The organism is Achromobacter sp. RT286_PF (genome assembly GCF_059760425.1).
Map to the genome: position 1 here is coordinate 56220 of NZ_JCBAMR010000001.1, position 226020 is coordinate 282239.

Genomic DNA, 226020 nt, shown 5'->3' on the forward strand with positions numbered 1-226020 from the left:
ACAGTTTCAACCGCCAGCGCGTAGTCCCGCGGCGCCAGCCGGGCAATCAGGTCCAGCCATTGCCGCAAGCCTTCCGATTCGATTTGATGGCGCAACGTACGGCGGCGAAAGCGGCGCATGCCGGCCAGCGAATACAGCATCAGGAAGCCGCCCAGCGTGCCGCTTTGCATCAGGCGGCCTTTGCCCAGGCGGCGTTCCACAAAGCCGCCGAAGGCCTTGGACCCTTCCAGCCAGCGGCCCATGCGCGTGGGCATCGTGCCGCAGATTTCTTCCAGGCGCGGGTGCATGTAGTCGGTCGTCATCACCAGTTGGTCCGGCCGTGCACCCACTTCGTTTCGCACCCGTTCAAAGCGGGTGCCGCGCGTTTTCAGGTCGGCCACGCGGATCACGTCGTCGTAGGCCATGGCCGTGGCCACGTAGCGCGCGGCGGCACAGGTCAGCGCCCAGCCTTGGGCGTCGCCGCCGTGTTGGGCGTCCAGGTCGCGCAGCGCTTTCATGTGGCGCAGGTAGTCGGCGGCGTAGGCGGCGTCCTGGAATTCCAGCTGGCGGCGCACGCCGGCCGTCAGCATGGGCTGCGCACAGGCGGGGAAGTCGCGCTTGATGGTGTCCAGCAGCGCTTGCGTCTTCGGGCTGGCGGCGCGTTCGGGCACGTCGGCCACCGGGCGCGTCAGGTCGATGGCGGCGGGTTGGGCGGGCGCGGCATGGGCGGCGTCAAAGCCCAGCGCAAAGGCGCGCAGGCTGGCGTCCACGCCCAGGCCCGCGCGGCGCACGGTGGCCTCGTAGTCGTCGCGCGTGAAGGGCAGGGCGCCGCTGCCGGCCACCGCGCCGAACAGGCTGGCGCTGATGACGCTGCCGGCGCGGTCGGCCAGGTCTTGCAGGTCGAAGCACAGGAAGCGCTTGGCGGCGGCGCGGCCGGCTTCCAGCACTTTGTTGGGGTCGGCAATGCCGTTGCCGGGCGCGGACTTTTCGCTGACGGCGTAGCTGCGGTGCGACGAGGACAGCAACACCGTGCGTTCCGGCGTGACCAGGCCACGCTGGATGGCGCGGCCGCCTTCCATCAGTTCGGCGGCAACGACCAGATCCACGTCGCCGGGGGTGGGCATCAAGGCCAACGCGGGCGGGCGTCCGGCGCGCGCCACGTCCGCTTCGGGCAGCAGTTCCAGGTAGTAGATGGTGGCGCCGGTGCGCTGCGCAACCCCGGGCACCGATGTGGTTTGCGCCCACCAGCCGGCGTGTTCGGCCATGTCGACGATCCAGTCGGCCAGGACGCCGCCGCCCTGGCCGCCCATGGCCAGGATGGCGATCTTGATGGGGTTGCCTTGCTGCATTGCCGGCGGGTTCATGAAGGGCTAGTCCTTACAGGGCGTATTGGGCCAGGCGCGCGGCGCGGCGGCGTTGCAGGAAACCGATCACGGCGCCGCGCATGCGTGCCAGGAAGCGGTCGGTGCCGGTGGGGTTGTGCACGATATCGGCGCGATAGAAAGACGGGCACAGCACGGCGGCATGGGCCACTTCGCCGCAGTTGCCGCAGCCCACGCAGCTGCTTTCCACGTGCGCTACCGGGTCTTCCTTCAAGGGGTCGCCGCTGTCCTTGATGGACAGCGATGGGCAGCCGGACAGCCGGATACAGGCGTGGTCGCCCGTGCACACGTCGGGGTCCACGCCAAAGCGTTCCTTGACCACGCGGCGGCCTTCCTTGACGGCCTTGTTGAATAGCGGCTTGATGCGGCGCTGCTTGTTCAGCATGCATTCGGACTGCGCGATGATGACCTTCGGACCCTTGATGTCGGTGGTCAGCGCTTCTTCAATCGTGGCGCGCACCTTGGCCACGTCGTAGGTGCGGTCCAGCGTGCGCACCCACTTCACGCCCACGCCGCGCACGGCGTGGTCGATGGGGTTGTTGGTGGAGCGGTCGGGGTTGTCGGCACGCGACGACAAAATGTCCTGCCCGCCGGTCGCCGACGCATAGAAGTTGTCGACGATGACGATGACGCCGTCGTACTTGTTGAATACCGCGTTGCCGATGCCGGACGACAAGCCGTTATGCCAGAAGCCGCCGTCGCCCATGATGGAAATGGGGCGCTTGGCGGCGGGCACATTGAACGCCGCCGCGCTGGAGGCGCCCAGGCCGTAGCCCATGGTGGTGGCGCCCAGGTTGAAGGGCGGCAGGATGGAGAAAAGGTGGCAGCCGATGTCGCACGAAATGTGATGCTGCCCCAGCTTTTCCTGGGCCAGCGTCAGCGCGGAAAAGATCGGGCGTTCGGGGCAGCCCGTACAGAAGCCGGCAGGGCGCGGTGGCACCACCGAGGCCAGCCCGTCCACCTGCTTGTGGAAGGTGATCGGTTGCTCGACGAGCTTTGCCGCAGGCTTCAGACGCGCGACTTCGGTGATTTCAAGTTGGCTGCTGGGGGCTTGGGCTTGGGCTTGGGCCTGGGCCACCGCATCCACCGCCACCGCCGCATGCGTCTGTAGCGATTCAGGACGATGGCGCTTCAAGAATTCGCGCAGGCCGTCGCGCATCACTTGCGTGGTGTATTCGCCCGCCATCGGCAACACGTCCTTGCCGGACAGGTGCGTGTCGATACCCGCCTTGCGCAGCACGGCGTGCAGGTTCTGTTCGATGTAATCCGGCTGGCCTTCTTCCAGCAGCAGCACTGCGCGCTTGCCCCGGCAGAATTCCGTGACCTCGTCTTCGATGACGGGGTAGGTCACGTTCATGACGTAAAGCGGAATGCGGCTGTTGCCGAAGTTATCGGCCAGGCCCAGCAGTTGCAGCGAGCGGATGACGCCGTTGTACAGGCCGCCTTGCAGGATCAGGCCGATGTCGTTCTGGTCGCCGTCAAAGTGCTCGTTCAGCTTGTGTTCTTTGATATAGCGGATGGCGGCGGGCCAGCGGTCCTTGATTTTTTCCTGCTCGTGCAGGAAGGACGCGGGCGGCAGCACGATGCGGCTGGTGTCGCGCGCCGGGCTTTCCAGCGCCTGCGCCAGCGAGAACGTGGGCCGCTTGTTTTCCTTGGCAATGAAGCGGCCATGCACGTGGCAGCCGCGAATTCGTAGTTGCAGCATGACCGGCGTCTTGCTGGCTTCCGACAATTCAAAGCCGTCATCCACGGCCTTGACCATGCTTTCCAGGTTGGGGCGCGGGTCCAGCAGCCAGATCTGCGACTTCATGGCGAACGCGTGCGAGCGTTCCTGCATGATGGATGAGCCTTCGCCGTAGTCTTCGCCCACGATGACCAGCGCGCCGCCCGTCACGCCGCCCGATGCCAGGTTGGCCAGCGCATCCGACGCCACGTTGGTGCCCACGGTGGACTTCCACGTGACCGCGCCGCGTATCGGGTACATGACGGACGCCGCCAGGGTCGCGGCGGCGGTGGCTTCCGAGGCGCTGGCCTCGAAATGCACGCCCAGTTCTTGCAGGATGTCGTTGGCGTCGGCCAGCACATCCATCAAATGCGAAATGGGCGAACCCTGATAGCCCGCCACATAGCCCACGCCCGATTGCAGCAAGGCTTTGGTGACGGCAAGAATGCCCTCGCCGCGAAACTCTTCGCCGGCGCCGATGCGCAACTGCTGGACTTCTTTCTTGAAAGACCTTTCAGCCATCTCGAACTCCTGGTGGGGCCGGATGACCGGTCCTCAAGCCTTGCTGCCGTGCAGCATCGTCGTGCCACGAAATTGTCGTCTGAAAAATACTTTAGGAGTCAACGTTTTAGCTGTCAACAAAAAAGATGAAATTTCATGGAAATCAAAAAATATCACGCTAAAACAAGGATGTATATACTGGTTGTTCTCTAGCTTCATGGCGGGTTTTCGGCCCCGCCATGGTGCAAAAACGGGTTGCGATTCGGGGTATACCCTGTGCTGCGCAACAGCATTGCCGTGCATCATGGCGCGCGTTTGCGCCGTCGTGGTGCAATGCGTTTTTTCGGCCGTCGGCCATTCATGAATTCCGGTGCGTGGGAGCAAAGCAACATGCGGTTGGACAAGCAGCGGGACACACAACTGACGGGGCGCGGCACTTCAGGGCCGCGTTTCGTTGACGGCTATCTGGCATACCTGCTGGCGCAGGCCAGCCAGCGCATCTCGGCCGAATTCCATATGCAGGTCAAGGCGGCCGGGCTATCGGTGACGGAATGGCGGGTGCTGGCCAGCCTGGAAGGCAGCCCCGGCGAAACCATCGGCACCCTGGCCGTGCTGGCCATCACCAAGCAACCCACGCTGAGCAAGGTGGTGCAGCGGATGGAGGCCGAGGGGTTGGTGGCGCGCACCGGCGTGCGGGCCGACCGCCGCCAGACGCGCGTGTGCATCACCACCAAGGGCACCCACCTGATCGCGGGCCTGTGCGAACAGGCGTTGCAACATCAAAAAGCCGTGCTGGCGCCGTTTGGTGAAGAAAAGGCGGCGCTGCTGATCGACATGCTGGAAGTGTTGATGACCGAGCACGTGCCGCTGGAACTGCCGATCGACGCCGAGGAATAAGTGCGCGGTGATTGGGGCGGTGATGGCGGACGTTGCATCCGCGCACTCGAACATTGTTCGACCCAACAATTTTGTTACATGCTTATACGTCCCTTAATAGATCCCCCTCAGTGAAAAGGGGCCACGGTACGCATAAACCCTGAATTGACTGGGGTCTTACGCGTAGGCACACTCGGCGCCGGTATTCAGACTAATGTCAGGAGTTAACCCCTATGCGCCGCACTTTGATTGCTATCGCGATCGCCGCCGCCGTGGCTGTGCCCTCGATCGGGCAGGCCAAGACTTTCCGTTGGGCCGCCCAAGGCGACATCCTTACGTTCGACCCGCACTCGCAAAACGAGGGCATGACGATCGCCGCCAACAGCTACATCTACGAGCCGCTGGTGGACTACGACAAGACGTTCAAGGTGGTGCCGCGCCTGGCCACGGAATGGGAACAGGTGTCGCCGACGCTGTATCGCTTCAAGCTGCGCCCCGGGGTGAAGTTCCATGACGGCGCGGCCTTCACCGCCGACGACGCGGTGTTCTCGATTCACCGCGCCATGGCCCCCACGTCGAACTACAAGGCCTACACGACCGGCATCAAGGAAGCGCGCAAGATCGACGACCTGACCATCGAGATCGAAACGTCGGCGCCCAACCCGGTGCTGCTGCGCCAGCTGACCAACGTGTTCATCATGAACAAGGCCTGGTCCGAAAAGAACAACATCGCCAAGCCGCAGGACTACGTCAACAAAGAAGAAACCTTTGGCGCGCGCAACACCAACGGCACCGGCCCCTACAAGCTGAAGACGCGCGAAGTGGACGTGCGCACCGTCTTTGAAGAAAACAAGGACTGGTGGAACAAGGCCGGCAAGGTCGGCAACGTGACCGAGGTGGTGTTTACGCCCATCAAGCAGAACGCCACGCGCACCGCCGCGTTGCTGTCCGGCGAAATCGACTTCGTGCTGGACCCCGCCGCGCAGGATCTGGAGCGCTTGCGCCAGGCGCAGAAGGTGGTCGAAGGCAACGAATACCGCACCATTTACCTGGGCCTGGACCAGAAGCGTCCGGAATTGCAGTACTCGAACATCAAGGGCAAGAACCCGTTCCAGGACATCCGCGTGCGCGAAGCGCTGTACCGCGCCATCGACGTGGACGCCATCAAGCGCGCCGTGATGCGCGGCCTGTCCGCGCCCACCGGCACGATGATCGCGCCGCAGGTGCATGGCTGGGCGGAATCGGTGCACAAGCGCGTGCCCTACGACCCCGAAAAGTCGCGCGCGTTGCTCAAGGAAGCCGGCTACGACGGCACCTTGAACTTCACGCTGGACTGCCCCAACAACCGCTACATCAACGACGAAGCCATCTGCCAGGCCGTGGTCGGTATGTGGGCCAAGGTGGGTGTGAAGGCCACGATGAACGCCATGCCGCGTTCCACGTACTTCCCCAAGGTGCAGTCGTTCGACACCAGCGCCTACCTGTTCGGCTGGGGCGTGCCCACGTTCGACGCCATGTACTCGTTGCAGAACCTGATCCGCACCAAGGGCGAGGGCGCGGACGGCATGTACAACCTGGGCGGCTACAGCAACAAGGAACTTGACGTCATCATCGACCGCATCAAGACCGAGACCGATCCCGCCAAGCGCGACGCCGACATCATCACCGTGCTGCAAGGGCACGCCAAGGACTTCGGCCACATCCCGCTGCATGACCAGGTCATCCCCTGGGCGATGCGCAAGAACGTCACGGTTATCCACCGTGCCGATAATCGCCTTGTTGCCGACTGGGTCAAGGTTGACTGATCCCGGCTAACCAGACGGCGCGGCGCCCACCCGGCGCGCGCCGTCTGTTTTTGGTTGTTCCCCTATGTTTGCTTTCATACTGCGCCGCCTGTTGCAGGCCGTAGCGGTGATGCTCACCGTCGCGCTACTGGCCTTTGTGCTTTTCCAATACGTCGGCGACCCTGTCACCATCATGCTGGGGCAGGACGCCACCGATGCCGAGCGCATCGAACTGCGTGAACGCCTGGGCCTGAACGAGCCCGCCATCGTTCAATTCGGCCATTTCGTGGCCAACGCCGCGCAGGGCAATTTCGGCATTTCGCTGCGCCAGAGCGAACCCGTTTCCACTTTGCTCAAGTCCCGCCTGCCGGCCACGCTGGAGCTGTCCATGGTGGCCGCCTTGCTGGCGCTGGTGGTGGGCGTGCCGCTGGGCGTGTACACCGCGCTCAAGCGCAACAGCCTGGTTTCGCAGCTGCTGCTGGCCGGTTCCTTGCTGGGCGTGTCGCTGCCCACCTTCCTGATCGGCATCCTGCTGATCCTGGTGTTCTCGGTGCAGCTGGGCTGGCTGCCCAGCTACGGGCGGGGCGATACCGTCGCCGTAGGCTGGTGGACGTCGGGGCTGTTCACCGCCACCGGCTGGAAGCACCTGATCCTGCCGTCCATCACCTTGTCGTTGTTCCAGATGACGTTGGTGCTGCGCCTGGTGCGTTCTGAAATGCTGGAAGTGCTGCGGTCGGACTACATCAAGTTCGCCCGCGCACGGGGGCTGAAGCGCCGCGCCATTCACTTTGGCCACGCGCTGAAGAACACGATGGTGCCCGTCATCACCATCACCGGCTTGCAACTGGGCGGCATCATCGCGTTTGCCATCGTCACGGAAACCGTATTCCAGTGGCCGGGCATGGGCCTGCTGTTCATCCAGGCGGTGCAATTTGCCGACGTGCCGGTCATGGCCGCGTACCTGTGCCTGATCGCGCTGGTGTTCGTGGTGATCAACCTGGTGGTCGATCTGCTTTATTTCGTCGTCGACCCGCGCTTGCGTTCCGGGATGACTCGCGCCGGGGGGGCTCACTGATGCGCGCCGCACTCAAACGCTGGTGGGACAGCGACATTGCCTGGGCCTGGCGCCGCGCGCCCGTGGCCATCATCGCGACCCTGTTGCTGGTGACGCTGCTGATCGGCTCGTTCGGCGCCGGCTGGGTCGCGCCGCACAACCCGTTCGATCTGACTACGGTAGAACTGCTGGACGCCTTGCTGCCGCCCGCCTGGGAAGCCAACGGCCAGGCCACCTACCTGCTGGGCACGGATAGCCAGGGCCGCGACCTGTATTCCGCCATCCTCTACGGCACGCGCGTGTCGCTGCTGATCGGGCTGGCGTCGGTGCTGCTGTCGATGTTGATCGGTATCGTGCTGGGGCTGATTTCTGGCTATGCGGGTGGGCGCATCGATGCGTTCATCATGCGGGTGGCCGACGTGCAGCTGTCGTTCCCGGCGATTCTGATCGCGCTGTTGATCGATGGCGTGGCGCGTGCCGCCGTGCCGCGCGAGATGCACGAGCTGATCGCGTTCCCCGTGCTGATCGGCGCCATCGCGCTGGCCGGCTGGCCGCAGTACGCACGCACGGTGCGCGGGTCCACGCTGGTGGAGAAAAACCGCGAATACGTGCAGGCGGCGCGCGTGATCGGCGTGGCCTCGCCCGTCATCATGTTCCGCCACGTGTTGCCCAATGTGCTGGGGCCGGTGCTGGTGCTGGCCACGGTGCACCTGGCCACCGCCATCATCACCGAGGCGACCTTGTCGTTCCTGGGGGTGGGCGTGCCGCCGACCGCGCCGTCGCTGGGCACGCTGATCCGCATCGGCAACGATTTCCTGTTTTCCGGCGAATGGTGGATCACCATTTTCCCGGGCGCGGCGCTGGTGCTGCTGGTGCTGTCGGTCAACCTGCTGGGTGACTGGCTGCGCGATGCGCTCAACCCGCGGCTGAATTGAGGTAACCATGAGCGCACTTCTGGAAGTCCGCAATCTGCGCGTGGAATTTCCCACGCGCCGCGGCACGCTACGCGCCCTGGACGACGTGTCCTTTTCCATCCAGGCCGGCGAAGTGCTGGGCGTGGTGGGCGAATCGGGAGCCGGCAAATCGCTGACCGGCGCCTCCATCATCGGCCTGCTGGAACCGCCGGGCCGTATCGCGGCGGGCGAAATCCTGCTGGCGGGCCGCCGCATCGACAACCTGCCCGACGAGCAGATGCGCCGCGTGCGCGGCCGCGAAATCGGCGCGGTGTTCCAGGACCCCTTGACGTCGCTGAACCCGCTGTACACGGTGGGCCGGCAGTTGGCCGAAACCATCGTCACGCATCTGGACATGACGTGGTCGCAGGCGCGCAACCGCGCGGTGGAATTGCTGGCGTCCACCGGCATCCCGGCCGCGCGCGAACGCATCGACCACTATCCGCATCAGTTCTCGGGCGGCATGCGGCAACGCGTGGTCATCGCGCTGGCGCTGGCGGCCGAGCCCAAGCTGGTGGTGGCCGATGAGCCCACCACGGCGCTGGATGTGTCCATCCAGGCGCAGATCATCGAACTGCTGAAACGCCTGTGCCGCGACCACGGCACGGCGGTCATGCTGATCACGCACGACATGGGCGTCATCGCCGAAACCGCCGACCGCGTGGCGGTGATGTACGCGGGCCGCGTGGCCGAGATCGGGCCGGTGGCCGACGTGATCCACAAGCCGCGCCATCCCTATACGGCGGGGTTGATGGGGTCCATCCCGTCAATGGACGGGCACACGGAACGGCTGGTGCAGATCGACGGCAGCATGCCGCGCCTGAACGCCATTCCGTCGGGCTGCGCGTTTAATCCGCGTTGCGGCCAGCGCCTGCCGCGCTGCGCGACCGAGCGCCCCGAATTACTGCCGGCGGGCACGTCCCGCGCGGCCTGTTGGTTGCATGACGACAAAGCGATGGTGGCCGCATGAACGCGCCCTTGGTGGAAGTAAAGGATGCCGCGCGCTGGTTCGACGTGTCGCCGCCGTGGCTGGAACGCAAGCTGGCGGGCAAGCCGCGTGTGATGCTGCGCGCCGTCGACGGTGTGTCGTTCGACATTGCGCGCGGTGAAACGCTGGCGCTGGTGGGCGAATCGGGCTGTGGAAAATCCACGGTCGCGCGCATGCTGGTGGGCTTGTACGGACTGACGCGTGGCGACATCCGTTTCGACGGCCAGCCGCTGTCACGCATGTCGGAGAAGGGCGGCCGCAATCTGCGCAAGCGCTTGCAGATGATTTTTCAGGACCCGTACGCCAGCCTGAACCCGCGTTGGCGCGTGGGCCGCATCATCGCCGAACCCATGCTGACGCACACCACCATGACGCCCGCCGAACGTGTGGCGCGCGTCAGTGAATTGCTGTTGCAGGTGGGGCTGGACCCGGCTGATCAGGGGCGTTATCCGCATCAGTTTTCGGGCGGGCAGCGTCAACGCATCTCGATTGCGCGGGCGCTGGCGGTGAACCCGGAATTCCTGGTGTGCGACGAACCGACATCGGCGCTTGACGTATCGGTGCAGGCGCAGGTGTTGAACCTGATGAAGGACCTGCAACGCAAGCTGGGGCTGACCTATCTGTTCATTTCGCACAACCTGGCGGTGGTGCACCATGTGGCCGACCGGGTGGGTGTGATGTACCTGGGCCGCATGGTGGAAGTGGCGCCACGCGATGAACTCTTTGCGCGGCCCAGGCATCCGTACACGCGGATGCTGCTTGAGGCGATTCCGGACATCAACGGGGCGGGCAAGCCGCGCACGGCGGTGGCCGGCGAGGTGCCCAATCCGCTGAACCCGCCATCAGGGTGCACGTTTCATCCGCGCTGCCCGCACGCCAATGACCGCTGCCGGGCCGAAGCGCCGGTTGCCATGTTGACTGGGGTTTCCGTGGTGGCCTGCCATGCGGTAGAGGAAGGGCGCGCCTGAGGAAGGATGCGCCCGAACGATAAGGGCGCGCTGCAATGGCGCCCAAGCCGTCACGGGCCGGACCCGACCCCGCCGGGTATCAGTGGCGGGGTTCGTGGACCGAGTCGTACGGCGTGTCGTCGTCCTCATCGTCCTCGTCCTCGTCTTCATCCTCTGCGTCGTCCGTGCTCGGGTCCGCTTGCGGTTCCTCGGTCAGCGCAAAGGGCAGGACGTCTTCCAGGTTGTCGGACCACGCGGATTCTTCGCCGTCGTGATCCAGCTTGATGAAGCGTTCGCCTTCGTTCAGCGAAATCTGCACGGCCCACAGGTACAGGCAGTCGTAGGTGTCGTCATCGGCATGCGGCAGGCCGCCGCGATTGCCCAGCAGGCGCGAGCCCGCGCCGCCCATCTGGACGTGAGTCTGCTCTTCGTCCGCTTCCGCGCCTTCGTCCATCGGCACGCCATAGGTGACCCACTCGGTGCCTTCGTCGCCCAGGATGACTTCGGCCAGCACCGGCTTGCCCAGATACGCGCTGAGGGCGTCGGCGGTCTTGGCCAGCATGTCCAGCTCGGACGTGCTGAAGTGGGTGACGGAGGCTGGGGGAGTGGCTGAGGCGGACATGAAGAGGGTTCCTGGGCGCGATGAAGCCGCGACGGCACGGCAAGATACGTAAAGTCAGGCGCTATTGTCGCGCGATCGGCGCTGCCTTGCATCAGGCGCTTGGATGACGCGGCGTTACAAGGCTGTCAGGCCCGCGCGGGCCGGCGGCTCAATGTCCTTGCCGGCGTCCTGCTTTCAGCCTTTGTTCCACCGGCAATGCCCGACCCGCGGCCGTATCCCGATGGCGTACCGCGGCAACGGCACACCGTCATTCGGACAGGCCCTACACTTGCGCCCTGTTCTTATATTCCTCTTTCGCATCACCCATCCATGTCGCGATCCGACCCTTCCGCCGTTCCCGCCCGCTACCTGCTGTTTCCGCTGTTGGCTGCCCTGATCTGGTCCGTCAACATGATCGTCACGAAGATGGCCGCCGGCGTGATTTCGCCCGCCGTCATCGGCTTTTACCGCTGGGCGCTGGCCGGCGCCGTGCTGACGCCGTTCGCATTGCGAGGCGTGTGGACGCAACGCCGCCTGATCCTGCCGTACCTGCCCAAGTTCGCGGTGCTGGGCGGTTTGGGCATGGCGCTGTACCAAGGCCTGGCCTATGTGGCCGCGTCCAGCACCACCGCCACCAATATGGGCATCATCACCGCCATGATCCCGCTCTTGACCATCGCGGTGGGTACGGTGGTGCTGCGCCAGCGGCCCACGCTGATGGCAATGCTGGGCGGCGTGGTGTCGCTGGCCGGCCTGGCCCTGCTGATCGGCGAAGGCGACCCCGCGCGGCTGCTGTCCGTGGGCGCCAACCCGGGTGACCTGCTGATGGGCATGGCCGCGCTGGCCTATGCGCTGTATGGCGTGCTGCTGCGTCGCTGGGGCTTGCCGGTGGGCCCGTGGGTGTCGCTGTACGTGCAGATTGGTTTTGGGGTGCTGTTCCAGTTGCCGGCATTCCTGATGGCCGCGCCGTCGCCGCTGAATGCCGACAACGTGCCCCTGGTGCTGTACGCCGCGATATTTCCGTCCCTGTTTGCGCCTTTCCTGTGGATGCAGGGGGTCAAGCACCTGGGCCCGAACCGGGCCAGCATTTTCCTGAACCTGATGCCGGTGGGCACGGTGGCCATCGCTTCGGTGTTCCTGGACGAAAAGCCGCATCTGTTCCATATCGTGGGCGGCGTGCTGGCGCTGGCCGGGGTCATGCTGGCGCAGATGCGTACCCCGCGCCTGGGGGCACGGCGAGGGTAGAGGGGCGACGAAGGGGCGACGAAGGGGCAGTGACCCGAGCAGCGACTTGGGCAGTGACAGGGACGGAGAGCCGGAGCGGAGAACGGGGGGTAACCCCGACGTTCCGCTCCTGACGCACGCCTGTCAGGGTTCCGGCCTACAATCGACGGTTCATCAGCTTTCTTTCCCTATACGAGCCCATGGCCCAATACGTCTACACCATGAACCGCGTCGGCAAGATCGTGCCGCCCAAGCGGCAGATCCTGCGTGACATCTCGCTTTCGTTTTTTCCTGGCGCCAAGATCGGCGTGCTGGGCCTGAACGGCTCGGGCAAGTCGACGCTGCTGAAGATCATGGCGGGCGTCGATAAAGAGATCGAAGGCGAAGCCATTCCCATGCCGGGCCTGAACATCGGCTATCTGCCGCAGGAACCGCAACTGAACCCCGAGCACACGGTGCGCCAATCGGTCGAAGAGGGCCTGGGCGCCGTCGTCACCGCCAAGAAGCGCCTGGACGAGGTCTACGCCGCCTACGCCGAGCCGGACGCCGACTTCGACGCGCTGGCCGCTGAACAAGCCGACCTCGAAGCCATCATCGCCGCCGCCGCCTCCAGCGGTTCGGACGACATCGAACACCAGATGGAAATCGCCGCCGACGCCTTGCGCCTGCCGCCCTGGGACGCCATCGTCGGCAACCTGTCCGGTGGTGAAAAGCGCCGCGTGGCCTTGTGCCGCCTGCTGCTGTCCAAGCCCGACATGCTGCTGCTGGACGAACCCACCAACCACTTGGACGCCGAAAGCGTGGAATGGCTGGAGCAATTCCTGCACAAGTTCCCCGGCACCGTCGTCGGCGTGACCCACGATCGCTACTTCCTGGACAACGCCGCCGAATGGATCCTGGAACTGGATCGCGGCTACGGCATCCCCTGGAAGGGCAACTACAGCTCGTGGCTTGAGCAAAAAGAAGACCGCCTGAAGCAGGAAGAGTCCTCGGAATCTGCCCGCCAGAAGACCATCAAGAAAGAACTGGAATGGGTGCGCCAGAACCCGAAGGGCCGTCAGGCCAAGGCCAAGGCTCGCCTGGCCCGCTTCGAAGAACTGTCGTCCTACGAATACCAGAAGCGCAACGAAACCCAGGAAATCTTCATTCCCGTGGGCGAGCGCCTGGGCAACGAGGTCATCGAATTCAACAACGTCAGCAAGGCGTATGGCGATCGCCTGTTGATCGATAACCTGAGCTTCAAGATCCCGCCCGGCGCCATCGTCGGCATCATCGGCGCCAACGGCGCGGGTAAGTCCACGCTGTTCCGCATGATCGCGGGCCGCGAGCAACCGGATTCGGGCGAAGTCACCATCGGCCAAACCGTCAAGCTGGCCTACGTGGACCAGTCGCGCGATGCGCTGGAAGACAAAAAGACGGTGTTCGATGCGGTGGCCGATGGCGCCGACATCCTGACCGTGGGCAAGTTCGAAATGTCGTCGCGCGCCTACCTGGGCCGCTTCAACTTCAAGGGCGGCGACCAGAACAAGGTCGTGGGCCAGCTGTCCGGCGGCGAACGCGGCCGCCTGCACATGGCCAAGACGCTGATCGCCGGCGGCAACGTGCTGCTGCTTGACGAACCGTCCAACGACCTTGACGTTGAAACGCTGCGCGCGCTGGAAGATGCCTTGCTGGAGTTCCCCGGCAGCGTCATGGTCATCAGCCACGATCGCTGGTTCCTGGACCGCATCGCCACGCACATCCTGGCCTTTGAAGGCGATTCGCAAGTAGTGTTCTTCGATGGCAACTACCAAGAGTACGAAGCCGACAAGAAGCGCCGCCTGGGCGAAGAAGGCGCCAAGCCCAAGCGCCTGCGCTACAAGGCATTGAAGTAAGCGCTGAAGTAAGTGCTGAAGTAAGTGCTGAATTAGCAATCAGCTTGTTCAGTCCAAGAATCCCGGCCCCCGCGCCGGGATTTTTTTCGCGGCGATGAACTCAAAATTGCGTCGTGCGTCCAGTGCCTTGCTGTGAACCGAAGACAAGCGGCGGCGCTCCGTCGCCAAGACGCTGAACCTGTCCGGTCGGGTCGCCGCTATATCATTAGGCAACCCGCGCGCGCTTCGGCTGCGCCGCGTTGCGGTTCCCCTCTATTCCGTTGCCGGCTTTCCGGAGATTCCCAATGCTGCTGCAAGCCTCCGATTCCACGTTCCTCATCGTCGACATGCAAGGCCGATTGATGCCCGTCATTCACGACAACGAGGCCGTGCTGCACACCACGCACAAGCTCGCACAGGCCGCGCGCTTGCTTGATGTGCCGGTCATCGCCACCGAGCATCACAGCAAGATGCTGGGCGTCACCGTGGACCCGTTGCGCGGCATCGTGCAGTCCACTTTTCAGAAGATGCACTTTTCTTCCACGCGTGAACCAGGCTTTGAAGCGTGGCTGCCGGCCGCGCGCAAGACCATTCTGGTGGCCGGTTGCGAGGCGCATATCTGCGTGCTGCAAACCGTGATCGGCCTGGCCGACATGGGCTATCACGCGGTGCTCGTGTCGGACGCGGCGGGCTCGCGCAAGCCGTCGGACCACCACGCCGCGCTGCGCCGCGCGCGGGCACATGGCGCGGATATCGTCACATCGGAAATGGCGATATTCGAATGGATGCAAACTTGCGAACATCCCCGTTTTCGCGAGGTGTTACGTCTCGTCAAATAGCCGACGCGCCCTGCAACATCGTCCCTGGGGCGCGCAATTATTCTCTCGCTGTTTGACACAATTCCTGGGCAAACCTAACACCGCTTGCGGGGATATTTTGAGATCCTGAAGTTTCTAAACCCATATGGGGATCGCGCGCTCGCGTCAGGTCCATGGTGCGGCCCCGGGGATAAGAATAGGAGCCTCATCATGAAAATCGCATCTCTTTCCAAAATCTGTGTCGCACTCGCAATGACCGCCGCCATGGCAGGCTGCTCGTCCTGGGATGGCATGAGCCATCGTCAAAAGAGCACGGTGGGCGGGGCCGCTTTGGGCGGCGTCGCAGGCGCCGTCATCACCAACGGCGGGGTCCTGGGTACGGTGGGTGGAGCGGCGATCGGCGGCGTGATCGGCGATCAGGTCGGCAAGCACTAAACGCTGCCCAGCAGCAAAAAGCCCGGCAATGCCGGGCTTTTTTTTGGCCGTGACCAAGATGCGATTCGCGCCGGCAAAGCGGCGCGACCGCCGCATCACGTTTCGTTCTGCGGCATCTCGATCTTCACTTCCAACACTTCCAGCGTGTCCTGGCGTTCCAGGTGCACCTTGATGTCTTCGGGGTTGATCTTCACGTACTTTGAAATCACGGCGATAAGTTCCTGCTGCAGCTGCGGCAGGTAGTCGGGCGAGTCGCCGCGGCCCCGCTCGTGGGCCAGGATGATCTGCAACCGTTCCTTGGCGACGGACGCGGAAGTTTTCTTTTGACCAAGCAGAAACGACAGGAAGGACATTGCTTACTTGCCTCCGAACAGGCGTTTCAGGAAACCGGGCTTTTCGTAATCGGTAAAGCGCAGGGCCTTGTCTTCGCCAAGGTAACGGGCCACGACGTCCTTGTACGCTTCGGAGACGTCGGTCTCTTTCAGGTGGATCGCCGGCAGGCCTTGGTTGGAGGCTTGCAGCACGGCTTCCGATTCGGGAATGACACCGATCAGCTTGATGCGCAGAATGTCTTCGATATCGCCCAGCGACAGCATCTCGCCGTCGACCACGCGCTTGGGGTTGTAGCGCGTGAGCAGCAGGAATTCCTTGACGGGTTCACCGCCGTCCACCGCGCGCTTGGACTTGGCCGCCAGGATGCCCAGGATGCGATCGGAATCGCGTACCGACGAGACTTCCGGGTTCGTCACGACCAATGCGTCGTCGGCGAAATAAGCGGCCATCAGCGCGCCCGTTTCAATACCGGCCGGCGAGTCGCAGACGATGTATTCGAAGCCCATTTCCTTCAGGTCGTTGATGACCTTTTCCACGCCTTCCTGCGTCAGCGCGTCTTTGTCGCGCGTTTGCGAGGCGGGCAGGATGAACAGGTTTTCAAGCTGCTTGTCCTTGATCAGCGCCTGGTTGAGGGTGGCTTCGCCCTGAATCACGTTGACGAAGTCGTACACCACGCGACGCTCGCAGCCCATGATGAGGTCGAGATTGCGCAGGCCGACATCGAAGTCGATGACAGCGGTCTTGTGGCCCCGCATCGCGAGGCCCGCGGAAAAACTGGCGCTCGTCGTGGTTTTACCCACGCCGCCTTTGCCGGAAGTCACCACAACAATGCGTGTCATGACGATCAAACCCTTATGTTCGAATAAATCGCGTTATCGTAAAGCAAAAAGCCCATGTAAGGCTTCTTACAGAATGTGTTGAGACCTGAGGTTCCGGACGATGTGCGTGGCGTGCGCGCACGCCGCCTTGCCATCGTCCGATCAGCTTTTCAGGGCCTCGATTCGCAGCGTGTCGCCATCCAGGCGAACCAGCGCCGGCTGGTTTTGCAACGTGCGGTCAAGCTTGTCTTCCACCACGCGGTACACGCCGGCCACAGCCAGCAGTTCCGCGTCCAGATGCGTCGTGAAAATGCGCGCCGAGGTATCGCCGCGCGCGCCCGCCATGGCCTTGCCGCGCAACGGGCCGTAGACGTGCACGTTGCCGTCGGCAATGACTTCGGCACCCTGGCTGACCATGCCGATCACGACCAGGTCCGTGTGGCGCGCGTACACGCGCTGGCCCGATCGCAGCGGCTTGGTGATGACCAGCGCCGATGCCGAATGCGGCGCGGCCTGCGTGGGGGTGGGGGCAGAAGTGGTGCTGCTGGCTTCGCGCGCGGGCATCGGCTCGGCGGACGTGGGCTTGACGGGCGTGTCAGCCGCAGCGCTATCCGTGGCTGCGTTATCCGTGGCTGCGCTGTCCGCCGCCGAGGTATCCGTGGGGACGGGCGCGGTTTCAACGGCCGCGGCCGGCACCGACGGCACGGGCGTCGACACATCATTGGGCGGCGCGGTGTCCACCACGGGGGCAGGGCGCGCGGGCGGGGTGGAAAGCTCAACCGGTGCCAGGCCGGCGTCGCGCGCGGCCTTCAGGTTGGCGCCTTCGGCCACCACGCCGATGGCGGGCAGGTTGTGCGCGCGCAGCGCGGCAACCAGCGCCGGCCAGTCGATGGCGTCTTCGACGCGGCTGGCGTCGATGACCACGGGTTCGTTTTCAAAAAAGCTGCCGGCATCCGCCATGCGCTTGGCCAGCGCGGCGGCGAGGCGTTCGGGGTCCGCGCTGTGCAGAACCACGCGAATGGCATAAAGGGTGGCGCTTTTGAAGTCCAGGGCTAGCGATTCAGTATTCATCTTGATTGTGGCTGGCGGTCCGGGCGCCAGAAAACGGCGCGCGTAACCGGCTGCGGGATGTCGGGCATGATAACCCGCGCCGGGGTGGGGTGCGCAGGGGGGAAGACGAAAGAAAAAGGCGCCCGAAGGCGCCTTTTTCCGTGTTACGCACGCGTGGCGGCGTGGCGCGGCGGCTTAGCCTTGCGCCCAGGAATCGCGCAGGGTCACGATGCGGTTGAGCACCGGCGCGTCAGGCGTGGATTCCTTCAGGTCGGCCGTGAAATAACCCAGGCGTTCGAACTGCCAGGTGGCGCCTGGCGTGGCGACGGTGCCGGGTTCCAGCCAGGCCGTGACGGTCTGTTTGGAGTTCGGGTTCAGGCAGGTCAGGAAGTCCTTGTCGCCACCGTCGGGACGCGCATCGGCGAACAGGCGGTCGTACAGGTGGATCTGGGCAGGCACCGCGTGGGCCGCGCTGACCCAGGTGATGTTGCCCTTGACCTTGACGCTGTCCGCGCCCGGCGTGCCGCTTTTGGTCTCGGGCAGGTATTCGGCCTGCACTTCGACGATTTCGCCGGCTTCGTTCTTGGTGAAGCCGGTGCAGCGCACGACGTAGCCGTACTTCAGGCGCACGGTGTTGCCCGGGAACAGGCGGAAGTACTTCTTGGGCGCTTCCTCGCGGAAGTCGTCGCGTTCAATCCACAGTTCGCGCGACAGCGGGAATTCGCGCACGCCGGCTTCCGGGTCGTGCGGGTTGCGCGGCGCGGTGCAGGGCTCGGACTGGCCTTCGGGGTAGTTCGTGATGACCAGCTTGATCGGGTCTAGCACGGCCACCGAGCGGGCCGCGATGGGGTCGAGGTCGTCGCGCACGGCTTGCTCAAGCAGGCTGTAGTCAATGCGCGAATCGGACTTGGACACGGCGGTGCGGTCGCAGAACAGGCGGATCGAGGCTGGCGTGTAGCCACGGCGGCGCAGGCCGAAGATGGTCGGCATGCGCGGGTCGTCCCAGCCGTCGACGTGGCCTTCGCGCACCAGTTGCAACAGCTTGCGCTTGCTGGTGACGACGTAGCTCAGGTTCAGGCGGGCGAATTCATATTGGTGCGGCAGCGGCTGGGCCAGCTTGCCCAGTTCGGCCAGGCGCGTCAGGATCCAGTCGTAGAACGGACGCTGATCTTCGAATTCCAGCGTGCAGACGCTGTGCGTGATGCCTTCCAGCGCGTCCTCCACCGGATGCGCCCAGCTGTACATGGGGTAGATGCACCACTGGTTGCCCGTGCGGTGGTGGGTGGCATGGCGCACGCGGTACATGACCGGATCGCGCAAATTGATGTTGGGCGAAGCCATGTTGATCTTGGCGCGCAGCACCAGGCTGCCGTCGGGATGCTTGCCGTCGCGCATCTCGCGCAGCAGGGCGATCGATTCAGCGGCGGGGCGGTTGCGCCACGGCGAATCGGTGCCCGGCTCGGTCAGCGTGCCACGGTTGGCGCGGATTTCCTCGGGGCTTTGCTCGTCGACATAGGCATGGCCGGCTTCGACCAGGGCTTCGGCGAATTCGTACATATAGCCGAAGTAGTCGCTGGCGAAGTACAGGTTTTCCTTGCCATCGGCGGCCTTCCAGTCAAAGCCCAGCCAGCGCACGGCTTCGATGATGGCGTCGACGTATTCCTGGTCTTCCTTTTCGGGGTTGGTGTCGTCAAAGCGCAGATGACAGACACCGCCGAAGTCGCGCGCCAAGCCGAAGTTCACGCAGATGCTCTTGGCGTGACCGATGTGCAGGTAGCCGTTGGGCTCCGGCGGAAAGCGCGTGCGGATGCGGGCCGGGTCCGGGTCGCCCTGTTCCTGCACGGCGGCCGGGCCAGGCTTGCCCGCCCAGCGTTTGCCCTGGAAGCGGTTGGCTTCGAGGTCGTCCTGGACGATGTTGAGCAGGAAATTGGATGCAGCAGGGGTCGGCGTCGTGGCGGAGGTCATTCTTGAAAGAATAGGAAAAAGCGGCGACAAAGCGTCAATTTTGCCACGTTCCGCAACAGGGGCCTTTTTGAACCCTCTGCAACCGGTTTCAAACTGTCCCCACAGCCTTGTAACTGGCTCTACACTACGGGCCATCATGGATATATCCACCCTTTCCCTGGCCCGTGCGCAGTTCGTGGCCAGCCTGAGCTTTCTGGCGCTTTTCCTGGCGGTTTCCCTGGCGCTTGCCTGGGTGCTTCTGTTTTTTAAAGTGCGCGCCCGCTGGTCCGGCCGCCCCGGCTGGACCGCCGCCTATCGGTTCTGGGTGCGCATTTTTGCGCTGGCTTTCGTCCTGACATTGGCGGCCAGCGTGCCCGTGCTGATCCAGATAGGCAGCCTGTGGGCGGGCCTGATGGACAAGATCGGCAACGTGGCCGGCCCGCTGCTGGGCTACGGCATCCTGTCGGTATTCATCCTGAAATCCTGCTTCCTGGGCGTCATGTTGTTCGGGCAGCGCCGGGTGTCCGACGGCGCCCATACCCTGGCCGTGCTGATGGTGGCCGTGGGCCAGTTGGTGGCGGTGTTCTGGGTGCTGGCCTTGCAGTCATGGATGCAGACACCCGACGGCGCGATCCTGGTTGATGGCCGCTACCAGGTCTACGACTGGGTGGCCGTGGTGCTGAACCCGTCGTTGGGCTGGCGCATGGCCGTGGTGGCGGTGGGCGCGGCGCTGGCTGCCTCGTTCCTGATGATGGGCGTGACGGCATTGCAGGCGCTGCGCCGTCCGCTGGGCGATGGCGAACGCAATGCCTTCAAGACCGCGCTGGTCATCGCCGTGCTGGCCGCGATCCTTCAAATTCCCGTGGCCACCGGCGCGGGCCAGATGGTGGCCAAGCTGCAACCGGCCAAGGCCGCCGCCGCCGCCGGCTTCTGGGAAAGCGGCGCCGAACCTCAGTTGGTGCTGTTTGGCTGGCCGGATGCGCGCGCCCACACCAACGTGTCCGACATCACCATTCACAATGCCGGTGGCCGCTGGCTGCATCGCAACGCCGACGGCACCTACCGGGGCCTGGACAAGTATTCCGGCATGTTGCCGCCGGTGGCCTTGACGTTCTGGTCGCTGCGGGTGGCGGTGGCGGCGGGGCTGTTGATGCTGGCCGTGGCGTGCGTGACGTTCCTGTGGACGTTCCGGCGCGGGCTGGACCCGTCGACGCTGCCCGTGTGGTGGCAGCGCGTGCTGTGCGGCATGATGTTTTCGGGCGGAATCGCCGTGGTGGCCACTTGGTGGGTGTCGATCATCGGCCTGCAACCTTTCGTGGTGAACGGCACCATCACGCAATCCGAAGTGCTGGGGCAGATGCCGTCCAGCACGGTGCTCTACGGGCTGATGGGCTATGGCCTGCTGTATGCCCTGCTGCTGGCCGCGTTCACGGGCATGCTGTTTCACGCCGCCCGCTATGGGGTGGTGCCGGTACGTAAATTGGGCGGAGGCTCGCCATGATCGCCATGCTGGCCGCATCGCAGGGGCTCAGCCCCGAAGACCCTTCTTTCTGGATGCCGTTGGCCTTCATGGGCCTGTTGTTCGTGGTGATTGCCGCGGGCATGGTCCTGGACGGCTTCGATCTGGGCGTGGGCATCCTGCTGCAACTGGCGCCCGAACACGAGCGCGGCCGCATGATGTCGCTGTTGAGCCCGTGGCGCGATGCCAACGAATTCTGGTTGCTGCTGGGCATGGGGCTGTTCGCCTCGGCATTCCCGTTTGCGTGGGGGGCGGTGCTGGGCAAGCTGTACGGGCCGTTGACGTTCATGGTGCTGGGCGTGGTGCTGCGCAGCGTGTCGTTTGAATTCCGCATCCGCGCGCGCAACGAAATGAAGCCGCGCTGGATCTTCGGCTTTTGGGCGGGCTCCCTCATCACGGCGTTCGGGCAGGGCATGCTGCTGGGGCGCATCGCCACGGGCTATCAGTCCGATGCGGGCTACGGCTGGTTCGCCATGTTCGTCGGCCTGTGCGCGGTAGCCGCCTATGTGCTGCTGGGTGCATCGTGGTTGGTCATGCGCGTGGACGGCGATTTGCAACGCCGCGCCGCCTATTGGGCGCGCCACGCCATCCGCTGGACGGCGGTGGGCATGGTGGCCATTGCCGTAACGCTGGGCCTGGCCAATGCCGGCATCTTCTACAAATGGAGCAACATCGCGCACCTGAGCCTGGCCGCCACGGTGTGGGTGCTGATGCTGGCAGGCTACGTGGCGGCCGAAATGCTGCTGACGCGCCTGCCCGGCCGCGCCGACCGCTTCAGCTGGTTGCCCTTCGTGCTGTGCGTGGCGCTGTTCCTGCTGATGTTGAGCGGCTTGGCCTACAGCCTGTTCCCGTACCTGATTCTGGACGACATGACGCTGTGGGATGGCGCGGGCGCGCTGGGGTCGATGCGCCTGGTCATGGCGGGCGCGGTCGTGGGCATTCCGGTGGTGTTGGTGTTCAACATCCTGGCGTACCGGTCGGTGTTCGGCAAAGAACGTCCGCCGGTGCCGCTGTTGCCGCCGCCGTCGTATTGAGGCTTGAGGCGCGGGGCGTGGGGCGGGGCGCCTGGAAAAGGAGCGCTCCCCCGGGGGGGGGCGGGCCCTTACAGCACTGGCTTGGCCACGCGTTGCAGGATTTCTTCGCCGTAGGCTTCCAGCTTGCGTGCGCCCACGCCGCTGATGTGGCTAAGGGCGTCCATGGACTCTGGCTGCGCCAGGGCAATTTCACGCAGCGTGGCGTCATGGAAAATGACATAGGCCGGCACGCCGTGGCTCTTGGCCACTTCGCCGCGCCAGGCGCGCAGCGCCTCGAACACGGGTTGCAGTTCGGCCGGCAGGTCGATAGCCGCTGCCTTGGGCCGCCCGCTGCTGGTCTTGCCCGACCGCGTTTTCTTTTCGGATTCGCGGCGCAGCATCAGCTGGCGTTCACCCTTGAGCACCGCGCGGCTGCCTTCGGTCAGGGCCAGGGTGCCGAAGCCTTCGTTGTCGACCGTCAACAAGCCTTGCGCCAGCAGCTGGCGCAACACGCCGCGCCACGCGGTATCGCTAAGGTCTTCGCCCACGCCGAACACGCTTAGCGTTTCATGGCCGTGCTGCTTGGTGCGGTCGGTGACCTTGCCACGCAGAATGTCGATGATGTGGCCCGCGCCATAGCGCTGGCCGCGTTCTTTCCACAAGCGGTAAACGGCGGACAGCACTTTCTGCGCGGCCACCGTGCCATCCCAGGCTTGCGGCGGTTCCAGGCAGACGTCGCAGTTGCCGCAGGCGGTAATGTGCTGGCCAAAGTACGCCAGCAGCCGCACGCGCCGGCATTCCACCGTTTCGCACAGGCCCAGCATCGCGTCCAGCTGTTGACCCAGCCGACGGCGATAGGATTCGTCGCCGGGGGATTCATCGATCATGCGGCGCTGTTGCACCACGTCTTGCAGGCCGTAAGCCAGCCACGCCGTGGCGGGCAGCCCATCACGGCCGGCCCGGCCGGTTTCCTGGTAGTAGCCTTCAACCGATTTGGGCAGGTCGATGTGCGCCACAAAACGCACGTCAGGCTTGTCGATGCCCATGCCGAAGGCAATGGTGGCCACCATGACCACGCCGTCTTCGCGCAGGAACCGGGACTGGTTGGCGGCGCGCACCTGCGGGCTGAGCCCCGCGTGATACGGCATGGCGTCAATGCCCTGGTTGCACAGGAATTCGGCGGTTTCCTCGACCCGCGCCCGCGACAGGCCGTACACCACGCCGGACTCGCCCTGGTGTTCCGTGCGGATCATCTCCAGCAGCTGCTTGCGCACTTCGTTCTTTTCAACGATGCGATAGCGGATGTTGGGGCGGTCGAAGCTGGACACGAAGTGCCGGGCGTCGTCCAGCGACAGGCGTTGGGCGATCTCGGTCCGGGTCTCGGCCGTGGCCGTGGCCGTCAGCGCGATGCGTGGCACATCGGGCCAGCGCTCGTGCAGCATGGACAGGCCCAGGTATTCTGGCCGGAAATCATGGCCCCACTGCGACACGCAATGCGCTTCGTCAATGGCGAACAGGGCGATGCGGCCGCGTTCCAGCAGTTGCAGGCAGCGGTCGGTCAGCAGCCGTTCGGGGGCGACGTAAAGCAGATCCAGCTCGCCGGCCAGAAACGCCTGTTCGACGTCGCGGGCCACGCGCCAGTCCTGCGTGGAGTTCAGGAACGCGGCGCGCACGCCCAATTCGGTCAGGGCGTCGACCTGGTCCTGCATTAGCGCAATCAGGGGCGACACGACAATGCCGGTGCCTTCACGCACCAGCGACGGAATCTGGTAACAGAGCGATTTCCCTCCGCCCGTGGGCATCAGGACCAGCGCGTCGCCGCCGTCGATCACTTGTTCGACAATGGCTTGCTGGTCGCCGCGGAAGGATTCGTAACCGAAAACGCGCTGTAGTACGCCCAGGGCGCGCGCGTCAGACATGGGGGTAGGCCGGAAGCATCATGGCAGGGATTTTAAGCCGCAATTTCCGGGCGCCTGTTTCAGGGGGATATTTCCGTCCGGCTTGCGGCCTGCTACCAGCTCAGCCACGTGCCGCGCATGAAGGTGTCCACCGGCATGCTCAGGTTGGCCCGCCATTCATAGTTGCCCGACACGATGTCGCGGTCGGCGCCCACGGCCAGCTTGACCTTGGGCGCGACGAACATGCTGTGGGTCAGCCCCACGCGCTGCTCGGCAAGCACCGAGCCTTCGTGCAGGCCCGAATAGGTGCCGCTGAAGGTGCCCCAGCCCTGGATCGGCACACCGGCCGACAGCGTGTTGCGCGATTGCGGGGCCGCGGCCACGCCGCCGGAGTAATTGGACAGGTCGCCAAAGCCCGCGCCGATCTGCTCGTTCGTGTAGCCCAGGTTGACGGCGTCCGCGACCTCGACGTTGTAGCCGAAGCGGTAGCGCCAGGCGTTGGACGCGTCGAACGAACTTTGCGTGGCGCCGGCCTGGAAGGTGCCGTATTCACCAGCGGCATAGGTGGTGCCCATGCCGCGCGTGGTCAGCGACGGGGCGCTTTGCATCTGGCCTTCGACGGTCAGCGCGGGCGTCAGGCCGTAGCGCACGCTGCCCATGCCGACCGACGCGCCATAGTCCACCGCGCCTGAACTGGCGGCGGGGTCCATGCGGTTGAGCTTGCCCACCGACGACGAATAGCCAAAGCTGCCCTCCGGCACGGTGGCGGCCGACCCGGCCCAATTGGCGATCTGCAAGCCGCCCACCGGGGCGGTGCTGCCCCACGCGGGGGCGTTGGCGTTGATGTTGCCCACCGTCAGCGACGGGCCGGCGGTGTTGCGGTAGACCCAATTGCGGTCGCCGCCGTAACGCAGGCCGTCCTGGCCGCTGACCGATGAAAACCACGGGCGAGTCGGGCGCGACACGCCCGAAATCACCACGACGGGGATGCGGGGTATGTCACTTTCTTCCAGCGCGAAGGAATAGTCCGGCACGCTGCTGTCCGACGTGCCGCTGTCGTCCGGCGCATTGCCGTCGGCCGCGCCCGCAACCTGATCGTCGCAAGCCAGCGCGCCGCCCTCCATGCCTTGCGACAAGCCCGTATTCAAACCGGGAATTGCTTCGTCGCCGCTGTCCTCGGTGCCTTGCACGCTGGTGTCCAAGGCCGGCTCGGCGGCCCGCAAGCCGCAGGGCGGCGGGCCCAGGGGCACGGCACGCGATTCGATCGACGGCGCCGGACGCACGGGGATCGGCTGTACCGGGGACAGTACGCCGATGCCGCGTGCCACAAGCACCGGCGCGCCCTGGGCGGGCATCGAATTGGGAAGGGGGGACGCAGCCAGCGTGTCGGCAAGCGCGGTAGCCAGCGGGCAGCACATTCCCGCCGTCAGCGCCGCATGCAACAGCCGTCTGCGCCAGTTTGCAGGGGCGACCATAAAAACAGTGTAGAAAGGGGACGCCGCGGTAGCTGTAAACGATTTTTAGTAAACCGGACCAGCGGCAAGGCAAGCAGGTATTTTACGGCCAGTGGGCCGGTGCGGAAAAGGGTCCGGAACGGGTTTTGCAGATGGCCAAGCACCTGCAAACCAGCCGCCGATCACGCGCCCACCGCCCGTGGTAGCTGCTGCCGGAGCGTTTCCAGACACCTGCCGTACATCATGCAACAGGTGTATTTCAGTTGATTTCCTGCCCCTTGCGGCTTGGCGCGCCGCGCCGCACTATGGCATCCATGGACAATCCTCATACCAAGCTGCTGGTCGTGGACGACGACCCGGCCCTAAGACAACTGCTGGCCGACTACCTGAATCGGCACGGCTACGACACCTTGCTGGCGCCGGACGCCACCGATCTGTCGTCGCGCATTACCCGCTACGCGCCCGACTTGCTCGTGCTTGACCGCATGCTGCCCGGCGGCGATGGCGCCGACGCCTGCCGCCGCCTGCGCGAGCAAGGCGAGGACATCCCCGTCATTCTGCTGACCGCGCGCGACGAGGCGGTGGACCGCATCATCGGGCTGGAAGCCGGGGCCGACGATTATGTCGGCAAGCCCTTCGACCCCCGCGAACTGCTGGCCCGCATTGAAGCCGTGCTGCGTCGCAAGCGCGGCCCGTCCGCGCTGACCAAAGACGCGCCGGTCACGTTCGGCCCGTTCCTTTTCGACCCGTCCACCCGCCAGTTGTCCCGTGACGGCACCGTCGTCAAGCTGACCGGCGGCGAAATCAACCTGCTGGAAGCGCTGGTGCGCAACGCGGGCAAGCCGCTGTCGCGCGAACGCCTGCTGGCGCTGGCGCGCGACGATGACGCGGGCGAACGCAACGACCGCGCCATCGACATCGCCATCCTGCGCCTGCGCCGCGTCATTGAAGACGACCCCAAGCAACCGCGCTGGATCCAGACCGTCTGGGGCATCGGCTACCGGTTTTCCCCCTGATGCGTTTTCCCGCCCGCTTTCTGGTGCCGCGCTCGTTGCGGGCGCGCCTGATCCTGCTGATCCTGGGCGCCGTGCTGTTGACGCAAGCGGCCACGCTGGTGACGGTGTCGTACTTCCGTCACAAGTTCATGGAAGACGTGGCCATCGGCTATATCGTCACCACGATCCGCACGCTGCGCGCGGCGCTGTCCGAGGTGCCCGCCGAGGACCGCGCCGATTTCGTGCGCACCGCGTCGCAGAACCAGTGGCGCCTGTGGTCGCGCGTGTTGCCGGCCGAAGCCAAGCTTCAGCGTTTCAACGGCCGCCGTCCGCCGCCGCCGCCACGTGCCGCGCCACGTCCGCCACCGCCTTCCGACGCCCGACCCGATTCCAGGTCCGACACCCGGTCCGACACCCGGCCCGATTCGCGACCCGACTCCCGGCCCGGCGAATCGCCGCCTCCGCCGCCGTCTGACGGGCGTGGCGTCGACCCCGGCGACTCGCGCAGCGCCCAGCAGCGCGAGGCCGACCACGCCGCCCATGAAGAGCGCATGAAGCGCTACCAGCCCGAACCCGACGACATCCGTCGCGACCTGCGCGTGCTGGTGCAGTTGCTGAACGAACGGCTCAATGACGGCACGCGCGTGGCGCTGTCGCGTGGCCCCACGCCCGAGATCTTCATTTCGCTGGCGCCCAATTCCGCCAGCGAAGACGTACCGCGCCTGCGCGAATGGCTGGTCATTCCGCTGGAACGGTTGGACCCGCCCGTTGCCACGCCGTTCATCGCGGCCTGGCTGGGCGGATTGGGCCTGTTGCTGCTGTTGGCCGTGGGCTTTTCGTGGCACATCACGCGCCCCATCACGCGCTTGGCCGATGCGGCCGACCAGCTTGCCGCCGGGCAGCCGCAGCGCGTGGAACCATCTGGCCCGCACGAGACCCGCGCGCTGGGCGAACGTTTCAACGCCATGCTGGACGCCCTGGCTGAGTCCGACTCCGTGCGCCGTACGCTGCTGTCCGGCCTGCCGCATGACCTGAAGGGGCCGTTGTCGCGCATGTGGCTGCGCATTGAAATGGCCGACGATTCCAAGCTGAAGGAGGGCTTGCGCACCGACCTGCAAGACATGCAGCACATGGTCGACCAGTTCATCGGTTTTGTGCGCGGCACGGACCCGGCCGCCTACCGCTATGCGCCCATCGTGCTGTCCGACTGGCTGGTCGAACGCGTGGGCGCGTGGCAGGGGGCGGGCACCGATATCCATCTGGCGTCCGTGGACGACGATGCGCCGCTGGTGGTGCAGGCCGACGCGGTGGCGCTGGGCCGCCTGTTGGATAACCTGATCGGCAATGCGCTTAATCATGGCGCGCCGCCGGTCAATGTCAGCCTGCGCCGCGAAGACCGCGAGGCCGTGCTGAACGTGTCGGACCATGGCCCCGGCATCGTGCCGGAACGCCGCCAGGAGGCGCTGCGCCCCTTCAGCCGCCTGGACGACGCGCGTACCCGCACGGGCAGCGTGGGCTTGGGGCTGGCGCTGGCCGAGGCGATTGCGCGCGCGCACGGCGGGTCCCTGGAACTGCGCCAAGCGGAATCCGGCGGGCTGTGCGTGCGGGTGAAGCTGCCGTTGTCGGAAAACGGCTGACGCGGGTGGGGGCCAGCTAGTCGCCCCCACCACGGCCCGCCCCCGCCGACTCGCCATACGGTACGATGCATCCTGCTTCGTCCCTTGTCGTTTTTCGCACCATGGCCATTCAGTCCGATTCCCTTTCCTCTCGTCCCGACGCCCCTCGTATCGTGGCGCCGCAGCCGGTGTCGCCCAACGAGGAATCGATCGAGCGCGCCTTGCGGCCCAAGGCCCTTCAGGAATACGTCGGCCAGCAGCGCGCCCGCGAACAGCTTGAAATCTTCATCGCGGCCGCGCGCAAGCGCGGCGAGGCGCTGGACCACGTGCTGCTGTTCGGCCCCCCCGGCCTGGGCAAGACCACGTTGGCCCACATCATTGCGCATGAAATGGGCGTGCAACTGCGCCAGACGTCGGGCCCTGTGCTGGAACGCCCCGGCGACCTGGCGGCATTGCTGACCAACCTGGAAAAGAACGATGTGCTGTTCATCGACGAGATCCACCGCCTGTCGCCCGTGGTCGAGGAAATTCTCTACCCGGCGCTGGAAGACTTCCAGATCGACATCCTGATCGGTGAAGGCCCGGCCGCGCGCAGCGTCAAGCTGGACCTGCAACCGTTCACGCTGGTGGGCGCCACCACGCGAGCCGGCATGTTGACCAACCCGCTGCGTGATCGTTTTGGCATCGTGTCGCGGCTTGAGTTCTACAACGCCACGGACCTGGGCCACATCGTGACCCGCAGCGCGGGTTTGCTGAACGCCGTCATCACACCGGACGGCGCGGCGGAAGTGGCACGCCGCGCGCGCGGCACGCCCCGCATCGCCAACCGCCTGCTGCGCCGCGTGCGCGACTACGCCGAGGTCAAGGCCAGCGGCACCATCGACGCCGACGTCGCGGGCCGCGCGCTGGCCATGCTGGAAGTGGACCCCCAAGGCCTGGACCTGATGGACCGCAAGCTGCTTGAAGCCATCATCCACAAGTTCGATGGCGGCCCGGTCGGCGTTGACAGCCTGGCCGCCGCGATCGGCGAAGAACGCGACACCATCGAAGACGTGATCGAGCCTTACCTGATCCAGCACGGCTACCTGCAACGCACGCCGCGCGGGCGCACCGCCACGCTGTCCACCTGGCGCCATCTGGGCCTGGCGCCCCCGGCGGGCGCCGCCACCGGCAGCGGCGACCTGTTCAACAAATAGGCTAGTCGCCTCGGCGGGCGGCGCAATCGGCGTGACGGGTTTATGATCCTGGGGTTTTTCGACATTCCCGCGATCAAAGGACCAGATTTCCATGCTGCCCGAACTGCCTACCTATGATGACGTCGTACGCGCCAGCGAGCGCCTGGCCGGCAACGCCCACCGCACGCCCGTCCTGACCTCGGCCACGGCCGACGCGATCAGCGGCGCGTCGATCTTCTTCAAGTGCGAGAATTTCCAGCGCATGGGCGCGTTCAAGTTTCGCGGCGGCTACAACGCCATCGCGCGCCTGACGCCGGAGCAGCGCGCGGCGGGCGTGGTGACGTTTTCGTCGGGCAATCACGCGCAGGCCATCGCGCTGGCTTCGAAGCTGCAAGGCGTGTCGGCCACGATCATCATGCCGCTGGACGCCCCTGCGGCCAAGCGCGCCGCTACCGAAGGCTACGGCGGCAAGATCGTCACCTACGATCGCTACACCGAAGACCGCGAGCAGATCGCGCTGCGCATCCAGGCCGAAACCGGGGCCACGCTGATCCCGCCTTACGACCACGAAGACGTGATCACGGGGCAGGGCACGGCGGCCAAGGAGTTGTTCGAGGAAGTGGGCGAACTGGACTATCTGTTCGTCTGCCTGGGCGGCGGCGGCTTGTTGTCGGGATCGGCCCTGTCGGCGTTTGCGCTAAGCCCGCGTTGCCTGGTGTACGGCGTTGAGCCGGAAGCGGGCAATGACGGCCAGCAGTCGCTGCGCAAGGGTGAAATCGTCCGGATTCCCGCGCCCAAGACGCTGGCTGACGGCGCCGCCACCACGCACCTTGGCAATCTGACGTTCCCGCTGATCCAGAAGTATGTGCGCGATATCGTCACGGTCACGGACGCGCAGTTGGTCACCACCATGAAGTTCTTTGCCGAACGCATGAAGATGGTGGTGGAACCCACGGGCTGCCTGGCCGCCGCGGCGGTCATGCAAAACGTGGTGCCGGTAAGCGGCGCGCGGGTCGGTGTCATCATCAGCGGTGGCAATGTCGACCTTCCGGTCTACTCCCGGCTACTGGCGTCCTGACGCGGAAGTGGCGGCCCGTCCCCGGGCCGTCGATGCGTGCTTGCGGTTGTTGCCCGTGCAGGGCAGAATCGGGTCTCGATCCTGACTCGAACAGGGGCTGCGGCATGCGTATCCTTGTCATCGGCGGCACCGGTTTCATCGGCCGTCACCTGATTGCCCGACTTTCCGCCGACCTGCACCAGATCATCGTGCCCACCCGCCTGTTGGCGCGCGGCAGCGAACTGCAAGTCCTTCCGACCACCACGCTGATCCAGACCGACATCCATGACGATGCCGTGCTGGACCGCCTGGTGCGGGGTTGCGACGCGGTGGTCAATCTTGTCGGCATCTTGCACGGCAACGTCGGCCGGCCTTATGGTTCGGCGTTCGCGCGGGCGCACGTGCATCTGCCGCAACGCATTGCGCGGGCGTGCCAACGTCACGGGGTTCGGCGCCTGCTGCACATGAGCGCGCTGGGGGCGGATTCCCAGGGCGACAGCATGTACCAGCGCTCCAAGGGCGACGGCGAGGCCGCCGTCAAAAGCGAATTCCCATCCGCCAACGATACGGGATGGACGATCTTCCGGCCCTCGGTCATCTTCGGCCCGGACGACAACTTCACGAATATGTTTGCGTCGCTGGCGCGCTGGCTGGCGGTCTTGCCGCTGGCGGGCGCCAACGCGCGCATGCAGCCGGTGTATGTGGGCGACGTGGTGGTGGCCATGGCGAACGCGCTGGGCGATTCCCAGACCTGTGGCAAGACCTATGAACTGGGCGGCCCGCAGGTTTATACGCTGGGTGAAATTGCGCGGCTGTGCGCGGCCTGGAGCGGCCATCCGCGCCCGGTGGTGCCGGTGCCGATGGGCGTGGGGCGCATCCAGGCGCGCCTGTTCGAGTGCATGCCCGGCGAACCCTTGATGTCGCGCGACAACCTGGATTCCCTGCGCCGCGATAACGTCTGCGTGGGTCCGATGGCGCCTGAATTGCGCGTGGTGCCGACCGGCCTGGAAGCCGTGGCGCCACGCTACCTACAGCGGGCGCCTTAGCGCGCCAACGCCTTCAATGCCTGCTTGATGCCGTCGGACACGCCCACGCCTTCGGGCAGGGTCTTGAGCGCCGACAGCGATTCCTTCTCTGAATAACCCAGCGCCAGCAGGGCGTTCAAAATGTCCGACTGGTTGTCCGGCGTGGCGTGCGACGACGCCCCGATATCCGCCCCCAGCTTGCCGCGCATTTCCAACAACAGGCGTTCCGCCGTTTTCTTGCCGATGCCGGGCACTCGCGTCAGGCGGCCCGATTCCTGCAAGGTAATGGCCTGCGCCAGGTCGGCCACCGACATCCCCGACAACACCGACAGCGCCGTGCGCGCACCAATGCCGCTGACCTTGATCAGCTGGCGAAACGCGCTGCGTTCGCCGGCGGTGCCGAAGCCATACAGGATGTGCGCGTCTTCACGCACGGTCAGGTGTGTATAAAGCGTGACGCGCGCGCCGGTCTCCGGCAGCGAATACAGCGTGCTCATGGACACGTCGATGTCATACCCCACGCCGCCCACGTCCACACAGATGGTGGGAGGCAGCTTTTCAATCAGGGTTCCGGTAATGCGTCCGATCATGGTGATGATGGCCTGGTAGCAATGGCGCGCGCGGAATGCGCGGCGAATGCGGGCATTCTATACGCCCGGGCAGGCGGTGCGCTGCGGCTCAGCCGATCAGGCGGCCATTGCGCAGGCGCGTCTTGCCGCCCATGCGCAGCGCCGTGCCCAATCGTTCCAGCTTGTCCTGCAAGGGGCCGACGTGGGCATGGCAGATGGCGCAGGCCAGCGCGTCGGCGGAGTCGGGCGCGGGCACGCCGTCCAGCGACAGCAGGTGCTGCACCATCATCTGCACCTGCTCCTTGGCGGCGCGGCCGGTGCCGACCACGGCTTTCTTGATCTGCAAGGCCGTGTATTCATGCACCGCCAGCGAACTGTCGGCCAGCGCGCACAACGCGGCGCCACGGGCCTGGCCCAGCAGCAGGGTAGACGCGGGGTTGGTGTTCAGGAAAACGATTTCAAGCGCCGCGACATCGGGTTGCGTGTCGCGCGCGACCTCGCGCAGATTGTCCAGGATGACTTTCAGGCGCTCGGCCAGCGTCAGCGCCGGCGGGACCACGATGGTCCCGCTGGCGACATAGCGCAGCCGCGAGCCCTCGGCATCGATCACACCGAAGCCGGTGCGGCGCAAGCCGGGATCGATGCCCAGGACGCGCATCAGTGGCGGAAGTGGCGGGTGCCGGTCAGCACCATGGCGATGCCGTGCTCGTCGGCCGCGGCGATGACTTCATCGTCACGCATGCTGCCGCCCGGCTGGATGACGCAGGTTGCGCCCGCCGCCACCACGACGTCCAGGCCGTCGCGGAACGGGAAGAACGCGTCCGACGCCACGGCCGAGCCTTGCAGCGTCAGGCCGGCGTTTTCCGCCTTGATCGACGCAATGCGGGCCGAGTCGATGCGGCTCATCTGGCCGGCGCCCACGCCCAGCGTCATGCCCCCGCCCACGAACACGATGGCGTTGGACTTGACGTACTTGGCGACCTTCCAGGCGAAAGCCAGGTCGTTCATTTCCTGTTCGGTGGGCTGGCGCTTGCTGACCACCTTGAGCGCATCGCGCGGCACGTTGTAGGCGTCCGGGGTCTGCACCAGCCAGCCGCCGCCCACGCGCTTGATGTCGAAGGCGTTCTGGCCCACGCCCATCGGCACTTCCAGCACGCGCACGTTCTTCTTGGCGGCCAGGATGGCCAGCGCGGCGCCGTCGTAGGCGGGTGCCAGCAGCACTTCCATGAACTGGCCGCTGACGGCTTCGGCCGTGGCCGCGTCCACCGGACGGTTAAAGGCGATGATGCCGCCGAAGGCCGACGTCGGGTCGGTCTTGAAGGCTTGCTGGTAGGCGCCCAGCGTGTCGGCCGCCACGGCCACGCCGCACGGGTTGGCGTGCTTGACGATGACGCAGGCGGGCACATCGAAGCTGCGCGCGCATTCCCATGCCGCGTCGGCATCGGCGATGTTGTTGTAGGACAGTTCCTTGCCCTGCAATTGGCGGTAGTTGCCCAGCAGCCCGGCCGGACGCTGCGCGTCGACGTAGAACGCGGCGGTTTGGTGGGGGTTTTCGCCGTAGCGCAGCGCCTGTTCCTGCTTGACCTGCAAGGTCAGCGTGCCGGGCCATTCGTTACGGGCGGGCACCGATTCCTGGGCCGGTTCGGCTTCGGTCAGGCTGGTCAGGTAGGCGGCGATGGCGCCGTCGTAGGCTGCCGTGTGGGCGTAGACCTTCGAGGCCAGCGCCAGGCGCAGGCCGTAGGACGTGCTGCCGCTCTTGTCCATTTCGGCCAGTACGCGGGAATAGTCGATCGGGTCGATCACGACCGTCACGCCGCCCGCTTCGGTGCCGTGGTTCTTGGCCGCCGCGCGCAGCATCGCCGGGCCGCCGATGTCGATGTTCTCGACGGCGTCCGCGAACGTGCAATCGGGCTTGGCCACGGTTTCACGGAACGGATACAGGTTCACCACCAGCATGTCGATGCGGTCGATGCCCGCCGCCTTGATGGTGTCCATGTGCTCGGCGCTGTCGCGACGGGCCAGCAGGCCGCCGTGAATCTTGGGGTGCAGCGTCTTGACGCGGCCATCCAGGATTTCCGGCGAACCCGTGTGGGCGGCCACTTCGGTGACGGTCAGGCCGGAGTCGGCCAGCAGCTTGGCGGTGCCGCCGGTCGACAGCAGGCGCACGCCACGCGCGGCCAGGGCGCGGGCAAATTCAACGATGCCGGTCTTGTCGGACACCGAAAGCAGGGCGGTTTCGATTTTCATGGTGGGGGACGGGAGTCGGGCGGTGGGCCTTTCTCGTTCAGGTCGGGATGGGAATCTGCGAAGGAAAGGACGGTGCCCGCCGGGGGCCGTCCTTCTTGAAAAAGCTATACCTGGATATTGTGCGCCAGCAACTTCTTGCGCAGGGTGTTGCGGGTGATGCCCAGCATTTCGGATGCGCGCGACTGGTTGCCGCCCGACCGCTCCAGCGCCACTTCAAGCACCGGGCGTTCCACGCAGCGCATCACCATGTCCCACATATCGTGGGGCTCGGATTCACCCAAGTCTTCGAAATAGCGCTCCAGGCTGGCGCGCACGCATTCTTCCAGGACATCTTTCTTGCTCATTTGAGTACAGATATTTTTATGTTGGTGTTGAGGCGGTTATGCCGCCAGCAGGGCTTCTGCGACCGGCGCCGGATGGGGCTCTCCGTCGCGCGAGAGGGTATCGAACCAATCCGACACCGCCCGCCACTGGTCGCGGGTATTGTCGATCAGGTTCATGTGGGCGCAGAACGAATCCGCCCCCGGCAGGCCGTCCAGATACCAGCCAATATGCTTGCGCGCCGTGCGTACGCCGGTGTGCTCGCCATAAAACCGGTAATGGTCGTCGAGATGTTCAAGCAACAGCTCGCGCATTTCCCCATAGGAGGGAGGGGCCAGTGACTCGCCCGTGCGCAAATAGTGATCGATTTCGCGGAAGATCCAGGGACGGCCTTGTGCCGCCCGGCCAATCATGACCGCGTCGGCGCCAGTGTAATCCAGGACGTGCTTGGCTTTTTCAGGCGAGTCGATATCCCCGTTTGCGATCACGGGGATGGTCAGCTCGGCCTTGACGGCGCGGATAGTGTCATATTCCGCCTCGCCCGTATAGAGGTCGGCGCGGGTGCGGCCGTGCAGCGTCAGCGCCGCGATGCCGGCATTTTCGGCCAGCTTGGCCACCCGCAGCGCGTTGCGGCTGTCGCGGTCCCAGCCGGTGCGGGTCTTCAGCGTGACCGGCACGCCCAGCGGCGCGCAGGCCGAGACCACGGCGTCCAGGATGCGGACGATCAGGTCTTCGTGGCGCAGCAGCGCGGACCCGGACGCCACGTTGCACACCTTCTTGACCGGGCAGCCCATGTTGATGTCGATGATGCGCGCGCCCTTGCCGGCGTTGAAGACGGCGGCCTCGGCCATCATGGCGGGGTCGGCGCCCGCGATCTGGACCGAAATAGGGGCGATCTCGCCATCATGATTCAGCCGCCGGGACGTCTTGACGCTATCCCATAGCTTGGGGTTGCTGGCGGCCATCTCGGACACGGCGTAGCCCGCCCCCAACTTCTTGCAAAGTTGTCGGAACGGACGGTCCGTCACGCCCGCCATGGGCGCGACAAGAACGTTGTTGGGAAGGGTCCATTGGCCTATGCGCATGGTCACATTTTAACCGGCTCGAATCGGACCCCTGTTTTCAGAGGCCGACAGCTTGGTAACAAGCGGCGCGGTTCAGGCGCGAAAGCCCTGCAACAGGTGCTGGGCCAGCGGGGCGCGCAGGGGCGAAGCCAGGTCCATGCCCAGCAAGGCCAGTCCACAGGCGTGCTCGACGGGCGCCAGCCCCGTGGCGAACACGCGCGGCATCAAATCGGTCAGGCCCGCGGTGATGAAACGGTCGACCTGCCGCGCCTGTGCGAATTCCGTCAGGCGCGCGGTGGGGCTGGATTCTGGCTGCGCCAGCCAGCCGGCCAGCGTCTGCGCCAGGCGGGCGGCGTCGCGCAGGCCCAGGTTCAGGCCCTGGCCGGCCACGGGGTGCAGCGTCTGCGCGGCGTTGCCGATGGCCACCACGCGCCCTTGCACCTGGGCGCGCCGGGCGGCCAGCGCCAGCGGGAAGACGTGGCGCGGGGACTGGCTCGACAGCCGGCCCAGGCGGTCGCCAAAGGCTTGCGTCAGCGCTGCCGAGAACGCGGCGTTGTCCATCGCGGCCAGTTCGTTGGCGCGTTCGGGGGCGCTGCACCAGACCACCGAGTACGCATCGGGCGTTTGCGGATGGGGCAACAGGGCCAGCGGCCCTTCAGCGGTAAAGCGTTCCCAGGCCCAACCCCGGCGCGGCAGCGTGGCGTGGGCCGTGGTCAGCACGGCATGCTGGCCGTAATCGCGGCGCAGGTCCGTGGCGCCGGCACCGTCGGACTGCACGGCCACCTGGCACAGCAGGGTGTTGTCGCCCTGCGCGATGCGCACGCCGTCGGCGTCCTGGCGTTCGACCTGCGCGGCGGGGCCGGACAGCACGGTGACGCCGCAGGCGGCCACGCGTTCGTCCAGCTTGGCGTGCAAGCCGGCATAGGCCACCACGCTGCCCAGCTGCGGCACGTTGAAATCGGTGTTCTGAATGACCGTGCGACCCAGCCGGCCGCGCTGCGACACATGGATGTTGCGTATGTCGGCCGAGCGATCCGGCCACGCCAGCAACGACTCCAGCAACACGCGGCTGCCGTGGTTCATGGCAAGCACGCGCGGATCGGCGGCGGGAATGGTGGCGGCGGGGCTGGTAGCGGCGGGAATGGTAGCGGCGGGCGATCCCGCGGCGGGCGATCCTGCGGCGGGCGACCCCGCGGCGGGCGGACCCGCAGTGCTCGGCGCGGCGGGGGCTGCTGCCGGAACGCTGCCCGCCAGCAGGGCGATGCGCGACGGGTCCGGCGCGACGCGCGCCAGCATCAGGGCCAGTACGCGGCCCACGGGGCCGGCACCAAGAATCGCGATATCGAAGGCGGATGCAGTCATGCCGGGATTTTAACCGTCCACTACAATCCGGCACAGCCAGCGCGGCGGGCCGCGCGTAACCCTTCCCGGTTGATCGACATGACGCAGGTTCAGGCTTCTTCTTCGGTGTCCGCTGCATCGGTTAGCGCCACTGCATCCGCCACCGCCCGCCGCCCGCGCGGCAAGGTCGCCGTGGGGCTGCTGGCCTGCCTGTTCGGCTCGTTTGGCGCGCATTGGTGGTACCTGGGCCGCCGCTACGCCTGGGCGGTAACGTTGCTGGCCGTCGTCAGCCTGTTCTGCGCGTTTCGCTTCTACCCCGTCTGGTACGACAACCCGGCCTTCTTCCTGTTGTTCATCCCGATGATCGACGGCTTCATTGAAAGCGCCGTGTTCTCGCTGATGTCCGACGAAAAATTCGACCGGCGCTACAACCCTGACCTGGGGCGGCCCACGTCCACGGGCTGGGGCCCGGTGCTGGTGGCGCTGCTGGCCTGCCTGGTGGGTTCGGTGGTGTCGATGTTCGCCATCGCGATGGTGGTGGTCTACGTCTGGGTCGCCATGGGCTGGCTGGACGGGCTGGTGCTGTAGCGCGGGATGCTGTCCGCCGCAGCGCTCATCGCTGCCCACGGCCTGCTGCGCTTTGCGCCCCCGCCCGGCGGCCCTATTCGCGCATCAACGCTTCGATTTCGGATGCCTGCACCGGCACCCCGCGCGTGATCAATTCGCAGCCTTCATCGGTAACCAGCGCATCGTCCTCGGTGCGGATGCCGATGTTCCAGTAGCTTTCCGGCACATCGTCCGAGGGGCGCACGTAGATGCCCGGTTCGATCGTCAGCATCATGCCCCGTTCCAGCGTGCGCCACGGCCGGTCGCCGGAGGGCTGGGCGGGGCCGGGTTGCCGATAGTCGCCCACGTCGTGCACGTCCAGCCCCAGCCAATGGCCGGTGCGGTGCATGTAAAAGCGGCTGTAGTCGCCCGATTCCAGCACGCCGTCCAGGGACCCCTTCAGCAGCTTCAAGTCGATCATGCCCTGTGCCAGCACGCGCAACGCGGCGTCGTGGCCGTCGTTGAAGGTGCGCCCGGGCGCGGTGGCCGCTGCCGCGGCTTCTTGCGCGGCCACGGTCAGGTCGTACAGCGCGCGCTGCGGGCCGCTGTAGCGCCCGTTGACGGGAAAGGTCCGAGTGATGTCGCTGGCGTAGCTGTCGACTTCGCAGCCCGCGTCGATCAGCACCAAGTCGCCGTCGCGCAGCACGGCTTCACCTGCCGGGTAATGCAGCACGCAGGCGTTGGCGCCCGCCGCGACGATGCTGTTGTAGGCCACGGCCTGGGCGCCGTGGCGGCGAAATTCATAGAGCAGTTCCGCTTCCAGTTCGTATTCGTGCATGCCGGGGCGGGCCACGCGCATGGCGCGGGCGTGCGCGCCGGCCGATATTTTGGCGGCGCGCCGCATGCTGGCGATTTCAGAGGCGTCCTTGATCAGCCGCATTTCCGCCAGCAACGGTCGAATGTCTTGTTGCCGACTGGGCGGCGCATGCCCGGCCCGCCCCGCATCACGCGCGGCGGACAGCCAGCGATGCAGGCGGCCGTCGCGATGCTTGTCGCCGGCCAGGGGCGCATACAGCGTGGGGTGGTCCAGCATCAGCTTTGGTATCAGTTCGTCCAGCGCATCGATCGGGTGCGCGTCGTCAAAGCCGAAGTAATCGGCGGCCGCTTCGGGGCCGAACCGCTTGCCTTCCCATATTTCATGTTCGACATGGCGCGGCCGGCAAAACAACAGCGCGCGATCCGTGGCGCCCGCGATCAGTACCAGCCAGGCTGCCGGCTCGGTGAAACCGGTCAGGTAGAAAAAGTCGCTGTCGTGGCGGTAAGGGAACTCGGCGTCGCGGTTGCGGATCGCCTCGGGGGCGGTCGGCAAGATGGCGATGCCGCCGCCGTCGGCGCGCATCCGTTCCATCAGGCGTTGGCGGCGGGCGGCAAAGGGAGCGATGTCGGCGGGAGGCAGGCTCATGGCGGGCAGGGGCGCGAGCCCCGCGAAAGGTGAGGGATGCGGCTTACTTTACCCCGCTATCGCGCGCGCACAACAGCAGAAAGCCAACCGGCGCGGTCCAGGCGAATTTGACTGGACGGCGCGATTTGCGCTGCTACAATCGCGGCTCTGTCATTGGGGAGTAGCCATCCTTTGTCCCCAAAGGAGTTAGCGTCAACAGACTTGGTGGTTCAGTGCCGCGTAGCGGTTGCTAGAACTCCATGGCGCTAACGGTTTCCATGCAAGCGGCCCGCCCGCCGCATGGATCAGCCAGGCGAGACCTTTGGCCGCGTAGCGTTCACCCTAGCCGGGCGAGCCGTTGCGTCGCGCCAATTGGTTTCTGCTCGTCCGGCTGCGTTCATATGTTGCTCACCCTGTTCCTGTTTTTCCTGTCCGCGGCAGTGATTTATTTCGCCTGCGAATTCTTCGTCAATGGCGTTGAATGGGTCGGACACCGCTTCCATCTGGGCGCTACCGCCACCGGCACCGTGCTGGCGGCCTTCGGCACGGCCTTGCCCGAAAGCGCGGTCACTTTCATGGCCGTCGTGTTCGGCGACACCCCTGAACAGAAAGACATCGGCGTCGGCGCAGCCATGGGCGGCCCGCTGGTGCTGGCGACCCTGGCATACGCCGTGGTGGGCATCGCGCTGTGGCGCGCCCGCCGTGGGGGGCAGCCGGAAAAAGCCAACTGTATCAACGCGGACCAGCGCCGGCTGGCCCGCGACCAGGCCTGGTTCATGGGCATTTTCATTTTCAAGGTGGGGCTGGGCCTGCTGGCCTTTGCCTGGAAGCCCTGGCTGGGCATTCTGTTCCTGGCCACTTACGGCATGTACGTCAAACGCGAACTTAGCCATGACGAAGAACGGGCCGATTCCGAAGACCTCGAACCGCTTAAGCTGCGGCCCCGCGACACCGACCCGTCGATGTTCTGGGCGGCGATGCAAACGGTGCTGGCGCTGGTGGTGATTGCCGGTGCATCGCACGTGTTCGTCAACCAGATCGAGCTGCTGGGCGTCGCCATGGGCGCGTCCCCGCACGTGGCCGCCTTGTTGCTGGCGCCCGTGGCCACTGAGCTGCCCGAAATCATGAATGCGCTGATCTGGGTCCGGCAGGGCAAGGAACGGTTGGCGCTGGCGAATATTTCGGGCGCCATGATGATCCAGGCCACCATACCCAGCGCGCTCGGTATTTTCATGACGCCGTGGCTGCTGGATGCGCCCTTGCTGGCGGCGGGCCTGTTCACGATGCTGTCGATCGGCCTGTTGTGGCTGCGCTTTCGCCGCTCGGTCATGAGTGTGCCCGCGTTGTCGGCGGTGGGCGGTTTTTATGCCCTGTTCGCGGCCTATCTGGGCTGGCATTTCTACGCCTGACAGCAACTGGCCTGAACGGAAAACACGGCGCACGGCCTGCCAGGCCCGCGCCGCTTTTCTTTTTTGCATCAGTTGCGTCGTTGCACCGCAAAAACCTTGTCCATCAGTGGAAACCCGCGTAAAATCCGTCCGTTATCCATCCCAGGAGCAGTCTTCGTGAATACCGATTCCGGCGAAAGTAGTCGATCTTGCATCGACATCGCTGTCTGACAGGAAACACGCAGAGCTCCATCTGCCGCATCCTGTCATACAGGTTGCGGCGTATCCCAAGCCCAGGGTTCCACCCCAGGCAATAGCGCAAGCCTTCGGCTTGCCGGGAAATTCCCCAACGTAAACCGCCAGAACCGCCGCTAGTCGCAGCGTCAGCGTTCGTGCACGTCTTTTGTGCGCGTTTGCCATGCGCTGCGTCCGGCTGCACGCGTACTCGCGATCACGCTCCCCATTTTCGCAATGGAGGTCGTTATGCGTTTCTTCGACTTGTTCCTACGCCGCGCCGGCGTAGACCGTGCCACCGCCCTGGGCCGCCGTCGCGGCACGTCGCGTTTGACGGTCATTTGCCCGCGCGACGAACTGGGCGCCTTGCGCAAACAGATCTGCCTGGACTTCAGCGCCGCCGGCCTGGATGTCTCGCAAGTGCAGGTCGACCAAGGCCGCGACCCCAACCTGGCATCGGCTTGCATCACCGTCAATTGCCCGCCCGAACTGCGTGCTGAATTGATGTCGCAAGCGCGCCGCCTCAGCGCCAACCCCGCCGTGCGCCACGTGCATTTCGGCGCGCAAGCCGCCGCAATGGCTGCGTAACGCCCACTTGTCCCAGGAGAGATCATGCCTAGTGCCTTAGACCCCGACCCTCGATTGCGCCAAGTGCATGGCGCCGGCATGCCTGTCTGACCTGTCTTCTCGCTTGCGAGCCGACCGGCCGGACAGACTTCCGGTTCCGACGGACTCCGCAGCATTGAATCCCCGGCCTTACCGCGTCCACTGACGAACGCGTCCACGGCGCCGGTTTCGATTCCCAGCTAGCTCCCTTTCCGTTTTTTGCACTCCGGCGCGATTCACCGCGATCCGGACACCGGCAACATTGCCCCGGTGCCTGCGCACGCCCGCATGGGCGGACCCACGGCTTTCCATCATGGCCGTGGCCCGTTCCTGCCCGCGTGGCCGGCGCCTGGGCGGCAAAGCCGTGTCTCCGACAAAAAATCCAAGAAAAACCGGAGCACTCCGATGTTTACCTTTCTGAAATCCTTCTTTTCGTCGGCTGCCGGCCGCCGCCGCGCAGGCCGTCACTTCCGTCGCACCCCCATTCTTGAACAGGGCGCTCAAACCGCCGTTGCGTCGACGCCGTCGGAGGCATCGCGGCGCGCCAACCGCCGCATGCTGGAGCAATCCCGCATGGGGCTGGACGCCTTGTTCGCGCAGTTGGCCAGTGGCCGTGGCGGCTTGACGCAGGCCCAGGCCGACGCTGCCCGGGAACGCCACGGCGCCAACGAAGTCGACCACGAAAAGCCGCTGTCCTGGTATTCCCACCTGTGGCTGTCGTACCGCAACCCGTTCAATCTGCTGCTGACGGCGCTGGCCGGCCTGTCCTGGCTGACCGACGTGCGGATGGCCGAGGCCGACGACAAGTCGTGGACAGCCGTGGCCATCATCGGCTCGATGGTGGTGATTTCCACTGTGCTGCGCTTTGCCCAGGAACTGCGCTCGAACCGCGCGGCCGAAGCGCTGAAAGCCATGGTGCAGAACACCGCTACCGTGCTGCGCGCGGACGTGTTGACGCCGGATGCCGCCAACGGCCGGCGCGTCTTCGGCGCCCCACTGCACGACTCGGGCTCGTACCAGCTGGAAGTGCCGCTGGCTGAACTGGTGCCCGGCGACGTGGTGCTGCTTTCGGCCGGCGACATGATCCCCGCCGACTGCCGCATCCTGAACGCCAAGGACCTGTTCATCGCCCAGGCCGCCTTGACAGGCGAATCCCTGCCCGTTGAAAAGCACGCCGTCCAGCGCGAGGAAACCGACAACTCGCTAGAGCTGGAAAACATGGCTTTCATGGGCACCAACGTGGTCAGCGGATCAGGCAGCGCGCTGGTCATCGCCACCGGCGCCAATACCTACTTTGGTCAGCTGGCCGGCCGGGTCACGCAGGAAAGCCGTGCCCCGACGCAGTTTCAGCAAGGCATCAACCGTGTCAGCTGGGTGTTGATCCGCTTCATGCTGGTCATGGCTCCCATCGTCTTCGTCATCAATGGCGTCACCAAGGGCGATTGGCTGGAAGCCTTGCTGTTCGCGCTGGCAATCGCCGTGGGCCTGACGCCGGAAATGCTGCCGATGATCGTTACCGCCACACTGGCCAAGGGCGCGTTGCGCATGTCGCGCCGCAAGGTCGTCGTCAAGCGCCTGGACGCGATCCAGAACCTGGGCGCGATGAACGTGCTGTGCACCGACAAGACGGGCACGCTGACACAAGACCGCATCGTGCTGGAACGCCACACCGACGTGTACGGATCCAGCAGCGACGATGTGTTGGCCTATGCCTACCTGAACAGCTACTACCAGACCGGCCTGAAGAACCTGCTGGATGTGGCGGTGTTGCAGCATGCCGAGGTCAAGCGCAGCCTGAACCTGGCCACCAAGTACCGCAAGGTCGATGAGATTCCTTTTGATTTCTCGCGGCGGCGGATGTCCGTTGTCGTCAACGAAACGGAAAACGGCCGTGACCATCACGAGCTGATCTGCAAAGGCGCGCTGGAAGAAATGCTGACGGCGTGCACGGGCTTGCGCGTGGGCGATTCGGTATTTCCGCTGACCGACGCGCGGCGCGCGGATATCCGGCGCGTCACGGCCGAGCTGAACCGCGACGGGCTGCGCGTAATCGCGGTGGGCGTCAAGGAAATGCCGCCCACGCAACTGGCCTATGGCGTGGCCGACGAGTCCGACCTGGTGCTGGTGGGGTACATCGCCTTCCTGGATCCTCCCAAGGAATCGACCGGCCCGGCGCTGGCCGCGCTGAAGGCGTCCGGCATCGAGGTCAAGGTGTTGACCGGAGACGTGGAACTGGTCACGCAGAAAGTCTGCCGCGAGGTCGATTTCGAGGTGCGCGGCGTGTATCTGGGCGCGCAGATCGAAGCCATGGACGATGCGGAACTGGCGGTGGCGGTGCGCCAGGCCAACGTGTTTGCCCGCCTGACGCCCGCGCACAAGGAACGCATCGTGCGCAGCCTGCGTGCACAAGGCGATACGGTGGGGTTCATGGGCGACGGCATCAACGACGCCCCGGCCCTGCGCGCGGCCGACGTCGGTATTTCCGTGGATTCCGCGGTGGATATCTCGAAGGAAGCCGCCGACATCATCTTGCTGGAAAAGAGCCTGATGGTGCTGGAGGACGGCGTGATCGAAGGCCGCAAGACCTTCTGCAACATGCTCAAGTACCTGAAGATGACGGCCAGCTCGAACTTCGGCAATGTGTTCTCGGTGCTGGTCGCGAGCGCCTTCCTGCCGTTCCTGCCGATGCTGCCCATTCACCTGCTGCTGCAGAATTTGATGTACGACGTATCGCAAACGGCAATTCCCTTCGACAATGTCGACGAAGAGCTGCTGAAGAAGCCGCAGCAATGGGATGCGGACGGCCTGGGCCGCTTCATGGTGTTCTTCGGCCCGATCAGCTCGCTGTTCGATATCGCGTTGTTCGGCATCATGTGGTTTGTGTTCCATGCCAATGCGCCCGAGCATCAGACGCTGTTCCAGTCCGGCTGGTTCGTCGAGGGCTTGCTGTCGCAGACGCTGATCGTGCATATGATCCGGACGCGCCGCATTCCTTTCCTGCAAAGCCGGGCGTCCTGGCCGTTGATGGCGATGACGGCAATGGTGGTGGTGCTGGGCCTGATGCTGCCGTTCTCGCCGCTGGCCGAGTACTTCCAGCTGCAAGCGTTGCCATGGGGCTATTTCCCCTGGCTGGTGGGGGTGTTGCTGAGCTACTGCGTGCTGACGCAGTTGCTCAAGGGCATTTGGGTACGTCGTTACGGCTGGCAATAAGGCCGCAATAAGGTCACATCTGGCGGGGCGGGCAATGGCGCTCGCCCTGATAGGAGAAAGCATGAAAAAGGCATTCTGCGCGGTCGTCATGGCCGTGGGGCTGACCGTGCCGCCCGTGCTGGCTACGGCCGCCGCCGTCGAGGACTTTGGCCTGCACCTGTACGGGGTCGTCGATGCCGGGGTAGCGGTGACCAGCGTGTCCGGCCAAGGCAGCCACGCCGGCGTGCTGAACGGCGGGCTGACGGATTCACTTTGGGGGTTGTCGGGCACCGACGATCTGGGCGGCGGCTGGCGCAGCCGCTTCGGCCTTGAAAGCGGCTTCGACCCGTCCAGCGGCCAGCTGGAAGACGAGGGCCGCCTGTTCAACTACGCGGCCTGGGTCGGCTTGGGCAACGATACCTATGGCGAGGTGCGCCTGGGGCGCCAGCGCACCATCGGCCAGACGTTCGGCAACGCGCTGGATATTGCGTCCTGGAAGGACATGGGCATGGGCGCCACGTTCAAGGCTTCGGACAACTTCCAGTTCAGCAATATGGTGAACGTGACGTCGGCGGACTGGAACGGCTTCCAGCTAGGCGCGGGCTACTCGTTCGATGCCGGCGACCAGAATCGGTTTCGGTCCAACCAGAACACCCGCGCGGTCAGCGCCGGGCTGAAGTACGAAAGCGGACCACTGCTGGCCGTGGCCACGGGGGATCAATTGCAGCTGGCCAGTTCCGATTCGGCAGCAGGGGCCAAGCGGCCCCGCGCCGTGCAATTGGGCGCGGCTTACGACTTTGAAGTGCTGAAACTGTCACTGGCGTGGTCGCGGCAACAAAACGGCTATGTCGGCCTGGACGGCGGCGACCCCGACAACCTGGGCCAGGGCCTGGGTCCGGCCCCGTTTGTCCAGGGCGGCACCATCAATGCCTGGCTGGTGGGCGCCAGCGTGCCGTTCGGCCCGGGCACCGTGCTGGTGCAGTGGTCCCTGGCGCGACCCGACTGGCAGTGGGACAACGGCATGACGGCGCGCAAGGCCCAGGTGGCGACCCTGGGTTATACCTATGCCTTGTCACCGCGCACGACGCTATACGGCTTTGCCGGGTACGCGTCCAACTACACGCTGGACGACCAGTTCGACCCCGCCCATTCCCACACCACGCGCGTCGGAGCGGGCGTTTCGCATCACTTCTGATCCTGCCGGCCCACCGGACCACGGGCCGGCGCGGTCTACTACAATCAGCCCACAGGCCGGCGCGCGCCGCCGGCCCCGTCTTTCCCGATGTCTTTCGGATGGCCCGCATGGATAGTCTTGAATGGCTCATACCCTGGGAGTTCTCTCCCACGTTGGTCGCCTCCTTCGTGGTGGCGATCGTGCTGTTCGTGCGCGGGCAACGCGTTCACCATGTGACCGGCGCGCGTCGCTTTTTCTTTTGGCTGGGGCTGGTGCTGCTGTATCTGTCGATGCATACGCGCGTCGACTACTACGCCGAACGGATGTTCTTCATCCACCGCATCCAGCATCTGGTGCTACACCATTTGGGTCCGCTGCTGGTGATGGCGGCATTTCCGGGCCAGGTCATGCGCGCCGGGCTGCCGATGTCCTGGCGCATCCGGCTGCGTGACTTTCTGCGCACGCGCAGCGGGCGGGTCACCGTTGCCGTACTGACCAACAAGATTTTCGTGCCGACGCTGTTCGTCTTCCTGGTGCTGGTCTGGCTGATTCCGTCCGTGCAGTTCTATTCCATGCTGGACTGGCGCCTGTATCGCCTGATGAACTGGTCCGTGGTGATCAGCGGCTTCATGTACTGGAACCTGATCCTGGACCGCCGCCCCGCGCCGCCCGCGGCCATGACGCCGGGCGGACGCGTGATTTCTCCGGTACTGACCATGCTGCCGCAGATGGTGGCGGGCGCCGTCATCGCCTTCACTGAAAGCGATATCTATCCGTTGTTTGAGCTCTGTGGCCGCGCCATCGCCATGTCGGCGCAAACAGACCAGACCATCGGCGGCCTCACGATGTGGATTCCGGCTGCCTTGGTCGAGGTGATCGGCTTGATGGTGGCCTTGGGCACCTTGATGCGCTTGTCCGCCAAGGGGCGGCTGCGCAAGGTGGACCGCGATGCGCGCGCCCGGGCCAAGGCCCGTGCGGCGCTATCCGCCTGAACGTGGTTCAGGCCGGCCGGGGCTTATTCCGGCACCAGTCCGTGATACTTCTTGCCCAACGCCACGGTGGCCTGGAACATCCCCGCCTTGTTGCCGCAGTCGTAGCGCACGCCGTCAAAGCGGTGCGCGAACACGGCGCGCTCGCGCATCAGCGAGGCAATGCCGTCCGTCAGCTGGATTTCGTTGCCCGCGCCCATCTTGGTTGAACGCAGGTGGTCGAAAATGGCGGCTTCCAGCACGTAGCGGCCCACGACGGCCAGCGTCGACGGGGCGGCATCGGGCTCGGGCTTTTCCACAATATGCGTGACGCGTTCCGTGCGCGGATCCAGATTCGCTTCGCCGGCGCGGGTGGCCACGATGCCGTACTTGCGGGTATCGGCGCGGGGCACATCCTGCACGCCCAACACGCTGGCGTTCTGGGCCACGGCCACATCCACCAATTGCTTCATGGCCGGCGTGTCGGCGTCGATCAGGTCATCGGCCAGCAATACGGCAAAGGGTTCGTCGCCCACGGCGGGGGCGGCCGACAGCACGGCGTGGCCCAGGCCCAGCGGCGCGGATTGGCGGATGTAGAGGCAATTGACATGCGCGGGTAGAATGCCCCGCACCATGGCAAGCAGCTCGTGCTTGGCTTTGCTTTCCAGGTCGGATTCAAGTTCCGGGGCCGAGTCGAAGTGGTCTTCGATGGCGCGCTTGTTGCGGCCCGTCACGAAGATCAGATCGGTGATGCCGGCGGCGACCGCTTCTTCAACGGCGTATTGAATCAATGGCTTATCGACCACGGGCAGCATTTCCTTGGGCATCGCCTTGGTGGCGGGCAGGAAGCGGGTGCCCATGCCGGCGACAGGGAAAACGGCTTTACGGACGGGACGCATTGAGACCTCGTTGGGAGTATCGATGAAACATTTTAAGCTCATCGCTATCATAGGCTTATGAACCGCAGGAACATGCCATCCATTTGCGCTATTGCGAAACGAAGCGCGATTCTCGCCCTGAGCGCCGCGTTGATCGCCCCCTCCCTTCCCGTTGCCGCCTGGGCGCAACCGGTGGGTCTGCCAACCATGGGGGCCGCATCCGCCGCCGAGCTCTCGCCCATGCTGGAACGCAGCCTGGGCGAGGCCATCATGTCGCAAGGCCGGCGTGACCCGACTTATGTCGACGATCCCGAACTCAGCCAATACCTGACCACCATGGGCCGCAAGCTGGCGGCCTTTGCGCCGGGGGCCGTGCCCGACGTCGAAATGTTTGGCGTGCGCGACCCCGAAATCAACGCTTTTGCGATGCCGGGCGGATTTATCGGCGTCAACACCGGCCTGATCGTGTCCTCGGGCAGCGAATCGGAACTGGCCGCCGTGCTGGCGCACGAAATCGGCCACGTCGTGCAGCGCCACATCGCGCGCGGCATGACGCAGCAGAACCAGAACGGCATGGTGATGCTGGCCAGCCTGGCCGGCGCGTTGCTGGCCGCGCTGGCGGGCGGGGGCGGCAACCTGGCGATGGGCGTGGCGGCATTTGGCCAGGCCGCCGCCATCAACCGCCAGCTGGGCTTTTCGCGCGATGCGGAACGCGAGGCCGACCGGGCCGGTTTCCAGATGCTGACCAAGGCGGGGTACGACGCCGAGGGCATGTCCCAGATGTTCTCGCGGCTGATGAATGCGTCGCGCCTGAACGAAGGGGCCGGGGGCGGCTCATGGGCCAGCACCCACCCTTTGTCCATCGAACGGATGTCCGATGTCCAGAACCGGGTGCGGTCATTGCCGGCCTCGCGCCATATCGACAGCGACGATTTTTGGTACGTGCGCGCCAAGATGCGCGTGGTGCAGGGGCGCGACGCCGTCAGCCTGCGCTCGGCCGGGCAGCAATTGCAGGACGAGGCGCAAGCGCTGTCAGGGGTGCGGCAGTCGGCCGCCTATTACGGGCTGGCCCTGCAAGCGTTCCAGCGCAACAACCTGGCTGAGGCCGACCGGTACTGGAACCTGGCCACCGCAAATGGGCGCAATTCCGCGCAATTGGCCAAGCTTAGCGTCGACATTGCGCTGGCGCGCAAGGACACCGCCCGCGCCGTGGAGTTGGCGCAGGCCGCCGCCAAGCGCTGGCCGGACCAGCGGGCGCTGGGTATCGCCTATGCGCAGGCGTTGCAAAGCAACGGCCGCCATGCCGAGGCGCAGGATTATCTGCGCGCCAAGATCAAGCAATGGGGCAGCGACGAACCGAGCCTGTATCAGATGCTGGCGCAAAGCGAAGAGCGCAACGGCAAGCCCGTGCAGGCGCGCCGAGACCTGGCGCGGTTTTATGTCATGACCGGAGCGTTCGCCGCCGCCGAGTCGCAGCTACAGCAGGCGCGCGGCCTGTCGACCGACTTCTACGAGCAATCGCAGATCGACGTGCAGATCAAGGAAGTCAAAGACAAGCTGGCCGAAGAACGACAGCTGCTGGAACGCTTCAAATCGGGCTGATGGCGGGCGGCATGGCCGTAATGGCCGGAGTCATCCGGCCGCCGCTTGTGCCAGCGGCCAACTACTGCCGCGCTTACCGCTACAGCTACAGGCCCGTTTCGAAGAAGCGGCCCAGCCGCTGGGGCAGCCAGTTCAGGTGTGCGGGAAACGCGCCCGTCGGAAAGCCGGCATGGCCGCCGTCGCTGGGCTGGTGCAGCAAGATGGTTGGCGAGCAGTCTTCCGGCTTGGGCAGCGATGCTGCCGGAATGAAGGGGTCGTTGCGGGCGTTGAGCACCAGCGTGGGCACCGAGATCTTGGGCAGCCACGGCTTGCTGGACGCGCGCGTCCAGTAGTCCAGCGCATTGCGAAACCCGTGCATCGGCGCGGTGTAGGTGTCGTCGAATTCGCGCAGGTCGTGCGCATGCGCGATACGCATCACGTCGATCGCGCCAGGAAAACGGTGCGCCTTTTCCAATACCTTGTGCTTGAGCGTCTTCAGGAAATGCGCGGTGTAAACGCGCCGGTTGAAGATACCGGTGGACAGGGTCTTGCCGCAGGCGACCAGGTCCAGCGGCACGGAAACGCCTGCCGCGGCGGTCAGCCAGGTGGTGTCTTCCTGGTGTTCACCCAGGTATTTCAATAGCGCATTGCCGCCCAGCGACACGCCCACCGCATGCCAGCGCGCGTGCGGAATGCGGTCGCGCACGGTCTTGAGCAGGAAGCCGACTTCAGCGGAATCACCCGAGTAATACGCGCGCGCCAAGCGGTTGGGCACGCCCGAACAACCCCGAAAATGCGCGATGACGACGATCCAGCCGCGCGCGCGGAAATAATGGGCAACGGACTGGGCGTAGCGGCTGTTGCTGCCGCCTTCCAGGCCATGGAACAGGATCAGGGCGGGGGTGTCGGGCGTTTGCGGCAGCGACTGCCAGTCGGGGGCCGTCATCCATCGCGCCGCGGCGGTCTTGCCATTGGCAACCGGGCCCTGTCCGCTGACAGGCGCACCGTCGGCAGCCTTGTGCGGAAACAGGCCGGGTCCGGTCCAGTCGAAGTCTACGAAATCGGTGTCGGGCGTGTCCACTCGGTCGCGCACGAAGGCGATCCGGTGGTATTGCGCGAACAAGGACGCGTAGACCGTCTGGCTGTCGCCTCCGGGTAACCAGGAGGGGACGGGGCATGGAGACGAGTCAAGACGAGCAGCGGCCAACTAAAAATCCACCCGATTCAATGCAGCATGTCGGGTACGTCGTGCAAGTCGAGCACCCCGGCTTCCGTGGGCGCCGACGACGAATGGTGCATGACCATGCGCCATCCGGTTGGACCCTTGTGGTAGATGTTCGTGGCGTAGCAGTTTGCAAACTGCGTGCCTTCGCGCGTGCGCACCGCCACCTGTTCAACCAGCACGTGCACCGCGCACATCATGCTGAGCATGACCAGCGGGCGCAGCGGACGGACATGCAGCGGCCCGTTGGACAGCACCTGCTGCCAGGAGTCGTGCACCGCCGAGTGGCCGACAATGCGCAGGCCCCCGGGGTGGATGCAGACGACTTCTTCGTCGTCGGCCCACACCTGCATCAGGCGGACGCAGTCCCCCTGTTCCAGGGCTTCGTAGAACGCGTGTTCGGCTTCTTCGGGGGTGGCAAACATAGGGCTGCGGTAACCGTGGCGTTGAGCGTCGAAGGCGGCTGGCTTAGTGGTGGCCGTGCAGCACCGTGCCGGCCTTCAGGCGATATTGCGCGCCGCAGTAGGCGCAGCTTGCAGAGCCGGTACGGGCCACGTCAAGGAAGACGCGCGGGTGCATGCTCCACAGCGGCGCCTTCGGGCCGGGACAGAAAACGGGCAGGTCTTCAGCGCCGACTTCAATGACTTCGTGAGCGTTCGGGACGGCGGCCGGGGCAGCGGTCATGGATCTTCCTGAATAAAAAAACCGATAAACGGCGGGTTGGGCAATGTGCGGCCGGTATTGAACCCACCGCGCGAATCACAACTGACTTAGCCAGTGATGGTACTTCGGGACGCGGCCATTCACCATGGCCGATTTTGCGCCGCGCCAGGCCCGACCAGCCAAGAATTTTCAGGCGCGTATTGTATCAAGCGACGAGGTTACAATACCGGCCTATTCGCGCACCGGCGTGGTGCCATTCGGCCCACGCAATCCGTAAGAGTTCCCATGTCGTCCTGTCCGAACCGCCAGGGGCCAGCCGTTGTCCTCTGAATCCGCGCTTTCTGAATCCGAAGATCCCGGCGCGGTGCGCCAGCAACGCCTGAACGCCTTTCGCGCCGGCGTGCACGCTATCGTGCCTGCGTTGATCGCCACGGCAACCTGGGGCTTGGTGACGGGTGTGGCGATGGTCAAGTCGGGGCTGACCGAATCCATGGCGTTGGCCATGACGCTCTTGCTGTACGCGGGCTCGGCTCAGTTGACGTCGTTGCCGCTGATCGCCACGGGCGCACCGCTGTGGCTGATCTTCGCCGCCGGCTTTGTCGTGAACCTGCGCTTTCTGATTTTCGGCGCGGCCTTGCAGCCGTATTTCCGGCATCTGTCCTGGCCCAAGCGTTTGGGGCTGGGCTACTTCACCACCGATATGGGCTTCGTGCTGTTCATGCCGCGCTACGGCGATTCGGCCGAACGCGGCACGCGCGATCAACTCTGGTTCTTCCTGGGCACCATCGTGCCGGGGTGGCTGGTGTGGCAATCGTCTTCCATCGTCGGCATTTACCTAGGCACCATGGTGCCCACCGGCTGGTCGCTGGATTTTGCGGCGGTGCTGGCCCTGTTGGCGATTACCGTGCCGCTGGCCAATTCCAAGCCGATGCTGGTGTCCATGCTGGCCGCCGGCGTGGTGGCCTGGACCGGGCAGGTCCTGCCATTGCGGTTGGGCTTGGCCGCGGCCGTCATCGCGGGCGTCGTGGCCGGCATGTGGGCCGAACGATTCTTCAAGGCGCGTCCATGACCCTCTGGCCCTCCGAGATCTACGTCTATTCGGCGATCCTGTTGCTGGCCCTGTGCAGCGTCCTGACGCGCGCCGGCTTCATGCTTTTCGGCGATTACATTCCTTTGCCCGATGGCGTGCGCCGCGCGTTGCGCTATGCGCCCGCCGCCGCGCTGACCGCCATCGTCGTGCCGGACCTCTTGCCTTGGAAGGCGGGCTTGGGGCCGGTGTTCGATTACAAGCTGGTGGCCGGTCTGGTCGCCATCCTGGTTTTTCTCCGCACCCGTAGCGCGGTGCTGGTGATCGTGGTCGGCATGCTGGTCTTGTGGGGGCTGCGCTGGCTGGCCGGCTGATGTTCGGCTTTCCATCATGATTAGTCCACCTGGTGGACAGTCTAAACCGGCTGGAAGCGGGCGTGCCCGTTGTCTGGCGGTGTTGCCGTACCCGTCTGAAACCACTCTTTGATGTTGTGGTAGGGCGCCTGCGCTAAAATCCACGTTATCCACAGCAATCCGGGCCTGGTACTGCCCTCATAAGTATCGAATCCCGAATGCGCCCGCTGGCCTGCAAGGCAGGGTGCCGATTGCCCGCGAAGCCGAATCCGCTTCGCGGCGATTTGCGTGCCGTCGCGATGCGACCACGCGTATTCAGATTGCCCCGATGCATATGTAGTGCAGTGCATGTAGCACTCTCGTTTTGTTCTTTTTCACTGGTCCCGGTATCTGCCAAACCCTGATGACTGAATCCACTCAATCCGTAGCACCCCCCGCCGACGCGCCCGCGCCGACGTTTGCCGATTTTGGACTGCACCCGCTGCTGCTCCAGTCCATCGCCGAAACCGGCTACACCATTCCGACGCCCATTCAGGCGCAAGCCATCCCCGTCGTGGTGGAAGGGCGCGACGTCATGGGCGCCGCCCAAACCGGCACCGGCAAGACGGCCGCGTTCACCGTGCCCATCCTGCACCGCCTGATGCCGCTGGCCAACACCAGCGCCTCGCCCGCGCGCCACCCGGTGCGCGCGCTGATCCTCACGCCCACGCGCGAGCTGGCCGACCAGGTGTTCGAAAGCGTCAAGCGCTACAGCAAGCAAACGCCCCTGCGTTCCGCCGTGGTGTTCGGTGGCGTGGATATCGGTCCGCAAAAAGAAGCGCTGCGTCGCGGCTGCGAAATCCTGGTGGCCACGCCCGGCCGCCTGCTGGACCACGTCGAACAAAAGAACGTGAACCTGAGCCAGGTCGGCATCCTGGTGCTGGACGAAGCGGACCGCATGCTGGACATGGGTTTTCTGCCCGACCTGGAACGCATCATCCGCCTGCTGCCCGCGCAGCGTCAGGGCCTGCTGTTTTCGGCCACGTTCAGCAACGAAATCCGCAAACTGGGCCGTTCGTACCTGAACCAGCCGGTCGAGATCGAAGTCGCGGCGCGCAATGCCACGGCCACCACCATCACGCAGATCGCCTACAAGATGTCCAGCGACGCCAAGCGCGCCGCCGTCGTGCATCTGGTGAAGTCGCGCGGCCTGAAGCAGGTGATCGTGTTTTCGAACACCAAGATCGGCACGGCCCGGCTTGCCCGCGAACTTGAACGCGATGGCGTCAAGGCTGAATCGATTCACGGCGACAAGACCCAGGCCGACCGCATGAAGGCGTTGGAAGCCTTCAAGGCCGGCGACCTGGAAGTGCTGGTGGCCACCGACGTGGCCGCGCGCGGCCTGGACGTGGCCGGCGTGCCTTGCGTCATCAACTATGACCTGCCGTACAACGCCGAAGACTACGTGCACCGCATTGGCCGGACCGGCCGCGCGGGCGCATCGGGCGAAGCCATTGCGCTGTTCACGCCGGATGAAGAACGTTTCCTGCTCGACATCGAAAAGCTGATCAAGCGCGAAGTGCCGCGCGGCACGCTGGACTTGCCGGCCGACGCCGTGGCGCGCAGCCATCGCCGCAGCGAAGACCGCCCGTCGTCCTCGTCCTCGTCCTCGCGCGAGGGGCGTGAATCAAGCCGTGAAGGAAGCCGTGGCGACCGCGGTGGCCGTTCATCCGATCGCCGCTCGGGCTACACGTCGGGCGGCTCGCGCCAACCGGTGGATGATTTCTTCCTGAAGCCCTACGAGCCCTCGGCGTCGTCTTCGTCCGAGCAAGAACCCGCGCCCAAGAACGACAGCGGTTCGTCGTCGCCCAAGCGCCAGGTGGCAGTGTTGCTGGGCGGCTCGCGCAAGAACTGATTGCCGCCCCGCGCCGCATAAAAAAAAACCCGCAACGCCGTTTGGCCTTGCGGGTTTTTTTCGGAGCCGGGGATCAGGCGGCTAGCAGTTTTGGCAGATCGGGTAGTTCGGAACTGACTGCCGGGCTGTTCGCGTCCACGCTTTCAATCAGGCGTTCCAGATGGCCGATGTGCGGCAACATGGGGCCATAGAACACCACGCGCGACCCGATTTGCACCAGCAGAGTCGGGAAGTTCTCGACATCGATATCGCCCAGCAGTTCGGCATGGTCTTCGATGTCTATCCAGGCGAACACGTGCTGCGGCAAGGCGTCTGCCAACGCTTCAAGCTTGGGCTTGTACTGTTCGCAGGTGTCGCACCAGGCCGCGCAGAAGCAGGCGATGAGCCAGGTGTCGGGGGTTGCGCTTAGCCGCGCGCGCAAGGCGGCCAAGTCAGAGCCGGGTACGAGTAGAGACATGTGAGCAGATCGGGGCGTGTTTGACTATCATACCCGGGATGTCCACCCCCTTTTTCAAGCTCTTATGACCGCTTTACGCACCGATACCGCCGCGCCCGGCAATGGCCGATTCTCTGGCGCCGGCACGGGCGCCGTCAGCGTTGGCCAGGCGTTCAAGCGCGCGCTGGTGTCGCAATGCCATCCCACGATGCTGTTCGCGGTGCTGTTGCCATTCCTGATTGCGCTGGTCGGCGCGTTCCTGTTGCTGTATCTGTTCTGGACGCCGTTGACCGACTGGCTGCGCGCCGAGGTGTCCCACTGGGACATGGTGAATCGCGCCGACGAATGGATGATCGCAATGGGCCTGTTTTCGCTCAAGATCTATCTCATCCCCGTCATTGCCGCCGCCATTTTGCTGCCCGTGTCCGGCATCCTGGGCCTGGCCATTGCCGCTGTTTTCGTGATGCCGCTTGTGCTGCGCCACGTGGGGCAGCGCGAATATGCCAGCGTGACGCCGCAGGGCAAGTTCTCGACGGCGGTCAGCGTGTGGAACGCCATCTGGGTATCGGCCGCCTTCGCCGCCGGCTGGGTGCTGACGCTGCCCTTGTGGCTGGTGCCGCCCATGGCGATCATCCTGTCGATCTTCTGGTGGGCCTTTGCTTTTTCGCGGATGATGCGCGTGGACGCCATCGTGGAACACGCCAGCCCCGAAGAACGCAAGCTGATCCTGGAACGCAACAACGGCGGCTTCTGGACCATCGGGCTTATTTGCTCACTGCTGAACTTGCTGCCGCCCGCCTGGATTATCCTGCCGGTGTTTTCGGCGCTGGTCTACGCGCACTACGGCCTGGAAGCGCTTCGGCGTTTGCGCCAGGATCGTGTCATCGAAGCCTGACCGGCATTTAACCCTTACCGTTTTGGAACTGGACATGGCCGCAGAATCCGCCGCCCGTCGCATCGGTCTTATCATCGTTGGCGACGAAATCCTCTCGGGCCGCCGTCAGGACAAGCATTTTTCAAAGGTCGTCGAGCTCCTCAGTGCTCGCGGCATGCAACTGGGTTGGGCCGAATTCCTGCCCGACGACCGCGACACACTGGTGGCGGCCTACAAGCGCAGCTTCGCCACGGGCGACGTCGTGTTCTCCTGCGGCGGCATCGGCGGCACGCCTGATGACCACACCCGCCAAGCCGCCGCTGCCGCGCTGGGCTTGCCATTGGCGCTGCACCCGGAGGCCGAGCAGGCGATTGCGCTGCGCACCGCCGAAATGGCGGCCAAGGGGCAGGGCACGGCCGACATGAGCGCGCCGGAAAACCAGCAGCGCCTGCAAATGGGCGTGTTTCCGCAAGGCTGCGAGATCGTTCCCAACCCGTACAACCGTATTCCGGGCTTCTTCATCCACGACCACACCTTCGTACCCGGCTTTCCCGTGATGGCCTGGCCGATGCTCGAATGGACCTTGGACACACGCTATCGTGCGCTGCAACATGTGCGCGCCCATGTCGAGCATTCTTTCCTGGTGTTCAGCATGCCCGAATCGCGCATTACGCCGGCCATGGTCAGCGTGGAAAGCCGCTGGCCCGACGTGCGCGCCTTCAGCCTGCCCAGCGTGGGCGAAGCGGGCGGAACGCCCCATATTGAGCTGGGCGTCAAAGGGGAACCGGCGGCCGCCGCCGAGGCGCTGGAGTTCCTGCGCGCCGAGGTGCTGCGCCTGGGCGGAAAGCTGGCGCCGCCCGCCGCGGCTTGATCTCGTCGCAAAAAAGCCATTGCAAAATGGCGTCTTAAATTTCACAATACGGGAAAGAACTGTTTGCTGCGTTGCCGCAAGGCCGGTCTTTTACGGCGTTGCGGCGCGAGCCTATCTCCCCCATGCCCCGTCTGACGACACCCCGCACTCCCCTGGACGCCGAGACCGAAGGCGCGTCCGGCCACCCCATCGCCATCCAGGTCATCGAGCGAGCCATGCGCCTGCTTGACGCCCTGGCCGCGCAGCAAGACCCGGTCACCCTCAAGGAATTGTCGGCCACCACCGGCCTGCATGCCTCGACCGCGCACCGCATCCTGAACGACCTGGTCGTCGGACGCTACGTTGAACGCGTGGACAACGGCCTGTATCAGCTGGGCATGCGCCTGCTGGAATTGGGGTCGCTGGTGAAAGGGCGGCTGAACGTTCGCGAAGCGGCCATTTCCGCCATGCGGTCCCTGCACAAGCTAACGGGGCAGACCATCAACCTGTCGGTCCAGCAGGGCGACGAAATCGTCTATATCGACCGCGCCTGGAGCGAGCGCTCGGGCATGCAGGTGGTGCGTGCCATTGGCGGCCGTGCCCCGCTGCACCTGACCTCGACCGGCAAGCTGTTCCTGTCCACCGGCGATGCGCGCCAAGTGCGCGCGTACGCGCTGCGCACCGGCCTGGCCGGCCATACGCGCAACAGCCTGACCGACCTGGATCGCCTGGAACGTGAACTGGCGCTGGTACGGCGCCATGGGTACGCCCGCGACAACGAAGAACTGGAGCTGGGCGTGCGTTGCATCGCCGCCGGCATTTTTGACGATACCGGCAAGCTGGTGGCGGGGCTGTCCATCTCGGCCCCGGCCGAACGCTTGCAGGACGACTGGATTCGCGCGCTGGTCGATACCGCCGCCAGCATTTCCGAGGCGCTCGGCTACGAACCCTCGGTGTCCACCGGGTTCAACGGCTTGGGCATGGCGGCGGAAGCCTTGCGGCCCTGAGCAGTCCGCGCCCGCGCCGGTCCGGACCATGAAAAAAGCCCCTTTCGGGGCTTTTTTGCCATTCGGCCAGGGTTGGCCGTCAGCGTCAGCTTATTGCTGCTCGACGCCTGCCTTCTTGAACAGCTCGGCCCATTGCGGAACCTGCTGCTTGACCTTGGCCTCAAGTGCCTGCGGGTTGGCTTCGGCCGTCAGCACCGTGGCACCAAGCTGCTTCATGCGTTCCTGGAACTTCGGGTCGGCCAGGCCGGCCTGCAGGCTCTTGATCAGCTTGTCCACCACCGGCTTGGGCGTGCCCTTGGGCACCCACATCCCGTGCCAGATGCCCACTTCGAAACCCTTGTAGCCGGATTCGTCCATGGTCGGCAGCTTGTCCAGCGTGGGCACGCGCTTCAGGCTGGTCACGGCATAGGCCTTGACCTTGCCGCTTTCGATCTGCTGCGTCGTGTTGGTGGTCTGGTCGCACAGCAGGTCGACCTGCTTGCCCAGCAGGTCGTTCATGGCGGGGGCGGTGCCCTTGTACGGAATCGTCAGCAGCTGGACGCCCAGCGCTTCCACCAGCATGGTGCCGCACAGGTGGCTGGCCGCGCCGATGCCGGCGTTGGCCAGCGAGACCTTGTCCTTGTTCTGTTTGACGTATTCGGCCAGTTCCTTGATGTTGTTCGGCGGGAAGTCCGAACGCGCGATGATGGTCATGGGCACGTCGACCACCAGGCCGATGGGCTCAAAGCTCTTGTACGGGTCGTAGCCGGGGTTCTTGTACAGGGACGGCGCCGTGGAGAAGCCGGCGTGCATCAGCAGAATGGAATAGCCATCGGGCTGGGCGCGCGCAACCTGCGTGGTGCCGATGGTGCCGCCGGCACCGCCCTTGTTCTCAACCACGACCGTCTGTCCCAGGCTCGGCCGCATGGCTTCGGCCAGCGATCGGGCGACGTTGTCGGTCGGGCCGCCTGCGGCGAACGGCACCACCATATTGATGGGGCGTTCCGGAAATTCCGCGTGGGCGGCGCCGGCCGCGAACATGGCGCTGGCCGCGAGCAGGGCCGTAAGCGTGCGGGGAATAAAGGTCATGAAGTCTCCAATTGCAGGGTTTTGCTTGCTGCGATTTAGTTTTTGGCCGCTGACTTATGGATTGTTTTTTCTGTCATCAGCGTGAAAGCAGTTTAGAAAAGAATTGATACGCCGTCATGTCGGGTTTTTCCCGAAGCAGAGCAAAACCTTGTTCTGGATCAATGGCGTGCACGCGCCTGCACCGTTAAAGTGCAAATACTTGTTGCGTTGCACAAAAACTGCTTGACAGCAATTTATGGCAGTCTAGAATGTGAATTGTGCAGTGCATCAAACGGGCCGGCGGTAGCTTGTAGTACCAGTTTCCGCGCACGTTCCTATTTCTCGTCGCAGACACCAATCCTTCTTGCCGGAAAGCTTCCGGCTACCCCTAAAGGAGCATTCTATGAGCGCAATTCCGCAGCAAGTCCTGGACCGCCAAAAGGCAAGCATCAACACTTTTGTGGCTGCCCAGTCCGCCGTTTTCGCCGGCTTTGAAAAGCTGGTTGAGCTGAACATGAAGGTTGTGCGCGCCACGCTGGACGAAGTCGCCCAGAAGTCGCAACAAGCCTCTGAAGTCAAGGATCCGCAGGAAGCCGCCGCGTTTGCGTCGGGCCTGCTGCAGCCGGGCGCTGAAAAGGCCATGGCTTACACCAAGCACGTGTACGACATCGTTGCCGGCGTGCAAGGCAGCCTGGTCAAGCTGACCGAAGAGCAAATCGCTGAAAGCCAGCAGCAACTGAGCGAAGCCGTCGACCAACTGTCGAAGAACGCTCCGGCTGGTTCGGAAAGCGCCGTTGCCCTGATCAAGTCCTCGCTGGCCACCGCGACCAGCGCCTACGACTCCGTGACCAAGGCTGCCAAGCAGGCCGCTGAAGTCGCCGAATCGAACCTGAATGCCGCCGCCAACGCGACCTTCAAGGCTGCGACGGATGCTGCCGACGCCGCCACCAAGGTTGCCAGCCGTAGCCGTCGCACCGCCTGAGTCCTGGCGCGCGATGCTGCGCAAATCGCAGTAATGTAGTACTGTTGAGTGACAGAGCAGAGCTGGAATTAGGGCCACCCACCGGGTGGCCCCTTTTTTTTGTCCCGCATCTTGCGCTGCGCGCCGCGTGCGTGGGGAGGCAGCGTTCAGCGCTTTGCCGTAGCCCGCACGCATTCGCCCACCAGGGCGGGGCCCCGGTAGATCAAGCCCGTATACAACTGCACGGCGTCCGCGCCGGCGTCCATCTTTTCGCGGGCCTGTGCGCCCGACAACACCCCGCCCACTCCGATAATCGCCAGGCTGTTGCCCAGCTGCGCCTTCAGGCGGCGAATCACTTTCAATGACAGCTCGTGCACCGGTGCGCCCGACAGGCCGCCGGCTTCTTCGGCATGCGCCTGGCCGGTGACCGCATCTCGCGACAGCGTGGTGTTGGTGGCGATGACGCCGTCAATGCCATGGCGGGGCAGCGTGTCGGCGATGGCGTCGATCTGTTCTTCGGTCAGGTCGGGGGCGATCTTTACCGCCATGGGCACGCGGCGCTGGTGCTGGTCTTCCAGCGCACGGCGCTTGTCGGCCAGTTGCGCCAACAAGGCAGAGAGCTCGTCCCCGCTTTGCAGCGCGCGCAAATTCTTGGTGTTGGGCGACGAAATATTCACCGTCACGTAATCGGCATGCTGGTACACGCCGTCCAGCCCGATCAGGTAGTCATCAGCGGCGCGCTCGATCGGCGTGTCCGCGTTCTTTCCAATATTCAGGCCCAGGATGCCGCCTTGCTTGCGCCACTGGCTGCGCTGCACGTTCGCCAGGAACGCGGGCAGGCCCTGGTTGTTGAAGCCCAGCCGGTTGATCAGCGCGTTGGCGCGCGGCAAGCGGAACATGCGCGGCTTGGGGTTGCCGGGTTGCGCGCGAGGCGTCACGGTGCCGACTTCAATGAAACCAAATCCCAGGTTACCCAGCGCGTCGATATAGGCGCCGTTCTTGTCCAGCCCCGCCGCCAGCCCGATGGGGTTGGCCAGCCGCATGCCCATCAGCGTGCTGGGCGCCGAGGGCTGCGCATGCATCAGCTTGCGCGTCGCGCCGCATTCATAGGCGCGTTGCAGGCCCGACAGCGTGACTTCGTGGGCGGTTTCCGCGTCCATGGCGAAAAGCGCCGGGCGGGCCAGGGGGTAGGCGTGGAAGAGGATAGACATGGGGCGGAATTGTAGAGCCAATTTCGCCGCGCTTGCCGCAATCGGGCCGCGCACCGTACGGCACGATCAAAGGGACAGGTAGTCCTGATTCCGCCATTCCCCGTCGACAAGAAACTGCGCGGGTTGGAAGCTGGACTTGTAAGACATCTTGCGGCTTTCGGCGATCCAGTAGCCCAGGTACAGCCACGGCAGGTTCAACGTGCGGCACTGCTCGATCTGCCACAGGATGCTGTAGGTGCCCAGGCTGCCCTCGATATCGGGGTCGTAAAAGGTATAGACCGACGACAGCCCGTCATCCAGCACGTCGATGATGGACACCATCATCAGCACGCCGTCCGCGTCGCGAAATTCAACCAACCGCGTGTTGACCCGGCTGGTCAGCAGAAACTGCGCATATTGCGTGCGGCTGTCCTCGTCCATGCCGCCGCCCGGATGCCGGCCTTGCTGGTAGCGCGTATACAGCCGGTAGTGCTCGGGCGACCACGCCAATTCAGCAACGAACGACTGCAACGATTGGTGATCGCGCCACGCCCGCCGCTGGCTGCGGTTGGGGGCAAAGCCCGACGTGTCGACACGCACCGGCACGCAGGCATGGCAGTTGTCGCAATGGGGACGGTACGTGAACAGACCGCTGCGGCGAAAGCCCTGTTCGACCAGTTGGGAATAGGTGCCCGCGTTGATCAGATGCCCGGGCGCGGCAACCTGCGACCGCGCCTGGCGGCCCGGCAGGTAGCTGCACGGGTAAGGCGCGGTTGCATAGAACTGCAGCGTGGAGAAGGGAAGTTCTTTGAGCTGGCTCATGGGGAAGTGCGCATCGCGCGGTACGTCCGCGACGCGATGGCTACATATTAACGCTTAAGTGGCGTTGCATCGGACGCTGAATCCCGCGTCGGTTCCGCTGCCTGGTGGGGTGTGGAACGGGTCGCGGGCAACAGGCGGCCCAGGCTGTCCAGCGTGCCCGGCGCCCAAGAAATCGGGGGCTGGGCGGCGGCCCGGCGTACATGTTGCAGGAACTGCGCGCGCGGTATCGGGCGTGCGCCCAGGCTGGCCAGATGCTGGGTCTGCTGCTGGCAATCGATGCGCTCGACGCCTTGCGAGGCCAGGTAGCGAACCAGGTACGCCAGCGCGATCTTCGACGCGTTAGGGGCGAGCGTAAACATGGATTCACCAAAGAACATGCGCCCCAGGCTGATGCCATACAGGCCACCGGCGAGCTCGCCGTCGATCCAGGTTTCGATGCTGTGCACGTAGCCCGCCCGATGCCATTCGGCATACGCCTGCTGCATGGCGGCGGTGATCCAGGTGCCCGGTTGCCCGTCACGCGGCGCGGCGCATTGCGCCATGACCCTCGAAAACACCGTGTCGACACGCACTTGCACGCGCGGCTGGGCGTCGATTTCCTGCGCTGCGATCTGCCGCAGTAGCTTACGCAGCGAATGGGACGGCGAAAAATCCTTGGTGGCCAGCACCATGCGCGGGTCGGGGCTCCACCACAGCACGGGCTCGCCTTCGGAATACCAGGGAAAGATGCCGTTCGAGTAAGCCTGGATCAGCCTGTCCATCGACAGGTCCGCGCCGGCCGCAAGCAGGCCGTCGGGTTCCGTCAGCGCATATTCCGCTGGCGGAAACGGGGTGTCGACGGCAAGCCAGGGCAGCTTCAACGGTGCGATTCTAGGGTGTAGTGATGGGGCACGAACGCGCCTTGGCGTCGGTCGTCGAAGTAGTGTTGCAAGGTCGTTACCACCGTGCGAAACGCCAGGTCGTCCCAGGGAATGTCGGCTTCGTCGTACCAGCGGGCTTCCAGGCTTTCGGGGCCGGGGTCCAGTTCGGGGCCCAGTGCCTGGGCCAGATAGAACACGTGCACCTGGTCGATCTGCGGCAGGTCGATCATGGTGTAGAGCTCGCCAAGCTGAATGCGCGCGCCGGACTCTTCCAGCGTTTCGCGGGCCGCGCCTTGTGCCGTGCTTTCGCCCAATTCCATGAAACCCGCCGGCAGCGTCCAGGTGTTGTAGCGCGGTTCGATCGCACGGCGGCAGAGCAGTACGCGGTTTTCCCACACGGGCACCGTGCCAACCACCAACCGCGGGTTCTGGTAGTGGATCGCGCCGCAGTGATCGCAGACGTCGCGCTCACGGTTGTCGCCTTCCGGCACCCGGCGGGTGATGGGCGTGGCGCACTGGCTGCAAAAAAGCGAACGGCGGGGGGCGGGGAAGTATTCGATGGACGGTTTCGCGGTCATGGGTAGGATTCTAACGGCTGCGGCGCGCCGTGGCGCGTCCCCCTGGGGCGGCCGGCGCACTGCCGCCAAACCGCTCTTCAAGATGCTCGACAAAAGAGCGGACCTTGGGCGACAGGAAGCGGCGATGCGGATAGATGGCGTACATGGAAATGGGCGTGTGCGCATAGTCGGCCAGCAAGGCCACCAGGCGCCCCGCGCGAATGTCGTCGCCCACCAGGAACTCGGGTTGCAGGATAACGCCGTGGCCCGCCAGGGCGGCCGTGCGCAGCACATCGCCGTTATTGGCGCGCAGCGCTGCGTTCACCCGAACCAGATGCGTCACGCCGTTCTTCTCGAAATGCCATTCATTGCCGGTGCTGGCGTACGAATAGTGCAGGCAGCGATGCTGCTTCAAGTCTTCCGGGGTGGTCGGCGTGCCGTGCTGCTTCAGGTAGGCCGGCGCCGCGCAGACCAGCAACTGCTGAGGCGCCAGCGGGCGCGCAACCAACGATGAATCCTGAAGCGGACCGATGCGCACCGCCACGTCGTAGCCGTCCTCGACCAGATCCACCACGCGGTCGTTCAGGTCCAGGTCGATGATGACGTCGGGATAACGTTGCAGGTATTCGGCAATGGCCGGCCCCAGGTGCAGGATGCCGAACGACACGGGCGCGCTGACGCGCAAACGGCCGCTGGGGCGCTGGCCTTCGGCCTGTAGCGACAGCTCCAGGTCGGCGACTTCCGCCAGGATCGGCCGGACGCGCTCGTAGAAGGCGCGCCCCGCGTCCGTCATGCTGAGTTTGCGGGTGGTGCGGTTCAACAGGCGCACGCCGTACTTCTGTTCCAGGTAGGCGATCTGCCGCGTCACGACCGAACGCGCCTGGCCCATCTTGTCGGCGGCTGCCGCGAACGAGCCAAGCTCGACGACCTTGGCGTAGGTCTGCATGGCGATGTGAGTGTCCAAGATTGTTTCCTATCGGGGAACAATAATTTGCAATTCTGCCTATTTATCTTTGTTTTTGGAATCGTAAGAATGGCGGCCTGATGCATCGTCCGGTCTTGGACGATCCGCGCTACCCAGAAGGATTTGCCATGATCGATACCCGTACCGCTCCCTATGCCGCGCTGTTGCTGCGCGTGGCGCTTGGCGTCATGTTCCTGGCCCACGGCCTGACCAAGCTGCTGGTCTTCACGCTGCCCGGCACCGCCCAGTTCTTCGCCAAGATCGGCTTTGCCGGCTGGCTGGCCTATCCGGTCACGTTCTTTGAAGTGGGCGCGGGCGTGCTGCTTATCCTGGGCATCGTGCCCCGCTGGGTGGCGGCCATTGCGGTGGTGCAGTTGTTCGTAGCGTCGACCGTGCACTTTGGCAACGGCTGGGGCTTTGGCAACGCGGGCGGCGGCTGGGAATATCCCATCTTCCTGACCGTGGCGGCCGCCGTGCTGATGCTGCTGGGCGATGGCAAATTTGCCCTGGTCAAAAGCGGCCGGGGCTGATTCCCGCAACGCCTTGTGTTGCCAGTAGGCGCCCCGTGTGCCCCGCCGCAGATCTGGCGCTACGCGGCCGGATTTGGCTCGAAGCCCAGGCGGCGCGCCACCTCCTGCCGCGTGATCGCGCGCAGCGGCGCGGGGGCGTAGACGCCCGGCCATGACACGGTGATCTCAGCGTCAGGCGCCAAGCTTGCCAGGGCGTTCAGGACCGGCGCGCCGTCTCCGGTCGACAGTTTTTCCAGCAAGGCGGGCAGATCACGGTCCAGAACCAGCCCGGCGCCCGCCGCCGTGGACGCATATAGCTGGCCGCCATCGTCCAGCCACCAGGCGCTGACGGCGTCGACCGCTGCATCCGTGTGCGTGCGCAACCCGTGATTGTCGTCGTTCAGGCGCAGCACGAAGGGCGCGCCATCCAGCCGCACGAACACGCGCTGCGGGCCGTTCTGGAAAAACCAGCGGCCCGCGTCATCGTGTTCATAATTCCGATTCATGAAATCCAGGATCTGGGCATTGGTGATGGATTCGCCGGGCCCGCCTTGCGCAGCCTGCCCCTGCGGATGCAGCCGCCAGCGCCCGCGCCCGTCCAGCGACAGCCAGCCATACACGGCCGGCACGTTGGGCCAGCGGGCAATGGCGTCCTTCACCGATTGATCCATGTTCAGGGCCGGATGATGATTGAAGGCGGGGTGATGACGATGGCAGGCGCGGGCATAGGCATTACGACCTGCGGCGCGGCGTAATAGCCTTCGCGATAGTCATCGCGGCACTTGCGCTTTTCCTGATATTCGCCGTTGCGCTTCCATTTGCGCTCGACCTTGCACGCGCCATCCCAGTACTTTTCTTTGTACTCACGCCCATGGCGATGATGATGGCGGTCGGAGTCGGCTTCGGCCGCTATCGGCGCCAACGTCAACATCGCGGCGGCGGACAGGGCAAGCACGGGGAAACGAGCGCGAAAATTCAGAATGCGGTGCATAGTGTCGACGTCAATGGAAAACGGCGTCACCTTAGCAATCATTCGATTGTCAGCGCGTAGGGATGCGTAACGAGATGCTGGGGGGAGGGGGGAAAGATGCTGGAGGCGCAAGCCGGAATCGAACCGACGTACACGGATTTGCAATCCGCTGCATAACCACTCTGCCATTGCGCCAGCACTTGCAAGAAAAAAGGAAGCGCGGTGTTGGCCGATGCTTCCTTCTTGTATTTGGAGCGGGAGACGAGTCTCGAACTCGCGACCTCAACCTTGGCAAGGTTGCGCTCTACCAACTGAGCTACTCCCGCGGGGTACTGCTTACAGCCATTGCTTTTGCTGTATTTCCTGCTTTGCCGAAGGAAATTCCTGCTGGAACCGCCACCGGTTTTGGTGAAGTTTGAGAAGCTTTTCTCAAAGGCCGTGTCCACCAAAGACAGCGATTATACACAGAATTTCAGGCTTGTGTAGCGGGGCGCGTGGGGCGAAGAAAAAAAGCGTCGGGCCCGGTTTCCGCGCCTATCGCCGAGGCAAAACCCGGCCCATGGGCGTCATGGTCGAACGTGCGGGGATTGCGGCGTTCCGAGCTGGGCGCCGCGCCATAGACCGCGCGGTAGGTCTTGCTGAAATGGCAAGGCGATTGAAATCCGCATGCGGTGGTGATGTGCGTGATCGACATCGGCGTCTGCCGCAGCAGTGCCCGCGCATGCCGCAGGCGCAGGCTCAGATAATGTTGCTTGGGCGTCGTACCCAGGTGCTCGCGGAACAGGCGTTGCAGTTGCCGCTGCGATGCGCCCGACAATTGCGCCAGTTCCTCCAGCGACAGCGGCTCTTTCAGATTGACCTCCATCAGCGCGATCACCTCTGCCAGCGCGGGATGCGAGGCGGGCATGCGGATCGACGTCGGCATGCGTTGCCTGTCCTTGTGGTCGCGCACATGCCCGATGGTGAATTGGTTAGCGATCAGCGCGACGATGGCCGGTCCCACGGATTCGCCCACCAGGTTAAGCATCATGTCCAGCGGCGCGGTGCCGCCTGTACAGGTAATACGGTCGCGATCGATAACGAACAGCTTGTGCGACAGCCTGCTATGCGGAAATTCGCTGCGCAGCGCGACCAGGTCTTCCCAGTGCATGGCGCAGGTATAGCCGTTGAGCAGACCGGCCTGCATCAGCGTGTGCGCGCCGGTGCACAGGCTGCCCAACGTTACGTCGCACGCCGCCAGGCGCCGCAGCCAGTCTCGCGTGGCCGGGTCGTTGTCCACGCGGTTGCGCTTGCCCCCGCAAACGAACACGGCGTCGGGCAAAGTGGCCTCGTCCAGCACGTCTGCGTGCACCTGCAAGCCATTGCTGGCCGTGATGGGTCCGCATGACGGCGCTACCACCGACCAACGGTAATACTGCCGGCCCAACAGGTGGTTGGCCATGCGCAGCACTTCAATCGCCGTCGAGAACGACAGCATCGTGAACTGCGGCAAGGGCAGGAAACCGAAGTGGCGCAGGTGCCGGCGATCACGGTTTGGCGAACGTGCAGTCATGGCTAGGCTCCTTGGTAGGAATACACGGACTGAATGCCGGTACTGACCTTCCGGCAGTTGACCGTTGCAATCGTAGGCCAGCCGGACGCGTCTGCCCTTAGGAACAATACGAAAATTGCAGAGGATTACGACATATGCCTTTGCGCGCTGTGCGACCCCCTGTCGTAATCGGACAAGATGTGGTCCGGTTCAGATAACAGTGCACATGACCTTTAAGAAAGAATGCTTCACAGGCCCCGCTTACGCCGGATTCTTGAACGTCATTGCTCCTTCAGGCAGGTCGACATGTTCCAGTCTTCATCCCCGTTCTTCTCCTCGCCGCTCGACAAGCGCGATCCCGTCGTGATGGCCATGCAGGACCGGGAACTGCGCCGCCAGCAAACCCAGATCGAGCTGATCGCGTCCGAAAACCTGGTGTCGCGCGCCGTGTTGCAAGCGCAGGGTTCGGTGCTGACCAACAAGTACGCCGAAGGCTACGTCGGCCGGCGCTATTACGGCGGCTGCGACCACGTGGACGAGGTCGAGTCGCTGGCGCTGCTGCGCGTACGCGAACTGTTTCACGCCGACTACGCCAACGTGCAACCGCATTCCGGCGCGCAGGCCAACGGCGCGGTGATGCTGGCGCTGCTGGAACCCGGCGACACCGTGCTGGGCATGTCGCTGGATGCCGGCGGGCACCTGACCCACGGCGCACGGCCGGCAATGTCGGGCAAGTGGTTCAACGCGGTGCAGTACGGCGTGCGCCGGGAAGACAGCCTGATCGATTACGACGAGGTCCGGCGACTGGCGCTGGAGCATCGGCCCAAGCTCATCATCGCGGGGTTTTCAGCCTATCCCAGGCAGCCGGACTTTGCCCGCTTTCGCCAGATCGCCGACGAGGCCGGCGCCATGCTGATGGTCGACATGGCGCATATCGCGGGCCTGGTGGCGGCGGGCAGGCACCCCAGCCCGGTGCCGCACGCACATGTCGTCACGTCCACCACGCACAAGACCCTGCGGGGTCCGCGCGGCGGCTTCATCCTGACCAATGATGGCGCCATCGCCAAGAAAATCAATTCCGCCGTGTTTCCCGGCTTGCAGGGCGGACCCCTGATGCACGTGGTGGCGGCCAAGGCGGTGGCCTTCGGCGAGGCGCTGCATACGGACTTCAAACGCTACATCGACCGCGTGCTGGCAAACGCCGACGTGCTGGGCGACGTGCTGCGTGAAGGCGGCATCGACCTGGTTTCCGGCGGCACCGACAACCACCTGCTGCTGCTCGACCTGCGTTCCAAGGGGCTGACCGGCGCGCATGTGGAGCGCACGCTGGAACGCGCCGGCATCACGTGCAACAAGAACGGCATTCCGTTCGATACGCAAAAGCCGTCGGTCACTTCCGGCATCCGGCTGGGCACGCCGGCCGCCACCTCGCGCGGGTTTGGCGAAGACGAGTTTCGCGCCGTGGGCGAAATGATCGTGCATGTCGTGGACATGCTGGCCACCAGCCCCGACGAACACGAAGCAACCGAACGACGCATTCGAGCTGAAGTCCACGCGCTGTGCCAGCGCCATCCCATCTACTAAGCGGCACAACATCGGGGGGGAAATCCCATGGTTACGCTGCATCAGAAAAGCATGGTTATCGACGGCCTGATCATCTCGAAATGGGATCGGTCCGTTTTTGAAGACATGAAGCAAGGCGGCCTGACCGCGGCCAACTGCACGGTGTCGGTGTGGGAAGGGTTCGAGCAAACGGTCTCGAACATTGCCGCCATGAAAGCCCTGATCCGCGCCAACGAGGATCTGGTCACGTTAGTGCGCACCACGGACGATATCCGCCGCGCCAAGCGCGACGGCAAGACGGGCATCATTCTTGGCTTTCAGAACGGCCAGGCGTTCGAAGACAATCTGGGCGCCATCGAAGCTTTTGCCGACATGGGCGTGCGCGTGGTCCAGCTTTGCTACAACACGCAGAACCTGATCGGCACCGGCTGCTATGAGCGCGACGGCGGCTTGTCCGGTTACGGCCGCGAAGTCATCGCCGAGATGAACCGCGTCGGCATCATGGTTGACCTGTCGCACGTGGGCGCCCAAACCTCGGAAGAGGCGATCCTGGCATCGACCCGGCCCGTTTGCTATTCGCACTGCCTGCCGGCGGGCCTGAAAGAACACCCGCGCAATAAAAGCGACGCGCAGCTGCGGTTTATCGCGGAACGCGGCGGCTTCATCGGCGTGACGATGTTCCCGCCGTTCCTCAAGCGCGGCGTGCAAGCCACGGTGGACGACTACGTCGAAGCCATCGGCTACGTCGTGAATCTGGTGGGCGAAGACGCGGTGGGCATCGGCACCGATTTCACCCAAGGCTACGGACAGCCGTTTTTTGATTGGCTGACGCATGACAAGGGCCGGTACCGCCGGCTGACGGACTTCGGTGCCATCCGCAACCCCGAAGGCATCCAGACGATAGGCCAATTTCCCAACCTGACCGATGCGATGCAGCGCGCGGGCTGGAGCGAAATCCACATCCGAAAAATACTCGGCGAAAACTGGCTGCGCGTATTTGGCGACGTCTGGCCTGCCGACGCGCCGGCGGCTTAAGGAGCAACCAACATGAATCCCCAGCTTCCGATCGACGTCAACGAACAGACGGGCGTGTGGAGCACGGACGGCATGCCGATGCTGTATGTGCCGCGCCATTTCTTCATCAACAACCACACGGCGGTGGAGGCGGCGTTGGGCCGGGAGGCCTACGCGCGCATTCTGTACGACGCCGGGCACCGCTCGGCCTACCACTGGTGCAATGAAGAGTCGCGCGAGCATCGCCTGAGCGGGCTGGCGGTTTATGAACACTACCTGATGCGGCTGTCGCAGCGCGGCTGGGGGCTGTTCCGGCTGACGGACGCGGACCCCACCGCGATGACGGCGCGCATCGTGCTGCGCCATTCCGCATTCGTGCTGGGCCAGCCCCAGGGCGAGGGCAAGCGCTGCCACATGTTTGCCGGATGGTTCGCGGGGGCGATGGACTGGGTGGCCGACCAGCACGGCGGCGCCACGCGCGCCCAGTGCGTGGAAAGCCAATGCGCCGCCGAAGGGCACGCGCACTGCGAGTTCACCGTTAGCCCCATCACCTGAGGCCGGCATGCGTTATCCCCACCTGTTTGCGCCACTGACGCTGAACCGCCTGGTGCTGCGCAATCGCATCGTCAGCACCGCGCACGCCGAAGTGCACGCGGACCCGGGCGGCTTGCCGGGCGACCGCTACATTGCCTACTACGAAGAAAAGGCCAAGGGCGGCCTTGGCCTGGCCATCTGCGGCGGCTCCAGCCCCGTGTCGCTGGATAGCCCGCAAGGGTGGTGGCGGTCGGTCAACCTGACCACCGACCGCGTCATCGAACCGTTGGCCAGACTTAGCGAAGCCATGCATCGCCACGGCGCCAAGGTGATGATCCAGGCAACGCACATGGGCCGGCGTTCGGCATGGCACGGGGAGCATTGGCCGCATTTGCTGTCGCCGTCCGGTGTGCGCGAGCCCGTGCATCGGGGCAACGCCAAGACGATTGAAGTCGAAGAGATCGGCCGCATCATCAGCGACTTTGCCGCCGCGGCAAAGCGGGTGCAGCAGGCCGGCATGGATGGCATCGAGATATCCGCCGCGCACCAGCATCTGATCGACCAGTTCTGGAGCCCGCGCACCAACTTTCGTACCGACGCCTATGGCGGCAGCCTGCGCAACCGTCTGCGCTTCGGGCTGGACGTGCTGCACGCCGTGCGCGAGGCGGTTGGCGCCGATTTCTGCGTGGGCCTGCGCATGTGCGGCGACGAATTCCACGACGATGGACTCGACCACGAGGCGCTGCGCGAAATTGCCCAGGCCATGGCGGACACCGGCCTGATCGATTACCTCGGCGTCATCGGCTCCGGCGCCGACACGCACAATTCCCTGGCCAACTGCATGCCGCCGATGGCGTTGCCGCCCGAACCCTTCGCCCACCTGGCGGCCGGCATCAAATCGGTGGTCCGGATACCGGTGATGCATGCACAAAGCATCCGCGACGCGGTGCAGGCCGAACGGCTGCTGGCAGCCGGCCATGCGGATCTGGTGGGCATGACGCGCGCGCATATCGCCGACCCGCATCTGGTCGTGAAGATCCGCGACGACCGCGAAGACGAGATCAAACAATGCGTGGGCGCCAACTACTGTATCGACAGGCAGTACGACGGGCTGGACGTGCTGTGCATCCAGAACGCGGCAACGGCTCGTGAAGAAACCATGCCGCACGTGATCGCGCGATCGCGCGGCGTGGAGCGAAAAGTGGTGGTGGTTGGCGCGGGGCCCGCAGGCATGGAAGCCGCGCGCGTGTGCGCCGAGCGCGGGCATGAAGTCGTGCTGTTTGAACGCGCCGCCGGCATTGGCGGCCAGATTCTGCTGGCGGCCAAGGCGCCGCAGCGCGAACAGATGGACGGCATCGTGCGGTGGTTCGCGCTGGAGCTCAAGCGCCTGGGTGTGGACTGCCGCCTGGGCGCGCTGGCAACCGAAGAAATGGTGTTGGCGCAGCGCCCGGATATTGTTGTGTTGGCCACCGGCGGACTCAGCCACGTTTACGAACACCAGGGCTGGGGCGTGGCGCGCGGTCTGGCCGTGAGCTCCTGGGACATACTTTCCGGCCAGGTCGAGCCCGCGAAAAACGTGTTGGTGTACGACGGGGTCAGCACCCACGCGGGGGCGGGGGTAGCCGACTTCCTGGCCAGCCGGGGTGCGCACGTCGAGATCGTTACGCCCGACACCAAGGTGGCCGAGGACGTGGGCGGCACCACGTTCCCGATCTTCTACCGCCGCCTGTATGCGCAGCAGGTCGTGCTGACGCCCAACCACTGGCTTGAACGCGTCAGTGCGGAAGGCGACAAGAAGGTGGCGCTGCTGCGCAACGAATATACCGAAGACCGCGAAGAGCGCGTGGTGGATCAGGTGGTCATTGAAAACGGCATCGTGCCCAATGACGCGCTGTACGGCATGCTCAAGCGCAAGTCCGTCAACATGGGCCAGACCGACCTGCACGCCTTGTACGCGGCCGACCCGCAGCCCGCGCTGGGCCAGCCTCTGGGCGACGGCCGTTTCCTGCTGTTTCGGGTGGGCGATTGCGTGTCGATGCACAACATCCACGCCGCCATCTATGACGCATTGCGGCTGTGCAAGGACTTTTGACCATGGAACAGTTTGCCGTCGTGGTTACCGCACTGTTCTGGGTGTCGCTGCTTGGGGTCTGCGTCGGCGGATGGCGGCGGGCTGCCTTGTGGCGCGTGGGCCGGGCCGCGCCGGTGCGCTGGCTGGATTTGTTGGCGGTGCCCAAGCGCTATTTTGTCGACCTGCATCGCGTGGTGGCGCGCGACCCGTACATCGCCCGGACTCATGTGGCGACGGCGGGCGGCGCGGTCGCGGCCATGGTGCTGGTGGCCATCAACTACGGCCTGGCGCTGTACTCGCCCGTGTTGGATATGGCCATTGCCGTGGCCGCCCTGGTGATGCTGGGCGGGCTGATATTCGTCTGGCACCGCCGTCGCAAACCGCCCAAGCGCCTGTCGCGCGGCCTGTGGGACCGCCTGCCGTGGATGCTGGGCGCATTGGCACTGGGCCTGTTGCTGCTGGGCGGCGTGTCCGCGCCCTGGCTGGCGGGCGCGGCCGGCCTGGGCACCGTGGCGCTGCTGACGCTGGGCGCCTGGGAGCTGACGGTCGGCATGGCGCGTGGCGGTCCCATGAAACATGCGCTGGCCGGCCTGCTGCACCTGGCTTTTCACCCCCGGCCAGAACGCTTCGGCCGCGCGTTGCCCGGCCAGAAAGCGGCCCTGCGCCCGCTGGCGCTGGGCGGCGACCCGACGGCCGAGCCCCTGGGCGTGGGCAAACCGGCCGCCTTCGCCTGGAACCAACTGCTAAGTTTCGATGCGTGCGTGCAGTGCGGCAAGTGTGAAGCCGCGTGTCCCGCCTTCGCCGCCGGGCAACCGCTGAACCCCAAGAAGTTGATACAGGACATGGTCGTCGGCATGGCGGGCGGGTCGGACGCCGCCTATACCGGCAGCCCGATGCCGGGTGTGCCCGTCGGCGCACGCGAAGGCGCGGCGGACAAACCGCTAGTGCCCGGCCTGGTGGCGGCCGAGACGCTGTGGGCCTGCACCACGTGCAGGGCCTGTGTACACGAATGCCCCATGCTGATCGAACACGTGGACGCCGTGATCGATATGCGTCGCCAGCAGACGTTGCAGCACGGCGCCGCGCCCGGGACGGCGCCCACCGTCCTGGCCAACCTGCGCGAGACCGGCACGGCAGGCGGCTATGACCTGGGCGCGCGCCACCACTGGGCGGTGGACCTTAACGTGCCGTGGATACAGCCGGACCAGGCCGTGGACGTGTTGCTGATCGTCGGCGAGGGCGCCTTCGGACTGCGATACCAACGCAGCCTGCGCGCGCTGGTCAAGGCGATGCACGCGGGCGGTGTGGATTTCGCGGTGCTGGGCGACCGCGAAACCGACACCGGCGACATTGCCCGTCGGCTGGGCGACGAAGCCACGTTCCAGGTGCTGGCCACGCGCCTGATCCAGACGCTGGCGGGCCTGAGCTTTACGCGCATCGTCACGGCCGACCCGCACATCCTGCACAGCCTGCGCAATGAATATCCCGCGCTGGGCGGCCTGTACCAGGTGCAGCATCACACCAGCCTGCTTGCCGAATTGGCGGACGCCGGGCGGCTGCGATTCAAGCCGGCTGACGACGCGCGCATCCTGACGTATCACGACCCCTGCTACCTGGGCCGCTACAACGGTGAAACCGAGGCGCCGCGCAAGTTGTTGCGCCGACTGGGCCTGCGTATCAACGAAATGGAACGCCATGGCTTGAACGCGCGCTGCTGCGGCGCGGGCGGGGGAGCGGCGTTGACGGATATTCCCGGCGAGCGCCGCATTCCCGACATCCGTATCCAGGACGCGCGCGATACCGGCGCGAGCCTGGTGGCGGTGGCCTGTCCCAATTGCACGGCCATGCTGGAGGGCGTGGTCGGCCCCCGCCCCGACGTGCGAGACATCGCCGAACTTGTCGCCGACGCCTTGGAGGCATGATGAACCCGATCCGCAGAATCGACCCGCGCAGGCAGTACACCGTGGCGCCTTCGGGTATTCGCCGCCTGGTGCTTGGCGCCGACCCCTCGGGCGATGCCATTGGCCGGCAAGCGCGCACCGTGCACAAGCCGGTACGCGCCACCGAAGCGTTGCGCTGCGTGCTGGCGGTGGCGCATAGTGATCGCGGGCAGCTGGACGCCCACGCTTGCCAAGCGGTGGCGGCCGCCGCACTGCTGGCCGCGCACGACACCTGGGTCCACCTGCTGGTGTTTGGAGAATTCCAGGGTGATGCCGCCGACTTGGGCGCGGACAGGCTGACCGTCATTGCCGCGCCGCCGGCCTATGCACCCGACGCCGAACTGGCCGTGGTGCTGGCGCTGATGGAGCGCGACCGCCCGCTGCACGTCTTCCTGCCCGACAACGGGCTGCCCGACGGCGACCTGGGCCGACGCCTGGCCGCCGCCACGCGCGACACGGTCGCCACGCACGTCGTGGAACTGAGCCGCGACGGAGTGGCCAGCCCGTATCGCCAGGTGGCCGTGGGACGTGGCGCCTTCGGCCGCGCGGCATCGACGCCGGTCGCGTCGGCTCACGTCGGCCTGTCGCGGTCGCCGAGCGTGCCGAACCCGCCGAACCTGCCCACCCCCCAACACACGGGTCCAAGACGCACGCGGCGCGCCTTGCCCCGCATCGTGTTGCTGGCCCCGGACGCCGTCGATGATCGCTTGCCCTTCGTGGGCCACGGAGAAGCCGCTCGCGTCATGCCGCTACCGATGACATCGGCCTACCGTGACCATGGCACGCGCACGCTGCCCGCCACGGAAGTGGACCTGGAAGAGGCCGACCTGATCGTGTCCGCCGGTAACGGCATGCGCGACCTGGAAGGCTTTCATGCGCTGGCCGATGAGCTTGGCGCGGCCATCGGCGCCAGCCGTGTGGCCGTGGATGACGGGCGATTCGCGCGGGGCCAGCAGATCGGCGCAACGGGAAAAACCGTCAGCGCCAGCGCCTACCTGGCGTTCGGCATATCGGGCGCGGTGCAGCATCTGCAAGGCATCAAAGACTGCCGCCATGTGATTGCGATCAACCTGGACGCCGCCGCGCCGCTGGTCCGGCGCGCCGACCTCAGCATCATCGACGATACCCAACGCGTGGCGCGGGCGCTGCTCGCCCGCGTCAAGCAGGCGCGAGGCGCGCATCGACATCGCGAGGCTCCCGATGGCTGACCTGCGCATTGCGGTACTGGTATCGGTTGGCGCGCACCCGGTCAGCGGGGCGGCCCGCTTCAGCCGCAATGACGCCTTGGCCCTGGCCTTGGCGCGGACGATGGCAAGCGGCGAGGCCAACGTTGACGTTGTCCACGCTGGCAACCCGGCCGATCCGGCGCTGCGCGACTACCTGGCGCTGGGCGCGCCGACGGTCCATGCCATCGACGTGCCGCCGGGGCGCGACGTTGCGGAGGCATTGGCCGAGCACGTGCGCGGGTACGACCTGGTGCTGTGCGGCACGCGCGCGGAAGGCGGCGACGGCAGCGGCCTGTTGCCCTATCTGGTAGCGCAGAAACGGCACCTGCCTTTGTTGCCCGCCGTACTGTCGGCCCGCATCGACGCGGGCAGCGTCGTCACGCAGCAATGCCTGCCCAAAGGGCGGCGGCGGGAAGTGGCCGCAACCCTGCCCGCGGTGGTGGCCGTGCATCCGCTGGCGGCGTTCGACGTGCGGCACGTCTATGCGCAAGAGCGCGCCGGGCAGGTGACGACGCACGTGCCCAAGGTTCCGGCCGCGGCGCTGGCCGCCACGCGCATCGAGGCCGCCACGGGCAGCCCGCGCAAGTTGGCGGCGCGTGAATCGCGGTCGGGGCGCGCGCGCCTGCTGGCGGCCATCACGATGGAAAGCCGTGGCGGCACAGTCATCACCGAAGGAACCCCCGACGAAAAGGCGCAGGCGGTCATCGACTACCTGCGCACCCACAGCCTGATCGACTACTGAGGTGGAACATGACCATCATCCAGCAGGTTTGCGCGGTGCGACCCCCTATCGATGCATCGCTACGCAAGCTGATCGCCGCGCGCCGGCCGGGCTATAGCCTGGACGCCGACTTCTATCTGAGTCCGGCCGTGTACGACATGGACATGGAAGCCATCTTCGGCCGGCACTGGCTGTTCGTGGCGGTTGAGCCCGACATCCCCGAGCCCGGCGATTACCTCACCGTCGACATCGGCCGGCAGTCCGTGGTGCTGGTGCGCGACGACGACGGGCAGGTGCGCGGCTATCACAACGTCTGCCGGCATCGCGGCGCGCGCCTGTGCGTGACGCCGCAGGGTTCGGTCGGCAATCTGGTCTGTTCCTACCACCAGTGGACCTACACCTTGAACGGCAAGCTGGCCTACGCGGAACACATGGGCGAAGACTTCGACAAAAGCCTCTACAGCCTGAAGCCTGTCCGCGTGGAAACCTTGAGCGGCCTGATCTTCGTCTGCCTGAGCCCGGACGCGCCCGACGACTTCGCGATGATGCGCGCGCAGGTGGAACCTTATCTGCGGCCCCATCAATTGCGCGAAACCAAGGTCGCCGCGCAGATCGATATCGTCGAAGACTGCAACTGGAAGCTCACGATGGAGAACAACCGCGAGTGCTACCACTGCGCCGTCAACCATCCCGAACTGACCGTCTCGCTGTTCGAGTTTGGCTACGGCTACCAGCCCTCGCTGTCCAACGCCGCGCAAATGGATCAGTTCGAGCAAATGTCGGCCGCGCGTTGCCGCGAATGGGAAGCCGCCGGCCTGCCCAGCGCCGAGCGCGAAGCGCTGGACAGCTGCGTGACGGGCTATCGGGTGCGGCGCCTGCCGCTGGATCTGGCCGGCGAGTCGCAGACGCTGGACGGCAACGCGGCCTCGAAGAAACTGTTGGGAACCCTGACGCGCCGCGACCTGGGCGGCTTGTCGCTGTGGACGCAGCCCAACGCGTGGTTCCACTTCATGAGCGACCACATCGTCGCGTTCTCGGCGCTGCCGCTGGGGCCGGAAAAGACCCTGGTGCGCACGCGCTGGCTGGTGCACAAGGACGCGGTGGAAAACGTGGATTACGACGTCCAGAACCTGACGGCCGTGTGGCGGGCCACCAATGCACAGGACCGTGCGCTGGTCGAGATCTCGCAGCAGGGTGTGCGCAGCCCCGCGTACCAGCCCGGGCCGTATTCGCCGTTTACCGAAAGCCTGGTCGACAAGTTCTGCAACTGGTATGTCGGCCGCCTGGCGGCCCATTATCTGGATTAGGAGACCGCCATGCCGCACGCGCTTTTACGTATTCATCAGCCCGAATTCTGGCAGCGGCTGCCTTCCCCGTGGGACTGCGACATCGAAGAAACCCTGCTGTGCTGCCAGGTGCGGCAAGAGACCGCCGACGTCAAGAGCTTCTATTTCCGCTCGCGCGCTGGCCATGCGTTCCAGTTTTCGCCGGGGCAGTTTTTGACGTTTGAGCTGGATATCGACGGCGAACGCCTGAACCGTTGCTACACGATATCGTCGCCGCCGACGCGGCCGCATACCCTGTCCATCACCGTCAAGCGCGTGCCGGGCGGAAAGGCGTCGAACTGGCTGCATGACTGCCTGGAGGTGGGCGACCCGTTGCGCGTGCTGGGTCCGGCGGGCGTGTTTTCGTCCGCCTTGCATCCGGCCGAGCGATATCTGTTCCTGTCGGCCGGGTCGGGCATTACACCGTTGATGTCCATGGCGCGCACCCATCGCGACCTTTGCGACGACCGCGACACGGTATTCGTGCATAGCGCCCGCACGCCCGACGACATCATCTTCGGCCGCGAGATTGCGCTGTTTGCCGCTAGCCAGCGCCACTTTCGCGCGCACTTCATCTGCGAAAGCCTGGGCGAGCACACCGGGTGGCACGGCTTGACCGGCCGCTTGAGCCTGCCCTTGCTGGAATTGATTGCGCCTGATTTCCGGCAGCGCGAGATCTTCGTCTGCGGCCCCGCGCCGTATATGCAGGCGGTAAGCCAGATGCTGCGCACGGTGGGTTTTGACATGGCGCGTCATCACGAAGAGAGCTTCTCGTTTGAAACGCTGTCTGATGCGGCGACGGCGCGCAACGACGCGTCGCCGCCGAACCCGCCCAGGGCCGCCGATGCCGCCACAGATACCGCCACAGATACCGCCACGGACACCACTACCTACAGCATCCGCTTCCAGCAAAGCGACCGCACCATTGCCTGCGCGGCCGACCAGCCGTTGCTGGAGGCCGCGCGCGCTGCGGGTTTGCGGATGGCGGCTTCCTGCACCCAGGGCTTGTGCGGCACGTGCAAGGTGCGGCTACTGGAAGGCAACGTCAACATGCAACACCAGGGCGGTATCCGACAACGCGAAATCGATCAGGGCATGGTGTTGCTATGCTGCAGCCGGCCGTTAAGCAATTTGCTCATCGACAAATGAAGAGGGGGCCAATATCCATGCCTATGCACGCAGCGTCCGCGCGCATTGCCGACCCGTCCTGGCCGGTGCTCGAGGCGCCCGCCGTCGAGCCCGGCCAGGTGCATTTCGGCTTTTTGCTGTTGCCCAATTTTTCGATGATCGCGTTTTCGGGCGCGGTGGAAGTCCTGCGCATGGCCAACTACGTCAGCCGCCGCGAACTCTACCGCTGGTCGGTCATGACGCTGGATGGCGCGGCGGTGCAAGCTAGCAACCGGCTGCCGATCCGGCCCTTGCCCTCAAGGGGGCTGGTGGACGACTGGGATGCGCTGATTGTCTGCGGCGGCCTCCAGGTGCAGGACCAGGTGACTGAACCCGTCATCAAAGTGCTTCACAGCGCCGCCCGCCAAGGCGTGGCGCTGGGCGGCATCTGCACCGGCAGCTACGCGCTGGTCAAGGCCGGCCTGATGACCGGGTATCGCTGCGCCATGCACTGGGAAAACCTGTATGCCGTGCGCGAAGAGTTTCCCGCTGTCGAGCTGACCGAAGAGCTCTTCGTCATCGACCGCGACCGCATGACCAGTTCCGGCGGCACCGCGCCGATCGATCTGATGCTGGGCATCACCGCCGAACGCTTCGGACCCGAGCTGGCGCAGGGCGTGTCCGAACAGTTCATGCTGGAACGGATCCGCCTGCCGTCGGAACGGCAGCACATTCCGATGGTGGCCCGCGTGGGATTCAACCGCCAGGAACTGCTGAACGTCGCGCAGCTGATGGAGGAGCATATCGAAGACCCGCTGTCGTTCAGGCAGATCGCCGTCCAGATCGGGCTGTCGCAACGCCAGCTGCAACGCATGTTCAAGTACTACCTGGGCATGTCGCCCATGCGCTATTACCTGTGGTTGCGCTTGCTGCGCGCGCGCGAACTGCTGCTTCAGACCCACATGACCATCATGGGCGTGACCGTGGCCTGCGGGTTTCAGTCGCCTTGCCATTTCAGCAAGGCGTACCGCGCCCGCTTCGGGCGTTCGCCCAGCAGCGAGCGCAGGCAGGCGCTGGATTAGCCCGGGCTCAGGCGGACAGCATCGCGTGCGGGTCGATCACGAATTTCTTCGGGGCGCCCGCGTCAAACGCCGCATAGCCGTCCGGCGCGGCGTCCAGCGTGATGACCTGCACGCCCACGACCTCCGCGATGTTGATGCGGTCCCACAAGATGGCCTGCATCAGCGCGCGGTTGTATTTCAGCACCGGCGTTTGGCCCGTGTGAAAGCTGTGCGCCTTGGCCCAGCCCAGGCCAAAGCGCACTGACAGACTGCCGCGGCGCGCGGCGGGATCGTTCGCGCCGGGATCGTCGGTAACGTAAAGCCCGGGAATGCCGATGCGACCCGCCACCCGGGTCACGTCCATCAGCGCGTTCAACACGGCGGCCGGCGCTTCCGCCTGCGACCCGGTCGAGCCATGCCCGCGCGCTTCAAAGCCGACGGCGTCGATGGCGCAGTCCACTTCCGGGGTGCCCAGCAGCGTGGCGATCTGCACGCCCAGCGGCGCGTCCAACGACAGGTCCGCCGTTTCGAAGCCGACCTTGCGCGCGTGTTGCAGCCGCTGGCGATTCATGTCGCCCACGATGACCACCGCCGCGCCCAATAGCCGCGCGGACGCGGCGGCGGCCATGCCGACCGGGCCGGCGCCGGCCACGTATACCGTGCTGCCCGGGCCTACGCCCGCGCTGACGGCACCGTGGAAACCGGTGGGCAGGATGTCCGACAGGCAGGTCAGGTCGCGGATCTTGGCCATGGCCTGATCGCGGTCCGGAAAGCGCAGCAGGTTGAAATCGGCATACGGCACCATGACGAACTCGGCCTGTCCGCCGATCCAGTCGCCCATGTCCACATACCCATAGGCGCCGCCCGCGCGCGCCGGGTTGACGGTCAGGCAAACGCCAGTGTCCTGTTCTTTGCACGTGCGGCAGCGTCCGCACGCCACGTTGAAGGGAACCGACACCAGGTCGCCCACCGCCAGCGTTTCCACGTCGCGGCCCACTTCAATGACTTCTCCGGTGATCTCGTGGCCCAGCACCAGGCCCGTTTGCGCGGTCGTGCGGCCGCGCACCATGTGCTGGTCCGAGCCGCAGATGTTCGTGGATACCACCTTCAGAATGACGCCATGTTCGATCTTGCGGCCGCGGGGGTCCTCTAGTTTGGGAAAGCTGATCGACTGCACTTGGACCCGCCCGTCGCCCACATACACCACGCCTCTGTTCGCTGCCATGACTGCGTCTCCCTGCCGGCCGGGCCGGATCAATGCGGGCCGGTGCCCGCCACCGCCAGATTTTGGCAAGACGCAATGCCGTCAACCTTGACGCGTGCGACATGAATCAGCCGGTATGCGCCAGCGGGCGCCTGGGAGGCGGGCTTGTCGGAATCAGGCAAGTTCATGGCCGACGCGGCACGTCATGGCCCGCGCCTTCAGAGAAGAATGGATCACCGTCTAGGAGCCACGATGAGCCGCTATTCCCTGTTCAGCCTGATCCGCAATGGCTTTTCAAACCACGAACGCTGGCCCCGCGCCTGGCGCAGCCCGGACCCCCGGCCCGCCTACGACATCGTGGTGGTCGGCGGCGGGGGCCATGGGCTGGCCACGGCGTACTACCTGGCCAAGGAGCACGGGCTAAAGAACATCGCCGTGCTTGAAAAGGGCTGGGTGGGCGGCGGCAATACCGCGCGCAACACCACGATCGTGCGATCCAACTACCTGTGGGATGAATCGTCCCAGCTGTATGAAAAATCGATGCAGCTGTGGGAAGGGCTGTCGCAGGAGCTCAACTACAACGTCATGTTCAGCCAGCGCGGCGTGATGAACCTGGCGCACACGCTGCAAGACGTGCGCGATACGCAGCGGCGCATCACTGCCAACCGCTACAACGGCATCGACGGCGAATGGCTGACCCCCGCGCAGGTCAAGGAAATCGTTCCCGCCATCAACCTGGACTGCCGCTACCCGGTGCTGGGCGCGTCGTTCCAGCGGCGCGGCGGCGTGGCGCGGCACGACGCGGTGGCGTGGGGGTACGCGCGCGCGGCGGACCGGCTGGGCGTGGACATCATTGAAAACTGCGCGGTCACGGGGATACGTCGCGAAGACGGGCAGGTGCGCGGCGTGGAAACGGCGCGCGGCTTCATCCAGGCTGGCAAGGTTGCCGTCGTGGCCGCTGGCCATTCCAGCGTGATCGCCGACATGGCGGGCCTGCGGCTGCCCTTGGAAAGCCATCCGCTGCAAGCGCTGGTGTCCGAGCCGCTCAAGCCCGTGCTGGACACCGTCGTGATGTCCAACGCGGTGCACGCGTATATCAGCCAGTCGGACAAGGGCGATCTCGTGATCGGCGCGGGCATCGACCAGTACGTGGGCTATGGGCAGCGCGGCAGCTTCCACCTGATCGAAAGCACCTTGCAGGCGATCGTCGAGATGTTCCCGGCATTCAGCCGCGTGCGCATGAACCGCCAGTGGGGCGGCATCGTGGACGTCTCGCCCGACGCCTGCCCCATCATTTCAACGACGCCCATCAAGGGGCTGTACTTCAACTGCGGCTGGGGCACGGGCGGCTTCAAGGCCACACCGGGGTCGGGATGGGTCTTTGCCTACACGGTGGCCAACAACGCGCCGCACCGGCTGAACGCCCCGTTTTCGCTGGACCGCTTCCATACCGGCCACTTGATCGACGAACACGGCGCGGCCGCCGTCGCGCACTGATTGCGGAGCTTACCCATGCTGATGCTGACTTGTCCCTACTGCGGCCCGCGCGCCGAGACGGAATTCACCTGCGGCGGCGAGGCCGACATCGTCCGGCCGCTGGATTGCGATGCCCTGACCGACGCGCAATGGGCCGACTACGCATTCATGCGGCGCAACGAACGCGGCCGTGCCCGCGAGCAATGGCAGCACGCCCACGGTTGCCGCCGCTGGTTCCTGGCGGAACGCGATACGGTCAGCCACGAATTTCATGGCTTCCACACTTTCGAGCACGCGGCCGGAGAACGCAAATGACGCAACCCCATCGGCTGGCGCACGGCGGACGCGTCGACACGGCGACGTCCATCGAATTCACCTTCAATGGCCGCACCCTTTACGGCTGCCAGGGCGATACGCTGGCGTCCGCGCTGCTGGCCAACGGCGAGCATTTCGTGGGGCGCAGCTTCAAATACCACCGCCCGCGCGGCGTCATGACGGCGGGCGTCGAAGAGCCCAACGCGCTGGTGCAACTGGAAGACGGCGGGCATACCGTGCCCAACCCGGCCGCCACGACGATTGAACTGTATGAAGGCCTGCGCGCCACCAGCGTCAACGCCGCGCCCGACCTGGAGCGCGACCGCATGGCCATCCTGCAACGGGTGGGGCGCTTTATTCCGGCGGGCTTCTACTACAAGACCTTCATGTGGCCCAGGCGCTGGTGGCCGCGCTACGAACGCCTTATCCGCCAGGCGGGGGGGCTGGGGCGTGCGCCGGCGCAGCCCGACCCGGACCACTACGACAAGCGCTACGCCCATTGCGATGTCCTGGTGGTGGGAGGCGGGCCTGCCGGCCTGGCCGCGGCAATGGCGGCGGGCATGGCGGGCGCGCGCGTGATCCTCGTCGACAACCAGTCCGAACTGGGCGGCGGCCTGCTGTCCAGTCCCGCGCTGATCAATGGCGCGGCCAACAACGACTGGGTCCGTCAGACGCATGCCGCGCTGCAAGGCATGAGCGATGTGCGCATCTTGTCGCGCAGCACGGCGTTCGGCTATCACGACCAGAACCTGGTGACGGTGTGCGAGCAGCTTAGCGACCATCTCCCCGTGACGGGGCGTCGCGGGGTGCGTCAACGGTTATGGAAGGTTCGCGCCAAGCAGGTCGTGCTGGCCACCGGTGCGCACGAACGGCCGCTGCTGTTCGGCAATAACGACTTGCCCGGCATCATGCTGGCATCGGCGGTGTCGACCTATGTGCGGCGCTACGCCGTGCTGCCCGGGCGGCGCGTGGTGCTCTACACCAACAACGACGGCGCGTATCGCACGGCGCTGGACTTGCGCGAGCAGGGCGCCAACGTGACCGTGGTGGACCCCCGGCCGCCAGGGCGAGGGGCCTTGCCCGACGCCGTGCGCAGCGCCGGCATCGAGGTGCGCAATGAATCAGTGGTGTTGCAGGCGCGCGGCGGGCGGCACGTGAAGGGCGTGGTCCTGGCCTCTTACGTGGGCGGGCAAGCCGGGCCGGCCACTGCCCGGCTGGCTTGCGATCTGGTCGCCGTGTCCGGCGGCTGGAACCCGGCGTTGCACCTGCATGCGCAGTCGGGCGGGCAGACGCGCTGGGACGATGCCCATGCCTGCTTTGTGCCGATGGGCTCGCAACAGGCGCAGGCCAGCGCCGGCGCGGCCAACGGAGAGTTCTCGCTGGCACTGGCGCTGGAAGGCGGGGCAAAGGCGGGCAGCCGGGCAGCGATGCTGGCGGGCCTGAACCCGGCGGGCGCGCTTGCCTGGCGCACCGCCGACATCGCGCAAGATCCGTTGATGCCGCTGTGGCAGGTGGCCGGTCGTGTGCGTCCCAGCCGGGGCGCCAAGCAATTCGTGGACTACCAGAATGATGTCACGGTGGCCGACATCCACCTGGCCGTGCGCGAAGGCTATCACTCGGTCGAGCACGTGAAGCGCTATACCGCCATGGGTTTTGGCACCGACCAGGGCAAGCTGGGCAACATCAACGGCGCGGCTGTCCTGGCCGACGCGCTGGGCAAGACCATTGCGCAAACGGGCACCACCACCTATCGGCCAAACTACACGCCCGTGGCGTTCGGCGCGCTGGCCGGGCGCGAGCTGGGCGATTTCTTCGACCCCATCCGCAAGACCAGCGTGCACGAATGGCACGTGTCGCGGGGAGCGGTTTTTGAAGACGTCGGCAACTGGAAGCGCCCCTGGTACTTTCCGTTGCCCGGCGAGAGCATGCAGGCCGCGGTTGCGCGCGAATGCCTGGCCGTGCGCAACGGCGTTGGCATGCTGGATGCGTCCACGCTGGGCAAGATCGACATCCAGGGTCCGGATGCGGCGACGTTGCTGAACTGGGTCTACACCAACCTGTGGAGCAAGCTTGAAGTGGGCAAGGGCCGTTATGGCCTGATGCTGGACGAGAACGGCATGGTGTTCGACGACGGTGTCACGATGCGCCTGGGCGAGCAGCACTATCTGATGAGCACCACCACCGGCGGCGCCGCCCGCGTGCTGGCATGGATGGAACGGTGGCTGCAAACCGAATGGCCGCATCTGGATGTGCACCTGACCACCGTCACGGACCATTTCGCCACCTTCGCCGTGGCGGGGCCGCTGGCGCGCAAGGTCTTGCAGAACGTCTGCCCCGACATCGACTTTTCAAACGCGGCATTCCCGTTCATGAGTTTTCGTGACGGCTCGGTTGCCGGTGCCGGTTGGTCCAGCCCCGCGCGCATCATGCGCATCAGCTTTTCGGGCGAACTGTCGTACGAAGTCAACGTGCCCGCAAACCTGGGGCAGCGCGTCTGGAATGCGTTGATGGAGGCCGGCCACGAGCACGGCATCACGCCCTACGGCACCGAAACCATGCACGTGTTGCGCGCCGAAAAGGGCTACATCATCGTGGGCCAGGACACGGACGGCTCCATGACGCCGCAGGACTTGGGCATGGGCGGCATGGTTGCCAAGTCTAAGGACTGCTTGGGCAAGCGTTCGCTGTCACGCGCCCACACGGCAGGCGCACAGCGCAAGCAATTCGTCGGCTTGCTGGCGAGCGATCCGGCGGTTGTGCTGCCCGAGGGCAGCCAGATCATGCACCGTGCAAGCCGTGCGCCCATCGCGCCCATGATCGGCCACGTCACGTCCAGCTACATGAGCCCCACGTTGAACCGGTCGATTGCGCTGGGGTGGGTGCAGGACGGGCAAGAACGAATGGGGCAGCTGGTGGAAGTGGCGCTGCCCACGGGCGGCTTCATGCCCGCCACCATACACAGCACGGTTTTCTACGATCCCGAAGGAGGGCGCCAGCATGTGGACTGAAACCTATCAGGAGTCGCCCTTGAAGGGCTTGAAGCCCGTGCAGGCACCCGCGCAAACGAGCGACACCCAGCGCTTGCGCATCGTCGAAAGACCATTTCTGGATCTGGCTGTGTTGCGGGGCAATGCACGGTCGCCCGGCTTTACCGACGCGATTGAAAGCGCCCTCGGAGCCGCGCCGCCGCTGGCGCCCAACACGGTCGTCCAAGGTCGCCTGCATCTGGTGGCCTGGATGGGGCCGGATGAATGGTGGGTGCAGTCGCTGGCGCCGGCGCGGCCGGCGCTAGATGGCGCGCTACGTCCGGCATTGGCCGGGCTATCGGCAACGGTGGTGGATGTCAGCAGCGGCTATACGGTGCTGCAATTGCTGGGCGACTCCGCGCGCGACGTGCTGGAAAAAGGTTGCCCGCTGGATTTGCATCCGCGCGTCTTCGGCCCGGGGCAATGCGCGCAAAGCCACTATTTCAAGGCGGGTGTGATGGTGCGCGCGCTGGAGGCGCGCGGCGTGGAAGTGGTAGTACGCCGCAGCTTCGCGGACTATGCCGGCCGCATGCTGCTGGACGCGGCGCGCGAATTCATGTCGCCCAACCAGCGTATCGAGCGCGCATGAAAAAAGGGCCCAGGGGGCCCTTTTTTTCAACTACCAGAGCCCGGGGGCTCTTTTTTGATTTGCAGCAGGCAAAAACCCAATGCTGCCAATCTGAATGTGGAGCGGGAGACGAGTCTCGAACTCGCGACCTCAACCTTGGCAAGGTTGCGCTCTACCAACTGAGCTACTCCCGCAATGTACTGCTACGGCTTTATCGCTACGGCTACCGCTTTACCGCTACCGCTTTATTTCTGCGCTTTATTTCTGCGCTTTATTTCTGCGTTTTACCGCTATCGCCATGCGTTGCCATCCGCGTCTTGATGTCGTTTTCTGGCAAGCGAGGCGGAAGTATACCTAATTTTTTGAAAAATGCACGCCGGCCGTGGATCGTGATGCCGCTGTGCGCACTTGCGCCGGTTTAAAGGACGCCGGCGCGGCCTGCTTGCGCGGCGCGCGGCGCCAGGCCATGCGCGACAAGGTGTCGTCGCGGGCGATGAAGTGGTGGGCAAGCGCTGCCACAATGTGCAGCCCCAGCAGGCCGTACAGCCCCCACGTCAGCATGTCGTGCATCCATACCGTGGTGACCACCAGCGCCGGATCGGCGGCGACCAAGCGCGGAAACTCCAGGTTGGTAAAGGGCACCGGTACGGCCAGGCCCTTGGCGTTGACCACGACCCAGCCCACCATGCACGACGCAAAAATGAACGCATAGATGAACAGGTGCACCGCGTGGGCGCAGGCATCCTGCATGCTGAAGTCAGCGCCGGCGGCGCGGCGGCGCGAGATACGCACGACCGTGCGCACCATCGTGACGGCAAGCAGCGCCATGCCGCAGCCGATGTGCACGATCATTACCGAGCGCATCGACACGCCCGTCTGCGCGGTCAGCACGTGGCGTAATTCGCCGGCAAGAATCAGGATGCCCATCAGGCTGACACTCAGCCAATGCAAGGCGATTTGCGAGGTGGAGTAGGCCTGTGTGGCCAGGGCGGCGGGGGGGGAATGCATGGTCTTCCTTCTAGCGGTGCCAGCCGGCTCCGCGTGCGGCGGGGCTTGGCCAAGAGGCGAGATTGAAGCGCCGCCACCCCCTGCCGCGCCATCTTCCTCAACACTTCCTGAAGGCCAAAAGCCCCTCCGCCCGGCCCCTTTAGGCTCTCTTTAGAAACGTTGTTGGCCCATCGTCCACATGGAAATATGCCGGCCTGCGTAGAGATTTTTCCGCCTTTGATGCGCCCGGCCACACCGGCGCTCGGATCGGCATCGTTGCTCACGATGCCCGCCTCTGCCCCCCCTCGCACTTCACTCCAGATTGCCGCCGCGCGGTAATCGCACATTCAGAAAAAGTGGACTCATGAAGACTCTTACCTTCCGACGCCGTCTTGGCCTGCAACAAGGTTTCACCTTGCTGGAATTGCTGGTCGTGCTGCTGATCATTGCGTTGCTGGCCGGATACGTCGGCCCCAAGTTGTTCTCCCAGGTCGACCGCGCCAAGGTGCGCGCCACCCAGGCGCAGATGAAGACGCTGGGCGATGCCTTGACCCAATACCGCCTGGACGTGGGCAGCTATCCCACCACCGAGCAAGGCCTGGAATCGCTGGTCAAGGCTCCGCAGGGCGCACCCAACTGGCACGGCCCGTACCTGGCCAAGGATGTGCCGGCCGATGCGTGGGGCCGCCCCTACGTGCTGAACGTGCCCGGGCGCAGCTCGGACGCAGAAGTGGTTTCTTTCGGCGAGGAAGGCCGGGCGGGAGGCAGCGGTGAACTGGTCTACGGCCTCTAAGTGGGTGGCGGCCGGGCTCGTCGGGATGACGTTCTCGGCGGCCGCCGCCGCCAGCTGCTGGCAGGAATCGGGCGACCGCCACGGCGTGGACCCCTTGCTGCTGTTTGCGATTGCGAAGGTGGAGTCGTCACTGAACCCTCGCGCCATCAACAACAACACCAACGGTACCCAGGACGTCGGCCTGATGCAGATCAACAGCATCCATCTGCCAGCCCTGGCCAAGCGGGGCATCACGCGCCAGCGTTTGCTGGACGAGCCCTGTCTGTCAATTGATGCCGGCGCCGAAATCCTGGCCGGCTTCATCAAGCGCTATGGCTACACCTGGCGCGCGGTCGGTGCCTACAACGCCGGCGGCGCCGCCAACCGCGAAGCGGCGCGCAAGCGCTACGTGAATCGCGTGTGGCAACACTATCTGCAACTGACCCAGGCGCGCGACGCCCGTTATCGCCAGTCCCAACACGCGGAGCGTTGATATGAATGAGTTCAGGATCCGCTTGCTCAAGCAGGGCACGTTGCGCGTGCACACCGTGCGCGCCTCCAGCGAAGGCGAGGCCCGCGCGCAGTTAAGCGATGCCGACGGCATGGTTCTGGACATTCAACGTTCGGCCGTGCGTCGCGGCATCAAGGCGCGCGGCAAGAAGACATTTTCGCTGGGCCTGTTGTTGCAAGAGCTGTCCACGTTGCTGGACGCCGGGCTGGCGTTGATCGAAGCGCTGGAGGCGTTAAGCGACAAGGCAGGCAAAGGCAACAAGGCGCTGCAATCGTCGCTGAGCCAGTTGTTGCGCTTGTTGTACCAGGGCCAGCCGCTATCGAAGGCGATGCAGGCGCAACCCCTGGTGTATCCGGCGCTGCTGGTGGCCACGGTGGCATCCGCCGAAGGCAGTGGCCAGTTGCCGGTGGTGCTGCGGCGCTACCAGTACTACGAAACGCGGATCGAGAACATTCGCAAGAAAGTGGTGGGCGCGCTGGTGTATCCGCTGGTCGTGATCGCAGTGGGCTTCGGCATCTTGCTGTTCATGCTGTTTTTCGTGGTGCCGCGCTTTGCCATCGTGTTTGAAAGCATGCGGACCTTGCCGGCAACGGCCGAGGCCATGTTGTGGTGGGCGCGCCTGGTCAAGTCCGACGGCCAATGGCTGGGCGCGGGCATAGGCGGCAGCCTGCTCTTTGCTGCCTTGGCGCTGCGCACGCAGCGGGTCAAGGCGGCGTTGATGAACCTGTTCTGGCGCCTGCCCAAGCTGCGCGATGTGGGCAACCTGTTCGTGCTGGCGCGCTTTTATCGCACCGTTGGCCTGTTGATCGAAGGCGGCACGCCCGCATTGCAGGCATTCGAGCTGGCTGAACGCATCCTGCCGCCCGCCTACGGCGAACGGCTGGACCTGGCGTTGCAGGAGCTGCGCGCCGGCCGCAGCGTGTCGGAAACGCTGGCGCGCCACGGCTTGACCACCGCAGTGGCCGAACGGCTGCTGCGCGTAGGCGAACAAAGCGGCGATCTGGGCGGCATGTGCGAACGCATCGCCCAATTTCATGACGGCACGCTGGACCACGCCATCGAAGTCTTTGGAAAGGTGTTCGAGCCGCTGCTGATGCTGGTGGTCGGAGGGCTGGTCGGCACCATCGTCATCTTGCTGTACATGCCCATCTTCGAGATGGCCGGGAGTTTGGGATGAACGCAATGAACCAAGTTGAAATCAGTCAGGAGAAGGTCGCAATGGAAACCAAACCCGTCGCCGACGAGGCATGGTGGTTGTGGCGCGAGCGCGCTGCGGAACTGAGCCTGTCCCTGGCCGATTACCTGGACGAGGAACTGGCGCGGCGCCCGCAGCTGCTGCCCGTGCTGGCGCAAGCGCTGGGCATGGAGCCGCTAAGCGCGCAGCAATGCCGCCAGGCCACTCCGCGCTTTGACGTGCTGCCGCTGGCCGACGCCATGGCCTGCCGCGTGGCGCCCTTGCAGGTTGATGGCGAATTGCTGCTGGCGATGGCCGCGCCTTTCTCTCGCGATGCGCGCCTGAAGTTGCAGGCGATGCTGTCCGGCCGCGCATTGCGCTTTGCCGTGTGCCCCACCGGCGCGGTGGACGCGTGGCTCAAGCAGGCCGAGGCAACGGAACGCGTGCTGGACGGCGTTGCCGTCGACATGGCGGACGACTCGTTGGCCAAGGCGGTCGAATCGATTTCGCTGGCCTCGCTGGCCAAGGACGAAAGCCCGGTAATCCGCCTGGTCAACATGACGCTGTATGACGGCTTGCAAAGCCGTGCCAGCGACATCCATCTGGAGTCGGACGAGGAGGGGCTGTTGATTCGCTATCGCATCGACGGCGTGATGCTGCGCATCCGTCAGGTGCCGGGGCAGGTGACCGCCAACCAGGTGATGTCGCGCCTGAAGGTGCTGTCCAGCCTGGACATCGCGGAAAAGCGCGTGCCGCAGGATGGCCGCTTCAAAGTGGTGCTGCAAGGGCGCGAGGTGGATTTCCGCGTGTCGATCATGCCGGGCAATCACGGCGAGAACGCCGTGCTGCGTCTGTTGGACCGATCGCAGCGGGGCGACAAGCTGAGCCTGGACACCTTGGGCTTTCCGGCCGAAACGGCCCGCCGCATTCGTGTGCTGGCGCAACTGCCCTATGGGCTGACGCTGATTACCGGCCCCACGGGTAGCGGCAAGTCCACCACCTTGTAGGGCGCACTGTCCGAGCTGAACAGCGGCGACGAAAAGCTGATCACCATCGAAGACCCGGTGGAATACGAAATGGCCGGAATCTTGCAGATTCCGGTGAACGAGAAAAAGGGCCTGACCTTCGCGCGCGGCCTGCGGTCCATCCTGCGCCACGATCCGGACACGATCCTGGTCGGTGAAATCCGCGACGCTGAGACCGCGGCCATCGCCGTGCAGTCCGCGCTGACCGGCCACCGCGTGTTGTCGTCCGTGCACGCCAACGACGCGTTCAGCGTGATTGACCGCTTTTTGTACATGGACGTCGAACCCGCCACGTTCCTCGAATCGCTGAACGGCGTGGTCTCGCAGCGTCTGGTGCGGCGCCTGTGTCCGCATTGCGCGCCTGCGGGCGAAGCACGCGCGGGCCCTGGCTGTGAGGCCTGCCGTCACACGGGCTTTCTGGGCCGCATCGCGTTGGCCGAAGTCCTGCGCCTGGATAGCCGCATGAAGACCGCGCTGCTGGACCGCTCGCCCGAGCGCCGCCAGGAAGCCCTGGCGCAATGCCCCGACTATCAATCGATGCGCGACGCCGCCCATGAAGCGGTGGCCCATGGTCTGACCACGTATCAGGAGGTTTGCCGTGCCGTCGCTATGGAATGATCACGCCGTTCTGATCGATGCCGAACACGTCAGCCTGTTGTCCACGACAACGGCCGTGCACGAGCGGCTGAAGATCGTCCATGACGGCCAGCCCGCCGAAGCGGTGTCCGCCTTGCTGGCAAGCCGCCCCTCGGTGCGCCCGCGCTGGCGCAACCGCGTGCGCATCTGGCTGGGTTATCCCTGGGTGCACACGGTGTTGCTGCCGTGGCAACCGGGCTTGCCCGGTGGCGATACGCACTGGTGCGGCTATGCCCAGGCGCTGCTGCGCGAGCGCGGCATCGCGATACCGACCCGCGTGCGCCTGGGGCCGGCCAGCCATGGGCAGGCCCGCCTGGCCGTCGCGGCCGACGCCGCGATGCTGGACGCCCTGGAAGCCCGGATGCGCGAACAGAAGTGGACGGTGGCGGCCTGCCACGACCTGCTGTCGTCGGCCTTGCATCGCTTTCAACGCCCCGTGCGGACAGACGGCGCCTGCCTGGTCCTGGCGGAAGCCGGCGCGGTGACGTGCCTGTGGCCGTCGGCGCAGGGGTGGGAAGACATGATCACCTTGCAGTTGTCGCCGGGCCAATCCCACGCGTCCGCCGTTGCCTCGGCGCAGGCGCTGTGCGATCGCCCGGTCATGGCGCAATGCGCGTGGACGTCCACCTTGGTATCCCCGGACGTCGCGCTGCCCGAAGACGCGCGCTGGCTGGGCTTTCCCCATGCCATGTTGGGAGGACGGACATGCCCGGGTTGAAGATGAACAAGCTCAATTTCACCAAGCGCGGGGCGACGCAACCGTTTGCCGCCATCGTGGTGCTGCTGTTGCTGTGCGTCGGCCTCTTGAGCGCCTGGCGTCAATGGGACCTGTGGGCGCTGCGGGTCGAGGTCACGCGCTTTGAAAGCCAGTTGGTCGAACGCCGAATGCAACAGGAACGCGAGCAGCGACGGGCGCTTGCGCAGTCGCCGGAAGAAAAGAAGGTGGACGCGCTGGTGTCCGCGCAAAGTGCCGAGGACCGGCTGCGGCCCGTGCTGCTGCGCGCCGTCGAACAGGCGTGGAGCCCGCGCGTGGCCGTGATGAATTTGAAGATCGAAGGCGCGGGCAAGACCGTGCAGCTGGAACTGATGGCGGTGGACCTGACCGAGATATTCGCCTTTGCCGCGCGCGTGAACGCCGGGGAAGGCATCCGGGCAACCGTGATGCGCCATGGCATCAAGTCGGGTGACCCCAACCTGGCCACGATGGCCACCGTGCGGGTGGAGCTGCGATGAAGTCCTTTGCTGAAATTCGTCGCCGACTGGCCGCGCTGCGCCAGGGCAACGGCGGTTCCCCGCTGCGTTGGCATGCCCAATGTTGGGCCGAACGCTTCGGGCGCGGCGGGCTGTTGGCCCTGGCCGCCTTGCTGGTCTTGGTCGTGCATTGCGTCGTGGTGCTGTGGCCGGAAAAGGGCACGCTGCAAATGCGGGCGCTGGAACTGAACGCCGAGCTGCATGCCTGCCAACCTCACGTTGCGCCGCCCGGCAATGACATGGACGAACTGCGCGTGCAACTGCGCCTGGATCCCGACCAGCGCAAGCTGGCCGTGATGGAACAGTTGGTGCGTTCGGGCCTGCTGCTGGTCGACATCCAGTATCAGGGCGAAGACACCATCCAGGGCCGCTTGCGCCGCACGTCGGTGGATGTGACGGCGGTGGGTTCGTACCAGGACCTGAGCGCGGGTCTGCGCAAGTTGACCGAAGAGCCGCTGTTGCGCCTGGAGTCCTTGTCCTTGGACAGGCAGAAACCGGAAAACATGCTGGTGAACGTAAAGATGCGCTTGAGCATGCTGGGGGTGGTGTGATGAAGCGATGGATGACCGCGGTAATCACCGCCCTGGCACCGGCCGCCACGTGGGCCGAGACCACGCAAGAGGTGGATCTGTTCCCCTCGCAAAGCTGGGCGTCGCTGCTGGACCGCGGCAGCGAACCTGCCCAGGACGCCGCCGCCCAGGCCAACGCCGCGCCGACCGACACGCCGGCCCTGGACGACACCATGCCCACCGCGCCCGAAGGCGTCGGCGCGACCGCGGCACCGGCCTTTACGGCCATCGGTGAATGGTCCGACACCGGGCGCCGCATCGTGGTGCTGGCGCATCAAGGGGAAACCTATCTGATCTGCCAGCGCTGCGATATGGACGGCGCGGTGCGGCCGGGCGGCAACGTGACGCCGCAGTACCGCTTGAAGGCGCTGGAAGCGAAACGCGCCGTGCTGTTGGACCCGCAGGGCAAGGAACTGCATGTGGACCTGGCGCCGCTGGCGCAATGAGCATGGCGCTCATCGAAACGAAAAAATTCTTTTGGGAATGGCAAGACATCATGATTGCAAAACCTGTCGTAATAGCCGCATTCTTCACCCTGTTGCTGGGCGGATGCGCGGCCCCGGAATCACTGAAACGCGCACTGGGCGGCGACGCGCCGACCACTGCTGAACGCCTGGCCGCCGGCCGCGCGAAGCTGGACAAGAACCCCAACGATATCGAAGCGGGCAAGGACGTGGCGCGCGATGGCGTAACGTTGACCCGCGAGATCCTGCAACGTGTGCGCGTCAAGATGGACGCGGGCGATGACGAGGCCGCGCTGCAAGACGTGCTGGAGCTGCTGACGATCAACCCTGGCAATATGCGCGCCCAGCAACTCAAGACGCAGCTGGAACAACGTGTGCACCTTAACGCCGAGCTGGCCGAAGCGGTGAGGCTGCAATTCGACCACCCGCGCGAGGCGCTGTACAAGGTCAATCGCATCTTGCAGGAGCAGCCTGGCTTTGCGTCAGCCGAAGCGCTGCGCGCCCAGCTGCAACGCCGCGACGTCGGTCGCCAATCGGTCAAGCCCCGGCTGGCCGACGCGCTGCGCAAGCCCGTGACGCTGAACTTCAAGGCGCAACCCATCGTGCAGATCCTGGACACGATTTCGTTGGCGGCCGGCGTGGACTTCGTGCTGGACCCGGACGTGCAGACGACCATGCCGGCCAGCATCATGGCCCGGCAGACCACCGCCGAAGACGCGATCAACCTGTTGCTGCGCACCAATCAGTTGGAAAAGAAGGTGCTGGATGCGCACACCCTGCTGATCTATCCGTCGCGCCCGGACAAGGACAAGGAATATCGCGAGCTGATGGTGCGCGTGTTCTACCTGAACCATGCCGATGCCACGCACGTGCTGGCGGCGTTGCGGCAAATCAGCGCGCCCAAGAACGTGCACCTGGACGAACGCGCCAATGCCGTGCTGGTGCGCGACACGCCTGAAGTGATGGCGGTGGTGGAACGCGTGGTGGCGGCGCTGGACATCGCGCAGTCGGAAGTGACGATGGATGTGCAGGTGCTGGAAGTGAACGCCAGCGACGAACTCGAAGTGGGCGTGGACTACCCCAGCGACCTGCGGTTTTCCGTGCTGCCCCAAGGCGAAAACGGCCGCATCACGGTGGGCGACCTGCTGGGCCTGAACCAGGGCAAGATCGGGGTGACCAGCCGCAATGATTTGTCGGCGGCGCTGAACCTGCTGCAAAAGCGTGGCAAGACCAAGGTGCTGGCGAATCCCAAGATCCGGGTTCGCAACATGGAAAAGGCCAGCATCAAGATCGGTGAAAAGGTGCCGGTCGTGACCACCACCAACGCCAATGGCGTGGTGACGGAATCCGTCAACTATCAGGACGTGGGCCTGATCCTGCAAGTAGAACCCCGTATCAGCCTGAGCAATGAAGTCAGCGTGCGCGTCAGCATGGAAGTCAGCAACCTGAAGGGCGAGGTCAAAACGGCTGGCGGCGGCGTCGTCTACCCGATGAGCACGCGCAATGCGGAAACCGTGATGACGGCGCGTGATGGCGAAACACAGGTGCTGGCCGGCCTGGTCAACCAACAGCAGACGCGCAGCAGCAGCGGTGTGCCCGGACTGAGCGTGATGGGCTGGCTGGGCAGCTTGTTCGGCGGCCAGAAGAAGACGGACCAGAACACGGAAATCGTGTTGCTGTTGACGCCGCATATCGAACGTTCGATGGCCTTGCCGTCGGCTGCCGACAGCTACTTCCCGTCGGGCACCGAGTCGCGCGTCACCGTCATGCCGATGACCACCCAGGCGCCCGCCGCCCCGGAAGCCGCGGCGACGGGCGGCGACGCCCCGGCGCTGGACGCGGTGCTGGCCAAGCCGCCGTTCTAAGGACGCGACATGCGCAAGCAATCGGGTTTCACGCTGATCGAAATGATGGCGGCCATGACCTTGCTGGCCCTGCTGCTGAGCGTTGCGCTGCCGTTCTCGGCGCTGGTCAAGCAACGCGCACAGGAGCGCGAGCTACGGCAAAGCCTGCACACGCTGCGCAACGCCATCGACGCGTATTACCAGGCCAGCCGCGAGGGCAAGGTGGACAAGCCGCTGGACCGCAGCGGTTATCCGCCGGACCTGGAATCCCTGGTCAAGGGCGTGCAGAACAAGACGGACCCCAACGGCGGCATGTTGTATTTCCTGCGCCGCCTGCCCAAGGACCCGATGTGTGAAAACTGTGAGAACCGCTCGGCGGCCGACACCTGGGATACCCGAAGCTATGACAGTTCGGTCGATGCGTTTTCATCGGGACGCGACGTGTTCGACGTGCGTTCAAAAAGTCAAAGAAGGGGCCTCAATGGCGTTCCGTACAAAGAATGGTAGGCGCGGCTGTGCCGGCTTTACGCTGATTGAGCTGATGGCGGTCATGGCTATCATCGGGGCGTTGATGTCGCTGGTGGCGCCGTCGTTTTTCAAAAGCAACGACCGTGCGCGCGAAACGGTGTTGCGTCACAACCTGCAATCGATCCGTCACGCTATCGACGATTACCGCGCCGACCATGGCAACAATCCCGATTCGCTGGATGTGCTTGTGGCCGACAAATACCTGCGCGAGCTTCCCATGGACCCGGTGACGGGTAAACGCGACAGCTGGTTGCCGCAGAACGGGGATGCGCCGGGCGTGAACGATGTAATCAGCGGCGCGACCGGCAGGGGGCTGGATGGGTTGGACTATGCGCGGTGGTGATCGCGGTGCGTTGTCGCGCCGTCAGGCGGGCTTCGGCTATCTGACGGTGCTGATGCTGGTAATGGCGGGGGCCACGGGGCTGACGGCGGTGGTGCAGCCCTGGTCGATGCAAAAGCTGCGCGACCAGGAGGCCGAGCTGCTTTTCGTCGGCCAGCAATATCAACGAGCGCTGGCGTCGTATTACCTGTCCGGCACCGCGCCGGCCTATCCCAAAACCATGGAGGCCTTGCTCAAGGACGACCGCGTGTCGTTTACGCGCAGGCACCTGCGCCGGCTGTACGCTGACCCGATAACAGGCAGCACGGAATGGGGCATCGTCAAATCTCCCGACGGCGGCATCATGGGGGTATATAGCCTGTCGGAAAAAAAGCCCATCAAGCAGGATGGTTTTGATGCCGAGGTGGGCGATATGTCAGGAAAATCCAGTTATCAGGATTGGAAGTTTGTATTTATGGGCGTTAATCAACACATCACGCATTAAAAAGATAAATGCGTCCAGGACTTTTCTTGATAATCCGCGGTCTCTCCGGTGGGGAGCCCGAGAAAATATCCGCATATTCAGCCCTGGTTGTCATATCTTGACATTTGGCTTTCCCACTTTGGCTTTGAGAAATTTCTTATTGTTGTGACTATCCCTGCATGAAATCATTCTGTCGGGGTATCAATTGTGATTGCCGTAATAATAAAAATCTTCGGGAATTGCGCTTACATAAGAGTTGACTCAATGATCGTCGCCATTCTTGAAGATTCGCCCACTCAGGTCGAGTGGGTCACCAAACTGCTGCAAAGCCACGGCCACCAGGCCTTCTCGCGTCGCGATGGCGACGGCTTCATCGCGCTGCTGCAACAACAGCGCGTGGACGTCGTTCTGCTTGACTGGGAAGTGCCTGGCGCATCGGGTCTTGCGGTACTGAAGTGGGCGCGATGCAACCTGGCGCCCAACATGCCCATCCTGATGCTGACGCAGCGCGACGACGAGGAAAGCATCGTGCAGGCGCTGAACATGGGCGCCGACGACTACCTGCAAAAGCCGGTGCGCGAACGTGAGTTGCTGGCCCGCATGGGCGCACAGCTGCGCAAATCCCAGCGCGGCGAAGCCAACGCGTCGCAGTTCCAGGTGGGCCATTTTGCGTTCGACCTGGAAGCCAAGACGTTGACCGTGGATGGGCGCCCCGTCAGTTTGCCCACGCGAGAATTCGACTTGGCCACGATGCTGTTCCGCAGCCCCGGCCGCATCATCACCAAAGATGCGTTGTGCCAGCACATCTGGGGCACCGTCGACCGCAAGTACGACGCCAGCCTGGCAACCTATGTCAGCAACCTGCGTTCGTCATTGGGCCTGCGCTCGCGCAATGGCTATGTGATCGCTACCGTGTACAACTACGGCTACCGCCTCGAACGCATGTATTGAGCCGGCAGGCATTCGCCCCGGCCAGTCCGCCGCGCTGCTTCGGCAGTACACGCAACTTCCCCCTTCCAATCGCAGTTCGCGCCTGACGTGCGCTGCCGGTCCGACCGCATGCTTGCCGCATCGCGACCCACCTTTCGAGCGTGACGATGAAATTCCTGATTTGGCCTTATACGCGCCTGGGCGCCAGAAAAAACGATGCGCTGCTGTTCTGCAACCTGGGCATCATCCTGCTGTGCTTTGCCATGCCCAGTGATGGGCAGCCCCTGACGGCGGCCGCGCCTGGCGTGCTGGCGGACTTCGGCATCCTGGCTGGCCTGGCGTTGTTCAGCGTGATCGCGGGCCAATCGAAAATGCGCTTGCGGGCATTGGGTTGGCTGATCGGGTTTTGGCTGCTGGCCGCTTTTGTCGTGATCACGGCACGCCGCTGGACGCCGATGGTGGCGCCCGTGGTGGGCGTGGCGTTGGCGTACATCAGCGTAGTCCGCTGGCGCATGGCCACGCGTGGCGCGCGCCGTGAACGTGTCTTGGCCCGCACGGCCGCGCCGGTGGATGCGCCTGCCGTAACCCACGCCAAGCCGAACTGCGCTCGCGACAACGAAGTGATGCTGCAAATGATGCATGACCTGCGCAGCCCGCTGTCGACGATCCTGGTGATGGTGGAAAAGCAAAGCGCCGAAAGCGACTGCCCGAAGCAGGAAGCCTTTGCGCAGTCCGTGCGTGACCTGGCGCAGTACAGCCTGACCGTGGCGCAGGACTTCATGCATCTTTCCCGCGCGGAGCGCCTGGATAAGGCGAATTTTCTGCCCGTTTCGATGCTCGACGTGGGCCAGGAAGCCGCCGACCAAACCCTGTTGCTGGCCGAGCGCAAGGGCATCGACGTGCATATCCGCGAATGCGGGGAAAAGCTGTGGGTGTCGGGCGACTACTGCATGCTGCAACGCGCCGTCATCAACCTGCTGGACAACGCGATCAAGTATTCCAACCCGTCCACACGCATCACGTTGTGCCTGAAGCGCCAGGGCGATATGGCCCGCATCAGTGTGATCGACGAAGGTATCGGCATTGCGGATTCGGTCATGCCGCAGCTGTGCGAGGCGTTTTTTCAGGTGCAGCCCGGCAGCCGTGACGGCGTGGGCATGGGCTTGGCGCTGGTGGCCACGGTGGTGGACGCGCACGGCGGAAAATTGTCGGTCAGCTCGTGTCCTGGTAAGGGAAGCGAGTTTTCGCTCACATTTCCATTGATGCCGATTCCCTGCGCGGAAGGCAATCGCCAGGAAGCGCGGTCCGGTTATCGAACGGGCCTTAATCCCGCCTCATGAACAAGCGCCCTCGTGGCGCTTTTTTTTGGCCGTCTGGACGTTCTGTATTGCGTGATTTATCGCGTTTTACCGCGTCATCAATGCGATGCGGCAAGGATGCAACACCTGCTTTTAATAGTGTATTGAGAAAGGTTTTGCCGTTTTCCAGCGCCGGGAATAATGGCTTCGCTTTCACGGGTTCCGTGTGATTTCCGGTTCATGAGAATGCGAAAAACAATCCACTAAACATAGGATATTTGATGACTAAAACCACATTGCGCGGTGCAGCCGCCAAGCTTGGCTTGCCGGTCGCGGCGCTGACGCAGGCTGTGCTCATGGCCATGGCGCCGACGACCGCTTCGGCTCACGGTTCCATGATCGATCCCCCGAGCCGGGAATATGCTTGCCACAAGTTTGATACTCCTTGGAATAATCCCAAGTTCTCCGGTTGCGGCAAAGCGAACGACCTTATTGGAAACTGGCAGTCCAACTTGATCGGCGGCGTGTTCAACAACCACAAGGATCTCATCCCTGACGGCCTGCTGTGCGCGGGCGGAAAGGACAGTTGGAAGGCGCTGGATGGCGATCACCAGTGGCCCACCACGGTAGTTACGCCTGACGCCAACGGCAATGCGCAGTTCAAGTACCTGCAAACGGCACCGCACATCACCACGTACTTCAAGACCTACATCAGCAAAGACAGCTACGACCCCAAGCGCGGCCTGCGCTGGGAAGATCTGGAACTGATCGGCGATACCGGCTTTCTGCCGCGCCCGGAAGTCGTGAACTCCGTTACGCCCCTGGATGTCAAGATTCCCGCCCACTTTACCGGCAAGCGCGTGATCTACAGCGTGTGGCAACGTGACCCGAGCGACGCCAAGGAAGGTTTCTACTCTTGCTCGAACGTGGAAGTGATGCCTGCCAACGTGCAATGGCAAGCCAGCGGCGCGCTGCAAGGCGGCCAAGTCAACGTCGGCTCGAAGATGACCCTGCGCGTGTTCGATCTGAGCCGTGCCGGCGATCTGGAAAGCCATTCGATCATCGTCAAGGCCGGTGAAGAAAAGGCCGCCCAGTGGATGTACGCCCTGGCCAAGGAAGTCAACAACAAGTCGTCCGTCATCAAGGTCGGCAAGATGCAGTCCAACGGCCAAGTCTTGCCGCAGCAAAGCGACACCGAAAACCAGGTCTATGGCCTGAACAAGAAGGTTGGCTTCGCGATTGACCAGAAGGCTGCCGAGCCGGTGGATCCGCCGCCCGTCGTCATCAATGCGCCTACGGCTCAACTGACTGGCCCGGCAACGGCCAATGCTGGCGAGCGCGTTTCGCTGTCGGCCAAGGGTTCGAACAACGGTGGTGGCACCTTGAAGTTCCAGTGGACCGCTCCGGCTGGCATCACCGCTTCGGCGCTGAACCAGGCTGACCTGAGCTTCACCGCTCCGGCGCTGACGCAAGACAAGTCCTACTCGTTCACCGTCAAGGTCACGAACGAAAAGGGTTCGTCGAGCAAGACGCATTCGGTCCTGGTCAAGAAGCAAGCCCAAACCGGCGGCGGCACTGACGGTGGCAACACCGGCGGTAACGAAGGCGGCAACGGTGGTACCGATGGCGGCAACGGCGGCCAGACCGGCCAGTACCCGGCCTACAAGGAAGGCACCACGTACGCAGCTGGCGACAAGGTCACCAACGGCGGCAAGGTCTACGAGTGCAAGATCTGGCCCGTGACCGCATGGTGCAGCGCTTCGCCGTTGCACTACGCTCCCGGCAAGGGCCTGGCTTGGCAGCAAGCTTGGGACCTGGTGAAGTAATTTCCTTCACTGTTCTCAGTCTGAGCTGAAACTGCTTGAAAATCCGCAGTGAATAACGCGGAAAAATGAAGTTCCTGGTCCCTCGTGCGAAAGCGCGGGGGATTTTTTTTGCCGCCAGATTATTTTTTTGATGAGTGTGGGGAAATTGCTTTAAGGAATCGTTTATCAACTTTGATTATCAAAGGGCTTCCGGCCGAGAATGAATTCACCTTGTCCTGCGTGCTGCATGGAAGGTGATTTATTCAACCTCACTCTGAAGTGTTTATAAAAAAATGGCGAAATTCAAATTAACTCTGGTGGGCGGCCTGGTACTGGCGGCCGTATCCGGTTCGGTTTTGGCTCACGGCACCATGTCGCATCCGAAGGCGCGCATCCTGCATTGCCACGCGGGCAGTCAGAGCGAAGGTTGCGCCGCATTCAAGGCGCAGGGCGGCAGCGTGTACGACTGGCGTGAAGTCTGGCAGAAGCCGGGCGGCGAAAAGACCGTTGCCACCACGCCGGGCGACCGCCTGTGCGACGGTGGCACCAAGCCGTCCCATCGCGGCCTGAACGCGCTGGCCCAATGGCCCATCACCACGCTCAAGCCGGACGCCAATGGCAACGTCACGCTGAAGTGGAACCACACCGTGGCCCACCGCACCAAGTCGCTGCAATTCTTCATCACGAAGATGCCGTATGACTCGACCAAGCCGCTGCAATTCTCCGACTTTGAAAAGTTCTGCGAACAGCGCGACTTCACGCCGGCCGCGGCGGGCGAAGGTCGTGAGCAGGAATACAGCTGCACGCTGCCCGCCGGCAAGACGGGCCGCCACCTGATCATGAGCGTCTGGAACACCAACCACGTGGGCGACGGCGTGACCTCGGGCGAGTCCTATCGCGCTTGCGGCGACGTGAACATCGAGGGCGTGTCCAACGTCATCAAGCCGTCGGATATCGGCGCGCTGTACTCCATCGGTGAAACCAAGGTGGGCGATTCGCTGGTGTGGCGTTTGGCTGACCCCAAGCGCAACGGCGAATACCTGGAACAGCTGCGCGTGCCGCTGGACGAGAACGCCGTGCAGGGCGAGCGTTGGACGCAAGTGCTGGGCAATGCCGTTAACGGTACGTCCAAGCGCGTGCGCATCGGCCAGTTGGGCGCTGACGGCAAGACCGTGACGCCGATCGTAGGTGTGGACAAGTCGCACGTCTATTCGATGGACGGCAGCAAGTACCACTTTGTGGTGACCAAGGAAGCGGCCGAGATCAAGCCGGACCCCGTGGTGATCCCGCCGCTGTCCAGCATCACCGGCCCGGTGAATGTGCAAGCGGGTCAGAAGGTGCAGCTGTCGGGTTCGGCCTCGACCGGTACCGACCTGAAGTTCTCGTGGACCGTGCCGGCCGGCATCACCGTCGCGGTGAAGGACCAGCCCGCGCTGAGCTTCGTGGCGCCGACGCAAACGAAGGACCAGCAGTACTCGTTCACGCTGACCACGCGTAACGACAAGGGCGCATCGGATGCGACCCACGTTGTGACGGTCAAGGGCAAGCCGGAAGTCATCGTTGACGAAGGCGGTAATGGTGGTAATGGCGGCACCGGCGGTAACGGTGGCAATGGTGGCACCGGCGATACGCCGCCCGCCTACAAGGCCGGCACTGCCTACAAGGCGCTTGAGCGCGTGACGAACCTGGGCAAGGTCTACGAGTGCAAGCCGTGGCCCTACACGAACTGGTGCGGCCAGTCGCCGTTCCATTACGAGCCCGGTAAGGGCGGCTACTGGACCCAGGCCTGGGATCTGGTGAAGTAAGCCGTCGTTGTCAAGGCGGGCCGAGGGCAACACGCCTTGGCCCGCGTTGGACGCCAGCCCCCTCTCAGCGATGGGAGGTGGGCTTTCTTTTTGCGTTGTTGGATTCGCCGTCAAGGCGAATCACTGAATAGCCATGAAAAACAAGATACCGTTTTCGATGCTCGTGCTGGCACTAGGCACGGCGTTTTCCGCTCCGGGGCATGCGGCGTCCGCCGACGAACCCCGGCCTATTTACGTTCGGCTGAAGGCCGAAGCTCCCAACCCGGCCCAGCGCACGGCGCCCACGCCCGAAGTGGCCGGCGCCATGGATGCGCTGACGCGCCTGACGCCCGGCATGGAGCCGTTGATCCCGATGTCGCCGATGATTCGCAACTACGAGGATATCGCGGCACTGGAACGCCATAACCTTACGCGCTACTACAAGATTTCGGCCGAGATGATGCGCGGCCGCGACGCGGAATTGCTGGTCAAGCAGCTGCTGGAAAACCCGTTGGTGGAAAGCGCCCAGATCGAGCCCGTGCCGATGTCGATTGGTGACGGCCTGCAAGCCGATCCCGCCATGGCGATCACGCGCGCGGCGCCCGGCACGCCGGACTACACCAAGTGCGACGGCGCAATGGCGCCGACGTGCCAGAACTATATGCAGTCGCCCAAGCCCGGCTATTGGCCGTTGGGCGGCGTCAACGCCTTCGAGGCGCAGCGCTTGACCGGGCACTATGGCGCGAATGTGCGTCTGATTTCGAACGAGATCAACCATTGGGATTTCGACCACGTTGATCTGCCCAAGCCTTTCCTGCATCACGGGCAGTATGTGGAAAAGCCCGATTCGCACGACACGATGTCGGCCGGCATCATGTTCGGACAGGACAACGGCTATGGCGTGACGGGCATCGTGCCGCAAGCGCAGGCCGGCTATACCAAGTACAGCCCCAGCGGCATGGTCGATCTGCGCAACGTGCTGCAGGCCGGCGACGTGGTGCAGATCGGCGTGCACTACAAGTTCAGCAACGGCTGCGGCCCGACCACGGCATGCTGGTTGCCCGTGGAACACGTGGATGTGGTCTATGACGCCATTTCGTATCTGACCAAGGAAAAGGGCGTGCACGTGGTGCTGGCGGCGGCCAACGGCGCGGCCAACCTGGACGACCCGTGGTTCCGTGGACGCTATGACCGTACCAAGCGCGATTCGGGCGCCATCTACGTCGGCGCGGCCGACCCGGTGCAGGGCCAGGTCGCGTGGTTCTCGGAAACGGGCAGCCGCGTCGATATGTTCTCTTGGGGTGGGCGCGTCACGACCACCGACTGGAAGGAAGGTCAGCACAACCTGTACACCACGGCGTACAGCGGCACGTCGTCCGCCAACCCCATCATTGCGGGTAGCGTGGCGTGGCTGCAAAGCCTGGCGCGCGAGCGCGGCCTGGGCAATATCCCGCCCAAGGTCATGCGGCAGATCCTGGTGGACAGCGGCAACCCCGTGCCCATCGTCAATCCGGCTCGTCCGATCGGTGTGCAACCCGATCTGGTGCGTGCGGCCGAACTGCTGGGCGGCGACAGCGTCGGCGGGCAGGCGCCTCAAGCGCATGTCGTCGGCTCGGCACAAGCGAATGCGGGCGACAAGGTGGTGTTGTCGGCCGCGGATTCGACTGGCAAGGGTTTGAACTATGCGTGGAGCAGCCAGCCCGCGCTGACGTTCATTGAGCAGGGCGTCAAGGGCAGCTTTGTTGCACCGGAAAACGCAAAGGACGTCGCCTACCGCATCACGCTGAAAGTGACCGACTCGCAAGGGCGCAGCGCGTCCACGCACCATGGTGTGCTGGTCAAGGCGAAGGCGGCGGGCGTGTGCGCCAACGCGCCCGCGTGGGATGCCCGCAAGGTGTACAACGTGCCGAACGAAGCGGTGTCGTACAACGGCAAGGTCTACCACCAGAACTACTGGAACGTGGACGCCGCGCCGGACAAGAACTCGGCGCAGTACGGCAAGCCGTGGAAGATGCCCGAGTCCTGCGACCTGGAGCCCACGCCGATTCCGCTGCCCGTTGCTCGCATCAGCGGTCCCGCTGAAGTCGCGGCGTTGCAGCCGGCCACCTTGTCGGCCAGCGGTTCCACGGGCCAAGGCCTGAAGTACGTGTGGACGAGCCTGGACGAGATCGGGCTACAGGCCAACGGCGCGACCGTTACGTTTTATGGTCCCCCGCTGGCGCAGGATCGCAACCTGACGTTCAAGCTGGCCGTGACGGACGAGCGCGGTCGTACCGCAACCGCCACTCACGTGGTGAAAGCCAAGGCCAAGGTCGTGGTGCCTGAAGTCATTGCGCCGCAAGCCAAGTTGAGCGGTCCCGCCACGGTCAAGGGTGGCGAGCGCGTCGTCTTGTCGGGCAAGGCCTCCACCGGAACGGACCTGCGCTACCGCTGGACCGTGCCCGCGGGTATTTCCGCCGGAGCGTTGGACCAGGCGGACATCAGCTTTGTCGCGCCGACCAGCACGAAGGACACGCCTTACCGCTTTACGTTGACGGTGAGCAACTCGCGCGGCGAAGTCCAGGCCAGCCACACCGTGACGGTGCAGGCGCAGGCAGCCGTGGGTGGGCACCCGCAGTACAAGGCGGGCACCATCTATAAGGCGGGTGACAAGGTCGTGAACGTGGGCAAGACGTTTGAATGCAAGATCTTCCCGTACAGCGGCTGGTGCAGCCAGTCGCCGTCGCACTATGCGCCCGGCACGGGTTCGCATTGGCGCGATGCGTGGATGCAGCGTTAAGCACTAAGCGTTAAGCGTCGCGCGATGGTTGCGTGATGCGCTGCCCCCGCCGGTTTTCCGGTGGGGGCTTTTTTTTGGCGGAGCGGCTCTCATGGGCTTCAGGCCTGCATGTCGGCCACCACGCGATAGGTGCGTGCTTGCCCCTGCTTGTCGACCTGGCACAGCATGACGCCGTGCTGCGGACCCGCCAGCGTGGCGACGCTGGCCAGCTCGGCCGGCAGGCCGCTCAGGTCAAAGCCGATGGCCGCGTCGGGGCCAGCTGCGCGGCGGATGCCGGCCAGTAGATGGTGCAGGTGGGCGTGATGCTGCTGCATGTCTTGCACGTCTTGCACGTCTGGCAACGGATGGCCTTGAAGGTGCACCCCGGCGGCGGCGCATGGCGCTTCAAGCGCGGCCAGCTCGTCGGCGTGCCGATACAGGGCATGGAATGTGCGTGGCTGGAAGGAACCGCGGGCGGCGCAGAAAGAAGACAGTGCGCGGCCGCCCGATGCCAGCCCGATCAATTGTGAGGGAGGGGCGGGTGCGGCGCTTAGCCGATACCGCGGCCGCCGCTTCAGGTGGTGCACCGCCATCGCCGACGAGGCGATCGTCAAGGATAAACCCGCCAGCAACGGAACCAGCCAGATCAACAGGCTGGGGTGATCCGTGAACGGATGCTGATACTTTTCAACGGTGGTGGGGTAGAAGTAGCGCAGCAAAGGCTTGAACATCAGCCCTTCATTGAGCGCATCAGTTACCCAGCTGATCAGCACGATGGAGCTGATGGTGTAGCAGGCGGTTTTCAAGCGGTGCAGCAACACCGCGCGGGTCAATGTCATGGCCAAGCCTCCGGAGCGCGGCGAACGCGGCGACGCGCGTCCGCGATGCAACCCAAGAGCAAAGCATTCGGATCCGCAAGAAGCAATCAGAGGAGTCTGGTAATTGCGGAGGTCTGGTTTTGGCGGGGGCAGCTAATGGCGGGCGCAGCTAATGGCGGCGGAAATGAAAAAAGGGCCGGACAAGTGTCGGGCCCTTCTTAGGTGACTGCAGAGATCAAGAACACGGGGTTGCTTGACCGCTGCACATCTGAATTTGGAGCGGGAGACGAGTCTCGAACTCGCGACCTCAACCTTGGCAAGGTTGCGCTCTACCAACTGAGCTACTCCCGCATGGGTTCCGTCATGAACTGCTCAGAACCGTTTTCTTATGCACCCTGATCAACTTGGTTATCGATCAGAAGGCGCGCATCTTACATGATTTTTTCGAGCTTGTCATTGGACTGAGATTTTTCGCGTTTTCGCCGTGTTCTCTATAAAGATAAAGAGCGGCTGTTGAAAAGCGGGGTACCCAAACCAAAACACTCAATCAAGTAATATGAGCGAAGACCGAAACTATAGCATAGCCCGTAGCACCCATGTCAACTGCCCCTGCTATCAACACGGCGCCAGCCGCGCTGACTCCCGCCGCCCACGATCTAAGCCGGCTCAATACGCTGGGTCTGGCGTCGCAAGCTGAAGCCTTCGTCACACTGGATGATGCCGCGCAATTGCCGGCCTTGTCCGACTTGGCACGCCGCGCGGACAGCGTCCTGGTGCTGGGCGGCGGCAGCAATGTTGTCCTGCCCGAGCGCGTTTCCGGTCTGGTGGCCAAGGTGGCTTTCAGGGGCGTGCGGCTGTTGCAAGACGCGCCCGACGTCCGCCTGGTGGAAGCGGCGGGTGGCGAAAGCTGGCATGGCTTTGTCGAACATTGCGTCGACCAGGGCTGGGATGGCCTGGAAAACCTGGCGTTGATTCCCGGTACGGTCGGGGCCGCGCCGGTGCAGAACATCGGCGCTTACGGCGTCGAGTTCGAACAGCGCTTCCATAGCCTGACCGCCTGGGATGTGGCGGCGGCAAGGCTTGTTGAAATGGGCCCGTCCGATTGCCGCTTTTCGTACCGGGATAGCGCCTTCAAGCACGACGCGCCCGGCCGCTGGATCATCGTCAGCGTGCGGTTCGCCTTGCCGCGCCCCTGGCGCCCCGTGCTGGGCTACCCGGACCTGCAACGCCACGAACGGCTGGCCCATGGCGTGCCAAGCGCGCGCGACATTTTCGACGCGGTTTGCGACATTCGCCGCGCCAAGCTGCCGGACCCCGCCGTGACCGGCAACGCCGGCAGTTTTTTCAAGAACCCCATCGTGACCGCCGATGTGCGGGACGATCTGGCCGAACGCTTTCCCGGGTTGGTGTCGTACGCGCAACCGGACGGCCGCTACAAGTTGGCAGCCGGCTGGCTGATCGACCAGTGCGGCTGGAAGGGGCAGGCCCTGGGCGCGGCGGGGGTGCATGACAGGCAGGCGCTGGTGCTGGTCAATCGCGGCGGCGCCAACGCTGCCGACATCATGGCGTTGGCCGGTGCGATTCAAGCGTCGGTGCAGGCGCGCTACGGTGTCATGCTGGAACCAGAGCCTGTGGTGGTGTAGGGCGCGGTGCGAACGGTGCAATAAAAAAGGATCCCGAGGGATCCTTTTTGGTTTTGTGGCGAGCGCTCCGGCGCCCGGCGCTCCGGCGCCCGGCGGCCGGCGATCCGGCGGCGCGGCGTGCACCGCCGCCGCCTGGCTCAGAAGCCCAGCACGGATTGCATGTCGTACAGGCCGTTGTGCTTGTCTTGCAGGAAGCGTGCCGCGCGCAGTGCGCCTTCTGCGTACGTGGCGCGGCTGCTGGAACGGTGCGTGATTTCGATGCGCTCGCCAATGCCGCAGAACGACACGGTGTGGTCGCCCACGATGTCGCCCCCGCGCAGCACGGAAAAGCCGATGGTGCCGGGCTTGCGCACGCCGGTGTCGCCATGGCGGCTCCAGGTGGCCACGTCCGGCAGCGCCACGTCCCAGGCGGACGCAATGGTCTCGCCCATTTTCAACGCGGTGCCCGAAGGCGCATCGACCTTGTTGCGATGGTGCGCTTCGAACACTTCCACGTCGTAACCGGAATTGAGAATGCGGGCGGCCATGTCCAGCAGCTTGAGCGTGGCATTCACACCCACGCTCATGTTGGGCGCGAACACGATGCCGATTTTTTGCGCGGCCACTTCGATGGCGGCGCGGCCGTTGTCGTCGAACCCGGTGGTGCCGATGACGGCGTGCGTGCCGTGCTTCACGCAGGCCTGCAAGTGGGCAAGCGTGCCTTCGGGCCGCGTGAAATCGATCAGGCAATCGGCGTTGGCCAGCGCGTCAAGATCATCGGTGATCAGCACGCCGGTCTGTTGGCCCAGCGGGGCGCCCGCGTCCTGGCCCAGAGACGTCGACCCATTGCGGTCCAACGCCACTGCCAATTGCAGGTCGGTGGACTTGAGGATGGCGTCGATCAGCATCTGGCCCATACGGCCGCTGGCGCCGGCAATTGCAATACGCATGAAGAAAATCCTTGGGGGTTACCGAAGCGGCTCGGGCGCGTTGCCCGGTTGGCCGGGGTACTGATTCAGCGGGCTGACCGGGGCGGCGGCATCGCGCTTTTTCAGGTCTTCCTCTTCTTTGATGCGGGTTTCGTCCTGGTCCAGGCGCTTGTCCGCCTTTTCGTCGGCGGTGCTGCTGGGCGTGTTCAGCTGATAGGGCTGCAAATCAGGCTGCTTGTCGCCTTCCCAGCGGGTCAGGCGGTCGTTTTCGAACCAGACGGTGAACTTGCGTTCACGGGCTTCGCCATAGCCGGGCTTGTAATAGTAGGGGTAGTCCCAACGGTTGGCGTGCAGCACGCTGGTCAGGGTAGGGCTGCCCAGCGCAAAGCGGACTTGCTCGCGGCTCATGCCCGGCTGGAGCAGCGCGACTTGCTCCTGGGTGATCCAGTTGCCTTGCTGGACACCGGCCTTGTAGGGGAAGCCCCACTTGTCCCCCGAGCAGCCGGCAAGGGCAATGGCCAGGGCGGCGACGGCCAATCCGGTCTTCAGCGAGCGGGAGGGAATTCGTGCAATCATGGACACTACGCGCCCCTATTATTTGGAAGCAGACAAAACCGTTATCATAAAGGTTTCATAAGGATAGTTCCGCGAGGCGGCATGAAATCAGGTGAGCCGACTCGCGGTGCACCCTTGATCCTGCCCATGCCTACGCGGACGGAGAGCGATTACACCATGAGCGACCAAAGCGAACTGAAGAACATGGGTTTGAAGGCGACGTTTCCGCGCCTGAAAATTCTTGATATTTTCCGCAAATCCGACCAACGCCACCTTAGCGCCGAAGACGTCTACCGCGCGCTGATCGGCGAAAACGTCGAAATCGGCCTGGCAACCGTCTACCGTGTGCTGACCCAGTTCGAGCAGGCCGGCATCCTGGCCCGCAGCCAGTTCGATAGCGGCAAGGCTGTGTTCGAACTGAACGACGGCGATCACCACGATCACCTGATCTGCACGAATTGCGGCACCGTGGTCGAGTTTTCAGACCCGGAGATCGAAAAGCGCCAGCAGAAGATCGCCAAGGACAACGGTTTCGCGCTGGAAAGCCACGCGATGGTGTTGTACGGCGTGTGCAGCAGCTGCATGAAAGGGCGCTAAACCGCTAGCGTCCGCCCCACGGTCCGTGGCCGCGCTCGTTGCGGGCCAGTGAGATCAAAAGCCCCTTCTTGATGAAGGGGCTTTTTTTTGTCTGCGAGGGGGCGGGGCTTTTGCCTGGCTTTGCCTGGTTTTTGCATGGCTTTCTCGCGGCTTCGGGCCGTATTTTGTACGGCGTTCGCGTGAATTTGCCTTGGAACCCGGGCTGGACTTGCCCCCGGCTTGCGCCCAACCGGCTCAGGCCGCGGGCTGGCCGAAACCTTCCAGCATTTCGCGGGCGTGCTCGCGCGTGGTGGCGGTCAGCTTGATGCCGCCCAGCATCCGGGCGATTTCCTCAACACGCGCCGCCGCGTCCAGTTCTTCGATGCTGGAGCGCGTGGTGCCGCGAGATTCCGTCTTGCTGACCAGGAATTGGTTGTTCGCGCAGGCGGCTACCTGGGGCAAGTGCGTCACGCACAGCACTTGATGGCGTTCGCCCAGCTCGCGCAGCAGCTTGCCCACGGCTTCGGCCACCGCGCCGCCTACGCCGCTGTCGACTTCGTCGAAGATCAACGTCGGCACGCGCGCCGCGCGGCTGGCAATGACGGACAGCGCCAGCGAAATCCGCGACAACTCGCCGCCCGAAGCCACTTTGGCCAGGGGCCGCGGGGTGGTGCCGGCGTGGCCGGCCACCAGGAATTCAACCTGCTCGTTGCCGTGCGCGGACGGCGCGGCGGCGGTCAGGGTGGGGTCGAACTTGCCGCCTTGCATGGCCAGCGTTTGCATGGCCTGGGTGACTTGCTTGCCCAGGTCCTTGGCAATCTTGCGGCGGGCGGTCGACAGCTTGGCGGCCGCCGTGTCGTATTGCGACTGCGCCGCAACTGACTGAGCCCGCAGCGCATCGATATCGCCCGCCGCTTGCAAGGCGGCCAGCTCGGCATGCAGGGAATCGCGCAATTCGCACAGGGCGTCGGGCTCGACGCGGAATTTGCGCGCGGTCTCGAACACCAGGCCCAGGCGGGTTTCGACGTCGGCCAAGCGCTTGGGGTCCAGATCGACGCGGCTGACGTAGTTGTTCAGGTCGGACACGGCTTCGCTGATCGCGATGCGGGCGGACTCGAGTTCGTCGTACACGCCTTGCAGGCCGGGGTCATGCCGCAGCATTTGCTGAATGCGGTGATTGGCGGCTGTGACACGGTGGTGCGCGGAATCGCCTTCGCCGTCCAGCGCTTCCAGGATTTGCGAGGCGCCGTCCAGCAGCGACTGCGAATGCGACAAGCGCGTGTGCTCGGACTGCAAGGATTCCCATTCGTCGGGGCCCAGAGCCAGCTGATCCAGTTCGTCCACCTGCCATTGCAGTCGGTCGCGTTCGTTGGCCAGGCTGGCGGCGTCTTTTTCGGCGGCTTCGAGTTGCCGCGCCAGCGCGCGCCATTGCTTCCACGCCTGGCTCACGGCCTGGCGCAGATCGCCATGGCCGCCGTGCGCGTCCAGCAGATCGCGCTGCGCGTCGGGGCGCATCAGGCTTTGATGGGCGTGTTGGCCGTGGATGTCAACCAGGCTGTCGCCCAATTCGCGCAGCTGCCCCACGGTGGCGGGCGTGCCGTTGATGTAGGCGCGGCTGCGGCCTTGCGCGTCGATGACCCGGCGCAGCGACAGTTCGTCATCGACATCGATCTCGCGTTCATTCAGCCAGCTGTGCAATGACTTCGGCGTATCGAACACGGCAGTGATGTCGGCGCGCGGTGCGCCTTCGCGCAGCATGCTGGCGTCGCCGCGTTCGCCCAGCGCAAGCGCCAGCGCGTCCACCAGGATGGATTTGCCCGCCCCGGTCTCGCCGGAGAACACGGTGAAGCCAGGGCCGAAATGGATTTCGGTCTGTTCGACGATGACGAAGTCGCGGATATGCAGGGTGCGCAGCATGTCGGGGCGCTTACTACTCTACGTTGTCGGTGGCCTGGGGCATCAGGTTCCAATGCAGCTTGCGGCGCAAGGTGGAAAAGAAGCTGTAGCCCTCGGGGTGCACGAAGCGGATGGTGTACGGCGCGCGCTGCACGACGATGCGGTCGCCCGGTTGCAGGTCGGACCAGGTCTGCATGTCGAAATGCACGCTGGCGCCCACTTCCACGCGGCCCATCGCGGTCAGCGTCATGTTCAGCACACCGGTGTCCGGGATGACGATGGGGCGGTTCGACAGCGTTTGCGGCGCCACGGGCACCAGCACCATGGCGTTCATGCCGGGGTGCAGGATGGGGCCGTTGGCGGACAGCGCGTACGCGGTCGAGCCGGTAGGGGTGGCGATGATCAGGCCATCGGCGCGCTGCGTGTACATGAAGGCGCCGTCCAGTTCGACACGCACTTCGATCATGCCGCCGCGCCCGGCGCGGTTCAGCACGACGTCGTTGAGCGCCGACGCGGAATACATTTTCTGGTCACCACGCCACACGCTGCCTTCCAGCAGCATGCGTTCTTCAATCTGGAAGCTGCCTTCTAGAACGCGCGCCAACGCACCGTGCGCGTCTTGCAGCGGGATGTCGGTGATGAAGCCCAGGCGCCCGTGGTTGATGCCCACCAGGGGGACACCAAATGGCGCCAGATGCCGGCCGGCGCCCAGCACCGTGCCGTCGCCGCCCATCACGACGGCCAGCGATGCGTTCTGGCCGATCTCTTCGAGGGTAGCTATTGGGTATTCGGTCAGGCCGGTGTTGCGCGCGGTGTCGGCATCGATCAGCACATGCCGGCCCGCTTGCGTCAGCGCGTGCGCAAGGGCTCTTAGCGGGGTGTCCAGGCCGGTGTCCTGGTATCTGCCGATCAGGGCGACGGTAGGAAAGTGCATGGATGCGGGCGTATCAAGAGGGCGAAGCCGAAGCCAAAACCTGCCCGGAATGGGCCGATTAGCCGATTATATGGGGCCGCATATCTGCTTGCGGGACAAAAATCGCCTTTATCCTAAAAGATTCCTTAAAATGCCCGCTATGGATGACCGCGCACGCGCACTACTGAAAGCGTTGATAGAACGCTACATCGCCGATGGGCAGCCCGTCGGCTCGCGGACGCTATCGAAAGTCTTCGACTTGTCCCCGGCTACCATCCGCAATGTCATGGCGGACCTGGAAGAGCTGGGGCTGATCCATAGCCCGCACACCTCCGCCGGCCGCGTGCCTACGCCGCGGGGCTATCGCATGTTCGTCGATTCCCTGCTGGCCGTGCAGTCTTATCAGCTGCAACCGCACAACATGGGCGAAATGCTGTCGGCGGCCGAACCTACCCGCGCCGTCAACGCCGCCGCCGCGTTGCTGTCCAACCTGACGCAATTCGCGGGCGTGGTGCTGACCCCCAAGCGCGCCCAGGTGTTCCGGCAGATCGAATTCATCCGGCTGTCGGACAAGCGCGTGCTGCTTATCATCGTCACGCCGGACGGCGACGTCCAGAACCGCATTCTGTTTGTCCAGCGCGATTACGCCGAAGCGGAATTGCTGGAAGCCGGCAATTTCTTCAACATGCATTTCGCGGGCAAGTCGTTCAACGCCGTGCGCCAGACGCTATCGACCGAACTGGCCCAGCTGCGCGAAGACATTTCGCGGCTGATGCAGGCGGCGGTCGAGGCCAGCGCCGAGGCCGCGGAAGACGGCGACACCATGGTCATCTCGGGCGAGCGCAAGCTGCTGGACGTTACCGATATCGCGTCCGACATGGACCGGCTGCGCAAGATGTTCTCGCTGTTCGAGAAAAAGACCGACCTGCTGCAACTGCTGGACGTGTCCAGCCGCGCACAGGGCGTGCAGATCTACATCGGCGGCGATTCCCAATTGGTGCCCATGGAAGAGGTCTCGGTCATTACCGCGCCCTATGGCGTGGACGGCAAGGTCGTGGGCACGTTGGGCGTCATCGGCCCGACCCGCATGGCCTACGAACGCGTGATTCCCATCGTGGACATCACGGCGCGCCTGCTGTCCAACGCGCTCAGCCACAACCAGTAGTCCCATTCAAAGCTACATCCTCCTCGCGGAGGAAGGGGAGTTTTTGTGTTTCTTCGCCTGTTCAAGTACCTGTGGCCTGAACGCTACCTGCCGGAAGCCGAGCAGGACGACCCCTTCAACGAAGACCCGCCGGCCCGCGCGCCCGGCAAAGTCGGGGTGCTGCTGGTCAACCTGGGTACGCCGGATACGCCGGACAAACAGGGCATCCGCAAATACCTGGGCGAATTCCTGTCCGACCCCCGCGTCATTGAAATTCCACGTTATTTATGGAAACCCATCCTGTACGGGCTGGTGCTGACGTTGCGACCCAAGAAGCTGGCGCCGCGCTATGCGGGCGTCTGGCTGAAAGAAGGGTCGCCCCTGATGGTCTATAGCCAGCGCCAGGCGGACGGGGTACGCGCCGCGCTGGAGGCGGCGGGCATCGACGCCGTGGTGGAACTGGGCATGCGCTACGGCAACCCGTCCATCCCCGACGCCATCACCCGTTTGCGCGCGGCCGGTTGCGAACGCATCCTGACCGTGCCGCTTTACCCGCAATACGCGGCCAGCACCACGGCCACGGTCGTGGACGCGGTTACCCGCCATGCCGGGCGCCTGCGGGATCAGCCTGAACTGCGCTTTACCAAGCGCTTTCACGAGGACCCCGCCTGGCTGGACCCGCTGGCCGCCCGCATCGAGTCGTTCTGGCGCGAGCACGGCAAGCCGCAGAAGCTGGTCATGAGCTTTCACGGCTTGCCGCGATATTCCATCGAATTGGGCGACCCCTACTACCGCGACTGCATGGAGTCGGCCCGCCTGTTGTCCCAGCGGCTGTCGCTGCCGCGCGAACAGATCGAAGTCACCTTCCAAAGCCGCTTTGGTACTGCCCGCTGGCTTGAGCCCTATACCGAACCGACCCTGAAAGCGTTAGCCGCTTCGGGTGTTACCGAGGTGGATGTGGTGTGCCCGGGATTTGTGGCAGACTGTCTGGAAACCCTGGAAGAGATCAGTCTGGAATGCCGGGACGCCTTTATTGAGGCGGGCGGCAAGCAGTTTCGTTACATCCCTGCGCTGAACGACGACCCCGCGTGGATCGCCGGCTTGGCCACTTTGGTGGAACGCAACTTGCAGGGCTGGCCGTTGAAGATCCAGGCCAACACGGACTTGAAGGAGAAGGCGCATGCACCATGATCCCAAGAGCGGCAAGAGCGTAAAAAAGGGGACCGTTGCCACCCCGGTGGACGAGGATCAGGTCGAACACGATCTGGACGAAGCGCTAGCCGAGACCTTTCCCGCCAGCGATCCCATCGCCATCCGCCCTGAACCGGATGACGATGACGATAAGGTGGATCGCGGGCTCGAAGAGAGCTTCCCCGCCAGCGACCCGGTCGCCCCGGCGCAGCCCCACAAGAAGTAAGCAGCCGGCCCCGCCGGGCCAAGCCCGGGCGGGCTTGCTGCCTCGGGCGGGCGCCGTCAGGGAATATTTCCCTTTCCCGGGCTTGAAATAGGGGTATTGGCCCCCATTCATGTCTGCGAAAGCCATTCTTTTTGGAGGATTCCCCATGACGGCACCCCACGAGCCTGTAGATAAGACGCCCGAAGCCGGCCAGAACGCCGACGCGGCACCCGCCGACCAGGGCGCGGCAGAGGCCGAGCTGAACGAGTTGCGCGCCCAGCTGGACGCCGCCCAAGCTACCGTCAATGAGCAGCACGATCAGCTTCTGCGTGTGCACGCCGAAGCTGAAAATGTGCGCCGCCGCGCGCAGGAAGAAGTGTCCAAGGCGCGCAAGTTCGGCATTGAGTCGTTTGCCGAAAGCCTGGTGCCGGTCAAGGACAGCCTTGAAGCCGCCCTGGCACAGCCGGACCAGACCGTCCAGACGCTGCGCGAAGGCGTCGAAGTCACCCTGAAGCAGTTGTCGGCCGCGTTCGAGCGCAACATGCTCAAGGACATCGCGCCGGCCCAGGGCGACAAATTCGACCCGCACCTGCATCAGGCGATTTCGTCGATCCCCCACGAGCAACCCGCCAACACGGTGGTGCAGCTGCTGCAAAAGGGCTACGCCATTGCCGACCGCACGCTGCGTCCGGCGCTGGTAGTCGTATCGGCCGGCCAAGGCTGAAACGCCGGCCGCGTGTCATGACCGATCCCCGTTTCGATCCGGCTCAAGTCTTCCAGGTGTTCGGCATGCGTCATGTCGACACCGAGGGCTTTGATGCCACCGTGGTCCAGGCGCCGGGAACGGATCTGCGCTGTGTGTTTTTATGGGGACAGGATTGCTATAACTGCAATCTTTTCAAGCAGGCGGCGCTGCTGCACCAGGAAACGTTGCTGAAGCTGGGCCTGACCTGGTTCGAGGCCGACGTTTACGCCGACGAACCCCTGGGCCGGCGCTTTTCCCTGCATGGTGTCCCCACTTTCGTGCTGTACCGGGCTGGCAAACGGCTGGGTCGTATCACCGGTTGGCCCGGATTGCCCCAGTTCACGGCGGCAATTTCGCGGTTGCAGGACCCGAATGCGGAAAATTCCGGCAAGGCGTCTTGAAAACCCTGCGACTAACCCCAGTTATGTGGGGACAAGAAGTTTCTCTCTATTTTCATAGATCAATTCAAGGTAACCCACCATGAGCAAGATTATTGGCATTGACCTGGGCACGACCAACAGCTGCGTGGCTGTGATGGACGGCGGGCAGGTCAAAATCATTGAAAACGCGGAAGGCGCCCGTACCACCCCCTCGATCGTCGCCTACATGGACGACGGCGAGACCCTGGTTGGCGCTCCCGCCAAGCGTCAGGCCGTGACCAATCCCCGCAATACCCTGTACGCAGTCAAGCGCCTGATTGGCCGCAAGTTCGAAGAAAAGGCCGTGCAAAAGGACATCGACCTGATGCCCTACACCATCGCGCGCGCCGATAACGGCGATGCCTGGGTCGAAGTGCGCGGCAAGAAGATGGCGCCTCCCCAAGTGTCGGCCGACGTGCTGCGCAAGATGAAGAAGACCGCCGAGGACTACCTGGGCGAAGAAGTGACCGAGGCCGTGATCACCGTGCCCGCCTACTTCAACGACAGCCAGCGCCAGGCCACCAAGGACGCCGGCCGCATCGCCGGTCTGGAAGTCAAGCGCATCATCAACGAGCCCACCGCGGCCGCGTTGGCGTTCGGCCTGGACAAGACCGAAAAGGGCGACCGCAAGATCGCCGTGTATGACTTGGGTGGCGGCACGTTCGACGTGTCCATCATCGAAATCGCTGACGTTGACGGCGAAAAGCAGTTTGAAGTGCTGTCGACCAACGGCGACACCTTCCTGGGCGGCGAAGACTTCGACCAGCGCATCATCGACTACATCATCTCCGAGTTCAAGAAAGAACAAGGCGTTGATCTGTCCAAGGACGTGCTGGCGCTGCAACGCCTGAAGGAAGCTGCTGAAAAGGCCAAGATCGAGCTGTCCTCGGCCCAGCAGACCGAAATCAACCTGCCGTACATCACGGCGGATGCCTCGGGTCCCAAGCACTTGAACCTGAAGATCACGCGCGCCAAGCTGGAAGCGCTGGTTGAAGAACTGATCGAACGCACGATCGAGCCCTGCCGCGTCGCCATCAAGGACGCCGGCGTGAAGGTTTCGGACATCGACGACGTGATCCTGGTCGGCGGCATGACCCGCATGCCCAAGGTTCAGGAAAAGGTGAAGGAATTCTTCGGCAAGGATCCGCGCAAGGACGTGAACCCTGACGAAGCCGTCGCCGCTGGCGCCGCCATCCAAGGTTCCGTGCTGTCGGGCGACCGCAAGGACGTGCTGCTGCTGGACGTGACGCCTCTGTCGCTGGGTATCGAAACCCTGGGCGGCGTGATGACGAAGATGATCCAGAAGAACACGACGATCCCGACCCGGTTCTCGCAAACCTTCTCGACCGCGGACGACAACCAGCCGGCCGTGACGATCAAGGTGTTCCAGGGCGAACGCGAAATCGCCGCGGGCAACAAGGCGCTGGGCGAGTTCAACCTTGAAGGGATCCCGCCGTCGCCGCGCGGCATGCCGCAGATCGAAGTCACGTTCGACATCGACGCCAACGGCATCCTGCACGTGTCCGCGAAGGACAAGGGCACCGGCAAGGAAAACAAGATCACCATCAAGGCCAACTCGGGTCTGTCCGAAGACGAGATCCAACGCATGGTCAAGGATGCCGAGGCCAACGCCGAGGAAGATCACCGCGTTGCCGAACTGGCTCAGTCGCGCAACCAGGCCGATGCGCTGGTGCACGCCACCCGCAAGTCGTTGACCGAGTACGGCGACAAGCTCGAAGCTTCCGAAAAGGAAAGCATCGAGGCCGCCATCAAGGACCTGGAAGACACGCTGAAGGAAGGCGACAAGGCCGCGATCGACGCCAAGGTGGAAGCCTTGTCGACCGCGTCGCAGAAGCTGGGCGAAAAGATGTACGCCGACATGCAGGCGCAACAAGCCGCCGGCCAGCAGCAAGCGGCCGATAACGCGAAGCCGGTGGACGACAACGTCGTCGACGCCGACTTCAAGGAAGTCAAGCGCGACCAATAATGGCCGGGCGCTGACCAGCCTCTGCCGCCCGGTAGCCGGAGAAATCCGCCTACCGGGCGTACTCATTCTGTAGCACTGAAAAGACGGCTCTATTCGAGCCCACGGATCATGGCAAAACGCGACTATTACGAAGTTCTGGGCGTAGCAAAAAACGCCTCGGACGACGAACTCAAGAAGGCCTATCGAAAGCTGGCCATGAAATACCATCCGGACCGCAATCCGGACAGCAAAGAAGCCGAAGAGAAGTTCAAGGAAGCCAAGGAAGCCTACGAGGTCCTGGGCGATGAACAAAAGCGTGCCGCCTATGACCGCTACGGCCATGCGGGCGTGGATCCCAATTCCGCCGGCATGGGCGGGGCAGGGATGGGCGGCGGCTTTGCCGACGCCTTCGGCGACATCTTTGGCGAGATCTTTGGCGGCGCGGGCGGCGGCGGCCGTCGCGGCGGCCCGCAGGTGTATCGCGGCGCCGACCTGAAATACGCGCTGGAAATCACGTTGGAACAGGCCGCCGCCGGTTTCGACACTGAGATCCGCGTGCCCAGCTGGGAAAACTGCGACACCTGCCACGGCTCCGGCGCCAAGGTCGGCACGTCGCCCAAGACCTGCCGCACCTGCGGTGGCTCGGGCGCCGTGCGTATGCAGCAGGGCTTTTTCAGCGTGCAGCAAACCTGCCCGACCTGCCACGGCAACGGCAAGGAAATCACCGACCCGTGCCCGTCGTGCGATGGCGTGGGCCGCATCCGCCGCAACAAGACCTTGCAGGTGAAGATTCCGGCCGGCATTGATGACGGCATGCGCATCCGCTCCAGCGGCAATGGCGAACCGGGCATCAACGGCGGTCCTCCGGGCGACCTGTATGTGGAAATCCACATCAAGCAGCACAAGATCTTCCAGCGCGACGGCGACGACCTGCACTGCGAGCTGACCATTCCGTTCACCACGGCGGCACTGGGCGGCGAATTGCAGGTGCCCACGCTGGGTGGCAAGGCCGAGATCTCGATTCCCGAGGGCACGCAGTCGGGCAAGACTTTCCGCTTGCGCGGCAAGGGTATCCGCGGCGTGCGCGGCAGCTATCCGGGTGATCTGTACTGCCACGTGGTGGTGGAAACGCCGGTGCGCCTGAGCGAAGACCAGAAGAGCATCCTGCGCCAGTTCGAGACGTCGCTGAACGACGGGGGCGATCGCCACTCGCCGCAAAGCAAGTCCTGGACGGATCGGGTGAAGGAATTCTTCAGCTGATCGGGTTGAAGGACGCTAAAAAGCCGCGATGGAAATCGCGGCTTTTTCTTTTGGGGGGCGTTTGGCAATGCGCGATCATCCTGGCCCCCGGGGTGTGGAGGATCGCCCAACGTAAAAAGGCCGCGGCTGGCTCGCCGCGGCCTTACTGCTGGTACTGCAACTGCTTGGTACTGCAACTGCTTGGTACTTCAACTGCTGGGTACTTCAACTGCTGGGTACTTCAACTGCTGGGTACTTCAACTGCTTGGTACTGCAACTGCTTGGTACTGCAACTGCTGGTACTGCAACTGCTTGGTACTGCAACTGCTGGGTACTTCAACTGCTGGGTACTGCAACTGCTTGGCACTGCAACTGCTTGGTACTGCAACTGCTTGGTACTTCAACTGCTAAGTACTGCTACTGCTAAGTACTGCTACTACTACTGCGGTTGCCGCTGTGCCGGAAAAAACCGGTCCCAGGCCATGATGCCGCCCGAGACCGGCCGGGCTACAGCAAGCAGCTCACCGGGTGATCGGCGGGTATTCGAGCTCGCCGAACGTGTACTGGCCGCTGGCCTTGGCTTGCGCCAGTTCCTGCTGCACCTGGGCGCGGGACTTCGCGCTGGCCGAGGTGGCAATGACGGGCGGGTATTGCAGTTCACCAAAGGTGTATTCGCCGCTGATCTTGGCTTGTTGCAACTGGGCGCGCACTTCGTCCGAGCTCAGGCTGGCTGCCTGGGGTTGGGCGGGCGGGTAGTCCAGTTCGCCAAACGTGTATTGGCCGCTGGCCTTGGCTTGCTGCAATTCGGTCACGACCTGGTCGCGGGTCTTGGCTTGTTCCAGACCGGCGGCTTGGGCGCCAACGCCAATAAGCGCCAGGGATAGCAACAGGGTGGTGGTTAGGGTTTTCATGATTGAGACCTCCGTGTCATCTTGGATGGGGACCGAATCCGGCGGCCCTCCGTCGTGGTTCGTTGTTTGTTCCCGATGACTGAATTCTGCGCTTGATCCCACCTGGGATAAACCCTTGCTTGTTGAAAACATCTTTCCAAATAACCGAGTAATAAGCGTGATGGTGAAAAATCTCCCCGTTTTTGGCATGGTCTTGGCATGTTCGCGGCCCTCCAGGGAAACTTCCCTTACCACCGGGACGGCAGATGGCGCAAAAAAGCCCCTGCCGTCATCCGGCAGGGGCTAGGGCGAAACCGCGGGGTTCCGGCGCGCTCAGGCGCCGGCAGTACCCGGATCGGTTCCGGTCAAGGCGCGGCTTTCTTCTTGAAGTCGCCGGCGACGGCGGTACTGAAGCCGTCGGGACGCAGGTACTTGCGCAGCGCGGCGTTGACCGTCTCAGGCGTCAGGGCCGAGATCTTCTTGTCCATCTCGGCTGACCACTCAAACGTGCGACCACGTTGCAGATAGTCCAGCCAGGTGCTGGCCAGGATGTCGTCCTGCGCGCGCGCCAGGTTGCGGTAGTTGAGCAGCGCGTTGATGCCATCGGTGATTTCCTTGTCGGAAAAGCCGTCTTTCAGCACGCGAGCCAGTTCCTCGTTGATGGCCTTTTCCAGCCGTTCACGATTCTGCGGCGCGTAGATGGCGTACATGGTCCAGCTGGCGCTGGGTTCGAACGACGACACCGACAACGAACTGCGCACGTTGTACGACAGCCCTTCGGTCTCGCGCACGCGATTCCACAAGCGTGACGTTTCCGACGCACCGAACAGGTAATTGCCCAGATACAGTGCCGCGTAGTCGGCATCGGTGTCTTGCAGCTTGAGCGGCATGCGCGACAAGTAGAACGCATTGGCCTTGTCTGGCGTGTCGATATCGAACTGCTTGGCGGGGATGTCGCGATACGGGTTGGGCACGCGCGTGTAGGCGGGCGCCTTCTTCCAGCCGGCAAGGCCCGTCTTGATGGCCTTTTCGACGGCATCCGGTTCAAAGTCGCCGACGGCGGAATACTCGACCTTGCCGGCGCCGTAGAACTTGGCGTGGAACTTGGCAAGCGCATCGCGGTTCAGGCCGCGCGCGCTGGCCAGCGACTCTTCGAACGTGGGCACGTAGCGCAGGTCATCCACGGGCCACGGATTGTCCTGGCGGGCCAGGGTGCGTCCGGCCAGGGCTGACGGTTCGGTCATGGCGTTTTGAATCGACGTTTCCAGCTGGCGCTGGTATTCGTCCAACTGCTCTTTCGGGAAGTTGGCGTTGCGCACGATGTCCAGCGCCAGGGCAGTGAGCTCGGGCAGGTTTTCGCCCTTGGTCGACATGGCGATCTTGAGCGTGGTGCCGCCGCCGCTGAAACCAAGTTCAGCCTGGAGCTTGTCCAGCCGATCCTGGATGTCCTGGCGCGACAGCTTGGCCGTGCCGCGTATCAGCAAGTCGGCCACCGCGCTGGCGTTCACGCGTTGCCCGCGCAGGTCTTTCTCGTTGCCGAACTGGATCAGCATCTGCGCCTGCACGCGGTTGCCGCGCGTGGCCTTGGGCAGCAGCGCCAGTTGAACCGGCCCGTTGGGCAGGTCCAGCTTCTTCCTTTGCGTCAGCTTGTCGATGTTTTCCGGCGTGGGATCGAATGCCGAGGCGGCCTTGAAGTCGGGGTCGCCCTTGTAGTCCTTGAACACGGCGGTCAGGTCCACGCGTTGCGTCTGCGGAGCGCGCAGCGGCTTTTCGGTGGGGATATAACGGCCTTCGATGCGATTGCTTTGCAGCAGGTACGTGGTGGCCGCCTGCTGGACTTCAGCCAGCGTGGCCTTGCGGGCGCGGTCGCGCTGCAAGAAGAACAAGCGCCAGTCGCCGGCCGCAATGGCTTCGGACAGCGCCACGCCGACTTGCTCGGGATCGCTGTAGGTTTGTTCCCATGCGGTCAGCCACTTGCTGCGGGCGCGGTCCAGTTCTTGCTGAGTGAACGGTTTTTTACCCAGGGATTCCAGCGTGCCGGTCAGCGTCTTCATGGCGGCGTCCAGGTCTTTGCCGGGCGGCAACTGCGCGCCGAACATCGCCAGGCCCGGATCGCGGTTTTCCATGGTGAAGCCAAATACGCCCGAGGCCATTTTCGTGGCGACCAGCGCGTGGTACAGGCGGCCCGACGGCGTGTCGGACAAGATCACGGTGGCCAGGTCCAGCGGCACGAAGTCGGGGCTGCCGGCGGCGGGGATGTGGTACATCGCGGCAACCAGCGGCGTGCCGCCCGTGCGGCGCAGCGTGACGGAGCGTTCGCCGTCCTGCACGGGTTCCACGGTGTATTCGGGCGGCAGCTTGCGCTCGGGCTTGGGCAGCTTGCCCAGCGTTTGCTCGATGTCTGCCAGGGTGGCTTGCGGGTCGAATTTGCCGGCCACGATCAGCACGGCGTTATCGGGCTGGTAGTACTCGTGATAGAAGGCGCGCAGCTGGCCGATGTCTACGTTTTCAACGTCGGAGCGCGCGCCGATGGTGTTCTTGCCGTAGCTGTGCCACTGGTAGGCGGCGGCCTGCATCTTTTGCATCAGGATGCGTGACGGGCTGTTTTCGCCGCTTTCCATTTCGTTGCGGACGACGGTCATTTCCGAATCCAGGTCTTCCTTGGCGATCAAGGAATTGACCATCGCGTCGGCCTGCCAGCCCAGATACCACTTCAAGGTGTCGGGGTTGGCGGCAAAGCTGGCGAAGTAGTTGGTGCGGTCGCTGGAGGTGGACCCGTTGGCTTGCAAGCCTCGGCGCGAAAACTCGCCCATGGCGTTGCGGGTGATGGAAGTGCCCTTGAACAGCATGTGTTCAAGCAGGTGAGCCATGCCGGTCTGGCCGTAGTTCTCGTTGCGAGAGCCGACCAGGTACGTCATGTTGACCGTGGTGGACGGTTTGGATTCGTCGGGTACCAGCAGCACCCGAAGGCCATTGGCCAAGCGATATTCGGTGATGCCTTCAACCGAGGCGGCCTCCGAAACGCCGGCCGGAAGATTGGCGGCGCCGGCCTGGAAGGCCAGGAAGGAGGAGAACAGCAGCGCACCCAACGGGCGCGGCAGCTTCGACAGGGACAGGCGCATGGCAGACAATTCCTTTGGCATGGCAGAATCCGTTGGAGTGTATACGTTGGCAATGGTTCAGGGGCTGCGGACCTGGGCGCAAGACAAGGAAGTGCGACATGTCGTTATCTCTTGAAGTAGAAACACCGCGTCTGGTGCTGCGGCAATGGCGGGCGGACGACCGCAAGCCCTTCGCCGCCATGAATGCCGACCCTTGCGTAACGGAATTCCTGATCCCGCTTTCCACCGAGCAAAGCGATGCGCTGGCCCAGCGGCTGGCAGCGGGCATCGACGAGCACGGCTGGGGCCTTTGGGCGGTGGAAGCGCCTGGCGTGGCCCCGTTCATCGGCTTTGTCGGCATCAAGCCAATGCCGGCCCTGCTTCCGTTTGCGCCAGGCGTGGAAGTGGGCTGGCGGCTGGCTCGTCCCTTTTGGGGGCGGGGCTACGCCAGCGAAGCGGCCGAGGCGGCGCTGCGCGTGGGCTTCGACCAGGTGCGCCTTCCCGAAATCGTGGCGTTCACCGCCGTGGGCAATCAGCGTTCGCAGGCGGTGATGCGGCGTCTGGGCATGCAGGCCGAGCCAGGCACGTTCGATCATCCCGCCTTGCCCGAGGGGCACAAGCTGCGCGAGCACGTGCTGTATCGACTGCGCCGCGAGCAATGGCTGCGCCAGAATAACGGTGACGCAGAGATAGGCGGTGTGCCGGTTGCAGCCGCATAATCGGCCGAAAGTGGCGTCGTCACAGGGTGCTGCACCGCAACACCGTTCGTGCACAAGGCAAATTTGAGCTTGCCCGGCTTGCGGGTGTAAGCTTTTCAACACGTAGTAGCTGTTGCCGACGGGATGCGCGACAGCCGTCTACCCGGCTTCCCGTCCAACGCCAGACGCCGCTGCAAGCGCGGCGCCGGTGCTTGTCGTTCGCGCCTTCGCTGCCGGCATCCTGCCGGCGCATTTTTCGGAGGAACGACCCATGCTGACCGAAATCGTCACGCGTGCCTTGTCCCAATTGACCGGTAACGCCCTGAACGGCGACGGCATCAAAGGACAGTTTCAGTACGCCTATGCCAGTGATGACGGCCAATTCGTGGCCATACTGACCCATGATATGACCACCTATGTGGTGGACCTGAACGCCCAACGTTATTTTGCCGAGTGCGGTGGTTCGCCCCGTGGGTTTGCCGGGCACGTGCTCGAGATGGAGGGCGCGGCCACGCGCAGCCACCCCTGGCCGGCCGCGAACGATCTCTTTGACCTGGATATGGACGGCGACGACCTGTCCTGGCGCCAATGTCCCGGCCTGCGGCATGCGTCCGCCAACAACCGATCAGTGGAGAGCCGCGCCGCCTGAGAGTGGCCAGAAGCGGCAACACCTCATTGAACCGGCGGATTCGCCGGTCTTTTTTTTGTGCGGACGCTTTCGGCCGATGCTATCGACGCGGCTCGTGACAGTACAATTTTGCGCCATGAACTCGCCCGACATCCACGTCCCACCAGGCGCCACCCTGGTTGATTGCACGCATGCGCGCCATGCCGATCAGATACTGGCCATCTTCAACGACGCCATCGTCAATTCCACGGCGTTGTACGACTACAAGCCGCGTCCGCCAGAGGCCATGCAAGGCTGGTTCCAGGCCAAGCAGCGGGGCGGTTTTCCGGTGGTGGGCTTCGAAAACGAGGCCGGTCAGTTGATGGCCTTCGCCAGCTACGGCACCTTCCGTGCCTGGCCCGCGTTCAAGTATTCGGTCGAGCATTCCGTTTACGTGGACGCGCGTTTTCGCGGCAAGGGGCTGGGCGAAGCGATGATGCGGGTATTGATCGAACGTGCGCGCGCCAACCAGGTGCACGTGTTGGTCGGCGGCATCGACGCCTCGAACGAAGGCAGCATTCACCTGCACGAAAAGCTGGGCTTCACGCATTCCGGCACGATTCGCCAGGCCGGGTTCAAGTTCGGCCGCTGGCTGGATCTGGCGTTTTATCAACTGACGCTGGACACGCCCGAGCAGCCGGTCGACGGCTGACGCCCGCAGGGCCTTGCCGCGCGCCTTTACCGCAACCCCTTACTTGGACAGCACCCGCATGGCCTGTTCCAGGCCGGCGACGGTGACCGGGTACATGCGGTCCTGCATGATGTCGCGCATCAGCGCGATGGACTGCCGATACTGCCACGACGCGGTGGGCTCGGGGTTCAGCCATACCGACTTGGGCCACGCGTCCAGCAACCGCCGCATCCATTGGGCGCCGGGTTCCTGGTTGTAGTGCTCGACGGACCCGCCCGGTTGCAGGATTTCGTACGGGCTCATGGTGGCATCGCCCACGATGATCAGGCGCCAGTCCGCGTTGTACTTGCGCAGCACATCCCAGGTGTCGAAGCGTTCGTTCTGGCGGCGGCGGTTGCTTTGCCACAGGCTTTCGTACGGGCAGTTGTGGAAGTAATAGACTTCCAGATTGCGAAATTCGCTGCGCGCCGCTGAAAACAATTCTTCGACGCGGCCGATGTGGTCGTCCATGCTGCCGCCCACGTCCAGCAACATCAGCACCTTCACGGTGTTGTGGCGTTCGGGCACCATGCGCAGGTCCAGGTGGCCGGCGTTGCGCGCGGTGCTGGCGATGGTGTCGTCCAGGTCCAGTTCCATTTCGGCGCCTTGGCGCGCGAAGCGGCGCAAGCGCCGTAGCGCCACCTTGAAGTTGCGCGTGCCCAGTTCGACCTGGTCGTCGTAGTCCTTGAACTGGCGCATGTCCCAGACCTTGACGGCCGACCGGTTGCCCGCCGACGCGCCGCCCACGCGAATGCCCTCGGGGTGGTAGCCGCCGTTGCCGAACGGCGACGTTCCGCCGGTGCCGATCCATTTGCTGCCGCCCGCGTGGCGCTCTTTCTGCTCTTGCATGCGTTCCTTGAAAAGCTCCATCAGCTTGTCCCAGCCGTGCTTTTCGATGGCGGCTTTTTCTTCGGGCGTCAGGTTCTTTTCAAACTGCTTGATCAGCCAGTCCAGCGGAATTTCCTTGCCCGGCGGCAGCGCGGCCTCGATGCCCTTGTAATAGGCGCCGAAGGCCTTGTCGTAGCGGTCGTAAAGCGATTCATCCTTGACCAGCGTGGCGCGCGCCAGGAAGTAGAACTCGTCCAGCGTGGGCGCCATCAGGTCGTGGCGCAGGGCGTCCACCAGGGTCAGGTATTCCTTGACCGAGACGGGCAGCTTGTGCGCCCGCAGGTGATAGAAAAAGTCGATCAGCATAGGGTGCGCCGGTGGCTGCAAGATCAGCGGCGCTGGCCGCCGCGGGTCATGGCCGCCAGGCGTTCCAGCAGGTGCACATCTTGCTCGTTCTTCAGAAGCGCGCCGGCCATCAGCGGCACGGCGGTTGCTGTGTGGGCGTCGATCTCGGCCGCCGTGGCGTTTTCGGCCAGCAGCAGGCGCAGCCAGTCCAGCAGTTCCGAGGTAGACGGCTTTTTCTTCAGGCCGGGCGCATCGCGCAGTGCAAAAAAGGTGTCCAGCGCCGCGCGCAGCACGTCCTGCTTCAGGTGCGGATAGTGCACGGCCACGATGTCGCGCATGGTGTCGCGGTCGGGGAAGCGGATGTAGTGGAAAAAGCAGCGGCGCAGGAACGCGTCGGGCAGGTCTTTTTCGTTGTTGGACGTGATGATGACCAGCGGGCGATGGCGCGCGGAAATGGTCTCGCGCGTTTCGTACACATGGAATTCCATGCGGTCCAGTTCGCGCAGCAAGTCGTTGGGAAATTCGATGTCGGCCTTGTCGATCTCGTCGATCAGCAGCACCACCGGCTCATCGGCCTGGAAGGCTTGCCACAGGGTGCCTTGCACGATGTAGTTGCGGATATCGCGGACTTTTTCGTCACCCAGCTGCGAATCGCGCAGGCGCGAGACGGCGTCGTATTCGTACAGGCCCTGGTGCGCCTTGGTGGTGGATTTGATGTGCCATTGCAGCAGCGGCCGCCCCAGCGCGCGCGCCACCTCTTCGGCCAGCATGGTCTTGCCGGTACCGGGTTCGCCTTTGATCAGCAGCGGGCGCTGCAAGGTCAGGGCGGCGTTGACGGCCAGTTTCAGGTCATCGGTGGCGACGTAGCTGTCGGTCCCGTTGAAGCGGGCAGGCGAGGCGGAGTGTGCGGACTGGGCTGCGGACATTGGCTTATGGCTTCCGAGGATTGACGGTGATCAATACCCATCGCAAGGTATTAATCCTGAGCAATTATCGTACAATCAGGCGGTTTTGCAGTTGGGTTCGACCCGCAACGTGTTTGCAGGGGGCCGACGTGTGAGCAGGCCCTAGTCCTTAAGCCATACCAAGAAGAGCCATTCCAATGAAGTTGCGAACCTCTCTGAAGTGCACGGTTTACGTGTTGGCCGCGATGGCATCCTGTGCGATCGCCGGTCAGGCTGTTGCTGCCGACGCAGCGCCTGTCGGTAATATCCAAAACGCCCGCGACAAGGTCTCCATGTGCATCGGCTGCCACGGCATCGAAGGCTACAAGGCGACGTTCCCCGAGCTGTATCACGTGCCGATGATTGCTGGCCAGAACGCCAAGTACATCGAAACCGCCCTGAACGAGTACAAGAAAGGCGCGCGTAGCCATCCCACGATGGACGCCATTGCCGGCAGCCTGTCCGACCAGGACATCGCCGATCTGGCCGCGTACTACTCGAATCTGAAATAAGGGGCAAACAATGAATCGCACGATGCTTGCCCTTCTGGGCGCGACTTTCGCCATGGCGGGCGCCTCCGTCCAGGCGCAGGACCTGGCGGCCGGCAAGGCCGTTTTCGACAAATTCAATTGCGCGTCGTGCCACGGCGCCGACGCCAAGACCGCGGTGGACCCGGCCTACCCCACGCTGGCCGGCCAGCATGCCGACTACCTGTCGCATGCCTTGAAGGCCTACAAACGCGGCGCCTCGGGCAGCGCGGCCACCGCCAACGTGCGCAAGAACCCCATCATGGGCGCCTTTGCCACGCAGCTGTCCGACCAGGATATTTCCAACGTGTCGGCATGGCTCGCGTCTCAACCCAGCGACCTGGGCGTACGCAAATAAGCCATAACGCTTGCGCGTTGCACGCTACATAAGCGTCAAAGCAAGCATCAAAGGCTGGCGCGGCGCCGGATCAGATCGATATAGGTGTCGCTGTCCAGCGGCGTGCCCAGGCGCTGCGCCTCCCATACGACTTGCCCCAGGCATTCCATGATTTCATGGGCTGCATGGTGCGCGTCCGAGCGGGCGGTCAACTGCTGGTAAGCCAGACGGATGCCGGGCGGATGGTCGATGGACAACTGCTCGGCGATGGCCAAATGCATGGACAGGTGCAGGAAGGGGTTGGTGCGCCCCTTTTCCACCGCGTATTCCATGGTCATGGCCTCGGGGCTTTCAAGGTCGCCGTGGTATTCGGGATGCTCGATGATCCAGTCCAGCGCGATGGCCTCGAGCGGGGTCAGCACCTCGTTGGCGCGGTGCTTGCGCCAGGTGTCGATAAAGAATTCGCGGACTTGGTCGCGTGAGGGATTGAACATCGGTGGGGGCGCAATGCGGTCTATGGACGCATTATTTTACCGCGCGCCCGATGGCGGCCGGTTGCCGGGAACCCTTTGCGATATAGAATTGGTTGCTATCCGCTATCCGGTGTGCGGTCAGACAGGGGTTTTTCCCTGCGGAATCGGACGCTTTTCGATGCGGCGCGTGCAGAAAAACCACCCGGAGCAAATGGAGCATTCATGTCCTACCAACATATCAAGGTTCCCGCTGGCGGCCAGAAAATCACGGTCAACGCTGATTTCTCGCTGAATGTGCCTGAACAGCCCATCGTTCCCTTCATTGAAGGCGACGGCACGGGCGCTGACATCACCCCGGTGATGATCAAGGTTGTCGATGCCGCGGTGCAAAAAGCCTACGGCGGCAAGCGCAAGATCCATTGGATGGAAGTCTATGCCGGCGAGAAGGCCACCAAGGTCTACGGCCCGGACGTCTGGCTGCCCGATGAAACCCTGGAAGTCGTCAAAGACTACGTGGTGTCCATCAAGGGCCCGCTGACCACCCCGGTGGGCGGCGGCATTCGGTCGCTGAACGTGGCGCTGCGCCAGCAACTGGACCTGTACGTCTGCCTGCGCCCGGTGGCGTACTTCAAGGGCGTGCCTTCGCCGGTGCGTGAACCCGAAAAGACCAACATGGTGATCTTCCGCGAGAACTCGGAAGACATCTATGCGGGCATCGAATACATGGCCGAAAGCGAACAGGCCAAGGAACTGATCCAGTTCCTGCAGACCAAGCTGGGCGTCAAGAAAATCCGCTTTCCGAACACCTCGTCCATCGGCATCAAGCCGGTGTCACGCGAAGGCACCGAGCGCCTGGTGCGCAAGGCCGCGCAGTACGTTATCGACAACGACCGCACGTCGCTGACGCTGGTGCACAAGGGCAACATCATGAAGTTCACGGAAGGCGGCTTCCGGGACTGGGGCTACGAGCTGCTGCAAAAGGAATTTGGCGCGCAGCTGATCGACGGCGGCCCGTGGTGCAAGTTCAAGAACCCGAAGACGGGCCGCGAGATCATCGTCAAGGACGTGATCGCCGACGCCTTCCTGCAACAGATCCTGCTGCGTCCGGCCGAATACGACGTGATCGCCACGCTGAACCTGAACGGCGACTACATCTCGGATGCGCTGGCCGCGCAGGTGGGCGGCATCGGCATCGCCCCGGGCGCCAACCTGTCGGATTCGGTTGCCATGTTCGAAGCCACCCACGGCACCGCGCCCAAGTACGCCGGCAAGGACTACGTGAACCCCGGTTCCGAAATCCTCTCGGCCGAAATGATGCTGCGCCACATGGGCTGGACCGAAGCGGCCGACCTGATCATCTCCAGCATGGAAAAGTCCATCCTGTCCAAGAAGGTCACGTATGACTTTGCCCGCCTGCTGGAAGGGGCGACGCAGGTGTCGTGCTCGGGCTTCGGCCAGGTCATGATCGAAAACATGTAAACCCGCGGTTCGTATCAAGATGGTCCGCTGAACCCGCCCGCCGTCATGGCGGGCGGGTTTTGTCTAACGTATCCGCATGAAGCGCGCTGGCGCTTACGCTGCTCTTACCAGGTTGATCGCTGTGCCCCGACTGTATGTATCCCTAGCCACCTGGCTTGTATTGCTGGTTCCCGCGCTGGCGTTGACCAGCCCGGTGGGCGGCCCCGCCGTTCTCTATCTGAGCGCGCTGATTGCGCTGACCGCGCTGGCCGTGAACGCCGTCAAGCGCTACGAGCCCATGGACTTCCGGGCCTTGTGGCCCATGTCGCTGGTGCTGCTGCTGCCCCTGGCCTGTATGTTCATCACGTCGGCGGTGCGCGGCGTGTGGAGCAATTCCGAACTTGAAAAGCTGTTGCGCTTCGCCTTGGCGCTGCCGGTGCTGTGGCTGCTGCTGCGTGCGCCGCGCCCGTGGTTGAAGGCGGTGCAATGGAGCGTGCTGGTGGGCGCCTTCGGCGGGGCCATGCTGCTGATCGTCACGATGGCGACGGTGGGCCGCAACGGCATGGTGGACGTGGGCGGGCGCTATAACGCGGTGGCGTTCGCCAACCTGACTCTGCTGCTGGGCGGCATGACCTTGCTGTCGATGGGCTTTGGCGCCTGTACGCGCTGGCCGCGCATCGAAATGGCGGTGAAGCTGGCGGTGGTGCTGCTGACCGTCTACGCCACGTGGCAGTCCGAGACGCGCAGCAGCTGGATGTTGCTGCCGATTCTGGCGCTGGTATTCCTGCTGGGCCTGCGCAACTGGAGCCGTCGTCACAAGGTGTATTGCGCGCTGGCGCTGTGCGTGGCGCTGGCCGCCAGCGCCGCCGCCATCTGGACGTTCAGCAGCCGCATGCACGAGATCACGTCCGACGTGCAGGGGTTTGCCACGTCGTCCAACCGCGATACCTCGTTTGGCATCCGCTTGCAGCTGTGGCATGCGTCGCTGCTGATGTTCCAGAAAAGCCCCATCGTGGGCGTGGGCCCCAGCATGTTCCGCGAAGAGTTGCGGCACTTGCAGACGCAGGGGATCGTGACGCAAGAGGTGGTTGAAGGCTTCGGTGAGCCTCACAACGATATGCTGGGTGCGTTGTCCGGATATGGCTTGCTGGGCTTGATGACCATTCTGACCTTGTATCTGGTGCCGGCCGCCGTTTTCTTCCGGCGCATGGCCAGCGACGACCGCGTGATACGGGTGGGGGCGCAGCTGGGCTTGTTGTTCTGCCTGGGTTATTGCGCGTTCAGCTTGACGGAGATGATGTTCCGCAACATGCGCAGCGTGCCCAATTACTCGCTGATCGTGGTCACGCTGATCGCGCTGACGACGCCGCGGCCGACCAAGCAGGCAGTGACACCGCCGGCAGTGACCCCGCAGCCGGTACCCCCGCGGCCATGACCTCCCATCCCTGACGACCCGGCATCCAGCCGCCGGGCCCGCACCAAACAAACGCAAGGCGTCCCGCGCCTTGCGTTTTTTTTTGCGCCCGGCGCTTGCGCCAGATCAACAAGCCCGCGCGCGCTTGGTGAAAACCCTGCGTCTTCTCCGTATCCTGACAAATCGCAAATACATAAACAGTCACATTTTGCCGTCTATCGTTTCAGGCGCGCAGTGGGCATGACAAGCACTACAAGGAAATCCGGTGAAGAACTCCAGTCTGCGCAGAGAGTTGTTGTGGTTCGTTTTCGCGATAGGCGCGGCCGTGCTGGCGCTGGGCGCCTGGGATGCGTGGCAGCGTCGGGGTGAAATGGTCGAGGACCGCAAGACGGAACTGCGGCACGTGCTGGACCTGTCGGCCGGCATTTTGCGCAACGGCAAGCAAAGCGTCAGCGAAGGCATGCCGCTGGCCGAGGCCAAGCGCAACGTGGCCAGGCGCCTGTCGCAACTGCGCTATGGCGCCGACGGCTATGTGGGCGCATTCGGCGATGACTACGCCTTGCTGGTGCACCCTGACCCGAAATTGGTGGGCACCAACGTGCGTGACATCAAGGACGTGGACGGGCTGCCCATATTCCAGCGGCTGTATGCCGGCGGCAAGGCGGGCGGCGGCTATGTGCACTACCGCTTCCCACGGCCCGGCGCGGAGGAAGCGCTGCCGAAGATCAGTTACGCAACCTACGACGCGGAATGGGGCTGGCTAGTCTTCACGGGCCTGTATGTAGACGATGTGGACGCCGCGTTCTACCAGACGCTTTGGCGTCAGGGCGGGGCCACCATCGGTCTGTTGGTGTTGTTGCTGTTGGCGGCGCTGCGTTTTTTCCACACCCATGTGATCCGCCCCTTGGACGAGGCCGTGGCGCTGTGCGAACGCGTGGCCAACGGCGATCTGGCAGGCGAGGTATCCGGCAACCATCGTGGCGAAATCGGGCAGCTGTTCGAAGCCATGGGGCGCATGCAGACACGGCTGGAAGTGGCCTTGCGCAGCATCGTGCAATCGACCGGCTCCATCGCGGCGGCCTCGCGCCAGATCGCGGCGGGCAGCCTGGACCTGTCGGACCGCACCGAAAAGCAGGCGGCCGCGCTGGAACAGACGGCGGCCAGCGTCGAAGAAATTACGGCTACTGCCCGCCAAAGCGCGGAACACGTGCGCGAAGTCAGCGCGCTGGCCGCGCAGTCGGCAAAGTTGGCGCGTCAGGGCAGCGAAGAAACGCAGCACGCCATCGACGCCATGCGCGAGATCTCGCACAGCTCGCAGCGCATCGGCGAGATCATCAGCGTGATCGACGGCATTGCGTTCCAGACCAACATCCTGGCCCTGAACGCGGCGGTGGAAGCCGCGCGCGCGGGCGAGCAGGGGCGTGGGTTTGCAGTGGTGGCGGGCGAGGTGCGGGCCTTGGCGCAGCGCTCGGCCACGGCCGCCAAGGAAATCAAGGACCTGATCGAAGCCTCGTCCGACTCGGTGGCGCGCGGCAGCGAACGCGTGGGGCAGGCCAGCGCCACGATGGGCAGCGTGCTGGAATCGGCGGCCACCAGCGCGCCGTTGATGGGGGAAATCGCCACGGCGTCGGCTGAACAAAGCACGGGCATCGAACAGATCAACCAGGCCGTCACGCACCTGGACAGCGTGACGCAACAGAACGCCGCACTGGTCGAAGAGTTTGCCGCGTCGGCCTCGACCCTGCACGATCAGGCCGACGGCCTGGCGCGCGCCGTGTCGGTATTCAAGCTGTCTGCAAGCGGCTCGGCAGCGCCTGCATTGCGCCCAGTGCTCGTTGCAGCCGCGGCGTGATCTCGCGGCTGGCGGGCATCATGGGCATGCGCAGTTCGTCGGCGATCAGGCCTTGCATGGCCAGCGCACGCTTGATCGGCGCGGGGTTCGGTTCGGCGAACAGCAGCCGGATCAACGCGCGCAGCGGTTCGAATAGCGCTCGGGCGGCGTCGGCCTGGCCCGCGCGCGCCAGCCGCATGATTTCAACGTGGCGTTCGGGAAACAGATGCGCGGCGGCCGGTATGGCGCCGTGTCCGCCGGCCAGCCAGTGGTCCAGCAAGGACAAATCGTCGCCACACAGCGCATCCAGCTTGCCGCGCGCATTCAGGGCGGCAAGCACGGGCGCATCGCATTCCTTCACCGCCGAAAAATTGGGCAAGGACGCCAGTGTTTCCATGGTTTCCACCGTCATCGTCACGCCGGTGCGCTTGGGGATGTTGTACAGGATGATGGGGCGATCGGTGGCCCAGGCGATCTGCCGGTAATGCCAAAGAATGCCCGCCTGCGATGGGCCCAGATAATAAGGCGGCGGCACCAGATAGCCCGCCGGTCGTAGCTTGTCCAGGCGCCGGATGGCCGTGGCCACGCCGCGCGTGTCCACGCCGCCCGCGCCGAACACCAGCGGCAGCGCGTGCGGATCGCTGTTGATCGCCTGCGCCATGTCGATCTTTTCGGACAGGCTCAGCAAGTTGCCTTCGCCGGTCGACCCGAACAGCACCAGCCCGGTGATGCCCGCGTTGCGGTAATAGCGGGCCAGCGCCTGGGCCGCGTCCGCGTCTACATAGCCGCCACGCAGCGGCGTGATCATCGGCAGCCAGATGCCTTCAAAGCGGGGGGTGACGGGCATGTCCATGGTTATTGCCCCGTCAGGGTGGCGGCCGGGCGCACCGTGCCGAATTCGGCCTGCGGCAGCCCACGCATGACGGCTTGCATCATGTCATCCAGTTGGTCCCGGCTGCATTGCAATTGCAGCGTGCTTTGCGCGCGGGCGTGGTCCACCGACAGCAAATAGATGCCGATGCGCGTGCCCAGTGCCCGATGCAGCGCCAGGCGCACGTTCAAGGCATCCAGCGTATCGATCCTGACCGTCAGCGCCACCTGTTCGTTGCGCGCCTGAGCAGGCGCGGGAAAGGGGGCAAGCAAGGCGGGGCCAGAGGAATTGGGTTGGGCGATCATGGCGGGGGCGGGGCGGAAGGCGCTGCTTGCGGCGATCCGCGTATCGGTTGGTTGATGACGATTCCACTATAGGAAGGGCGCCGTAAACCGCGCCGATAAAAGCGGGCGCGGCGCGTAAAAATCGCGTCAACGCCCGGGGGGATCAAAAGGTTTTGGTCAAGGACAGCACGCCTGTCGCGCGGCCCATGTCGCGACCGCGGGTGTTGGTATAGACGGCGCGATCCGCGTTGGTGTCCAGGTAGGCCAGCGATACCGACAGGCCTTGTCCAAAGTCCTTGGTCAGCCCCAGCTTCCAGTCGGTATACGACCCGTTGTCCACGTTTTTCACCATCTGGCGGCCGGCATGGGCGTTCAGGCTCAGGCCCCACACCCCGGTGTCGACGTTGGCGCTCAGGTCGAAGTATTGGCTGTATTTGCTGTCGGCAAAGCCGAACAGGTTGGTCATGGCAATGGAATACTTGAACATGACCGGGCCATAGCCGATGCCGGCGTAGAGTTCGGTGGTGTCGGGGCTGGTGTAGCCGGACGGGAAATCGCCCGGGTAGTAGTACTGCAAGACCCCCAGGTCCACGGGCACGCCGTCGGCCACATTGCCCTTGTAGCCGCCGTAGAAATCCATTTCCACGGGGGCGGAAACGTCGGGGTTGCTGTCGCCGAGCCAGCTGATGCTGGAATTCCAGTTGCCCAGATAAAAGCCGCTGCGGTGGGCAAGGTCGAAGCCGCCTTGCACGGCGGGTTTGTTGTCCGACTGCATCAGGCCGCGATAGCGGTATTGGCTGGTCAGGCTGAGGTTTGCGGACAAAGTGAAGTCGGGGTGGGCGGTGGCGACCGGGGCGTCATTGGCTTGGGCGGTGGCGGCCAGCGTCAGCAGCGCCAGCGCGGCCAAGGAATTGCGGGACATGGAATGCTCCTGCTGTTGAACGGATGGCAACAATAGGAGGATCGGCATAAAGCGCGAGACAAGACACAGGCGGCACGCGTAAAGATCGCGTCAATGTGGATTACAGGCACGACGATCGCAGGCACGGGGATCACAGGCACGTTGATTACATCCACGTTCACTACATCCACGTTCACTACATCCACGTTCACTACATCCCAGTCACCGCGATCCGTTGCCCCGCTCAGCCCGCGAAGCGGTACCCCACGCCGATCTCGGTCAGCAGGAACACGGGCTGCGCGGGGTCGGCTTCGAGCTTTTGCCGCAGGTGCCCCATGTAGATGCGCAGGTAGTGGTTGCTTTCGATATGCGACGGCCCCCACACCTCGCGCAGCAGTTCCCGATGCGTCATGACCTTGCCCCGGTGCGCCAGCAGCGCGGCAAGCAGCCGGTATTCCATGGCGGTCAGGTGCACGTGCTGGCCGCCGCGTTCGACGACGCGCCGCGAGAAGTCGACGCGCACGTCGCCAAAGCTGATCTCGGCGGCGCTGGCCGCGCCCGCCCGCGCATGGCGGCGCAACAGCACGCGCAGCCGCGCCAGCAGTTCGCTGACGCCGAACGGCTTGGTCAGGTAATCGTCGGCGCCCGCGTCCAGCGCCGCCACTTTGTCTGGCTCGGCGCTGCGGGCCGATAGGACCAGCACCGGCACCTGCGTCCAGCCGCGCAACTCGCGGATCAGCGTCATGCCGTCTTCGTCGGGCAGCCCCAGGTCCAGCACGATGGCGTCGGGCTGGCGCGTGCCGGCCTCGATCAGGCCGCGCTTGACCGTGTCGGCCTCGTGCACGGCGCAGCCCTCGCTTTCCAGGGCCTGGCGCACGAAGCGCCGGATGTTGGCGTCGTCTTCAATGATCAGGACGGTAGGCTGGTAGTCGAACATGCAAAAGGTGCTTTCAATGGGAATTGGGGGAATCGGGGGATTCGGTGGATTCGGGCTGGACGTCGGGCGGGGTGCCCAGCGGCAGGCTGAAGACGAACTGCGCGCCATGGGCCTGGCCCGGCGTGTGCTCCACCCAGATACGGCCGTGGTGGGCCAGGATGATGGCTTCGCATACCGCCAGGCCCAGGCCCACGCCGGGGGTGGCGGATTCGCGGTCACCGCGCGTGAATTTTTCGAAGATGCGGCGTTCGGCGCCCGGCGCGACGCCGGGGCCGTTGTCGCAGACGGCCACGCGCAGCGAGTCATCGTGCACCGCCGCGTGGATATGCACGGTGCTGCCGGGCGGCGTGTACTTGGCGGCGTTTTCAAGCAGGTTGCACAGCACGCGTTCGATCAGCACGCCGTCGCATTCCACCAGCGGCAGGTCGGACAGGCGCGCAACGGTGACGTGGTGCGCGGCAAGCGGCTCGCGCATGGCGGCCAGCGACGCGCCCACCAGTTCTTCAATGGACTGCCATTCCAGGCGCAGCGGCGTGTCGTGGCTTTGCAGCCGCGCCATGTCCAGCAGATTGACCACCAGCGCATGCATGCGCTGCGCCTGGTCGCGCATGGCGCGAATGGTGTCCTGCACATCGTCCGGCAGCGTGCCCGGCCGGCGCGTCAGCGTGTCCGTCATGCCGACCAGGCTGGTCAGCGGGGTGCGCAGGTCATGCGACACCGCCGCCAGTAGCGAATTGCGCAGCCGTTCGGATTCCATGCTGACCAGCGCCTGCTGCGCGACTTCGACATAGTGCAGCCGCTCCAGCGCAATGGCGATCAGCGTGGCGTAGGCCTCGATCTGACGGCGCGCGTCGGGATGCGTGAACAGACTGCGGCGCGGCGCGGCCAGGGCCAGCACGCCGCGCGTGCGCATCGGCGCTTTCAGGGGCAGGTACAGCAGGTCGCTGTTGGACAGCGTGGCGGTGCCCGCGCCGGCGGGTTGGCCATGGTCATACACCCATTGGGCCAAGGCGGACTCCAGCGCCGGCATATCGTCGGCGGCGGGCGAGGCCAGCTTCAGGCGGTCGTCCAGGCCCAGGATATACAGCGCGCAGCGCGAGCCGAACGTGGCGTGCACGAATGCGCCGGCCAGCGCCACGATCTGTTCCGGCAACAATGCCGACGACAGCTCGCGCGCGAATTCGTACAGGCTGCGCGCGTCGGCTTCGCGCTTGACCGACACCTGCGCCTGTAGCCGCAGCCCGGCCGTCAGCTGCCCGATCAGCAGGCCCACGGCCAGCAGCACGGCGAACGTCAGCAGGTACTGCACGTCCGACACGGCAAAGGATGCCAGCGGCTGCACGAAGAAAAAGTCGAACAACGCCACGCTGACTACGGACGCCAGCGCGGCCGGGCCACGCCCGTGACGCAGCGCCACGGCCACTACCGCCAGCAGGAACAGCATGACGATGTTGGTCTGGTGCAGCGCCGGAAACGCCAGCATCGACAAGCCCGTGGCGGCCGCGCAATAGCACAGCGCCCAGGCATAGCCCGACCAAGGCGCAGTGTTGCGGTCATCGGCTGGCGTGCGTGCGCGGTGCCCCAGCGTCAGCGGGTCGCGCCCTGGCGCCGCGCTGGCGGGCAGGGGCGGTGCCCCCAGCCGGATGATGTCGATTTCGGGGCAGCCCGCGGCCAGCATGTCGGCAAAGCTGTGGCGGCGCCACAGCCAGCCCGGCGCCAGCGCCGCCGACAACAAGGCGGATAGCGACACGCGCAGCCGTTGCAGGCCGCTTGCGCGGGTGCGCCCCACGACGGCCTTGGTGATGTTGTGCCGACGCACGTAGCGCACAACGGCATCCACCATGTCGCCGCCGGGCAGCGTTTCCGTGCGCGCGCCCAGGCCGTCGGCAAGCGCCAGGCTGCGCTGCATGCGGTCTTGCTGGGCCTGGGGGGTGGGCGCCGCGCGCGGCGTGTCGATGGTGACCACGTGCAGGTCGCAGTCCAATTGCTGGCTCAGGCGGTGCGCGCTGCGGATCACGTATTCGGCGTCCGCGTCCGGGCCGATGCAGGCCACCACGGCTTCGCGCGTGCGCCACACCGAATCAATGGCGCGGTCGCGGCGATACGCCTGCACGTCGTCGTCCACGTGGTCGGCGGTGCGGCGCAAGGCCAGTTCGCGCAGCGCGATCAGGTTGCCTTTGCGAAAGAAATTGCGCGTGGCGTGGCGCGCCTGCTCGGGCAGATAGACCTTGCCTTCTTTCAGGCGCCGCAGCAGTTCGTCGGCCGACAGGTCCACCAGGATGACTTCGTCGGCGGTGTCGAAGACCTCGTCCGGCACGGTTTCCCACACGCGCACGCCGGTGATGCTGCCCACCGCTTCGTTCAGGCTGTCCAGATGCTGCACGTTCAGCGTGGTCCAGACGTCGATGCCGGCGGCCAGCAATTCGTGGATGTCCTGCCAGCGCTTGGCGTGGCGCGAGCCCGGCGCGTTGGAATGCGCCAGCTCGTCCACCAGCACCAGCGCGGGCCGGGCGGCCAGCGCGCCGTCCAGGTCGAATTCGCGCAGCACGTGGCCCCGGTACGCCACATCTTTCAAGGGCAGCGTTGCCAAGCCATCCAGCAGGCTTGCCGTTTCGCGGCGGCCGTGGGTTTCGACGATGCCGGCCAGCACGTGCACGCCTTGCTCGGCTTGCGCGCGGGCGGCCACCAGCATGGCGTAGGTCTTGCCCACGCCGGCCGATGCGCCGAAGTACACGCGAAGCTTGCCGCGCACCGCCTGGCGCGCGGCGTCGTCCAGCGTTTTCAAGAGCGCGTCGGGATCGGGACGCTCGCCAGCAATGTCAGCCATGAAGCGCAAAGTGTGGGGTGGAAAAGGCTGGCGCTACTATACGCCGCGCCGTCATGGCGCAGGGCGCAATGCATCCAGCGCCAGGTTCAAGGTCAACACATTGACGGTCGGGTCACCCAGCACGCCGATCCAGGGCTTTTCGGTGTGCGCCTGAATCAACGCATCCACCTGCGCGCGCGGCAGATGACGGAGGCGCGCCACCCGCGCGGCCTGATAGTTGGCGGCGGCCGGGCTGATGTGCGGGTCCAGGCCGCTGCCGGACGCGGTGATCAGGTCCACCGGCACCGGCGTGGGGTTGTCCGGATCGGCCGCCTTCAAGGCCGCGATGCGTTCCTGGATAACTTGTGCCAGCGCGGGGTTGCGCGGGCCCAGGTTGGACCCGCCGGAGGCCGCGCCGTTGTACGGCATGGGCGCGGTGGCCGACGGCCGGCTCCAGAAGTACCGCGGTTCGCTGAACGCCTGGCCGATCAGCGCCGACCCGACGACCTTGTCGCCCTGCGTGATGAGCGAGCCGGCCGCCTCGTGCGGGAACACCACGGCGGCCACGCCGCGCGTGAGGAAGGGGTAGGCCAGGCCGGTCACGAGCGACAGCGCGGCAAAGACGACCAGCGCGGGGCGCAGGATGCCGCCTTGGCGGGCCGGGTTGGGGGCAGTGGTGGCTGCGTTTGCGGAAGTTGTGGCTTGCATGATGAATTCCTTGAATGAGGCAGGCTCTGGGCGGGCTCACCGGTGGGCGCGAGGCGCGCGCCGGGGGCCGGTAGTGACTGGGTGCGGGTTATGTCGGGGGCACGACTGACGCGGGCTACGTGCTTATGTTGCGGGCCGGGCCGGGCCGGGCCACGCCAGGCCACGCCAGGCCACGCCAGGCCGGGCCGGGCCGCGCCAGGCCGGCGCGGGCGTCAGACCCACCCCAGCGCGGCCAGCACCATGTCGACCAGCTTGATGCCGACGAATGGCACCAGCAGGCCGCCCAGGCCGTAGATCAGCAGGTTGCGGCGCAGCAGCACCGAGGCGCCCAGCGGCCGATAGCGCACGCCCTTGAGGGCCAGCGGAATCAGCACCACGATGATCAGCGCGTTGAAAATCACGGCCGACAAGATGGCCGAGGCTGGTGTGGCCAGCTGCATGATGTTCAGCACGTTCAACTGCGGATACACGGTGGCGAAGGCGGCCGGAATGATGGCGAAGTACTTGGCTACGTCGTTGGCCACGCTAAACGTGGTCAAGGCTCCGCGCGTCATCAGCATCTGTTTGCCGATTTCAACGATCTCGATCAGCTTGGTGGGGTTGGAATCCAGGTCCACCATGTTGCCCGCTTCCTTGGCGGCCTGGGTGCCCGAGTTCATCGCCACGGCCACGTCGGCTTGCGCCAGCGCGGGCGCGTCGTTGGTGCCGTCGCCCGTCATCGCCACCAGCCGGCCTTCGGCTTGATAGGCGCGGATCAGCTTCAGCTTGGCCTCGGGCGTCGCTTCGGCCAGGAAGTCATCCACCCCGGCTTCGGCGGCGATGGACGCGGCGGTCAGCTTGTTGTCGCCGGTGATCATTACCGTCTTGATGCCCATGCGGCGCAGTTCGGCAAAGCGCGACTGGATGCCCGGCTTGACGATGTCTTTCAGCTCGACCACGCCCAGCGCGCGGTTGCCGTCGCTGACCAGCAGCGGCGTGCTGCCGCGCCGGGCTACGTCTTCGGCTTGATGCAACACAGCGTCGGGCACGTTGGCGTCCAGCGCTTTGAGCCAGGACTGTACGGCGTCTATCGCGCCCTTGCGGATCATGCGTTCGCCCAGGTTCACGCCGCTCATGCGCGATTGCGCGGTGAACGGGACGAACTCCGCGTTTTCCACACGCGTGGCGGGGGCGTGCGTGGCCTTGTCGGCCAGCGCCACGATGCTGCGTCCTTCGGGCGTTTCATCGGCCAGCGAAGCCAGCCGCGCCGCGTCCGCCAATTCGCGGGCCGACACGCCCGGGGCGGGCAGGAAGGTGGACGCCTGGCGGTTGCCGAAGGTGATGGTGCCCGTCTTGTCCAGCAGCAGTACATCGACATCGCCCGCCGCTTCAACCGCGCGGCCCGAGGTCGCGATGACGTTGGCGCTCATCATGCGGCTCATGCCCGCCACGCCGATGGCCGACAGCAGGCCGCCGATGGTGGTCGGGATCAGGCATACCAGCAGCGCCACCAGCACGGTCACGGTCACCGCCGCACCGCCGCCCGCCGCGCTGACGGCGTAGATGGAGAAGGGCATCAGCGTCACGACCACCAGCAGGAACACCACCGTCAGGCCGACCAGCAGGATGGTCAGCGCCAGTTCGTTGGGCGTCTTCTGGCGCTTGGCGCCTTCCACCATGGAGATCATGCGGTCCAGGAAGCTCTCGCCGGGGTCGGCCGCGATGCGCACGAAGATCCAGTCGGACAGCACGCGCGTGCCGCCGGTGACGGAAGAAAAATCGCCACCCGATTCACGGATGACGGGCGCCGACTCGCCGGTGATGGCGCTTTCGTCCACCGAGGCCACGCCCGCGATGACCTGCCCGTCGCCGGGAATGGTTTCACCCGCTTCGATCAGCACCACGTCGTCCCGGCGCAGCAGGCCCGAAGCCTGGCTGACGGCCTGGCCGCGCCATTGATCGGGATGTGCGTCGCGGGCGTCGGCGTCGTGAAAGTTCTTGAGCAGGCGCGCGTTGATGGTGGTGCGCAAGCCGCGCAGCGTCGCCGCCTGCTGCTTGCCGCGGCCTTCAGCCAGGGCCTCGGCGAAGTTGGCGAACAACACTGTGAACCACAGCCATACGGCGATGGCCAGGATGAAGCCGGCGGGCGCTTCGGCCTGGCCGCGCAGGGCCATGACCCACAGCACGGTGGTCAGGATGCTGCCCACGTACACGACGAACATGACGGGGTTTTTCAGTTGCGCGGCGGGCGACAACTTGCGCAGGCTGTCCAGCAGCGCGGGCGCGACCAGCGATCGGGACCACATGCCGAAAGGGCGCTCTTGAGGGGTGACGTCGGGTGCGCGGGCGGCGCCGCCGCCTGCGCTTGAGGTTTGCATTTCAATCTTGGCCATGTTGTTTCCTAGCCTGTTGCATTCAAGGTTGCAGGTGTTCAGCGACCGGCCCCAGGGCCAGCGCGGGCACATACGTCAGCGCGCCCACCAGCAGCACCGCGCCGATCAGCAGCACGACGAAAAGCGGGCCGGTGGTGGGCATGCTGCCGGGGCCGGCGGGCAGGCGCCGCTTGGCCGCCAGCGAGCCGGCCATGGCCAGCACCGCCACGATCACGGCAAAGCGGCCAAACCACATCGCGATGCCCAGCAGCACGTTGTAGAAAGGCGTGTTGGCCGATAGCCCGGCAAACGCGCTGCCGTTGTTATTGGCGGCCGATGACAGTGCGTACAGGATTTCCGAAAAACCGTGGATGCCCGGATTGAGCACGCCCGCCTGGCCCGCCGATACCGACACGGCCAGCGCGGTGCCGCCCAGCACCAGCAAGGGGGTGGCGAGGATGATGATGGACACCATCTTCATGTCGTAGGCTTCGATCTTCTTGCCCAGGTATTCGGGCGTGCGTCCGATCATCAAGCCGGCGATGAACACCGCCAGCACGGCGAAGGCCAACATGCCGTACAGCCCGGAGCCCACGCCGCCGTAGACCACTTCGCCCAACTGCATCTGCAACATCGGCGGCAGGCCGCCCATGGCGCTGAACGAATCGTGCATGCCGTTCACCGCGCCGCACGATGCCGCCGTGGTGATGATGGCAAAGAGCGACGTGGCCGCGATGCCGAAGCGCGATTCCTTGCCTTCCATGTTGCCGCCCGGCGCCAGGGCCGTCATGGCGCTGTCCGCGCCGGCTTGCGCCGCCATGGGGTTGGGCTGCTGTTCGAAGTAGGCGGTGGTCAGCGCAAACGCGGCAAACAGCACCGTCATCGCGGCCAGGATGGCGATGCCCTGCCGGCGGCTGCCCACCATTTCGCCAAAGGTGAAGCACAGCGCGGCGGGAATCATCAAGATGGCCAGCATCTGCATGAAGTTCGCCAGCGGCGTGGGGTTCTCGAACGGGTGCGCGGAATTGGCATTGAAGAAGCCGCCGCCGTTGGTGCCCAGCAGCTTGATGGCTTCCTGCGAGGCCACGGAGCCCATCGCCAACGTTTGTGTCGAGGTGACGGCCGGGTCGGTCACGGCCTGGCCGGACGCGTCCAGCACCGGCTGGCCGTCGGCGTCCACGCGCGGCTGTTCGTAGTGCAGGGCCTGCACCGTCTGCACGTCTTGATACGGGCTGAAGTTTTGGATGACGCCCTGGCTGACCAGCAACAGCGCCAGCACGAACGACAGCGGCAGCAGCACGTACATCGTGCAGCGAACCATGTCCGCCCAGAAGTTGCCCACCGTGGCCGAACAGTGGCGCGACAGGCCGCGTATCAACGCAAACAGCACGGCGATGCCGGTGGCGGCCGACACAAAGTTCTGCACCGTCAGCGCCAGCATCTGCGTCAGGTAGCTCATGGTGGATTCACCGCCATAGCCTTGCCAGTTGGTGTTGCTGACAAAACTGATCGCGGTGTTCAGCGCGGAATCCGGGCTGACGGCGCCCATGTTGGCAGGGTTCAGCGGCAGCATGCCTTGCAAGCGCTGCAAGCCATAGACGACCGCGATGCCGACCATGTTGAACACCAGCACGGCCACGGCGTAGCGCTTCCAGCCCATTTCGGCCTGCGGGTCAATGCCCGCAAGCCGGTAGATGCCGCGCTCCAGCGGGCGGCCCCAGGCGGTGAGCCTGGATTGCCCGTTTTCCATGGCGACGCGTATGTAGCGCCCGAGCAGCGGCGCGATCGCAAGCAGGATTGCCAGGTACAAGGCCAGCAATCCGACGAATTCGGCGGTCATCAGAATTTCTCCGGTTTGAACAGCGCCACCAACAGGTAGACGAACAGCACGGCCGCAGTCAGGCCGCTAAGCCAGTAAAGCCAGTTCATGACGGCTCTCCCCCGGACAGGGCTGCGCAAAATTGCAGCAGGGCTAGCGTCGCGCCGGCCATGACGGCGAAGGCGGCGATATAGATGGCATCCACGTTTTTCCTCCCGGGAGCAGCGCTCCCTTCGAACGACGGGCCTGCGCGGCAAAGGCGGATGCGCGCCGGGGCAGGCCAGGTGACCAATCAGGACACCGGCAGATTACGGAGCAGGGGGTAAAAACGGGATATAGGTTGGGCGGGCGGGTGTAAACAAGAAATAAAAATGGCGCGGCGTCCGGGGCGGACCAGGGGGCTCATGGGCCGGACCGGCGCGCCCGATTCCGGGCACGGCGCGGTGGCGACCGTCATATTGCGGGACGCGCCAGATTCCTGAATTCGGCTCAATTCCGGCTTTTTTGCCAAAAAATCCCAATATTTAGAACTTTCCGGTCAAATGGCACCGTTGTGGTGCGAGGAATATGTAAATGAATGCTCCGTCTTAGGGCATTCCCCTAGTGTGGCATTCCCGCACTTGGTGCAGAATCTCTTCCCATGCAGGTGAGGAGACAAAGCCCTGCATGGGCAAATACCGGCGGCACCGGTACATAAAAAAAGTAAAGCAGTACTCAAAAAAAGCAAAACGCACAACGGCTGGCACCAAAGAGTGCCAGCCGTTGTCGCATAAAAAGCCTGGATTTCATCCGCAAGGGCTTTTCAGACGCAGCGTTTCGCGCTATCCAGATAGGGTCTGAAAACATCCTAGCTATGCCGAAATCCCGCGCATCTCTTTCCCCGCCTATCACCACCCCCTATTGGCGCCGCAATCTGCGGCTGATTCTGTTGCTGCTTGTGGTCTGGGCGGCACTGACGTTCGTGCCCGCATTCTTCGCGCGCAGCCTGAGCTTTGATTTCATCGGATGGCCCTTCGCGTTCTGGATGGCGGCCTATGGCGCGCCGTTGGCGTATCTGATCATCGTGGGCGTGTACGCGCGGGTCATGAACCGCGCCGATGAAGCCGCCGAGGCGGCGCTCGATGCGGGCGGTGGAGGGGGCGATGAAGTGGGGACCCCTGCGGGCGGCAACGGCAACGGCAACGGCAACGGCAACGGCAACAACCCCGGCAACGGCCATCGCGCCGGCGGGGGCCGCTGATGCCGTTCAGCGGAGATACCCCACAGGAATTCAGGATCCGGCTGCGCCGTATCTACGTGCTGTACACGGCCGGCTTTGCCCTGATGATCCTGCTGATGGCGCTGGCCGAGGTCCTGGGGATGCCGCGCAACTGGATCGGCTACGTCTTCCTGCTGGTCACGGTCAGCCTGTATGCCGGTATCGGCATCGTCTGCCGCACGTCGGATCAGGTCGAATACTACGTGGCGGGCCGACGCGTGCCCGCTATCTATAACGGCATGGCCACGGCGGCCGACTGGATGTCGGTGGCATCGTTCATTGGCGTGGCGGGCACCCTGTACCTGACCGGCTACGGCGGGCTGGCCTACATCATGGGCTGGACGGGCGGCTACGTGCTGGTCGCCATGTTGCTGGCGCCTTACCTACGGCGCTTTGGCCAATACACCATTCCCGACTTCATGGGCGCGCGCTACGGCGGCAACATGCCCCGGCTGGCGGGCGTGGCCTGCGCCATTCTCTGTTCGTTCACCTACCTGGTCGCGCAGATCTACGGCGTGGGCATCATCACCACGCGCATGACGGGTATTTCGTTCGAGCTGGGCATCTTCGTGGCGCTGGGCGGCATGCTGGTGTGCTCGTTCCTTGGCGGCATGCGCGCCGTAACGTGGACGCAGGTGGGGCAGTACATCATCCTGGTCATCGCCTATCTGGTGCCGGTGGTGTGGCTGTCGGTCAAGCATACGAACATGCCGGTGCCGCAATTGTCGGCCGGCGTGGTCTTGCAGCAGGTGACCGAAAAAGAAATCTATCTGCAAAACGATCCTTCCGAAATCGAGGTGCGGCGGCTGTGGCAGCAGCATGCCGATGAAATGGCGTCGCGCGTACAGGCCCTGCCCGAATCGTGGGCGTTGGAAAAGGACAAGCTGCGTAGTCGCCTGGCCCAGTTGAACGCGTCGGATGCGCCGATGGTCGAGATTCGTTCGGCCGAGCGCGAGCTGGCCGCCTACCCCGCCAGCGTGGAAGACGCGCGGGTGGCGTGGTCGCAGGCGCGCGCCACGTTCGAGGCGCGGGCCGCCCCGGCCACCCCTCACGCGGAACCCTTTCCCGCCAAAGATCCCGAAGAACAGCGCAACATGCGCGTCAACTTCCTGGCGCTGGTCTTGTGCCTGATGCTGGGCACGGCGGGCATGCCGCACATTCTGATGCGTTCATACACCACGCCCTCGGTGATCGAGGCGCGCAAATCGGTGTTCTGGTCACTGCTGTTCATCCTGCTGCTGTACTTCATGGCGCCCGCGCTGGCGTTGCTGGTCAAGTACGAGGTCTATACGCAGGTGGTGGGGTCGAACTTTCTCAGCCTGCCCAATTGGGTGCATGCCTGGAGCGCGGTCGACAGCAACCTGCTTGACGTGACCGACATCAATCGCGATGGCGTCGTGCAGCTAAGCGAGATCAGCATGGGGGCGGACGTGGTGGTGCTGGCGATGCCCGAGATCGGCGGCTTGCCTTATGTGATTTCGGGCCTGGTGGCGGCCGGCGGGCTTGCCGCCGCCCTGTCCACGGCCGACGGCCTGTTGCTGACGCTGTCCAATTCCTTGTCGCACGACATGTGGTACCGGATGGTGTCGCCGCGCATGTCGGCCGCGCGCCGGGTAATGGTGTCCAAGATACTGCTGCTGGTGGTGGCGTTTGGCGCGGCCTGGGTCGCCGCGCGCAAGCCTGCCGACATCCTGTTCATGGTGTCGGCCGCGTTCTCGTTCGCGGCCTCGTCGTTCTTTCCTGCCCTGGTCATGGGCGTGTTCTGGCGCCGCGCCAACAAATGGGGCGCTACCTTGGGCATGGCGGCCGGGCTGCTGGTTACCTTTGCCTACATGACGCATACGCATCCGTGGTTGCGCGAATGGGTGCTGGGCATTTCACGCACGCAGCCGGTGGACCTGTGGTGGGGCATCCAGCCGATTGCCGCCGGCGTGTTCGGCGCGCCGGTGGCCTTCCTGACGATCATCGTGGTGTCGCTCCTGACCCCGCCGCCGGACCGTGCCACCTTGGCGCTGGTGGATTATGTGCGCCATCCGGGCGCGCGTCATCCCGGCGATGCGCTGCCGCCCCCCAACAATTCCTAGGGGGCACCGCAGGCATTCGGCTGCCGGTTGTCGGCGTTGGTGCACGCATCCCACACGCCTGGGGGCAGCGTCTGCAATAGCGTGTAGACCTGGCCCGGCGCCCACAGCCAATGCACGCCGCCGGGGTTTTTCCCTGCCGCTTCCCAGACTTGGCGGCGCTGCGCCACGCTAAGGGTGAATTGGCCGTCCGGGCCGCTATTGCCCTGCGCCAGGATGGACGACGGATCGCGCCTGGCGCCGTAGACGTCGCCGTCATCGCCCTTGGGCTGCACAATGGCCCAGTCGTAGTGATACGACTCCATGGCCGGCGCCGCCCAGTTCGCGCCGGGCAACACCAAGACGGCGAATTCGGATGGGCGTTCCTGATAGGGCAGCCCCAGCATCAACTTTTCGTTGTGCCAGTCCAGCCGTTGGCGACGATAGCGCTGGTCGGTTTGGCCTTGCTGATCGAACTGGGTGACTTCCTGGGCATCGCCCTGGTTTTCCACATACGAAATCGTGCGCAGCAGCCGTCCGGCGGCATCGTGTACATAGCGCATCAGCGGCCGAGACGGGTCGCTGCAAGCGTTGGCGCCATGTTCCGCCAGCCATCCGTTGCTGTCATAGCGCAGACAGAAATAGGCCGAGGGGTTGGGCTTGCCCTGCGCATTCCGAGAACGCATTTCGTAGGCCGCAAGCCGGCCGGCGCTGTCGTATTGAAAGCGGGTTTCGTAGTCGGGCTTGGGCAGCCCGGGCCGCCCGGCGGCTTGCGCTGCCTGGAGGGTGCCGGGGTCGAATTGGGCGATGCCGCACAGGTGGCGGACGCCGTCGGGGCCGCGCTCGAACCGCAGCACGGTGGGGCCGAGCGTGGCGTTGGCGATGGGGTTGGCCTTGGACCCCGCGTTGATGGGGGCGGGAGACGCGGCCCCAGACGCAGGGGAGGCGTTCGCCATCGGGTCGGTCGCATACACCGACCAGTCCACCTGCTCGGCCCAGATGACGGGCGTGGCGCGTGTGCCCGTTTGCACCGCAACGGGCGGTTCCCAGGTCTTGATGCGCGAGCCGTCCAACGCCAGCAGGGTGGCGGTTTCGTCCAGCCGTACCTGGGCCACCACCGTTTCGCGCTGGGCCGATGCCGCCATGGGCTGGCACAGCGCGTGCGCCCACGTGGACGCGCACGACAGCCCGGTCAGCAGCAGCAGGCGCAAGGTGCGATCAATAGGCGGCATTGTGCAGGTAGACCATCAGGCCCCAGAGTTCGCTGCTGATGCCGCCCAGGCGCAACGCCTGGTCGCGCGTGTCCATCAGCAGGAAAGGGTAGGCGTCGCGTTCCAGCTTGCCGGGCGGGGGTAGCCGGTAGGGCTTGAAATGCTCGGGTGACAGCAGGTAGGTATTGGCCATGTCGCCCACGTCCACGTGCAGGTACCAGACGGTCAAATCGCCGACATCGACGGCGGGCGTGGTCTCGGGGTAGACGCCGCCCTGGCCGGCCGGGATGGCGCTGGCCAGCACGCCCATGAACACCGCGCGCGACCCGGCTTGCGGATAGTACAAGCCGTCGTCGCCGCGTCGCGTGAAGGTTTGGCGCAGGAAGCTGGCAGCGCGCGAACCCGGCACGACGGAGCGTGCAAAGCGTTCGTCCAGCTGCGCCTCGGTCAGCGGGCCGCGCGTGGCGGCAAGCGCATCAAGATCGTGGGTGAATGCCTGGAACCAGGCGCGGTAGCGGACGAGTTCGGCGGCGCGGTTGAAGTCCTGCGCCATGGCGTTGGCGCTCCAGAGGCCGCCCAGGCAGGCCAGGCTGACAAAGCACAGCCAGGCAAGCCATCGGCGCCAGAGCGGCATTCTGGTCACGCGCCAGCGGGCCGCGCCGGACAATTCCGCGTCACATACAGCGGCTGCACCCCCCGCGGCAGGCGCGGTCAATGGGATACCGACTTCGAAAATACGTTCATCACCACCACGCCGGCGATGATCAGGCCGATGCCAACCAGCGCGGGCGTGTCCAGGTGCTGCTTGAACAGCACCGCGCCCACGATGGAGATCAGCACGATGCCCACGCCGGACCAGATGGCATAGGCGATGCCCACCGGGATCTCGCGCAGCGTCAGCGACAGGAAGTAAAACGAAATCAGGTAGCCGCACACGGTGATCAGCGACGGCACCAGACGGGTGAAGCCTTCGGAACCCTTCAGCGCGCTGGTGGCGAAGATCTCGGCGATGATCGCCACGCCCAGGTACAGCCACTTCATTTGCGCGACCCTTCGGATTGCCGCAGCAGCACCAGCAACGCACCGGCGCCGCCTTCGCGTTCGGGAGCCTCGGAAAAAGCCAGCACTTCGTTCTTTTGCACCAGCCAGGTCCGCGCCTTGTCTTTCAGCACGGGCTCCAGCCCTTCGGATCCGTAGCCTTTGCCGTGCACGATGCGCACGCAGCGGATGCCATGGTCTTGGCATTCGTCCAGAAACGACAGCAGCGCGTGGCGCGCCTGTTCGACGCGCAGGCCGTGCAGATCCAGTTCAGCGCCCGCGCGCCATTGGCCGCGCCGCAGGTTGCGCGCGGTGTCCGGCGCCGCGTCACCACGCACGAAGGCGGTGCCGCCTTCGGACAACAGGTGCGTAATTTCGCCACCATCGGATACGCCCACATCGGCGCGCGACGGCGTTTCGCCCAGCGCGTTGGCCCGCCGCAACGCCGGGGCAGGTTCCGCCACGGGTTTGTGTTCAACCCGGGCGTCCTGCTTGATCGGCGTGACGGACTTCATCGTGCGCTGAAACGCCGCCATGTCATCCATGGGGGCGGTTTCAGGCTTCTTGATGGCGGCAACCCGCTTGGCAAGCGCTTCGCGTTCGCGCTCGGTTTGCAGGTCTTTCTTCAGGCGTTTCAGGTCGGCCAGGCCGACCTTACTGCCCCGCATTCTCCAACCACCGTTGGGCGTCCAGCGCGGCCATGCAGCCCGTGCCGGCGCTGGTGATGGCTTGGCGATAGACGTGGTCTTGCACGTCGCCGGCGGCGAACACGCCGGGCACGGACGTCATCGTGGCCATGCCGGACAAGCCGCTCTTGGTGACGATGTAGCCGTCCTTCATTTCCAGCTGGCCCTGGAAGATTTCCGTGTTGGGCTGGTGGCCGATGGCGATGAAGGCGCCGGTGACCGGCATGTCTTCCGTGACGCCGGTGTCCACGTGGCGTACGCGCACGCCAGTTACACCGCTGTTGTCGCCCAGCACTTCTTCCAGCGTATGGAACAGCTTCAGTTCCATGTTGCCGTTCTCGACCTTGGACATCAGCTTGTCCACCAGGATGGGCTCGGCGCGGAACTTGTCGCGGCGATGGATCAGGGTGACCTTGCGGCAGATGTTGGACAGGTACAGGGCTTCTTCCACGGCGGTGTTGCCGCCGCCGACCACGACCACGTCCTGGTTGCGGTAGAAGAAACCGTCGCAGGTGGCGCAGCCCGACACGCCGCGGCCCATGAAGGCCTCTTCAGAGGGCAGGCCCAGGTATTTGGCCGATGCGCCAGTGGCGATGATGAGGGCGTCGCAGGTGTAGACCTTGCCTGTGTCGCCGGTCAGCGTGAACGGGCGCTTGGACAGGTCGACCTTGGCGATGTGGTCAAACAGCATTTCGGTGTTGAAGCGTTCGGCGTGCTTCTGGAAGCGCTGCATCAGGTCCGGACCTTGGACGCCATCCGCGTCGGCGGGCCAGTTATCGACGTCCGTGGTGGTCATCAACTGGCCGCCTTGGGCCAGGCCGGTCACCAGGACGGGGCTCAGGTTGGCGCGTGCCGCATAGACGGCCGCCGTGTAACCGGCGGGGCCGGAACCGAGTATCAAAACTTTAGCGTGCGTGGGCGTGGACATGGGCGGGTATCTTTAGGTTAACGCCCAATTATAATGAGCCGCATGCCGCGTATCTCGACTGCTTCCCCGCGCGCCTCGCGCAACACCCGCAACGGGCCTTCGCCGCTACAAACGCGTATCTCCGCGTTGCTGCGTGAAGCCCGCTGGATCCTATTTGCCGCCCTGGCGGCCTGGCTGACTCTGGTGCTGGCCACCTGGAGCGCGTCCGACCCTGGCTGGTCGCACTCGGTGCCAGGCGACGTGGTGCGCAACCACGGCGGCCGCCTGGGCGCCTACCTGGCCGACATCCTGCTCTACCTGTTCGGTTTTTCCGCCTGGTGGTGGGTAATTCTGCTGCTGCACCGGGTTCGCGCCGGCTACCGGCGCCTGGCCAGCCAGCTTAAGGTAACTAACAGTAAGCAACCGGAAGTGCTGCCGCGCGTCCATTGGGAAGAGGGCATCGGCTTCTTTCTGCTGCTGGTGGGGTCGCTGGGCATGGAAGCCCTGCGCCTGTCCAGCCGGGGCACGCACCTGCCCGGCGCGTCCGAAACGGCCAGCGGCGCCGGCGGCGTCATCGGCCACACGCTGGCCGACTTGATCAGCCGCAGCATCGGTTTTACGGGCAGCACGCTGGCCTTTTTGGTCATGCTGGCCATCGGCCTGAGCCTGTTTTTCTCTTTTTCGTGGTTGGCGGTGGCCGAACGCGTGGGCTCCTGGCTGGAAGGCCTGGTGCGCCGCGTCCGTAATTCCTACGCCGCTCGCGAAGACCGCAAGGTCGGCCAGGTGGCCAAGGCCGTGCGTACCGAGCAAGTCGTGGCCAAGCAGGAAAAACTGGTGCACGAACAGCCGGTGCGGATCGAACCCGCCATTACCGTGGTGCCCAAGTCCGAGCGGGTCGAAAAGGAAAAGCAGCAGTCGCTGTTCTTCGCGCCCGCCGGCGGCGCCGAAGGCGACCTGCCCGCGATCAGCCTGCTGGACCCCCCGCTGACCAACCAGGAAACGGTGTCGGCCGAAACCATCGAATTCACCTCGCGTCTGATCGAAAAGAAGCTGGCCGACTTCGGCGTGTCGGTCACCGTGGTGGCGGCGCAGGCCGGCCCAGTCATTACGCGCTACGAAATCGAGCCGGCCACCGGCGTCAAGGGCAGCCAGATCGTCAACCTGGCCAAGGACCTGGCGCGCGCCTTGAGCCTGGTCAGTATCCGGGTGGTGGAAACCATACCCGGCAAAAACCTGATGGGCCTGGAATTGCCCAACCCGCGCCGCCAGATGGTGCGTCTGTCGGAAATCCTGGGGTCGCAGACCTATCACGCCAGCCATTCCGTCGTGACGATGGCGCTGGGCAAGGACATTGCCGGCAACCCGGTCGTGGCCGACTTGGCCAAGATGCCCCACCTGCTGGTGGCGGGCACCACGGGGTCGGGCAAGTCGGTGGGGATCAACGCCATGATCCTGTCCCTGCTGTACAAGGCCGACGCTTCGCACACGCGCCTGATCCTGATTGACCCGAAGATGCTTGAAATGAGCGTCTACGAAGGTATTCCGCATCTGCTGGCGCCGGTTGTCACCGACATGCGCCAGGCCGCCAACGCGCTGAACTGGTGCGTGGGCGAAATGGAAAAGCGCTATCGCCTGATGAGCAAGATGGGCGTGCGCAACCTGGCGGGCTACAACACCAAGATCCGCGACGCCATCAAGCGCGAGGAACCCATCCCGAACCCGTTCTCGCTGACGCCCGACCAGCCCGAGCCGCTGGCGCCGCTGCCCACCATCGTGGTGGTCATCGACGAATTGGCTGACCTGATGATGGTGGTGGGCAAGAAGATCGAAGAACTGATCGCCCGCCTGGCGCAAAAGGCGCGCGCTGCCGGTATCCACCTGATCCTGGCCACGCAGCGCCCCAGCGTGGACGTCATCACCGGCCTGATCAAGGCCAACATCCCGACGCGCATCGCGTTCCAGGTGTCGTCCAAGATCGACTCCCGCACCATTCTTGACCAGATGGGCGCCGAAACCCTGCTGGGCCAGGGCGACATGCTTTACATGCCGCCGGGCACCGGCTTGCCCGTGCGCGTGCACGGCGCTTTCTGCAGCGACGATGAAGTGCACCGCGTGGTGGAAAGCCTGAAGGCACAAGGCGAGCCCAACTACATCGAAGGCCTGCTGGAAGGCGGCGTCGAGGGCGATAACGGCGAAGGCGCCAGCAGCGTCACCGGCATCGGTGGCGACGCGGAATCCGACCCGATGTACGACCAGGCCTGCGAAGTGGTGCTCAAGCATCGCCGCGCGTCGATTTCGCTGGTGCAGCGCCACCTGCGTATCGGTTACAACCGCGCGGCCCGGTTACTGGAGCAGATGGAGCAATCGGGTATGGTGTCGGCGATGCAGTCCAATGGCAATCGCGAGATCCTGGTCCCCGCCGCTGCCGCCGCCCGAGAGGAAGCCTGATGAAGACGTTTCACCGCCTGGCCGTTGTCGCCGCCCTGAGCCTGGCGCCCGCGCTGACGTTCGCCGCCAGCGCGCAAGAGCAGTTGAAGTCGTTCGTGGCCACGGTCACCTCGGCCACCGGTTCGTTCTCGCAATACACCGTGAACAACCAGGGCCGCACGCAGCCTGCCCAGACCGGCGTGTTTTCATTCCAGCGCCCGGGCAAGTTCAAGTGGGCGGTGCAAAAGCCCTATGAGCAGCTGGTGGTGTCCGACGGGCGCGTGCTGTTCCAGTTTGACCCCGACCTGGCGCAGGTTACCGAACGCAAGGTGGACGCCGCCATCGGCACGTCGCCGGCCGCGATCCTGTTCGGATCGGGTTCGCTGGAACAGTCGTTTGATGTGTCGGCCTTGCCGTCCAAGGACGGCGTGGACTGGCTGCGCGCCAAGCCGCGCACGGCGGATGCGGGCTTTTCGCGCGTGGACATCGGCATGAAAGACAACCTGCCCGTCCGGGTCGAGCTGCTGGATTCGTTTGGCCAGACGACGCGCGTGGACTTGTCGTCCATTGCCGCCAACCCCAGCCTGCCCGCCAAGGAATTCCAGTTCACCGCGCCCAAGGGCGTGGACATCGTCAAGATGTAAGGCCGCGCCGCGCGCCGGCAGGCGCGTGGCCGGCGGTTCACCGCATCAAGGGCGCTTGTACGCCACGCAATCGATTTCCACCTTGGCGTCCACCATCAGGCTGGACTGCACGCAGGCGCGGGCGGGCGGATTTTCGCCGAAGTATTCCTTGAACACCTTGTTGAACGACGGGAAATCGCGCGCGTCGTCCAGCCATACGCCGCAGCGCACGACGTGTTCCGGGCCGTAGCCCGCTTCCTTCAAGATGGCCAGCAATTGCTGGATGGCCTTGTGGCATTGCGCCACCGTGCCGCCCTCAATCACTTCCCCGTTTTCCATCGGCACCTGGCCGGATACGTGCAGCCAGCCGTCGGCGGCGACCGCGCGCGCGAACGGCATGTGCGAACCGCCCTGGCCGGTGCCGCCACCGACGCCGTAGCGGGTGATGCCGTTTTGATCGGGGGTGGGAGTGTTGCTCATGGAGGTGCTCCTTAGTTCGTAGTGGGCAAGGATGATTCGGGCAAGGAAATTCAGGCCAAGGCCGAATAGGGCGAGGCCGCCGCGAAGCTGGCGCGCAAATCGCCATTGCGGGGCAGCCAGCGGCCCGCGCGTTCGCCGGTGGCCTGGCCGTGCCGGTAGGACAGCGCGCCGTTGACCCACACGGCCTCGATGCCGGCGGCCGTTTGCACCGGCTCGGCGAAGGTAGCGCGGTCGATGACGGTATCGGGATTGAACAGCACCAGGTCGGCGTGATAGCCCTCGCGCAGCAGGCCGCGATCAGCCAGGCCGAAGCGGGCGGCGGAAAGACCGGTCATCTTGTGTACGGCCTGGATCAGCGGCAGCAAGCCCACGTCGCGGCTGTAGTGACCCAGAACGCGCGGAAACGCGCCCCACAGGCGCGGGTGCGGCATCGGGTCATTGGGCAAGCCGTCGGACCCCACCATCGTCAATGGATGCGACAGCACGCGGCGCACGTCGTCCTCGTGCATGTTGTGATACACGGCGCCGGCCGGTTGCAGGCGGCGCGCGGCGTCCAGCAAGGACACGCCCCAGTCCGCCGCCACGTCGGCCAGCTTGCGCCGCGCCTGCTCGGGATGCGGCACCGACCACGTGATGTCGATATCGAATTCGTCGGTCACCTGCTTCAAATCCAGCGTGGACGAGCTGGCCGAATACGGATAGCAATCGCAGCCCACATGCTGCATGCGGCCTGCGTTTTCCAACGCGAACAGCACTTCCTTCGTACGGCCCCAATTGCCCGCGCCCGCGCATTTCAGGTGCGACACCACCACCGGCACGCGCGCGTGCCCGGCAATGTCGAAAGCTTCCTGCATGGCATCCAGAATGGCGGCGAACTCGGAACGCAGGTGCGTGGTGTACAGCGCGCCAAATTCATCCAGGGCTTCTGCCAGCAGCTTGACTTCAGCGGTGTCGGCTTCAATGGCGGACGCATAGGCCAGGCCGGTGCTCAGGCCGATGGCGCCGTGCGCCAGCGCATCGCGCAGCTGTTCGCGCATGGCCAGCACTTCGTCGCGCGTGGCAACACGGTCCAGGCGGTCCATGTGGTTGCTGCGCAGGGCGGTATGGCCGACCAGCGCGGCCACGTTCACGGCCGGACGCGCCGCTTCGATGGCGCGCGTGTAGTCGCTGAACGAGGGGTAGTTGAAGTCTTCACGGCCACCCAGCAGGTTCATCGGATCCGGCGGGTCGGCGCGCAGCGACACGGGCGAGGCGCTGATGCCGCAGTTGCCCACCACCACGGTGGTCACGCCCTGCGACAGCTTGGGCAACATGCCCGGAGTGCGGATCACGTTGGTGTCGTCGTGCGTGTGCACGTCGATGAACCCGGGCGCCAGCGCCAGGTCGGTGCCATCGATGATCTGGCGTGCCTGCGCGCCCGGCAAGGCGCCGATGGCTGCGATGCGGCCGTCGGCCAGCGCAACGCTGGCGCGGTACTCGGGGCCGCCGGTGCCGTCCAGGATACGGACGTTGCCGATAAGGGTGTCGTACATCTTGGGTTCCTGGTTCAATCGCCCAGCGGCAAGCGGTTGGGGCCACCACGGTGTTCGTCCAGCGCCAGCTTGATGCGGCGCAGGCGTTCGCGGTTTTCCTCTTGGTTCAGCATGGCCAGTTCGGTGGACAGCAAGTCGATGGCCAGCATCATCGCGTAGCGCGATGCCGAGGGTTTGTAGATGAAGTCGGTTTCGTCCGTGCGGATGGGCAGCACCACATCGGCCAGCTTGGCCAGTTCGGACGTGGCGTCGGTGATGGCGACGATGCGGGCGCGATACTGCTTCACGATGCGGGCCGCGCCAAGGATTTCCGGCGTCAGGCCCGACGCCGACAACACCAGCACGGCGTCGTGCTCGGTAAGCGTGGCGGCCACCATGCGCAGCAGCACGGCATCGCTGTACACCGCGATGGGGTAGCCCAGCCGCACCAGCCGCGACTGCACTTCCTGCGCCAGCACGGCCGACGCGCCGCCCATGCCGAACACGTAAATCATCCGCGCGCCGTCCACAATGGATGCCGCCTGTTCGAATAGCGGTTCGGTGAACGTGGGCAGATGCGCGCGCAAGGTGCTTTCGATGTCGGCGTAGATGCGTGCGTAAAAGGTGCTTTCCTCGGCCGGCGCGCTGGGGTCCAGAAAGCGGCTGCCCACCGTGCTGGCCTGCGCCAATTTCATTTTCAGGTCGCGCGTGTCGTCGCAGCCCACGGTGCGCGCAAAGCGCGAAATCGTGGCGATGCTGACCCCGGCCTTGGTGGCCAGCTGGTCGACGGTGGCGCTGGCGCCCCAGATGATGTCGTCAAGAATGGCGTCGGCCACCTTGCGTTCGGTCACGCTCAATGCGTCCCGCCGACTGCGTATCTGGAAGACGATGTCGCGGATGATGTCCATGTGGGGTTTCCTGGGTCTGATCGGGTCGTGCAATGCGCTAGGCCGCCAGCTCGGGGGCGTCCAGGCGCGAACAGGCCACGAAGTGGCCCGCGCCCACCTGGACGGCTTGCGCCTCGATGGTGGCGCAGGCGTCGATCGCGTGGGGGCAGCGCGTGCGGAACACGCAGCCGGACGGCGGATTGACCGGGCTGGGGATATCGCCCTTGAGCAGAATACGCGATCGCGGGGCGCGCGGATCCGGCACGGGCGCGGCCGACAGCAGTGCGCGAGTATAGGGGTGGCGCGGCCGTGCATAGACTTCGCTGGTCGGCCCGCGTTCCATCACGCGGCCCAGATACATGACGACGACTTCATCGCACAGGTAATCCACCACGGCCAGGTCGTGCGCCACGAACAGCATGGTCAGGCCCAGATCGCGTTGCAGGTCTTGCAGCAGGTTAAGCACCTGCGCCTGCACGGATACGTCCAGCGCCGACACCGGTTCGTCCGCCACGATGAAATCGGGTTCAACGGCCAGCGCGCGTGCGATGCCGATGCGCTGGCGCTGTCCGCCCGAGAATTCATGCGGGTAGCGGCGGCTGTGGTCCGCGTTCAGGCCCACGCGCTCCAGCAGTTCGCCGATGCGCGCGGCGCGGCGGTGCTGCGCCAGCTTGTGCGTGTCCAGCGCTTCACCCAGGATCTCGGCCACCGTCATGCGGGGGTTGAGGCTGGCGTACGGGTCCTGGAACACAATCTGCATGCGGCGGCGCCACGGCAGCATCTGCTTTTCGTTCAGATGCGTGATGTCGGTGCCGTCAAACAGCAGGCGGCCGGCGGTGGGCTTGAACAGGCGCAGCAACGCGCGGCCCGTCGTGGTCTTGCCCGAGCCTGATTCGCCGACCAGGCCGACGATGGTGTTGCGCGGCACATCGAAGCTGACGCCGTCCACGGCACGCACGACCGGCGCGTTACGGGCTTGCGACGTTGGAAAATGGACCTTCAGGTCTTCAATGCGGACCAGCGGGTCTTGGGCCCGCACGGTGGCTTGGGGGCTAGTCATATCGGATTCACCTTGATGCAGCGCGCGCGGTGTTCCGCTTGCACCGCAACCAGTTCGGGCACGGCGGCGCGGCAATCGTCCGCCGCCAATTCACAGCGCGGGGCGAAGGTGCAGCCGGCGGGCAGCGACAGCACGCTGGGTACGTTGCCGGGAATGGCGCGCAGCCGTTCGCCCGAGGCCAATAGCGCGGCCGTGGGCAGGCAGGACAAGAGGCCGCGGGTGTACGGGTGCGTGGGTTTCTCGAACAGGTCGTAGACACCCGCGTCTTCCACCACGCGGCCCGCGTACATGACGGCGACGCGGTGCGCGATTTCCGCCACCACGCCCAGGTTGTGCGTGATGAACAGGATGCTCATGTTCATTTCTTTTTGCAGGCGGCGCAGCAGGTCCAGAATCTGCGCCTGCACCGTCACGTCCAACGCGGTGGTGGGCTCGTCGGCGATCAGTACCGCCGGGTTGCAGGCCAGCGCCAGGGCGATCATCACGCGTTGCCGCATGCCGCCCGACATCTGGTGCGGATATTCGTTGACGCGCCGGTCGGCGGCCGGGATCTCCACGCGTTCCAGCATTTCGCGGGCGCGGCGGATGGCCGACGCGTACGAGCCGCCTTCGTGCTGCAACACGGCTTCGGCGATCTGGTCGCCCACCGTGTACAGCGGGTTCAGGCTGGTCATGGGTTCCTGGAAGATCATGGCGATTTCGGCGCCGCGTATCTTCTGCAGGGTGGCGGACGAAGCGCGCGCCAGGTCATGCTGCACGCCCTGGCGGTCGCGAAACAGGATCTTGCCCGCTTCGATGCGGCCCGCCGGTTTGGGCAACAGCCCCATGATGGACAGGCTGGTCACGGATTTTCCGGAACCGGATTCGCCTACGATGGCCAGCGTTTCACCGCGCGCCAGATCAAAGGTGACGCCGTCCACGGACTTGGCGATGCCGTCGCGGCTGTGGAACCAGGTCTTGAGCCCTTCCACGGACAGCACGACGTCTCGGTTGCTTGACGTCATGATTACAGCTCCTTGCGCAGGCGCGGGTCGAGTACGTCGCGCAGCCCGTCGCCCACCAATTGCAGCGACAGCACGGACAGCACGATGGCGATGCCGGGGAAAATCATGATCCAGTCCGCCGACCCCATGTATTGCTGGCCGGCGTTGATCATGGTGCCCCAGGTGGGGATGTCGGGCGAAACGCCCACGCCCAGGAACGACAGGCCGGCTTCGGCCAGAATCGCGTAGGCGAAGATGAACGTGCCTTGCACCAGAATGGGCGACACCAGGTTGCGCAGCACGTGCACGGTGACGATGCGCCACGTGGGCACGCCCAGCGCGCGGGCGGCTTCCACGAACGGCAATTCACGGATCACCAGCGTGGAGGCGCGCACGATGCGGGCCAGGCGGGGCGTGTAGACGATGCCCAGCGCAATCACTACGTTGATCAGCGAGGGGCCCAGCGCCGCCACCAGCGAAATGGCCAGCAGGATGTCGGGAAACGCCATCATGGCGTCGATCAGCCGCGAGACGAATTTGTCGGCCGAGCGGAAGAAGCCGGCGATCAGCCCCAGCGCGATGCCCAGCACGCTGGACACGATCACAACCGAAAAGCCCACCATCAGCGACAGGCGGCCGCCGTAGATGACGCGGCTGAAGACGTCGCGGCCAAAGTCGTCGGTGCCGAACCAGTGCGCGGCGCCCGGCGCCTTCAGCCGGTTCATGATGGACAGCTTGAAGGGATCGTAGGGGCTGACCCACGGCGCCAGCAGCGCGGCGGCCACCAGCACGATGATGACGATCAGACTCAAGAGCACGGTCTTGCGCGACACCAGCAGGCGCAGCACCTGCCAGCGGTCGGCGCCGCCGGCGGATTGGGGGGAAGTTGCAATAGCCATATCAGTAGCGCACCCGGGGGTCGACCAGCAGGTAGAGCAGATCGATGATCAGGTTGATCAGGACGTAGATGGCCGCGATGATCAGCAGCGCGCCCTGGATGACGGGGTAGTCGCGGCGCAGCACCGCCGACACCACCAGACTGCCCACGCCGGGCAGGCCGAACACGGTCTCGGTCACGACCGCGCCGCTGATCAAGAGCGCGGTGGTCAGGCCCAGCACGGTCAGGATAGGGATCAGCGCGTTGCGCACGGCGTGCTTCAGGATGACCTTGCTTTCCGGCAGGCCCTTGGCACGCGCGGTGCGCACGTAATCGTCGCGCAGTACGTCCAGCATGCTGGCGCGGATAAAGCGGGTGATCAGCGCCGAGTTGACCAGGCCCAGCACCACGGCGGGCAGGATCAGGTGCGACAGGCGAGTGGCCAGCGAGGCGTCCGGGCCGCCATAGCCCGACACCGGCAGCCAGCCCAGCTTCACCGAGAAAATCTGCATCAACAGCAGGCCCAGCCAGAAGCTGGGCACGCTGGAGGTAAACATCGAGAACGACAGCACCGACTGGTCCAGCGTGGTGCCGCGTTTGACCGCCGACAGGATGCCGACCGGCAGCGCGATGGCGCTGGCAATCAGCAGCGACATCAACGTCAGCAAAATAGTGGGCTCGGCACGGTCAGCCAGCGCCGACAGCACGGGCTTGTTCATGAAGATGGACTGGCCCAGGTCGCCTTGCACCAGCTTGCCCAGCCACGATACGTATTGCAGCGCCATGGGCTGGTCCAGCCCCAGTTGCGCGCGCAGCGCGGCGATGTCCTGCTGGCTGGCCTGTGGCCCAAGCATCACGGCCGCCGGATCGCCGGGTGTGACGCGAATGATGACGAACACGATGGTCGCGACGATAAACATCACGGCCACCAGCCCGACCAGCCGGTTCAAAAGATAACGCAACACGATAGAGTCCTAGAAAAGCGGCAATCAGTGCACGCGGAGCGAAAGACGGCTTGGGGCGCGGCAGGCGGCGGGATCATTCACCGCCTGGCCGCGCGTTTCCCTACTTACTTGGCGCTTTTCCAGGCGTTCCAGAAGTACGGCCACGGAGCGGGCTGCGTGCCTTGCAACGACGGCGAGCGCGCGGCCTGGGCGTTGAAGTCGCCCACCTTCACGAAGGGGATTTCGTCATACACGGCCTGCTGCACGTCGGCCCAGCGCTTGATGCGTTCTTCCTGCGTGCGCGCCTGGTTGAAGGCGTCCATCACCTGCGCGCGGCGCGGCGTGTCCCACCAGCCGGGGGCGTCCTTGGACGGGAAATCGATCAGCGCGGGTTCGGGCAGGAACACGCTGTGGGTAATGAAGATGTCCCACACGGCGGGGTCCTGCCGGCGCTGCGTCAGCGTGGCCCAGTCCACCACCTGCATGTCCACCGTGAAGCCGGCGGCCTTCAGGTATTCCGCGGCCACCAGCGCCATCTTGTAATGGAATTCGTACTGCTGGCTGGTCAGGATGCGGATCTTCTTGTCGGCCACGTTGGCGCCGTCAAGCAGCTTCTTGGCGGCGGCGGCATCGCCCTTGTTGTAGACCTTGCCGCCCAGCGACGTGGCCCACGGGTAGCCTTCCGGATACAGGTCGCCGTTCAGCTTGTAGAAGTCCTTGTTGCCGAAGGCGGCGAACAGCATGTCTTCTTCATTCAGCGCCAGCTGCACGGCCTGGCGCACCGCCAGGTTGGACATGATGCCTTGCTTGGTGTTGAGCACCAGGCGCGGCCAGCCGAAAGGCTTGAGCATCACCGGGTCGGAACGGCCACCCTTGAGCTTGGCCAGCGCTTCCACCGGCAACGAGTCGACGTAGTCGAACTGGCCGGCGGCGGCGGCTTCGGAACGCGTGTTGGCGTTGCTGACCGGCACAAAGCGGATTTCGTCCAGGTACTGCTTGCGCGCGCCGCCGTAGCCGTCGGGCTCGCCGTCGCGTTGCTTGTAGCCGTCAAAGCGCACCAACTGGATGTACTGGTCGGGCACGCGGGCCTTCAACTGGTACGGACCCGTGCCGACGAATTCGGTCAGCACCGGCGCAATCTTGCCCTTGGGCATGATGACGGCGGCGGCGTTGTTCATGGCCAGCAGCGCGGTCAGCGGCGCGTAGGGCTGCTTGAGCGTGATGCGGATGGTGTTGGCGTCGGGCGCCTCGATGCTGCTGATGACCTTGGCCGCGCCCTTGCCGCGCGTGGCGGTTTCGGTCCAGCGCTTCAAGGACGCCAGCACGTCGGACGAGTCCATCTTCGAGCCGTCATGGAACGTGATGCCCTGGCGCAGCGCAATCGTGTAGACCAGGCCGTCGGGCGTGACGTCGGGCATCTTCTCCGCCAACAGCGGGGTCAGGTTCCACTTGGCGTCGAAGGTGTAGAGCGTTTCGAAGAAATGCTGCGTCAGGATGCCGACCAGATCGGCCGTGCTGGTCATCGGGTCCAGCGTGGGCGGTTCACCGATGGTGGCGACGGAAATCGTGCCCCCCTTGACCGGCGTGGCACTCAGGGCGGGGGAGGTCATTGCGGTCAAGCCAATTGCGCCGGCCGCGAGCAGGCTGGTCAGCCCACTGCCTCGCCGGGAGGGTCGGAAGTTCATGATTCTCTCTCCAGAGGGTCAAAAACAAACAGGTTGTCGCGTGTGATCGGATTCGCGCCGGGATCCCGGTCGTCGTGCAGCAGCCCCCTTGGGCCAGGCGCGTTGCGGCGGGCTAGGGGGCGTTCAGAAGAAGGTTTCGGCTACGTCGGTGACGCGGTACTGCTCGTCCACCAACAACACCTGGCGCCACTTGTCGAACGTCAGGCAGGGGTGGGAAATGTCGAAGGCGATCATGTCGCCGACCTGGATGTCGTCGCCGTCGGCGATCTGCATGAAGGCATGCTGGTCCATCATGGCGGTCAGCTTCCACGCCTGGGGCGCGGCGCTCGGGGCGTTTTGGCTCGGCGTGGCGCGGCCCGGCGAGGCGTCGCCCGGCGAGGCGTCGCCCGGCCTGACGCGGCCCGGCCTGACGCGGCCCGGCCGATAATGCAGCGCGGGCGTCGGCAGGCCGGCGTCGAAAGCGGCATCGCGCTTGCCCAGCGCAATAATGGCGCGGCCCGGTTCGGGCAGCGACTGCACATAGGCCCAGACTTGCAAGGCGGGCAGCAGGCCCGGTTCCATTTTTTGCGCGACGGGGTTGTGGGCGTTGATGCGTTCAGCGGCGGACCGGTAGACGCCCACGTCGTGCGACAGATAGCAGCCGGGGCGCAGGATCACTTCCAGCGGCGCGCCAATATCCAGCTGCGAGAATTCTTCGGCCACCACATCGAACCAGGCCGAGCCCGCGCCGGAAATAATGGCGGGGCCGTTCTTGCGCAGGTGACCGGCCGTGGCCAGTCCGCGCAGCGCGTCGGTGGCGCGGCGCAGGAACGCGCGGATCGCGCCTTCTTCCTGCAACACGCCTTCATAGACTTCAATGCCCGCCAGCGCCAGGCTGGGCCAACGGCCGATTTCGTCGATCACCGCTTGCAACTGCGCATCATCGCGCACGCCGGTGCGTCCGCCCGTGGGGCCAAGTTCGATCAGCACGGGCAAAGTCAGGCTCTGTTCGGCAAAAAACTGGCCTAGCTGGGCGGCGTTGGCGGGGGAATCGACGATGCAGAAGTAGGTGAACGCCGGATCTTGCAACAGGCGCGCGATGATGGCCATGTTGGCGCGGCCCACCAATTGGTTGGCCATCAGCACGCGGCGGATGCCGTGCTGGTACGCGGCCAGCACCTGCGGCGCGGTCGCCAGCGTGATGCCCCATGCGCCGTTGTCGATCTGGCGCTTGAACAGCGCCGGGCTCATGGTGGTCTTGCCGTGGGGCGCCAGCTTGACGTGGTACGCCTCCATGAACTGCTGCATCCATTGCAGGTTGTGGCGCACGCGCGCTTCGTACAACACGGCCACGGGCAGGCTGACGTCTTCGTTCAGCAGGTTCCAGTTCAGGGCGGCCACACCGGCCGTCGTACAGGACTCGGGGAACGCGCCCAGGCCTTTGCCGTTCACATCCAACAGGGCTGCGGGGGAAGAGGAATGGATCATGGCGGCGCGCTCGTTATGGAAAATATTTACGTGGAAATGCTTTTTTTTCATTATCGTGAAAGAAATTTACAAAGGCAGTTAGGACTTACCCGTACGGTGCGGGCCGGCCGAGTTGGCGCGACAATAGGAAATTCGCGAAAAAAACGCGCTCCATGAAGGAATAGCCATGTTGAAAGTTGCCTTGGGCCAGTTCGCCGTCAGCCGTGTCTGGGAAGAGAACGCGCAGGTCTGCATCGACCTGATGGAGCGGGCCAGCGCGGGCGGCGCCGGTCTGCTGGTCTTGCCCGAAGGCATCCTGGCGCGCGACATCACCGACCCGCAAATCGTGCTGAAAGCCGCGCAGCCGCTGGATGGCCCGTTCATGACGCGCCTGCTGGAGGCCAGCCGGGGCTCGTCGCTGGCGACCATGATGTGCGTGCACGTGCCGACCGGTGAAGGCCGGGTCTGGAACACGCTGGTCACGGTGCAAGACGGGCGCATCGTGTCGCAATACCGCAAGCTGCACCTGTACGACGCCTTCACGATGAAGGAATCCACCAACGTCACGCCGGGCACCGAGATCCCCCCGTTGCTGGACATCGCCGGCCTGCGCGTCGGCCTGATGACCTGCTATGACGTGCGCTTTCCCGAACTGGCGCGCCGCTTGGCGCTGGACGGCGCCGACTTGCTGGTGTTGCCCGCCGCCTGGGTGCGCGGGCCGCTCAAGGAAATGCACTGGGAGGTGCTGGTCACGGCCCGTGCGCTGGAGAACACCTGCTACGTGGCGGCCACGGGTGAATGCGGCGAACGCAATATTGGGTGCAGCATGGTGGTGGACCCGCTGGGCGTGGTGACGGCGCGCGCGGGCGAAGCGCCGGCGCTGGTGTTTGCCGACATCGACCCCGAGCGCCTGGCGCATGCCCGCAAGGTGCTGCCGGTGCTGGCCAACCGCCGCTTCGGCCCGCCCGAACTGGCCTAGGCGCCCCGGGGCCAGACGGTCCAATGTGTGGTCCGACGTGCGCTCCGGGGGCGCCCGGAACGGGCGCGGCGGTCATGGTGTAATGCTGACTTGATCTTCTTGCCGTCTTCCCCCATCTGCTGCCAATGAGCAACGATCTCTTCGCGGCCGATCCTGCGCATCGGCCCTATGTGCCCCTGGCCGAGCGCCTGCGCCCGCGCACGTTGTCCGACGTGGTCGGGCAGTCGCACCTGCTGGGGCCCGACAAGCCCCTGCGCGTGGCCTTTGAATCCGGTCGCCCGCATTCCATGATTTTCTGGGGGCCGCCCGGCGTGGGTAAAACCACGCTGGCGCGCCTGATGGCCGACGGTTTCGACGCGCAATTCATCGCCATTTCGGCGGTGCTGGGCGGCGTCAAGGACATCCGCGAAGCGGTCACGGTGGCGCAAGTGGCGCAAGGCCAGGGCCGCCGCACCATCCTGTTTGTTGATGAGGTGCACCGCTTCAACAAGGCCCAGCAGGACGCGTTTCTGCCCTATGTGGAAAGCGGGCTGTTCACCTTCATCGGCGCCACAACGGAAAACCCGTCGTTCGAAGTCAATTCGGCGCTGTTGTCACGCGCCCGGGTGTACGTGCTGCAATCGCTGTCGCCCGAGGAATTGCAGCAGCTGGTCGACCGCGCCGTGCACGCCCTGAACGAAGGGCTGGACGACGGCGAGGCCGCCATCCGCATCGAACCCGACGCGCGCGAGCAACTGGCCGCCTGGGCCGACGGCGATGCGCGACGGCTGATCAGCGCGGTGGAAGTGGTGGCGGAATCGGCGCAGTCGGCCGGTCGCGACACGGTGGACGCCGCCTGGCTGGAAATATCCCTGTCGCAGAACCTGCGCCGTTTCGACAAGGGCGGCGACGCGTTCTACGACCAGATCAGCGCCTTGCACAAGTCGGTGCGCGGCTCAAATCCCGATGCCGCGCTGTATTGGTTCTGCCGCATGATCGACGGCGGCGCCGATCCCAAATACCTGTCGCGGCGCCTGGTTCGCATGGCGGTCGAGGACATCGGCCTGGCCGACCCGCGCGCCACCGACCTGGCCGTGAACGGCGCCGACATCTACGAACGCCTGGGCTCGCCCGAGGGCGAGCTGGCGCTGGCGCAAGCCGTGGTCTACATGGCCTGCGCGGCCAAATCCAACGCCGTCTACAACGCCTACAACCAGGCGCGCCAATTCGCGGCGGAACACGGCAGCGCGCCGGTGCCGATCCACCTGCGCAATGCGCCGACCAAGCTGATGAAGCAACTGGGCCATGGCAAGGCCTATCGCTATGCCCACGACGAGCCACACGGCTACGCCGCGGGCGAACAATATTTCCCTGACGGACTCAAGCCTTCCTTCTACCGGCCGACCGATCGTGGCCTGGAGGCTAAAATCCAGCAAAAGTTGGCATTTCTGCGCGAGCTGGACGCGCAGGAACGCGCCAAGAACCGGTAACGGGCCCCGGCCCGCCGCCTTCACCCAACCTCAACCGACATCAACATGCTAGACCCGATACTGCTGCGCAAAGACCTGCAAACCGTCGTCGACCGCCTCAAGAGCCGTGGCGTGTCCTTCGACACGGAACGGTTCAACGACCTGGAGTCCCGCCGCAAGGCCGTCCAGACCGAAACCGAGTCCCTGCAAGCCCGCCGCAACGCGCTGGCCAAGCAGATCGGTCAGTTGAAGGCCAAGGGCGAAGACGCCAGCGCCGTCATGGCCGAATCGCAGGCCGTGCCCGTTCGCCTGAAGCAGCTGGAAGAAGAGCTGGCGGCCTTGCAGGCCCCGCTGAACGACCTGCTGATGTCGGTGCCCAACTTGCCGCACGCCAGCGTGCCGCTGGGCGAATCCGCCGACGACAACGTCGAAGTGCGCCGCTGGCTGCCTGGCGCCGCCGGTGCGGACGGCAACCCGCCCGCCCTGGCGTTCGAAGCGCGCGACCACGTCGCCATTGGCGAGCCGCTGGGCCTGGATTTCGACATGGCCGCCAAGCTGTCGGGCGCGCGCTTTTCGTTCATGCGCGGGCCCATTGCCCGCCTGCACCGCGCGTTGTCCCAGTTCATGCTGGACCTGCAAACGGGCACGCACGGCTACACCGAGTGCTATACGCCTTACATCGTCAACGCCTCCACCTTGTACGGCACGGGCCAGCTGCCCAAGTTCAAGGACGACATGTTCGCCGTGTCCAAGGGCGGTGGCGATGACGACCCCAAGGTCGATGCCGCCGGCAACCCCTATGTGCGTGAAGACCAATACCTGATCTCCACGTCGGAAATCACGCTGACCAGCGTCGCGCGCGACACCATCCAGGCCGCCGCCGACCTGCCTTTGAAGCTGACGGCGCACACGCCTTGCTTCCGTTCGGAAGCCGGCAGCGGCGGCCGCGACACGCGCGGCATGATCCGCCAGCATCAGTTCGACAAGGTTGAAATGGTGCAGATCACGCAGCCGGATCAATCGTACGAAGCGCTGGAAGACATGGTTGGCCACGCCGAACGCGTGCTGCAATTGCTGGGCCTGCCGTATCGCGTCATGCTGCTGTGCACGGGCGATATGGGTTTTGGTTCGGCCAAAACCTATGACCTGGAAGTGTGGTTGCCCGCGCAAAATACCTGGCGCGAGATTTCGTCGGTGTCCAATTGCGAAACGTTCCAGGCTCGCCGCATGCAGGCCCGTTTCCGCAATGCACAGGGCAAACCGGAATTCGTGCACACGCTTAATGGTTCGGGCCTGGCCGTGGGCCGCGCGCTGGTGGCTGTTCTGGAAAACCATCAACAAGCCGACGGCAGCGTATTGATTCCCGAACCGCTGCAAGCTTATATGGGTGGTTTGACGGTACTGAAACCCTGAAGCGCATTACGTCTATCGGCCATTTGGCGGATAAGAAAACGGAGCCTGGCGGCTCCGTTTTTTTTTATCATAGCGACACATTGCTGTCTTTTTTACTCATTATCATCACAGTGTGAGTGCATGAATTTGATGTGAGCAATTGTGTATTTCTAATATAAGGGCCGGATAGTTGCGGCACAATACACCCGCGTTCTTCACGCTTCATTCACTTATATAACAAGGAGTTGTCCATGACTTCAAGAATGATTGGAGATTTTCGTGTGAGATGCTCTGTTGCTCGCGAAGACGAGCAGGGCTACCGCGTGCAGATATGGACCCGCCGAGTCGGTGGAACCGCGCCGGAAAAATGCTGGACGGTACCCGGACAGGCGCCGTTTTCGGATTTGCACGAAGCAGAGCAGGAAAGCCGTCAGTTGTTCCAAGAAATCAATGGTGTGCGTTTTAACGGTGAGCCGGAGTTTGCCCATGCGTCCGCATAATGGTTGGTGGCGCGCGTCCAGTGCGCCGCGCAGATGGATTGATCTTGTACAGGAATCGCCGCGTTGGGTGGATGGAAAGCCCGCGCCGGTATCGCAAAAATCCGCCTTGGTGGCGGAAAAACCGCTACGAGCCCCCGCGGCTTAATAGGCATCCACCGGGACACCGGACATTGTCCCCACGGAAAAAAGGCCACTCATTTGAGTGGCCTTCGTATTTATCGGCGCCAATCTCCATGGCCCTTGCCATGGCCGTGCCCGTCACGATAATAGCCAGGGCCCGGACCGTAGTAGCGCGGGGGCGGACCGCCGCGCCAGTGGGGGCCGCCACGGTAATAAACCGGGGCGGGGTAAACCACGGGGGGCGCCACGTAGACGGGAGGCGGACGGTAGTAAACCGGAGGCGGCGGAGCCACGTAAACGGGAGCGGGGGCAACGTATACCGGCGCGGGATACACCACACCCGGCACGCCGATGGAAATACCCACGTCCACTCGGGCCAAGGCCACGCTGGAGATCAGCAGACCTGCGGCACCCACACCAGCAATAAGCCACTTTTTCATGTTGCACCTGCCTGCTGCACGACACAGCAAAGTTATTTGACGCCCCTATTTTCGGGCTTTTCGGCCGCGTATTCGTAAGCGCCCCAAGCGCAATAGCGACAATCCGCAACCGTCCCCCGTCACAAGGCTCCGATCGTGCTGCGATGCGGGACTAGTGCTTCTGCTCTGGTAGGCCCAGATCTGAAATCGATTGAAATGAAGTGGAATGCGATGAAGTCACCGGGGGTCGTTACACCCGGTCACCATCCGCCGGGGGCGGCGTGGCGACATCGCTACAGCGTTTGGGTGCGCCGGTATTCCACGACCCAGACCCAGGGGTTGGCGGCCCAGGCATGCGAGCCATAGCGCTCACACCACATCAATGCAAACGCTGTTTGAAGAGGAACGCCGGGCAATAACGCCGACGCTTGGTAAATCGCTTCGGTGCCTTCGGCCCGGGCGTCGGCTTCGGTCAGGGTTTGCAGCCGTTGAATGCGCACGCCTACTACCAATGCGTGCGCAAACGGGTTGCCGGCTTCGTCGCTCAAGACGATGCTTTCACCGGATTTTCCAAAGGGGCATCTGACCCAGCTGGAAGTGCGGCGTAATTCGGTGGGGTTATCGCGATCAGGGCCCATTGCAACCCAGCGCCCGGCGTCGGCCGCGTCCGCGTACCAAGCCGTTGTGAGCTTGGTGGGCTGCGGTTTCAGGATGCGTCGGCTCTGCACTTTCGTGCCCGCCAGAACGGCTTGCTTGTGCGGCTCGCTGAATTGAAGTGACTGCCTTTTCATGCGCTCGCTGTTCTCCTATCTACCAACGTCCGCGGATTCCAAGTGCCGCAGCGTGACACATGCACCAGCTTATTCAGATCAGGATCACGCAGTATGACGTGTCGTGTTCGCGCTGTCAGGCAAGCTTTGTATTAGTGTTGTCTTTTTGTCTTGTGGCGTTGTTTGTATACTCGAGCAATGACTACTGACCTGCATAATCTCAAGCCCGGGTACTACTGGTACACCATGGCCAATGACCCGCTGGCCGTTATCCACATCCATGAAGACGGTGGCGCATCGCTCATGGGTTCGGACTATCGCATCGGCGCCGAAGGCGTTGCCGACATGGTCCGCCAAGGCGAACGCTTTTTCTGGATCGAACCGCCGCAAGTCTGAGCATTCAGGCTGATACGGCCGGCCCCTCGGGCCGGCCGCTTTCGTTTGTTCGGGAACATCCATGACCGACCTCTTGTTGAAGAACGTCCGCATGTCGGCGGCCGAAACCGTCGACGTGCAAGTGCGCAACGGGCGCATCCTTCAGATCGGTACCGCCGTGCACGCGCCGGCCGACGTGCTGGTCGAGGAGGGCGGCGGCGCGTTGTTGTTGCCGGGCCTGATAGAAGGGCATACCCATCTGGACAAGACGACCTGGGATTCCCCCTGGTACGTCAACGAAGTCGGCCCGCTGCTGACCGACCGTATCGACAACGAACGCGCCTGGCGCGCCAGTTCGGGCCATGATGCCGCCAGCCACGCGCGCGCGCTGGCGCTGGCGTTTTTGCGTGAAGGCACCACCCGCATCCGCAGCCATGTCGACGTCGACACCGACGCGGGCCTGCGCCATCTGGACGGCGTGCATGCCACCCGCGACGAACTCGCGGGCCGCATTGAAATCCAGACCGTGGCATTTCCGCAGTCGGGCCTGCTGGTACGCCCCGGCACCGCGCAACTGCTGGATCAGGCGCTGGCGCAGGGGGCCGATGTGCTGGGTGGGCTGGACCCGTCCGCCATTGACCGCGACCCCGCCCAATCCCTGGATGTGCTGTTCGGCCTGGCCAACAAGCATGGCAAGCCGGTAGACATCCATTTGCACGAGCCCGGCGAGTTGGGCGCGTTTACGTTGGACCTGATCCTGGACCGCGTGCAGGCGCTGGGCATGCAGGGCAAGGTGGTGATCAGCCATGCGTTTTGCCTGGGGGGCGTGGACGCCAAGCGACTGGACGGCTTGCTGAAACGACTGGCCACGCTGGACGTTGCGCTGCTGACCACCGCGCCGCCATCGCGGCCCGTGCCGCCCGTGCGCGCTTGCCGCGAGGCGGGCGTCACGATCTTCGGCGGCAACGATGGCATCCGCGACACCTGGACGCCGTACGGCAGCCCCGACATGTTGGCGCGCGCCATGATGATCGGCCTGCGCAACGACCTGCGGCGCGACGACGAAGTGGAATGGGCGTTTGATTGCGTCAGCGGCGCCGCCGCCCGCGCCTGTGGTTTCGAGGGCTATGGCCTGACGCCGGGCGCGCGCGCCGACCTGGTGCTGGTCGACGCCAGCTGCGTGGCCGAAGCGGTCGTCACGCGCAAGCCGCGCCGCCTCGTCATATCCGGCGGCGTCATCGTGGCGCGTAACGGCCAGGACGCCATCGCCTAGCCGCGCGTCAGGCCCAGCTGCGTTTCAGTCAACGCCGCGAAGGCCCGCATCAACTCCGACCGTACGCCGGCGCGCTGCCAGATCGCACCCACCGTGCGTACGGGGCAGGGCGCGGGCAAGGGCCAGCGCTTGACCCGCGCCACGGGCTCGCCCATCACCGCCCAATCAGGCAGCACCGCCACGCCCAAGCCCTCGGCCACCAGCTTGGCGATGGAGTCGATGCCATCCAGTTCGAACCGCACGTGCGGCCGCAAATTGCGCGCGCGCAGGTAATCGTCGGCCATCTTGCCGCCCACCACGCTGCGGTCATAGCAGATGTACGGTTCGCGCGCGATCACCGCAAGCGGGTCGCGCACCTTCATGCCGGCGGGCGTCACCAGCACCAGCGGTTCGTGCCGCAGGTCGCGCCATTCGCAGGTCTTGGGCAGGGAGAACAGCGGGTGCACCAGCAGCGCGCCATCGAGTTCGCCGGACAGTACCTTGCTGTAAAGCAGGGTGGTGGGCGCAGGCTCTATGTAGATCTCGATATGCGGATGGCGCGCCACCCAGGTCCGCAGCACGGGCGGCATGATGCCGGTTAGCGCGGTGGGCGTGGCGCCCAGCCGCAAGGGGCCGGCGGGCAGCTCGGTGTCGCTGGCCGCCGAACGCAGGTCGCGCACGTCGCGCAGGATATGGCGGGCGCGCTCAAGAATGCGCAGCCCGGCGGGCGTGGGCTTGACGGTGCGGCCCGAGCGGGCAATCAGCGCGCTGCCGACATCCCCTTCCAGCGCGCGCAAGCGCTGCTGCACGGTGGCCGGCGTCAGGCCTTGATGGCGCGCGGCCTGCGCGATGGAGCCCAGTTCCACCACATGCACATAGGTTTGTAGAAAGCGCGAGTCCACGGCGATTGCGCCCCTTTTGAAAGATGGTTTTTCCGTATTCTAAAGATGGATGAAGATAATTGTTGTTTTCTTTGACGGCGGCAAGAATACGTTCAACCCCAGCCGCCCGCGCGCATCAGGCCACGGCGCGGCATGTTGGAAACCCGCCATCAAGGAGCTTGCCGTGCCCATTATTGAATTCATCGACGTTTGCGCCGCCGCCGTGCCGCTGGACAAAGTCACGTCGTTTTCAAACCGCAGCGTATCCACCCGCCACTACGGCCTGGTCAAGGTTCGTTCCACCGACGGCGTCGAGGGCATCGGCTTTTGCTATGTGGGCAGCGCCGGCGGCGCCATCTTCGAAGCGGCCGTGCAAAGCCTGTTGGCGCCCGTGCTGCTGGGCCGCGATTCGCATGCCGTTGAAGGCCTGTGGCAGGCCATGTACCAAGAGGCGCTGCTGCAAGGCCGCCAGGGCACGGTGATGCGCGCGTTAAGCGCACTGGACATCGCGCTGTGGGACTTGAACGCCAAGACTGCCGGATTGCCGCTGCACAAGTTCCTGGGTGCCGTTGAACTGGAGACGGTGCCGGCCTACGCCAGCGGCGGCTATTACCTGGACGGCAAGACGCCGCAGCATCTGGGCGAAGAAATGGCCAGCTATGTGGACAAGGGCTTTCGCGCCGTCAAGATGAAAACGGGCCGCCTGTCGCCTCGCGAAGAAGAGGCGCGCCTGAAGGCGGCGCGCGAGGCGGTTGGCCCGGACGTCGAACTGATGATGGATTGCAATAACGCCTGGCAGGACGTGACGCAGGCCATGCAGTACATCCGCCGCTTCGAGCAGTACGAACCGTATTTCATCGAAGAACCCTTTGGCCCCGACGATATCGACAGCCATGCCAAGCTGGCGCGGCTGACGCATCTGCCGATCGCCACGGCGGAAATCGGCTATGGCCGCTGGTACCACAAGGAACTGCTGGACAAGGGCGCGGCCGGCATCCTGCAAACCGATGCGGCCGTCTGCGGCGGCATTACCGAATGGAAGCGCATTGCCGCCACCGCCGCCAGCTATGGCGTCGTGGTGTGCCCGCATTGGTTCCACGACGTGCACGCGCCGCTGGTGGCGGCCACGCCTAACGCGCGCTACGTGGAGTTCTTCTGGGACGACCAGGTGCTGAATTTCCGCAAACTGGTCGATCGGCAGTTAACCCACAAGCAAGGCCGCGTGGTGCTGCATCAGGAGCCGGGCCTGGGTTTCGGGTTTGACGAGCGCATGGTGGAAAAATTTGGCAAGTGGGTCCGCGTCAGTCGCTAGGCGCCATCACAAGCAGGCGGCGCTTTTCCAATAAAAGCTGCCGGCCTTCGGGACCGGCGCAAGGAGACAAGAATGCAACGCAGGCAATTCATGACCGGCGCCGCGGCGCTGGGGGCGGCGCTCGTGCTGCCCGTGACGGCGCGAGCGCAGCAGGACATGCCGTCCGGCCCGGTGAAAATCGTGGTGGGTTTTCCGGCGGGCGGGGGCACCGATGTGCTGGCGCGCCTGTTGGGGCAAAAGCTGGGTGTGATGTGGAACATACCCGTCATCGTCGAGAACCGGGCGGGCGCGGCCGGCGTCATCGCCGCCGAACAGGTCGCGCGCCAGCCCAATGACGGCAACACCTTGTTGATGGCGCATGTGAACAGCCACGGTATCGCGCCCGGCCTGCATCCCACGCTTGCCTATTCGGTGGACCGCGATTTCACGCCGATCGCGCTGGTCGGCAAAACGCCCACCATCCTGATCGGCGGCGCATCGCAACCCGCCAAGACCTTGCCTGACCTGGTCAAGCTGTGCCGCGCGCAGCCGGGCAAGATCGTGTTCGGGTCCGCTGGCGCCGGCTCGGCCCAACACCTGGCGCTGGAGATCTTCAAGGCGCGTGCTGGCATCGACGTGCTGCACGTGCCCTACAAGGGATCGGCGCCGCTGATGAACGATCTGCTGGGCGGCCATGTGCAGTACTGCTTCGAAGGCATGACCACCGCCACGCCGCTGCTGCAATCGGGCAAGGTGATCGCGCTGGCGCAGACGCTGCAACAGCGTTCCAGGAGCCAGCCGGACGTGCCCACGGTGGCCGAACAGGGCTACCCCGGTTTCGAGGCCAGCATCTGGTTCGGCATGGTGGGGCCGGGCAAGATGCCGGACGCCATGGTCCGGCGCATGAATCGAGACATCGACCAGGTGCTGGCGATGGCGGATGTGCAGGAAAAGCTGGCGCAGGTCGGCGCGGAAGACGGCGGCGGCAGCGTGCAGCGCTTTGCCGATTTCATGGCGCAGGAACAGCGCAAGTACGCCAAGACGATCAAAGACGCGAAGATCGTGGTGGAAAGCTGACCCTGCCGGCGCGCCCCGGCATGCACCTGAGCCGGCGTCGGGCGTCAACCGGCGCGCGTTGCCCCGACCGGCTCTGACCCTTCCCATCCCGCCATCGCCGATATCGACCGCGCTTTTTCGCGCAGCAGCCGCGCGGTGCCGGAGTCCAGGTCGTCGTCGATGGCGCCCACCGGCCCCATCAGCGTGATGGCGGCCGTCATTTCGCCCAGCATGTCGAAGATGGGCGCGGACAGCGACGTAAAGTGCGGCAGCAGCGCATGGCGGCAGCGGCTGATGTGGTGCTTTTGCACTTCGTCGCGTATGGCTTGCACGTCTTTCAGCGTGTAGGAATTGCCCGGCGCACCGCCGTGGCTTTCCGGCACGGACGATGCCAGTTCCCGCTCCAGCAGGTCGCGCGTCAAGGCATCGGGCAGATGGGCCAGAAAATTGCGGCCCAGCGCGGATGACAGCAGCGGCATCACGGTGCCCACGCGTAATTCCAGCAAGGGCCGGCTGCGGCTGCCTTCCACGCGATAGACGATGGTCGGCCCCTTGTTGCCCCACACGCCCAAAAACACGGTATGCCCGGTGACGGCGGCCACTTCGGCCATGATCGGCCGCGCTGTGGTGAAGACGTCGAACTGTTCCAGCGCGGCCAGCCCCAGGCGCAACGCGTAGGGCCCCAGGCCGTAGTGCCCCGTGTCCGCATGCTGCTGCACCACGCCCACCTTCTGAAAACTGACCAGGTAGTAGTGCACGTTCGGCACGGTCAGCTCACAGGCGTCCGCGATGTCCTTCAGAGGCAAGGGCCGGCCCGTCTTGCGGATCAGGTCCAGGATGCGAAAGCCCACTTCAATGGACTGGATGCCCCTGCGCGCCGCGGTCGGCGTCTTTTCCGTGTCCTTGTCTACCTTGCCGGCGGGCCTTGCCATCACTGCCTCCACTGTGTGTTTGGCGGCAGTGTAGCAGCGGCGTCCGGCCGCTTTCGACGGGTCCCCGCGGCCCGTTTCGGGTTTCCCCCAGCTTTGTCCGCCCGGGTTTTAAGTTTGATAATAGTTAATGCGTACAGCAGTATCAATCTAAAAACACAGGGGAAAGCAAGCATGGAAGCTAATGTGGCAATGGGGCGCGCGGCTGCGGCGCCGACGCTAAGTCGCAAAGAGGAACGCCAGGTGGTGGTGGCCTCGACCTTGGGCACGTTGTTCGAGTGGTATGACTTTTTCATCTACGGGACGCTGGCGGTATTCATGAGCCAGGTGCTGTTCCCGCAGGACAATCCCACCGTTGCGCTGCTGGCCGCGTTGGGCGCGCTGGCGGTCGGCTTCATCATCCGGCCGCTGGGCGCGGTGATGTTCGGGTACCTGGGCGACAAGTGGGGCCGCAAGTACACCTTCTTGATCACGGTTGTGATGATGGGCGGGGCTACCGTGTTGATCGGCTGCCTGCCCACCTACGAATCGGCGGGCCACCTGTCCTGGATTCTGTTGCTGACGCTGCGCGTGGTGCAGGGCCTGGCGGTGGGGGGCGAGTACGGCGGCGCGGTGATCTACGTGGCCGAGCACTGCGAACCCAAGCGGCGCGGCCTGCTGACGGGCTGGATCCAGATCACCTCGTCGGCCGGCCTGATCCTGTCGCTGGTTGTCATCCTGTGCACCCAGGCATCCATGAGCGCCGATGATTTCCGGCAGTGGGGATGGCGCCTGCCGTTCATCCTGTCGATCGTGATGCTGGCCATTTCGATCTACGTGCGCGCCAAGCTGCACGAATCGCCCGTGTTCACGCGGATGAAGCAGCAGAACCGCCTGTCGAAAAACCCCATCAAGGAAACGTTTGGCCAGTGGTCCAGCTTGCGCCTGGTGATCCTGGCGCTGATCGGCGTTACCGCCGGCCAGGGCGCCACGTATTTCACGGGCCAGTTCTACGTGATGATCTTTCTGCAACAGGCGGTGCAGCTGGACCAGACCAGCGTCTACACCCTGATCCTGATCGGCTTCATCATCGGCGCGCCGACCTTTGTGCTGTTCGGCTGGCTGTCCGACCGCATCGGCCGCAAGTGGATCATGATGGCGGGGCTGTTCATCGCCGCCCTGGGTTATCACTCGATGTTCGACGTGCTGCTCAAGGCCGGCAACCCGGCGCTGGCGCAAGCCATGCAAAGCACGCCCGTCAGCGTGCACGCCGACACCAGCGGCGGCGCGTGCGCCTTCGGCTTGCAGGCCGCCATGATCGGCAGCCACGCCGATCACAAGAAGGTGTGCGTGCAGGCCAAGAAATTCCTGGTCGGCAAGGGCATCAACTTCGAATACGCCGCGCCGCTGCCCGGGCAGGAAATCGCGATGAGCGTGGGCGGCACCACCGTCAACGGCTTTGACCGCGCCGCCTACGCCCGCGCCCTGGGCACGGCGGGCTACCCCGATCGCGCCGACCCCGCGCGCGTGGACCGCGCCACCATCATCCTGATCCTGGTGCTGATGACCGCCGTGGTCGCCATGGTGTACGGTCCGGTCGCGTCGTACCTGGTGGAATTGTTCCCGGCCCGCATCCGCTACACCGCGCTATCCTTTCCGTATCACATCGGCGCCGGCATCTTCGGCGGCATCGTGCCCTTTACCGCCACCTACCTGGCCCAGGCCAGCGGCAATATCTTTGGCGGGTTGATGTACCCGGTTGTCGTGATGGTGGTAGTGGGCGTTATCGGCAGCCTGTTCCTGCCGAACACCCGCGCCCAAGCCATCGACGAAGACCCCATCCACTAAAAAAGCGAGGAGAAACATGTCCGTGCAAGCGAGTTTCAAGGCCGCCGTGATCCAGGCCGCGTCCATCCCCACCGACAGCGTTGCCTGCGCCAACAAGGCGGCCTCGCTGATCCGGCAGGCGGCCGAGCAGGGCGCGCGGGTGCTGGTGTTTCCCGAAGCCTTTCTGGGCGGCTATCCCAAGGGCAATTCCTTTGGCGCGCCCATCGGCATGCGCAAGCCCGAAGGCCGCGACGCGTTCGCCAGCTACCACCGGCAAGCCATCGCGCTGGATGGCGAGGAAGTGGCCATCGTGGCGCAGGCGGCGGCCGACACCGACAGCTTCGTGGTGATGGGCTGCATCGAAGCGGACGGCGGCACGCTGTATTGCACCGTGCTGTATTTCAACGGCGCCAAGGGCCTGGCCGGCAAGCATCGCAAGCTGATGCCCACGGCCGGAGAGCGGCTGATCTGGGGCTTTGGCGATGGCTCGACCATGCCCGTCTTCGACACGCCTTACGGCAAGATCGGCGCCGTGATCTGCTGGGAAAACTACATGCCCATGCTGCGCATGTACATGTACAGCCAGGGCGTGGCGCTGTATTGCGCGCCCACGGCCGATGACCGCGACAGCTGGATTCCCAGCATGCGCCATATCGCGCTGGAAGGCCGTTGCTACGTGTTGACGGCTTGCCAGCACTTGCGCCGCCAAGCCTACCCGGAAGACTTCGAATGCGCGCTGGGCGATGCGCCCGACACCGTGTTGATGCGCGGCGGCAGCGCTATCATCGACCCCCTTGGTGAAGTGCTGGCGGGGCCGGATTTCTCGGACGAGACCATCCTGTACGCCGACATCAACCCCAACCAGATCCTGCGCGGCAAGTACGACTTCGATGTGGCCGGCCATTACGCTCGCCCCGACGTGTTCCAGCTGCAGGTCGACACCCGAGAAAAGCGGGCCGTCTCAGCGCTTGGCGCGGGCGGCCAGGAGCCCTAAGCCATGCATTTTGATTTCAGCGCGCTGCCTTCGCAGACGGTCTATAAGCTGCTGACCTCGACCGTCACCCCCCGGCCGATCGCGTGGGTCACCACGATATCGGCCGACGGGTGCGTCAACGCCGCGCCGTTCAGCTTCTTCAACGTCATGGGGCACCAGCCGCCCACCGTCGCCATCGGCCTGATGCGCCGGGCCAACGGCGACTTGAAGGACACCAGCGCCAACATCATCGAAAACGGCGAGTTCGTGGTGAACCTGGTGCCTGAAGCGCTGATGCAGCAGATGAACCAGACCTGCGCCGACTACCCTCCGGGCGTGGACGAGCTGGCCAAGGCCGGGCTGACCGCGCTGCCCGCCGCGCATGTTCGTCCACCGCTTATTCAGGGCAGCCCGGTGTCGCTGGAATGCGTCAGCCAGGCCACGATCGTGACCGGCCCGCACCAGGTCGTCGTCATCGGCCGCGTGCTGGGCGCGCACGTGGACGATGCCTTTGTGCAGGACGCCGAGCGCGGCTATGTGAACACGACCGAGATGGGGCTGGTGGCGCGCATGCACGGCAGCGGCTGGTACGCCCGCAGCACGGACCTGTTCCAGCTGGCGCGGCCCACCGTGACGGATTGACGCAACAAGGCGGCCCTCACGGCCGCATCATTTTTCAGCGGCCGCGCATCGTGCATCGGCCGCTTTTTTTTTCGCCCACGGCGGCGGGCGGCCGGTTACGCAAACGCGCGAGCTTGTGGCAAAAAGTTCTCCATTTCGCCCGATGCCGCCCAAATCCGGGCTGCTAGCATTTCCCGGACCGTCAAGAGAATCCTCGAATCCGACTTCTCCGGCGGCATTTACCTGACACAACGAACACCAATATTTTTGGGGGCGGATCATCCAGGGGCTTGCGGGCGTCTGGCTTGCGACGGCGGCGGCATAGTCCGGCGCCATGCAGCTGCCAAAACCCGCATTCACGCGCCTGGGTGGATGCTGGAGGCAGTATGAAAAACATGAAGCTTGGAACCCGTCTTGCGGGTGGCTTTTCCGTCTTGCTGGCGATGATTATCGTCATGTGCATCGTGGGGTTGGTCAGTCTGGCCAACATCAACGAATCGGTCGAAACCGTGACGCAGCGCTCGCTCATCAAGGAACGCCTGATCAGCGACTGGGGCCGCAATATCCAGACCGGCGTGACGCGCACCACCGCCATCGCCAAAAGCGCCGACGCCAGTCTGGCCGGTTTCTTCACGGAAGAGGCGGCCGCGTCCACCCGTAATTCGTCGGCGCTGCAACAGAAGATCGAACCGTTGATCGAGACCGACGAGGAAAAACGCCTGTGGGAAGGCATCCGCAAGTCTCGCGGCGACTACCTGCGCACGCGCGACGCCATCTTCAAAGCCAAGCAGGACGGCGACGTCGAGGCGGCCAACCGCGTCTTCACGCAGGAATTCCTGCCGGCCACGCGCCAGTTCATCGACCAGATCAACAAGCTGTCGGACCTGCAACGCGCCGAGATCGATGCCAGCGCGGCCGACATCCAAAGCGCCTACGGCGCCGCCAACCTGTGGATGATCGTGATCGGCTCGATTGCGCTGGTTACGGGCCTGGTACTGGCCGTGTTGCTGACACGCGGCATCACTCGCCCACTGGCCGACGCCGTGCGCGTGGCGCGCACCGTTGCCGCCAATGACCTGACCAGCACGATCACCGTGCGTTCGCGCGACGAGATCGGCCAGCTGATGCAGGCGCTGGAATCCATGAACGCCAACCTGGCCGGCACGGTCGCCAGCATCCGCACCGGCGTGGACAGCATGGCGTCCGCATCGGGCGAAATCGCGGCGGGCAACACCGACCTGTCGTCCCGTACCGAACAGCAGGCGGCATCGCTAGAGGAAACGGCGGCCTCGATGGAGCAACTGTCTTCCACCGTGAAGCAGAACGCCGACAGCGCCCGCCAAGCCAACCAACTGGACGCGGCCGCCTCCGACACGGCCTCGCGCGGTGGCGCGACGGTGTCCGAGGTCGTCAGCACGATGAACGCCATTTCGTCCAGCTCGGTCAAGATCGCCGACATCGTGTCCGTCATCGACGGCATCGCGTTCCAGACGAACATCCTGGCGCTGAACGCGGCCGTGGAAGCCGCGCGCGCGGGCGAGCAGGGCAAGGGCTTCGCGGTGGTCGCAGCGGAAGTGCGCACGCTTGCGCAACGCAGCGCGCAAGCAGCCAAGGAGATCAAGACGCTGATCGAAGATACGGTGCAAAAGATCAGCCAAGGCTCGATCAGCGCCGAACGCGCGGGCACCACCATGCAGGAAATCGTCAGCTCGGTGCAGCGCGTGACCGACATCATGGGCGAGATCGCGGCGGCCTCCGCCGAACAGGCCGACGGCATCGAACAGGTGAACCGCGCGGTATCGCAAATGGACGAAGTCACGCAGCAAAACGCCGCACTGGTAGAAGAAGCCGCCGCGGCCGCCGGGTCGATGCAGGACCAGGCAGCCGAACTGACGCGGGCAGTCAGCGCGTTCAAGTTACCGGGGGTTGTCGCGGTAGCGCATGCCTCGCCGCGCGTCGCGATCGGCCACGCATTGGCCCGCGCAGGGTAGGGCGGGGTAGGGCGGGGTAGGGCGGTAGGGCACGGCACGGCGGGGTCACCTGGCTCTTCAGCCGTCTGCCCGCCGCACAAAGAAAAAAGCCCCTGATTTCTCAGGGGCTTCGTTCTTGAATACTGGCGGAGAGGGTGGGATTCGAACCCACGGTACGGGGATACCGTACGCCTGATTTCGAGTCAGGTACATTCGACCACTCTGCCACCTCTCCGTGGCTGGGTTCCAAAACGGTGGTGCCTCTTGCTTTAAGACCCCAGACTTCAAGTTCTTAAAAGAGGCTTCACTGAAAGATCCCTGGTCGGAAGGATCTTCGTTGTTGGAGCAGCGAAGCCCGCAATTCTACAGGAATTTTTTCTTGTGTGTAAAGGGGGTGCGAAAAAATCTTTGAAGGGAGGCGTCCGACGCTTCCGGTGGTCGCGATCTTTGCCCAGAATCCTTCCATTCGCGCTGCGCGCCTTCGGTCTTTCCCCATCATCCCCAGCCGGCATCCTGTTCCATGGACCTCATCCTTATCCTTCTGCTTGCCGCCGTGTTGTGCGTGCCGATCACCCAGCGTCTGGGGCTGGGCGCCATACCGGGCTACCTGATCGCGGGCGTGCTGATCGGGCCGTCCTGCCTGAAGCTGGTGACCAACGTCGACACCATGATCAACGTGTCGCAATGGGGCGTGGTGATGATGCTGTTCATCATCGGGCTGGAACTGTCGCCCAAGCGCTTGTGGGCCATGCGCAGCGAGGTCTTTTTGTTGGGCACCTTGCAGATGCTGGTTTGCGGCCTGCTGCTGGGCCTGGTGTTTGGCGCGGCGCTGCGGCATCTGGCCGGTATGGGATGGCAGGCTGCCGTGCTGTGCGGCTTGTCGCTGGCGTTGTCGTCGACGGCGGTGGCGCTGCGGCTGCTGGATGAGCGCACGTTGACCCGCACGCCGCTGGGGCGATCGGCCCTGGGGGTGCTGCTGTTTCAGGACATGGCAGCCATTCCGATGTTGGTGGCGGCGGGGCTGCTGGGGTCCGACGGCACGTCGGCCCCGTCTTTCAAGGAAGCGCTGGTGGCCGTGGCGGTGGTGACGTTGGCCTATCGGCTGCGCCTGCTGGGCTGGGCCGCCAAGGCGCAGCTGCAAGAACTGTTTACGGCGGCCGCGCTGTTGATGGTGGTGGGCGCGGCGCAGTTGTTCGACTACGCCGGCCTGTCAGCCGGTCTGGGCGGTTTCCTGGTGGGCGTGTTGATGGCGGAATCGCGCTATCGGAACGACCTTGAAAGCGCCATCGAACCCTTCAAGGGGCTGCTGCTGGGCCTGTTCTTCCTGGCCATCGGCATGTCCGTCAACTTGAAGGTGGTGGCCGACCACTGGTCGTTCATTCTTGGCGGCGTGGCGGCTTTGCTGGTCGTCAAGGCGCTGGTCCTGTATGGATTCGCGCGATTTCTGGGCTTGCCGCGCTACCACCGGCTGCTGTTCGCGATGGTGCTGGCCCAAGGCGGCGAGTTCAGCTTCGCCATCTTCAACGAAGCCTGGGACAACCACCTGGTGAATCTTGAACAGCGCGATGTGCTGTCCGTCGTGGTTGCGATTTCGATGGGCGTGGTGCCGGTGCTGATCAAGCTGCTGGAGCGCGTGCCGGAGAACCGGGGCGGCATGGCGGATCTGCCCGGCCCTGCGCAGACGGCGCCTTCGCCGGAGTCGGAGCCGTTGTCCGGTTCTTCAGCTGACACGTCCACAAGCGCCTCGGCAAGCGCCGCGGCAAACACGCCCGCAAGCCCCTCGACAACCCCCGCCGACAGCCCCCCTCGCGCTTGACCCCGCACTGCGTGGGGTCATGGCATGATTGCCGTCTTGCAGGGCGGCTACACTTGTCTCCGCTCTGCTTTTCGACCCCACGGTCACCCCACCGTCACCCCCGCCAGACCCCAGGAGAATGCGCATGCTTAAAGGAAAAGTCGCCCTAGTCACCGGTTCCACCAGCGGCATCGGCCTGGGTATCGCCACGGCCTTCGCGCAGCAAGGCGCCGATATTGTCCTGAATGGGTTTGGCGAGGCCGCCGAGATTGAAAAAGTGCGCGCCGGCCTGGCCGACAAGCATGGCGTGAAGGTCGTCTACGACGGCGCCGACCTGTCCAAGGGCGACGCGGTGCGCGGCTTGGTCGAGAACACGGTGCGCCAGTTGGGCCGCATCGACATCCTGGTCAACAACGCCGGCATCCAGCACACCGCGTTGATCGAGGATTTTCCCGCTGAAAAGTGGGATGCCATCCTGGCGCTGAACCTGTCCGCCGTGTTCCACGGCACCGCCGCCGCGCTGCCCCACATGAAGAAGCAGGGCTTTGGCCGCATCATCAATATCGCGTCGGCGCACGGCCTGGTCGGGTCGGCCAACAAGTCGGCCTACGTGGCGGCCAAGCATGGCGTGGTGGGCTTCACCAAAGTCACGGCGCTGGAAACGGCCGGGCAGGGCATCACCGCCAATTCCATCTGCCCGGGCTGGGTGCGCACCGCCCTGGTGGAAAAGCAGATCACCGCGCTGGCGCAAAAGAATGGCGTCGATCAGGAAGCCGCCGCGCGCGAACTGCTGGGCGAAAAGCAGCCGTCGCTGCAATTCGTGACGCCGGAGCAATTGGGCGGCACCGCCGTGTTCCTGGCCTCGGACGCCGCGGCGCAAATTACGGGCACGTCCGTTTCGGTCGATGGTGGCTGGACGGCGCGCTGATAAAGGAACTACGAATGTTGTTTTTGCTTTCCCCCGCCAAGAAGCTGGACTACGACTCGCCTTTGCATATCGAGACGCATACCCAGCCGCTGTTCGTGGATCAGGCCGCCGGCCTGATCAAAGTGCTTAAGACCAAGTCCGCCGAAGACATCGCCGGCCTGATGAGCCTGAGCCCGGCGCTGTCGGAACTGAACGCGCAGCGCTATGCGCACTGGAAGCGCAGCTTCACCCAGACCAACTCGCGCCAGGCCGTGCTGGCATTCAACGGCGATGTGTACGAAGGGCTGGACGCCTCCAGCCTGTCTGCCAAGCAGCTGGACTGGGCGCAAGAGCACGTGGCCATCCTCAGCGGCCTGTACGGCGTGTTGCGGCCGCTGGATCTGATGCAACCGTATCGCCTGGAAATGGGCACGCGGCTGGAAACGCCCAAGGGCAAGAACCTGTACGAGTACTGGGGTTCGACCATTGCGGACTATCTGAACGAGCGCCTGGAAGGCAAGAAGGCGCCGGTCATCGTGAACCTGGCGTCCGAGGAATATTTCAAGTCAGTTGACTTGAAGACGCTGAAGGCGCGCGTGGTGCAGTGCGTGTTCCAGGACTGGAAGAACGGCGCCTGGAAGATCATCAGCTTTCACGCCAAGCGGGCGCGTGGGTTGATGGCGCGCTACGCGATTCAGCACAAGGTGACCAAGCCCGAAGGCTTGCAAGGCTTTGATTTGGAAGGCTACGCCTACGACGCCTCGGCATCGACGGACGACAAGCTGGTGTTTCGCCGCAAGCTGGCGGATTGATGCGGTGATGCGGTGATGCGTGGACGGCGTGGTCCGTCGACGCCGTCATCAGTCGACGCGGTAAGCGCGCGGTTGACGTGAGTACTGTTCCACGTCTTCGCGCGCTTTGCCCGTCTTGCGGGTCACCAAGACCTTCGCCTTCAGGCCGCCGCCGCTAGCGGCGGTGCGTGCGTCGGGTCGGCCAGCGCCTGCAATTCCTGGCGAATCATGTGCGAGGCCTTCAGCATCTGTTTCAGCGGATAGGCCAACGCCGCCTGCTCTCCGGATGTGTCGAACTGCGTGGGCAGGGTGGTGGCGATCTGCGGGCGCTTTTCGTCCAGCAGGTCGACCATGCCGTTCATGGCAAGCTGCACCGCCTCGGGCGTTTTGGGCAGCGCGGCCAGGATGGGAATCGCCGCCGTGATCTGTGATGCCAGCACGTGGTTCTGGATCAGCAGGTTGTTCAATTCCGGCACGCTTTGCTGGTGCGACTTAGGCTCGCTCATCATTCGATAGAACGCTTCGGCGAAGTTGCTGAACGCAATGTGCACGTTCTTGCGCGCCAGCCGCCAGGCCAGGTCGGCGTCGATGACGGCGGGCGTGTCGGCGGCGGATGTGGCAGTGGGGCTGGCGGCGGGGGATGCAGGGGTTGTGCCGGCGGTCGTGGCGGCATTCGTGGCGGTAGCTGTGGCCACGTTTGACGGCGCGCCATGCGCCTGCATGGCTTCCACGTAGCGCAGGCCCGCAACCAGGTACTCGCGGTTGGCGCGCGTGGCGGCGGCCGCCAGCGGCTTCAGGTAGCGCGCTTCCCACCACGGCAGGATGTAGCTGCATATCAGCGCCAGCGCGCAACCCAGCAGCGTGTCGATGGCGCGTTCGCCAATCACCGACATCGACACCGTGCCCGGCGACACGAAGTGGAACACCAGCACCACGAACAGGGTGTTGAATATGGCGCTGGCCATGTAGTTCAGCTGCACCAGGCTGTTGCCCATGATGCAGGCGCCCAGCAGCACGGCGAACAGGATCTCGGGGCTGTCGGTCAGGTTGAACAGCAGCAGGGCGCAGATGCAGCCGATCAAGGTGCCGCCCAGGCGCCAGCCATTGCGCTGCCGCGTCAGCGCGAAGCCGGGCTTCATGATGATGACAATGGTCAGCATGATCCAGTAGTTGTGCGCGGAAAACTCCGGCGACAACCAGCGGCTGGCCAGCGTCATGGCAATGGCGGCGGCGGCCGTCACGCGCAGCGCGTAGCGAAAATGGGGAGAATCCAGCCGCAAGTTGCTGGTCAGGAGCCCAATGCGGAATTCCTGCCGCGAGATGAATCGCGTCAACGACTTGTTGATGCGCAAGACGTCGGTGGGCTTGGCGTCGGGCGATGCCGCCGTGTGGTCGGCCAGGCGGTCCACGATGCGGGCCGAATTGCGCAGGCGGCGCAGCACCTGGATGATCAGCGCCAGCATCTCGGGTTCGCGTTCGCCCAAGCCTTGCTGTTTCAGCTGTTCGATTTCGTATTCGATGGCGCGCAGCTCGGCCTTGGCGCTGCTGCGGTATTGCACCGGGCGGCCGCGCGACACGTCCAGCGCGATGCGATTCAATTCCAGCGACATCTTGACCAGCGCGTCACGCATGAACATCAGGCAGTCGTTGCCGGCCAGCGTGCGGCGCAGCGACGCGTAGTCGGTATGCGTGGCAACCAGCGTGTCCAGCAATTGCAGCATGTCCACGAACATGTTCCAGATCATCACGCGCTGGCGGTCACCCACGCCCTTGCCGCGTGGCAGCGCGCGCAGCACCATGTCGCGCGCGGCCTGGTGCTTTTCCGTCATGATCGATTGGCGCTGGATCAGTGCGCGGTAGGCCTCGTCCAGGTCGGCCGTTTCGTCGTAGAAAGCGGCGCGAGCGGCCACGTAGTCAGCGGTGGCGAACAGCGCCACCGACATGGCCTGCTGTTCTTCGCGCAGCCAGAACAGGCGCGAAAAGCCCAGGCTGAAGACCACGTAGAACAACGCGCCGCCCAGCGTCGCGGCGGCATGCGCCAGCACTTGGTGCGGCTCCAGCGGCGAATGCATGGTCAACGTCATCAGCAACAGGCCGGCAAAGCCGATCAGCCCGCCGCGCTTGCCGAACACCGTGAACATCGAATAGACAAAGCACTGCGCAATCACCACCAACCAGATCAGGACGGGGTTGCTGGAGGCCAGGCCGGTAATGATGACGGTAAGCGTACCCAGCGCCGCGCCGCCCAGCATTTCGTTGGTGCGATGGCGCTGCGGCCCGCCCGGCTGGTCGATGATGGCCAGGCACTGCGCGCCAAACGTGGCGACCAGCCCGGTGGTGTAGTTGCCGAACAGCCCACCCAGCACCAGCACGGGCAACAGCATGCCAACCCCCTGGCGCACCCCCCCGAAGAAGTAGTGGCTGTAAAGGAAGCGGCGGATGCTGGCGATGCGCAAATCCATGGGGGCGGGGCCTAATTCTCGCGATGCGGCAAGTATATAGATGCGCCCGCGAGTTAGGGCCTTTCCCCGCTGGGCCGCCCCAAGGGGAAAGCTGCCCCCTTGGGGGGGCAGAGAGCGCACGAAGGGCGCGAAGCGTGGGGGCCCCTTTCCCCGCTGTGGCCGGCCCAGGGGGGCAATGCTGCCCCCGTGGGCGGCATATATTCTGGGGTCGGATGGTTGCGGGACTTTCTCGCAATTCGCCTTGCATCGCGCGTGCAACGGTCGCTTCACGCCGATTTGCTACCTTTGACGCAACGCGGTAAATTCCATCTCTTGCGCCGGTCTGCCTATCCGATACCGGTGCGTTGAGGCGGATGGTAACGGGTCACCTCCCCAGCCATCCCGCCGCAGTGATACTTGCTGTTGGCCGCGCCACAAGCGTGTGTTGCCAAAGCTTCCATTTCGACCTCCAGCGTCCCCCAGGGGCGTTTGCACTGCGTTCTGTCGAGCGTGTGCCGGGTCGGCAGGGTGTCCGGGTGGCGTGGCTCCGTGAGCCGCTAAGCGCCGGATCATGTTGTCGTAGCCGGTATGGGTTCCGTTGCCGCCGTATCCGGGCGAGCAGCAGTCAGGGTTGCAGGGCCGGTACTGAAAGGAAATACAACATGGAAATGAATGGCGCCGATATCGTCGTGCGCTGCCTGGCCGATGAGGGCGTGGAACACGTTTTCGGCTATCCCGGCGGCGCAGTGCTTTACATCTACGACGCGATCTTCAAGCAAGACAAATTTCAGCATATCCTGGTTCGTCACGAGCAAGCCGCCGTGCACGCCGCCGATGCCTATTCGCGCTCGTCGCAAAAGGTTGGCGTCTGCCTCGTGACCAGCGGCCCGGGCGTGACCAATGCCGTCACCGGCATCGCCACCGCCTATATGGATTCCATCCCCATGGTCATCATCAGCGGGCAAGTGCCCACTGCGGCCATCGGCGAAGATGCGTTCCAGGAATGCGACACCGTCGGCATCACGCGTCCCTGCGTCAAGCACAACTTCCTGGTGCGTGACGTCAAGGACCTGGCCGAAACCATGCGCCGCGCGTTCTATATCGCGCGCACGGGCCGCCCCGGCCCGGTGCTGGTCGATATCCCCAAGGACATCACCGTCGCGCAGTGCAAATACACGCCGCCCAAGGGCGAGATCTCGATGCGTTCCTACGCGCCCGTCAACAAGGGCCACCAGGGGCAAATCAAGAAAGCCGTGCAGATGCTGCTGGCCGCCGAACGGCCGATGATCTACACGGGCGGCGGCGTCATCCTGTCGAACGCCGCGCCCGAGTTGAACAAGCTTGTGTCGCAACTGGGTGCGCCTTGCACCAGCACCCTGATGGGCCTGGGCGGCTACCCGGCCAGCAGCGGCCAGTTCGTGGGCATGCCCGGCATGCACGGCACGTACGAAGCCAATATGGCGATGCAGCACTGCGACGTGCTGCTGGCCATCGGCGCGCGTTTCGATGACCGCGTGATCGGCAACCCCAAGCACTTTGCGCAAAACGCCCGCAAGATCATCCATATCGATATCGATCCGTCGTCGATCTCCAAGCGCGTGCGCGTGGACGTCCCGATCGTCGGCAACGTCAAGGATGTGCTGGCCGACCTGTCCGCCCAATACGAAGTGGCGGCCGCCGAGCACAAGCCCGCGTCCATCACCAAGTGGTGGGAGCAGGTGGAAACGTGGCGCGGCAAGGAATGCCTGAAGTTCGCCAACTCGGACGAAGTCATCAAGCCGCAGTACGTGGTGGAAAAGCTGTGGGAAGTGACGGGCGGCGACGCCTTCGTCACGTCCGACGTGGGCCAGCACCAGATGTGGGCGGCCCAGTACTACAAGTTCGACAAGCCGCGCCGCTGGATCAACTCCGGCGGCCTGGGCACCATGGGTGTGGGGCTGCCGTACGCGATGGGCGTGCAGATGGCCAACCCTGGGCACGACGTTGCCGTCATTACCGGCGAAGCGTCGATCCAGATGAACATCCAGGAACTGTCGACCTGTCATCAATACCGCCTGACGCCCAAGATCGTCTGCCTGAACAACCGTTTCCTGGGCATGGTCCGGCAATGGCAGCAGATCGATTACGGCTCGCGCTATTCCGAGTCCTACATGGATTCGCTGCCCGACTTCGTCAAGGTGGCCGAGGCCTATGGCCACGTGGGTCTGCGCATCGAGCGTCCGGCGGATGTCGAACCCGCGCTGCGCGAAGCCTTTGGCAAGCACAAGGAACGCCTGGTCTTTCTGGACTTCATCACCGACCGCACCGAAAACGTGTGGCCGATGGTCAAGGCCGGCCGTGGGCTGACCGAAATGCTGCTTGGCTCTGAAGACCTGTAAGGAGGCCACCATGAAGCACGTGATTTCCGTCCTCCTCGAAAACGAACCCGGCGCGCTGTCGCGCGTGGTGGGGCTGTTTTCCGCGCGGGGCTACAACATCGAAACCCTGACCGTGGCGCCCACCGAGGATTCCACGCTGTCGCGCATGACGATCGTGACGACCGGTTCCGATGAAGTCATCGAACAGATCACCAAGCACCTGAACCGCCTGGTGGATGTCGTTAAAGTGGTGGACCTGACCGAAGGCGCCCACATCGAGCGCGAGCTGATGCTGGTGAAGGTGCGCGCCGTTGGCAAGGAACGCGAAGAGATGAAGCGCATGGCGGACATTTTCCGCGGCCGCATCATCGACGTGACCGACAAGTCCTACACCATCGAATTGACCGGGGTGCAGGAAAAAGTACAGGCCTTCCTGGAAGCCCTGGACCGCAGTGCCATCCTTGAAACCGTACGCACCGGCGTGTCCGGCATCGGACGCGGTGAACGGATTTTGAAGATTTGACCGGCCTTCCAGGCCACGCCACACCCTACATCTGAATTAATCGAATATCCAAAATACTGGAATCTGGAGCACAACCATGAAAGTTTTCTACGACAAAGACTGCGATCTGTCCCTCATCAAAGGCAAGACCGTTGCCATCATCGGCTACGGTTCGCAAGGCCATGCGCACGCGCAGAACCTGCATGAATCGGGCGTGAAGGTCATCGTCGGCCTGCGCAAGGACGGCGCTTCGTGGAACAAGGCCGCCAACGCCGGCCTGGAAGTCAAGGAAGTGGCTGATGCCGTGAAGGCCGCCGACATCGTCATGATGTTGCTGCCCGACGAGAACATCGCTTCGGTCTACAACAAGGAAGTGCACGGCAACATCAAGGCCGGCGCCGCCCTGGCTTTCGCCCACGGCTTCAACGTCCACTACGGCCAGGTCGTGCCGCGCGAAGACATCGACGTCATCATGATCGCCCCGAAGGCCCCGGGCCACACGGTGCGCAACACGTACAAGCAAGGTGGCGGCGTGCCCCACCTGGTGGCCGTGTACCAGGACAAGTCGGGCGCCGCGCGTGACGTGGCTCTGTCGTACGCCAGCGCCAACGGCGGCGGCCGTGCCGGCATCATCGAAACCAACTTCCGCGAAGAAACCGAAACCGACCTGTTCGGCGAACAAGCCGTGCTGTGCGGCGGTACCGTCGAACTGATCAAGGCCGGTTTCGACACGCTGGTGGAAGCCGGCTACGCGCCCGAAATGGCGTACTTCGAATGCCTGCACGAACTGAAGCTGATCGTCGACCTGATCTATGAAGGCGGTATCGCCAACATGAACTACTCGATTTCGAACAACGCTGAATTCGGCGAATACGAAACGGGTCCGAAGATCGTCACCGACGAAACCCGCAAGGCCATGCGCCAGTGCCTGACGGACATCCAGACCGGCGAATACGCCAAGAAGTTCATCCTGGAAAACACCGCCGGCGCCCCGACGCTGACCTCGCGCCGCCGCATCAACGCGGAATCGCAGATCGAGCAAGTGGGCGGCAAGCTGCGCGCCATGATGCCCTGGATCGCCGCGAACAAGCTGGTGGACAAGTCCAAGAACTGATCGACGTTCGGTGCGGGGCTGGCCCCGCGCCCCGTCCTCAAAGACGGCATGCTCGCAAGGGCGTGCCGTTTTTTATTGCCTTTTCCTCAGGCATGGCACTTGCTCTGTCCCGCAAGCGGGGCCATATGAGTTAACCTTTCACAGTCCGTTGTAAGTTATTGAGACTATGCCCAATTTTTCCATGCGCGATTCCGAGAACCGCCACCGAAGCATCTACTTGCTGCCCAACGCATTCACCACCGCGGCGCTGTTCGCGGGGTTCTATGCCGTCGTGCAGGCCATGAATGATCGCTTCGAAGTCGCCGCCATCGCCATTTTCGTGGCGATGGTGCTTGATGGCATGGATGGCCGCGTCGCCCGGTTGACCAATACGCAGTCTGCCTTCGGCGAGCAATATGATTCGCTGTCGGATATGACGTCGTTTGGCGTTGCGCCCGCGCTGGTCATGTACGAATGGATCTTGAACGACCTGGGCCGCTGGGGTTGGCTTGCCGCCTTTGTCTATGTCGCCGGTGCCGCGCTGCGCCTGGCACGCTTCAATACCAATATCGCCGTTGTCGACAAACGCTATTTCCAAGGCTTGCCCAGCCCGGCGGCCGCCGCCTTGGTTGCCGGCTTCGTCTGGCTGGCTGTCGATAACAAGCTGCCGATCCATGACAGCCTGATGGCCTGGGTGGCCTTTACGCTGACCATGTACGCTGGCATCACCATGGTGTCGAACGCGCCGTTCTTCAGCGGCAAGAGCTTTGCGCTGGGCCGCAGCGTGCCGTTCTGGGGCATCTTGCTGGTGGTGGCCGTGTTCGTGTTCGTGTCCAGCGATCCCCCGGTGGTGCTGTTCGGCCTGTTCGTGCTGTATGGTCTTTCGGGCTGGGTCATGTGGGCGTGGCGCTGGAACAAGGCGCGCCGCCTGACGCAAGAGCGTCGCGGGCAGTCATCGTCCTGACCGCTGTCGGTATTACTTACCGCTCACACAAAACCCGCCAGTCGGCGGGTTTTGTATTTCATCTTTGACGTTTGACGTTTGGCGTCGGGCGATTATTGCCCGGACACCTTAGCGCCACATGAACCTTTCATCGTCATACATCGGGTCCGGGCCAGGATGGAAGTGCGTCAGCTTGCTGCCGTCACGGCTCATGTAGACGTACATCAGCGAATTCCAGACGCCGTTTTCCTTGTAGCGATACGACCACACGACTTCGCGCTTTTCGCCCAGCCCTGCCTCTTCGATGCGGGCGGGCGGACCAAATTCACAGCGCACCCGGTCCGGCCCCCAATCGCCGACTTCCAGCACCTTGAAGTGCGCGTCCGTCAGCAAAGGCACGACAGGACCCACGCGCCCATCGGTGCCCACGTTGGTGCCCCAGGCAAATTGCCCCATCGGCTGCTGGGTCCAGATGACGCGTTGCCCGCCGCCCGCTTGCGGGCAGGTGTAATTGGGCTTGCCAAACTGGGTCAACACATCGGCGTAAGGCGTGCCGGGCGGCACCTGGGCCAGGTTCGCGCAGGCGGCCAGGCCGGTCAGGGCCAGGGAGGCGAGGGTGATGCGGGCTGTTCTGTAATATTTAGACATCTATTGCTCCTCTAGGCGCCGTGGGCGCTTGCCGGCCTCTGCCGAACAGGCGAAACCGTCTCTGGGGTAATTTTAGCGTTTCAGCTATAATCACCGAGCTTTATCAAACGTATTGATTGATTTTGCAAGATGCTTTGCGCCGGCAGTCCGGCTGCACGGTAGCCGAAAGCGGCCACTTTGCAGCTATTGAAGCAGCAGTGAGAAAGCAAAAACGCTTATCGCCGGGTCTTACGCAAATTTTTCCCAACCACGTCAGGGCACCTCGGCCCTGTCGCATGTCCGAAGAGGTCATCAATGTCTGTAGCTGACATCAAGAAATCCGATATCGTTGCGCAGTTCCAACGCGCTCAAGGCGATACCGGCTCCCCCGAAGTTCAGGTGGCTCTGCTCACCGCCCGTATCAACGAACTGACCGGTCACTTCAAAGAACACATGAAGGACCATCACTCGCGCCGCGGTCTGCTGCGTATGGTCAGCCGTCGCCGCAAGCTGCTCGACTATCTCAAGGGCCGCAATCCCGATTCGTACCGCGCTCTGATCGAAAAACTCGGTCTGCGCAAGTGATCGACGGGGCTGGCTCCCCATGACGCAACCGTGGTCGGTGCGACGTATTGTCGCAGCGGCCACGGTTTTTCATTTGTAAGGAATAATCGTCATGTTCAACAAAGTGACAAAATCGTTCCAGTACGGCCAGCACACGGTCGTCCTGGAAACTGGCGAGATCGCTCGCCAGGCCTCCGGCGCCGTTGTGGTGTCGATCGAGGACACCGTTGTCCTGGCTACTGTCGTAGCTTCCAAGAAGGCCAAGCCGGGTCAAACGTTTTTCCCGCTGACCGTCGACTACATCGAAAAGACCTACGCCGCCGGCCGTATTCCGGGTGGGTTCTTCAAGCGCGAAGGCAAGCCGTCCGAAAAGGAAACGCTGACCTCGCGCCTGATCGATCGTCCGCTGCGTCCGCTGTTCCCCGAAGACTTCTACAACGAAGTCCAGGTGGTCATCCACACGCTGTCGGTCAATCCCGAGATTGATCCCGACATCGCCGCCATGATCGGCGCCTCGGCCGCTCTGGCCATTTCGGGCATCCCGTTCAACGGCCCGATCGGCGCCGCTCGCGTGGGCTACATCGACGGCCAATACGCGCTGAACCCGACCGCCACGCAGCTGAAGTCCTCGAAGCTGGACCTGGTGGTTGCCGGTACGGAAAACGCCGTGCTGATGGTGGAATCGGAAGCCCAACAGCTGTCCGAAGAAATCATGCTGGGCGGTGTGGTGTTCGGCCACGAGCAAATGCAGGCCGTCATCAACGCCATTCACGAATTGGTGAAGGACGCCGGCAAGCCCGAGTGGGACTGGCAAGCGCCCGCCAAGGACGAAGCCCTGATCGCCGCCGTGACCGCGGCTGCCCAGGACGGCCTGAACGCCGCCTACCAGATCCGCGAAAAGCAGGCCCGTACGGCCAAGCTGCGCGAAGTGTCGGCCGACGTGTCGGCCAAGCTGGCTGCCGCCGCTGCTGAAAAGGGCGAGCCCGCGCCTGACGCCGTCACCGTCGACAACATCATGTTCTCGCTGGAATCGGCCATCGTTCGCGGTCAGATCCTGAACGGCGAACCGCGTATCGACGGTCGCGACACCCGCACCGTTCGCCCCATCAGCGTGCGTCTGGGCGTGCTGCCCCGCGCACACGGCAGCGCGCTGTTCACCCGTGGTGAAACGCAAGCGCTGGTCGTGGCCACGCTGGGCACCAAGCAAGACGAACAGATCATCGACGCGCTCATGGGTGAATACCGCGACCGCTTCATGATGCACTACAACATGCCTCCGTTCGCCACCGGCGAAACGGGCCGCATCGGTGTGCCCAAGCGCCGCGAAATCGGTCACGGCCGTCTCGCCAAGCGTTCGCTGATCCCGCTGCTGCCGGCTCCGGAAGACTTCCAATACACGATCCGCATCGTGTCGGAAATCACCGAGTCCAACGGCTCGTCGTCGATGGCTTCGGTCTGCGGCGGCTCGCTGGCCATGATGGACGCCGGCGTGCCGGTCAAGGATCACGTGGCTGGTGTGGCCATGGGCCTGATCCTGGACGGCGGCAAGTTTGCCGTGCTGACCGACATTCTGGGTGACGAAGATCACCTGGGCGACATGGACTTCAAGGTTGCGGGCACCGAAAACGGCGTCACCGCACTGCAGATGGACATCAAGATCCAGGGCATCACGAAGGAAATCATGCAAGTGGCGCTGGCGCAAGCCCGCGAAGGCCGCCTGCACATCCTGATCAAGATGAAGGAAGCGCTGGACGGTTCGCGCGGCGAGCTCTCGGCTTTTGCCCCGCGCATGCTGACCATCAAGATCAACCCCGAGAAGATCCGCGACGTGATCGGCAAGGGCGGCGCCACCATCCGCGCGCTGACCGAAGAAACCGGCACGCAGATCGACATCTCCGACGACGGCACGATCGTGATCGCCAGCGTCGACGAAGCGCAGGCCAAAGAAGCCCAGCGCCGCATCGTCGAACTGACGGCCGATGTCGAAGTGGGCCAGATGTACGAAGGTTCGGTCCTGCGTCTGCTGGACTTCGGCGCCATCGTGCAAGTGCTGCCGGGCCGTGACGGCCTGCTGCACATCTCGGAAATCGCCAACTACCGCATCGCCAACATCAACGATGTGCTGAAGGTCGGCCAGCAAGTCCGCGTCAAGGTCATCGAGGCCGACGACAAGGGCCGTCTGCGCCTGTCCATCAAGGCAATCGGCGGTATCGAAGCGCAGCAACCCGCTGCCGCTCCCGATGCAGCCCCCCAATCGGAACCGCAAGCTGAATAAGCTGGCAGGCTGATTGAACAAGAACGGCGCCGCAAGGCGCCGTTTTTTATTGCGGCGCCGCAAACCGCGACTGACGCGCTGATTCATCTTCTTGCGACTTCACCCCGCTGTCGTCCCCCAACTTCGCCGACCTTGCTGTAAAGTCGTGCGCGAGAAAAGGGGGAATCGGATGATCCAAGCATGACCAGATGGCCTGCCGCCGCGGGCGCGGTGCTGTGTGGCGCGCTGTCCGCCGCAATGCTGACCGGCTGCATGAGCAGTCCGGGCCCGGGGCAGCGCGGCCCCAACAGCGAAGCCATGTCGGCCGACCAATTCGGCCAGACGGATTTCAATCGCACCGTCACGCTGGAAGTGCGCGACAACCTCACCAGCCTGTATTCGCTGCTGGACAAGCTCTACCGGCGCAATCCGCGCGAATGGCGCAAGACCGGCGTGGCCGATCAAAAAGCCGCCGTGAACCGGGTCAAACACGCCATCGAAGTGCGCATCCCGCCCAGCGACCTGGCCGGCCTGCGAGACATCCAGATCCTGGCCGTGTCGCTGGACCCGAACTACTCCGGTGACCGCGTCGGCGCGTTCATCTACGGCATGGCCGACACCATCATCGCCGCGCACAACGGCAAGACCCGCCTGTATGCCACCGACGCGTTGGACGGCCAGCGGGTCTACAATGCCGCACGGAACGTCGAGGCTGCCGCCTGGCTGCTGGCCTCGCGCCGCAACAATCAGGGCGAGCTGCTTTTGCTGGCCAATGAAATGTCTCCCAATGCCACGAACCTGAGCTTCGAACGCGAGTTCGGCGCCATCATCGGCAGGCTGGACCTGATCGCCAACCTGCTTGGCGAGAATTCCCGCCGCATCGGGATCAACTATGCGCAAGGCCTCTTGCTGTTCAATTTTCTGCCTGTGCGTTAACAGGACCCACCCATCGTGATCGATATCGCTTCCATCCAGACCGCCCGCGAACACTTGCGCGGCCAGGTCTTGAAGACCCCGTTTACCTTGTCCCGCACGCTGTCCGACATCTTCGGCGCCGAGATCTGGCTGAAGTTCGAGAACCTGCAATTCACGGCGTCGTTCAAGGAACGCGGCGCGTTGAACCGCATGCTCAGCTTGTCGGACGAGGAGCGCGCCAAGGGGGTTATCGCGGTGTCCGCCGGCAACCATGCGCAAGGCGTGGCCTACCATGCGCAGCGCATGGGCGTACCGGCCGTGATCGTGATGCCGCGCTTCACGCCCACCGTCAAGGTGGCCAACACGCGCCGCTTTGGCGCCGAGGTGGTGTTGGCGGGCGATACGTTCGACGATGCGAAGGCGCACGGCTACGAGCTGGCGCAGGCGCGCGGGCTGATCATGATCCACCCCTACGACGACGAAGCCGTCATTTCGGGGCAGGGCACCGTGGCGCTGGAAATGCTGGAAGACCAGCCGCAGCTAGACATGATGGTCATCGCCATCGGCGGCGGCGGGCTGATTTCAGGCGTGGCCACGGCGGCCAAGGCCTTGAAGCCGGACATCGAGATCGTGGGCGTGCAGACCGAGCGCTTTCCGTCGATGTACGCGGCGGTCAAGGGCATGGACATGCCGCAGGGGCAATACACCATTGCGGAAGGCATCGCCGTGAAGTCGCCCGGCGCGCTGACGCAGCCCATCGTCGCCAAGCTGGTCGATCACATTGAACTGGTCAGCGAAAGCGACATCGAGCACGCCATCGTCGTGCTGCTGGAAATTGAAAAGACCGTGGTCGAAGGCGCCGGCGCGGCGGGCCTGGCGGCCCTGCTGCGCGCGCAGGAAGCGGGCAGCGACCGCTACAAGGGTAAGCGCATCGGCCTGGTGCTGACGGGGGGCAACATTGACCCGCTGATGCTGGGCGAGCTGATCGAACGCGGCATGGTGCGCGCCGGCCGCCTTGCCCGTATCCGCGTGGACTTGCGCGACCTGCCGGGTGCGCTGGCGCATGCCACCAAACTCATTGCCGACGCGCAGGCGAATATCACCGAAGTGCATCACCAACGCGCTTTCACGTCATTGCCGGTGCGCAATGTCGAAGTGGATTTTGTCTTGCAGACCCGTGGCCCGGACCACATCCTGGAAGTCATCGACGTACTGAACGCCGCGGGCTTCGCGGCCAGCAACCACGACCACTGACCAGCGCGGCGGCACCGGCTTGAGGCCGCCTTCACCCGACACCGAATCAACCCCACGGACGCCCGCAACTTGCGGGCGTTTTTGTTTTCGCGCGCACGCTTGAAGTCGGACGTTGGTGCAAAAAAAGTTGCGCGGCGCAGCCACTGCGAAAATTTTTTCACGTCACCCCTGGAACTTTTTCGTCCTTGGCCAACATCGCCGCAGTGCCTGCGTTGAAAGCAAAGTGAAGGGTGTTTGTAAGCCGCCATCACGGCCAGACAGGTGAAAAATGTCCACTATTTGACTCAGGGATATCCCCAAAAAAGTCATGGTTCTTACGGATGTTCGATATGTCGGCATGCGATTTAGGATCTTCCACTTCGCTTTTCTGCCTGTCGTTCGCGACGGTGCCGCAAGGCGTTGAGATAAGCACGCGCCGTTGTTTTCAGTGATGGTTCGGCGCGTCAGACAAGGGAGACCGCAGCTTGATTAGAAACAGACAGGACTTTTGGTCCGGAGCCATGTTCATTGCTTTGGGAGGGGCCTTTTCCGCGCAGGCCACCGAATATTCCATGGGAAGCGCGGCACGTATGGGACCGGGATATTTCCCTTTCTGGCTGGGCATCGTCCTGGCGCTGATGGGCGCCGTCGTGCTGATCAGCGCGCTGGCCAAGAACGCCCAGACGACCACCATCAGCCGCTACGACTTCCGCATTCTCTTCCTGGTGGTCGGGTCGGTGGTGTTGTACGGTTTCGCGCTTTCGCACCTGGGGCTTTACCTTTCAGTTTTTCTGCTGGTGCTCATCAGCAGCCTTGCCAGCCACGAATTCAATTGGAAAGTCGCCGTTGCCAACGGCCTGTTCCTCGTGGCGTTCTCCTACCTTGCGTTCATCCGCGGCCTGGGCTTGATATTTCCCCTGTGGCCCAGCGCATTCGCCAACTAGGAGACGGCAATGGAACTACTGCAAAACCTGATGCTGGGTTTCTCCGTGGCGTTCACGCCGGAAAACCTCAGCTACGCATTCCTGGGCTGCCTGTTGGGCACGTTGGTGGGCGTATTGCCGGGCCTGGGGCCGGTGCCCACCATCGCGATGCTGCTTCCCATCACGTATGTGTTGCCGCCCACGGCCGGCCTCATCATGCTGGCGGGCATTTACTACGGCACCCAGTATGGCGGCTCGACGACGGCCATTCTGGTGAACCTGCCGGGCGAAACGTCCGCCGTGGTGACGGTGCTGGATGGTCACCAGATGGCGCGCAACGGACGGGCCGGCGCGGCCTTGTCGCTTGCTGCCATCGGGTCCTTCTTCGCGGGTAGCGTCGCCACGGTGTTGATCGCGGCCTTCGCGCCGCCCCTGGCGGAAGTGGCGTTTGCGTTCGGACCCGCCGAGTACTTTTCCTTGATGGCCCTGGGTCTTATCGGCGCGGTGGTGCTGGCGTCAGGGTCGCTGCCCAAGGCGATTTGCATGATCCTGCTGGGCTTGCTGCTGGGCATGGTCGGCACCGATGTCAATTCGGGCGTCGCCCGCTACGATTTCAGCATCCCGGAATTGCAGGACGGTATCGACTTCGCCATCGTCGCGATGGGCGTTTTCGGGCTGTCCGAGATCATGGCCAACCTGGAGCAGAAAGAGAATCGGGTCGAGATCACCGACAAGGTGGGTTCGCTGTATCCCAGCCGGCAAGAGTTCCGCGAAGCCGCGCCCGCCATCGTGCGGGGCACCGCCCTGGGTTCGGCGCTGGGCATTTTGCCGGGCGGCGGTTCTGTTTTGTCGGCGTTTGCCTCTTATACGCTGGAGAAGAAGCTGTCGAAACAGCCCGAGCGTTTCGGCAAGGGGCATCCGGCCGGCTTGGCAGGTCCGGAATCCGCTAACAACGCGGGCGCGCAAACCTCGTTCATCCCGCTGCTGACGTTGGGTATTCCGGGCAACGCGGTCATGGCCTTGATGGTGGGCGCGATGACCATCCACAACATCCAGCCCGGCCCGCAAGTGATGACGAGCCACCCCGAGCTGTTCTGGGGCCTGATTGCGTCCATGTGGATCGGCAACCTGATGCTTGTCATCTTGAACCTGCCGTTGATCGGCATCTGGGTGAAGCTGTTGCGCGTTCCCTACCGCATGCTGTTCCCGGCAATCCTGGTGTTCTGCACGATTGGCGTGTATTCGCTGAACTACAACGTGTTCGACATCTTCATGTTCGCCATCTTCGGCGTCATCGGGTATGTCTGGAGCAAGCTGGGCTGCGAAGGCGCGCCGCTGTTGCTGGGCCTGGTGCTGGGTCCGATGATGGAAGAAAACTTCCGTCGGGCGCTGCTGCTGTCGCGAGGTGAATTCAGCACCTTCGTCACGCGTCCGCTGTCCGCCACATTGCTGGCGCTGGCCGCCATTTTGCTGGTGCTGGTGATGCTGCCGGCGCTGCGAAAGAAGCGCGAAGAAACGTTCGTCGAGGTCGACTGACCACGGGGAACACGCTTGGCTCCGGGCCTGGTGCGGCGCAAGCTGGCCAGGCCCTTTTTTTGCCCTCTTGTCGCCCTGCAAGGCGCCCCAGCAGTCGCCTCAGCAGTCGTTTCAGAAGCCGCCCCGCCTTTTCACCCCGCGTCGCGCGCCACCAGGCTCTTCAAGCCATACAAGCGTTCGCGATGCAGCGTCGTGGCCAAGGGTTCGGGCTCGCGGCCCAGCGCAACGTAGTCGTCGGGAATCTGCGCAATGGCCGCGCGCATGGCGCTCGCGTCCGCCTGCCACCATTGCACCAGCATGCGATCGGGGTTGTAGACATCCAGCCCCTGGCGCCGCAATTCCGACCGGTTGAAATCCTTCAGGTTCCAGGTCAGCACCTGCACCACGGGCGGCTGCTGCCAGCCACAACGCGCGCGGCGCGCCAGGCCGGCGGCAATCACGTGGAAGTCCTTGGGGTCGCTGTAGCGCAACGAGGCCTCATACACCTGGGTGTCGGCTTCGTTGGCGTCGGGAAAGCGCGCATTCATCTCGGCCCAGAACTCGGCCAGCACCTCGGGCGGAATATCCCAGATGCGCGACGCGTTGCGGCGCCATTCCTCGCCAATGCGTTCGGTCCACACCGGCGCGTACACGCCGGCATCCGCCAGACGCAACAGCAGCCGCCGCAAGATGCCGGACATCAGGACGCAGGCGTCCAGGACGATGAAAGGGGGGCGGGCGGCGGGGGCGTTCAAGACGACAGGAAGAAAGGGAAAGCCGGGGAAAGCGCAGGGCAGGCGCAAGACAGGCGACCCGAAAGGCCGATGCCTTTCGATCGCAAAAGTGGTGCCCGAGACCGGAATCGAACCGGTACGACCTTGCGGTCGAGGGATTTTCTTACCACTTCGGCTTTCGCCGCCAGCGCGGGTGCGCTGTTCGTGGTCTGGAGCACGCCTTCACCATAGCCTTGCGGCCTTAGGTGCCCGCCGTCTGCTCTCTACACCTTCCCCGATTTTTCAATCGGGGCTTGGCTCGGCGTTGGCTCGGAACAAGTCCAGGGCATTCGCCGAGTTTGACGGGCTACACCTTTGAAGTTTCCTCCAAAGGGCTCAAATTTTTTCAAGTCCCTTGTGTCTACCAATTTCACCACTCGGGCGATGCGCGGCCCTTTGCAAGGGTCGGCAGCGGGCGTGACTATAACATCCCGCCGCGCGCGTTCCGGCTACTTGCGGCCGAACAGCCGTCCCAGGAAGCCGGCGGGTTTGGCGGCGGCCGCTTCCGCTTCCAGCGCGTTCTTCATCGACAGCTCCTGAAAATACGGCTTGCCGTTTTGCTGGTAGGACGAGGAGGCCTGGCGGTAGGCCACGGCCGATTCCGCGTGGCGCTTCATCTGGCCGTAGATCCGGCCGCGCGCGAACAGCGCCCAACTGCGGTAGTCGGGGTCCAGCGCCAGCAGCCGGTCGCAAGCGGCCAGCCCTTCGTCATTGCGTTTGGCGGCGATCAGCGCGTTGATGCGCTCGGCGTGCAGCGGGCCGCTGTCGGGCCAACGTTCCAGGGCGGTGTCGGCGTAGGCCACGGCCTCGTCGGCGCGGTTCAAATGCGTCAGCGCTTCGATGCGGACGCGACGCCATTTCAGCCAGTCTGGGTCCAGCGAAATGGCCACCTCGGCCAGCGGCAGCGCTTCGTCGTAGCGTTCCAGGTAGTTCAGCATGTCGGCCGCGTTGCCGGGCAGGAAGTCGTCGCTGGGGGCGAGCTCATAGCCTTTCAGGTAGTACGCCAGCGCGGCTTCCCAATTGCGCTGGTCGCGCTGGGCGTTGCCCGCCACGAACAAAAGCTGCGCGTCGCCGCTATCAAGCGGGTCCAGGCCGATCAGCGCTTCTTCGGCAAGTTTCGGTTCGCGGCTGCGCACGTATTCGCGCGCTTGTTCCTTGCGGCCCTCCCAGCCGGTGTCGGACAGCGTATCCAGATGGCGCCACAAGGGCACGGCTTCGTCCGCGCGACCCAGCCGGTGCAGCGACCGCGCCTTGCCTTCCAGCGGCCAGTCCCAGTCGGGCTCGCGTCGCAGCAGGCTGGTCCATTCCTCAATGGCGTCGGCGTGGCGTTCCATGGCTTGCAGGCAGGACGCGCGGTTGTGCTGGATGGCGTTTTGTTCCCCCAGGATGGCGCGGGCGCGGTCGAACATGGCGATGGCGTTTTGCAGGTCGCCCAGGCGCCGGTAGTTATTGCCGGCATCGTACAAAAAGCCGCCGTTGTTGGGCGCCAGCGCGACGGCACGCTGGTGGTAGGGCAGGGCCTCGGTATAGCGACCGGCGTTGTGCAGGTTTGATCCGATATAGCAGTGCGGCGCGGCGGCGGCCGAACGCACTTGAGAGGCGCGGGTCCAGCTGGCAATGGCGTCTTCCAGGCGGCGGTCGTTGATCAGCAGGTAGCCTTCGGCCATCAGCAGGCCAAAGTGCGAAGGCGCGCGTTGGCGGGCATCGCGTAATCCGCGCCACGCCTGCTGCTTGTCGCCGTCGTCGTATTGCACCACCGCCTGCACGGCGATGGCGTCGCTGCATTGCGGGTCCAGCGCCAGCGCGCGCGCCAGGTCTGCGTCACGCTGGACATAGGCTTTGCGTTGCGCGTGGCAGCGGGCACGCAAGGCCCACGCGGTGGCCGATGCCGGCTGTTCGCGCACGGCCTGGTCGCACAGCGACAGCATTTTTGGCAAGTCGCTGCCGTCTTCGGCGCGGTGGATGGCTTCGATCAAGGCGGACATGCGTGGGTTCCGTCGTTACGTCGGTTGCTTGGCGGGTGCTGAGAATGGCCGGGTGGCCTAGCGCGAGAAGGCGCTGGCGTCGTGGCGGCAACTGTAGGTACGGTCGCTGGCGGGGATGTCGTCGCTGCCGCATTGCCACCGGCGCACGCCTCCACCTTTGCGTTCGGCGCGCAGTTCCGGCACGTAGACCAGATGCTTGCCCGCCAGGCTGGGCGTGCCGTCGGTGCTGGGCGTGCCGGCAATGGTGAAGCGCAATACGCCGTTGACCGGGTTCATCTCCACCTTGGAAAAGCCGCTGTCTTGCATGGACTGCTGGCTGATGCCCAGGTCGTCCAGGCTGGCCGGAAACTTCTGCGTGCGCCGATAGTGGTTTTCCGCCAGGCGGCGCACCGGGTCGGATACCAGGTCGTAGCGGTTGATATCCGCATGCAGCGGGTTGTCGCTGTTGCGATCGCCGGTGGCGTTCACGCCAATGACGATGCCCACCACCACCAGGACCAGGGTGCCGAAAACAAAAAACAGGAACTTGCCCGCGCCGGTGACGGACGGGGCGCGCGCCACGGCCGCCTGCATCGCGTGCGGGTTCGCATCGCGTGTGATCACGTGCGTGCCGGCCAAGGCGTTGTGCATGGCGCGTTCGCCAAAGATCATTTGCTGCAAATGGTGAAACAGGCCCGGCAGCAGCATGTTCACCGTGTACTTCAACGTGTGCCGCCACAACGACCGCACCAGGCCCGGCGCCTTGCCTTTGCGATTGACCACGCGCAGTTTCACCGCGCGCTTGCCCGGCGACCCGTTGCCCCACGCGTCCATGATGGCGGGCAGAAACCAGCCGATCAATCCGGCGATCAAGGCAATCCAGAAGGGCGCCTTGTCACCGGTCAAGCCCTCGTAGGTCAGCTGGGACGCCAGGATCAAGACGGTCATCCCCACTGCCATCACCACGGCGTCTATTGCGCTTGCACCCAGCCGTGGCCAGATGCTGGGGAACACCAGCGCGTTGCCTTGTCCGGCGGGGGCGGACCGGGCGGCGGCTTTAGGCGCGGAGGCCTTGGCGGGTTTTGTTTTTTTCTTGCCCGTGGCGAATGCGCCGGCGGGTTGGGCGGCCGACGAAGCCGGGACAGGCAGCGGCGCCTGGCAACTGAAGCATTGCGTATTCGAGGCGGGGTTCTGCCAATTGCAGCGAGGGCATTGCATGGAAACTGAGATCCTGGAGGCGCCTGGGGCCGTACAACAACGACCGGAGCGCGGATGATACTCAAGTCTTGCGCTAGGGAAAACCCGGATCACCGCGTGTGCGAACGGCCGCCACTGAAACAGAGGTGGGGCGCAGCGCTCCGCGGTGTCGCAAGGTTCCGTCGCGATGCCGGGCGCGGATCATCGCCCGGCGCCGGCCCATGTTTATGCGCCCGTGGCCTCGCGCAGGGCAAGAATGAAAGCGTTCAGTGCTGCATCGCGGTCTGGCTCGTTGGGGCTCGCGTAGCGCGGCTCGGGATAGGCGGCAAGCTGCACCACCGCCAGCTGTGCGCGCGTATCGATGAAGATGCGCTGACCGGAATGGCCCATGGCCATCATCGCGCCGTCCTCGCGCAGCCACCAGCTGTAGCCGTACGCCGCGAGGCCCAGCGCCTCTCGATGGGCGGTGTGCTGGTCGGCCGGGATCTGGAATGCCGGGGTGCCGGACCGTGCGACCCAGCCTTCGGGCAGGATGCGCTCGCCGCCCGCCACGCCATCGTCCAGGACGAACTGTGCGAAGCGGCCGATGTCGCGTAGCGTCATGCCCGCGCGGCTGCCTCCGATCTCCTGGCCATCGTCAGATTCCAGCGTGTAGAACCCGTCGAATTCCATGCCGCACGGCTGCCAGATTCGCCGTGACATATAGTCGGCCAGCGTCCCGCCGGTGGCGGCGCTGAGTACCGCGCCCAGCAGATACGTATCCCCGGTGTTGTAGTGCCATACCCGGCCGGCGTCGTGGGCGCGATGGCAGGCGCGCAGCAAGCCCAGCACGCCGCCCGGCACCTTGTCGGCCAGCGATTTGCTATAGCGATTCACATCCGAGGACTTGTCGGTGTAGTTTTCTTCCCAGGCGATACCTGATGACATTGTCAGCAGGTGGCGCACCGTCACGGCATCGTAGGCGCAGCCGGCCAGCGCCGGCACATAGGCCGTCACCGGGTCGTCCAGGCTCGCAATCGAGCCGTCGTGCAAGGCCGCGCCCGTCAGCATGGCCGTCATGGACTTGACCGTGGACATGGTCGACCAGCGCTCATGCGCCTGGAAACCCAGGCCATAGCGTTCCAGAACAATGTGGCCGCGATGGATCGCGATCAGGCCGGCAACGTTGTTGCGGTCCATCAGATCGGCCACACCCAGCTGTTCATCGCCCTGCGTGAAGCGCACGTCGATTTCGGGAGCGCGCGGCAAGGGGCGTGGCTGCGAACCACGGCGGATGGCGCGGGTGGCGAACAGGCGATCGACAATGCGATAGCCATACGACTGCAGGCAGGGCGGCCACAGCAGGAAGTCTTCACCGCGCGGCAGGTGTTCAACGGCCTCGGCCAACCGCGGGGAGGGGATAGCGTTCATGGATACCTCAATAAAAAGCCGGGCGCGCGGGGCCCGGCACAAATCAGTCGTTGCGCACGCCCAGGCGTTTCACGATCGGGCCCCACACATCGGCCTCGGTTTTCATCGACTCCGCCACCGAGGCGGGTCCAAGCTCCTTGGGCGGCGTCATGTAGATGTCGGCCATTTGCTTGCGCACCGCCGGATCAGCCCAGAACTTGCGCGTGGCCTCGGTAAGCCGAGTCACGATCTCGGGGGGCGTGCCCTTGGGCGCCATCAAGCCGTACCAGGCGTCGCCGGGAAAGCCCTGCACGCCGACCTCCGCAATCGTGGGCACATCGGGAAGCTGCGCGACGCGGTCTGCGCCGAAGATCACCAGCGGTACCGCCTTGCCGGTCTTGACCTGCGGCACCGCGCCGGTAAGCGCGTCCGCGGTCAGGTCGATTTGTCCGCCGATCAAATCCATCATTGCCGGCGCTGCGCCCTTGTACGGTACGTGCGACATCTCGATCTTGAAGTGCTCGGCCAGAAATGCCACGTTCAGGTGTGTGGAATTGCCGATACCGGCCGAGCCGTAGTTCAGATGACCGGGGCTGGCCTTGGCCTTCTTCACCAGGTCATCCACCGACCGGATGCCGGTGGCTGGATTGGCCACCAGCACCTGTGAGGTGCCGGCGATCTTCGTGACCGGATCGAAGTCGCGAATGGGGTTGTAGGCCAGCTGCGAGTAGGTGAATGGGTTTACCGACATGTTGGACGTGCTGCCGAACAGCAGCGCATAGCTGTCGGCCGGCTGCTTGGCCACATAGGCGGCCGCGATGCTGCCGTTGGCGCCGGGCTTGTTTTCCACCACCACGGTGCCGCCGATCTCTTTGCCGGCGTAGGCGGCCCAGGCACGCGCCAGCGCGTCGGCCGCGCCGCCGGCAGCCACGGGAACAAATACCGAGACCGGGCGGGCCGGCCAGTCGGCGGCGCTAGCTGGCGCGGCGCAAGCCATGGCCAGCGTGCCGGCCGCGGCCAGGCCTATCAGGCGTTGAAAACGGGGAGAAGCCGACTGCGGAAAGCGCGAACCGAGGGCCATGGCCTGTTGCTCCAGTTGAATTCGGATGGTGAACCCGCATTCTGGAAGTCCCGATTCATTACGTCCAATGCATAATTAATCATCAAAGCATAATTAAGAAGTAATAAAACCACGGGGTCCGCATGAACTTGCAGCAGCTGGAACACTTTCTTGTGTTGGTGGAGACTCGATCTTTCAGCCGTGCAGCCGTCAAACTGCACCTGACACAGCCCGCCCTCAGCCGCAGTATCCAGGCGCTTGAAGAAACGCTGGGCGGCCGCTTGCTTGAACGCGACAAAGAGAAAACGCTGACAGCGCTGGGCGAGTTGGCCATCGTGCGTGCGCGGCGCATCCGGGTCGAACTGTCCGAGCTGCGTCGCAGCGCCAGCCTGTTGGCCGACTACGCGGGCGGCACGCTGCGGCTGGGCCTCGGCCCCACGCCCACCGCGATTCTTTCGGTGCCGCTGCTGCGCGAGATGAAGGAGCGCTATCCGGCAATCAAGCTGCTGCTAAGCGGCGGTGCACCCGAGATGCAGGTGCAAGAGCTGCGCGAGGGGGCGGTCGACGCGCTGGTGGTTCACCGCAATCACATCCCGGCCGACGCGGATCTGCATCTGATGTTCTTTCCCCGCACGCCGCTGGGCTTCGTGGTTCGGACCGGGCATCCACTGGCCGGCCGGACCGATCTCGATTTTCAGGCCTTGCGTCGTTTCGGCGTAGCCGCCAGCGGCCGAGCCATGAGCGACGAGGTGATGCACCGACTGAATGCCTATTTCGGCCCAACAGCGCATTTCATCGAAGCGATCCAGTACCAATCGAACGACATCCACCCGCTGGTCGATTTGGTCCGAACCAGCGATACGGTGTTCTTTGGCGTGCTGCGCGTGGCGCAGCCTGGAATCGCCCATGGCGAGTTGGTGCACTTGGATATCCGACCGGCATTGGAGTTGTCGTCCCAGTTTGTGTTTGTGACTCTGGAAGGCAAAACACTGCCACCCGCGCTATTGCGGCTCAGGGAACTGTGCACGCGCTACATGTCGGGAGAGGATGCCCCGTGACGCTACGGGAAGCCGGTGTCTTTGCGTGGCACCTGCCGATATAGCGCGCGGGCGCCGGGGCCAAGGCCGTATTTCGGGCCGGTCTGCAACACGGGTAGGGGAACGCAGCCGCGCCGCAAAGGCGCGTGGGCTGCTGTCGAGGGTCTGGCGGAAGCGGTGAGATTCGAACTCACGAACGGTTGCCCGTTGCCGGTTTTCAAGACCGGTGCAATCGACCACTCTGCCACGCTTCCGGGGTGATGCCGCGCCGCGCGTCGGGTCGCGGCGTTACGGTTTGGGGATTCGGCCGTCAGGCAAACATTCTGCCCGAACGATCCCGCGAGATGCCGTAAAGGGCGCAATAATAATCTATTTGCTGCAAAGGAGGCACGCGATGCACGCTGTAGAAATCTCCCGCCCCGGGGGCCCCGAGGTCCTGGTCCCCGTAGAACGCCCCACGCCCGAACCCGGCGCGGGTGAAGTCCTGATCAAAGTCAGCGCCGCGGGCATCAATCGCCCCGACGTTTTCCAGCGCAAGGGCAACTATGCCCCGCCGCGTGGCGTGTCCGACCTGCCGGGCCTGGAAGTGGCCGGTGAGATCGTGGGCGGCGACGTTGCCGACAGCGGTTTTGCCGTGGGCGACAAGGTCTGCGCCCTGGTGGCCGGCGGTGGTTACGCCGAATATTGCGTGGCGCCCGTGGCGCAATGCCTGCCCATTCCCAAGGGCTTGTCCGACGTCGAAGCGGCCGGTTTGCCCGAGACCTATTTCACGGTCTGGAGCAACGTGTTCGATCGCGGCCGCCTGTCCGAAGGCGAGATCCTGCTGGTGCACGGCGGCGCCAGCGGCATCGGCACCACGGCGATCCAGTTGGCGCGCGCCATGGGCAACCGCGTGTTCGCCACGGTCGGCAGCGACGACCGCGCCCGTGCCGTCGAGGCACTGGGTGCTGAAAAAGGCATCAACTACAAAACCCAGGATTTCGTGAAGGAAGTCATGGACGCGACCGATGGGCGCGGCGTGGACGTCATCCTGGACATGGTGGCCGGCGACTACATCGCCCGCGACATGCAGTGCCTGGCCGATGACGGCCGCATCGTCATCATTGCGCAACTGGGCGGTTCCCGCGCCGACGTGGACACCTCGCAAGTCATGCGCCGCCGCCTGACCATCACGGGCTCCACCCTGCGTCCCCGTCCCGTCGCCTTCAAGGGCGCCATCGCCCGCGCCCTGCGCGAACAGGCTTGGCCCTTGCTGGAAAAAGGGGCCATCAAGCCCATCGTTCACGCCACCTTCCCGCTGGCCGAGGCCTCCAAGGCGCACGCCATGATGGAAGGCGGTGAAAACATCGGCAAAATCATCCTGACAATGTAAGAATCGCGCGGCGATCGGCGTATCGCCGCGCAACAGGATACAATCTTGGGTTTCGCCTGGAATTTTTTCCAGGCAGGCCCGTGGGCGGTTGCATCATTGCCCGGGGCTCACCCCCACTCTGACACCTGCCATGACTTCAGTCGACAATCGCGCCCGCCTTGTGCTGGGCAACTGGAAGATGCACGGCAACCTGGCCGAGAACGCCGCGTTGCTGACCGAGCTGCGCGCCGCGGATGCCGCGAGCCACTGCGAGATCGGCATCTGTGTTCCGTTTCCCTATCTGGCGCAAGCCGGCTCGGCCCTGACCGGAAGCAGCGTGTCGTGGGGCGCGCAAGACGTCAGCGCACACGAAAAAGGCGCCTACACCGGTGAAGTGTCCGGTGCAATGCTGAAAGAATTCGGTTGCCGCTGGGCATTGGCCGGCCACTCCGAGCGCCGCGTGCTGCACGGTGAAACCGACGAAATCGTTGCCGCCAAGGCGCAAGCCGCGCTGGCCGCAGGCCTGACCCCGGTGGTCTGCGTCGGTGAATCGCTGGCGGATCGCGAAGCGGGCAACACGCTGGCCGTCATCGAGCGCCAGTTGAAGCCCGTGCTGGCCCTGGGCGCCGAATCGGTGGCGCGCATGGTCCTGGCTTATGAGCCCGTCTGGGCCATCGGCACCGGCCGCACTGCCAGCCCCGAGCAAGCGCAGGAAGTTCACGGCGCCATCCGCGCCGCCCTGCGCACGCTGGGCGCGGCGCAAGTACAAGTTTTATACGGCGGTAGCGTCAAAGCTGCCAACGCCGCCAGTTTGTTCGCCATGACTGATATCGACGGGGCCCTGGTCGGCGGCGCGTCGCTAGTGGCTGAAGAATTTTTGCGTATTGCCGCCATCTAAGTTTCCGTTCCGGAGTCTGTAATGCCCTTGATGCTTAAACTTTTGCTGGCCGTCCAAGTACTTTCCGCGCTGGCTATCATCGTCCTGGTCCTGCTGCAGCAGGGCAAGGGTGCCGACATGGGGTCCGCTTTCGGTAGCGGCTCGTCCGGCAGCCTGTTCGGTGCCACTGGCGCTGCCAACTTCCTGTCGCGCGCCACGAAGTGGGCCGCCGTGGTCTTCTTTGCGTCCACCGCCGGCCTGGCCTACGTCAGCCACAAGGGCACCAGCGGCCCGGCCGTTGACTCCGGCGTGATGCAAAGCTTCCCGGCCGACCGCTCCGTGCCGCAAGTGCCGGGCGCAGCCCCCGCTGCTCCCGCAGCCGGTGGTTCTTCGGTTCCGGGTGCCGCTTCGGTTCCGGCGGCGCCTGCCGCGCCGGCCAAGCCGGACGCTTCGGTGCCCGCTGCCCCGGCCGCTCCGGCCACCAAGCCGGCTGAAACGCCTGCCAAGTAAGATCGGGCAAGGTTGAAAAAGCCGGCGTGCGCGCCGGCTTTTTTATTTTGCGCCGTTGGGACCGGAGCCCGAAATCTGCTCCATTCCGGGTTCTACTAAATCCATGCTAGAATGCTCGACTTTCTGGCCTTGCCTATCGGTAGGGTTACAGAAATCTGGTGAATGCCGACGTGGTGAAATTGGTAGACACGCTATCTTGAGGGGGTAGTGGCGAAAGCTGTGCGAGTTCGAGTCTCGCCGTCGGCACCAAGAATTCCTCGCAAAAAAGCCCGCTGAAACGCTACGTTTCAGCGGGCTTTTTGCTTTGCCTTTGCGTTTGCCTTTGGCCTTGGACACATGGCCATTGAATGCCTCAATGCAAGTTCCCGCCAAACGCCACCACCGCCACCACGAATGTCGTGAGCCCGACCGCCGCCAATCGATACGCCCGCTTCGCGGCATGCGCGTTGTTTCGGCTTAGCCCGATCAGCGTCGCCACCGTCGACCACAATCCCGTGAACGCCAGCAGCGACAGCGTGTACACCCAATCCGACAGGTCATAGCCGCCACCCCCAATCGATACAGGCGCCGACGTCCGTGGCCACAGCAACGCAATCAGTGTGCCGGCCACCACGGCAAAGACGGCAAGCCAAGCCAGAAATGCGCGGTCCTTCAGCATGGTTTCGATCCTAGGGTTTCAGTTAGGGGATGTAATGCGCACGCCCATGCACGCCAAAACAGTGATGCGGCACTGTTATAAAGGGCGTTGTAGATTCAACGGTAGGGCAAGCTTATGTCGATTCAACAGTTGATCCGTTGCGGTGCGGCAGCGTCGCTAATCGCGATGGGTACAGGATGTTCCATGGTTGGCTTGGGAGACTCCCGTAGCAGCGAGTGCCAGTGGTATCGCAGCAGCTGCATGCACGAAGGCTCATACGACCCCGGCGAAGAAGACTACGCCGAAGAAGAGGCAAAGCGCTTGAACAAGCAGTCTTCCGATCGGCTGCGCCGCAGCTCGGGCGACTGAAGCAACTGAAGCAACTGAAGCGGCTGAAGTAGCTGAACCCGCCGAAGCCACTGAATCGCGCCCGTGCGGCAAGATTCAGGCTTCCAGGTAATGATTGCGCAAGACGTCGGCGTCTATCTTCAGCGCGTCTTTCAGATACCGTTCCATGCTGCCGTATTCCTGCTTGATGGCTTGCACCGACGCGTCCAGGTACGCGGGCGCCACTTCCAGCAGCGGCATCATCACGTCGTCCTTGATGCCGCTGGCGCTGGACTTCGCCAGGATGTCCTCAAAGAACCGGGCGTTGCAGTGATTCGATTCCAGATAATTCGACAGGATATCGTCCTGCGCCACGCCCAGCGCCGATAGCAGCAACAGCGATGCGAAGCCGGTGCGGTCCTTGCCCGCCGTGCAATGAAAGAGCAGCGTCTTGCCCGTCATCGCCGTGTTCATGAAGCCGCCAAACGCGGCCTGGTAGCGCGACGGAAATTCTCGGTAGATCTCGACCATCATGGTCGTCGCGAATGCCGGGCTGGCGTCGCGCAGGCGCGGCAGCAGGGACGCCATGGCCATATTGCCGTCCAGCACGGGCGATGCAATCCAGTGAAAGCGTTGGCCGAAGTGCGCCTCGTCGTGGGCCTTTTCCGGTTCAGCGCGAAAGTCGATGACGGCTTCCAAACCCAGCGCGCCCAGCCGTTCCAGGTCGGCGGCGCTGGCGCGGCCCGGGTTGCCGCTGCGAAACAGTTTGCCCCGCCGCACGCGCCGGCCGTCGATCCCGGCCAGCCCGCCCAGGTCGCGCGCATTGTGCACGTTCTCAAGCTCCAGGCGGCGCTGCATGGCTTCGGGCGTTGGCATGAATGGGTGTTGCTGGCGCATGGGGGTCGGCATGGGTTCCTTCACGTGTAAACGGGTCGGTGGATCGTAGCACCACGGGCGCGCTCGCAGCGGCCATGCCGCCCTTATGGGGGGGCTGCGCCGGCGCTCGTTTGGGCAATAGCCGCCCGGGCCTAAGCCCCCAGCTTGCCCAGCAATTCAATCAGCTGCCGCTTTTCCGCCGCACCCAGTTCCTGGCTGATCCGCGCGTCATGCGCCTGCACGGCCTCTGTAATGTCGGCCAGCACGGCGCGGCCGGCGTCCGTTGCTGCCAGGGAATAGGCGCGCTTATCGTGCTCGGCGTCCTGCCGTTCCACATAGCCCAGCGCCTGCAACTGGTTCACGATCTGCACGGCGCCCGACCGCGCGATGCCCTGGATGCGGGCCAGGTCCGTTAGTTTCAGGTGAGTATTCGCCGCAATCAATGTCAGCGCCGAAAACCGCTGGGGCGTGATGTCCCACGGCGCCAACGCGGCCAGGAAGTCCTCATAGATAACGATCTGCGCGCGGCGGATGGCGTAGCCGACCAGACCGTCCAGTGCGCCGTACTGGACGCCGGGGACGTGGGGCTGAAACTGCTCGCCTCGCGCGCCGGGGCGGCGGGGGCGTTGGGATGCGGCTCGTGACATGGCGGCGGCGCGGGGCAGGGTCCTGGTGTCAGGGGGCTCAACACTAATGCAGTCATGCGCGCCGCGCTACCGGATTACGGGAAATCCCCGGTGCGGAATCGGCGGCAATTTTGTTATGTTGCATAACAAATAAGACCAGGAGTAGACATGCAAATCGTCATCGCCGGCGCCGGCATCGGCGGGCTGACGCTCGCGCTGATGCTGCATCGGCGCGGCATCGAATGCCGCGTATATGAAAGCGCCCAGGAACTGAGACCGCTGGGCGTGGGCATCAACCTGCTGCCACACGCGGTCAGCGAGCTGGAACAGCTGGGCCTGATGCCCGCGCTGGCCGAGCGCGCCATCGAAACGTCGCAGCTGCACTACTACAACAAGTTCGGCCAGCCCATCTGGCGCGAGCCGCGTGGCGTTCAAGCGGGTTATCCGCTGCCGCAATTCTCGGTGCACCGGGGCGAATTCCAGATGCTGCTGGCGCAGGCGGTGCGAGACCGTTTGGGCAACGATGCCATTGTGACGGGCATGGTGCTGGAATCCGCCGAGCAGGACGCGGACGGCGCCACGGCAGTGTTCCGGCGGCGCGCGGACGGATCGTTGCACCGCGTGCGCGGCGATATCCTGGTGGGCGCCGACGGCATCCATTCCGCGTTGCGCCGCCAACTGCATCCGGTGGGCGACGAACCCCGCTTCTCTGGCCGCATGCTGTGGCGCGCGGTCACCGAGGCCCCGCCCTACCTGGACGGGCGCAGCATGTTCATGGCCGGTCATCAGGACCAGAAGTTCGTCTGCTACCCGATCTCTGAACCGCTGCGCCGCGAAGGGCGCTCGCTGATCAACTGGATTGCCGAACTTTCCGTGCCGGGCGCCGAACTGCCGGCCACCGACTGGAACCGCCAGGTGGACAAGTCGGTGTTCGCGGACAGGTTCGCCAACTGGCGCTGGGACTGGATCGACATTCCCGCGATCATCGACGGCGCAGAAGCCATCTACGAATTTCCCTTGGTGGACCGCGACCCGCTGCCGCGCTGGACGCGGGGGCGCGTGACGCTGTTGGGCGACGCCGCGCATCCCATGTACCCCATTGGTTCGAACGGATCGGCGCAAGCCATCCTGGACGCGCGCTGCCTGTCGGATTGGCTGGCGCAGGCGGCCGGCGGTCGCGTACGCACGCCGGAAGTCGCATTGTTGGAATATGAGGCCGAGCGCCTGCCGCGCACGGCCGGCATCGTGCTGCGCAACCGCTTGAATGGCCCCGAACAAGTCATGCAGATGGCCGAAGAACGCTCGCCCCACGGTTTCACCGACATCCACGATGTGATGGCGCACGAGGAATTGGCGGCCGTATCGCTGCGCTACAAACAACTGGCGGGATTCGATCCCGCCGCCTTGAAGAAAAGCCGGGAAGCCACGCCATGAGCACCATCGATGTCTTGACCGACCCCGAAGCCCCCCGGCTCGAACACGTCACCACCGTTATCGTCCAGGTTGGCGCACCGCAGGAAGTGGGCGACACGCCGCAAGGCCGCCGCCGCGTCATCCCGATTACGGGCGGCACCGCGCAAGGCCCACGCCTGACAGGCAAGGTGCTGCCGGGCGGCGCCGATTTTCAGGTGATCCGCTCGGCCACGTACACCGACATTCACGCGCGCTACGTCATCGAAACGCCCGAGGGCGATCGCGTCTACGTCGAGAACACCGGCATACGCACCGGCCACGCGGACGACATCGCCCGGTTGGTGCGCGGCGAACCCGTGGACCCCGCCAGGATTTATTTCCGCAGCTATCCGCGCTTTGAAACGGCGGCGCCCGCACTGGGCTGGATGAACGAAAGCCTGTTCATCGGCACGGGCGCACGCTATCCCGACCGGGTCGAACTGCGCTTCTACCGCATTTGCTGAACCCGCGGCATCCGCCGTGGCATGACGATAAAAACGACTCGGAGACAACCATGACTTCAATGCTGCGCCGCCTGTTGGGCGGCTTCCTGCTGTGCGTGCCGCTTGCCGCGATGGCGCAATTTCCCAATGGGCCGGTGCGGCTGAACGTGGGGTTTCCGCCCGGCACCGGGCCCGACATCGTGGCGCGCACGCTGTCGCAACACATGGGTCCGTTGCTAGGCCAAAGCGTGGTCGTGGAAAACAAGGTGGGCGCGGGCGGGCAGATCGCCGCGCAGACCGTGGCGCGCAGCCCGGCCGATGGCCAGACGATTCTGCTGGGCGAAGTCGGCTCCATCAGCATCTCGCCCGCCACCTACCGCAACCTGAATTACGATCCGCCGCGCGATTTTGCGCCGATCTCTGAAGTGGTGCGCGCCGACTTCGTGCTGGTCGTGCCGGCCGATTCCCCGTATCAGGACCTGACGGCGTTTATCGACGGCGCGAAGAAGGCGTCCGATCGCATCAACTTCGCCACCTTCGGGGCGGGTACGCCGGGCCACTTTGGCGCCGAGTTGTTTGCGCGCGAAGCGGGCATGAAGATCGAGGCCATCCACTACCGCTCAACGGGCGATGCGGTGTCCGGCCTGGTGTCCGGCGCGGTGCAGGCCGCGTTCGTGACAACGGCGCTGGCCGTGCCGCAAGTGCAGGGCGGCAAGGTGCGCGCCTTGGCCATCACCGGCGCGCAGCGCTCGCCCGCGCTGTCGGCGGTGCCGACCTTTGCCGAACGCAGCCTGCCCGCCGTGAACTTCGGCGCGTGGTTCGCGCTGTTCGCGCCCGCCGGCACGCCGGATGCGGTACTGGACCGCCTGCAAAAAGACAGCGCCGCCGCGCTGCGTCAGCCCGCTGCCGTACGCAGCCTGGCCGAGGCCGGCTTCGTGGTGGTGGGATCCGACCGCCAGACGCTGCAAGCGTTGTTGAGCAGCGAATCCAAGCGCTGGAGCGATGTGGTGAAGGCCACGGGTTTCCGCGCCGACTGATCGTTGCCGGCCCCTCCCGTTTGCCGGCATCCACGTTGCCGGCATCCCGTTGCAGGCATCCCGTTGCAGGCATCCCGTTGCGTGGCCGCAAGCCATCACGGCGCCATCAACGCTTCGGCCTGATAGGCGTCGTGCAGCAATGCCATGAACGCGGGCGCGTCCGGCATCGCGGTGTCGCCGATACGCCTCACCGCGACGCCCGGCGTCCAGGAGTTCATCACGGCGGCCCCCGCCATGGCCGGCAGGTCGGCCAACCTCACGGGCTGCACCCGCTGCGGTATCTGCCTGTCGCGCAGCTGCCGCTGCACGATACCCATCGTCGTGCCGGTCAGCATCTGGGCATCGGGCCACACTACGGCCTGCCCATCCCAGAACGCAAGGTTCCAGATGGACGCCTCGCTCAAACGACCCTGCCGGTCGACGAAGGCTGCGTCGTCGGCGCCTTGCCGGGCCGCCTGCCGCAACAGATACGTCTTGGCGACTTCGCCCACATGCTTCACGGCCGGCAGCATCCGCTCGTGTTGCATCGCCGCCAACGACAGGGGCCCGGCCGGGCCATTTGAAGGCGGCCCGGTCCGTACCAGGATGTCCAGCGGGGTATCGCCCTGGGCAACGGTGAATTCGCCGGCTGGGGAATAGACGGTGGCCACCAGGGATAAGTCCTCGGGGCTGGCGCCGATGGCCGAACGCAGCGCATCCACGATGGCGGTATCGGGCAGCGCCTGCCCGAACATCGTCAGCGAGGCCGCGCGCAAACGTGCCAGGTGCAGGTCCAGGCCCCGGACCCGTCCGCCGCGTACCTGCATCGCGGTGAAGTGGGCGTAGCCGGCAAACGCCAGCGGGGCCAGGTCGGCGGCGGTGGCGGGCAGGCCGTTGCGCTGCGTGACATAGGGAAAGCTATCCAAGGCGGGCATGAGGGATATCCGGGCTGATCATCAAGTTTCGCCACTATCCTGCATTGCAAGCGCCTGGGGAAACGAGTTATTTTCACGCCATTATCAAATTTGGCTTGAAGATCATGAATCGCCTGCTGCCCGGCACCCGTGCTTTGCGTACCTTGGAAGCGGCAGCGCGTCACCTGAACTTCACGCGCGCTGCCGACGAACTTGGGCTGACGCCAGCAGCCGTCAGCTATCAAATCAAAGAGATCGAAGAACAACTGGGCGTGGTGCTATTCACGCGCACCAGCCGCAGCATTCAATTGACGCCTGCCGGCACGGTGCTGTTCGACGCCGCTGCCGACGCGTTGCACACGTTGCAGCAGGCGGTGTCCAAGGCGCGACGGCTGACGCGGGGCGATGCCCAACTGCGGCTGTCAGTGGGCGCGCGCTTTGCCACGCACTGGCTGTTGCCGCGCCTGCCTCAGTTTCAGGCCGAACACCCCGGCTTGGCATTGACGTTCGACATCAGCGATGCCGTGCGCGACTTTGCCGCTGACGATGTGGACGCGGCCATCCGATTCGGCGCGGGCGATTACCCCGGTGCGGTGTCCCATCGGCTATTTCATACCGTCGTCGTTCCCGTGTGCAGCCCGGCGCTGTTGCAATGTGGCCGCCCGTTGGGTCGCCCGCAGGACTTGTTCAACCACACGTTGTGCTACGTAGACTGCCGGCCCGGCGGCATTGTCTGGCCGAACTGGCCGATGTGGATGGCGGCGGCGGGCGTTGATGGCTTCGACGATAGCCGTAGCGTCGCCTTCGCGGAATCCAGCCACGTGGTGCAAGCCGTGATGGACGGCGCGGCAGTGGGCTTGGTGGAATGGGAACTGGTCGAACGCGACGTGCAGGCCGGCCGCCTGGTCCGGCTGTTCGACGTGGGGGTTCGGGTGGCGCCGGAATACGCCTATCACCTGGTGTATCCGGCGGCCAGCGCCTCCGACCGCCGGGTATGCGCATTGCGGGATTGGATGCTGCGGACCGTCAGCGCCGCGGATGCCATCAAACAGCACTATCAACCCGGCTCGTTCCACGAATAGAACAGTTTGTTCCGTCCAAAATCGGCCGTTTTGGCCCTGCCGCTAGTGCGCGTGTCACGGTTCGACCGTTAGAATTCGTTCCCATACCACCCCCTATCTACCAGTCGAAAGGTCAAGTCCCATGAGCAACGCTTATCTCGAGGCACTCAAGAAGCGCCGTACGCAGTATTCGCTGGGCCGTAATGTGTCGGCCTCCAAAGAAGAACTGGCCAGCCTGATCCAGGAAGCCATCAAGCACAGCCCTTCGTCGTTCAACTCGCAAAGCTCGCGCGCCGTCATCCTGTTTGGCGATGAAAGCGTGAAGCTGTGGGACCTGGCCATCGAAGAAGTGCGCAAGGTTGCGCCGGCCGAAGGTTTCGACAAGACCGAAGCCAAGCTCAAGAGCTTCGCCGCCGGCGTGGGCACCGTGCTGTTCTTCGAAGACCAGGACGTGGTGCGCAGCTTGCAGGAAAAATTCGCGCTGTATGCCGACAACTTCCCGGTGTGGTCCGAGCAGTCGGGCGGCATGGCTCAATTGTCCACCTGGGCAGCCCTGGCCAACGCCAACGTCGGCGCCAGCTTGCAGCATTACAACCCGCTGATCGACGGCGTGGTCGCGCGTGAATGGAACGTGCCGGCCTCGTGGAAGCTGCGCGCGCAAATGCCGTTCGGCTCCAACGAGAACGGTTTTGGCGACAAGCCTTTCATGGACGATGCCGAGCGTTTCCGCGTGGTTGGCTGAATGCCCTGACGTGACGCAGGCGCCGGTCGCCTGATCAAAAACGCCATGCAAGCCCGCACTTCCGACACAGGAAGCGCGGGCTTTTTCATGGGCCGGCGCAAATTGTCGACAAGTGCATAATGGTCGTTTGTCCGGCCCGACTCCTTTGGGCCGGCAGCGCTGCCGCGCGGCAGCAAGCGCGCTTGAAGGAGAGATGCCGTATGGATCCGATACTTGCCGGGCTGTCCAGATCCTTGCCCCAAGCCAAAACGGTCGAGCAACTGACCCGCCCCTTGCTGGACATGTTGGGCAGCGTGACGGGATTGGAATCCACGTACCTGACCGAGATCGATCTGAAGGCCGATTTGCAGCATGTGCGCTACGCCCGCAACGTGGGCGACTTGCAGATTCCCGAAGGCTTGTCCGTGCCATGGTCGGACACGCTGTGCAAGCGCGCCCTGGAAGACGGGCGCATGTGCACCAGCGACGTGGCCAATTGCTGGCCGGATTCCGAAGCCGCGCGCCAGCTGGGCATCCAGACCTACGTCAGCGCGCCCGTGCGTACCGACGAAGGCCAGCTGTTGGGCACGTTGTGCGCCGCCAGCGCGCGCCAATTGCAGTTGGCGCCGCAGGCCGAGTCCGTGTTGAAGCTGTTCTCGAACGTGATCGCCAACTTCCTGCAACGCGAAATGTTGATGGAACAACTGCACTCGGCCAACGTCCAGCTGATGTCCTACGCGATGACGGACCCGCTGACGGGCCTGCCGAATCGCCGTGCCCTGTACGAAGAGCTGGAACGCCTGGAACAACGTGCGTTGCGCGAAGGCGGCAGCGTGTTGGTGGGCGTGATCGACCTGGATGGTTTCAAGGGCATCAACGATACGTACGGCCATCAGCAGGGGGATGTGTTCTTGCAGGAGATCGCACGCCGCGTCGCCGCCGCCTTGCGCACGTCCGACATGCTGGGCCGCATCGGTGGCGACGAATTCGTGCTGGTGGGGCCAGGCCCCGAGCTGGATCGCATGGACGCCACGGCGGGCGCCGCCGCGCAACGGGGTGACGCCATGGAAGCCGCGCGGTCGCTGGAAGAACGCGCCACGGCGGCCACGGCAGGGCGCTACCAGCTAGGCGATGCCGTGGTGTCTTACGAAGGAGCCAGCGTGGGTGTGGTGGCCGTGGACCCGCGCGGCCTGGACGCCGAAGCGGCGGTTCGCCTGGCCGACGCGCGCATGTACGAGATCAAGCGCGCGCGCAAAGGGGCGCGCACGATCCATTAAGCATCACCGATACGCCCGCTCGGCCGCCGACCACTTCAACGTCTTGCGCCACTTGCCGCCTTGTTGGCGCAGTTGCAGGTCAAAGTAGCCGTCGGTTTTCTCGGGCAGCACAATCAGGAGGTTGCTGGCGTCGGACATGTCGTGATCGCGCGTGCCGTCGGGATGCCAGTCGCCCGCGATGGACTTGAAGAAGGACATGGGTTGCGCGAACACCACGCGCAGCGTGGGGCCGTCGATGTGGAACAGGTACAGGGCCTCGAAGTTGGCGCCGCCGCCTGAATAGCCTTCGCTCCATCCGGCGCGCACGCCGAAGGCCACGGCGCCGGGGGCGATCTTGTAGGCGGCCAGATCGAAGCGTTTCCATTCGGTGGGCACCGACAGCAACGGCGCGTTGGCGTCTTCCGTTGCTACGTCCTGGGGCAGGTCGATATCGGTATCGCGCCAGTCGGTGGGCGTCTTGACGGGGCCGTTGGTGCGCGCCAGCAGCGTGGGGGCGGCGCCCGGCGTCGTGCCGAACACGCCAAACCAGACGCCGTTCTTGTCGTCGTCGCTGGACAGGTCGGCGCATTCGCCGCCACCGTATTTGATCAGCTGCGCCGCGCGTTCGGGCGTGGACGCCAGGCAGACCATTGCGACAAACGTGCCCGGGCGCTGCCCCCACGGCTTTGCGCCGGCCACCAGCAGCCGCTTGGGATCCTGGCCCGGGGCCAGTTGCTGCACCAGGAATTCACGCGTGAAGCCGTCGGGCAGCGCAACGCCCAACCCGTCCGGTTGGGGCGCGCCGCTCATCTGGCTGTCGTACATCCGGCGGGCATCTTCCGTCTGGATGGCGCCGCGCGCCTTGTCCAGCGACGGCACCGTCGTGTCTGCCCATGCTTGCGGCACATATGACGCGCAGGCCAACAGGGGGGTCAACAGTAGCGAGGCGAATCGGATGCGCATGGGTAAGGGAAGCGTGTTAGGGGTTGAGGAAGCCGGCGCAGGATAGCGCGGGTGCACGTTTCAGAACGTTGAACTCTGTTTCTATTTTGTAAGTTGATTTCATGCAGAATGGCACGCCGGGGGTCCGGCGCCACGCTGGCCCCGCTGGCTTACGCAAAGAGAGAAGACGCAATGACATTGGCACGTTTCCCACTGAACGCGGTGAAGGGCGTTTTTCTGGCCGGCGTGTTCGCGCTGTCCGCGCCGGCGATGGCCATCAATTGCGCCAAGGCGGGTACCGCCGTCGAAAAGCTGATCTGCGCCGACAAGGCCACCGTCGCGGCCGATGCGAACTTGAATCGCGCTTACCAGGCGATCTTGAAGCAGGCGCCCGACGACAGCATCCGCGCGATGCTGGTCGCCAGCCAGAAGCGGTGGCTGGCCGCGCGCGATCGTGCGCTGGACCACTTGCTTGGCGACCCGGACACCGTGCCCGATGACAAGACCGCCGGCGAGATTGCGCGCGAGCTGATCGAGAACCGCAGCGCGCAGTTCAAGGAAACCGGCAAGGGCGCCACCACGCCCACGATCATCAGCAGGGCGGTTCAGCAGCAGAAGTTTCAATCGCAATTCACGGGCGGCGCGTTCGCCGGCTATTGGACGACTTGCGACGTGCTGCCGCACGATTATGTCGACTACGAGTGCTTTGCGATTCGTCATTACCAGAACAACGACCGCGTGTGCACGGTGGACGAGTCCTGGGCGTCGGGCGCCGTCTACACCAAGCGCTACGTCGCCAACGTGGTTGACGGCAAACCGCGCGTCATCGCGTCGTGCTCGTTCAATAGCGCCGACGAAGCCTGCGCGACCGTCGCGGACACGAAGGCGAACTGGAACCGGCATCCCGAGGCGCCCCAGTACGTGTATGCCGACACGCCGCTGCCCAAGCTGGATGGCGAGATCGATGCGTCGGACGATGCAGAATGGGTGCAGGCCTGCCTGACCGACCCGGCGTATCCGCCGGCGCAATAGCCAGGCGGCGGGGGCGCGCATGGGGCTGGCATGGGGCAGGCATGGGGTGCTCGGACCTCATGCCATCGATATTCAAACCGATACGCAAAACTTGCTGTTTCCCGAGGGCAGAGGCGCCGTCGCGTCTTAAAATCCGGCATTGCAGATTTTCGCTGCCGGCATCGGCCCGCGCGGAACGAACCGAGAGATATCGATGGATAAGCGACAAGACCTGGAACCCCCGGCGATCCAGGAGGGCGCGGCCCAGACCGGCGCGGTGCAAACCGGCGCGTTGCTGATCGACGTGGTGCATGCTGACCTGGCGCATGCCACGGCGTCTGGCGCGCGGGATGCTATCGACGCCATCGCCATCGACATCGAAGCTGACCCTACGCTGGGCTACGCCTCGATTCAGAACGCGGTGCCCATCGTGCGTACGTTGCGCCTGACGAACCGTTCCGAGCACACATTCGAGAACATCGAGGTGCGGCTGCGCTGCAACCCCGCCTTTGCCCAACCCGTAACGCTGCGCTTTGACGTGCTGGTGCCGGGAGAAATTCGCCGTATTTCCCCGCTGGACCTGACGCCTGACCACAGCTACGTGGCCGATCTGCAAGAGGCCGTGCGCGCCAGTATTGACGTGGTGGTGCAGTCAGGCTCGCAGGAACTGGGTCGGGCCTCGCAACCGATATCCGTGTTGGCGTATGACCAATGGGCCGGCACGCGCGCCTTGCCGGAATTGCTGGCGGCGTTTTCCATGCCGAACAATCCGGCCGTGGATGGACTGATCGGCAAGGCGTCCAAGCTTCTGCGCGCGCAGTACGCCGACCTGCAAATGAACGGCTACCAGTCCAAAAGCCGCGACGTCGTCTGGAAGCAGGTGTCCGCCATCTACAGCACACTGGCTGCGGAATCGCTGCACTATGCCGAACCGCCCGCCTCGTTCGGCGTGGACGGGCAGAAAATTCGCACACCGGATCGCATCATGGACGCGCGGGTGGCAACCTGCCTGGACCTGGCGATGCTGTTCTCGTCCTGCCTGGAGCAGGCGGGATTGCGTCCGGTGATTCTGATGAAGGACGGGCACGCCTGGGTGGGCGTGTGGCTGCATCAAGCGTGCTTTGCAGACCCGCTGACCGATGATGTGCAGGCGGTAAGAAAGCGCGTGGACAGCGGCGAATTCCTGGTCTTCGAAACGACCGGCATCGCGCAGCATCCCAACTTCCGGCCATCGTTGCGGCGCGCGTTGGAGCAGGGCGCGGCACATCTGCGCGAAGAAAATACCTTCCGCTACGCCATCGACGTGCATCGCGCGCGCGAATTGCAAATCAAACCGCTGCCTTCGCGCGGGGTGTTGGTGGCGCCCACGGATGCCGATGACACCGAACACCCTGCCGCCATCGAGCCCACGCCCGAGCTGCCGCCGCTGGATCCGGAATTCGTGATCAGCCTGGAGCCCGCCGATGACACGCCGGAAGGCCGGCTGGCCAAGTGGAAGTCGCGCCTGCTGGACCTGACGCTGCGCAACCGGCTGCTGAACTTCAAGCTGACCAAATCGACCCTGCCGCTTGTTGTGCCGGACCTGGCAAAACTGGAAGACGCCATTGCCGACGGCAGCGAATTCCGTATTCGTCCGCTGCCCGCCGCCTTGATGGACGGCAGCGACCCGCGCATGGCCGAGGTGCATGTGGGCCGGGGCGGCCGCGCGCCGCTGGACGACATGGCGCTGGACGCGCTGGGCAACAAGGAACTGATCGCACGGGTTACGCAGGAAGCGCTGGACGCCAACCTGCTGACCATCTTCGGCGCGGCGCGCATCGGCCTGGAAGAGGGCGGCGCCAACACGCTGTACCTGGCGATGGGCATGCTGCGCTGGACGGAAAGCCCCGGCGCGGAAAGCGCGCATCTGGCGCCGCTGATCCTGGTGCCGGTCTCGCTGCAACGGCAGTCGGTGCGCAGCGGCTTTCGCCTGGTTCGCCACGACGACGAGACCATCATCAACCCCACGTTGCTGCAAATGCTGCGCAACAACTACGAGCTGCGCATTCCGGGGCTGGACGTTTTGCCCGCGGACGACAAGGGCGTGGACGTGGCCCGGGTGTTGCAGGCGTTCCGCTTGGCCGTGCGGGAAATCGCGGGCTGGGAGGTACTGGAACAGGTGCATCTGGGCATTTTTTCGTTCACCAAGTACCTGATGTGGAAGGACTTGCAGGACCGCACCGAGCAGTTGAAAGCCAACCGCGTCGTCAAGCATCTGATTGATCATCCGGGGCAGGCGTTTGCCAAAGAGCCTTTGGATCAGCGCTTTGACCGCCTGGACGACAGCTATCGGCCCCAAGACCTGCTGACCCCGCTGCTATCCGATTCGTCGCAACTGAAAGCGATTTGCGCGGTGGACGCGGGCCGCGACCTGGTGTTGGAAGGGCCGCCCGGCACGGGCAAGAGCCAGACCATCACGAACCTGATCGCGCATCTGCTGGCGCGCGGCAAGACGGTGTTGTTCGTCTCGGAAAAGATGGCCGCGCTGGAAGTGGTGCATCGCCGTTTGGCCAATATCGGGCTGGGCCCGTTCTGCCTGGAACTGCATTCATCCAAGGCGCGTAAATCCGAGGTGTTGCAACAGCTGGGGCGTGCGTTGGATCACAGCGGGCAGCGCACCAGCGACGATTGGGCGCGCGAGGCCGAACGCGTGAGCGTGCTGCGCCAGGACTTGAACGGGCTGGTCGACGCCCTGCATCACGCGCATGCCAACGGCCTGACGGTTTATGACGCCATCGGCACCTGCATTCAGAATGCGGGCAAGGAGCCGTCGCCGATGTTCTGGGCCGACGCGCAGGCGCATCAATACCAAGACCTTGCGCAGCTGCGCGAGACCGCGCGCCGCATGTCGACCTTGTCCAAGGAGCTTGGCGTGCTGCATGGCCATCCGCTGGCGCATATCGGCATGGCCGAATGGAGCCCCAGCTGGCAAGACGCGTTGCTGGCCGCGGCGCACGCGCTGGAGCAGGCGGTGGCAAGCTTGCAGACGCAGGCGGCGGCCGTGGGCGATGGGTTCGGTGTGCCGGCGCAGGGTTTGAGCCTGAACGCCTACGCGCGTCTGGATACGCTGGCTGACGTGCTGCTCGCCGCACCGCAGGTGCCCGCCGGCTTGGCCACGCAGGCGCACGACCCCGCCGCGCGCTTCCAGGTGCAGGCGCTGGTGCGTCATGGCCAGGCGCGCAACGCGCATTGGGAACAGGTGGGGGCGCAATGGACCGCGCAGTTGGCCGAGCTGGATGCCAATACGCTCAAGGCCGAGTGGCTGTCTGCCTGCTCGGCATGGTGGCCGAAGTCCGTCTTCGCCAAGGGCGGTATCCGCAAGCGGCTGGCGGGCTATCGCACGGACAGCCAGCGGCCGGACGAGGGGTCGATTACCGCCATGCTGGCGCCCTTGGCGCTGGTGAACATCGAAGACCGCGAGCTGGCTGCGTTGAAGGCGGACGCGCAGCGCTTGCTGCAAGACCGCTACACGGGACTGGCCACGGATTGGGAGCAGGTGCAGCGGCATGAGCAATGGGCCGAACGCTTTGCCGATGCGGTCACGCAGGCGGCGGGCGACCCGGTTTCCGCAGCCGACCTGCGCACCCGGCTGCAAGCACTGGTGGGCGAAAACCGCGCCTTGCTGCAACCTGGGGCACCGTTGGGCAAGGCTTTGCTGGGCTACCGGGATGCGTGGCGCGGTCTGCAAGACTGCTTGGCGCAAGTGGACGCGCTGGCCAAACCGCCCGAACCACTGGCGGGCGCGCCCGAGGCTAATGGCGCGCTTGAACGCATCCTGGGTGTGCTGGCGGGCTGGCGTCACAACAAGCAATTGCTGATGCCGTGGTGCGTATGGCGTCAGGCGCGCGAGCAGGCCATTGCGATGCAGCTGCAAGGCTTGGTCGCATCGCTTGAGCAGGGCCGCGTGCCGCTGGAGCAGGTCGAAGCGCATTTTGAATTCAGTTATCGCAACTGGTGGGTAAAGAAGGTCATTGACCATACGCCCGTGCTGCGCGCGTTTTCCAGTGCCGACCACGAGCGTAAGATCCGAGAATTCCGCGACGCCGACGACCGCTTCCAGAAGCTGACGTCTGCCTACATCGCCGCCGTGCTGGCTGCCAAAGTGCCCGATGGCAACGGCGTGCTGGTCAGCCCGGATAGCGAGCTTGGCCTGCTGCGCCGCGAACTGCAAAAAAAGACGCGCCACGTGCCCGTGCGCCAGTTGATGCAGCGCTTGCCGTCGCTGCTGCCCAAGCTCAAGCCGTGCCTGCTGATGTCGCCGTTATCGGTGGCGCAGTATCTGGACGCCGGGCATTCGCAGTTTGATGTCGTGGTGTTTGACGAGGCCTCGCAGATTCCGGTGTGGGATTCGGTGGGCGCCATCGCGCGCGGTCAGCAAGTGGTGGTGGTGGGCGACACCAAGCAGTTGCCGCCCACCAGCTTCTTCAGCAAGTCCACGCCCGAAGACGACGGCGCGGGGGATGACGGACAGGTCGAAGACCTGGAGAGCATTCTGGACGAATGCCTGGGCGCCGACATGAACCGCCTGCGTTTGCAGTGGCATTACCGCAGCAAGCATGAAAGCCTGATCACGTTCAGCAACGTGACCTATTACGACTCGCAGCTGATCACCTTCCCGTCGCCCGTGACGGATGACGTGGCCGTGCGTCTGGAAAAGGTTGCGGGCATTTACGACCGGGGCGGCAGCCGCACCAACCGGCTCGAAGCCGAAGCCATCGTGCAGGGCATCGAGCAGCATTATCTGGACGAGTCGCGCCGCCGCCAGACATTGGGCGTTGTGACCTTCAACCAGCCGCAGCAAGCCCTGATCGAAACGCTGCTGGACGCCCGCCGCCGCGCCAATGCCGAACTGGACAAGGCGATTTCGGCGCAATCCCGCGAGCCGCTTTTCATCAAGAATCTGGAGAACGTGCAGGGCGACGAGCGTGACGTCATTTATTTCTCGATCACCTTCGGCCCGGATGCCGCCGGCAAGATGACGATGAACTTCGGACCACTGAACGGCGAAGGCGGACACCGCCGCCTGAACGTGGCCATTTCCCGCGCGCGCGAAGGCGTGGTGATCTACAGCACGCTGATGCCGGAACAGATCGACCTGTCGCGGGTGCGCGCCACGGGCGTGCGCGACTTGAAGCATTACCTGGAATTT

At 64.6% G+C, this 226020-nt stretch carries 202 protein-coding genes, 7 tRNA genes, 2 pseudogenes and 1 riboswitch (2 of these 212 running past the window's edge); of the genes and pseudogenes, 123 read left to right on the forward strand and 88 right to left on the reverse strand.

Features of this window, described 5'->3' with window-relative positions; translation table 11 throughout:
* Window positions 1–1343, reverse strand: the 5' portion of a protein-coding gene (locus AC6LJY_RS00245) for an indolepyruvate oxidoreductase subunit beta family protein (RefSeq protein WP_314357552.1). 214 nt of this gene lie to the left of the window's left edge; 1343 of the gene's 1557 nt are visible here — the first part of the coding sequence; it begins with the start codon at window positions 1341–1343; its stop codon lies off the left edge, out of view.
* 13 nt (window positions 1344–1356) lie between these two features.
* Window positions 1357–3606 carry a thiamine pyrophosphate-dependent enzyme gene (locus AC6LJY_RS00250; RefSeq protein ID WP_498135049.1) on the reverse strand — a complete coding sequence of 750 codons (2250 nt, stop codon included), beginning with the start codon at window positions 3604–3606 and terminating at the stop codon, window positions 1357–1359.
* Between AC6LJY_RS00250 and AC6LJY_RS00255 the strand changes: the two genes are divergently transcribed.
* The 7 genes from AC6LJY_RS00255 (at window position 3587) to AC6LJY_RS00285 (ending at window position 10208) form a co-directional block, all read left to right on the forward strand.
* Entirely contained in the window at window positions 3587–3949 is a 363-nt protein-coding gene (locus AC6LJY_RS00255; RefSeq protein WP_146073902.1) for a hypothetical protein, read from the forward strand. The genes AC6LJY_RS00250 and AC6LJY_RS00255 overlap by 20 nt on opposite strands.
* Before the next feature lie 26 nt (window positions 3950–3975).
* Entirely contained in the window at window positions 3976–4482 is a 507-nt protein-coding gene (locus AC6LJY_RS00260; RefSeq protein ID WP_046803551.1) for a MarR family winged helix-turn-helix transcriptional regulator, read from the forward strand.
* Between the two features lie 212 nt (window positions 4483–4694).
* The gene (locus tag AC6LJY_RS00265; protein ID WP_046803505.1) at window positions 4695–6266 is read left to right on the forward strand and encodes an ABC transporter substrate-binding protein; all 1572 of its coding nucleotides are present in this window, start codon (window positions 4695–4697) and stop codon (window positions 6264–6266) included.
* A gap of 64 nt (window positions 6267–6330) precedes the next feature.
* Window positions 6331–7320, forward strand: coding sequence for an ABC transporter permease (locus AC6LJY_RS00270; protein WP_104143526.1), 990 nt, complete (start codon window positions 6331–6333; stop codon window positions 7318–7320).
* Window positions 7320–8234 carry an ABC transporter permease gene (locus AC6LJY_RS00275; protein ID WP_046803503.1) on the forward strand — a complete coding sequence of 305 codons (915 nt, stop codon included), beginning with the start codon at window positions 7320–7322 and terminating at the stop codon, window positions 8232–8234. Before AC6LJY_RS00270 ends, AC6LJY_RS00275 begins: the two co-directional genes overlap by 1 nt.
* Before the next feature lie 7 nt (window positions 8235–8241).
* Window positions 8242–9222 (forward strand): ABC transporter ATP-binding protein, encoded by a 981-nt coding sequence (locus AC6LJY_RS00280; RefSeq protein WP_314357558.1) that lies wholly within the window; start codon window positions 8242–8244, stop codon window positions 9220–9222.
* Window positions 9219–10208, forward strand: a complete 990-nt coding sequence (locus AC6LJY_RS00285) for an ABC transporter ATP-binding protein (RefSeq protein WP_046803501.1) — start codon at window positions 9219–9221, stop codon at window positions 10206–10208. The genes AC6LJY_RS00280 and AC6LJY_RS00285 overlap by 4 nt, the downstream gene beginning before the upstream one ends.
* Window positions 10209–10287: 79 nt before the next feature.
* On the opposite strand, the gene AC6LJY_RS00290 is transcribed toward AC6LJY_RS00285, so the two are convergent.
* A complete protein-coding gene (locus AC6LJY_RS00290; protein WP_498135050.1) occupies window positions 10288–10809 on the reverse strand; it encodes a hypothetical protein in 522 nt (173 codons plus the stop codon).
* A 309-nt stretch (window positions 10810–11118) separates the two neighbouring features.
* On the opposite strand from AC6LJY_RS00290, the gene AC6LJY_RS00295 reads away from it, so the two are divergent.
* From AC6LJY_RS00295 to AC6LJY_RS00310, 4 genes are all read left to right on the forward strand, one after another.
* Window positions 11119–12033 carry a DMT family transporter gene (locus AC6LJY_RS00295; RefSeq protein WP_498135051.1) on the forward strand — a complete coding sequence of 305 codons (915 nt, stop codon included), beginning with the start codon at window positions 11119–11121 and terminating at the stop codon, window positions 12031–12033.
* 179 nt (window positions 12034–12212) lie between these two features.
* Window positions 12213–13886, forward strand: coding sequence for an energy-dependent translational throttle protein EttA (gene ettA / locus AC6LJY_RS00300; protein WP_006217650.1), 1674 nt, complete (start codon window positions 12213–12215; stop codon window positions 13884–13886).
* A 284-nt stretch (window positions 13887–14170) separates the two neighbouring features.
* A complete protein-coding gene (locus AC6LJY_RS00305; RefSeq protein ID WP_046803498.1) occupies window positions 14171–14704 on the forward strand; it encodes an isochorismatase family protein in 534 nt (177 codons plus the stop codon).
* Between the two features lie 189 nt (window positions 14705–14893).
* Window positions 14894–15118 (forward strand): YMGG-like glycine zipper-containing protein, encoded by a 225-nt coding sequence (locus AC6LJY_RS00310; protein ID WP_039882797.1) that lies wholly within the window; start codon window positions 14894–14896, stop codon window positions 15116–15118.
* Between the two features lie 95 nt (window positions 15119–15213).
* Here the strand turns inward: AC6LJY_RS00310 and minE are convergent, their stop codons facing one another.
* The 4 genes from minE to AC6LJY_RS00330 form a co-directional block, all read right to left on the reverse strand.
* Window positions 15214–15471: a cell division topological specificity factor MinE gene (gene minE / locus AC6LJY_RS00315; RefSeq protein WP_006217654.1), complete on the reverse strand. Its 258-nt coding sequence runs from the start codon at window positions 15469–15471 to the stop codon at window positions 15214–15216.
* A 3-nt stretch (window positions 15472–15474) separates the two neighbouring features.
* Entirely contained in the window at window positions 15475–16290 is an 816-nt protein-coding gene (minD, locus tag AC6LJY_RS00320) for a septum site-determining protein MinD (protein WP_006217655.1), read from the reverse strand.
* 141 nt (window positions 16291–16431) lie between these two features.
* Window positions 16432–17340 (reverse strand): septum site-determining protein MinC, encoded by a 909-nt coding sequence (gene minC / locus AC6LJY_RS00325; RefSeq protein ID WP_498135052.1) that lies wholly within the window; start codon window positions 17338–17340, stop codon window positions 16432–16434.
* 174 nt (window positions 17341–17514) lie between these two features.
* Window positions 17515–19284 carry a glutamine--tRNA ligase/YqeY domain fusion protein gene (locus AC6LJY_RS00330; RefSeq protein WP_219991765.1) on the reverse strand — a complete coding sequence of 590 codons (1770 nt, stop codon included), beginning with the start codon at window positions 19282–19284 and terminating at the stop codon, window positions 17515–17517.
* 136 nt (window positions 19285–19420) lie between these two features.
* On the opposite strand from AC6LJY_RS00330, the gene AC6LJY_RS00335 reads away from it, so the two are divergent.
* Together AC6LJY_RS00335 and AC6LJY_RS00340 are read left to right on the forward strand one after the other, a co-directional pair.
* Window positions 19421–20764, forward strand: coding sequence for a cytochrome ubiquinol oxidase subunit I (locus AC6LJY_RS00335; RefSeq protein ID WP_046803496.1), 1344 nt, complete (start codon window positions 19421–19423; stop codon window positions 20762–20764).
* Window positions 20761–21816 (forward strand): cytochrome d ubiquinol oxidase subunit II, encoded by a 1056-nt coding sequence (locus AC6LJY_RS00340; RefSeq protein WP_046803495.1) that lies wholly within the window; start codon window positions 20761–20763, stop codon window positions 21814–21816. The genes AC6LJY_RS00335 and AC6LJY_RS00340 overlap by 4 nt, the downstream gene beginning before the upstream one ends.
* A 68-nt stretch (window positions 21817–21884) precedes the next feature.
* On the opposite strand, the gene recQ is transcribed toward AC6LJY_RS00340, so the two are convergent.
* Both recQ and AC6LJY_RS00350 read right to left on the reverse strand, forming a co-directional pair.
* The gene (gene recQ / locus AC6LJY_RS00345; RefSeq protein WP_046803494.1) at window positions 21885–23714 is read right to left on the reverse strand and encodes a DNA helicase RecQ; all 1830 of its coding nucleotides are present in this window, start codon (window positions 23712–23714) and stop codon (window positions 21885–21887) included.
* Window positions 23715–23806: 92 nt separating this feature from the next.
* Entirely contained in the window at window positions 23807–25168 is a 1362-nt protein-coding gene (locus AC6LJY_RS00350) for a fimbrial protein (RefSeq protein WP_223264804.1), read from the reverse strand.
* A 293-nt stretch (window positions 25169–25461) separates the two neighbouring features.
* Here AC6LJY_RS00350 and AC6LJY_RS00355 point away from each other — a divergent pair, with 293 nt between their 5' ends.
* The 5 genes from AC6LJY_RS00355 to AC6LJY_RS00375 all read left to right on the forward strand — a co-directional run bounded on the left by AC6LJY_RS00355 (window position 25462) and on the right by AC6LJY_RS00375 (window position 31036).
* On the forward strand, window positions 25462–26163 hold the full coding sequence (locus tag AC6LJY_RS00355; protein WP_039882801.1) for a response regulator: 702 nt from the start codon (window positions 25462–25464) through the stop codon (window positions 26161–26163).
* Window positions 26163–27779: a sensor histidine kinase gene (locus AC6LJY_RS00360; RefSeq protein ID WP_498135053.1), complete on the forward strand. Its 1617-nt coding sequence runs from the start codon at window positions 26163–26165 to the stop codon at window positions 27777–27779. The genes AC6LJY_RS00355 and AC6LJY_RS00360 overlap by 1 nt, the downstream gene beginning before the upstream one ends.
* A gap of 101 nt (window positions 27780–27880) precedes the next feature.
* A complete protein-coding gene (gene ruvB, locus AC6LJY_RS00365) occupies window positions 27881–28954 on the forward strand; it encodes a Holliday junction branch migration DNA helicase RuvB (RefSeq protein ID WP_046803491.1) in 1074 nt (357 codons plus the stop codon).
* A 91-nt stretch (window positions 28955–29045) separates the two neighbouring features.
* Entirely contained in the window at window positions 29046–30011 is a 966-nt protein-coding gene (locus AC6LJY_RS00370) for a threo-3-hydroxy-L-aspartate ammonia-lyase (protein WP_046803490.1), read from the forward strand.
* 104 nt (window positions 30012–30115) lie between these two features.
* Entirely contained in the window at window positions 30116–31036 is a 921-nt protein-coding gene (locus AC6LJY_RS00375; protein ID WP_498135054.1) for a complex I NDUFA9 subunit family protein, read from the forward strand.
* Here the strand turns inward: AC6LJY_RS00375 and ruvA are convergent.
* From ruvA to AC6LJY_RS00405, 6 genes are all read right to left on the reverse strand, one after another.
* Window positions 31033–31605, reverse strand: coding sequence for a Holliday junction branch migration protein RuvA (gene ruvA / locus AC6LJY_RS00380; RefSeq protein WP_046803488.1), 573 nt, complete (start codon window positions 31603–31605; stop codon window positions 31033–31035). The genes AC6LJY_RS00375 and ruvA overlap by 4 nt on opposite strands.
* Before the next feature lie 88 nt (window positions 31606–31693).
* Entirely contained in the window at window positions 31694–32242 is a 549-nt protein-coding gene (gene ruvC / locus AC6LJY_RS00385; protein WP_046803487.1) for a crossover junction endodeoxyribonuclease RuvC, read from the reverse strand.
* Window positions 32242–33831 carry a bifunctional phosphoribosylaminoimidazolecarboxamide formyltransferase/IMP cyclohydrolase gene (gene purH / locus AC6LJY_RS00390; protein WP_498135055.1) on the reverse strand — a complete coding sequence of 530 codons (1590 nt, stop codon included), beginning with the start codon at window positions 33829–33831 and terminating at the stop codon, window positions 32242–32244. The genes ruvC and purH overlap by 1 nt, the downstream gene beginning before the upstream one ends.
* A 104-nt stretch (window positions 33832–33935) precedes the next feature.
* Window positions 33936–34175, reverse strand: coding sequence for a helix-turn-helix domain-containing protein (locus tag AC6LJY_RS00395; protein WP_006217670.1), 240 nt, complete (start codon window positions 34173–34175; stop codon window positions 33936–33938).
* A 36-nt stretch (window positions 34176–34211) separates the two neighbouring features.
* Entirely contained in the window at window positions 34212–35237 is a 1026-nt protein-coding gene (gene dusB / locus AC6LJY_RS00400; protein ID WP_046803485.1) for a tRNA dihydrouridine synthase DusB, read from the reverse strand.
* Window positions 35238–35309: 72 nt separating this feature from the next.
* Window positions 35310–36578: a UbiH/UbiF/VisC/COQ6 family ubiquinone biosynthesis hydroxylase gene (locus AC6LJY_RS00405; protein ID WP_498135056.1), complete on the reverse strand. Its 1269-nt coding sequence runs from the start codon at window positions 36576–36578 to the stop codon at window positions 35310–35312.
* A gap of 78 nt (window positions 36579–36656) precedes the next feature.
* On the opposite strand from AC6LJY_RS00405, the gene AC6LJY_RS00410 reads away from it, so the two are divergent.
* Window positions 36657–37145: a TM2 domain-containing protein gene (locus tag AC6LJY_RS00410; RefSeq protein WP_314357695.1), complete on the forward strand. Its 489-nt coding sequence runs from the start codon at window positions 36657–36659 to the stop codon at window positions 37143–37145.
* A gap of 73 nt (window positions 37146–37218) precedes the next feature.
* Here AC6LJY_RS00410 and AC6LJY_RS00415 read toward each other — a convergent pair whose 3' ends face one another.
* Window positions 37219–38565 carry an aminopeptidase P N-terminal domain-containing protein gene (locus AC6LJY_RS00415; protein ID WP_046803483.1) on the reverse strand — a complete coding sequence of 449 codons (1347 nt, stop codon included), beginning with the start codon at window positions 38563–38565 and terminating at the stop codon, window positions 37219–37221.
* Between the two features lie 136 nt (window positions 38566–38701).
* A riboswitch (yybP-ykoY riboswitch) is annotated at window positions 38702–38866 on the forward strand.
* 79 nt (window positions 38867–38945) lie between these two features.
* Here AC6LJY_RS00415 and AC6LJY_RS00420 point away from each other — a divergent pair.
* The 5 genes from AC6LJY_RS00420 to AC6LJY_RS00440 all read left to right on the forward strand — a co-directional run bounded on the left by AC6LJY_RS00420 (window position 38946) and on the right by AC6LJY_RS00440 (window position 46127).
* Entirely contained in the window at window positions 38946–39953 is a 1008-nt protein-coding gene (locus AC6LJY_RS00420) for a sodium:calcium antiporter (protein ID WP_120154017.1), read from the forward strand.
* A gap of 462 nt (window positions 39954–40415) precedes the next feature.
* Window positions 40416–40754, forward strand: coding sequence for a hypothetical protein (locus AC6LJY_RS00425; protein ID WP_039882806.1), 339 nt, complete (start codon window positions 40416–40418; stop codon window positions 40752–40754).
* A gap of 423 nt (window positions 40755–41177) precedes the next feature.
* Window positions 41178–43982: a magnesium-translocating P-type ATPase gene (mgtA, locus tag AC6LJY_RS00430; RefSeq protein ID WP_498135057.1), complete on the forward strand. Its 2805-nt coding sequence runs from the start codon at window positions 41178–41180 to the stop codon at window positions 43980–43982.
* Window positions 43983–44043: 61 nt separating this feature from the next.
* The gene (locus AC6LJY_RS00435) at window positions 44044–45156 is read left to right on the forward strand and encodes a porin (protein ID WP_498135058.1); all 1113 of its coding nucleotides are present in this window, start codon (window positions 44044–44046) and stop codon (window positions 45154–45156) included.
* A gap of 98 nt (window positions 45157–45254) precedes the next feature.
* A complete protein-coding gene (locus AC6LJY_RS00440; protein WP_104143544.1) occupies window positions 45255–46127 on the forward strand; it encodes a cytochrome c oxidase assembly protein in 873 nt (290 codons plus the stop codon).
* 23 nt (window positions 46128–46150) lie between these two features.
* On the opposite strand, the gene galU is transcribed toward AC6LJY_RS00440, so the two are convergent.
* The gene (galU, locus tag AC6LJY_RS00445) at window positions 46151–47002 is read right to left on the reverse strand and encodes a UTP--glucose-1-phosphate uridylyltransferase GalU (RefSeq protein WP_046803479.1); all 852 of its coding nucleotides are present in this window, start codon (window positions 47000–47002) and stop codon (window positions 46151–46153) included.
* Window positions 47003–47059: 57 nt separating this feature from the next.
* Here galU and AC6LJY_RS00450 point away from each other — a divergent pair, with 57 nt between their 5' ends.
* Entirely contained in the window at window positions 47060–48583 is a 1524-nt protein-coding gene (locus tag AC6LJY_RS00450) for a M48 family metalloprotease (RefSeq protein WP_046803478.1), read from the forward strand.
* A gap of 85 nt (window positions 48584–48668) precedes the next feature.
* Here the strand turns inward: AC6LJY_RS00450 and AC6LJY_RS00455 are convergent, their stop codons facing one another.
* From AC6LJY_RS00455 to AC6LJY_RS00465, 3 genes are read right to left on the reverse strand one after another with little or no spacing between them, the layout of a single operon-like run.
* The gene (locus AC6LJY_RS00455) at window positions 48669–49769 is read right to left on the reverse strand and encodes a YheT family hydrolase (RefSeq protein WP_046803477.1); all 1101 of its coding nucleotides are present in this window, start codon (window positions 49767–49769) and stop codon (window positions 48669–48671) included.
* A gap of 17 nt (window positions 49770–49786) precedes the next feature.
* On the reverse strand, window positions 49787–50209 hold the full coding sequence (locus AC6LJY_RS00460) for a YybH family protein (RefSeq protein WP_006217685.1): 423 nt from the start codon (window positions 50207–50209) through the stop codon (window positions 49787–49789).
* Window positions 50210–50252: 43 nt separating this feature from the next.
* On the reverse strand, window positions 50253–50468 hold the full coding sequence (locus tag AC6LJY_RS00465; RefSeq protein WP_006217686.1) for a zinc-finger domain-containing protein: 216 nt from the start codon (window positions 50466–50468) through the stop codon (window positions 50253–50255).
* A gap of 298 nt (window positions 50469–50766) precedes the next feature.
* Here AC6LJY_RS00465 and AC6LJY_RS00470 point away from each other — a divergent pair, with 298 nt between their 5' ends.
* The 3 genes from AC6LJY_RS00470 (at window position 50767) to AC6LJY_RS00480 (ending at window position 53721) form a co-directional block, all read left to right on the forward strand.
* On the forward strand, window positions 50767–51516 hold the full coding sequence (locus AC6LJY_RS00470; RefSeq protein WP_046803476.1) for an AzlC family ABC transporter permease: 750 nt from the start codon (window positions 50767–50769) through the stop codon (window positions 51514–51516).
* Window positions 51513–51848, forward strand: coding sequence for an AzlD domain-containing protein (locus AC6LJY_RS00475; RefSeq protein ID WP_046803475.1), 336 nt, complete (start codon window positions 51513–51515; stop codon window positions 51846–51848). The genes AC6LJY_RS00470 and AC6LJY_RS00475 overlap by 4 nt, the downstream gene beginning before the upstream one ends.
* Window positions 51849–52230: 382 nt before the next feature.
* Window positions 52231–53721, forward strand: a complete 1491-nt coding sequence (locus tag AC6LJY_RS00480) for a DEAD/DEAH box helicase (RefSeq protein WP_104143545.1) — start codon at window positions 52231–52233, stop codon at window positions 53719–53721.
* Between the two features lie 73 nt (window positions 53722–53794).
* Here the strand turns inward: AC6LJY_RS00480 and AC6LJY_RS00485 are convergent, their stop codons facing one another.
* Window positions 53795–54178: a thioredoxin family protein gene (locus tag AC6LJY_RS00485; protein WP_104143546.1), complete on the reverse strand. Its 384-nt coding sequence runs from the start codon at window positions 54176–54178 to the stop codon at window positions 53795–53797.
* Between the two features lie 64 nt (window positions 54179–54242).
* Here AC6LJY_RS00485 and AC6LJY_RS00490 point away from each other — a divergent pair, with 64 nt between their 5' ends.
* The 3 genes from AC6LJY_RS00490 (at window position 54243) to AC6LJY_RS00500 (ending at window position 56888) form a co-directional block, all read left to right on the forward strand.
* Window positions 54243–55052 (forward strand): EI24 domain-containing protein, encoded by an 810-nt coding sequence (locus AC6LJY_RS00490; RefSeq protein ID WP_104143547.1) that lies wholly within the window; start codon window positions 54243–54245, stop codon window positions 55050–55052.
* A 34-nt stretch (window positions 55053–55086) separates the two neighbouring features.
* A complete protein-coding gene (locus AC6LJY_RS00495) occupies window positions 55087–55902 on the forward strand; it encodes a competence/damage-inducible protein A (RefSeq protein WP_046803472.1) in 816 nt (271 codons plus the stop codon).
* A 122-nt stretch (window positions 55903–56024) separates the two neighbouring features.
* Window positions 56025–56888 (forward strand): IclR family transcriptional regulator, encoded by an 864-nt coding sequence (locus AC6LJY_RS00500; protein WP_104143548.1) that lies wholly within the window; start codon window positions 56025–56027, stop codon window positions 56886–56888.
* A gap of 90 nt (window positions 56889–56978) precedes the next feature.
* Here the strand turns inward: AC6LJY_RS00500 and AC6LJY_RS00505 are convergent, their stop codons facing one another.
* On the reverse strand, window positions 56979–57956 hold the full coding sequence (locus AC6LJY_RS00505) for a tripartite tricarboxylate transporter substrate binding protein BugD (protein WP_046803470.1): 978 nt from the start codon (window positions 57954–57956) through the stop codon (window positions 56979–56981).
* Between the two features lie 382 nt (window positions 57957–58338).
* Between AC6LJY_RS00505 and AC6LJY_RS00510 the strand changes: the two genes are divergently transcribed.
* Window positions 58339–58917 carry a phasin family protein gene (locus AC6LJY_RS00510; RefSeq protein WP_046803469.1) on the forward strand — a complete coding sequence of 193 codons (579 nt, stop codon included), beginning with the start codon at window positions 58339–58341 and terminating at the stop codon, window positions 58915–58917.
* Window positions 58918–59063: 146 nt separating this feature from the next.
* Here the strand turns inward: AC6LJY_RS00510 and AC6LJY_RS00515 are convergent, their stop codons facing one another.
* The 5 genes from AC6LJY_RS00515 to AC6LJY_RS00535 form a co-directional block, all read right to left on the reverse strand.
* A complete protein-coding gene (locus AC6LJY_RS00515; protein WP_498135059.1) occupies window positions 59064–60107 on the reverse strand; it encodes a quinone-dependent dihydroorotate dehydrogenase in 1044 nt (347 codons plus the stop codon).
* A gap of 66 nt (window positions 60108–60173) precedes the next feature.
* Complete coding sequence (locus AC6LJY_RS00520; protein ID WP_104143552.1) at window positions 60174–60908, reverse strand: arginyltransferase; 735 nt, start codon at window positions 60906–60908, stop codon at window positions 60174–60176.
* A gap of 47 nt (window positions 60909–60955) precedes the next feature.
* On the reverse strand, window positions 60956–61768 hold the full coding sequence (gene aat / locus AC6LJY_RS00525; protein WP_498135060.1) for a leucyl/phenylalanyl-tRNA--protein transferase: 813 nt from the start codon (window positions 61766–61768) through the stop codon (window positions 60956–60958).
* On the reverse strand, window positions 61765–62346 hold the full coding sequence (locus AC6LJY_RS00530) for an NUDIX hydrolase (protein ID WP_046803466.1): 582 nt from the start codon (window positions 62344–62346) through the stop codon (window positions 61765–61767). Before AC6LJY_RS00530 ends, aat begins: the two co-directional genes overlap by 4 nt.
* Window positions 62347–62356: 10 nt before the next feature.
* Complete coding sequence (locus tag AC6LJY_RS00535; protein WP_498135061.1) at window positions 62357–63289, reverse strand: LysR family transcriptional regulator; 933 nt, start codon at window positions 63287–63289, stop codon at window positions 62357–62359.
* Between the two features lie 128 nt (window positions 63290–63417).
* On the opposite strand from AC6LJY_RS00535, the gene AC6LJY_RS00540 reads away from it, so the two are divergent.
* A complete protein-coding gene (locus AC6LJY_RS00540) occupies window positions 63418–63819 on the forward strand; it encodes a DoxX family protein (RefSeq protein ID WP_046803545.1) in 402 nt (133 codons plus the stop codon).
* 59 nt (window positions 63820–63878) lie between these two features.
* Here AC6LJY_RS00540 and AC6LJY_RS00545 read toward each other — a convergent pair whose 3' ends face one another.
* The 5 genes from AC6LJY_RS00545 to AC6LJY_RS00565 form a co-directional block, all read right to left on the reverse strand.
* On the reverse strand, window positions 63879–64469 hold the full coding sequence (locus AC6LJY_RS00545; protein WP_498135062.1) for a DUF2946 family protein: 591 nt from the start codon (window positions 64467–64469) through the stop codon (window positions 63879–63881).
* A gap of 2 nt (window positions 64470–64471) precedes the next feature.
* Window positions 64472–64789 (reverse strand): hypothetical protein, encoded by a 318-nt coding sequence (locus tag AC6LJY_RS00550; RefSeq protein ID WP_498135147.1) that lies wholly within the window; start codon window positions 64787–64789, stop codon window positions 64472–64474.
* Window positions 64790–64889: 100 nt separating this feature from the next.
* A tRNA-Cys gene (locus AC6LJY_RS00555) sits at window positions 64890–64963 on the reverse strand.
* A gap of 55 nt (window positions 64964–65018) precedes the next feature.
* Window positions 65019–65094, reverse strand: a tRNA-Gly gene (locus AC6LJY_RS00560).
* Between the two features lie 146 nt (window positions 65095–65240).
* Window positions 65241–66320: a GlxA family transcriptional regulator gene (locus AC6LJY_RS00565; RefSeq protein WP_046803463.1), complete on the reverse strand. Its 1080-nt coding sequence runs from the start codon at window positions 66318–66320 to the stop codon at window positions 65241–65243.
* 285 nt (window positions 66321–66605) lie between these two features.
* Between AC6LJY_RS00565 and glyA the strand changes: the two genes are divergently transcribed.
* Genes glyA through AC6LJY_RS00615 form a run of 10 tightly spaced genes read left to right on the forward strand, consistent with a single transcriptional unit; the run spans window position 66606 to window position 78882 of the window.
* Window positions 66606–67883: a serine hydroxymethyltransferase gene (gene glyA, locus AC6LJY_RS00570; RefSeq protein WP_046803461.1), complete on the forward strand. Its 1278-nt coding sequence runs from the start codon at window positions 66606–66608 to the stop codon at window positions 67881–67883.
* Between the two features lie 27 nt (window positions 67884–67910).
* Window positions 67911–68897 (forward strand): dipeptidase, encoded by a 987-nt coding sequence (locus AC6LJY_RS00575; RefSeq protein WP_498135063.1) that lies wholly within the window; start codon window positions 67911–67913, stop codon window positions 68895–68897.
* Window positions 68898–68909: 12 nt separating this feature from the next.
* Window positions 68910–69431, forward strand: a complete 522-nt coding sequence (locus AC6LJY_RS00580; protein WP_314357884.1) for a DUF5943 domain-containing protein — start codon at window positions 68910–68912, stop codon at window positions 69429–69431.
* Window positions 69432–69438: 7 nt separating this feature from the next.
* Window positions 69439–71502 carry an oxidoreductase gene (locus AC6LJY_RS00585; RefSeq protein ID WP_498135064.1) on the forward strand — a complete coding sequence of 688 codons (2064 nt, stop codon included), beginning with the start codon at window positions 69439–69441 and terminating at the stop codon, window positions 71500–71502.
* Between the two features lie 2 nt (window positions 71503–71504).
* The gene (locus AC6LJY_RS00590) at window positions 71505–73403 is read left to right on the forward strand and encodes a (Fe-S)-binding protein (RefSeq protein ID WP_498135065.1); all 1899 of its coding nucleotides are present in this window, start codon (window positions 71505–71507) and stop codon (window positions 73401–73403) included.
* Window positions 73403–74629 (forward strand): electron transfer flavoprotein subunit alpha/FixB family protein, encoded by a 1227-nt coding sequence (locus tag AC6LJY_RS00595; RefSeq protein ID WP_319309121.1) that lies wholly within the window; start codon window positions 73403–73405, stop codon window positions 74627–74629. The genes AC6LJY_RS00590 and AC6LJY_RS00595 overlap by 1 nt, the downstream gene beginning before the upstream one ends.
* On the forward strand, window positions 74622–75389 hold the full coding sequence (locus AC6LJY_RS00600; RefSeq protein WP_498135066.1) for an electron transfer flavoprotein subunit beta/FixA family protein: 768 nt from the start codon (window positions 74622–74624) through the stop codon (window positions 75387–75389). Before AC6LJY_RS00595 ends, AC6LJY_RS00600 begins: the two co-directional genes overlap by 8 nt.
* Window positions 75390–75397: 8 nt before the next feature.
* Entirely contained in the window at window positions 75398–76675 is a 1278-nt protein-coding gene (locus AC6LJY_RS00605; RefSeq protein ID WP_498135067.1) for an aromatic ring-hydroxylating oxygenase subunit alpha, read from the forward strand.
* Window positions 76676–76684: 9 nt separating this feature from the next.
* Window positions 76685–77842, forward strand: coding sequence for an FAD-binding oxidoreductase (locus AC6LJY_RS00610; protein WP_319309115.1), 1158 nt, complete (start codon window positions 76685–76687; stop codon window positions 77840–77842).
* Window positions 77843–77859: 17 nt separating this feature from the next.
* Window positions 77860–78882: a GlxA family transcriptional regulator gene (locus tag AC6LJY_RS00615; RefSeq protein WP_082134371.1), complete on the forward strand. Its 1023-nt coding sequence runs from the start codon at window positions 77860–77862 to the stop codon at window positions 78880–78882.
* A 7-nt stretch (window positions 78883–78889) separates the two neighbouring features.
* On the opposite strand, the gene fdhA is transcribed toward AC6LJY_RS00615, so the two are convergent.
* Together fdhA and AC6LJY_RS00625 are read right to left on the reverse strand one after the other, a co-directional pair.
* Window positions 78890–80086, reverse strand: a complete 1197-nt coding sequence (gene fdhA / locus AC6LJY_RS00620) for a formaldehyde dehydrogenase, glutathione-independent (protein ID WP_314357903.1) — start codon at window positions 80084–80086, stop codon at window positions 78890–78892.
* Between the two features lie 29 nt (window positions 80087–80115).
* The gene (locus tag AC6LJY_RS00625) at window positions 80116–80253 is read right to left on the reverse strand and encodes a hypothetical protein (RefSeq protein ID WP_498135068.1); all 138 of its coding nucleotides are present in this window, start codon (window positions 80251–80253) and stop codon (window positions 80116–80118) included.
* 64 nt (window positions 80254–80317) lie between these two features.
* Here AC6LJY_RS00625 and AC6LJY_RS00630 point away from each other — a divergent pair, with 64 nt between their 5' ends.
* From AC6LJY_RS00630 to AC6LJY_RS00645, 4 genes are read left to right on the forward strand one after another with little or no spacing between them, the layout of a single operon-like run.
* A complete protein-coding gene (locus AC6LJY_RS00630) occupies window positions 80318–81562 on the forward strand; it encodes a sarcosine oxidase subunit beta family protein (RefSeq protein WP_046803451.1) in 1245 nt (414 codons plus the stop codon).
* A 15-nt stretch (window positions 81563–81577) separates the two neighbouring features.
* Window positions 81578–81856, forward strand: coding sequence for a sarcosine oxidase subunit delta (locus AC6LJY_RS00635; protein WP_046803450.1), 279 nt, complete (start codon window positions 81578–81580; stop codon window positions 81854–81856).
* The gene (locus AC6LJY_RS00640) at window positions 81853–84864 is read left to right on the forward strand and encodes a sarcosine oxidase subunit alpha family protein (RefSeq protein WP_498135069.1); all 3012 of its coding nucleotides are present in this window, start codon (window positions 81853–81855) and stop codon (window positions 84862–84864) included. The genes AC6LJY_RS00635 and AC6LJY_RS00640 overlap by 4 nt, the downstream gene beginning before the upstream one ends.
* A complete protein-coding gene (locus tag AC6LJY_RS00645; RefSeq protein WP_498135070.1) occupies window positions 84854–85471 on the forward strand; it encodes a sarcosine oxidase subunit gamma in 618 nt (205 codons plus the stop codon). Before AC6LJY_RS00640 ends, AC6LJY_RS00645 begins: the two co-directional genes overlap by 11 nt.
* A gap of 97 nt (window positions 85472–85568) precedes the next feature.
* On the opposite strand, the gene AC6LJY_RS00650 is transcribed toward AC6LJY_RS00645, so the two are convergent.
* Together AC6LJY_RS00650 and AC6LJY_RS00655 are read right to left on the reverse strand one after the other, a co-directional pair.
* Window positions 85569–85644: transfer RNA gene (locus AC6LJY_RS00650), tRNA-Gly, on the reverse strand.
* Between the two features lie 160 nt (window positions 85645–85804).
* Window positions 85805–86458, reverse strand: a complete 654-nt coding sequence (locus AC6LJY_RS00655; RefSeq protein ID WP_498135071.1) for a cytochrome b — start codon at window positions 86456–86458, stop codon at window positions 85805–85807.
* A 343-nt stretch (window positions 86459–86801) separates the two neighbouring features.
* On the opposite strand from AC6LJY_RS00655, the gene gspG reads away from it, so the two are divergent.
* The 17 genes and pseudogenes from gspG (at window position 86802) to AC6LJY_RS00740 (ending at window position 104610) form a co-directional block, all read left to right on the forward strand.
* Window positions 86802–87230 (forward strand): type II secretion system major pseudopilin GspG, encoded by a 429-nt coding sequence (gspG, locus tag AC6LJY_RS00660; RefSeq protein ID WP_046803437.1) that lies wholly within the window; start codon window positions 86802–86804, stop codon window positions 87228–87230.
* A 25-nt stretch (window positions 87231–87255) separates the two neighbouring features.
* Entirely contained in the window at window positions 87256–87702 is a 447-nt protein-coding gene (locus tag AC6LJY_RS00665) for a lytic transglycosylase domain-containing protein (RefSeq protein WP_046803436.1), read from the forward strand.
* Between the two features lies 1 nt (window position 87703).
* Window positions 87704–88897 carry a type II secretion system F family protein gene (locus AC6LJY_RS00670; protein WP_046803435.1) on the forward strand — a complete coding sequence of 398 codons (1194 nt, stop codon included), beginning with the start codon at window positions 87704–87706 and terminating at the stop codon, window positions 88895–88897.
* A gap of 185 nt (window positions 88898–89082) precedes the next feature.
* A pseudogene (locus AC6LJY_RS00675) lies at window positions 89083–90537 on the forward strand (GspE/PulE family protein).
* Window positions 90518–91273, forward strand: coding sequence for a hypothetical protein (locus tag AC6LJY_RS00680; RefSeq protein WP_498135072.1), 756 nt, complete (start codon window positions 90518–90520; stop codon window positions 91271–91273). Before AC6LJY_RS00675 ends, AC6LJY_RS00680 begins: the two are co-directional and overlap by 20 nt.
* Entirely contained in the window at window positions 91261–91788 is a 528-nt protein-coding gene (locus AC6LJY_RS00685; RefSeq protein WP_314357999.1) for a hypothetical protein, read from the forward strand. The genes AC6LJY_RS00680 and AC6LJY_RS00685 overlap by 13 nt, the downstream gene beginning before the upstream one ends.
* Complete coding sequence (locus AC6LJY_RS00690) at window positions 91785–92357, forward strand: hypothetical protein (RefSeq protein ID WP_498135073.1); 573 nt, start codon at window positions 91785–91787, stop codon at window positions 92355–92357. The genes AC6LJY_RS00685 and AC6LJY_RS00690 overlap by 4 nt, the downstream gene beginning before the upstream one ends.
* Before the next feature lie 11 nt (window positions 92358–92368).
* Entirely contained in the window at window positions 92369–92821 is a 453-nt protein-coding gene (locus AC6LJY_RS00695; RefSeq protein ID WP_314358008.1) for a hypothetical protein, read from the forward strand.
* 50 nt (window positions 92822–92871) lie between these two features.
* Window positions 92872–94704 (forward strand): secretin GspD/PilQ domain-containing protein, encoded by a 1833-nt coding sequence (locus tag AC6LJY_RS00700; protein ID WP_498135074.1) that lies wholly within the window; start codon window positions 92872–92874, stop codon window positions 94702–94704.
* A gap of 9 nt (window positions 94705–94713) precedes the next feature.
* A complete protein-coding gene (locus AC6LJY_RS00705; protein ID WP_104143582.1) occupies window positions 94714–95190 on the forward strand; it encodes a type II secretion system protein in 477 nt (158 codons plus the stop codon).
* Window positions 95165–95554, forward strand: coding sequence for a type II secretion system protein (locus tag AC6LJY_RS00710; RefSeq protein ID WP_046803429.1), 390 nt, complete (start codon window positions 95165–95167; stop codon window positions 95552–95554). The genes AC6LJY_RS00705 and AC6LJY_RS00710 overlap by 26 nt, the downstream gene beginning before the upstream one ends.
* A 52-nt stretch (window positions 95555–95606) precedes the next feature.
* Window positions 95607–96035 (forward strand): type II secretion system protein, encoded by a 429-nt coding sequence (locus AC6LJY_RS00715; protein WP_498135148.1) that lies wholly within the window; start codon window positions 95607–95609, stop codon window positions 96033–96035.
* Window positions 96036–96278: 243 nt separating this feature from the next.
* Entirely contained in the window at window positions 96279–96965 is a 687-nt protein-coding gene (locus AC6LJY_RS00720; RefSeq protein WP_485858750.1) for a response regulator transcription factor, read from the forward strand.
* Window positions 96966–97111: 146 nt separating this feature from the next.
* Complete coding sequence (locus tag AC6LJY_RS00725; RefSeq protein WP_498135075.1) at window positions 97112–98284, forward strand: sensor histidine kinase; 1173 nt, start codon at window positions 97112–97114, stop codon at window positions 98282–98284.
* 239 nt (window positions 98285–98523) lie between these two features.
* Window positions 98524–100068 (forward strand): lytic polysaccharide monooxygenase, encoded by a 1545-nt coding sequence (locus AC6LJY_RS00730; RefSeq protein ID WP_314358030.1) that lies wholly within the window; start codon window positions 98524–98526, stop codon window positions 100066–100068.
* Window positions 100069–100340: 272 nt separating this feature from the next.
* Window positions 100341–101852, forward strand: coding sequence for a lytic polysaccharide monooxygenase (locus AC6LJY_RS00735; RefSeq protein ID WP_314358032.1), 1512 nt, complete (start codon window positions 100341–100343; stop codon window positions 101850–101852).
* 133 nt (window positions 101853–101985) lie between these two features.
* Entirely contained in the window at window positions 101986–104610 is a 2625-nt protein-coding gene (locus tag AC6LJY_RS00740; RefSeq protein ID WP_498135076.1) for a S8 family peptidase, read from the forward strand.
* 98 nt (window positions 104611–104708) lie between these two features.
* Here AC6LJY_RS00740 and AC6LJY_RS00745 read toward each other — a convergent pair whose 3' ends face one another.
* Entirely contained in the window at window positions 104709–105428 is a 720-nt protein-coding gene (locus tag AC6LJY_RS00745; RefSeq protein WP_498135077.1) for a hypothetical protein, read from the reverse strand.
* A 254-nt stretch (window positions 105429–105682) separates the two neighbouring features.
* Window positions 105683–105758: transfer RNA gene (locus AC6LJY_RS00750), tRNA-Gly, on the reverse strand.
* A 245-nt stretch (window positions 105759–106003) separates the two neighbouring features.
* On the opposite strand from AC6LJY_RS00750, the gene murB reads away from it, so the two are divergent.
* Window positions 106004–107050, forward strand: a complete 1047-nt coding sequence (gene murB, locus AC6LJY_RS00755) for a UDP-N-acetylmuramate dehydrogenase (RefSeq protein ID WP_498135078.1) — start codon at window positions 106004–106006, stop codon at window positions 107048–107050.
* Window positions 107051–107187: 137 nt separating this feature from the next.
* On the opposite strand, the gene dapB is transcribed toward murB, so the two are convergent.
* Together dapB and AC6LJY_RS00765 are read right to left on the reverse strand one after the other, a co-directional pair.
* Window positions 107188–107979, reverse strand: coding sequence for a 4-hydroxy-tetrahydrodipicolinate reductase (dapB, locus tag AC6LJY_RS00760; protein WP_046803421.1), 792 nt, complete (start codon window positions 107977–107979; stop codon window positions 107188–107190).
* Between the two features lie 18 nt (window positions 107980–107997).
* Window positions 107998–108534: an outer membrane protein assembly factor BamE gene (locus AC6LJY_RS00765; protein WP_104143600.1), complete on the reverse strand. Its 537-nt coding sequence runs from the start codon at window positions 108532–108534 to the stop codon at window positions 107998–108000.
* 156 nt (window positions 108535–108690) lie between these two features.
* On the opposite strand from AC6LJY_RS00765, the gene fur reads away from it, so the two are divergent.
* On the forward strand, window positions 108691–109110 hold the full coding sequence (gene fur, locus AC6LJY_RS00770) for a ferric iron uptake transcriptional regulator (protein WP_314358044.1): 420 nt from the start codon (window positions 108691–108693) through the stop codon (window positions 109108–109110).
* Between the two features lie 234 nt (window positions 109111–109344).
* Here the strand turns inward: fur and recN are convergent, their stop codons facing one another.
* A complete protein-coding gene (gene recN, locus AC6LJY_RS00775; RefSeq protein WP_498135079.1) occupies window positions 109345–111006 on the reverse strand; it encodes a DNA repair protein RecN in 1662 nt (553 codons plus the stop codon).
* 13 nt (window positions 111007–111019) lie between these two features.
* The gene (locus tag AC6LJY_RS00780) at window positions 111020–111919 is read right to left on the reverse strand and encodes an NAD kinase (RefSeq protein WP_046803417.1); all 900 of its coding nucleotides are present in this window, start codon (window positions 111917–111919) and stop codon (window positions 111020–111022) included.
* Between the two features lie 139 nt (window positions 111920–112058).
* On the opposite strand from AC6LJY_RS00780, the gene hrcA reads away from it, so the two are divergent.
* From hrcA to dnaJ, 7 genes are all read left to right on the forward strand, one after another.
* Window positions 112059–113063: a heat-inducible transcriptional repressor HrcA gene (gene hrcA / locus AC6LJY_RS00785; RefSeq protein ID WP_046803416.1), complete on the forward strand. Its 1005-nt coding sequence runs from the start codon at window positions 112059–112061 to the stop codon at window positions 113061–113063.
* 45 nt (window positions 113064–113108) lie between these two features.
* On the forward strand, window positions 113109–114233 hold the full coding sequence (gene hemH / locus AC6LJY_RS00790) for a ferrochelatase (RefSeq protein WP_219991796.1): 1125 nt from the start codon (window positions 113109–113111) through the stop codon (window positions 114231–114233).
* Window positions 114223–114459, forward strand: a complete 237-nt coding sequence (locus AC6LJY_RS00795; protein WP_046803414.1) for a hypothetical protein — start codon at window positions 114223–114225, stop codon at window positions 114457–114459. Before hemH ends, AC6LJY_RS00795 begins: the two co-directional genes overlap by 11 nt.
* 145 nt (window positions 114460–114604) lie before the next feature.
* On the forward strand, window positions 114605–115162 hold the full coding sequence (gene grpE / locus AC6LJY_RS00800; protein WP_046803413.1) for a nucleotide exchange factor GrpE: 558 nt from the start codon (window positions 114605–114607) through the stop codon (window positions 115160–115162).
* 17 nt (window positions 115163–115179) lie between these two features.
* Complete coding sequence (locus AC6LJY_RS00805; protein ID WP_120154091.1) at window positions 115180–115584, forward strand: thioredoxin family protein; 405 nt, start codon at window positions 115180–115182, stop codon at window positions 115582–115584.
* 79 nt (window positions 115585–115663) lie between these two features.
* Window positions 115664–117589, forward strand: coding sequence for a molecular chaperone DnaK (gene dnaK / locus AC6LJY_RS00810; RefSeq protein ID WP_046803411.1), 1926 nt, complete (start codon window positions 115664–115666; stop codon window positions 117587–117589).
* 108 nt (window positions 117590–117697) lie between these two features.
* Complete coding sequence (gene dnaJ / locus AC6LJY_RS00815; RefSeq protein WP_046803410.1) at window positions 117698–118828, forward strand: molecular chaperone DnaJ; 1131 nt, start codon at window positions 117698–117700, stop codon at window positions 118826–118828.
* Between the two features lie 500 nt (window positions 118829–119328).
* On the opposite strand, the gene AC6LJY_RS00820 is transcribed toward dnaJ, so the two are convergent.
* Window positions 119329–119718, reverse strand: a complete 390-nt coding sequence (locus AC6LJY_RS00820) for a DUF4148 domain-containing protein (RefSeq protein WP_498135080.1) — start codon at window positions 119716–119718, stop codon at window positions 119329–119331.
* Between the two features lie 344 nt (window positions 119719–120062).
* The gene (locus AC6LJY_RS00825) at window positions 120063–122819 is read right to left on the reverse strand and encodes a M16 family metallopeptidase (protein ID WP_498135149.1); all 2757 of its coding nucleotides are present in this window, start codon (window positions 122817–122819) and stop codon (window positions 120063–120065) included.
* Window positions 122820–122917: 98 nt separating this feature from the next.
* Between AC6LJY_RS00825 and AC6LJY_RS00830 the strand changes: the two genes are divergently transcribed.
* The 3 genes from AC6LJY_RS00830 (at window position 122918) to AC6LJY_RS00840 (ending at window position 124815) form a co-directional block, all read left to right on the forward strand.
* Window positions 122918–123517, forward strand: coding sequence for a GNAT family N-acetyltransferase (locus tag AC6LJY_RS00830; protein ID WP_314358087.1), 600 nt, complete (start codon window positions 122918–122920; stop codon window positions 123515–123517).
* Between the two features lie 250 nt (window positions 123518–123767).
* Window positions 123768–124145 carry a hypothetical protein gene (locus tag AC6LJY_RS00835; RefSeq protein ID WP_314358090.1) on the forward strand — a complete coding sequence of 126 codons (378 nt, stop codon included), beginning with the start codon at window positions 123768–123770 and terminating at the stop codon, window positions 124143–124145.
* Window positions 124146–124260: 115 nt separating this feature from the next.
* Complete coding sequence (locus AC6LJY_RS00840) at window positions 124261–124815, forward strand: GNAT family N-acetyltransferase (RefSeq protein ID WP_498135081.1); 555 nt, start codon at window positions 124261–124263, stop codon at window positions 124813–124815.
* A gap of 39 nt (window positions 124816–124854) precedes the next feature.
* Here AC6LJY_RS00840 and AC6LJY_RS00845 read toward each other — a convergent pair whose 3' ends face one another.
* Together AC6LJY_RS00845 and AC6LJY_RS00850 are read right to left on the reverse strand one after the other, a co-directional pair.
* Window positions 124855–126027 carry a vWA domain-containing protein gene (locus AC6LJY_RS00845; protein WP_498135082.1) on the reverse strand — a complete coding sequence of 391 codons (1173 nt, stop codon included), beginning with the start codon at window positions 126025–126027 and terminating at the stop codon, window positions 124855–124857.
* A gap of 23 nt (window positions 126028–126050) precedes the next feature.
* On the reverse strand, window positions 126051–126932 hold the full coding sequence (locus AC6LJY_RS00850) for an AAA family ATPase (protein WP_046803404.1): 882 nt from the start codon (window positions 126930–126932) through the stop codon (window positions 126051–126053).
* A gap of 176 nt (window positions 126933–127108) precedes the next feature.
* On the opposite strand from AC6LJY_RS00850, the gene AC6LJY_RS00855 reads away from it, so the two are divergent.
* Entirely contained in the window at window positions 127109–127462 is a 354-nt protein-coding gene (locus AC6LJY_RS00855; RefSeq protein ID WP_046803403.1) for a c-type cytochrome, read from the forward strand.
* A 10-nt stretch (window positions 127463–127472) separates the two neighbouring features.
* Window positions 127473–127835, forward strand: a complete 363-nt coding sequence (locus AC6LJY_RS00860; RefSeq protein ID WP_046803402.1) for a c-type cytochrome — start codon at window positions 127473–127475, stop codon at window positions 127833–127835.
* Between the two features lie 47 nt (window positions 127836–127882).
* Here AC6LJY_RS00860 and AC6LJY_RS00865 read toward each other — a convergent pair whose 3' ends face one another.
* Window positions 127883–128308 (reverse strand): DUF1841 family protein, encoded by a 426-nt coding sequence (locus tag AC6LJY_RS00865; RefSeq protein WP_046803401.1) that lies wholly within the window; start codon window positions 128306–128308, stop codon window positions 127883–127885.
* A 201-nt stretch (window positions 128309–128509) separates the two neighbouring features.
* Between AC6LJY_RS00865 and icd the strand changes: the two genes are divergently transcribed.
* The 3 genes from icd to AC6LJY_RS00880 all read left to right on the forward strand — a co-directional run bounded on the left by icd (window position 128510) and on the right by AC6LJY_RS00880 (window position 133011).
* Entirely contained in the window at window positions 128510–129766 is a 1257-nt protein-coding gene (gene icd / locus AC6LJY_RS00870; RefSeq protein WP_006217809.1) for an NADP-dependent isocitrate dehydrogenase, read from the forward strand.
* A gap of 121 nt (window positions 129767–129887) precedes the next feature.
* A complete protein-coding gene (locus AC6LJY_RS00875) occupies window positions 129888–131180 on the forward strand; it encodes an O-antigen ligase family protein (protein WP_498135083.1) in 1293 nt (430 codons plus the stop codon).
* A gap of 244 nt (window positions 131181–131424) precedes the next feature.
* On the forward strand, window positions 131425–133011 hold the full coding sequence (locus tag AC6LJY_RS00880; RefSeq protein WP_314358122.1) for a methyl-accepting chemotaxis protein: 1587 nt from the start codon (window positions 131425–131427) through the stop codon (window positions 133009–133011).
* Here AC6LJY_RS00880 and AC6LJY_RS00885 read toward each other — a convergent pair.
* The 9 genes from AC6LJY_RS00885 to kdpF form a co-directional block, all read right to left on the reverse strand.
* On the reverse strand, window positions 132944–133843 hold the full coding sequence (locus AC6LJY_RS00885) for a 4-hydroxy-tetrahydrodipicolinate synthase family protein (RefSeq protein ID WP_498135084.1): 900 nt from the start codon (window positions 133841–133843) through the stop codon (window positions 132944–132946). The two genes, AC6LJY_RS00880 and AC6LJY_RS00885, sit on opposite strands and share 68 nt — an antisense overlap.
* 2 nt (window positions 133844–133845) lie before the next feature.
* Window positions 133846–134166, reverse strand: a complete 321-nt coding sequence (locus AC6LJY_RS00890) for a hypothetical protein (RefSeq protein WP_046803398.1) — start codon at window positions 134164–134166, stop codon at window positions 133846–133848.
* Between the two features lie 142 nt (window positions 134167–134308).
* On the reverse strand, window positions 134309–135067 hold the full coding sequence (locus tag AC6LJY_RS00895) for a TorF family putative porin (protein ID WP_498135085.1): 759 nt from the start codon (window positions 135065–135067) through the stop codon (window positions 134309–134311).
* A 223-nt stretch (window positions 135068–135290) separates the two neighbouring features.
* Entirely contained in the window at window positions 135291–135983 is a 693-nt protein-coding gene (gene kdpE / locus AC6LJY_RS00900; RefSeq protein WP_046803396.1) for a two-component system response regulator KdpE, read from the reverse strand.
* A gap of 13 nt (window positions 135984–135996) precedes the next feature.
* The gene (locus tag AC6LJY_RS00905) at window positions 135997–138810 is read right to left on the reverse strand and encodes a DUF4118 domain-containing protein (RefSeq protein ID WP_498135086.1); all 2814 of its coding nucleotides are present in this window, start codon (window positions 138808–138810) and stop codon (window positions 135997–135999) included.
* A gap of 51 nt (window positions 138811–138861) precedes the next feature.
* Entirely contained in the window at window positions 138862–139497 is a 636-nt protein-coding gene (kdpC, locus tag AC6LJY_RS00910; RefSeq protein WP_498135087.1) for a potassium-transporting ATPase subunit KdpC, read from the reverse strand.
* Window positions 139498–139709: 212 nt separating this feature from the next.
* Entirely contained in the window at window positions 139710–141869 is a 2160-nt protein-coding gene (kdpB, locus tag AC6LJY_RS00915) for a potassium-transporting ATPase subunit KdpB (RefSeq protein ID WP_498135088.1), read from the reverse strand.
* Between the two features lie 22 nt (window positions 141870–141891).
* Entirely contained in the window at window positions 141892–143688 is a 1797-nt protein-coding gene (gene kdpA, locus AC6LJY_RS00920; RefSeq protein WP_498135089.1) for a potassium-transporting ATPase subunit KdpA, read from the reverse strand.
* Window positions 143688–143777 (reverse strand): K(+)-transporting ATPase subunit F, encoded by a 90-nt coding sequence (gene kdpF / locus AC6LJY_RS00925; RefSeq protein ID WP_046803392.1) that lies wholly within the window; start codon window positions 143775–143777, stop codon window positions 143688–143690. The genes kdpA and kdpF overlap by 1 nt, the downstream gene beginning before the upstream one ends.
* 743 nt (window positions 143778–144520) lie before the next feature.
* Here kdpF and AC6LJY_RS00930 point away from each other — a divergent pair.
* Together AC6LJY_RS00930 and AC6LJY_RS00935 are read left to right on the forward strand one after the other, a co-directional pair.
* Window positions 144521–144790: pseudogene (locus AC6LJY_RS00930) on the forward strand (DUF4212 domain-containing protein); the annotation flags it as partial.
* A gap of 116 nt (window positions 144791–144906) precedes the next feature.
* Window positions 144907–147009: a sodium:solute symporter family protein gene (locus tag AC6LJY_RS00935; RefSeq protein ID WP_498135090.1), complete on the forward strand. Its 2103-nt coding sequence runs from the start codon at window positions 144907–144909 to the stop codon at window positions 147007–147009.
* Here AC6LJY_RS00935 and AC6LJY_RS00940 read toward each other — a convergent pair.
* The 5 genes from AC6LJY_RS00940 to trxB all read right to left on the reverse strand — a co-directional run bounded on the left by AC6LJY_RS00940 (window position 147006) and on the right by trxB (window position 150848).
* The gene (locus AC6LJY_RS00940; RefSeq protein ID WP_498135091.1) at window positions 147006–148217 is read right to left on the reverse strand and encodes a hypothetical protein; all 1212 of its coding nucleotides are present in this window, start codon (window positions 148215–148217) and stop codon (window positions 147006–147008) included. The two genes, AC6LJY_RS00935 and AC6LJY_RS00940, sit on opposite strands and share 4 nt — an antisense overlap.
* Window positions 148204–148830, reverse strand: a complete 627-nt coding sequence (locus AC6LJY_RS00945; protein ID WP_498135092.1) for a hypothetical protein — start codon at window positions 148828–148830, stop codon at window positions 148204–148206. The genes AC6LJY_RS00940 and AC6LJY_RS00945 overlap by 14 nt, the downstream gene beginning before the upstream one ends.
* A gap of 77 nt (window positions 148831–148907) precedes the next feature.
* On the reverse strand, window positions 148908–149237 hold the full coding sequence (locus tag AC6LJY_RS00950) for a DMT family transporter (protein ID WP_046803388.1): 330 nt from the start codon (window positions 149235–149237) through the stop codon (window positions 148908–148910).
* The gene (locus tag AC6LJY_RS00955) at window positions 149234–149902 is read right to left on the reverse strand and encodes a Smr/MutS family protein (protein WP_046803387.1); all 669 of its coding nucleotides are present in this window, start codon (window positions 149900–149902) and stop codon (window positions 149234–149236) included. Before AC6LJY_RS00955 ends, AC6LJY_RS00950 begins: the two co-directional genes overlap by 4 nt.
* Window positions 149889–150848, reverse strand: coding sequence for a thioredoxin-disulfide reductase (gene trxB, locus AC6LJY_RS00960; protein WP_332612635.1), 960 nt, complete (start codon window positions 150846–150848; stop codon window positions 149889–149891). Before trxB ends, AC6LJY_RS00955 begins: the two co-directional genes overlap by 14 nt.
* Window positions 150849–150890: 42 nt before the next feature.
* Between trxB and AC6LJY_RS00965 the strand changes: the two genes are divergently transcribed.
* Both AC6LJY_RS00965 and lolA read left to right on the forward strand, forming a co-directional pair.
* Window positions 150891–153275 carry a DNA translocase FtsK gene (locus tag AC6LJY_RS00965; protein ID WP_120154118.1) on the forward strand — a complete coding sequence of 795 codons (2385 nt, stop codon included), beginning with the start codon at window positions 150891–150893 and terminating at the stop codon, window positions 153273–153275.
* On the forward strand, window positions 153275–153898 hold the full coding sequence (gene lolA, locus AC6LJY_RS00970) for an outer membrane lipoprotein chaperone LolA (protein WP_046803384.1): 624 nt from the start codon (window positions 153275–153277) through the stop codon (window positions 153896–153898). Before AC6LJY_RS00965 ends, lolA begins: the two co-directional genes overlap by 1 nt.
* 45 nt (window positions 153899–153943) lie before the next feature.
* On the opposite strand, the gene AC6LJY_RS00975 is transcribed toward lolA, so the two are convergent.
* The 9 genes from AC6LJY_RS00975 to AC6LJY_RS01015 all read right to left on the reverse strand — a co-directional run bounded on the left by AC6LJY_RS00975 (window position 153944) and on the right by AC6LJY_RS01015 (window position 163771).
* Window positions 153944–154357: a RidA family protein gene (locus tag AC6LJY_RS00975; RefSeq protein WP_104143630.1), complete on the reverse strand. Its 414-nt coding sequence runs from the start codon at window positions 154355–154357 to the stop codon at window positions 153944–153946.
* Between the two features lie 50 nt (window positions 154358–154407).
* A complete protein-coding gene (locus tag AC6LJY_RS00980) occupies window positions 154408–155889 on the reverse strand; it encodes an N-acyl-D-amino-acid deacylase family protein (RefSeq protein ID WP_498135093.1) in 1482 nt (493 codons plus the stop codon).
* A 14-nt stretch (window positions 155890–155903) separates the two neighbouring features.
* Window positions 155904–156776, reverse strand: coding sequence for a MurR/RpiR family transcriptional regulator (locus AC6LJY_RS00985; RefSeq protein ID WP_046803381.1), 873 nt, complete (start codon window positions 156774–156776; stop codon window positions 155904–155906).
* Window positions 156777–156813: 37 nt separating this feature from the next.
* Window positions 156814–157815 (reverse strand): ABC transporter ATP-binding protein, encoded by a 1002-nt coding sequence (locus AC6LJY_RS00990; RefSeq protein WP_104143633.1) that lies wholly within the window; start codon window positions 157813–157815, stop codon window positions 156814–156816.
* Window positions 157812–158819 (reverse strand): ABC transporter ATP-binding protein, encoded by a 1008-nt coding sequence (locus tag AC6LJY_RS00995; RefSeq protein WP_104143635.1) that lies wholly within the window; start codon window positions 158817–158819, stop codon window positions 157812–157814. Before AC6LJY_RS00995 ends, AC6LJY_RS00990 begins: the two co-directional genes overlap by 4 nt.
* A 2-nt stretch (window positions 158820–158821) precedes the next feature.
* Window positions 158822–159697: an ABC transporter permease gene (locus tag AC6LJY_RS01000; RefSeq protein WP_046803378.1), complete on the reverse strand. Its 876-nt coding sequence runs from the start codon at window positions 159695–159697 to the stop codon at window positions 158822–158824.
* A 1-nt stretch (window position 159698) separates the two neighbouring features.
* Window positions 159699–160640 (reverse strand): ABC transporter permease, encoded by a 942-nt coding sequence (locus tag AC6LJY_RS01005; RefSeq protein WP_046803377.1) that lies wholly within the window; start codon window positions 160638–160640, stop codon window positions 159699–159701.
* 104 nt (window positions 160641–160744) lie between these two features.
* A complete protein-coding gene (locus tag AC6LJY_RS01010) occupies window positions 160745–162304 on the reverse strand; it encodes an ABC transporter substrate-binding protein (RefSeq protein ID WP_498135094.1) in 1560 nt (519 codons plus the stop codon).
* A gap of 123 nt (window positions 162305–162427) precedes the next feature.
* Window positions 162428–163771, reverse strand: coding sequence for an amino acid deaminase (locus tag AC6LJY_RS01015; RefSeq protein WP_498135095.1), 1344 nt, complete (start codon window positions 163769–163771; stop codon window positions 162428–162430).
* 166 nt (window positions 163772–163937) lie between these two features.
* On the opposite strand from AC6LJY_RS01015, the gene AC6LJY_RS01020 reads away from it, so the two are divergent.
* The 4 genes from AC6LJY_RS01020 to AC6LJY_RS01035 all read left to right on the forward strand — a co-directional run bounded on the left by AC6LJY_RS01020 (window position 163938) and on the right by AC6LJY_RS01035 (window position 168069).
* Complete coding sequence (locus AC6LJY_RS01020) at window positions 163938–164729, forward strand: deaminated glutathione amidase (protein WP_104143638.1); 792 nt, start codon at window positions 163938–163940, stop codon at window positions 164727–164729.
* A 125-nt stretch (window positions 164730–164854) separates the two neighbouring features.
* Window positions 164855–166198 carry a replication-associated recombination protein A gene (locus tag AC6LJY_RS01025; RefSeq protein ID WP_046803375.1) on the forward strand — a complete coding sequence of 448 codons (1344 nt, stop codon included), beginning with the start codon at window positions 164855–164857 and terminating at the stop codon, window positions 166196–166198.
* A gap of 45 nt (window positions 166199–166243) precedes the next feature.
* Window positions 166244–167590, forward strand: a complete 1347-nt coding sequence (gene serS / locus AC6LJY_RS01030; protein WP_046803374.1) for a serine--tRNA ligase — start codon at window positions 166244–166246, stop codon at window positions 167588–167590.
* A 230-nt stretch (window positions 167591–167820) separates the two neighbouring features.
* On the forward strand, window positions 167821–168069 hold the full coding sequence (locus AC6LJY_RS01035) for a hypothetical protein (protein WP_082134366.1): 249 nt from the start codon (window positions 167821–167823) through the stop codon (window positions 168067–168069).
* Window positions 168070–168284: 215 nt separating this feature from the next.
* On the opposite strand, the gene AC6LJY_RS01040 is transcribed toward AC6LJY_RS01035, so the two are convergent.
* Together AC6LJY_RS01040 and AC6LJY_RS01045 are read right to left on the reverse strand one after the other, a co-directional pair.
* On the reverse strand, window positions 168285–168629 hold the full coding sequence (locus AC6LJY_RS01040; protein ID WP_104143641.1) for a virulence factor: 345 nt from the start codon (window positions 168627–168629) through the stop codon (window positions 168285–168287).
* 272 nt (window positions 168630–168901) lie between these two features.
* The gene (locus AC6LJY_RS01045) at window positions 168902–169399 is read right to left on the reverse strand and encodes an ASCH domain-containing protein (protein ID WP_046803373.1); all 498 of its coding nucleotides are present in this window, start codon (window positions 169397–169399) and stop codon (window positions 168902–168904) included.
* Between the two features lie 177 nt (window positions 169400–169576).
* On the opposite strand from AC6LJY_RS01045, the gene AC6LJY_RS01050 reads away from it, so the two are divergent.
* Both AC6LJY_RS01050 and AC6LJY_RS01055 read left to right on the forward strand, forming a co-directional pair.
* On the forward strand, window positions 169577–169774 hold the full coding sequence (locus tag AC6LJY_RS01050; protein ID WP_082134365.1) for a hypothetical protein: 198 nt from the start codon (window positions 169577–169579) through the stop codon (window positions 169772–169774).
* 61 nt (window positions 169775–169835) lie between these two features.
* The gene (locus AC6LJY_RS01055) at window positions 169836–171026 is read left to right on the forward strand and encodes an amidohydrolase family protein (RefSeq protein WP_314358240.1); all 1191 of its coding nucleotides are present in this window, start codon (window positions 169836–169838) and stop codon (window positions 171024–171026) included.
* Here the strand turns inward: AC6LJY_RS01055 and AC6LJY_RS01060 are convergent.
* On the reverse strand, window positions 171023–171907 hold the full coding sequence (locus AC6LJY_RS01060; RefSeq protein WP_120154133.1) for a LysR family transcriptional regulator: 885 nt from the start codon (window positions 171905–171907) through the stop codon (window positions 171023–171025). The genes AC6LJY_RS01055 and AC6LJY_RS01060 overlap by 4 nt on opposite strands.
* A 163-nt stretch (window positions 171908–172070) precedes the next feature.
* Between AC6LJY_RS01060 and AC6LJY_RS01065 the strand changes: the two genes are divergently transcribed.
* Together AC6LJY_RS01065 and AC6LJY_RS01070 are read left to right on the forward strand one after the other, a co-directional pair.
* Window positions 172071–173198: a mandelate racemase/muconate lactonizing enzyme family protein gene (locus AC6LJY_RS01065; RefSeq protein ID WP_498135150.1), complete on the forward strand. Its 1128-nt coding sequence runs from the start codon at window positions 172071–172073 to the stop codon at window positions 173196–173198.
* Between the two features lie 72 nt (window positions 173199–173270).
* Complete coding sequence (locus tag AC6LJY_RS01070; RefSeq protein WP_498135096.1) at window positions 173271–174254, forward strand: Bug family tripartite tricarboxylate transporter substrate binding protein; 984 nt, start codon at window positions 173271–173273, stop codon at window positions 174252–174254.
* A gap of 44 nt (window positions 174255–174298) precedes the next feature.
* Here AC6LJY_RS01070 and AC6LJY_RS01075 read toward each other — a convergent pair whose 3' ends face one another.
* Window positions 174299–175165 carry an IclR family transcriptional regulator gene (locus AC6LJY_RS01075; RefSeq protein WP_046803369.1) on the reverse strand — a complete coding sequence of 289 codons (867 nt, stop codon included), beginning with the start codon at window positions 175163–175165 and terminating at the stop codon, window positions 174299–174301.
* A 171-nt stretch (window positions 175166–175336) separates the two neighbouring features.
* Here AC6LJY_RS01075 and AC6LJY_RS01080 point away from each other — a divergent pair, with 171 nt between their 5' ends.
* The 4 genes from AC6LJY_RS01080 to AC6LJY_RS01095 all read left to right on the forward strand — a co-directional run bounded on the left by AC6LJY_RS01080 (window position 175337) and on the right by AC6LJY_RS01095 (window position 180553).
* On the forward strand, window positions 175337–176989 hold the full coding sequence (locus AC6LJY_RS01080) for an MFS transporter (protein WP_498135097.1): 1653 nt from the start codon (window positions 175337–175339) through the stop codon (window positions 176987–176989).
* A gap of 16 nt (window positions 176990–177005) precedes the next feature.
* Window positions 177006–177962, forward strand: a complete 957-nt coding sequence (locus AC6LJY_RS01085) for a carbon-nitrogen hydrolase family protein (protein WP_498135098.1) — start codon at window positions 177006–177008, stop codon at window positions 177960–177962.
* Window positions 177963–177965: 3 nt separating this feature from the next.
* The gene (locus AC6LJY_RS01090) at window positions 177966–178583 is read left to right on the forward strand and encodes a flavin reductase family protein (protein ID WP_046803366.1); all 618 of its coding nucleotides are present in this window, start codon (window positions 177966–177968) and stop codon (window positions 178581–178583) included.
* A gap of 374 nt (window positions 178584–178957) precedes the next feature.
* Window positions 178958–180553, forward strand: coding sequence for a methyl-accepting chemotaxis protein (locus AC6LJY_RS01095; RefSeq protein ID WP_498135099.1), 1596 nt, complete (start codon window positions 178958–178960; stop codon window positions 180551–180553).
* Window positions 180554–180676: 123 nt separating this feature from the next.
* Here the strand turns inward: AC6LJY_RS01095 and AC6LJY_RS01100 are convergent.
* A tRNA-Ser gene (locus tag AC6LJY_RS01100) sits at window positions 180677–180767 on the reverse strand.
* Window positions 180768–181052: 285 nt separating this feature from the next.
* Between AC6LJY_RS01100 and AC6LJY_RS01105 the strand changes: the two genes are divergently transcribed.
* The 3 genes from AC6LJY_RS01105 to yaaA all read left to right on the forward strand — a co-directional run bounded on the left by AC6LJY_RS01105 (window position 181053) and on the right by yaaA (window position 184046).
* A complete protein-coding gene (locus AC6LJY_RS01105; RefSeq protein WP_314358275.1) occupies window positions 181053–182348 on the forward strand; it encodes a cation:proton antiporter domain-containing protein in 1296 nt (431 codons plus the stop codon).
* A 124-nt stretch (window positions 182349–182472) separates the two neighbouring features.
* The gene (locus AC6LJY_RS01110) at window positions 182473–183255 is read left to right on the forward strand and encodes a 3-hydroxybutyrate dehydrogenase (protein WP_046807010.1); all 783 of its coding nucleotides are present in this window, start codon (window positions 182473–182475) and stop codon (window positions 183253–183255) included.
* A gap of 14 nt (window positions 183256–183269) precedes the next feature.
* Window positions 183270–184046, forward strand: a complete 777-nt coding sequence (gene yaaA, locus AC6LJY_RS01115) for a peroxide stress protein YaaA (protein WP_046807011.1) — start codon at window positions 183270–183272, stop codon at window positions 184044–184046.
* A gap of 140 nt (window positions 184047–184186) precedes the next feature.
* On the opposite strand, the gene AC6LJY_RS01120 is transcribed toward yaaA, so the two are convergent.
* Window positions 184187–186487, reverse strand: coding sequence for an FUSC family protein (locus AC6LJY_RS01120; RefSeq protein ID WP_319308224.1), 2301 nt, complete (start codon window positions 186485–186487; stop codon window positions 184187–184189).
* 353 nt (window positions 186488–186840) lie between these two features.
* Here AC6LJY_RS01120 and AC6LJY_RS01125 point away from each other — a divergent pair, with 353 nt between their 5' ends.
* The 4 genes from AC6LJY_RS01125 to pssA all read left to right on the forward strand — a co-directional run bounded on the left by AC6LJY_RS01125 (window position 186841) and on the right by pssA (window position 191382).
* On the forward strand, window positions 186841–188844 hold the full coding sequence (locus tag AC6LJY_RS01125; RefSeq protein WP_314358285.1) for an acetolactate synthase 3 catalytic subunit: 2004 nt from the start codon (window positions 186841–186843) through the stop codon (window positions 188842–188844).
* A 10-nt stretch (window positions 188845–188854) separates the two neighbouring features.
* A complete protein-coding gene (ilvN, locus tag AC6LJY_RS01130) occupies window positions 188855–189346 on the forward strand; it encodes an acetolactate synthase small subunit (protein ID WP_006223608.1) in 492 nt (163 codons plus the stop codon).
* 76 nt (window positions 189347–189422) lie between these two features.
* Window positions 189423–190439: a ketol-acid reductoisomerase gene (gene ilvC, locus AC6LJY_RS01135; RefSeq protein ID WP_046807014.1), complete on the forward strand. Its 1017-nt coding sequence runs from the start codon at window positions 189423–189425 to the stop codon at window positions 190437–190439.
* A gap of 166 nt (window positions 190440–190605) precedes the next feature.
* Window positions 190606–191382 carry a CDP-diacylglycerol--serine O-phosphatidyltransferase gene (gene pssA / locus AC6LJY_RS01140; RefSeq protein ID WP_046807015.1) on the forward strand — a complete coding sequence of 259 codons (777 nt, stop codon included), beginning with the start codon at window positions 190606–190608 and terminating at the stop codon, window positions 191380–191382.
* A 108-nt stretch (window positions 191383–191490) separates the two neighbouring features.
* Here pssA and AC6LJY_RS01145 read toward each other — a convergent pair whose 3' ends face one another.
* Window positions 191491–192009: a lipoprotein gene (locus AC6LJY_RS01145; protein WP_046807016.1), complete on the reverse strand. Its 519-nt coding sequence runs from the start codon at window positions 192007–192009 to the stop codon at window positions 191491–191493.
* Window positions 192010–192303: 294 nt separating this feature from the next.
* Here AC6LJY_RS01145 and rpsO point away from each other — a divergent pair, with 294 nt between their 5' ends.
* The 6 genes from rpsO (at window position 192304) to AC6LJY_RS01175 (ending at window position 199413) form a co-directional block, all read left to right on the forward strand.
* On the forward strand, window positions 192304–192573 hold the full coding sequence (rpsO, locus tag AC6LJY_RS01150) for a 30S ribosomal protein S15 (protein WP_006223612.1): 270 nt from the start codon (window positions 192304–192306) through the stop codon (window positions 192571–192573).
* 91 nt (window positions 192574–192664) lie between these two features.
* Complete coding sequence (gene pnp / locus AC6LJY_RS01155; protein WP_498135100.1) at window positions 192665–194827, forward strand: polyribonucleotide nucleotidyltransferase; 2163 nt, start codon at window positions 192665–192667, stop codon at window positions 194825–194827.
* A gap of 237 nt (window positions 194828–195064) precedes the next feature.
* Window positions 195065–195742, forward strand: coding sequence for a hypothetical protein (locus tag AC6LJY_RS01160; protein WP_370512779.1), 678 nt, complete (start codon window positions 195065–195067; stop codon window positions 195740–195742).
* Window positions 195743–195757: 15 nt separating this feature from the next.
* Window positions 195758–196975 (forward strand): threonine ammonia-lyase, encoded by a 1218-nt coding sequence (locus AC6LJY_RS01165; RefSeq protein WP_498135101.1) that lies wholly within the window; start codon window positions 195758–195760, stop codon window positions 196973–196975.
* Window positions 196976–197475: 500 nt separating this feature from the next.
* Window positions 197476–197898 carry a tripartite tricarboxylate transporter TctB family protein gene (locus tag AC6LJY_RS01170; RefSeq protein WP_046807020.1) on the forward strand — a complete coding sequence of 141 codons (423 nt, stop codon included), beginning with the start codon at window positions 197476–197478 and terminating at the stop codon, window positions 197896–197898.
* 9 nt (window positions 197899–197907) lie between these two features.
* On the forward strand, window positions 197908–199413 hold the full coding sequence (locus tag AC6LJY_RS01175; RefSeq protein ID WP_046807021.1) for a tripartite tricarboxylate transporter permease: 1506 nt from the start codon (window positions 197908–197910) through the stop codon (window positions 199411–199413).
* Between the two features lie 131 nt (window positions 199414–199544).
* Here AC6LJY_RS01175 and AC6LJY_RS01180 read toward each other — a convergent pair whose 3' ends face one another.
* The 5 genes from AC6LJY_RS01180 to AC6LJY_RS01200 form a co-directional block, all read right to left on the reverse strand.
* Window positions 199545–200093, reverse strand: coding sequence for a PIN domain-containing protein (locus tag AC6LJY_RS01180; RefSeq protein WP_498135102.1), 549 nt, complete (start codon window positions 200091–200093; stop codon window positions 199545–199547).
* 521 nt (window positions 200094–200614) lie between these two features.
* Complete coding sequence (locus tag AC6LJY_RS01185) at window positions 200615–202150, reverse strand: tetratricopeptide repeat protein (RefSeq protein WP_485132278.1); 1536 nt, start codon at window positions 202148–202150, stop codon at window positions 200615–200617.
* A 57-nt stretch (window positions 202151–202207) separates the two neighbouring features.
* Complete coding sequence (locus AC6LJY_RS01190; RefSeq protein WP_255593946.1) at window positions 202208–203347, reverse strand: RDD family protein; 1140 nt, start codon at window positions 203345–203347, stop codon at window positions 202208–202210.
* 204 nt (window positions 203348–203551) lie between these two features.
* Window positions 203552–204736: a serine hydrolase domain-containing protein gene (locus AC6LJY_RS01195; protein ID WP_485132280.1), complete on the reverse strand. Its 1185-nt coding sequence runs from the start codon at window positions 204734–204736 to the stop codon at window positions 203552–203554.
* A gap of 43 nt (window positions 204737–204779) precedes the next feature.
* Window positions 204780–205796 (reverse strand): Bug family tripartite tricarboxylate transporter substrate binding protein, encoded by a 1017-nt coding sequence (locus tag AC6LJY_RS01200; RefSeq protein ID WP_498135103.1) that lies wholly within the window; start codon window positions 205794–205796, stop codon window positions 204780–204782.
* A 122-nt stretch (window positions 205797–205918) separates the two neighbouring features.
* Here AC6LJY_RS01200 and AC6LJY_RS01205 point away from each other — a divergent pair, with 122 nt between their 5' ends.
* A complete protein-coding gene (locus tag AC6LJY_RS01205) occupies window positions 205919–206833 on the forward strand; it encodes a LysR family transcriptional regulator (RefSeq protein ID WP_046807026.1) in 915 nt (304 codons plus the stop codon).
* A 145-nt stretch (window positions 206834–206978) separates the two neighbouring features.
* Here the strand turns inward: AC6LJY_RS01205 and AC6LJY_RS01210 are convergent.
* A tRNA-Ser gene (locus tag AC6LJY_RS01210) sits at window positions 206979–207066 on the reverse strand.
* 140 nt (window positions 207067–207206) lie between these two features.
* On the opposite strand from AC6LJY_RS01210, the gene AC6LJY_RS01215 reads away from it, so the two are divergent.
* From AC6LJY_RS01215 to AC6LJY_RS01230, 4 genes are all read left to right on the forward strand, one after another.
* Entirely contained in the window at window positions 207207–208184 is a 978-nt protein-coding gene (locus AC6LJY_RS01215; protein ID WP_314358437.1) for a zinc-binding dehydrogenase, read from the forward strand.
* Between the two features lie 130 nt (window positions 208185–208314).
* Entirely contained in the window at window positions 208315–209061 is a 747-nt protein-coding gene (gene tpiA / locus AC6LJY_RS01220; protein ID WP_046807028.1) for a triose-phosphate isomerase, read from the forward strand.
* A gap of 21 nt (window positions 209062–209082) precedes the next feature.
* Window positions 209083–209550 carry a preprotein translocase subunit SecG gene (gene secG / locus AC6LJY_RS01225; RefSeq protein ID WP_046807029.1) on the forward strand — a complete coding sequence of 156 codons (468 nt, stop codon included), beginning with the start codon at window positions 209083–209085 and terminating at the stop codon, window positions 209548–209550.
* Window positions 209551–209714: 164 nt separating this feature from the next.
* Window positions 209715–209799, forward strand: a tRNA-Leu gene (locus AC6LJY_RS01230).
* A gap of 103 nt (window positions 209800–209902) precedes the next feature.
* Here AC6LJY_RS01230 and AC6LJY_RS01235 read toward each other — a convergent pair.
* The 3 genes from AC6LJY_RS01235 to AC6LJY_RS01245 form a co-directional block, all read right to left on the reverse strand.
* Window positions 209903–210208, reverse strand: a complete 306-nt coding sequence (locus AC6LJY_RS01235) for a hypothetical protein (protein ID WP_120154153.1) — start codon at window positions 210206–210208, stop codon at window positions 209903–209905.
* A gap of 423 nt (window positions 210209–210631) precedes the next feature.
* A complete protein-coding gene (locus AC6LJY_RS01240) occupies window positions 210632–211423 on the reverse strand; it encodes a tyrosine-protein phosphatase (protein WP_498135104.1) in 792 nt (263 codons plus the stop codon).
* A gap of 119 nt (window positions 211424–211542) precedes the next feature.
* The gene (locus AC6LJY_RS01245) at window positions 211543–212037 is read right to left on the reverse strand and encodes a MarR family winged helix-turn-helix transcriptional regulator (RefSeq protein WP_046807032.1); all 495 of its coding nucleotides are present in this window, start codon (window positions 212035–212037) and stop codon (window positions 211543–211545) included.
* A gap of 147 nt (window positions 212038–212184) precedes the next feature.
* On the opposite strand from AC6LJY_RS01245, the gene AC6LJY_RS01250 reads away from it, so the two are divergent.
* Genes AC6LJY_RS01250 through AC6LJY_RS01260 form a run of 3 tightly spaced genes read left to right on the forward strand, consistent with a single transcriptional unit; the run spans window position 212185 to window position 214948 of the window.
* On the forward strand, window positions 212185–213450 hold the full coding sequence (locus AC6LJY_RS01250) for a flavin-dependent oxidoreductase (protein ID WP_498135105.1): 1266 nt from the start codon (window positions 212185–212187) through the stop codon (window positions 213448–213450).
* Window positions 213447–213932, forward strand: coding sequence for a DUF3237 domain-containing protein (locus tag AC6LJY_RS01255; protein WP_104142901.1), 486 nt, complete (start codon window positions 213447–213449; stop codon window positions 213930–213932). The genes AC6LJY_RS01250 and AC6LJY_RS01255 overlap by 4 nt, the downstream gene beginning before the upstream one ends.
* A 50-nt stretch (window positions 213933–213982) precedes the next feature.
* On the forward strand, window positions 213983–214948 hold the full coding sequence (locus tag AC6LJY_RS01260; protein ID WP_498135106.1) for a Bug family tripartite tricarboxylate transporter substrate binding protein: 966 nt from the start codon (window positions 213983–213985) through the stop codon (window positions 214946–214948).
* Between the two features lie 95 nt (window positions 214949–215043).
* Here the strand turns inward: AC6LJY_RS01260 and AC6LJY_RS01265 are convergent, their stop codons facing one another.
* A complete protein-coding gene (locus AC6LJY_RS01265) occupies window positions 215044–215862 on the reverse strand; it encodes an aminotransferase class IV family protein (protein ID WP_498135107.1) in 819 nt (272 codons plus the stop codon).
* 104 nt (window positions 215863–215966) lie between these two features.
* Between AC6LJY_RS01265 and AC6LJY_RS01270 the strand changes: the two genes are divergently transcribed.
* The 3 genes from AC6LJY_RS01270 to AC6LJY_RS01280 all read left to right on the forward strand — a co-directional run bounded on the left by AC6LJY_RS01270 (window position 215967) and on the right by AC6LJY_RS01280 (window position 218900).
* The gene (locus AC6LJY_RS01270; protein WP_498135108.1) at window positions 215967–216923 is read left to right on the forward strand and encodes a LysR substrate-binding domain-containing protein; all 957 of its coding nucleotides are present in this window, start codon (window positions 215967–215969) and stop codon (window positions 216921–216923) included.
* A gap of 121 nt (window positions 216924–217044) precedes the next feature.
* Window positions 217045–217644, forward strand: coding sequence for a nitroreductase family protein (locus AC6LJY_RS01275; protein ID WP_046807037.1), 600 nt, complete (start codon window positions 217045–217047; stop codon window positions 217642–217644).
* 200 nt (window positions 217645–217844) lie between these two features.
* Window positions 217845–218900, forward strand: a complete 1056-nt coding sequence (locus AC6LJY_RS01280; RefSeq protein WP_104142906.1) for a sensor domain-containing diguanylate cyclase — start codon at window positions 217845–217847, stop codon at window positions 218898–218900.
* A 3-nt stretch (window positions 218901–218903) separates the two neighbouring features.
* Here AC6LJY_RS01280 and AC6LJY_RS01285 read toward each other — a convergent pair whose 3' ends face one another.
* Window positions 218904–219842 (reverse strand): DUF2059 domain-containing protein, encoded by a 939-nt coding sequence (locus AC6LJY_RS01285; RefSeq protein WP_104142908.1) that lies wholly within the window; start codon window positions 219840–219842, stop codon window positions 218904–218906.
* A 171-nt stretch (window positions 219843–220013) separates the two neighbouring features.
* Between AC6LJY_RS01285 and AC6LJY_RS01290 the strand changes: the two genes are divergently transcribed.
* Both AC6LJY_RS01290 and proA read left to right on the forward strand, forming a co-directional pair.
* Window positions 220014–220853, forward strand: a complete 840-nt coding sequence (locus AC6LJY_RS01290; protein WP_498135109.1) for a lysozyme inhibitor LprI family protein — start codon at window positions 220014–220016, stop codon at window positions 220851–220853.
* 193 nt (window positions 220854–221046) lie between these two features.
* Window positions 221047–226020: the 5' portion of an anti-phage protein ProA gene (proA, locus tag AC6LJY_RS01295; protein ID WP_498135110.1), read on the forward strand. The gene runs 1026 nt beyond the window's last position; only the first 4974 of its 6000 coding nucleotides appear in the window; its start codon is at window positions 221047–221049; its stop codon lies off the right edge, out of view.

What these genes read in the sequence shown, in the direction of transcription:
- AC6LJY_RS00665 (WP_046803436.1), top strand. Translation starts at nt 87,256, where the DNA reads ATGACGTTCTCGGCGGCCGCCGCCGCCAGCTGCTGGCAGGAATCGGGC.
- AC6LJY_RS00670 (WP_046803435.1), top strand. Translation starts at nt 87,704, where the DNA reads ATGAATGAGTTCAGGATCCGCTTGCTCAAGCAGGGCACGTTGCGCGTG.
- AC6LJY_RS00340 (WP_046803495.1), top strand. Translation starts at nt 20,761, where the DNA reads ATGATCGCCATGCTGGCCGCATCGCAGGGGCTCAGCCCCGAAGACCCT.
- fdhA (WP_314357903.1), bottom strand. Translation starts at nt 80,086, where the DNA reads ATGGCAGCGAACAGAGGCGTGGTGTATGTGGGCGACGGGCGGGTCCAA.
- AC6LJY_RS00465 (WP_006217686.1), bottom strand. Translation starts at nt 50,468, where the DNA reads ATGACCGCTGCCCCGGCCGCCGTCCCGAACGCTCACGAAGTCATTGAA.
- AC6LJY_RS00935 (WP_498135090.1), top strand. Translation starts at nt 144,907, where the DNA reads ATGCCGTTCAGCGGAGATACCCCACAGGAATTCAGGATCCGGCTGCGC.
- AC6LJY_RS00500 (WP_104143548.1), top strand. Translation starts at nt 56,025, where the DNA reads ATGCCCCGTCTGACGACACCCCGCACTCCCCTGGACGCCGAGACCGAA.
- AC6LJY_RS00700 (WP_498135074.1), top strand. Translation starts at nt 92,872, where the DNA reads ATGATTGCAAAACCTGTCGTAATAGCCGCATTCTTCACCCTGTTGCTG.
- AC6LJY_RS00275 (WP_046803503.1), top strand. Translation starts at nt 7,320, where the DNA reads ATGCGCGCCGCACTCAAACGCTGGTGGGACAGCGACATTGCCTGGGCC.
- AC6LJY_RS01080 (WP_498135097.1), top strand. Translation starts at nt 175,337, where the DNA reads ATGGAAGCTAATGTGGCAATGGGGCGCGCGGCTGCGGCGCCGACGCTA.
- dnaJ (WP_046803410.1), top strand. Translation starts at nt 117,698, where the DNA reads ATGGCAAAACGCGACTATTACGAAGTTCTGGGCGTAGCAAAAAACGCC.
- AC6LJY_RS00655 (WP_498135071.1), bottom strand. Translation starts at nt 86,458, where the DNA reads ATGCATTCCCCCCCCGCCGCCCTGGCCACACAGGCCTACTCCACCTCG.
- AC6LJY_RS00350 (WP_223264804.1), bottom strand. Translation starts at nt 25,168, where the DNA reads ATGGTCGCCCCTGCAAACTGGCGCAGACGGCTGTTGCATGCGGCGCTG.
- AC6LJY_RS00885 (WP_498135084.1), bottom strand. Translation starts at nt 133,843, where the DNA reads ATGGACATGCCCGTCACCCCCCGCTTTGAAGGCATCTGGCTGCCGATG.
- AC6LJY_RS00490 (WP_104143547.1), top strand. Translation starts at nt 54,243, where the DNA reads ATGACCGCTTTACGCACCGATACCGCCGCGCCCGGCAATGGCCGATTC.
- AC6LJY_RS01170 (WP_046807020.1), top strand. Translation starts at nt 197,476, where the DNA reads ATGTTCATTGCTTTGGGAGGGGCCTTTTCCGCGCAGGCCACCGAATAT.
- AC6LJY_RS01035 (WP_082134366.1), top strand. Translation starts at nt 167,821, where the DNA reads ATGACTTCAAGAATGATTGGAGATTTTCGTGTGAGATGCTCTGTTGCT.
- AC6LJY_RS00855 (WP_046803403.1), top strand. Translation starts at nt 127,109, where the DNA reads ATGAAGTTGCGAACCTCTCTGAAGTGCACGGTTTACGTGTTGGCCGCG.
- AC6LJY_RS01175 (WP_046807021.1), top strand. Translation starts at nt 197,908, where the DNA reads ATGGAACTACTGCAAAACCTGATGCTGGGTTTCTCCGTGGCGTTCACG.
- serS (WP_046803374.1), top strand. Translation starts at nt 166,244, where the DNA reads ATGCTAGACCCGATACTGCTGCGCAAAGACCTGCAAACCGTCGTCGAC.
- AC6LJY_RS00615 (WP_082134371.1), top strand. Translation starts at nt 77,860, where the DNA reads ATGCCTATGCACGCAGCGTCCGCGCGCATTGCCGACCCGTCCTGGCCG.
- AC6LJY_RS00765 (WP_104143600.1), bottom strand. Translation starts at nt 108,534, where the DNA reads ATGATTGCACGAATTCCCTCCCGCTCGCTGAAGACCGGATTGGCCGTC.
- hrcA (WP_046803416.1), top strand. Translation starts at nt 112,059, where the DNA reads ATGGATGACCGCGCACGCGCACTACTGAAAGCGTTGATAGAACGCTAC.
- pssA (WP_046807015.1), top strand. Translation starts at nt 190,606, where the DNA reads ATGCCCAATTTTTCCATGCGCGATTCCGAGAACCGCCACCGAAGCATC.
- ruvA (WP_046803488.1), bottom strand. Translation starts at nt 31,605, where the DNA reads ATGATCGGACGCATTACCGGAACCCTGATTGAAAAGCTGCCTCCCACC.
- AC6LJY_RS00690 (WP_498135073.1), top strand. Translation starts at nt 91,785, where the DNA reads ATGAAGTCCTTTGCTGAAATTCGTCGCCGACTGGCCGCGCTGCGCCAG.
- AC6LJY_RS00575 (WP_498135063.1), top strand. Translation starts at nt 67,911, where the DNA reads ATGGTTACGCTGCATCAGAAAAGCATGGTTATCGACGGCCTGATCATC.
- AC6LJY_RS01205 (WP_046807026.1), top strand. Translation starts at nt 205,919, where the DNA reads ATGAACTTGCAGCAGCTGGAACACTTTCTTGTGTTGGTGGAGACTCGA.
- secG (WP_046807029.1), top strand. Translation starts at nt 209,083, where the DNA reads ATGCCCTTGATGCTTAAACTTTTGCTGGCCGTCCAAGTACTTTCCGCG.
- minD (WP_006217655.1), bottom strand. Translation starts at nt 16,290, where the DNA reads ATGACACGCATTGTTGTGGTGACTTCCGGCAAAGGCGGCGTGGGTAAA.
- AC6LJY_RS00980 (WP_498135093.1), bottom strand. Translation starts at nt 155,889, where the DNA reads ATGTACGACACCCTTATCGGCAACGTCCGTATCCTGGACGGCACCGGC.
- AC6LJY_RS00440 (WP_104143544.1), top strand. Translation starts at nt 45,255, where the DNA reads ATGGCCCGCATGGATAGTCTTGAATGGCTCATACCCTGGGAGTTCTCT.
- AC6LJY_RS00590 (WP_498135065.1), top strand. Translation starts at nt 71,505, where the DNA reads ATGGAACAGTTTGCCGTCGTGGTTACCGCACTGTTCTGGGTGTCGCTG.
- AC6LJY_RS00940 (WP_498135091.1), bottom strand. Translation starts at nt 148,217, where the DNA reads ATGCCGCCTATTGATCGCACCTTGCGCCTGCTGCTGCTGACCGGGCTG.
- AC6LJY_RS01270 (WP_498135108.1), top strand. Translation starts at nt 215,967, where the DNA reads ATGAATCGCCTGCTGCCCGGCACCCGTGCTTTGCGTACCTTGGAAGCG.
- AC6LJY_RS01285 (WP_104142908.1), bottom strand. Translation starts at nt 219,842, where the DNA reads ATGCGCATCCGATTCGCCTCGCTACTGTTGACCCCCCTGTTGGCCTGC.
- AC6LJY_RS01015 (WP_498135095.1), bottom strand. Translation starts at nt 163,771, where the DNA reads ATGATCCATTCCTCTTCCCCCGCAGCCCTGTTGGATGTGAACGGCAAA.
- AC6LJY_RS00605 (WP_498135067.1), top strand. Translation starts at nt 75,398, where the DNA reads ATGACCATCATCCAGCAGGTTTGCGCGGTGCGACCCCCTATCGATGCA.
- AC6LJY_RS00600 (WP_498135066.1), top strand. Translation starts at nt 74,622, where the DNA reads ATGGCTGACCTGCGCATTGCGGTACTGGTATCGGTTGGCGCGCACCCG.
- AC6LJY_RS01275 (WP_046807037.1), top strand. Translation starts at nt 217,045, where the DNA reads ATGAGCAACGCTTATCTCGAGGCACTCAAGAAGCGCCGTACGCAGTAT.
- fur (WP_314358044.1), top strand. Translation starts at nt 108,691, where the DNA reads ATGAGCGACCAAAGCGAACTGAAGAACATGGGTTTGAAGGCGACGTTT.
- AC6LJY_RS00425 (WP_039882806.1), top strand. Translation starts at nt 40,416, where the DNA reads ATGCGTTTCTTCGACTTGTTCCTACGCCGCGCCGGCGTAGACCGTGCC.
- AC6LJY_RS00355 (WP_039882801.1), top strand. Translation starts at nt 25,462, where the DNA reads ATGGACAATCCTCATACCAAGCTGCTGGTCGTGGACGACGACCCGGCC.
- dapB (WP_046803421.1), bottom strand. Translation starts at nt 107,979, where the DNA reads ATGCGTATTGCAATTGCCGGCGCCAGCGGCCGTATGGGCCAGATGCTG.
- AC6LJY_RS00745 (WP_498135077.1), bottom strand. Translation starts at nt 105,428, where the DNA reads ATGACATTGACCCGCGCGGTGTTGCTGCACCGCTTGAAAACCGCCTGC.
- dusB (WP_046803485.1), bottom strand. Translation starts at nt 35,237, where the DNA reads ATGCGCATAGGCCAATGGACCCTTCCCAACAACGTTCTTGTCGCGCCC.
- gspG (WP_046803437.1), top strand. Translation starts at nt 86,802, where the DNA reads ATGAAGACTCTTACCTTCCGACGCCGTCTTGGCCTGCAACAAGGTTTC.
- AC6LJY_RS00580 (WP_314357884.1), top strand. Translation starts at nt 68,910, where the DNA reads ATGAATCCCCAGCTTCCGATCGACGTCAACGAACAGACGGGCGTGTGG.
- AC6LJY_RS00460 (WP_006217685.1), bottom strand. Translation starts at nt 50,209, where the DNA reads ATGTTTGCCACCCCCGAAGAAGCCGAACACGCGTTCTACGAAGCCCTG.
- AC6LJY_RS00515 (WP_498135059.1), bottom strand. Translation starts at nt 60,107, where the DNA reads ATGTCTATCCTCTTCCACGCCTACCCCCTGGCCCGCCCGGCGCTTTTC.
- AC6LJY_RS00715 (WP_498135148.1), top strand. Translation starts at nt 95,607, where the DNA reads ATGCTGGTAATGGCGGGGGCCACGGGGCTGACGGCGGTGGTGCAGCCC.
- AC6LJY_RS00305 (WP_046803498.1), top strand. Translation starts at nt 14,171, where the DNA reads ATGCTGCTGCAAGCCTCCGATTCCACGTTCCTCATCGTCGACATGCAA.
- AC6LJY_RS00585 (WP_498135064.1), top strand. Translation starts at nt 69,439, where the DNA reads ATGCGTTATCCCCACCTGTTTGCGCCACTGACGCTGAACCGCCTGGTG.
- AC6LJY_RS01190 (WP_255593946.1), bottom strand. Translation starts at nt 203,347, where the DNA reads ATGCAATGCCCTCGCTGCAATTGGCAGAACCCCGCCTCGAATACGCAA.
- minC (WP_498135052.1), bottom strand. Translation starts at nt 17,340, where the DNA reads ATGAATACTGAATCGCTAGCCCTGGACTTCAAAAGCGCCACCCTTTAT.
- AC6LJY_RS01095 (WP_498135099.1), top strand. Translation starts at nt 178,958, where the DNA reads ATGAAGCTTGGAACCCGTCTTGCGGGTGGCTTTTCCGTCTTGCTGGCG.
- AC6LJY_RS00505 (WP_046803470.1), bottom strand. Translation starts at nt 57,956, where the DNA reads ATGACCTTTATTCCCCGCACGCTTACGGCCCTGCTCGCGGCCAGCGCC.
- AC6LJY_RS01090 (WP_046803366.1), top strand. Translation starts at nt 177,966, where the DNA reads ATGCATTTTGATTTCAGCGCGCTGCCTTCGCAGACGGTCTATAAGCTG.
- AC6LJY_RS00265 (WP_046803505.1), top strand. Translation starts at nt 4,695, where the DNA reads ATGCGCCGCACTTTGATTGCTATCGCGATCGCCGCCGCCGTGGCTGTG.
- AC6LJY_RS01045 (WP_046803373.1), bottom strand. Translation starts at nt 169,399, where the DNA reads ATGAAAAGGCAGTCACTTCAATTCAGCGAGCCGCACAAGCAAGCCGTT.
- AC6LJY_RS00845 (WP_498135082.1), bottom strand. Translation starts at nt 126,027, where the DNA reads ATGCTGATCGACTTTTTCTATCACCTGCGGGCGCACAAGCTGCCCGTC.
- AC6LJY_RS00965 (WP_120154118.1), top strand. Translation starts at nt 150,891, where the DNA reads ATGCCGCGTATCTCGACTGCTTCCCCGCGCGCCTCGCGCAACACCCGC.
- AC6LJY_RS00625 (WP_498135068.1), bottom strand. Translation starts at nt 80,253, where the DNA reads ATGAACTTGCCTGATTCCGACAAGCCCGCCTCCCAGGCGCCCGCTGGC.
- AC6LJY_RS00865 (WP_046803401.1), bottom strand. Translation starts at nt 128,308, where the DNA reads ATGTTCAATCCCTCACGCGACCAAGTCCGCGAATTCTTTATCGACACC.
- AC6LJY_RS01195 (WP_485132280.1), bottom strand. Translation starts at nt 204,736, where the DNA reads ATGAACGCTATCCCCTCCCCGCGGTTGGCCGAGGCCGTTGAACACCTG.
- ruvC (WP_046803487.1), bottom strand. Translation starts at nt 32,242, where the DNA reads ATGCGCGTCCTGGGCATCGATCCCGGCTTGCGCCGCACCGGCTTCGGT.
- glyA (WP_046803461.1), top strand. Translation starts at nt 66,606, where the DNA reads ATGTTCCAGTCTTCATCCCCGTTCTTCTCCTCGCCGCTCGACAAGCGC.
- kdpE (WP_046803396.1), bottom strand. Translation starts at nt 135,983, where the DNA reads ATGTTCGACTACCAGCCTACCGTCCTGATCATTGAAGACGACGCCAAC.
- AC6LJY_RS00250 (WP_498135049.1), bottom strand. Translation starts at nt 3,606, where the DNA reads ATGGCTGAAAGGTCTTTCAAGAAAGAAGTCCAGCAGTTGCGCATCGGC.
- AC6LJY_RS01020 (WP_104143638.1), top strand. Translation starts at nt 163,938, where the DNA reads ATGTTGAAAGTTGCCTTGGGCCAGTTCGCCGTCAGCCGTGTCTGGGAA.
- AC6LJY_RS00635 (WP_046803450.1), top strand. Translation starts at nt 81,578, where the DNA reads ATGCTGATGCTGACTTGTCCCTACTGCGGCCCGCGCGCCGAGACGGAA.
- AC6LJY_RS01000 (WP_046803378.1), bottom strand. Translation starts at nt 159,697, where the DNA reads ATGGCTATTGCAACTTCCCCCCAATCCGCCGGCGGCGCCGACCGCTGG.
- AC6LJY_RS00435 (WP_498135058.1), top strand. Translation starts at nt 44,044, where the DNA reads ATGAAAAAGGCATTCTGCGCGGTCGTCATGGCCGTGGGGCTGACCGTG.
- AC6LJY_RS00370 (WP_046803490.1), top strand. Translation starts at nt 29,046, where the DNA reads ATGCTGCCCGAACTGCCTACCTATGATGACGTCGTACGCGCCAGCGAG.
- AC6LJY_RS01240 (WP_498135104.1), bottom strand. Translation starts at nt 211,423, where the DNA reads ATGCCGACCCCCATGCGCCAGCAACACCCATTCATGCCAACGCCCGAA.
- AC6LJY_RS00805 (WP_120154091.1), top strand. Translation starts at nt 115,180, where the DNA reads ATGACCGATCCCCGTTTCGATCCGGCTCAAGTCTTCCAGGTGTTCGGC.
- AC6LJY_RS00710 (WP_046803429.1), top strand. Translation starts at nt 95,165, where the DNA reads ATGGCGTTCCGTACAAAGAATGGTAGGCGCGGCTGTGCCGGCTTTACG.
- AC6LJY_RS00645 (WP_498135070.1), top strand. Translation starts at nt 84,854, where the DNA reads ATGTGGACTGAAACCTATCAGGAGTCGCCCTTGAAGGGCTTGAAGCCC.
- AC6LJY_RS01110 (WP_046807010.1), top strand. Translation starts at nt 182,473, where the DNA reads ATGCTTAAAGGAAAAGTCGCCCTAGTCACCGGTTCCACCAGCGGCATC.
- AC6LJY_RS00860 (WP_046803402.1), top strand. Translation starts at nt 127,473, where the DNA reads ATGAATCGCACGATGCTTGCCCTTCTGGGCGCGACTTTCGCCATGGCG.
- AC6LJY_RS00795 (WP_046803414.1), top strand. Translation starts at nt 114,223, where the DNA reads ATGCACCATGATCCCAAGAGCGGCAAGAGCGTAAAAAAGGGGACCGTT.
- trxB (WP_332612635.1), bottom strand. Translation starts at nt 150,848, where the DNA reads ATGTCCACGCCCACGCACGCTAAAGTTTTGATACTCGGTTCCGGCCCC.
- AC6LJY_RS01120 (WP_319308224.1), bottom strand. Translation starts at nt 186,487, where the DNA reads ATGGATTTGCGCATCGCCAGCATCCGCCGCTTCCTTTACAGCCACTAC.
- AC6LJY_RS00520 (WP_104143552.1), bottom strand. Translation starts at nt 60,908, where the DNA reads ATGAGCCAGCTCAAAGAACTTCCCTTCTCCACGCTGCAGTTCTATGCA.
- AC6LJY_RS00330 (WP_219991765.1), bottom strand. Translation starts at nt 19,284, where the DNA reads ATGACCTCCGCCACGACGCCGACCCCTGCTGCATCCAATTTCCTGCTC.
- AC6LJY_RS00310 (WP_039882797.1), top strand. Translation starts at nt 14,894, where the DNA reads ATGAAAATCGCATCTCTTTCCAAAATCTGTGTCGCACTCGCAATGACC.
- yaaA (WP_046807011.1), top strand. Translation starts at nt 183,270, where the DNA reads ATGTTGTTTTTGCTTTCCCCCGCCAAGAAGCTGGACTACGACTCGCCT.
- AC6LJY_RS00730 (WP_314358030.1), top strand. Translation starts at nt 98,524, where the DNA reads ATGACTAAAACCACATTGCGCGGTGCAGCCGCCAAGCTTGGCTTGCCG.
- AC6LJY_RS00405 (WP_498135056.1), bottom strand. Translation starts at nt 36,578, where the DNA reads ATGACTGCATCCGCCTTCGATATCGCGATTCTTGGTGCCGGCCCCGTG.
- AC6LJY_RS01105 (WP_314358275.1), top strand. Translation starts at nt 181,053, where the DNA reads ATGGACCTCATCCTTATCCTTCTGCTTGCCGCCGTGTTGTGCGTGCCG.
- AC6LJY_RS01250 (WP_498135105.1), top strand. Translation starts at nt 212,185, where the DNA reads ATGCAAATCGTCATCGCCGGCGCCGGCATCGGCGGGCTGACGCTCGCG.
- AC6LJY_RS00950 (WP_046803388.1), bottom strand. Translation starts at nt 149,237, where the DNA reads ATGAAGTGGCTGTACCTGGGCGTGGCGATCATCGCCGAGATCTTCGCC.
- AC6LJY_RS00280 (WP_314357558.1), top strand. Translation starts at nt 8,242, where the DNA reads ATGAGCGCACTTCTGGAAGTCCGCAATCTGCGCGTGGAATTTCCCACG.
- AC6LJY_RS00475 (WP_046803475.1), top strand. Translation starts at nt 51,513, where the DNA reads ATGACCCTCTGGCCCTCCGAGATCTACGTCTATTCGGCGATCCTGTTG.
- AC6LJY_RS00835 (WP_314358090.1), top strand. Translation starts at nt 123,768, where the DNA reads ATGCTGACCGAAATCGTCACGCGTGCCTTGTCCCAATTGACCGGTAAC.
- AC6LJY_RS00640 (WP_498135069.1), top strand. Translation starts at nt 81,853, where the DNA reads ATGACGCAACCCCATCGGCTGGCGCACGGCGGACGCGTCGACACGGCG.
- AC6LJY_RS00850 (WP_046803404.1), bottom strand. Translation starts at nt 126,932, where the DNA reads ATGTCCGCAGCCCAGTCCGCACACTCCGCCTCGCCTGCCCGCTTCAAC.
- kdpC (WP_498135087.1), bottom strand. Translation starts at nt 139,497, where the DNA reads ATGCAAGCCACAACTTCCGCAAACGCAGCCACCACTGCCCCCAACCCG.
- ilvC (WP_046807014.1), top strand. Translation starts at nt 189,423, where the DNA reads ATGAAAGTTTTCTACGACAAAGACTGCGATCTGTCCCTCATCAAAGGC.
- grpE (WP_046803413.1), top strand. Translation starts at nt 114,605, where the DNA reads ATGACGGCACCCCACGAGCCTGTAGATAAGACGCCCGAAGCCGGCCAG.
- AC6LJY_RS01070 (WP_498135096.1), top strand. Translation starts at nt 173,271, where the DNA reads ATGCAACGCAGGCAATTCATGACCGGCGCCGCGGCGCTGGGGGCGGCG.
- AC6LJY_RS01085 (WP_498135098.1), top strand. Translation starts at nt 177,006, where the DNA reads ATGTCCGTGCAAGCGAGTTTCAAGGCCGCCGTGATCCAGGCCGCGTCC.
- recN (WP_498135079.1), bottom strand. Translation starts at nt 111,006, where the DNA reads ATGCTGCGCACCCTGCATATCCGCGACTTCGTCATCGTCGAACAGACC.
- kdpB (WP_498135088.1), bottom strand. Translation starts at nt 141,869, where the DNA reads ATGGCCAAGATTGAAATGCAAACCTCAAGCGCAGGCGGCGGCGCCGCC.
- AC6LJY_RS01280 (WP_104142906.1), top strand. Translation starts at nt 217,845, where the DNA reads ATGGATCCGATACTTGCCGGGCTGTCCAGATCCTTGCCCCAAGCCAAA.
- AC6LJY_RS00985 (WP_046803381.1), bottom strand. Translation starts at nt 156,776, where the DNA reads ATGGACATCATCCGCGACATCGTCTTCCAGATACGCAGTCGGCGGGAC.
- rpsO (WP_006223612.1), top strand. Translation starts at nt 192,304, where the DNA reads ATGTCTGTAGCTGACATCAAGAAATCCGATATCGTTGCGCAGTTCCAA.
- AC6LJY_RS00420 (WP_120154017.1), top strand. Translation starts at nt 38,946, where the DNA reads ATGTTGCTCACCCTGTTCCTGTTTTTCCTGTCCGCGGCAGTGATTTAT.
- AC6LJY_RS00540 (WP_046803545.1), top strand. Translation starts at nt 63,418, where the DNA reads ATGATCGATACCCGTACCGCTCCCTATGCCGCGCTGTTGCTGCGCGTG.
- AC6LJY_RS00830 (WP_314358087.1), top strand. Translation starts at nt 122,918, where the DNA reads ATGTCGTTATCTCTTGAAGTAGAAACACCGCGTCTGGTGCTGCGGCAA.
- AC6LJY_RS00270 (WP_104143526.1), top strand. Translation starts at nt 6,331, where the DNA reads ATGTTTGCTTTCATACTGCGCCGCCTGTTGCAGGCCGTAGCGGTGATG.
- AC6LJY_RS01145 (WP_046807016.1), bottom strand. Translation starts at nt 192,009, where the DNA reads ATGTCTAAATATTACAGAACAGCCCGCATCACCCTCGCCTCCCTGGCC.
- AC6LJY_RS00415 (WP_046803483.1), bottom strand. Translation starts at nt 38,565, where the DNA reads ATGAGCCTGCCTCCCGCCGACATCGCTCCCTTTGCCGCCCGCCGCCAA.
- AC6LJY_RS01025 (WP_046803375.1), top strand. Translation starts at nt 164,855, where the DNA reads ATGAGCAACGATCTCTTCGCGGCCGATCCTGCGCATCGGCCCTATGTG.
- kdpA (WP_498135089.1), bottom strand. Translation starts at nt 143,688, where the DNA reads ATGACCGCCGAATTCGTCGGATTGCTGGCCTTGTACCTGGCAATCCTG.
- dnaK (WP_046803411.1), top strand. Translation starts at nt 115,664, where the DNA reads ATGAGCAAGATTATTGGCATTGACCTGGGCACGACCAACAGCTGCGTG.
- AC6LJY_RS00495 (WP_046803472.1), top strand. Translation starts at nt 55,087, where the DNA reads ATGGCCGCAGAATCCGCCGCCCGTCGCATCGGTCTTATCATCGTTGGC.
- ettA (WP_006217650.1), top strand. Translation starts at nt 12,213, where the DNA reads ATGGCCCAATACGTCTACACCATGAACCGCGTCGGCAAGATCGTGCCG.
- AC6LJY_RS00510 (WP_046803469.1), top strand. Translation starts at nt 58,339, where the DNA reads ATGAGCGCAATTCCGCAGCAAGTCCTGGACCGCCAAAAGGCAAGCATC.
- AC6LJY_RS00545 (WP_498135062.1), bottom strand. Translation starts at nt 64,469, where the DNA reads ATGGATCAATCGGTGAAGGACGCCATTGCCCGCTGGCCCAACGTGCCG.
- AC6LJY_RS01075 (WP_046803369.1), bottom strand. Translation starts at nt 175,165, where the DNA reads ATGGCAAGGCCCGCCGGCAAGGTAGACAAGGACACGGAAAAGACGCCG.
- AC6LJY_RS00890 (WP_046803398.1), bottom strand. Translation starts at nt 134,166, where the DNA reads ATGATCGCCCAACCCAATTCCTCTGGCCCCGCCTTGCTTGCCCCCTTT.
- AC6LJY_RS00410 (WP_314357695.1), top strand. Translation starts at nt 36,657, where the DNA reads ATGACGCAGGTTCAGGCTTCTTCTTCGGTGTCCGCTGCATCGGTTAGC.
- AC6LJY_RS00825 (WP_498135149.1), bottom strand. Translation starts at nt 122,819, where the DNA reads ATGCGCCTGTCCCTGTCGAAGCTGCCGCGCCCGTTGGGTGCGCTGCTG.
- tpiA (WP_046807028.1), top strand. Translation starts at nt 208,315, where the DNA reads ATGACTTCAGTCGACAATCGCGCCCGCCTTGTGCTGGGCAACTGGAAG.
- icd (WP_006217809.1), top strand. Translation starts at nt 128,510, where the DNA reads ATGTCCTACCAACATATCAAGGTTCCCGCTGGCGGCCAGAAAATCACG.
- AC6LJY_RS01245 (WP_046807032.1), bottom strand. Translation starts at nt 212,037, where the DNA reads ATGTCACGAGCCGCATCCCAACGCCCCCGCCGCCCCGGCGCGCGAGGC.
- AC6LJY_RS01235 (WP_120154153.1), bottom strand. Translation starts at nt 210,208, where the DNA reads ATGCTGAAGGACCGCGCATTTCTGGCTTGGCTTGCCGTCTTTGCCGTG.
- ruvB (WP_046803491.1), top strand. Translation starts at nt 27,881, where the DNA reads ATGGCCATTCAGTCCGATTCCCTTTCCTCTCGTCCCGACGCCCCTCGT.
- AC6LJY_RS00945 (WP_498135092.1), bottom strand. Translation starts at nt 148,830, where the DNA reads ATGCCGCTCTGGCGCCGATGGCTTGCCTGGCTGTGCTTTGTCAGCCTG.
- kdpF (WP_046803392.1), bottom strand. Translation starts at nt 143,777, where the DNA reads ATGAACTGGCTTTACTGGCTTAGCGGCCTGACTGCGGCCGTGCTGTTC.
- AC6LJY_RS00360 (WP_498135053.1), top strand. Translation starts at nt 26,163, where the DNA reads ATGCGTTTTCCCGCCCGCTTTCTGGTGCCGCGCTCGTTGCGGGCGCGC.
- AC6LJY_RS00565 (WP_046803463.1), bottom strand. Translation starts at nt 66,320, where the DNA reads ATGACTGCACGTTCGCCAAACCGTGATCGCCGGCACCTGCGCCACTTC.
- AC6LJY_RS00630 (WP_046803451.1), top strand. Translation starts at nt 80,318, where the DNA reads ATGAGCCGCTATTCCCTGTTCAGCCTGATCCGCAATGGCTTTTCAAAC.
- AC6LJY_RS00975 (WP_104143630.1), bottom strand. Translation starts at nt 154,357, where the DNA reads ATGAGCAACACTCCCACCCCCGATCAAAACGGCATCACCCGCTACGGC.
- AC6LJY_RS00595 (WP_319309121.1), top strand. Translation starts at nt 73,403, where the DNA reads ATGAACCCGATCCGCAGAATCGACCCGCGCAGGCAGTACACCGTGGCG.
- mgtA (WP_498135057.1), top strand. Translation starts at nt 41,178, where the DNA reads ATGTTTACCTTTCTGAAATCCTTCTTTTCGTCGGCTGCCGGCCGCCGC.
- AC6LJY_RS01260 (WP_498135106.1), top strand. Translation starts at nt 213,983, where the DNA reads ATGACTTCAATGCTGCGCCGCCTGTTGGGCGGCTTCCTGCTGTGCGTG.
- AC6LJY_RS00695 (WP_314358008.1), top strand. Translation starts at nt 92,369, where the DNA reads ATGACCGCGGTAATCACCGCCCTGGCACCGGCCGCCACGTGGGCCGAG.
- AC6LJY_RS01160 (WP_370512779.1), top strand. Translation starts at nt 195,065, where the DNA reads ATGCTGACCGGCTGCATGAGCAGTCCGGGCCCGGGGCAGCGCGGCCCC.
- AC6LJY_RS00725 (WP_498135075.1), top strand. Translation starts at nt 97,112, where the DNA reads ATGAAATTCCTGATTTGGCCTTATACGCGCCTGGGCGCCAGAAAAAAC.
- AC6LJY_RS01050 (WP_082134365.1), top strand. Translation starts at nt 169,577, where the DNA reads ATGACTACTGACCTGCATAATCTCAAGCCCGGGTACTACTGGTACACC.
- AC6LJY_RS00685 (WP_314357999.1), top strand. Translation starts at nt 91,261, where the DNA reads ATGCCCGGGTTGAAGATGAACAAGCTCAATTTCACCAAGCGCGGGGCG.
- lolA (WP_046803384.1), top strand. Translation starts at nt 153,275, where the DNA reads ATGAAGACGTTTCACCGCCTGGCCGTTGTCGCCGCCCTGAGCCTGGCG.
- AC6LJY_RS00990 (WP_104143633.1), bottom strand. Translation starts at nt 157,815, where the DNA reads ATGACTAGCCCCCAAGCCACCGTGCGGGCCCAAGACCCGCTGGTCCGC.
- AC6LJY_RS01290 (WP_498135109.1), top strand. Translation starts at nt 220,014, where the DNA reads ATGACATTGGCACGTTTCCCACTGAACGCGGTGAAGGGCGTTTTTCTG.
- AC6LJY_RS01040 (WP_104143641.1), bottom strand. Translation starts at nt 168,629, where the DNA reads ATGAAAAAGTGGCTTATTGCTGGTGTGGGTGCCGCAGGTCTGCTGATC.
- recQ (WP_046803494.1), bottom strand. Translation starts at nt 23,714, where the DNA reads ATGTCTGACGCGCGCGCCCTGGGCGTACTACAGCGCGTTTTCGGTTAC.
- AC6LJY_RS01265 (WP_498135107.1), bottom strand. Translation starts at nt 215,862, where the DNA reads ATGCCCGCCTTGGATAGCTTTCCCTATGTCACGCAGCGCAACGGCCTG.
- murB (WP_498135078.1), top strand. Translation starts at nt 106,004, where the DNA reads ATGTCAACTGCCCCTGCTATCAACACGGCGCCAGCCGCGCTGACTCCC.
- AC6LJY_RS00705 (WP_104143582.1), top strand. Translation starts at nt 94,714, where the DNA reads ATGCGCAAGCAATCGGGTTTCACGCTGATCGAAATGATGGCGGCCATG.
- AC6LJY_RS00260 (WP_046803551.1), top strand. Translation starts at nt 3,976, where the DNA reads ATGCGGTTGGACAAGCAGCGGGACACACAACTGACGGGGCGCGGCACT.
- AC6LJY_RS01010 (WP_498135094.1), bottom strand. Translation starts at nt 162,304, where the DNA reads ATGAACTTCCGACCCTCCCGGCGAGGCAGTGGGCTGACCAGCCTGCTC.
- AC6LJY_RS00610 (WP_319309115.1), top strand. Translation starts at nt 76,685, where the DNA reads ATGCCGCACGCGCTTTTACGTATTCATCAGCCCGAATTCTGGCAGCGG.
- AC6LJY_RS00550 (WP_498135147.1), bottom strand. Translation starts at nt 64,789, where the DNA reads ATGCACCGCATTCTGAATTTTCGCGCTCGTTTCCCCGTGCTTGCCCTG.
- AC6LJY_RS00995 (WP_104143635.1), bottom strand. Translation starts at nt 158,819, where the DNA reads ATGACGTCAAGCAACCGAGACGTCGTGCTGTCCGTGGAAGGGCTCAAG.
- AC6LJY_RS01185 (WP_485132278.1), bottom strand. Translation starts at nt 202,150, where the DNA reads ATGTCCGCCTTGATCGAAGCCATCCACCGCGCCGAAGACGGCAGCGAC.
- AC6LJY_RS00720 (WP_485858750.1), top strand. Translation starts at nt 96,279, where the DNA reads ATGATCGTCGCCATTCTTGAAGATTCGCCCACTCAGGTCGAGTGGGTC.
- AC6LJY_RS00895 (WP_498135085.1), bottom strand. Translation starts at nt 135,067, where the DNA reads ATGTCCCGCAATTCCTTGGCCGCGCTGGCGCTGCTGACGCTGGCCGCC.
- AC6LJY_RS00480 (WP_104143545.1), top strand. Translation starts at nt 52,231, where the DNA reads ATGACTGAATCCACTCAATCCGTAGCACCCCCCGCCGACGCGCCCGCG.
- AC6LJY_RS00905 (WP_498135086.1), bottom strand. Translation starts at nt 138,810, where the DNA reads ATGGCTGACATTGCTGGCGAGCGTCCCGATCCCGACGCGCTCTTGAAA.
- ilvN (WP_006223608.1), top strand. Translation starts at nt 188,855, where the DNA reads ATGAAGCACGTGATTTCCGTCCTCCTCGAAAACGAACCCGGCGCGCTG.
- AC6LJY_RS00375 (WP_498135054.1), top strand. Translation starts at nt 30,116, where the DNA reads ATGCGTATCCTTGTCATCGGCGGCACCGGTTTCATCGGCCGTCACCTG.
- AC6LJY_RS01215 (WP_314358437.1), top strand. Translation starts at nt 207,207, where the DNA reads ATGCACGCTGTAGAAATCTCCCGCCCCGGGGGCCCCGAGGTCCTGGTC.
- AC6LJY_RS00735 (WP_314358032.1), top strand. Translation starts at nt 100,341, where the DNA reads ATGGCGAAATTCAAATTAACTCTGGTGGGCGGCCTGGTACTGGCGGCC.
- AC6LJY_RS01255 (WP_104142901.1), top strand. Translation starts at nt 213,447, where the DNA reads ATGAGCACCATCGATGTCTTGACCGACCCCGAAGCCCCCCGGCTCGAA.
- AC6LJY_RS00450 (WP_046803478.1), top strand. Translation starts at nt 47,060, where the DNA reads ATGAACCGCAGGAACATGCCATCCATTTGCGCTATTGCGAAACGAAGC.
- AC6LJY_RS00335 (WP_046803496.1), top strand. Translation starts at nt 19,421, where the DNA reads ATGGATATATCCACCCTTTCCCTGGCCCGTGCGCAGTTCGTGGCCAGC.
- AC6LJY_RS00285 (WP_046803501.1), top strand. Translation starts at nt 9,219, where the DNA reads ATGAACGCGCCCTTGGTGGAAGTAAAGGATGCCGCGCGCTGGTTCGAC.
- galU (WP_046803479.1), bottom strand. Translation starts at nt 47,002, where the DNA reads ATGCGTCCCGTCCGTAAAGCCGTTTTCCCTGTCGCCGGCATGGGCACC.
- AC6LJY_RS00780 (WP_046803417.1), bottom strand. Translation starts at nt 111,919, where the DNA reads ATGCACTTTCCTACCGTCGCCCTGATCGGCAGATACCAGGACACCGGC.
- purH (WP_498135055.1), bottom strand. Translation starts at nt 33,831, where the DNA reads ATGAAAATCGAAACCGCCCTGCTTTCGGTGTCCGACAAGACCGGCATC.
- AC6LJY_RS00290 (WP_498135050.1), bottom strand. Translation starts at nt 10,809, where the DNA reads ATGTCCGCCTCAGCCACTCCCCCAGCCTCCGTCACCCACTTCAGCACG.
- AC6LJY_RS00295 (WP_498135051.1), top strand. Translation starts at nt 11,119, where the DNA reads ATGTCGCGATCCGACCCTTCCGCCGTTCCCGCCCGCTACCTGCTGTTT.
- AC6LJY_RS00740 (WP_498135076.1), top strand. Translation starts at nt 101,986, where the DNA reads ATGAAAAACAAGATACCGTTTTCGATGCTCGTGCTGGCACTAGGCACG.
- AC6LJY_RS01180 (WP_498135102.1), bottom strand. Translation starts at nt 200,093, where the DNA reads ATGTCCGGCATCTTGCGGCGGCTGCTGTTGCGTCTGGCGGATGCCGGC.
- AC6LJY_RS00840 (WP_498135081.1), top strand. Translation starts at nt 124,261, where the DNA reads ATGAACTCGCCCGACATCCACGTCCCACCAGGCGCCACCCTGGTTGAT.
- AC6LJY_RS01200 (WP_498135103.1), bottom strand. Translation starts at nt 205,796, where the DNA reads ATGGCCCTCGGTTCGCGCTTTCCGCAGTCGGCTTCTCCCCGTTTTCAA.
- AC6LJY_RS00820 (WP_498135080.1), bottom strand. Translation starts at nt 119,718, where the DNA reads ATGAAAACCCTAACCACCACCCTGTTGCTATCCCTGGCGCTTATTGGC.
- AC6LJY_RS01055 (WP_314358240.1), top strand. Translation starts at nt 169,836, where the DNA reads ATGACCGACCTCTTGTTGAAGAACGTCCGCATGTCGGCGGCCGAAACC.
- AC6LJY_RS00530 (WP_046803466.1), bottom strand. Translation starts at nt 62,346, where the DNA reads ATGACCGCGAAACCGTCCATCGAATACTTCCCCGCCCCCCGCCGTTCG.
- minE (WP_006217654.1), bottom strand. Translation starts at nt 15,471, where the DNA reads ATGTCCTTCCTGTCGTTTCTGCTTGGTCAAAAGAAAACTTCCGCGTCC.
- AC6LJY_RS00395 (WP_006217670.1), bottom strand. Translation starts at nt 34,175, where the DNA reads ATGAGCAAGAAAGATGTCCTGGAAGAATGCGTGCGCGCCAGCCTGGAG.
- AC6LJY_RS01125 (WP_314358285.1), top strand. Translation starts at nt 186,841, where the DNA reads ATGGTAACGGGTCACCTCCCCAGCCATCCCGCCGCAGTGATACTTGCT.
- pnp (WP_498135100.1), top strand. Translation starts at nt 192,665, where the DNA reads ATGTTCAACAAAGTGACAAAATCGTTCCAGTACGGCCAGCACACGGTC.
- AC6LJY_RS00485 (WP_104143546.1), bottom strand. Translation starts at nt 54,178, where the DNA reads ATGTCTCTACTCGTACCCGGCTCTGACTTGGCCGCCTTGCGCGCGCGG.
- AC6LJY_RS00955 (WP_046803387.1), bottom strand. Translation starts at nt 149,902, where the DNA reads ATGCGGGGCAGTAAGGTCGGCCTGGCCGACCTGAAACGCCTGAAGAAA.